Below are 230,686 nucleotides of genomic sequence, written 5' to 3'. Positions count from 1 at the left end.
AGCCGCTTGGGCTTGTGCTAAATTGGCTTTTGCAGTTTCTAATTGTACAGGACTAATAATATTTTTTTCTACTAAAGGTTTTAACTTATCAACCTCAACTTGAGCCACGTTAACTTGTGCTTTTGCGGCTTCGGCATCTTGACTTAGCGATTGCGTTTCTAACCTAAAAAGCGGTTGACCTTTGCGTACTCTAGCACCTTCGTCTACCAATACTTTTTGAATGTATCCTGAAGTTTTTGCACGCACATCACTGTTTACAATACCTTCTATATTTACAGGATATTCGTTATAGCCTTCTACAGTTTGCGTTTGAATTTGAGTTACCGGAAATGGTAAGGCTTGCTGTTGTTGTGCTGCAGCTGCTTGCGCATTGTCTTTATTACCACAACTAACCACGACTAGAAAAAAACTAGCTATGGTTAATATTGAAATTAATTTATTTGTTGTCATCATTTTAAAGGTTGAATTTATTTTTAATTAGGTTTTCTTTTAAGTTTTCTATTGAAGCTGAAGCATCTTTTACAAATCGTAAATAATCGTTATGAAACGTTAAATCGAACTTTTCCTCTTCATCTGTAATATGTTCGTTAATGGCTTCTTTGTACGCTTTCATTTCTTTGTGAAGCGTAGCAACTTCTTCCCATTCTTTAATCATTTCATTAATATGATGTAAAACAGAATCTTTATTAATGATGAAATACTTTTTACGGTCGCCCGTTTTGGTAAAGTATTCTAATTTCTTTAAATCTTGCAAGTGGTTTAAATGCGTAGAAATAGTGCTTTTACTTGCTTGAAGTACAGTAACCATTTCATCAAACGTAGTACCACGTTTACCTGTTAAAATTACGTACGCCATAATGCGCGCAGCAACAGGTGCTAGGTTTTCTCTACCTTCTAAATGCACACCAAGTTTTTCAACTAGTGCCATTTTTTTGCTACATATATCTTTAGTCATAAATTATTCTAAAAAATTATGCCGCAAAAATACATTAGGTTCGGAACAAACCGAACTAAACGAAGTTAATTTGTTGTTAAATAAAAAAGGCTAATATGTAAATTTCTTAACATATTAGCCTTTAACTATAATTCGTTGTTAATTTATTATAAAGCCGATTTGAATTGCTCTAAGAATCGTACATCGTTTTCGCTTAATAATCTAATATCTCCTATTTGATGTAATAACATTGCTATACGGTCTATACCAACTCCAAATGCAAAACCAGAGTATTCTTCTGGGTCTATTTTACAATTGGATAATACATTTGGATCTACCATACCACAACCACCAATTTCTAACCAACCTGTTCCTTTGGTTATTTTGTAATCGGTTTCTGTTTCTAATCCCCAATATACATCAATCTCTGCGCTAGGCTCTGTAAATGGGAAGTATGATGGACGTAATCTAATTTTGGACTTTCCAAACAACTCGGTTGTAAAATATTGAAGCGTTTGTTTTAAATCTGCAAAACTTACATCTTTATCTATGTATAATCCTTCTACTTGATGAAAAAAACAATGCGAACGTGCAGAAATAGCTTCGTTACGATATACTCTACCTGGTGATATTGTACGTATTGGTGGTTGATTATTTTCCATGTAGCGTACTTGTACAGAACTGGTATGTGTACGTAATAAAATATCTGGATTAGTTTGCACAAAAAACGTATCCTGCATATCTCTTGCTGGATGATATTCTGGTAGATTTAAGGCTGTAAAGTTGTGCCAATCGTCTTCTATTTCTGGTCCTTCACTAACGTTAAAACCGATATTAGAAAAGATATCTATTATTTGATTTTTTACTATTGAAATTGGATGACGAGAACCAATAATTAATGGTTCGCCTGGTCTTGATAAATCACCAGATATGCTTGTTTCTGGAGCATTATTATCTAGCTCTTCTTTTAACTGGTTTACTTTGTCTTGCGCCGTTTGTTTTAACTTGTTTATGGCTTGTCCAAACTCTTTCTTTTGGTCGTTAGCTACGTTTTTAAACTCGGCAAAGTATTGTTTTACTAATCCTTTTTGTCCTAAAAGTTTAATACGGTATGCTTCTACCTCTTCTTTGGTTTGCGCTTTAAACGCTTCTGCTTCGGCTATAAGTTCTTTAATCTTATCTATCATGACATCATAAAATAAAGGGCAAATTTACTATTTTTTATGGTTTACACCTTACTTAGTGTAAGCTTTTTGTTGGCGGATTGACGCGTTAAGGATGGAGCAATTGTTGGAGCACATCTTTGATTGCGACTTGCGAGAGCCTGACCCGATAGGGTAACGCTGTAATAATTACTGTATATAGTTGGTTTCTAAAAAGTAGTTTACTATGGCTTCTTTCATTAAAATAGACTGTTCTCCTGCTTTTAGTGTTGGTAATTGCTCTTTTATTTTATAGTGTGGCCAACCATCTTCATCAACAAAGTCAAACTCATAATAGCCGTAAGGTTCTAGTAGTTTGCATATGGCTATGTGCATTAAATCTAATTTGTGATCTTTTTTAAATCTGCGATGTAATTGTCCCAACTCTTGCACACCAATTAAGTAGATTATTGCATCTAAATCTAAGGTGTCTCCGTCTGCAAATTGATTAGACAATTTGGTTACTATCTCTTCCCAGCGTTGTTTTAATTGTTCGTCTCTAGACATAATTTTATTAAAGTTGCAAAGTTAGTTTATATTTGTTGAAATTGTAAACTTTATGGCGGTTATAGATATTGTTTTAGGTGCGTTAATTTTGTTTGGTTTAATACGCGGATTGTTTAAAGGTCTTTTTGTTGAATTAGCTTCTATTATTGCTCTTGTTGGTGGTGTTTACGGTGCTATACATTTTAGTTATTTTGTAGCTAACTTTTTAGAGAATAAGACCGAATGGGACGAGAAAACTATTAATATTACTGCTTTTGCTATAACTTTTGTTGTTATTATTTTACTAATTAGTTTGGCTGGTAAAGCGCTTACCAAATTAGCAGATTTTGCCTCTTTAGGTATTTTAAACAAACTTTTAGGTGCTGTTTTTGGTGCTTTAAAAATTGGATTAATTTTAAGTGTGTTACTTATTGTTTTTGATAAAATGAATAACACGATTACGTTTGTTGATGAAGAGAATATTGAAGATTCTTTACTTTACAAACCTGTTAAGGGTTTGGCACCAATGATTTTTCCTAGTATTATTAAATCTGATGATGAAACTTTAGAAGAAGATAATGATATTATAGATCCTGCAGAAGAGACTAACGACGTCCAAGCTTAAGTACCATTACCTTCTTATTGTAATTTAAAAGTTAATAAATGCTATCATGTTTATTTGATCTCTGGATCCTGAACTGAATATTTGATTCATCCAACCTAGCTCAAATTTTATAGCTTTATTTAGTTTATATCCTGTACCAAAATATATCCTGTTACGATCAAACAAATCATTTTTGGTATTAATAAACAGCTCGTTATAACTTGATAAATACCATGTTTTATCTTCTAAATTTTTATGATTTAATGGATAATTTAGAGATAGGAAGTATCTTAATCGCATTTTAAAATCGTCTTCTACAAAACGTTGTTCAAACCTATAACGGTGTGTTATATTTAATCTGTTTTGGTGCTGTTTTGTTATAAACTGCTGAAAAATTCTGTGTTCGTTTACATTAATTTTATCGTCTGTTTGACCTATATAATTTTCAGATTTTATGTAACCGTAACCTAATAGTAGGTTGTTGTTATTTTCGGTTAGATTATATCCTATTCCTGTTCTTAACAGTAGTTGCTCTAGATCGCCTATAGCATCGTAATTACGGTATTGAACTTCGGCATGTAAATTCCATTTGCTATTTAATTGTTTGTTACCAAAAACGATTAACCAATTACCTAATTCGCTATTTTGACTTATCCCTAAAAAAGGCAGCATTACTAAAACTAGTAATGCTGCAAATGTGTTTTTTTTCATGTTAATCTTATTCGTAAAACTGTACGTCTCCTGTATTAATATCGTACATAGCGCCTATAATTTTAATCTCGCCATTTTTTTCCATTTCAGAAAGTATTGGACTTTCTGCATGGATGCGATCTATTGTAAGTTCTACGTTTTTCTTTGATACTTCATCTACAAATTCTAAGTTTTTAGAGTTTCTTAAACTCTCATCCTTAGGTTCTGAAACTGCATTTACAGCTGGTGTTATTTTCTGGATTAACTTGGTTAGGTTACCCATTTCGGCATGATCACATGCACCTTTTACAGCACCACAACTTGTATGTCCTAATACTACAATTAGTTTTGTTCCTGCTAATTTGCAAGCAAACTCCATGCTTCCTAAAATGTCTTCGTTTACAAAGTTACCTGCAATACGTACGCTAAAAATATCTCCTAATCCTTGATCAAAAACAAGCTCGGCAGATACACGAGAATCTATACAACTTAATATTGTTGCGAACGGAAATTGTCCTTCGCTTGTATCATTTACTTGCTCTAATAAATTACGATTTGCTTTTAAGTTTTGCTGAAATCTTTGATTCCCTTCTTTTAAAAACTGTAATGACTTTTCTGGAGTCATTGTAGCTTGTGTTTCTTTAGTATGTGCTTTCATAGTATCTTCTATTGTGTTGTTTGTTAGTTTAATTGTGTTTTAGGTTTTAATTTAAAGAACTCTATAAAACTTTCTGGGTTTTCTATTGTTCTTCTTTCTGAAATTAACTTGATATTGATATTTCGTTCTTTTGCTTTAATTGAAAAGTCTTCTAAAATCTCTATAATATCATTATCTAAATAGCGTGTTTTTCTTACGTCTAATTCTAAGTAAGAATTTTCTGGCAAGCGATCTAATTCTTTTAAAATTGCTCCTTTGTTAAAGAAAGTAACTTCTTCTGCAAGTGTCATTTTAATTTTACCATCGTCTACATCTTCTCCTTCTTTATGTAAAAAGTGTGAGTTTTGGTAACTTTTTATTAGTATTACTACAATACCAACTGCTAAACCTAAACCAATTCCTTTTAGTAAATCTGTAAATACAATACCTGCAACGGTAACAATAAATGGTAAAAATTGTTTCCAGCCTAAATCGTACATTGTTTTAAATAAAGCTGGTTTTGCAAGTTTATATCCTACTATTAATAAGATTGCAGCTAACACAGACAAAGGTATCATATTTAATAGCTTAGGTATTAATATTACAGAAATTAATAAAAAGAAACCATGAATAATTGCCGACATTTTACTGCGTCCTCCAGATTGTATATTTGCCGAACTACGAACAATTACTTGCGTAATAGGTAATCCTCCAATCATACCAGAAAGGATATTTCCAGTACCTTGTGCTAATAACTCGCGATTAGTAGGTGTTACATTTTTATAAGGATCTAGCTTATCTGTTGCCTCTACACAAAGTAGTGTTTCTAAACTTGCAACTAATGCAATAGTAAAGGCTACAACCCATATTTCTGGATTAGTTATTACTGAAAAATTAGGAAAACTAAATTGCCCTAAAAAGGACGAAAAATCTTCCGGAACAGGTACACTAACTAAATGCGAACTTTGAATTGCCATACTTGAACTATCTTTAGTTAACACATAAAAGATAATACCAACAACAACTGCTACTAATGGACCTTGTATTAATTGAAATATTTTACCTTTTTTAGATAACACATTACTCCATAATAGTAATATAGCTAATCCAATTACACCAATTAATAAAGATCCTGGTGTTATGTGATTAATCGAATTTAAAATTTCAGAAAATGTATTTTCACCATCTACTTGGAAAAATGCAAAATCACCTTCTGGATCTGGGTCGTATCCAAAAAAGTGCGGTATTTGTTTTAAAATAATTATTATTCCAATACCAGTTAACATACCTTTAATTACTGAAGAAGGAAAGTAGTAACCTATGATACCTAATCTTAATAATCCAAAAACTAATTGGATAATACCTCCTAAAACAACTGCGACTAAGAAGTTTTCATAACCACCTAAAGTACCAATAGCAGTTAATACAATTGCTGCTAATCCAGCAGCTGGACCACTAACACCAATTTTAGATCCACTTAAAGATCCTACTACAATACCACCAACTATACCAGCAATTAAACCAGAAAATAAAGGTGCGCCACTAGCTAATGCAATACCTAAACATAATGGTAATGCCACAAAAAATACGACTATACTTGCAGGTAAGTCATTTTTAATATATTTAAACATATTATAAAGTTTGATTGTTACCTTTTTACCAAGGTAACTTTAAAAATTAATAAAATAGAAGACTTTACAGTCTCTTATAAACAAAATTATAATATGAAAATTTCTGGAGGTGGAGATATTAAATTAAGTGCTGGTTTTGTGTAAGATTTAAACAAATAGTCTAACCTTAGAAAAGCAATTTCTTTATAAATACTTTCTGTAGTTTCTTTTTGTTCTGTAACTACTAGGTTTATGCTTTTGTTTTCTTCTTCCTCTTCAGAAACATTATACAAAATAGAAACATCTACATCTGCATCTATAGCAATAATAATTGATGGTGCAGTAATTAGCCCCAAAAATAAAATTGAAAAAAATATAGATATTAATTGTTTAGACATAGTCTGATTAGGTAAGAAACAAATATAGCTTTTTTAGTATTTTTTAAAGGCAAATATACTAAAAAGTATTTAGTAATTTTATGTCTCCAGATATTATCCAACCTGTTTTACCATCTGCAAGTTTTATTTTTTTCCAATTATTAATAGTATCTAAAACTTGAACTTTGGTACCTTCATGAAGTACAAAAGCTTCTGTGCTACCCAAGTTGGGTTCAGATTTTACCTCTGTTTCTTTTGCAAAAACTATAGCTGGATTATTATTATTATCTAAGTTTTGCTTTTTAAAGGCAAAAGATAAACAGATCAAACCTATTAATAAACTTCCTAACCCAGAAACAAAAGCTAATCGTTTTTTTGAAGTACTAAATGTGAAAAAGTAAGTAATAAACAACAATACAAAAGCTACCACGAAAATGATAGACAATGTTGCCCAATTATCAAAAGACAATGTATTTATTGCTTTATTTAAAAATCTTGACAATCCTAATTTTGGTACTGCTTCTATATCATCAATAGTCATATTTTTTGCGTAAGCAATGTTATTTAGTATCTCTTTGTCATTAGGTTTTAACTGTAGCGCTTTTTCGTAATAATAAATACTAGGTGCAATATTATTAAGTTTATAATGTGCATTCCCCAAGTTGTAATATAGCTCTGCAGAATGTTGCCCATTTTTTATAATAGCTTCATATTTATTTACTGCATCACTAAATTTACCTTCATGATATAATGCGTTTGCTTGATCAAATAATTCATTATTTTGAGCTAAACTTATTGCTGAAAGTGCAAAGACTAATATGTAAAGTAATTTTTTCATCTTCTAACTACTTTATTTTAGTTGTTTATCTATAATGTTAATTGTAGTAGCTGCATTATTGTAATCTTGCTCCATTGCTACTTGAGTCATTGGTGTATATCTTGCCAATTCGCAATGTTTTAAAAGCGTTTCAAAGTCTAAAATTACGTTTTGCTCTACATTTCTGCTTAGTAGTAATTCTTTAATTTTTTCTTTGCTTAAGTCTGTTGTTTCTATATTTAAACGTCCTTTTAAATAGTTATGTAACGCTTTTTCTAATGCTATATAAAATGCTTCTTTATTACCTAGTGCTTTTTTAGCTTCGCTTAAGTATTTTTTAGCTAATCGGTCTGCCTTTCTTAACCTATTACCTACAACATCTGCGTTACGTTCTTCTCTTTTTCTTCTATATACTAACGCTAAAGGTATTGCTAATAATGGCGCTAATAATCCTGTCCAAAATGCGGTTGTATTGAAAAAATTTTCTTCTTTTATAGATGAAAAATTAGACTTAGTTTTTATAAATGCAAATTGATTTTCATTTAAAACTACTGGTTGTTTTCCTGAGGTATTAGTTGGTAAATTATTATCGGCATCTGCATAAGCTGGACCTTCTAAAACATTAATAACAATTTCTTCAGAAGACAATTTTTTGTATGTTTCTGTTTTTAAATCAAAATACGAAAATGTAACTGGTGGTATTGGAAATTTACCTTTAAACTGAGGTACTATCGTATAATTATCAGAAATTTTACCTTGCATTCCTGATAAGTTGGTTCTAATATTTTCTTCGTGTTCTGGCTCATAAACTTCTAACGCACCTGGTGCCTTAAATTTTGGTAGTTCAAAAAGTTTAAGGTTTCCGTTACCTGAAACTTCTATTTTTGCATCTAAAGCTTCGGTTGCATTTAAATCTGTTTTAGATACTGACACATTAAAATCAAAGTCTCCAACAGCTCCAGTAAAATTGTCTGGTCTTCCTTCTAAAGGTAAATCTTTGACATTTATAGACCTTGGGTTTGCTGTAATAGTTCTATGTGCTTGATTTGTAATTCTTCTTCCAAAAAGATCTCTTTTGTTAGTAGGAACATCTATAGTTAAGTCTAAACTAAGCGGCTCTATTTGTAACTTTCCTGTTTTTTGAGGAAATAGTACAGTTTTTCTTAATACAACATATCTATATTCTTCACCATTGTAAGTGCCTTCTTGTGCTTTTAATCCTTTAATGTCGATATTCTGACTCCAAAATCCGTTAAATTTTGGGCTTTCAATCTCTCTAAAGTTACTAATACCTGCTTTTGGCGCTACGTAAAGTTTGTAGACAACGGTAATAGGCTCATTTAAGTATGGGTTGGTTTTTGATACCTCTGTTACCAAATGAATACTTTCTTTTAAAATATAATCTGGATCATTAGGATCTTCTGGTACTTCTATTGGTTTAGTTACTTTTATTGTAATTGGTGATGTTTTGTAAGTTACACCATCAATCTCTATAGTTGCTTGATTTATAGTAAATGTACCCATTTGCTTTGGAGCTAAAAAGTAACTATACGTTTTTGAAAAATTACGTTTACCATTAAACCAAGAGTGACTAACAGATTGATTTGGTCCACCTACTACGGTAAAGCCATCAAAGTTTGGAGATTTAAAATTATCCCCATCTTTATTCATCTCAAAATCGACACGTAGACGTTCGTTTAAGCCAAGTTTTTTCTTACTTACTTTAGCTTGAAACGTTATTGCATCTTCATCTTGCGCTAAAGCAAATATTGGTGCAATAGCAAGTAATAAAATGAATATGTGTTTAATTAATTTCACTTTTAATTGGTTTAATTCTGAATATTAAGCTTCAAATTTATAATTTTTTACCAATCTTTATCGGTTTGTACTTTTGCTCCTTTTACCTTTTGAGCATTTATTTTTTCTTGTACCTTTTGTTCTTGATTATTCATAGCTTCTAGCAAATTTTTAATTTGCTGAGGCGATAATTGTCCTTGTTGTGGTTGTTGTTGCTTGTTATCTTGATCGCCTTCTTTTTGATCTTGATCTTTATTATCTTTAGGGTTACCATCTTGGTCTTGATCACCATCTTTTTTATCCTGATCGCCTTGATCTTTCTGATCTTTTTGATCTTGGTCTTCTTGTTGTTTTTCGTTATTTTCTTTTTGATCCTCGTTTTGGTTTTCGTCTTTATCACGGTTATTTTCTCCGTCTTTATCGTCCTCTTGAGGCTCGTCGTCTTGCTGGTTTTTGGCACAATCTTTTGCTAAACCTAAATTATAGCGCGTCTCGTCATCTTTTGGATTGTTACGTAGTGCGTTTTTATAAGCTTCTACCGCTTCTTTACATTTTTCTTTTTTCATTAAAATGTTACCAATGTTATGAAATGCTCTGTGTTTTTCAACTTTATCAGTTGCATTTTTTGCTGCTTGTTGGTTACGGTATAGTGCTTCGTCTAAGCTTCCTTTTTGGTAATATTGATAGGCTAAATTATAAGCTCCAACTGACTGGCTTGGCTTTGTAGATAATGCTTTACGGTACTCCATTTCTGCATTTACAAAATCGTCACTTTTAGCATAATCGTTAGCTTCTGCAACATAAGATAATGCTTTGTTAGTTTGCTTTTGCAATGCTTTTTCTTCGTTTTTGTCTTGAGCCATAAGCACAATTGTGAAGAAAAATAATATGTAGGTTAACGTTTTTTTCATTGTAAATACTATCTGCTTTTGTCAAAAAACAACTGGTAAATATACTAAAGACCTCTAATTGTTGCTGTTAAGGGATTTATAAATTCTCATTAAAAAGGTTTAATTTTTTTAGCCAAGCTGTTTTACGTTCTAAAAGGAAAATATCTATAAAAAACAGCAAAATTGCTAAACCTAAAAACCATTGAAATTGGTCTTTAAAATCGGCAATTTGTTTGGCTTCAAATTCAGTTTTGTCCATTTTGTTTAAAATGTCTTTCATTTGATTTACCACCTTATCTGTTGTTCTTCCTTGTATATATTGTCCGTTGGCTTGTGCTGCAATATTTTTTAAAGTAGTTTCATCTAAACGAGTAATTACAGTTTCTCCTTGACTGTCTTTTTTGTAACCAGTAACGATTCCGTTTCGCTTTAAAGGAATTGGTCCACCTTTAGTCTCTCCAACACCAATTGTAAAGATTTTTATACCTTCTTGACTGGCTTGTTCTGCAACTTGTACTGCTGCTTCGCTATGATCTTCTCCATCAGAAATAATGACTAATACGCGGTTAGTCTGCTCGTCATTATCATAATATGTTTTTGCAAGTAAAATAGCTTCATTAATAGCTGTTCCTTGTGACGACAGCATGTCTGTATTCATATTCTGTAAGAACAATTTTGCTGCCGAATAATCTGTAGTTATTGGTAACTGCGGAAACGCTTTTCCTGCGTAAGCAATAATTCCAACACGGTCGCTACCTAAATTATTGATGATTTGAGATACTAATTGCTTTGATTTTTCTAATCGGTTAGGTTTAATATCTTCTGCCAACATACTTTTTGACACGTCAATTGCAAAGACAATATCTACACCTTCTCGCTTTACGGTTTCTAACTTTGTTCCAATTTTTGGATTGACCAATGCTATTGCTAAACTTGCAAACGCTAAGCTTAACACGATTATTTTTAGTACAGATTTAAATACCGACTGATTTGGGCTTAATCGCTTTAAAAGTGCTTTGTCTGCAAACTTTTTTTGGGTTTGCTTTTTCCAAAGCAGTAGCAACAAAAAGAAAACAACTATCACCGGAATGATAAGTAGTGCCCAAAACCATATTTTTTCTTCTAGTTGAAACATAAATTTTTATTTTTTCGCTTTCGCGGAATTTCTTTTAAACAAAACTTCTAAAGATAGTAATTCTCATTAGATATTCTAGCAACAACAATACCATTGCTGCAATAACAAATGGTCTAAAATGTTCTTGATAGGTTGTGAATTTTATCTCGTCTATTTCTGTTTTTTCTAGTTTATTAATTTCGTCGTAAATCTCTGCTAACTTTTGGTTGTTGGTTGCTCTAAAATATTTACCGCCAGTTGCTGTTGCTATACTTTTTAGCAGTTCTTCATCAATTTCTACTTGTACACGATCGTATTGAAATCTTCCGTTTGGTAATATTGCGACAGGCGACAATGCCATACCATTTGTACCTAATCCAATGGTGTAGACTTTAATACCAAACTCAACAGCTAACTCACTAGCAATAGTTGGGTTTATTGCTCCAGAATTATTAACTCCATCGGTTAATAAAATAATGACTTTGCTTTTGGCTTTACTATCTTTTAAACGGTTAACCGAAGTGGCTAATCCCATACCAATTGCTGTACCACCTTCTATAATGGTATTATATTTAATTTCGTCTAAGCTGCGTAACACAATAGCTTTATCGCTAGTAATTGGTGTTTTGGTGTAACTTTCTCCAGCATATTCGACCAATCCTATACGGTCGTTTGGTCTGCCTTTAATAAATTCTGACGCTACATCTTTTAAAGCCTCTAAACGGTTTGGACGCAAATCTTTAGCCAACATACTTGCAGATACATCTATTGCCATAACAATATCGATACCTCGTGTGGTTTTAGTTTTGCTTTTAGTTTCTGAAGTTCGTGGTCGTGCTAACGCGGTAATTAATAAGGCTAATGCAATTAATCGTAATGCAAATAATGCATGTTTTAATTTTGGCAACCAAGATTGTTTGGTTTTAAATCCTTTTAAACTTGAAATTTTAAGCTCAGCTGTTTGACGTTTATGTTTTAACACATACCAAAGTATAGCTAGTGGTAATGCTAACAGCAACCAGAAAAATATTTTATTTTCAAAAGTGATACCTTGTAACATTATTCTTCTTTAGATTTTAATTCTACTGAAGCTAAAACACGCTCTACAACTTGGTCTAAATAGACATCATCTTTTAGATAATATATCATAACTTGTTGCATGACGTTTTCACTAGCAAAACTTAATAATTCAAACTGACCTGATACGTATTTCTCTTTAGCTTCATCAACAGGAAACTCTAATGTTCCTGATGTTTTTAAGCCTTCAACACCATTAGGTGTAACAAACTTATCGTTAACAGGCAAGATGTTTCTTGCTCCGTTGTCTTCTAGTGCTTTAAAATTATCTTCTATTGCTTTTTGGATATTTTGTTCTGCAGATGGTTTGTTTTCTGCTTGCGGATTAACCTCTATTGTTGTGGTAGAAACGGTTACATAAAACTGATTTTCTAGAACGTAACTAAATGCTGTTTTTGTAATTGGTCGTGCTATACTTTGTTCTACCTCAACATCTTCTCTTTTTAATACTTCTGGAGTAGAAATTGTCATTGGCGGAAAACCATACTGACTAGTTATCCAATTACCTTCTAATAATTGCTTAGTGTCTTTACCTGTTACCGTATCTATAACGTAATTAATACCATATTTATAACTAAAAAGACCAACGGTACCTATCAAAAGTACAAATGCAATAGCAGCTGTAATCCAGATTTTTTTCTGCTTTTCTTTTTTAGCTTTTAGCTTTTGGTATTCTTCGTTTTTAAGTAATTCTTCTTCGCTTGGTTCTGGTAAAGCGTCTTTTACTTGATCTATTTCTGTATCTACCGTTTGTCTATCTAATTTAGCAAGCTCGATATCTGGAGCAGATTTTGCAAATTTTACCAAATCGGCACGTTTTAAAATAGCTTCAATATTTTTTATATCATCTTTGCTTAGCTCTATTTGATTACCTTCTTGCAAAATATTTAATCGATCTATTAATTGATCTGTAGTACTTTCTAATGCTTTGTCGTAAACTTTTTCATCTAAATATTTTCTGATGATAAAGGTTAGCTCAGAATAGTACTCTTTGATTTCGGCACGTTCTAAATACTTGGTTTCATCTAATTGCTTTAAGGCTAATTTTGCACGATCGTAAGGTGGTAATTGTGCTATTTTTTCTTCTTCGGTTAATGGTCTTTTTCGCCATACAAACCAATACACTAAAAAGCCAATTGTTGCAACCAATGCAATAGTTAACAATAACCATAACCACCAATTGCTAGAAGGTTTTTTAACGTCTATCATTGGTTTAACATCGTATAGTTTTTGCTTGGTTGTATCTACAACTATATCGTTAACCTCAACCAACATACTATCTGTTGCAAACGTCTTTCCGCCAATGATTATTTTTTGCTTTGGGATAACATATTTACCAGAATCAAACTGTGTTAAACCGTACTTTTTAATCAGTTTATATTTAGCGTCGTATTTTGTAGTGTCTGGCTGATAGGATTCTATCATTTCTAAAGGCATAAATGTTTGTCCTTCAGGAAAAATAACAGCGTTAGTTGTATCGGTTTCCACTTCAATTTTATAGGTGATTTGCTCACCAATTTTTATAGAAGTAGAATCTATGGATGATGTGACTTGCGCAAATGATAAAAACGAGAAAAGAAAAAAGATTAAAGACCAAAAGCCTTTTGTGTTTACTTTGTTATATTTTAAATACTGTTTCTTCATATTAAATTAGGTTTCGACTGCGCTAAACCTGATAATTTATCCTCTTGTTTTAAAATAGCCTAATAGTTTTTTTACGTAACTCTCATCGGTTCTGCAAGACAAACTTCCTGCGCCAGATTTTGCAAAACTATCTTTAAAGTAGCCAACCTTTTGCGTATAAAACTTTGAGTATTCTTGTCTTACTTTTTTAGAACTTGTATTGACTAACATTAACTCGCCAGACTCTTCGTCTTGCATATTTACCATACCTAAATTTGGTATGTTTTCTTCATGTTTATCGTAAATTCTAATTCCTGTTATATCGTGCTTTCCGGCTGCAATTTTTAGGGTTTGCTTGTAATCTTCTGCAATAAAATCGCTCATCATAAAAACAATTGCTTTCTTTTTCATGACGTTGCGTAAAAACTTTAAAGCTTCGGCAATATTGGTTTGTTTGCTTTTAGGTTGAAACTCGATTAACTCACGAATAATACGCAATACATGAGATCTTCCTTTTTTTGGCGGTATGTAAAGTTCTATGTCATCTGAAAATAAAATCAGACCTATTTTATCGTTATTTTGAGTTGCCGAAAAGGCTAAAGTAGCAGCGATTTCGGTAATAATTTCGTTTTTAAATTGTTGTTCTGTTCCAAAAAATTCAGATCCAGAAACGTCTACCATAAGCATCATGGTTAGCTCGCGTTCTTCTTCAAAAACTTTTACGTAAGGCTCATTATAACGTGCGGTAACATTCCAATCGATGTTTCTTACATCGTCACCAAATTGGTATTGGCGTACTTCAGAAAAAGTCATACCACGACCTTTGAAAGTCGAATGATATTCGCCTCCAAAAATATGATCAGACAAACGACGTGTCTTAATCTCTATTTTTCGAACTTTTTTTAGTATTTCTTTAGTATCCATTGTTTCAGTATGCAGTGTTCAGTGTGCAGTTTGCAGTGCTAAATAGTATTTAGTTAAAAGCATTCGGTAAATTAAACTTTACTGAAGACTGTTGACTAAATACTGCCAACTGATTAAGGTACTTCAATTTCGTTAACAATCTTGTTTACGATATCTTCTGCAGTTACATTTTCTGCTTCAGCTTCGTAAGTAATTCCGATACGGTGACGTAATACATCTTGTACAACAGCACGTACATCTTCAGGAATTACATAACCACGACGCTTAATAAATGCGTAACATTTTGCTGCAGTAGCTAAGTTAATACTACCACGTGGCGACGCACCAAAAGAAATTAATGGTTTTAAATCATCTAGTCTATATTGTTCTGGATAACGTGTAGCGAAGATGATGTCTAGAATGTATTTTTCAATCTTTTCATCCATATACACTTCTCTTACCGCTTGTTGTGCTCTTATAATTTGCTCTGTAGTCACTACTGGATTTACTTTATCCCAAGCTCCTTTTAAATTAGCACGCATGATTAGTTGCTCTTCGGCTTGTTTTGGATAATCTATAATCGTTTTTAGCATAAAACGGTCTACTTGCGCTTCTGGTAAAGGATATGTTCCTTCTTGTTCTACTGGGTTTTGAGTTGCCATTACTAAAAATGGCTTATCTAATTTAAAAGTCTCGTCACCAATAGTTACCTGCTTTTCTTGCATCGCTTCTAATAAAGCCGATTGTACTTTTGCTGGCGCACGGTTAATCTCATCAGCCAAAACAAAATTGGCAAAGATTGGACCTTTTTTAATAGTAAAATCGTTTTCCTTTATATTATAAATTAATGTACCAATAACGTCTGCTGGTAATAAATCTGGTGTAAATTGTATCCTACTAAAACTAGCATCTATTGCTTGTGACAACGTATTAATAGCTAATGTTTTTGCTAGACCAGGTACACCTTCTAGTAAAATATGTCCTTGTCCTAATAATCCAATTAGTAAACGCTCGACCATGTGTTTTTGTCCAACAATTACTTTATTCATCTCAAGCATAAGTAAGTCTACAAATGCGCTTTCCTTTTCAATTTTTGCATTTATTGATGCAATATCAACAGTAGTAGTATCTTCCATTATAAATTAGTTTTTTAGGAATTTGAAACTCTAATAATTTCAAGCTCTGCAAATTGTAATTTTTTTTCAATTACCGATGTTAAGAATTGGTTAAAAGTTCTTAATTTATAAGTCTTTTAAGAGTAATTTTACATTATTAGCACAAATATAAAAACTAAAGTATATAGTATGAATTTTTCTAAAATTACAGCAGGGACAATGACATGGGGACAATGGGGAAAAAAACTGTCTAAACAAGAAATGATAGATTTGATGCATCATTGTTTAGAAAATAACATACATACATTTGATCACGCTGATATATATGGAGACTACAGCACAGAAGCAGATTTTGGTAACGCTTTCGCGGAAAGTGGTATTAAAAGAAGTCAAATAGAGTTAATAAGCAAATGCGGTATACAGTATATTGGCAACTCTAGACCAGACTTAAAAGTAAAACACTATAATTACACAAAAGAATACATTATTTGGTCTGCCGAAAATAGCTTAAAACATCTAAAAACAGATTATTTAGATCTGTTATTATTGCATAGACCAAGTCCATTATTACAACCAGAAGTTGTTGCTGAAGCAGTATCAACATTAAAAAAAGAAGGAAAAATAAAGTCATTTGGTGTTTCTAATTTTACACCTAGTCAAACCGATTTATTAAATAAATACGTTGGTGTGGAGGTTAATCAAATAGAGTTTTCTTTAACGCAACATACAGCAATGCATGATGGTACCTTAGACCACATGATGCTAAACAATATACAACCAATGTCTTGGTCACCATTAGGTTACGTATTTAAAGAAGATACAGAGCAAACAAGACGTATACACAAGCAATTAGGTGCTTTATTAGATAAATATAATGCTACCGAAGATCAATTATTATTAGCTTGGATACTAAAACATCCTTCAAACATTATTCCTGTAGTTGGTACTACAACAAAACAACGTTTAAAAGATGCTTATGCTGCTACTAAAATTAATTTAGAACTGGAAGATTGGTTCTTAATATTAGTAGCTTGTCAAGGTCATAAGGTACCTTAATTTAATTTAAAAAAGTTTTCACAGAAGTTTATTACCCTTATATTTAGGTGTTTAAAACAACACCTAAAAATGAGTCAAAAAACTGCGTTAATAACAGGAGCAACAAGCGGCATAGGAAGAGCTACAGCACACCAATTTGCCAAACATGGCATTAATCTTATACTTTGCGGAAGACGTCAAGAGCGATTAGATACCATTAAAAAAGCCTTATCAAAACAAACTAACGTACATACACTTAATTTTGATGTTAGTGATAAAGTTGCCGTTTTTGACGCAATAAATTCTTTACCAGAAACATTTAAAACCATAGATATTTTAATTAATAATGCAGGAAATGCACATGGATTAGATCCTATACAAAGCGGAAATTTAGAAGATTGGGATAAAATGATGGACATTAACGTTAAAGGTTTGCTTTACGTAAGCAAAGCCATTATCCCAAATATGACCGAGCGTAAAAGCGGACACATTATTAACATTGGCTCTTCGGCAGGAAAAGAAGTATATCCCAACGGAAATGTTTACTGCGGAAGCAAACACGCAGTTGTCGCCATTACCGAAGGTATGCGTATTGACCTTAACCCTTTTGGGATTAAAGTTACAGCTATAAATCCTGGGTTGGTAGAAACCGAATTCTCTAAAGTACGCTTTAAAGGAGATGCCAAAGCAGATACCGTTTATACCGGTTACAAAGCATTACAAGCAGATGATGTAGCCGAAGTTATTTATTTTGCTGTATCACGTCCTGCACATGTTAACCTTGCAGACGTATTAATGTTTTGTACTGCACAAGCTAGTAGTACTATTGTGAAAAAGGAATAACCTTTAAAAAGTTTCCTTAACAATTCAGTAATGACAGACATATGATCAATAAACGTCTTTTAATTAAAAACTTACTAGCTCATAATGATGAGAACAGTTTTTATGACAAAAAACGAAAGATTGATATTGGCCAAAAGGAAGGAAAAGCTAAATTTTTAAAACACGTCTGTGCACTTTCAAACTCTAACCCAAAAAATAATTCTTATATCGTCATTGGCGTAGAAGACGAAGATAATAAAATAGTAGGCGTAGATTTTTTTGACGATTCTAAAATTCAGAATTTAATAAATGCCTATTTAACCAATCCGCCAATTGTACAATATGAAAATATTCCTTTTCCGCATCTACCAGATCATAAAGTAGTTGGCCTAGTAACTATTAGACCAAGTACAGGTATTACATCTTTAAGAAAAAACATCTGGAAATACTATGGTGGCTCTGTGTTTTTTAGAGAAGGTAGCATTAGTATGCCTAAGGTTTTTGACATAGAGATTAAAGATGTTAATTCAGAAATTGTAGCTTCTATCGAGAAACATGCACAAAATAATATTCAGCATATTTTAGATGGAGTTATAGATTTTATGCAAAAAAGACAAGATTACAACCCAAAATATATTGTCTTTAAAGAATATTTTATTGTGTGTTGGTCAGGAATTAAAAAGACCGTTAAAGACGAAACATTTTACTCTAGAGTTGATATAGAACTGGTTAACGAGCAAGTACGATTGTTTTATTCAACTTTAGATGAAGTTGCTATAAAATATGATAAAAATTCGTTTTCAATTTTAGATTATGTAAAGCTAGGCATTCAAGATCATTATAAATATTACCCTTTAGAAGAAACTGTTATTAGTTTTAATGATAATGCAAATTATAATATAGATTCTACCTTGGTTTTCAATCCGCCACAGTATGACAAAAAGGTATTACATCACATTTACAATACTAATAATTCTGTTTTAGAAAAACTTAAAAAAGGAATTTCTTTAAATAAAGTAGAATTACGAGATCTAAACAACCTACCAGAAACGTATCTTATATGTTATTTAAATTTATTTCATGAAGCAATAGATAAGCTTCATGAAGCAAAACCATATTTAAAAAAGCATCCCAAAGTGTATCAAAAATATAAAGATGCTATTAGAATTTTAAGAAAGGTTAAATACAGTTAATCAAGTATTAAACTACCATTTATACAAAATTAACGACCAGTTATAAATTAGTTAACAGTAAGTTTAATGTTCTGTGATATATTTACAGAGCTATTAATCAACTTTCTATAATCTTTTTCTCCCGATAAAGTTTCGGCATTGAAAAAGATTTAAATTAAAAAAACCACTATCAAATGACGACAGTGGTTTTTTGTTGGTTAGTAAATTATTTACCGCCATCTAATTGATCTTGCCAATCTTTAAGTTTTTGCCATTCGCCTTTAGCAGCCATTTCTGCTTGTTTTGGCCAAGTACCTGGTTTATGTATTTCAAAACGTTTACCACCAGATTTTAATACCTCTTGACATTTTTCTACAGTACAATTAGCTAAATCTGCCCAAGTTGTAACGTTATGGCTATGGAACAATTCTTTTATTTTTGGTCCAATACCTTCAACAACAGTTAAATCGTTTTCTTTTATTTTTTTCCCTAAAGCTGCTTTAGCTGCATCTGGATTAAAAACAACAGCTTCAATACCTGATGCTTTGGGAGTAATAGTATTTGCTAATCCAGAAGAATGAGATACTTCTTTACTTGACATACAAGCTGCTAAATCTGTTTCTAATTTAGAAATTCGATTTTTATAAATATCAATATTTTCATTATTATCATTACTTCTGTTTAGTAGTTTACCTAAAAAGTATCCTAAAATTGCGCAAATTAATCCTACCAAAGTAGGAATTAACCAACACGGTATGCTAATTAATAATATTCTCATGGTTTTATTTTTTTTAGTTAATGGTTATTACAACTCGTCTGTTTTCTGCTCTACCTTCTTCGGTAGTATTATCTGCAATAGGCTGATCTGGACCTAAAGAAGTACTTGATATTTTACTTGAAGAAATACCGTTATCTATTAAATAGTTTTTAGCAAAATCTGCTCTTTCTTGCCCAACTTTTATATTAGTATCTCTGCTACCTTGATTATCTGTATGTCCGGTTACCGTAATACTTGCACCATCTACTTTGTACACATAATCAACCATATCTGCCACTTTTTGTCGTTGTTCTTTAGTTAGAACAATATTAGTTTGAGCTGTTTCAAAATGAAGTATTAACGGATTAGCTTTAATACTTTTAGCTAAATCTTTTAAAGCTTCTTCTTGATCAGAATTTCTTTCTTTAAATGCGGAGATTTTAAAGCTTATACCTCCGTTTATAGTATCATTTTCTCGATTTAAATCGTTATCTAAAACACCATATGTATTTATATTTTTAAAATTTACATCTTTTGAAGCCATAAGATTTTTTATCACGTTAGCACGTGCTAACCCAATGGTAGGAAATGCCGAGTTATTAATCTCTACAGACTTGTAAAAACCTTTAACCTCAAGTGATTTTTCAGGGTGATTATTTAAATAAGTTGCTATTTGATCTAAACCTTGATTTAATTCAGGTGAAATTGGCTCAATAAAATGGTAATCTGAAAATTTGAAACTAAAATTGTCTTTAATTTCTAAATTAAAATCTCCATCTGGATCATTAAGTGTAATTGGTTTGATAGTTACTTTTGGTGCTACGGACACATCTTTCTGTTTATTCTCAATATTACCTATACAACATTGACAACAAAAAAACCAGTACAAGACTGTACCGATTATGATGGTAAGTAAAATACCAAGAAGGTATCTAGATTTTTTACTCATAATGGTTAGTTTTTAATATTATGAGTATTAAGTTATTAAAAAATCGTGATTTTTTAACTGTTTGATTATTAATTATTTGTATTAAACACAAATAATCGACAAAAAACTAAAATTTTAGGTTAAATTTTATGAAAATAAAAAAGCCACATCTTTTTTGATGTGGCTTAACTTCCGCGAAAGCGAAATAATATTATAAGTCAAACTTAATACCTTGCGCTAAAGGTAATTGGTCTGAGTAGTTTACCGTGTTGGTTTGTCTACGCATGTAAAACTTCCAAGCATCAGATCCAGACTCACGTCCGCCACCAGTTTCTTTTTCACCTCCAAATGCACCTCCAATTTCTGCTCCAGAAGTACCAATGTTTACGTTAGCAATACCACAGTCGCTTCCTGCAAAGGATAAGAATTTTTCTGCTTCTTTCATTTCGTTAGTCATGATTGCAGAAGATAATCCTTGCGCAACTCCGTTTTGCATTTCGATTGCATTTTCTACATCGCCAGAATATTTCATTAGATATAAAATTGGTGCAAAAGTTTCGGTTTGTACAATTTCAAAATCATTTTCAGCTTCAATAATCGCTGGTTTTACATAACAACCAGACTCGTATCCTTCTCCTTCTAAAACACCACCTTCAACTAGTACATTTCCGCCTTCGGCTTTAGCTTTTTCTATAGCAGATAAATACGTGTTTACAGAGTCTTTATCAATTAATGGTCCAATGTGGTTTTTCTCGTCTAATGGGTTACCAATAGTTAATTGCTTGTAGGCACCAACAATAGCGTCTCTTACTTTATCGTAAACAGACTCGTGTATAATTAAACGACGTGTGCTTGTACAACGTTGTCCGCAAGTACCAACAGCACCAAATACTGCACCAGGCACAACTACTTTTAAATCTGCAGTAGGTGTAATAATTATAGCGTTGTTTCCTCCTAATTCTAATAAAGATTTACCAAAACGCTCGGCTACTGTTTTACCAACAATACGTCCCATACGTGTAGATCCTGTTGCAGAGATTAACGGAATTCTATGATCTGTTGTCATAAATTCTCCTACTTTGTAATCTCCGTTTATAATACAAGAAATACCTTCTGGTAAATTATTTTCTTTTAATACCTCAGCAATAATATTTTGACATGCTACTGCACAAAGTGGTGCTTTTTCTGAAGCTTTCCAAACACAAACATCACCACAAACCCATGCTAATGCTGTGTTCCAAGACCAAACAGCAACAGGAAAATTAAATGCTGAAATAATACCAACAATACCTAAAGAGTGCCACTGCTCTCTCATAACGTGTCCTGGTCTTTCCGAAGGAATAGTTTGTCCGTTTAACTGTCTAGATAAACCTACTGCAAAATCGCAGATATCTATCATTTCTTGTACTTCTCCGTAACCTTCTTGTAAAGATTTACCCATTTCGTAAGATACTAGCTTACCTAATGGTTCTTTTAATTCTCTTAAACGATTTCCAAACTGTCTTACTATTTCACCTCTTTGCGGTGCTGGCATTGCTCTAAACTCTAAAAAGGCATCTTGAGCTGTTTTTATAACTTTATCGTAGTCTTCTCTTGTTGTAGTAGAAACTTTACCAATTAACTGTCCATCTGTTGGAGAGTAAGATGAAATTAACTCACCACTTCCAAAGCTATCAGAGCCTGTAGAAGTACCATCATTAACGTCTTTAATACCTAATTGTTTTAAAGCTTCTTTTATTCCGAAATCGGTAGCAATTGCTTCCATAAATGTTTCTTTTTTACGAATTATTTAATTTTTAGCGAATATACTAATATTTCATTGGTTATTTAGCATAAAAACCGTTTAAAAATTGCTAATTTTAATGCTATAATTTTTATCTAATGAAGACTTTACTAAAATCTATTCTATCGCTTTTATTTCTATTAAACCTAAGTTGCAATTCTACAGAAAAATCAAAAAATGTAGAATCAGACATAGTTAGCAAAACTACCAATACTCAAGTAAATGAGTTTGCTATAGTTATTCATGGTGGTGCAGGCACTATTTTAAAAAAGAATATGACTAAACAGAATGAAGCAGCCTACAAAGCAAAATTAGAAGAAGCCGTAATGGTTGGTTACAACATTTTAAAAGAAGGAGGTAGCAGTCTTGATGCTGTACAAAAAACAATAAATATACTAGAGGATTCTCCTTTATTTAACGCAGGTAAAGGTGCTGTTTTCACAAATGAAGAAACCATTGAACTTGACGCTTCAATTATGGATGGAAAAACCTTAAACGCTGGTGCATGTGCTGCTATTACAAACGTTAAAAATCCTATTAATTTAGCTAGAAAAATAATGGATGTTTCTCCTCATGTAATGATGACAGGTCAAGGTGCAGAAAAGTATGCAAAAGAACAACAACTTGAAATTGTAGACCCTAATTACTTTAAAACAGAAAAACGACTTAAAAGTTTAAAAAGAATTAAAGAGAAAGAAACTAATAAAGAAAAGCAAATAGCTTTTTATGACGCTGAAATAAAAAATTCAAAATTTGGAACCGTTGGCTGTGTAGCGCTTGATAAAAACGGAAATTTAGCTGCTGGCACATCTACTGGAGGAATGACTAATAAAAGATTTGGTCGGGTTGGTGATGTACCAATAATTGGAGCTGGTACTTATGCAAACAATACTACTTGCGCTGTTTCTGGAACTGGATGGGGAGAGTTTTTTATTCGTGCAACAGTTGCTCATGATATATCTGCATTAGTAGAATATAAAGGTTTAAGCCTAAAAGATGCTGCAAAAGAGGTTATTCAAAAAAAGGTACCTGATCTTGGTGGGAACGGTGGTATTATTGCTATTGATAAATACGGAAACTTTGTTATGGACTTTAACACTGCTGGCATGTATAGAGCTTCTGTTAATGACAAAGGAGAAGTTTATGTTGGTATCTACAATCAATAATTTATCTTTTTTTTAACATCTCATACAAACTAAATCATAAAATGTTAACGTAATTTATTTAACACTATTTCTCTTGATAAACATTCATCTACAAACCTATTAATCAATGCAGTTAAAATCTTTCTACACCATTCTATTAGTTTTTTTCATAACATTTTCATGTAAAGAAAAAACACCAAAAACAGACAATCTTTTTAAATATAGAGACTATATTAGTTACACAACTGCTGGTAGAGTATCTGTTGCAGATCATATTAACGTTAGTCTTGCAAAAACTGTTGCTGGTTGGGAAGCTGATAAAGAATTAGACAAAAGTCTTTTTAAAATTAAACCTTTTGTAGAAGGACAACTTAAAGTTGTAAATGACCACGCGTTTACTTTTATTCCTGACGAAAACTTATCGCCAGACACAGAATATACCGTTTCTGTAAAACTAAAAGATCTTTATAACGATTTACCAGATGGTTTTGATACTTACGATTTTAGCTTTAAAACCATTACACCAAATTTTATTATTGAAACTAACAACCTACAATCTTACACTAAAGAATTACAGTATTTAAATGGCGCGTTAAAATTAGCAGATATCACTACTATTGATAAAGCAAAACTGCTAGTTGAAGCTAGTCAAGATGGAAAAAAATTAAATATTGTTTGGGATGAAAAACTGCTTCCTTCAAAATATTTTGAATTTAAAATAGATAGTATTACAAGAAAAGTTGATGATGCAGATATTTTAGTAAAATGGAACGGAAAGCCAATAAATGCAGATAATTCTGGAGAGAACAAAGTAACCATTCCTGGTATTAATAACTTTAAAATTGTTGGTGTAGAAGTGTTTCAATTACCAGAGCAGTTTTTATCTATCAACTTTTCTGACCCAATAAAAAAACAGCAAAACTTTGATGGCTTAGTAACTATTCAAAATGCTAAAAACCCAAAATTTATTGTAGATGGTAATGTGCTTAAAGTATATCCACAATCCAAAATGTCAGGTAATTTAAAAATTGATGTATTTCAAGGTATAAAAAACACATATGGGTATAAATTAAAAACACCTTACAGTCAAACTATTGCTTTTGAAGATATAAAACCACAAGTAAAATTGGTAAATAGCGGTGTGTTTTTACCAAATTCTAAAGAATTAAAATTCAATTTTAAAGCAGTAAATTTAAAAGCTGTAGATCTTAGAGTTATTAAAATTTTTGAAGATAACGTACTTCAATTTCTTCAAGATAATGAACTATATAGCAACAATAGTAGAGCAATTAGACGTGTAGGAAGACGCATTGCAAAACACACCATTAACCTAATTGAAAACCCTTTAGATAACGACGGAAAATGGAAAACCTACAGCGTAGATCTTTCAAAATACATAAAAGCAGATCCTGGCGCTATTTATAGAGTTGAAATTGACTTTAAAAAAGCCTATTCACTTTACGACTGTAATACCACAGCTTCTAATAGTAATGATGACGAGGATGAGTATTACTACGAAGACGATTACTATTACGACGATTATTACAACGATAATTATAACCAAACCAACACCGAAGACGAAGACCTTAAAGAAGAAGAGTATTGGGATAATCTAACCTATAGCTACCGCAACGATAACTACAACTGGAGAGAACGTAACAATCCTTGCCACGAATCGTACTATAATTCTAACCGTGTTATTGCTCAAAATTTAATTAGCTCTAACCTTGGTACTATTGTTAAAAAAGGAGCTAATAACAACTATTTATTTGCAGTTAGTAATATCTTAAATACTAATCCAGAAGCAGGAGCAACTATAGCATTATACAATTTTCAGCAACAAAAAATAGTTAGTTCAACCACTAACAGTAATGGTTTTGCAACTATAAGCGCTAATAAGCACGCTGCTTTTGCAACTGTAACAAAAGGTTACAATACTACTTATGTAAAACTTAACGATGGTAACTCTTTATCCTTAAGTAAATTTGATGTTTCGGGCACAACGCTACAACGTGGATTAAAAGGTTACATCTATGGTGAACGTGGTGTTTGGCGACCTGGTGACACCATTCATTTATCATTTATGCTTAATGATGCGGCAAATAAACTTCCTAAAGGTCATCCAGTAAAACTTGAAATTACAGATCCTAACGGAAAATTAGCCTTTAAAGAAGTTAAAAGTAACGGATTAAACAATGTTTACACCTTTGCTGTTCCAACAGCTACCGAAGACAAAACTGGTAATTGGAATGCAAAAGTAACCGTTGGTGGCGCTAATTTTTATAAAGGGTTAAAAGTTGAAACCGTTAAACCAAACCGTCTAAAAATTAAGATAGATTTTGAAGACGAAATCCTAAAAAGCAATTCTAATTTAAAAGGAAAATTAGCCGTTAACTGGTTACATGGCGCTCCAGCAAAAAATTTAAAAGCAGAAGTAAAAGCAAAGTTTTCTAATTCGTATTCAGGATTTAAAAACTATCCAGATTACAAATTTAGAGATCCTGCAAAGTCTTTCAATACCGAAGAAATAACCATTTTTGAAGGCAATTTAGACGCCGATGGTTTAGCCAACATTACCAAAAACTTATCTATTGGTAAAGGCGCACCAGGTATGTTAAACGCACAATTTTTAGTTAGAGCTTTTGAAAATGGTGGCGATTTCTCTATGGACGCATTCACAATGCCTTACGCTCCTTACAACTCGTTTGTTGGTTTAAAATCACCAGAACCAAAACGTTACGGTTCTTATGAAACGGATGCTAATAACAACTTCGATTTAGTTGTTGTAGATGATCAAGGTAATGCTATACAACGTAATGGTTTAGAAGTAAAAGTTTATAAAATTGAATGGCGTTGGTGGTGGAATTCTTCAGAAGATAACCTATCAAAATACACCTCAAGTTCGTTTTACAAACCATTTTTAGAAAGCAAATTAAACACCAATTCCAAAGGAAAAACGTCTTTTAATATTAATGTCCCTGATGAAGAAGGTGGTCGTTATTACATCACAATTAAAGATCCTGTTTCTGGACATTCTACAGGTCAAACCGCATATTTCTATAAAAATTGGTGGAAACGTCAACCATCAAACGACAAAGAAGCAGCAAGTATGTTGGTATTTTCCGCAGATAAAGAAAATTACAATGTTGGCGAAACTGCAAAAATCACTTTCCCGTCTGGTACTTCTGGTCGCGCGTTAATTAGTATAGAAAATGGCTCTGAAGTTATAGATCACAAATGGGTTACAACTAAAACTGGAGAAACAACAGTAGATATTCCTATTACAAAACAAATGGCACCAAACGTATTTGTAAACATATCGTTACTGCAACCGCATGCCTCTACTGCTAACGATTTACCGTTGCGTTTATACGGTGTAATTCCATTAATGGTAGAAGATCCTAACACTATTTTACATCCAGAAATTAAAATGGCAAGTGTCTTAAAACCAAAAGAAGATTACACGGTATTTGTTTCAGAAAAAAACAACAAACCAATGACGTACACGCTTGCTGTTGTAGAAGAAGGTTTGCTAGACTTAACCCGATTTAAAACACCAAATGCTTGGGATGCATTTTATGCTCGTGAGGCTTTAGGCGTAAAAACTTGGGATATGTTTGATGATGTTATTGGTGCTTACAGCGGTAGTATTGATCAAGTGTTTGCAATTGGTGGAGATGGCAATGCAGCAGCAGGAAAAAACAAAAAAGCTAACCGTTTTAAACCTGTGGTTACCTTTTTAGGACCGTTTAAATTGGAAGCTGGAGACCGAAAATCGCACACCATAAAAATGCCAAATTATATTGGAGCAGTAAGAACTATGGTTGTCGCCAGTCATGTAGAAAATGAAGCTTACGGTAATGCCGAAAAATCGGTACAAGTTAAACAACCTTTAATGGTGTTAGCATCATTACCTCGCAAATTAAGTCCTGGCGAAAAAGTAACACTTCCGGTAACAGTTTTTGCTATGGAACCTAAGGTGAAAAACGTATCACTTAAATTAAAATTAAGTAACGGAATTTCAGTAGTTGGCGAGTCTTCAAAATCTTTAAGTTTTGAAAAACCAGATGAAAAAATGGAATATTTTGAACTGGACGTTAGCAAAGCAAAAGGTATCAATACCATTGAAGTTGTAGCGTCTGGAAATGGCGAAACTTCAACTTACAAAGTTGAAATTGATGTAGAAAATGTTAATCCAATATCTACTAAAAGTTACAACGAATCTTTAACCGCAAACAACAGTAAAACTATAGATTTTTCAACCTTTGGTGTTACAGGTACAAACAGTGCTACGGTAGAGTTTTCAACATTACCTCCAATGGATTTTACGCGTCGTTTAGAATATTTAATTAGATATCCTCATGGTTGCCTAGAGCAAACAACATCTAGCGTGTTCCCTCAATTATTTTTGACAGATATTTTTGATCTACCTAAAGATCAACAATTAAAAATTCAGGATAATATTAAAAACGGGATTAAACGTCTAGGTCATTTCCAAAGACCAAATGGCGGTATGAGTTATTGGATTGGAGAAAATAACGCTAACGATTGGGGAACAAGTTACGCTGGACATTTTATGATTGAAGCCGAAAAGAAAGGTTTTGTATTACCACTAACTTTTAAAAGCAATTGGATAAAATATCAAAAAGAAGCAGCGCAAAACTGGAGGCCTAGTTACAATAATTACAATTCAGATTTAGCACAAGCTTACAGACTGTACACATTAGCATTGGCTGATAGTCCTGATTTAGCAGCAATGAACCGCTTGCGCGAATTTTCAGAATTATCTAACGAAGCCAAATGGCGTCTTGCAGCAGCTTATGCTTTAGCAGGTCAAACCGAAGCTAGTAACGCAGTTGCTAAAACTGCAAATATCGAGTTTCAACCTGTAAAACGTAACTATTACACTTATGGTTCTGTTGACCGAAATCGTGCTATGGCGCTAGAAACTATGGTTATTACCAAAGATAAACGCCTTAAAGATTTAGCCGAAACTATTGCTAAAGAATTGTCTAGCCAACGTTGGATGAGTACACAAACTACAGCATACAGTTTACTTGCAATGGGTAAAATGGTTATTGCTAATGGCGGAAAAGGCATAAAAATTAACTACAGCATTAATGGTAAATCTGAAACCGTAAATAGTAGTAATGCATTAGCGCAACGTGATTTAAAAATCAAAGATGGCGCTAACCAAATTACTATTAAAAACAACTATGATAATTTAGTGTATGTACGCATATTAACATCTGGTAAATTACCTTTAGGCAAAGAGTTAACCGAGCAAAGAGGATTAACTGCAAACGTTGTCTTTAAAAACTTAAAAGGAGACAAAATAGACATCTCAAAACTTAAACAAGGTGAAGATTTTGTAGCAACAGTACAAGTTACTAATGCAAAAAACTATAGCGTTAATGATGTGGCATTAACCCAAATTTTCCCTTCAGGTTGGGAAATTGTAAACACACGTTTTACAGATTTTGGAGATAGTACAACAAGTCAAGCCCGATTTACAGATATTAGAGACGACCGTGTTAATTTCTATTTTGATTTAAAACAAAAAGAAACCAAAACTTTTAACGTTATGCTTAATGCGTCTTATTTAGGGTCTTATTATTTACCAGGAATTCAAGCAGAAGCCATGTATGACAACGAGTTTTTTGTTAGAAATAAAGGACAATGGATTGAGGTTGAGAAGTAACAAATTCCCGCGAAAGCGGGAATCTTTTTATATTATTAAACTATGAAAAAACAATTCACAGAAAAACAAAAATTTACACAATGGTGGCTTTGGCTAATCTTACTAAGTATTGGTGTTTTACCTGTTGTTGGTATTTACAAGCAACTTTATTTAGGAGAGCCTATGGGAGATAAGCATATGTCTGATGAAGGACTTATTGTATTTTCTGTTTTTGTTTTTGCTTTAATTGCTTTTTTCTGGATGATACAATTACGTACCGAAATCACGCAACAAGACATTAAAATACACTTCTTCCCGTTAACCAAAAGAGCTGTAAAATGGTCTGAAGTTGAAAAAGCACAAATTGTAAATTATGGTTTTGTTGGCGGTTGGGGAATTAGATTATGGACCAATTACGGAACCGTTTACAACATTAAAGGAAAAATGGGCTTAGCCATAGAACTTAAAAACGGTAAAAAGTTTTTAATTGGTTCTCAAAAAATTGACGAATTAAAAGCCTTTTTGAATAGCCTAAACTAAATTCTTTTATCGCTTCAACGTAAAATGTCCAACGCGACGTTGCCCATTAATGGTAATAACATACCAATAATCTGAAGTTGGTAATGGTTGTTTTCTTAACATTCCATCCCAAGCAATTGGTTTGTTCTTTCGATAAAAAAGTAATTTACCGTAACGGTCAAAAATTTGCACTTCAGAAGATGCATAAAATTCTATGCCTTTTAATCGCCAAGTATCATGGTAAGTATCATTATTTGGCGTGAAAAATTTTGGTACTATAAAATGAATAAAGGTTTGAGTATCTATGCCACAATCATTATTTTCTCTAACGTAAACGGTATATCTTCCTCCTTCAAGGTTTTCAAAAACTGGAGCGTTTTGATAGTTAATTCCGTCTAAAGAATAAGAAAAATCACCTTCGTTTTCGGTAGTAATTATTAAGTCGTTATTTTCTGTAAAAACTTCAGCTATTATCGGTGCATCTAATTGTATAACATCAATTGTTTTTGTCACTGTACAACCATCAAGATTTGTGACGTCTACAGTATAAATACCTTCGGTTGAAACTGTAATACTTTCGGTTGTTTCCCCTGTATTCCAAATGTAACTCATGTTATTGATGTTTGCACTTATTTCAACACTTTCATCTTGACAGAAAAAGACTGCTTCATCAAAAACTTGTGACGATTGGGAAAAAGTAAGTGTTACTGCTGTTCGTATGTTTGAAATACAATTTCCGTTAATTGAAATGGCTTCAGCATAATAAACACCTTCATTTTCTGGTGAAAAGCTGGTGTTATTTTCTTCAAGTAAATTTCCTCCAGAAACAGCATCGTACCAATTTACTGTTACATCTGTTGGTACAGTAACTTCTAAAGGTTGATTTTCGTTTTCGCAAATTGTGATATCTCCGTTACTAACTGGTGCTGATGGTGTTGGTACTATCGTGATAGAAAATTCATCCGAAATCACATTACACAAAGCATTAGCTAGGTTTATAGCATCTTCGGCTACTTTGACACGGTATAAAGATGTTGTATTAACATTGATGTTTAAATTTTGATTGGTTTCACCTACAATTTCTGTCCAATTTATACCATCTGTAGAGGTTTCCCATTGATATGCATATGTATTAAATATTGTTCCGTCTGGATTAGCTTGTAAGTTTAAATTATAAGGCGTTTGTGTTTCGCAAATAAAAACATCACTTTCATTACTTGTATCTTCTATGGTTACATTATCTCCACATGATTTAAAAACTATATCATCAATTGCAAGGTCGTTACCACAACCACCTGCGCCATTATTTCTCATTTTTAAAATCACTTCGGTTTGCGCTGGTAATGTTTGAAAAACTAATCCATACTGCTCCCAATTTGGTGTGGCTTGTGCGTCAATTTCTCCTGTGTCACCACTTGCAAGAAGTGTAGTATCGGTATCATCCCAAATTTCAAACCTTACGTTTATTGGGATGTTATTTCCTCCACAACCCGTACTTCTTGAAAGGTTTATTAAGAATGCCGAAAACTCATAAGATGTATTCTCACAAAGTCCTGTAATTGTTGTTCTATAAAATTCGCCAGCAGTAAAATCTGCATTTACAATTAAGCATTTCCCATTACTATCACCTTCTGTATGATCTGATACATCGTGCCAATCAAAAAACGCAGTTGAACTTGAAACTGTATAAAACCCATCATTTGGTGTTGCAGAAGAAAAGGTATAAGTTGTTGTACCTGCTGGCAAAGGTGTTTGTGTTGTACCTGTCCCAAAGGTTTCTGTGAAGATTGGATCTCCAGAATTTCCGTTACAAAAACCTAACTGAGCGTATCCATCTTCAAAAGAAAATAGAACAATAAAAATTATAATTATTTTAAGAAGTAACTTATCGTTTTTCACGTTTTAAAGATAAATATTAATTAGTCATTTTTAATGTTAAATGCTTAAATTCACTTTTTAAAACTTTGTTATAAACTATAACTTTTTAATGCAAAGACTGTTAGCCTATTTTAAAAACAATAAAAAGAAAACCATTGTGTTGTTTTTACTACTTGTAGCTTACTATTTTTGCTTACCAAAACACCTTTTTAAAGATCCAACTGCAACGGTAATTACAAGTAATAAAAACGAGTTATTAGGCGCTTTAATTGCAGATGATGGACAATGGCGTTTTCCTGAAAATGATTCGGTTCCTGATAAATTTAAAACTTGCATTATTGCTTTTGAAGACGAGTATTTTTACAATCATCCTGGTTTTAATCCAATTTCAATTTTTAAAGCTTTAAAAGAAAATATAAATTCTGGTGAAATTAAACGAGGCGGAAGTACCATTACACAACAAGTTATACGCTTATCGCGAAAAGGAAAACGACGTACTTACTGGGAAAAGTTTAAGGAAATTATCTTAGCAACGCGACTAGAATTAAGATACGATAAAGATGAAATTTTAGCATTGTATGCCAGTCATGCGCCTTTTGGTGGAAATGTAGTTGGTTTAGATGCAGCTTCATGGCGATATTTTAATAGAAATTCTGAAGATTTATCTTGGGCAGAAAGTGCAACATTAGCAGTCTTACCAAATGCACCAAGTTTGATATATCCTGGTAAAAACCAATTACAACTATTAAACAAACGTAATAGATTACTAAAAAAGCTTTTAGATAATCAAACTATTGATAGCCTAACTTACAGACTATCAATATCCGAAGGATTACCACAAAAACCCTATCCTTTACCACAAATTGCGCCACATTTACTGCAAACTATTGCAAAAACCGATAAAGGACAACGCATTAAAACTAGTGTTAACAAGAGACTTCAACAGCAAACTAACTCTATTGTTTTTAACCATTATAACACATTAAAACAAAATGAAATTTATAATATTTCAGTCCTTATTTTGGATGTAAAAACTAGAAAAGTTTTAACCTATGTAGGTAATGCTCCAACGGATAAAAATCATCAAAACAGTGTAGATATTATAAACAAACCTCGTAGCACTGGTAGTATTTTAAAACCTTTTTTATATGCTGCAATGCTGGACGCTGGTGATATTTTACCAAATACTTTAGTTGCAGATGTACCAACACAATTTGGCGATTATTCTCCAGAGAATTTCAATAAAGAGTTTGATGGTGCTGTACCAGCAAAACGAGCTTTATCAAGATCTTTAAACGTTCCTGCTGTTAGAATGTTACAAGATTTTGGCTTGGACAGATTTCATTATTATTTAAAAAATCTTAACCTTAAAGATATTAGATTTAATGCTAACCACTACGGATTATCTTTGGTTCTTGGTGGAGCAGAAAGTAACCTTTGGGACTTATGTAAAAGTTATGCGGCGTTTTCTTCAACCATTAATCATTTTAACGAAACTTCAAGCGAATATTTTAGTAATGAGTTTTGCGAACCAACTTTTTTTGAAAATGAAGAAATTGACTTCGGTAAAAAATCGAATGAAAAAACTCTTTTTGATGCCGCTTCCATCTACTTAACTTATGAAAGCTTAAAAGAAGTAAACCGACCTGAAGGTGATGATAATTGGGAGTTTTTTGATAATTCTAAACAAATTGCTTGGAAAACAGGAACTAGCTATGGTTTTAGAGACGCATGGGCTATAGGTACTACAAAAGATTATGTAGTTGGTGTTTGGGTTGGTAATGCAGATGGAGAAGGAAGACCTGGCTTAGTTGGTGTACAAACAGCTGCACCAATACTTTTTGATGTGTTTGATTTATTACCTAATAGTCAATGGTTTCAAAAACCTTTTGATGAAATGGAAAAGGTAAATATATGCGCTGTTAGCGGTTATAGAGCTTCTGTTAATTGTGTTAAAATAGATGAAAAATACATACAAAAAAGTGGCTTAAAGACAGAAGCTTGTCCTTATCACAAATTAATACACTTGGATAAAACTGAAAGTTTTCAAGTTAATTCTTCTTGTGAAAACATAAACGAAATTAAAAACACATCTTGGTTCGTTTTACCTCCTTTGATGGCTTACTACTATAAAGACAAACATCCATTTTACAAACCCTTACCCGCTTTTAGAGAGGATTGCATTAATTCTAAAAAAGAAACAATGGAATTTATCTATCCTAAAGATATCAAAAAGATTTTTCTACCTAAAGATTTCAATGAAAAAACTAACGATCTGATTTTAAAAGTTACACACTCTAAACCAAATACTAAATTATATTGGTATTTAGACCATATTTTTTTAGGTGAAACAACTACAATCCACAACATGTCTATACGACCAAAAGAAGGTAAATATACAATTACAGTCACCGACGAATTCGGCAACGAAATCAAAAAAACCATAGAAATTTCTCATTAAAACAGTAAAAACACAGAAAATTAAATACCGATTTTAACAAAACACTAACATTTCAACGAAAAAAAGAGCATTATATCTATCTGAATTTAGATAGTCTCATAAAAAAATATACCTTTAAGATTCCAAATGAAATTTTGGGATGTTTATCATATAAATTAAACTAACACAATCATTTCATACCTATGAAAAAAACTACTCTCCTAATTTTACTATTATTTAGTATAATTGTACAAGCTCAGGTAATTAATCAGCCAGCAAACTGGCCCAATACCAATTGGACTGTAACTGGAAGCTACAATACAGATCCTACAGCTTTTGAAGCAGACCCTACAACAACAGCAAACTTTGCATTTGATGATGATGATGCAGGTAGTGGTAGCACAGATGCCATACAAGCAGAATCACCAGTAATTGATTTAACAGCAGCATTTAGTGCAGGCGAAACTTGGCTATTTGTAGACACAGATTATGTTTTCAACTGGATTAGTTCTGACGCTATTGGAGTTGAATATTGGGATGCAGATGCAGGAACATGGAATCCATGGGGATCACCAATTCAAGCAGATACAACTACACCACCAACAAATGATTTTTGTGCAGGAACATCTGAGGCTTACACTACAGACCAATTAAACATAGCTGGTTTTACAGCAACACAGTTATCTGGTTTCAAATACCGTCTCTTTTATGATGATGGAGGAATTTGGGGATGGGGAATGTGTTTTAGTTCTCCAACACTATATTCTCAAATGCCACCAGCATGTCCAGACGTAACAGGTATAACTGCTGTCACAACAGGAGATACCACTGCAGATATAACATGGTTAGCAGGCGGATCAGAGACTGAATGGCAAATCTGGATACAACCAGCAGGAACAGGAGAGCCAACAACAGATGGTACAACAACATCAACTAACAACCCTTATCCAGCAAGTGGTTTAACACCAAGTACAGCTTATGAAGTTTATGTAAGAGCTGATTGTGATACTGATGGGTTTAGTAACTGGGTAGGACCAGTAAACTTCACAACGTTTAACACACCACCACCAGCACCAGTAGGTGTAACATGTTCTAGTGGAACATCAACATTTATCTTTACAGAAGATTTTGGAAATGATACAAACTATGTACCATCAGGATGGACAGGAACAACTTTTGCAGATAGTAATGGTAACTGGGATATTACAGGCGTAAGTGCAAACTCTTCAGGAACTGGTCCAGATGTTACATGGGATGGTAACGCAGGAACACATTTAGAATATGAAGCTTCAGGTAATACTACTAATGTGGCTTCAGCAATTACACCAGCAATTGATTTATCAACTGCAGTAGACGGTGCAGAGTTATCCTTTTATATGCATGCGTTTGGTTCAAACATAGGAACTTTAAACGTGGGTGTATCTACGTCTGCAACAGGACCATTTACAACAGAATATACTTGGATAGGAGATTATCAAACCTCTGCTTCTGAAGCATGGGTACCAATAGGTATAAACTTAGACGCTTACTTAGGTCAAGTTATTTATATAGAATTTAGTTATGTAGGAACAGGAGAGACTTGGGAAGGCGATATGGCTATAGACCAAGTAAGAGTAGAAACTTGTGGTAACTTTTGTGTAGCTCCAACAGGATTAGCAGTAGCAAATGTTACAGATACTACAGCAGATATTTCTTGGACAGCTAACAATGGAGAAACAGCTTGGGAAGTAGTTGTACAACCAGCAGGAACAGGCGTGCCAACAGGAGCAGGAACAGCTGTAACAACAAACCCATATACTGCAACATTATTAAACTCGAGTACTGCTTATGAAGCTTATGTATTAGCAGATTGTGGTAACGGTACAAGTGTTTGGGCAGGACCAATAAACTTTACAACATTAAACACACCACCGCCACCACCATTAGGTGTAACATGTTCTTCTGGAGGATCTACTTTTGTGTTTACAGAAACTTTTGGAGCAACTTCAGGAACAGCACCAGCAGGATGGACAGGAACAGGTTTTGATGGTTCTAATGGAAATTGGCGTATTACAACAGAAAACGGAAATTCATTTGGAACGGGACCAAACGTAACATGGGATGGTAATGCAGGAGCGCACTTAGAATATGAAGCATCTGGTAGTGCTTCAGATATAGCCTCAGCCATTTCACCAGCAATAGATTTAACACCAGCGGTAGATGGTGCAGAGTTATCATTTTATATGCATGCATTTGGTGATGATATAGGAACTTTAAATGTAGGTGTGTCTACATCTCCAACAGGACCATTCACAACAGAATACACTTGGATAGGAGACTACCAAACAGACGCTACAGAAGCATGGGTACCAATAGGTATAAACTTAGATGCTTATTTAGGACAAGTAATTTATGTAGAATTTAGCTACGGAGGCGCAGGAACAGGATTTGAAGGTGATATAGCTATTGATCAAATACAAGTAGAAACTTGTGGAACGTTCTGTATTGCACCAACAAACTTAACAGCTTCGAATATTACAGCAACTTCAGCAGATATTTCTTGGACACCAAGTGGATCAGAAACACAATGGAACTATGTAGTACAACCAGCAGGAACAGGAACACCAACTTCAGGAACAACAGTTGGAACAACAACAGTTTCAGAATCAGCACTAACACCTCAAACAGATTATGAAGTATATGTACAAGCAATTTGTGGTGCAGATACTAGTGTATGGGCAGGACCAATTTTTTTCACAACACCAGTACAAACCAATTTTGTATTAGATTGTGTTAATGGTGGACCACAAACACTAACTTATTGTTATGAAAGTAATGATACTAATGTATTCACATTTACAAGTGCAGACGGTACAACACCATTAAACATAACGTTTAATGCTGGTCAAGTAGAACAGAACTGGGACGAACTAGTAGTTTTAGACTCTGACGGAACAACTGATTTAAATGCAGCAACACCTTATGGCAACGGAGGTGATTTAAGTGGTATCCAGTATCAATCTACTGGTTCTTCAATTTCATTTCAGGTACAGTCTGATGGGATTTTCGATTGTGGGTCACAAGGTTATACATCTATTGATGTAACGGTAAGTTGTGCTACTTGTATTTATCAAACAGTAGACTTTACGACAATTACAGATTGCTCAAATGGTAATAATCAGTTTTTTGTTGATGTTAACGTGACAGATGCAGGAGATTCTAACTCTCTAACAATAACAGACAACCAAGGTAGTACTCCTATTGTGGTTTCTGGTACAGGCACAACTCAAATTGGTCCTTATCCTTTAGATACTGATGTTATTGTAACTGTTGCAAATACGGATGATAATAATTGTGTTGTAACTAGTGCTACATTAAATGTACCTGTTTGTCCACCTGCAAATGATGAGTGTTCAAACGCAATAGTTGTAACACCTAACCCTGATGAAAACTGTACAAATATAACTAGCGCTTCGCTTTACGGAGCTACAACATCTTCACAAGTTAACACTTGCCCAGGTACAACAAATGATGATGTTTGGTTCCAGTTTACAGCTACAGCTACAGATCATGGTATTGATATCACTAACATTGTTGGAGATACTACAAACTTAAACCACGGATTATTTGAAGGTACAGATTGTAATAACCTTACTAATCTATATTGCGAAACAGGTAATTCTAGTATTGCTAATGGATTAACTGTAGGCACCACTTATTACATAAGAATTTATACAGATAGTGATATAGCTTTTCAAGATGTGAGTTTTGATTTATGTGTATTTACAATTCCTCCACCAATAACAACAAATGACACTCAATACACAGTACCTGAGTTAGTTACAGACGTTTTAGTTAATTCTCCTTGTGCTATTGTAAATAATGTTACTTGGTCTTCTGGTGCTGATTTTGGAACAGATAATGGTATAGGATATTTTGATGGAAATGGATCTTCATTCCCTTTCCAAAGCGGAATAGTTTTAAGTACAGGAAACATAAATGATGTACCTGGACCTGAAACAGGAACTCAAAGTGGTGGCGGATTTGGATGGCCAGGTGATGCAGATTTAGAAGCTGTTATTAATGAAGGTACTACAAATAATGCTTCTGTTTTAGAGTTTGATTTTACTCCTTTAATTGATCAAATGTCATTTAACTTCATCTTTGCTTCGGAAGAATATGGTACTTTCCAATGTAGTTTTTCTGATGCATTTGTTTTCTTATTAACCGATTTAACTACTGGAGTAACTACTAATTTAGCTGTAGTACCTGGCACAACTACACCAGTCTCTGTGTTAACTATTAGAGATAATGCATATAATGGTGGTTGTGCATCATCTAATCCTGCTCTTTTCGATTTTTATTCTGACGTTTTTGATTATCCTGGAGTAGGTTCTAACCCGATTGCAAGTCCGATTGACTTTAGAGGAAGAACTGTCCCTTTAACAGCGTCTTCTACAGTTATCCCTAATAATCCTTATCATATTAAATTAGTAATTGCTGATGATGGTGATACTGCTTATGATTCTGCAGTATTTTTAGAAGCAAGTAGTTTTGATATTGGTACAATAGATTTAGGTAATGATATATTAATTAGTGATGGAACCGCATCATGTGAAGGTGACGATGTTGTTTTAGATTTAGGTATTGCACCTCCAACTAACGCTACTATTACATGGTATACTGTTGATAACGGAATAACAGAGCCAATACCTGGAGAAAACGGTACATCTTTAACTGTAACAGAAGACGGAGTTTACCAAGTAGATATCACTTTTGCTGGTGTTAGTACTGCGTGTTTCTATTCTGATGATATTGTAGTTGAATTTTTCCCTAACCCTGAAGTAGAGGTAGGTGACATTCCAACTATTACAGCTTGTGATACTGACAACACAGGAATAACAACCTTTGATTTAACTGAAAACGAATCTATTATTTTAGGTACTCAAACAGATATTACTGTTGATTATTATGAGACAGAACAAGATGCAATAGATCAAACTAATATTATTACAAACCCGACAAGTTATACTTCTGGACCAGCAGTGATTTTTGTTAGATTAACTAATGATATTACTGGATGTTATAAAGTTGAAACTTTTAATATTGATTTAGCTCCAAAACCTGTATTAGGAACACCTGAAGACATATTAGGATGTGATAATAATGACGACGGTATAGCAGATTATGACTTAACAGCAAATGAAACCTTATTAGCAAATGGTCAAGAAGGGTTAACTTTTAGCTACTATTTAGACCAAACAGATGCAGATACAAGTACAAATGCAATAACAAACATTACCAATTATGCATCAAGCGCTACGACAATTTACGTAAGAGCTGAAAATGCAGATGGTTGTTTTGAAACAACTACATTTGACTTATTCTTTGGTATTCAACCAGAAACAAGTTTTGACACAGATGTAATTTACGAGGTATGTCCAAACGCTACAACACCTATAACAGTAACAGCGATACCGGATAATTACATGTCTAACGAGGTAAGTATTGTATGGTATGACCAAAATGATAATATAATATCAGGCGAGAACAGCTTAGATTTAGATACCGTATTAACAGAAGGTACTTATACCATTGAGGTTACTTTTAATGATACAGAATGTTCAAACACAGCAACAGTAGATGTCTTTGAATTAGAGAGTTGTGTTATCCCACAAGGTATATCACCAAATAATGATGGATTTAACGATAACTTTGACTTAAGCAGTTTTGATGTACAACGCTTAGAGATTTATAACCGTTATGGTACGTTAGTATACTCTAAAGATTCTTACAGCAATGAGTGGCATGGTCAATCAAATGACGGAGAAGAGTTACCAGTAGGGACTTACTACTTTGTCATGAAGTATCAAGGAAGCAAACAAAAAGCCGCTTGGGTATACATAAACAGATAATAAACTAATCATACAACCAATACAGATATAATGAAAAAAATATATATCCTATTCGCTTTGCTCTTTGCATTGCAAGCACAAGCACAGCAAGATCCACAATACACACAATACATGTATAACATGAATGTGGTCAATCCAGCTTACGCGGGTTCATACGAAGGTGTTGCCATAGGCGCACTTTACAGAAGCCAATGGGTAGGTTTAGAAGGAGCACCATCAACAGGAACCTTAACCATACACTCGCCAGTAGGTAAGCGTGTAGGTTTAGGTTTATCCTTAATAAGTGACGAAGTAGGACCAGTAAACGAGACTAATGCGTATGTAGATTTCTCATACACCTTACCGGTAGGGACAGGAACAAAATTAGCATTTGGATTAAAAGCAGGAGCTACTTTTCATGACATTGGATTAACTTCAGTAGAAGTATTAGATCCAAACGATCCTTTCTATTCAGAAAACATCAATGAAGTCACACCAAATATAGGAGCAGGTTTATATTTTTATAAGCCAAACAAGTATTACATTTCTGCATCGATGCCAAATATTTTAGAATCTGTACACTTAGATGCTAATGGGTTTAAAATAGGGTCAGAGACCCAACACGCATTTTTAGCTGCAGGATATGTTTTTGACTTATCAGAGAACTTTAAGTTAAAGCCACATGTAATGACAAAGCTAGCGTTTAGTTCACCAGTGACTTATGATGTTAATCTAAACCTATTTATGTATGATTTTGTAGAAGTAGGCGCAGGTTACCGTTTAGACGATTCGTTTAGTGGTATGGTTAACTTTTTAGTAGCACCAAACTTAAGAATCGGTTATGCATATGACAGTGTTAACTCACAATTAGATGTTGTAACTAACTCATCCCATGAGATATTTATCAACTTTGATATCAATCTACCAAGAAAAGTATCAAGATCACCACGTTATTTCTAATCAGATAAGCTAACCAAGAACAATGAAACATATACAATTATTTATAGTTTGTGCCTTAATAAGCAGTTTTAGTCTAACTGCTCAAAATAGTACCACAAAAAAAGCCGATAAACTTTTTGCTAAGTATCAATTTGTAGACGCTATAGAGGCCTACAATAAATTAGTAGAAAAAGGAGAAGCCGATGCTTATGTCTACTCACAATTAGCAGAAGCCAACTACAATATCTATAGTACCGAAGCAGCCGAAAAATGGTATGCTAAAGCATTTGAAGCAGGAGCAAACGATGCAGAGATGATCTACAAGTATTCAGAAATGCTAAAAGCAAACGGAAAGTACGAAGCATCAAACACGCAAATGGATAAGTTTGCTGCAATGAAGCCATCAGATGACAGAGCAATGATGTACAAGTCTAACCCAGATTATTTATCAAAAATCTTAGACAAAGGAAAAACCTTTAACGTACAAAACTTAGACATCAACACAGCTACATCAGATTTTGGAGGTACGCTTCAAGATGGTAAACTATACATTACTAGTTCTAGAAATGATAACCGTAAAAAATACGGATGGAATGAAGAACCATTTTTAGATATCTACGAATATACTGTAGCAGAAGATGGGACTTACCAAGGTGAAGAGCTTTTAGAAGGTGATATTAACACAAAATACCACGAAGGTATTGTAAGCTTTACACCAGACGGAAAGACTATGTATTTTTCAAGAGAAAGTTTCTTTGAAAACATCTATGAAAAAGACAGTTTATCAAATACTAAAATTAGTGTATTACACCTATTTAAAGCCACAAAAGACAGTGATGGTTTTAGCGAAGTAGAAGCCTTAACTATCAATAGTCCAAACTACTCAATAAAAAATCCAAGTGTAAGTGCAGATGGAAGTATGATTTACTTTGCAAGTGATATGCCTGGAGGATATGGTAAGTTTGATATTTACAAAGCAACTTTAGATGCAAACGGAAATGTAGGCACACCAGAAAACTTAGGTCAAAAGGTAAATACCGAAGGACAAGAAATGTTCCCATACATTAGTAGTGATAACACACTTTATTTCTCTTCAACAGGTCACTTAGGACTTGGAGGTATGGATGTATTCCACACTAAAGAAATAGACGGTAAAATGGCACCTATACGTAATGCAGGAACACCAATAAACAGTAATGGTGATGACTTTGCTTTTAGAATGAATGAAGAGACAGGAGAAGGGTTTGTATCGTCTAACCGTGAAGGAGGAAAAGGAAGTGATGACATCTATGCTATTAAAAAGTTACAACCATTATGTGATGTATTAATTACAGGAACTGTAGTAGATGAGAAAACAGGAGACGCAATAGCAGGAGCAACAACAAGCTTAGCCGATGCTAACGGAAACATTTTAGCTACAAAAACTACTAATGCAGAAGGTGTTGTAGAGTATATTGTAGAATGTGAAACAGATACAGAGTTACAAGTCACTATGGAAGGTTACGAAAGTAACAAAGTAAGCGTAGATGGTACTAACGAAGAAGAAGTAGCAGTAAGCGTAGCATTAACACCAATAGAAGAGATTGTAACACCTGTAGAAGTGGTGTTAAACCCAATTTACTTTGAGTTTGATAAATCAAACATCACTGCAAAAGCAGCGTTTGAATTAGACAACTTAGTACAAGTAATGAATAAATACCCAGATATGGTGATAGAAGCAACGTCTCACACAGACTTTAGAGGTTCTGATAGCTACAACCAAGCTTTATCAGAAAGACGTGCGCAAACTACAAGACAGTACATTATCTCTAAAGGTATTGATGCTAGCAGAATATCTGCAACTGGTAAAGGTGAAACTGAGCCTGCTGTAGATTGTAACCCTTGTAGTAAAGAACAACACCAACTTAACAGAAGAAGTCAGTTCTTGATTGTTAAGCAGTAATCTAAATTTTATGCTGAAATAATCAGCTTTATTAATATTAAAAAAGCGGTGATTTGAAAGTTTTCAAATTACCGCTTTTTTTGCGTTAAGGATGGTAGTGGCATCCTTTTTTTGCTTCCATATAAGGCAAAAAAAGATATAACGAACAGCCTGTTAAAACGCCTAAATCTTTACAATAAAAAAAGCCTCACTAATTAATTTGCAAGGCTTTGGGTTATCGTAATTTGAAACCTTTTGCAGCCCACCATGGATGAATTTCGACCTGAAGTCTACCTGCTTTAACCATAGGGTCTGAATTAGCTAAACTGTCTGCTAACTGTTGGTTAGGTACATTGTAAATTGTGATGCCTCTAATATCTCCATCATCACCAAATGGGCCAGATATGTCTGCAAAACCCATTTCGTACATTTTGCCTAAATGAGCTAAATGCTGGTCTTGGAGTTGTTTAGTTTCTTCTTCGTTTTGACTTCTTATAGGTCCTGCTTTTAAAAAAGCTATGTAATATTCTTGCATTAAAAAGGTGTCTTTAGTTTTTTCTTCTACATAATAGAAAGTTTTAAATCCTTTGTTTTTTAATAAAGAATCTTGCTCTTTAATAGATAGTTTAATGGACTCTTTAACTACCTGCTTGTCTTGTATATCTACATTCTTATTTTCTGTTTTACATGCTAAAATTGATAAAGAAGCAAAAATTAAAAGTCGTTTCATTATTTCCATGTTTTAAAAGGTTGATTACTTAACTGAGAGTTATAATATTTAATATCTCCTGTTACTTCTTCTCCTAACCAATTAGGTTTTTCAAATATTTCGTTTTCATTATTAAGCTCTACTTCTGCTAAAACTAAACCCTTATTGTCTCCAAAAAATTCATCAATTTCAAAAATATGATTTCCAAGTTTTACTTCGTAACGCATCTTATCAATAATTCCTTTTTTACATAGCTTAAAAAGCTGTTCTGCATCTTCTTTTTTAATTTCTTTTTCCCACTCAAACCTTGATAATCCATCATTTGAAGAAGCTCCTTTTATTGTTAAAAAACCCTTATTTCCTTTAAGCCTAACTCTAACGGTTCTTTCTTTATCTGTACTTAAAAACCCTTGTTTGATATGTGTTTTATTAAAAGCTTGGTGTTTAAATACCTGAGATTTAACTAAAAATTTTCTTTCTATTTCTATTGTAGATGACATATTATTTATTGATTGGTATATATAATGCGGACAGTGCTATAAAACATATTGCAGCCCAATAAGTAGATAATATAATTAATTCTGAAAAAGAAAACTTAATAACAAACATATTATAAGCTAAAACGGCATCAGAAATTAAAAATAAAATAGCTCCTACAGCTACTAGTCTATAAACTTTATTACTGTTTATAAAATATAAATTTAATGCTTGCCAAGCCATAATAACAATACAAATTATATACAAAATAACTGGTATTAATAATTGCCCTAAATTATCTTTTAATACAAAAAACATTGCTATTGCAAAGAGTATTAAAAACACTAATGGTTTAAAATTATATAAAAATCCATTTACAGTTGTAAATGCATAAGTAAACAGTATATGACCTAATAAAAATGAAGCTAAACCGTATATAAATAAATGCTCAAACATTAATAAAACATCCCCTATTAAACAGAAACACAAACCCAGAATTATTATTAAAGCGTATTTACTTAATTTAAGTTTAATGAAAATTATAGGTAAAAGTAAAATCAAAACCGTTGTCAAAGGTTTTAAAATATAAAACCAATTAATAAGCTTAAAAAATGAGGTAAAAATAGCGGTTAATGCAACAATAAAAGTTATTAAAAGGTAGGTGGATTTTTTCATAATTATACATTGTAATTTATAAATTTACATCATGTCAAGTGATTTACCAATAAGAAAAATTATTCATGTAGATATGGATGCATTTTACGCATCTGTAGCCCAAATGGATAATCCAGATCTAAAAGGTAAACCCATTGCTGTTGGTGGTGGCGGTACACGTGGTGTTATAAGTGCTGCCAGTTATGAAGCTAGAAAATTTGGTGTTAAAAGTGCTATGTCTGGGCAATTAGCAAAAAAATTATGTCCTGAATTAATTTTTGTAAAGTCAGATTTTGGGCGCTACAAAGAAATCTCTAATAAAATTAGAGCTATTTTTTTTGATTATACTGACTTAGTTGAACCTTTATCTTTAGATGAAGCCTACTTAGATGTAACACAAAACAAAAAAGGAAATCCTAGCGCATCTTTAATTGCTGAAGAAATTAGAAATCGAATTTACAATGAGGTTGGCTTAACAGCATCTGCAGGAATTAGTATTAATAAATTTGTTGCTAAAGTTGCTAGCGATTACAACAAACCTAACGGACAAAAAACAGTTAATCCTGAAGAGGTTTTAGGTTTTTTAGAAGCTTTAGATATAAGGAAGTTTTATGGTATCGGTAAAGTTACTGCCGAAAAAATGTACCAAAAAGGCATCTTTACTGGTAAAGATTTAAAGTCAAAAACTATTGAATACCTAGAGCAACATTTTGGTAAATCTGGCGCCTATTATTATCATATTGTAAGAGGTGTACATAACAGTCAAGTTAAACCAAATAGAATTAGAAAAAGCCTTGCTGCAGAGCGTACATTTAGTAAAAATTTATCTTCTGAAATATTTATGCTGGAAAAATTAGAGCATATTGCCGAAGAAGTATCTAAAAGGTTAGAAAAAAACAGTGTTGCAGGAAAAACAGTAACTTTAAAAATTAAATACAGCGATTTTACTTTGCAAACTAGAAGTAAGACTCTACCCTATTTTTTTGCAGATAAGTCTGTAATTTTAGAAACTGCTAAAGATTTATTATATCAAGAAAAATTAAATAATTCTGTGAGATTATTAGGTGTTTCTTTATCAAACTTAAATACAGAACAAAACACTAAAAAGACAGAAGAAAAGAAAAGCGTTAGCGTACAATTAAAATTTAAATTTTAATAAAAAACCAGCTTCTTAGTAGGAAACTGGTCGTTAAATATTTGTACTGTTGTTGGCTTTGCGTTAGCGATTGTAGCACTGTTGGAGCTACTCTCAGAGAGCGACTGCGAAAAGCGCGACCCGATAGGGTAACGCCCTAAAATTTAGAAGCTACAACTTTCTATTTCTGTTACTCTTAATGTGTTTACCATTCCTTTATCTTGTATTGGCATGGCAGCAAGACTTATTAACATATCCCCTTCTTCTAAAAAGCCTTTTTTACAAGCTATTGCATTAACATCTTCAATAGTCTCATCTGTACTTACATATTTATCATAATAAAATGCAGTTACGCCCCAAAGTAAACTTAACTGTGTTAAGATACGACGATTAGATGTAAATACTAAGATATGTGCGCTTGGTCTCCAAGCTGAAATTTGAAACGCTGTGTAACCACTATTTGTTAATGTTGAAATTGCTTTTGCATCAATCTCATTAGCCATATTTGCAGCATGATAACATATAGATTTTGTTATGTATCGTTTAGTACGGATATGTGGTGGCGATTGTGGTACTTTAATTAAGTCTGAATCTTCAACACTTTTAATAATATTAGACATTTGACGAATTACCTGAATAGGATATTGTCCTACACTAGTTTCTCCTGATAACATTACTGCATCTGCACCATCCATTACCGAGTTACCTACATCGTTAACTTCTGCACGAGTTGGCGTTAAGCTATTAATCATAGTTTCCATCATTTGTGTAGCTATGATTACTGGTATTCTAGCTTTTTTAGCACGTAATACTAATTGCTTTTGTACTAATGGTACTTCTTCTGCAGGAATTTCTACACCTAAATCTCCACGTGCTACCATTAAACCATCACAGTAAGCAACAATTTTATCTATGTTTGCTACACCTTCTGGTTTTTCAATTTTAGCAATAATTGGTATTTTATGGTCACTATTTTTCTTAATCAACTCTTCTAGCTCCATTAAATCTTCTGCATGTCTTACAAAAGAAAGTGCTATCCAATCTACACCAAGCTTACATGCAAAAATAGCGTCTTCTACGTCTTTTTCTGTTAAAGCTGGTTGAGATATATTAGTATTAGGTAGGTTAACTCCTTTTTTAGATTTTAATGGTCCGCCTTGTATTACTTTAGCAATAACTTCTTTTTTCTTATCTGTAGAAACAACTTCAAAAATTAATTTTCCATCATCTAATAGAATACGCTCTCCTGGTTTTGCATCTTGAGGAAAATTATCATAAGTCATGTAGACACGTTCTTTTGTACCTTCAAATCTTTCTCCTGTTGCAAAAATAATTTCGTCACCTGGATTTACAATAACTTCTTCTTTCATTACGCCAACGCGTAATTTTGGTCCTTGTAAATCTGCTAAAATAGAAGCATTGTAACCATACTCTTCATTTAGTTCTCTAATCATTTTAACTCGCTCTTCTACATCTTTGTAATCTGCATGAGAGAAGTTAATTCTAAATACGTTAGCGCCTTCGTCTAACATTCCTTTTAATACCTCTTTACTACTTGTTGCTGGTCCTAAAGTTGCAACTATTTTGGTTTTTTTTCTTTTTGGCATTAGTCGAATATTAAGTTGTTTTTAGTTTTTAAAGTATCTACATCTATACTATAAGCTGTAACTACTTGTGGTATTTTTAACAGTTTGTTTAGTATCTGTTTTTCTTTGTTAATAGTAAGGTCTGTTTCTATCTTAAGCAGATAATTAACCTTTTTATATTCTGGAAGCAAGTAATGTGTGGTCGAACCAAAATTTTCGTTTCCAAAAAGTGAGTTAAGTGACTGGTTTTGTTCTTGTTTAACTTTACAAATATTAGAGACTAGATGATAGGTTACATGTTGTTGTTTTTCATCAAAATCAAATAGTGTAAATCTTGATTTGTCTTTTGTAAAACAAACGTCATCTTTATTTCTTTTTAGTTGTAAATCTAAAACTTGATTAATTAAATAGGCTAATCTAAAATCTTCTATGGTACAATGTATACCTATCAGGCTAAACTGTTCTTCTTCAAAAAAATCGTCTAACAATAATTTTTTTACAGCCATTTTTGTTTACTTAACTAAATGTAAATATAATGTTTAAAGGCTTATTTTAAGCATGTTTTACGTATTCTTAACATGAAAAAATACGAAAACGTTGTAGTATTGTGTTATTTTTTTAGAATGAAATATTTACAGAATAGCAGCTTTTGTTATCTGTTTTTGAAATGCAAAAAAGGCTCTTTTGGATGCTTTTTCTTCTGCCTTTTTTTTGGAAGTTGCTCTAGCTTTTGATACAATTTTATGATCAATAGATAATTTTACAGCAAAATGTTTTACACTGCTATTGCCTGTGTCTTCATAAACATTATAATCAAAATGTTTTTTTTCTTTTTGACACCATTCTATCAACAAACTTTTATAGCTAATCACCTTACCTTCAAGCTTTTCTATATCTACATAAGGTTCGATAATTCTATCTTCTATAAATTTTTCGCAGGCTTTATAACCTTTATCTAAATAAATGGCTCCTACTAATGCTTCAAAAAGATTACCATGAATATTGTCTCCAAATTGCCCTTTAGGTATTTTACTTTCAACAAGATTAATTAAACCTAAGTCTTTTCCTAACTCATTTAAATGCTCTCTACTTACAACTTTAGATCGCATTTTTGTTAGATAGCCTTCATCGCCACTAGGCACTTCTGTATATAAGTAGTGAGCTATTACGGCACTTAGCATAGCATCTCCTAAAAACTCTAAACGCTCATAGTTTACTATGTGCCCTTTACTATCTCTAATATTCATAGAGCGATGCGTAAAGGCTGTTTTATAGTATTTAAGATTTTTAGGTTTAAAGTTTACAATCTTAGATATAGACATAAAAAATTCCCCTTTGTCCTTAGACTGGGAATTAAATATGTTTTTAATACGTTTCATGTAAATTTTTGAACTAATCTATTTTCTTAAACAATACGCAAGCGTTATGTCCTCCAAAGCCAAAAGTATTGCTCATAGCTACTTTAATATCTCTTTTTTGAGGTTTGTTTAATGTTAAGTTTAGTTCTGGATCAATATTTTCGTCTACAGTTGTATGGTTAATTGTAGGAGGAACAGTACCGTTTTCCATAGCCAAAATAGATGCAATCGCTTCTATAGCTCCTGCTGCACCTAACAAATGACCAGTCATAGATTTTGTTGAGTTGATATTAATGTTTTTAGCATGATCACCAAAAACTGCTTTAATAGCTTTTAATTCAGCAACATCACCTAATGGTGTAGATGTTCCGTGTGTATTAATATGATCTACTTCTTCAGGTTTTAAACCTGCATTTTCTAGACAGTTTTTCATAACAGCTATTACTCCTATTCCATCTGGATGTGGTGCTGTCATGTGATATGCATCAGAAGATAATCCTCCACCAACAACTTCGGCGTAAATTTTTGCACCTCTAGCTTTAGCGTGTTCATATTCTTCTAATATTAATGCACCAGCTCCTTCACCTAAAACAAATCCATCTCGTGTAGCATCAAACGGTCTTGATGCTGTTTCTGGACTTTCGTTTCTTGTAGACAAAGCATGCATAGAATTAAATCCGCCCATTCCTGCTATAGTCACTGCTGCTTCACTACCACCAGTAACGATAACATCACAGTGTCCTAAACGTATATAGTTTAAGGCATCAATTAATGCATTTGCTGAAGATGCACATGCAGATACAGTTGTGTAGTTAGGACCCATAAATCCATTTTTAATAGATATGTTTCCTGGTGCGATATCTGCAATCATTTTTGGGATAAAGAAAGGATTAAATCTTGGTGTACCGTCTCCTGCTGCGTAGTTTAAAACTTCGTTCTGAAACGTTTCTAGTCCACCAATTCCTGCTCCCCAAACAACGCCAACTCTAAGTTTGTTGACCTTGTCTAAATCAAGGTTTGAGTCCGCAATAGCCTCGTCTGACGCGACCATTGCGTACTGTGTAAACCTATCCATTTTTCGGGCTTCTTTTCTATCAAGAAAATCTGTTGCCACGAAGTTTTTTAACTCGCAAGCAAAGTTAGTTTTGAATTTTTCGGTATCAAAATATGTTATAGGCGCTGCACCACTTTTTCCATTAACAAGTCCATTCCAGTACTCGTCTTTAGTGTTTCCTATTGGTGTTAGCGCACCTAAACCTGTAACTACTACTCGCTTAAGTTCCATAAATATTGTGCTTATTTTGCAGCTTCAATATAAGATACAGCTTGACCTACTGTTGCAATATTCTCTGCTTGGTCATCTGGAATTTGAATATCAAATTCTTTTTCGAATTCCATAATTAATTCTACAGTGTCTAAAGAATCTGCTCCTAAATCGTTTGTGAAGCTTGCTTCGTTTACTACTTCGTTCTCATCAACACCTAATTTGTCTACGATAATCGCTTTTACTCTTGATGCAATGTCTGACATAATTTTAATTTTTTAGTTTTAATTAAGTGGCAAAAATAAAAAACTTTAATTTAAAACACACTTTTAGTTGAAAAATGTGCTACTAAATTAAATAATTAAATCGGTTTTGCCCGTAATTGTTAATAATTATTACTTTTTTTGTTTGAAGAATTTAACACTGAAACTATATAAATGAAACGTGTAGTAATTTTTGCGTCCGGTAGCGGAAGTAATGCTGAAAATTTAATAAAGTTTTTTCACAATAGTGACAATGCTTCTGTTGTTCAGGTATTGACTAACAATCCTCATGCCAAAGTCTTAGACAGGTGTAAAAGACTAAAAGTTAGCGCCTTATCATTTAACAGGATTGCTTTTACACAAACAGAAGATGTGCTTAATATTTTAAAATCTTCTAATCCAGATTTAATTGTATTAGCTGGTTTTTTATGGAAGTTTCCAGAAAATATCTTAAAAAATTTCCCAAATAAAGTGATAAATATTCATCCTGCGTTATTACCAAAATTTGGCGGTAAAGGCATGTACGGAATGAATGTACACAAAGCTGTAGTTGAAAATAAAGAAACAGAAACTGGTATTACAATACATTATGTAAACGAAAATTATGATGAAGGCGCTATCATATTTCAAGCAAAATGTAAGGTTGAAGCTTCAGACAGCCCTGAAGATGTTGCTAAAAAAATTCATAAATTAGAAATGGAACATTTTCCAAAAGTGATAGATCGACTTTTAAATGAGTAAAAAGAAAAAAAAATATTATACCGTTTGGAAAGGTCATAAAACTGGAGTTTTTGAAAAGTGGGACGACTGCAAAGCCCAAATCAAAGATTTTAAAGGTGCTCAGTATAAATCTTTCGCCACTTTTGAATCTGCAAAAAAAGCTCTTAAAGATGGGCCAAAAGATTACATTGGTAAATCCAAGAGTTTTAAAAGCGAACTCTCTACCGAACAACTAAAAAAAATAGGACAACCTAATTATAATTCTATATCTGTAGATGCTGCATCTTCTGGTAATCCAGGAAAAATGGAATATCGTGGTGTAGATACCAAAACCAAAAAACAATTATTTATTCAAGGTCCTTTTGAAGAAGGCACCAATAATATAGGCGAATTTTTAGCTATTGTCCACGGATTAGCATTTTTAAAACAACATAATAGTAACCGTATTATTTATACCGACTCTAAAACCGCAATAAGTTGGGTTAAAAAGAAAAACTGCAACAGTAAATTAAAACGTAACGACAAAAACAAACCTGTTTTTGATTTGGTAGATCGCGCTGTAAAATGGCTTAAAGAAAATACTTACACTACTACAATCGTTAAATGGGAAACCAAAGCTTGGGGAGAAATACCAGCAGATTTTGGCAGAAAATAAGTTAAATCTTCTTTCATTTAAATACTCAGTAAAAATCGTATATTTGCGCCTTAATTTAAATCGCCCTTATGAGCAAATTAGTAATAGTAGGTACAGTAGCTTTTGATGCTATTGAAACACCTTTTGGAAAAACAGACAAAATACTTGGCGGAGCAGCAACTTACATAGGTTTATCTGCTTCAAATTTTCAGTTAGATGCAGCTGCAGTTTCTGTAGTTGGCGGAGATTTTCCTCAAGAATATCTAGACCTTTTAAAAGATAGACATATTAACATTGAAGGAATAGAAATAGTCCAAGAAGGCAAAACCTTTTTCTGGAGCGGTAAATACCATAACGACATGAACTCTCGTGATACGCTAGCAACAGAGCTAAACGTATTAGCAGATTTTAATCCTATCGTACCAGACAATTACAAAGATTCTGATGTTGTAATGCTAGGTAACTTACATCCTATCGTACAAATTGGTGTTTTAGACCAAATGACTAAAAAACCAAAATTAGTAGTTTTAGATACTATGAATTTTTGGATGGATACAGCTTTAGACCAATTACATGAAGTTATTAAACGTGTAGACGTCATTACAATTAATGATGAAGAAGCAAGACAATTAACCGGAGAATACAGCTTGGTTGTTGCAGCAAGAAAAATACATGAAATGGGTCCAAAATACGTAGTGATTAAAAAAGGAGAACATGGTGCGTTACTATTTCATGACGACAATGTATTCTATGCTCCAGCATTACCTTTAGAAGAAGTTTTTGACCCAACAGGAGCAGGAGATACTTTTGCTGGCGGATTTGCAGGTTATTTAGCAAGTACAGGCGATGTATCTTTCGAGAATATGAAAAACGCAGTCATTTACGGATCAACTTTAGCTTCCTTTTGCGTAGAAAAATTTGGAACCGAGCGTATGCTTACACTAACACAAGACGAAGTAAACAAACGACTGCAACAATTTAAAAATTTAACACAATTTGAAATCGAATTATAAAACCTATGCGCTCTAATTTTTTTGAGCGCATTTTTTATTAACTTGTTTTAAATTAAGGACATAAAAATTTATCATTCTTAAAAAACAACACACAACACAACTAAGATGAGTGATGCTTTAAAACACGAATGCGGAATAGCGCATATTAGATTATTAAAACCATTAGAATACTATAAAGAAAAATACGGTAGTGCCTTTTATGGTGTTAATAAAATGTATTTAATGATGGAAAAACAGCACAATCGCGGTCAAGATGGTGCTGGATTTGCGAGTATAAAATTAGATACAAATCCTGGAGAGCGATACATAAGTCGTGTAAGATCAATACAACAACAACCTATTCAAGATATTTTTGGTCAAATTAATAGTCGTATTAATCAAGTACTAACAGAACATCCAGAATATCAAGATGATGTTGCTCTACAAAAAAAACACGTTCCTTACATTGGCGAAGTGCTTTTAGGACATGTACGTTACGGTACATTTGGTAAAAACAGTGTAGAAAGTGTACATCCATTTTTAAGACAAAATAATTGGATGCACCGTAATCTAATTCTTGCAGGAAACTTTAACATGACCAATGTTAAAGAGTTATTCCAAAACCTAGTAGATTTAGGACAACATCCAAAAGAATATACAGACACCATTACTATAATGGAAAAAATTGGTCATTTTTTAGATGATGCAGTAAGCAAAGTCTATAAAGACCTAAAAAAAGAAGGTTACAGTAAACATGAGTGTTCACCATTAATTGCAGAACGTTTAAAAGTACACAAAATATTAAAACGCGCTGCTAAAAATTGGGATGGAGGATATGCTATGGCTGGACTTTTAGGTCATGGAGACTCTTTTGTCTTACGCGACCCAGCAGGAATTAGACCAGCTTTTTATTATAAGGATGACGAAGTTGTTGTTGTAGCATCAGAGCGACCTGTAATACAAACCGTTTTTAACGTAGAATTTGATGATGTAAAAGAACTAGAGCCAGGTCACGCTATAATTACAAAAACTTCTGGAGATGTATCTATAAAACAAATTTTACAACCTTTAGAGCGTAAATCTTGTAGTTTTGAACGCATCTATTTTTCTAGAGGAAGTGATGCCGAAATCTACCAAGAACGTAAAACATTAGGTAAATTATTGATGCCTCAGGTACTAAAAGCAATAGATAACGACACAAAAAACACTGTTTTTTCTTACATACCTAACACAGCAGAAACATCTTTTTACGGATTAATTGATACTGTAGAAGAACATTTAAACGAAAGAAAAACACAAGATATTTTAAAAGGTAATGGTAATTTATCTAAAGAGCAAGTTATATCTATCTTAGAAGAAACACCTCGTATAGAAAAAATAGCCATTAAAGACGTAAAACTAAGAACGTTTATTACCGAAGACAGTAGTCGTGACGATTTAGTGGCACACGTTTACGATGTAACTTACGGCGTTATAAAACCAACCGATAACTTAGTAATCATTGACGATAGTATTGTACGTGGTACAACTTTAAAGAAAAGTATTATTAAAATGATGGATAGATTACATCCTAAAAAAATAATAGTTGTTTCTTCTGCACCACAAATACGCTATCCTGATTGCTATGGTATAGACATGGCTAACTTAGAATCTTTAGTTGCTTTTAATGCTGCTTTAGAGCTATTAAAAGAAAACAACAACTACAATTTAGTTGAAGAGGTTTACAAAAAATGTAAAGCACAAGTAGATCTTGCAGATAAAGACGTACAAAATTTTGTAAAAGAAATTTATGATCAATTTACTCCAGAACAAATTTCTGCTAAAATATCAGAGTTACTAACAGACAGTTCTGTTAATGCTGATGTAGAAATTATTTTTCAATCTGTAGACAATTTACATAAAGCTTGCCCAGAACATTTAGGCGACTGGTATTTTACAGGTAATTACCCAACAGCTGGAGGTAACCGTGTGGTTAACAGAGCTTTTATTAATTTTTATGAAGGCAACAAAGAAAGAGCTTATTAACTAATTTGAAGGGTTTTCTTACCTAAAAGTCCGTTAAGCGATTTTTTTTACGTTTTGACTATTAATTACAATTATTGAAATTAATCTTCGTTATATTTGAGCTTACCATAACATAAGTAGGTTAAGTTCATGGTAGATTTGGGGCAAAAAAGCCGGACTCTCGTCCGGCTTTTTTATTGAAACAAATAATTGATTATCAATTTTTTACAAATAAAAAGGCAGACTAATTAGTCTGCCTTTTTATTTGTATTTCAGTAGATAACTACTTAGCTTCAGCGTATCTTCTTTCTACTTCATTCCAGTTAATTACATTAAAAAACGCTTCAATATAATCTGGACGTCTATTTTGATAGTTTAAATAATAAGCGTGCTCCCAAACATCTAATCCTAAGATTGGAGTACCTTCACAAGAAACACCTGGCATTAAAGGATTATCTTGGTTTGGTGTAGAACAAACTTCTACTTTACCACCTTTGTGCACACAAAGCCAAGCCCAACCAGATCCAAACTGTGTTGCTGCTGCTTTACTAAATGTATCTTTAAAATCTTCAAAAGAACCAAATTCTGCTTCGATAGCATCTTTTAATTCTCCAGACAAACGTCCTTTTCCTTCAGGATTCATTACCGTCCAAAATAAAGAGTGATTATAAAATCCACCTCCATTATTTCTAACAGCACTATTAGACATATCTAAATTAGTTAAAATGTCTTCAATAGATTTTCCTTCTAAGTCAGTACCTTCAATAGCACCATTTAATTTTGTAGTATATCCGTTGTGATGTTTACTATGGTGTATTTCCATAGTTCTTGCATCTATATGTGGTTCTAATGCATCATATGCATAACCTAATTCTGGTAATTCAAAAGCCATAATATATTTTTTTGTGGTTATTAATTTTTGTTTGTATCAAACTTAAAAATAATTTAGCTTTTTTCTCCAATAATGCTAATAATTTATAACTATTTTAAGATTGATTGTCCTTATCTTGTAACAAATTAGTTTTTTGATGAATAATATTGCTCCTTTTAAAGTATTTAACGCTTCTGCTGGAAGCGGAAAAACCTTTAACCTTGTAAAATCTTACTTAAAATTACTTTTTAAAACCGAAAATATTTTTGGGTTTAGAAACATTTTAGCAATGACATTTACCAACAAAGCTGTTGGTGAAATGAAAGAGCGTATTCTTAAAAAATTAAAAGATTTTTCTGAAGAAACCGTTTTAGATGGTAACGACGCTATGTTTAATGCTCTTTGTTTAGAACTAAATTTACAACCAGAATACGTTAACAAAAAAGCCAAAACATTATTAAGTACCATAATGCATAATTATGCTGCTTTTGATATTAGTACGATAGATGGTTTTAATCATAGATTAATCAGAACATTTGCTTACGATTTAAAATTACCCATCAATTTTGAAGTCGAGCTAGATACCGAAGCCCTATTAAATGAAGCTGTAGATAGCCTAATAGCAAAAGCAGGAACCGACAAAAAACTTACTAAAATCTTAATTGATTTTGCTATTGAAAAAGCTGATGACGATAAAAGCTGGGACATCTCTAACGACTTAAATAAAATTGCAAAAAAACTTACCAACGAAAACGACATACCACATTTAAAAGAAGCTTTAAAGAACAAAACTTTGGACGATTTTGAAAGCTTAAAAACCAGCTTAATCAAACAAATTAAATCTACAGAAAACCAAATTATAGATAATGCTAAAAGCATTTTAACAACATTTGAAAATAACGGTTTAACTAAAGCAGACTTTTCTAGAGGAACGCTTTTTAATCATTTTGAAAAAGCTTCATTATTACAAACAAATGGATTATATAATAATCAATTAGAAAGTAATATAGAAGAAAACAAAGTATACACTACAAAGCTAGATGCTAATAAAAAAGATATTATAGATAGTTTACTACCAGAGATTGGTTTAACCTATAAAACCATAAAAGCAGCTGTTTCTAATTTAAATTTCTTAAAAGCCATATATAAAAACGTTACACCGCTTTCTGTATTAAATGCTATTAATTCCGAACTTCAACTTATAAAAGACAATGAGAATAAATTATTAATTTCAGAATTTAACACACTAATTTCAAATCAATTAAAAGACCAACCAACACCATTTATTTACGAGCGTATTGGCGAAAAATTTAGACACTATTTTATTGATGAATTCCAAGACACTTCCGAAATGCAATGGAATAACCTAATCCCATTAATAGAAAACTCGCTTACCGCCGAAAATTTAAAAGGCGAAAAAGGAAGCGCTATGATTGTTGGTGATGCTAAACAAGCTATTTACCGTTGGCGTGGTGGTAAAGCAGAACAATTTATAGACTTAACCGAAGATAAAAACCCTTTTCCTGTAGATAAAAAGCTTATTGAGCTTGAAGAAAATTACCGTAGTCACAAAAATATTGTCACCTTTAATAATTCTTTTTTTCAATACATTTCAAACACAAGTTTTAGAAATGAGCATTATGCTAATTTGTATAAAAAAGCTAATCAAAATCCTACTATAAAAGAAGAAGGTTATGTAAGCTTTCAATTTTTAGATTTAAAGGAAAGCGAAGACGATAAAGAAACCCTTTATGCTAAAGAAACATACAATACCTTAAAAAAATGCTTAGATAATGGTTATGATTTAAAAGATATCTGTGTTTTAGTACGCAAGAAAAAAGAAGGTATTGCTGTAGCAAATTATTTAAGTGAAAACGATATTAAAATAATGTCTTCTGAAACAATGCTGATCGATAATTCCGAATCCGTACAGCTAATCAATAACATCTTAAGATTATTAGTCAATCCAAATAATTTTGAAGTTAGGATTAATGTACTTCATTATTTAGCAAGTATTTTCAACGTTGAAGATAAACACACATTTTTTAATCAAAATCTAAAATTAAATATTGATACTTTTTTTGGAAGCTTTAAACAATTTGGCATCGATTTTAATACTACAGAAATTGCACAACTTTCGCTATACGATAGTGTAGAAGATATTGCAAGACAGTTTAATTTACTACAAAATTCAGATGCATTTGTACAGTTTTATTTAGACTTAGTTTTAGAGTTTTCTCAAAAAAACATAACTGGTATTTCTGGGTTTTTAGATTACTACGACAATAAAAAAGACAGCTTAAGTATTGTGTCACCTAACAACCAAAATGCGGTACAAATAATGACCATACATAAATCAAAAGGATTAGAGTTTCCTGTGGTTATTTTCCCTTTTGCCGATTTAGATATTTATCGAGAGATAGACCCTCAAGAATGGTTTCCAATAGATAAAACCCTTTTTAACGGTTTTTCAAAAACACTAATAAACTTTAACAGTGATGTCGAAAATTTTGGAGAAATTGGTCAAAACATTTACAACAAACATAAGGCAGAACAAGAACTAGACAATATAAATTTACTTTATGTTGCTTTAACAAGACCTATAGAGCAACTACATGTTATTAGTAAAACAGATAATAATTTAAATGAATTAAATAGTTACTCTAAACTATTCCAATCTTATTTACAAACAGAACAATTATGGAGTGACAATCAAAACTTTTACGAATTTGGCAATTCAAAAAGAGAAATTATTCCAGCAGAAAAATCTTTAGAAACTTCATCTACCAAAAACATTATAAGTGTTAACAAAAAGGAACACAACATTAAAATAATTACCAAGTCTGGATATTTATGGGACACTAATCAACAGCATGCTATAGAAAAAGGAAACATTATACACGATATAATGTCAAAAATCTACACAAAAGACGATATCGATTTTGCAATAAATTTAGCTTTAGACAATGGACTTATCAATGATGACCAAGTAGAAAGTATCACAAAAAACATAAATGATATTGTAAACCAAAAATACCTTAAAGAGTTTTTTACAGATCAATATACAATTTATAACGAGCGTGATATTTTAACAAGCACAGGACAAATGATTAGACCAGACCGTTTAGCTATAAAAGACAATCAAGCTACAATTATTGATTACAAAACTGGTTTACCAAACCCAAAATACGAACAGCAATTAGAAATCTATGCTACGCATTTAAAAGAAATGGGATATCAAATTTCAAATAAAATTTTAGTTTTTATCAACGAGAATATTCAAACTAAAAATTATAATTAAGGCGTTACCCTTTTTCGTATAAACTACAAAGGGTCGTGCTATCCACTATATCTTTTTTGTTTTTAAAACAAAAAAGGATGTCGTTTCTATCACTAACGCAAAAACATTGCTAAATTTGTAAAAAAACAACCCTTAAATTATGTACACTAAAATTAAAGATCATTTAAATAAAGAATTACAAGACATAAAAGACAGTGGACTTTTTAAAGAAGAGCGTATAATAACTTCTGCTCAAGGTGCAGAGATTACATTAAATACAGGAGAAAAGGTTTTAAACTTTTGTGCAAATAATTACCTAGGTTTGTCATCTCACCCAGAAGTTATCCAAGCGGCAAAAGACACAATGGATACTCATGGTTTTGGAATGTCTTCTGTTAGATTTATTTGTGGTACACAAGACATACACAAAACCTTAGAACAAAAAATAGCAGACTTTTATGGCACAGAAGACACCATACTATATGCGGCAGCATTTGATGCAAACGGAGGTGTTTTTGAGCCATTATTAGGTCCAGAAGACGCAATTATATCAGACTCATTAAATCATGCATCAATTATAGATGGTGTTAGATTATGTAAAGCAGCAAGATATAGATACCAAAATAATAACATGGAAGATTTAGAAAAACAACTTATAGCAGCTAACGAAGCTGGAAGTCGTTTTAAAATTATTGTTACAGATGGTGTCTTTTCTATGGATGGTTTAGTAGCTCCATTAGATGAAATATGTGACTTAGCAGATAAATATGACGCTTTAGTTATGATTGACGAATGTCATGCTACTGGCTTTATTGGCGAAACCGGTCGTGGTACTTTAGAAGAAAAAGGCGTAATGGGCAGAATAGATATCATTACAGGTACCTTAGGAAAAGCATTAGGCGGAGCAATGGGTGGATACACCACAGGAAAAAAAGAAATCATAGAAATGCTACGTCAAAGATCAAGACCTTATTTGTTTTCTAACTCTCTAGCACCAGCAATTGTAGGAGCATCAATAAAAGTCTTTGATATGCTAGCTAATGATCACTCTTTAAGAGATCAACTAGAAGAAAACACAAAATATTTCAAAAAAGAAATGAAGGCAGCAGGATTTGATATAGTAGATGGTGATTCTGCAATAGTTCCGGTTATGCTATATGATGCTAAGCTATCACAAATAATGGCAAATAGATTGTTAGAAGAAGGCATATATGTAATAGGATTTTTCTATCCTGTTGTACCAAAAGAAAAAGCAAGAATAAGAGTTCAGCTTTCTGCTGCACATACAAAAGAGCATTTAGACAAAGCTATTAACGCCTTTAAAAAGGTTGGCAAAACTTTAGAAATCATTTAATAAACAACTGTTTAAACCTTAATAAAAACCTTAAATAATCAATATTTTTATATATTTGTCTTTGTTAATAATATTTAACAGCTTATTTTTGCTTCTAATTAACACTTAAAAATTAAATTTTTGAATATGAAAAATCTTAGCAGATTAATGTTCACAATGTTACTTGTAACTACTATGGGTAATGTTATGGCACAAGACCAAAACAATCCTTGGGCTATCAACTTCGGTGTTAACGCAGTTGATGTGTTTCCAGTAGGTGAAGACGCTCCACAAGGAGGTTATTTTGACGAATTTTTTAATGTTGGTGACCACTGGAGTATTTTACCATCATTATCTACAATCTCTGTATCTAAATATGTAGGAGACAACTTCTCTGTTCAAGTTGGAGGTTCTGTAAACCAAATTAAAAAGTGGGGATCAGATGCTACTTCTCCTAGTTTAGAAGTAGACGATTTAGCATACTATGCTGTAGATGGTAACGTAAGATATCACTTTGCTAATTTAATTAATTCAAAGAAAATTGACCCAGCAATTGGTATTGGTGGTGGTTACACTTGGATTGAAGAAGGTCCATACAACACTTTCTCTACAGCTGCTGGTACTAACAATACAGTAGGTGCTGGTACAGTTAATGCTTCTTTAGGATTAACTTACTGGTTCTCAGAAAACATTGGTTTATTCGTAGAGTCTAAATACAAGCACTCTTTTGAAGACTATTTAACTAAGCACTTCCAACACTCTGCTGGTGTTGCTGTAAGATTTGGTGGAACTGATACTGATGGTGACGGTGTATACGACAAAGATGATGCTTGTCCAGAAGTATTTGGATTAGAAGCATTCAATGGTTGTCCAGATGCTGATGGTGACGGAATCGAAGATTCTAAAGACGCTTGTCCTAACGAAGCTGGTTTAGCTGAGTTTAACGGATGTCCTGATACTGACGGTGATGGTATTGCTGACAATAAAGATAACTGTCCAGAAGTAGCTGGTTTAAAATCTTTAGGTGGTTGTCCAGATGCTGATGGTGACGGTGTAACAGACGCAGATGATAAATGTCCTAACGAAGCTGGTCCTAAAGCTAACAACGGATGTCCTTGGCCTGATACTGACGGTGACGGTGTAACAGATAACGTAGACAAATGTCCTAACGAAGCTGGTACTGTTGCTAACGATGGTTGTCCAGAAATAGTTGAGCCAACTCAAGAAGTTATGGAGCAATTAAACAGCTACGCTAAAACTATCTTATTTGATACAGGTAAAGCTAGTTTCAAAAAACAATCTTACTCTGTATTACAGTCTATTACTGCAATCTTAAAAGAATATCCAGAGTCTAACTTTACAATTGAAGGTCATACTGATAGTGTTGGTAGCAAAACTTTAAACCAAAAGTTATCTGATGCTAGAGCTAACGCTGTAATGGCTTACTTAATTGAAAACGGAATTGACACTGAAAGATTAAGAGCTTTTGGATTTGGTGAAGATTACCCAATCGACACTAACGCAACTGCTGCTGGTAGAAGAAACAACAGACGTGTTGAAGTAAAACTTAAAAAAGACTAAGTTTTAATCAACAAATAATATAATTTATTAGAAAACGCTTCGGATAACCGAAGCGTTTTTTATTTTTATGTTATGATAAGTTTTATAACCAAAGTACTACTTGATTTACAAAAACAAAACGTAAATTTTAGTGATATAACATTTGTCCTTCCTAGTAGAAGAGCAGGTGTTTTTTTGAGGGAAGAATTAAGTAATATTATTAATAAAACATCTTTCTCTCCAACCATAATTAGTATAGAGTCTTTTGTTGAAGAGCTATCTCAACTTAAAGCCTTAACAAATACAGAACTTCTATTTCAGCTTTATAATAGCTATATAGAATTAACACCTAAAGAAGAGCAAGAACCTTTTGATGTCTTTTCAAAATGGGGTCAAATCTTACTTCAAGATTTTAATGAAATAGATAGACATCTAATACCTCAAAAAAATATATTTGAGTATTTATCTGCTATAAAAGATTTAGATCATTGGTCTTTAAATCCAAACCCTACAGATGTAGTAAACAACTATATAAAATTTTGGAATAAACTCTATCCGTTTTACAAACACTTTAGTAAAAGCTTAATAAATCAGAAAAAAGGATATCAAGGTTTGATTTATAGAGAAGCAGTAGAAAACCTTGAAACTTATATTCAAAGCTGTTCCAAAAGACATGTTTTTGCTGGTTTTAATGCACTAAATACAGCAGAGGAAACCATTATCCAAGAATTATTACAAAATGATCTAGCAGCTATATATTGGGATATAGATAAAATATTTATGGATAGCTCATATCATGATGCAGGTTTATTTACAAGAAAACATAAAGAAAATTGGAAATATTTTCAGAAAAACCCATTTAACTGGAAAGAGAGTAATTATTCAACTTTAAAAAATATAAACATATTTGGTGTACCTAAAGCAATAGGTCAAGCTAAAACTATAGGAAATATACTAAATAGTTTATCAGAAAAAGACATAAAAAATACAGCTGTTGTTTTAGGTGACGAAAACTTATTATTACCAACGTTAAATTCTATACCAAAACATATTAATGCAATAAATGTAACTATGGGATTTCCTTTAAACTCAATCCCATTAGCAGCATTATTTGAGAAAATTTTTAGCGTACAAATAAATAATACAAATAACTATTACCATAAAGATGTTATTGACATATTAAAAGATCAATACTTAAGCACTGTTTTTAATAACAATTACACTCAAAAGATAGTCGATATTATAAACACAAATAATATAATATACCTAAGCAAAGAAAAACTGCTATCCTTATCACTTAATAGTGAACAGAATGACATTATTAATATCATTTTTAGTAATTGGAATAATAATCCAACACTAGCTATTCAAAATAGTTTTAAGCTAATACAACTAATTAAAAATAAACTTATTGAAGACAGAAAATCTAACCAACTTAGTTTAGAGTATTTATATAGATTTAATGTGCTTTTTAATGAGATTGATAGACTAAATAAAAAGTATAACACATTAACAAACGTTAGAAGCCTGTATAATATTTACAAAGAACTTTTAAGTAGTGAGACTTTAGATTTTCAAGGAGAACCATTACAAGGCTTACAAATAATGGGAATGTTAGAATCTAGGGTTTTAGATTTTGAAACCGTAATAATAACAAATGTTAATGAAGGCGTTTTACCATCAGGAAAAACAAATAACTCTTTTATCCCTTTTGATGTAAAAGTTGAAAAAAACCTACCGACATACAAAGAAAAAGACGCAGTCTATACCTATCATTTTTACCATTTACTACAACGCGCAAAAAATGTATACATACTTTATAATACAGAAATAGACACGCTTTTAGGTGGCGAAAAAAGTAGGTTTATTAGCCAATTAGAGCTAGAAGGAATTCATCAAATTAATCATCAAATTATTTCACCAGAAGTACCAAATTATGAACCTCAACTATTAGAAGTTAAAAAATCTGAAGCATTGGTAAATCAGATAAAAAGGTTAGCAAATAGCGGATTTTCACCTTCATCTTTAACCAGCTACATTCGTAATCCGATAGATTTTTATAACCAAAAAATACTAGGCGTAAAAGATGTTGAAGAAGCCGAAGAAAATGTTGCAGCAAACACATTAGGTACCGTTGTTCACAATACATTAGAAGCTTTGTATTTACCATTAATGGGAAGAATATTAACAGTAGATGATATTAAAAATCTTATCCCAAAAATTGAAAAATACATCACTAAATTTTTTAAAGACGAATACAAAGAAGGCGATATAACCAAAGGAAAAAATCTAATTGTTTTTGAAATTGCAAAACGTTACGTTTTAAACTTTTTAAATTTTGAAATTGAAAGTATTAAATCAGGTAACCTGATTAAAATAATAGCTTTAGAAGAAAAAATTGAAGGCATAAAAATCAACATTGAAAGTTTAAATTTTGACATACACTTAAAAGGAACAGTTGATAGAATTGACACCTGCAATGGTATGACAAGAATCATAGACTATAAGACAGGTAAAGTAGAGCAAACCAACGTAACAGTTGTAAATTGGGAAGATTTGCCAACAGACTACAAAAAATACAGCAAGTCATTTCAAGTATTGATGTATGCATATATGCTGTCTAAAAAAACAGCTCTTAAATTTCCTGTGGAAGCTGGAATTATTTCATTTAAAAATTTAAGTGAAGGATTTATAAAATTTGCAAAAAAAGAAAAACCAGGTAACAGTAAAAAGGACACCAATATTACCGAAGACACTTTATCAGATTTTGAGGTCGAGCTAAAAAAATTAATCACAGAAATCTGCAATCCAAACATACCGTTTACCGAAAAAGAAGTCTAAAAATGATCAATAAAAATCTAGTTCTAAAAAGAGAAAATAACAAACCAATTGTTTGGGATGCCTTTTTTAACAATAATGACAACAAAAAACCACTAGTTATTTTTTGTCATGGATACAAGGGTTTTAAAGATTGGGGCGCATGGAATTTGGTTGCAGAAGCCTTTATGAAAGCTAATGTGTTTTTTGTTAAGTTTAATTTTTCACATAACGGAGGAACGGTTGAACAACCTATGGATTTTCCGGATTTAGAAGCATTTGCAGAAAACAACTACTCTAAAGAACTTGAGGATTTGGATGATATGATTACATTTTTATCTTCTAAAGAAAATGAATTTTTAGATCAAATTGATATTAATAATATTTCTGTTATTGGACATTCTCGTGGTGGCGGAATTTCGATTTTAAAAACAAATGAAGACCAACGTATTAAAAAGCTAATTACTTGGGCTAGTGTAAGCAGCTTTGGCAAACGCACATCTACTACAGGTAATTTAGAACAATGGAAAAAGGATGGAGTTAAATACGTTTTAAACGGAAGGACAAACCAAAAAATGCCTCATAATTTTCAGTTTTATTTAGATTTTAAGGCTAATGAGCAACGCTTAAATATTGAAAATGCAGAAAAAAATATTACTGTACCTCATTTAATCATTCATGCAAAAGATGATCCTTCAGTTTTATACAAAGAAGCAATAAACTTAAACAATTGGAATCCAAAAAGTGAACTGCTTACAATAGATAACAGTAATCATGTTTTTGATGCAAAACATCCTTGGAAAGAAAAGGATATGCCCAATAATTTAGAAAAAGTAGTTAATAGAACAATAGCTTTTATTAAGCGTTAAGCTATCTTAAGTTTTGGCTTTATGCTAAAGTGATTTATTTTATCAAACAACTCGTTTTTGTCAATTGGTTTAGTCATATAATCATTCATCCCAATTTCTAACACACGATCTTTAGTTTTAGGCATAGCATCTGCTGTTACTGCAATTATTGCAATATCTTTATTTAATGTACTTATTTTTCCTTCTCTAATGGCTTTAGTGGCTTCATAACCATCCATAATTGGCATTTGTAAATCCATTAAAACTAGATCATATGCATTATTATTTAATTCGTCTAAAGCTTCTTTACCGTTTTCAACAATAGTAAAATTAAAACTTAAGTTAGCACTTAATAGTTTTTTCATTACCATTTGGTTTAGTCGGTTATCTTCTACAACTAAGATTTGTATACTTTTTTCTTGACTAGGCTGTTGTTCTTTTTGTACTTGTGCTTCTGCTTCAACTACTTGTAACGGTATATCTATATAAACATTTGTACCCTTATTTAACTTACTTTCTATAGAAATAGTACCTTCAAACAAGGTTACTAGATTTTCTACTATATTTAAACCTAAACCGATGCCTCCAAATTGACGTTTGTGGTTATTACGCATTTGGTTAAAACTGTTAAACACATTGTTTTTAACTTCTTCTGTCATACCAATTCCTGTGTCAGAAATCTGTATAGAAAACCGGTTAAAACCATTGGGTTGGCTTGAACATTTTAATTTAAAAACTATGGTGCCTTCTAAAGTAAATTTTACTGCATTACTTAATACATTATTTATAATTTGAATAAATCGCTCTGCATCTCCTTCTACTGTTTCTGGTATTTCAGAATCTATGTCAAATATATAGTTTAGTCCTTTTTTATTTGCTTCTACTTTCCAGTTATCACTTATATCTGTAATTAACTGTTTTGGGTTAAACTTATTGATATTTAACCTAAGTTGGTTAGACTCTATCTTCTCAAAATCTAAAATATCGTTTACATTGCTTAATAGACTTAAGGAAGCATTTTTAATAGTTTGATATTGTTCTTTTACTTCTGGATCATTAGTATCCAAATTTGATTGTACAATCCCTAAAATGGCGTTAATTGGTGTCCTAAGCTCATGACTCATGTTAGACATAAAATAGGATTTTAACTCACTTATTTCTTTTGTTCTTATAAGGGCTAATTCTTGAGAAGATTCGTTTTCTAATCTTAATTTTTTAATCAAATTTGTCATAGAAAGCGATAAGAAAACAACCTCTAATCCTGATCCAAACTTTGCACTATTTAAAGTATAAAAATTATTAGGCAGCAAGCTTAAGTTATTCATTACAAAGCCTAAAAGACCTATTACTAAAAAGAATATTCCTACTGAAAAGAAAGGATCAATTTTTACCTTTTTAACTTTTAAAATAAATAATGACGTTAATATTAACAATAAGCTTATTAGACCGTTTAAATTACTTAAAGGGTAAACAGCTTCCATAGTTATAGGCGAAATTACTGTCATTATAAAAAGTACAGCAATAGCAATATAAATACCATTAAAAATCTTTTTTAGAACTTTTAAACGTTTATCAATTTTTAAAAAATGTTCGCAATACTTTAAAAGAAAAAAGTTAGATAGTAAAGCTGAAACTAAAACTGCCTTGCTGTTAACAAAACCTGCATTAGTAAAGATATATTGATAAATAAATCCATCTAAAGCTCCTTGCATAAGTGCAATAGATAATACATAGCAACTATAATATAAAAAGGTTTTGTTAGATAAGCTGCTATAAAAAAACAAATAAACAATACCTGCTAAAAACAAAATACCGTAAAACAAACCTAAAAATAATTGCTGTTTGTAGTTTGCTATTAAAAATTCGCTTTCAGAATAAAGGTTTAAAGGCACATTAATAGTTTCGCCATCACTACTTAGTTCTAAATAAAAATCTTTTACAGTACTTGGCTCTAATTGAAGTTTAAAAACTGTTGATCTATGTGCTACTTGACGCTTATTAAACGGGATTTGATCTCCGCTTTGATATTTTGTAACACTACCTTTATTTAGCATGTACAAATTAGCTAAATCTGTTACTGGTCTTGCTGTTTCTAAATAATAGGTGCTTTTACTGGATGATGTGTTTTCTAAACTAAATGAAACCCAATAATTTGAAGACGTAAAACCTAAACTTAGATTATCTGATGGTATAGGTTTAAAATCAAGATTTTTAGAAGCAACAACATCTTCAATTGACAACGTGTTATCTTCTACATTTACAAAACTAGCGTATTGATAAAGTTTTCCTTTAGATGTTTTTGGGTTGAATACAATCTTATCTTGCGCAAAAGTTACCGCACAAAACAAAGCTAATAACAGCCAGGTTAGTTTTTTCATATTAGGTTAAGTTTAGTTCACTTACGAAAATGGGGTTTTGTAAGTTTTATAAATAAACCTATAAAACGGTTAACTGCTTAAAAAAATAGTTTAAGACTAAATATATTCGTTAAAAAGCAAAAGTCGAGCAACTTAGCTCGACCTTTTAAATAAAAATTTTTATATAAAATTTTAAATTATTTTATTCCGCTTAATACTAAAACAGGTAATGTTGAAGAGTGAAAATCTTTCTTTAAAATCGAATTTTTCTCCCACAGTTTAGTAAAAAATCCACGCTTACGTCTAACCACACATAACAAATCTGGGTTATTGTCTTTATAATTTTCTAATACACCTTGAAATGTAGTTGCGTTTTCCGAAGTACTTGTACTATCTACTAACAACTTTAATTCTTCTGTAACATCAAAATCACCTTCATTATAAAATGGTGTTTTTACTAACAACAAGTTTAATACAGATTTGTATTGCGTTTTTATTGCTTTTAATGGGTTTAATACGCCTTCTTTTTTAATTGTTGCAGATTTTAAAGCCATTAGTATAGAGTTAATAGGCTTGTATTTAAAACCTTCTGGAACAATTAGAGCTGGTATATTGGTTTGTTTAATAATTTTTCCTGATGTTTTACCAAGATAAACCTCGTCTTTAATAGAGTTTGTTCTAGGCTCTAATAGGATTAAATCAATATCTAAAGATTTACAAACTAACTCTAATGTATCAATTAGTTTTCCTTTAAACGTCTTAATAACAACTTCTACATTTTTAGTATCTACTTTAGCAATATGACCTTTTAAAAAGTCCATGCTTTCTCTTTCTAAAATATGATCTACTTTAATCATTGTACCTGATTTTGTGTAGACATTATAAATTTGTACTACATATAATTTTGCACCAAAAGCTTGTGCAAAATCTACCGCATATTGTAAATGACTTTGTGCATTTTTTGAAGAACCAACAGGTACTAAAATAGATTTCATAAATAAATGGTTTAGGTTACAAAAGTACAGATTTTTTATTCACTTAAATTTAAATAAAGTTTTACGACCTTTGGCATTAATTTTTATCAAAGTGAAAACTAAAATTAGCTTAAAGCATATCAACAAATTAGCAATTCCTGCATTAATTGCTGGCATATCAGAGCCTATATTATCACTTACAGACGCAGCTGTAGTTGGTAATGTAGACCTAAATGCTACCGAATCTTTAGCTGCTATTGGTATTGTTACAACGTTTATCTCTATGCTTATTTGGGTTTTAGGTCAAACACGAAGTGCTATATCTTCAATAATTTCTCAACATCTTGGTGCAAATGCTTTAGATCAAGTAAGACAATTACCTGCACAAGCAATTTTTTTGATTACATCTTTAAGTATATTAATTATTGCCATAACCTATCCTCTAGCTGCTCCTATTTTTAAATTATATAATGCCGAAAACTTAATTTTAGATTATAGTGTTGAGTATTATAGAATACGCGTATTAGGATTTCCGTTTACACTTTTTGTTATTGCTGTTTTTGGAACATTTAGAGGATTACAAAACACATATTACCCAATGGTTATAGCTATTTCTGGAGCTGCATTAAACGTAATTTTAGACTTCATTTTAGTATATGGAATAGATGGTGTAATTACTGGTCAACATATAAAAGGTGCTGCTTATGCAAGTTTAATTGCTCAAGTATTTATGGCTTTATTTTCGGCATATTTACTGCTTACAAAAACAAGTATTCCTTTGCGATTTAGCTTTCCTTTAAATCCGCAGATTAAAAATTTTGCCCTTATGATTTTAAATCTGTTTATACGCACATTAGCATTAAACATTACGCTTTACCTTGCTACAAAATATGCAACAGAATATGGCAAAAATTATATTGCAGCTTATACTATAGCAATTAATTTATGGTTTTTAGGTGCTTTTATTATTGACGGTTATGCTAGCGCTGGTAATATTTTATCAGGAAAATTATTTGGTCAAAAAAATTACAATCAACTAATCAAGCTAAGTAACAAATTAATTAAGTATGGTATTTATCTTGGAATAACTGTTGCCGTAATTGGTAGTATCTTATACTATCCTATTGGAAGAATTTTTACAGACGAAAGTAATGTTTTAAACCAGTTTTACAGCGTCTTTTGGATTGTTCTAGCAATGCAACCTTTATGTGCTTTAGCCTTTATTTTTGATGGAATATTTAAAGGTTTAGGTAAGATGAAGGCTTTACGTAATGTATTACTTCTGTCAACATTTTTAGTCTTTATTCCTATACTTTTTATTGTAGATTATTTTGACTTAAAATTGCACGGTATCTTTATTGCGTTTACCTTTTGGATTATTGCTCGTGGTTTACCATTAATAATAATTTTCAGAAAACAATTTTTACCGCTAACACAAAACAACTAACTTTACAACATAATTAGTTTTAGATTATGCTTATAGGTTTATTACAACAAGTTGATATTGAAGAAAAAATTAAAAATGCTCCAGATAACAGTTATGAAATTGGTGTCTTTATTGGTTCTTTCTTACCGCTAATTGTTTTAGTATTATTAGCATACTTTCTTTACAGATACAACAAAAACAGAAACAACAATTAGTTATGAATAGAATATTTTTACTACTAGCTATCGTACTTATAATCGTTTATTTTTACAATAAACGCAGACGTTACTAACGCGTTTTAAGCCAACCTGTAATACTTAAACGTTTTGTATTTACAGGCTTAACTTCGTGCTCTATAATCTGGCTTTCAAAAATAACAACTCGTCCTGGTAAAGGATAAATTATTTTATCATTTTCAGGATTGTTTTCATCTAGATACAACACCAATTCGCCACCATTTTCTGGTTGCCAATCTTCGTGATTTAGATAGCATACAAAAGATAACTTACGTCTATCGTCGTTTTTAAAAGTATCTAAATGGCGCTTGTAAAACGTACCTTTTGGATAAATAGCGTAATGAAATTCTTTATGCAAAATTCCCATAAAACAAGTCTTATTTAAATAATTAACCAAGTGATTAATCTTATTAAAAAATAAGCTTTCAGAAGGATTAGCTCTTGCTTCGTCCATCCATAAAATTACATCGCCTCTAATAGATTTAGCAATTACCTCATCAAACTTATTACCAATAGCAGCTTTTTTAAACGCATCTTCTTGGTATTTTTCTAGTAAAGATGTTCTTAAAATTTCTACTTCAGTATCATCAAAAAAATGGTCAATTACACAATATTTTTGATGTGCAATATCGTCTATAATCCTTTCATATAAAGGAACTTCGACAAAATCGATAGCTTCAAAAAGCTGACTCATTAGCCAATTATTTTAAAAAAAGTGCGCAAATGTAAACTAAAAACTAATTGGTTTTACAAAATCAATATCTTTGTAGCATAAAATTAATGTATGTCAAACATCAGAATAACAAAACAATTCTCTTTTGAAACTGGTCATGCGCTTTATGGCTACGACGGTAAATGTAAAAATGTTCATGGTCACAGCTATAAACTAGACGTAACTGTGATAGGACAACCTATTACAGATACTAAAAATGTAAAGTTTGGTATGGTCATAGATTTTGGTGACCTTAAAAAAATTGTAAAAGAAGAAATTGTAGACGTTTTTGACCATGCGACTGTATTTAATAAAAATACGCCTCATGTAGAATTAGCAAAAGAACTTCAAGATAGAGGGCATGATGTTTTACTGGTAGATTATCAACCAACAAGCGAAATGATGGTTATAGATTTTGCAAAAAAAATTAAAGACAGGCTACCAAATACTATCAAATTACATTCTTTAAAACTTTCTGAAACTGCAACCAGTTACGCACAATGGTATGCAAGTGATAATGAGTAAGCCTATTAACATACACGTGCCTAACGGAAAGAAAATATACTTTGCATCAGACAATCATCTTGGTGCGCCAACCAAAGCAGCATCTTTACCTAGAGAGAAAAAATTTGTGGCTTGGTTAGATGAAGTAAAACAAGATGCAGCTGCTATTTTTTTATTAGGCGATTTGTTTGATTTTTGGGTAGAATACCGCAATGTTGTACCAAAAGGTTTTACAAGAACATTAGGCAAATTAGCCGAAATTACAGATTCTGGTATACCTGTTTATTTTTTTGTTGGTAATCACGATTTATGGATGAATGGTTATTTTGAAGAAGAATTAAATATACCTGTTTACCATAAACCACAAGAATTTACCTTTAATAACACATCTTTTTTTATAGGTCATGGCGACGGATTAGGACCTGGTGATAAAGGGTATAAACGCATGAAGAAGTTGTTTACCAATCCTATTTCTAAATGGATGTTTAAAAGTTTGTTACATCCGGACTTTGCAATGCGTCTAGGTAATTATTTATCGGTAAAAAACAAGCTTATTTCTGGTGATGATGATGCTAAGTTTTTAGGTGAAGACAATGAATGGCTGGTACAATATTGCAAAAGAAAACTGGAAGACAAACACCGCGATTATTTTGTGTTTGGTCACAGACATTTGCCTTTAAATATTGACCTGACCCAAAACTCTAAATACATCAATCTTGGCGATTGGATACAATATTATACTTATGGCGTTTTTGATGGTGAAATAATGGAGCTTAAAACGTTTAAGTCATAATAAAATTAAAAAACAGAGCTAAAAGAAATATTATAGCTATAAAAACAAAAGCTATAATTAAGTATAGTTTTACCATCTTACTTTGATCATTGAAATCTGAAACCAAATTTGATTCTACAGTGGCAACAATTTCATTGTTTATGATAATATTATCAACTTTTTTATGATCAGAATCAAGAAATACAAATCTTACTTTATCACCAAAATATTCATTTTCGACATAATAGTTTATTTCTTTTTTATCTAATTCAGATTCAAATAATATCTTATCCTTAAAAGAAATCATTAACTTATAACGATTTTCAATATTATCTTCTGTCTTCATCTTAAACTAAAAAACTAATCCAATAATGCGTCTAAAGTCAATACATCTAGATTACCATCTGGAAAAAGATTGTGTTTCTTTTCAAATTCTATTATGGCATTTCTGGTAATTGTATGATAAACACCATCTAATTCTAAATCAAATCCTTTTTTAACTAACAGCTTTTGTACTTCGTAAATAAAAGCACTTTTTTCGCCTAATCTAACTTTAGGATTTGCTGCATACATGCTTTTTATTTTAGATTTAAAAATAGCGTTACTATCAGGTTTTGTGTTATTTCCTTCAAGTTTTAACTTAATTACATCGTTAGTTAATCCTTCATCTTTTAATTGTTTAGAGGCTTCTAACTTAGCTTCGTAACACTTGACTTTTGCTAACTTTTTTCGATATTCGTTAACTACAAATGTTGTAGATTCATCGTCATCTTCTGGAGATTTTACGTTAATTTCATTTACATTCCATTGCATGTTAGCAAAACCATTTAAAGCTTGTACTGCTTCAAAATAACTATAAACTACATCTTGATTATAATACTCTAAATCAATATTTTCACTTGATTTATAATTAAAGTTATCTGGATGAAAACGTTGATATTCTTTATACTGGTTGTAAGCAAAAATTAATACGATAATGACAATTAAAGCGATGATTAGTTTTTTCATAAGTCAAAAAGATTAGCTTGCGAAGTTCAAATATAAAAGAAATTTAAATTGAATTACTCGTTGTGATCTTCAATATCTTTAGTAAGATCTAATTCTCTTAGCGTTTTATTTTTGGCTCCAATAGCAACAACTGTAACTAAAGTCATTATTCCGCCAAAAATAACAGCGACAGAAGGACCTAAAATTTTTGCAGCCAATCCACTTTCAAAAGCACCAAGCTCGTTAGACGATCCAACAAACATACTATTTACAGACGCAACACGACCACGCATATGATCTGGCGTTTTTAATTGTAAAATGGTTTGTCTAATTACCATAGAAACGCCATCTGTAACTCCAGAAAAGAATAGCGCTAACACGCTTAACCAAAATAATTTTGAAGCTCCAAATACGATAATACAAATACCAAAACCAAAAATAGAAATTAGTAATTTTTTACCTGCATTTTTATTAACTGGTAAATAGGTAGTAATAAACATGGTTAAAATACTTCCTACAGAAATAGATGCGTTAAGCACGCCAAATCCTTTAGAACCGACTTCTAAAATATCTTGAGCAAACACCGATAAAAGTGCTACTGTACCGCCAAATAAAACGGCAATCATGTCTAATGTTAGTGCGCCTAAAATGGCTTTATTACTAAACACAAATTGTAAACCAACCTTTAAACTTTTTCCTACAGACTCGCCAATATTTGGGTTTAAAATAGGTTTCTTTTTAATCTTGAAAGTAATAAGTAATGCAAAGGTAACTAGAGCAAAAACAATACAAAGTGTTTTGTCAACGCCTATCCAATCTATTGAAAATCCTGCAAATAATGCGCCGGTTACTGTAGCTGCTTTCCAAGTACTACTACTCCAAGTTGCTGCATTTGGGTAGATTTTTTTGGGAACAATAAGCGCAATTAATGAAAAGATGGTTGGTCCAAAAAACGAGCGTAAAAATCCGCCAAAAAACACCAAAGCATAAATACAGTATAAAATGTTTTGGGTTTCCCAATCGCCAACCACTTTATCCCAAGTCAATAAAAACAAGCCTAAACTAATTAATGAAAATGCCGCAATACAAATAGCTAGCAAGTTTCGTTTTTCTTTTTGATCTACAATATGTCCTGCAAAAAGCGCCATAGTAAAGGCTGGAATAATCTCCATAAGTCCGATAAGACCTAAGTATAGCGGATCTTTTGTTAAAGAATATACTTCCCATTCTATCACAATAAATTGCATAGACCAACCAAAAACTAAGGCAAATCTTAACAATAAAAAGGTGTTGAATTCTTTAATACGAAGTGCTGCGTAAGGATCGTTTTTTTGCATTCTATCCTTTTATATCTCTAATTTTAAGTTGAAGCGACACATTACCTTGCCAATGGTTTTCGTCTACAGAATATACAGCACTAAACGGTTGTTTGTTTTTAATAAGCTCAAGTTTTTCACCTAAATTAAAACCAATACATACAAATTGTTTACCCGATTGCGTTGCTGTAAATCTTAAGTGCGTTTTATCTTCGCCAACACATTTCCCATAACCTGTATCTTTAAGATTATCGGTCATAAAAATTGGTGTCATATTTCCTGGTCCAAATGGAGCAAATTGCTTAATTATTCGCCAAAATTTTTCATCAATTTCAGCTAAATCAATTTGCATATCTACTTTTATTTCTGGTGTTAGTAGGTTTTTATCTATGGTTTTAGAAACCTCATCTTCAAAAGCTTGTTTAAACGCTTCGTAGTTTTCTTCTTTAAGGGTTAATCCTGCTGCATATTTATGTCCGCCAAATTGCTCGATATGTTCGGCGCAACCTTGTAACGCGTTATAGACATCAAACCCTGAAACCGATCTAGCAGAAGCTGCTAACTTATCGCCACTTTTTGTAAATACTAAGGTTGGTCTGTAGTAGGTTTCGATTAAACGAGATGCCACAATACCAATCACACCTTTGTGCCAATGGTCTTGATACACTACGGTTGTTAAACGGTTTTCTTCATTTTCAGACTTTATTAACTCTAATGCTTCTTGGGTTATACTTTGGTCGGCTTCTCTCCTATCGGTATTAAATGCTTCAATCTCTTCAGCATATTGTATGGCTGTTTGCAAATTGCTTTCGGTTAAAAGATCTACAGCGTATTGCCCATGTTTCATTCTACCAGCAGCATTAATACGTGGCGCGATGATAAAAACTACGTCGGTTATGGTTAGTTCGTCCTTTTTTATCTGGTTAATAATAGCTTTAAAACCTGCACGAGGTTGCGCATTTATAACCTGTAAACCAAAGTAAGCTAACACTCTGTTTTCGCCTGTAATCGGGACAATATCTGCACCAATTGCTGTAGCTACAAGGTCTAAATATGGGATTAAATCGTTTAACGTTTCGTCAAACTTTTCTGCTATAGCTTGTATTAATTTAAAACCTACGCCACAACCACAAAGTTCTTTATAAGGATACGTGCAATCTTCTTGTTTTGGGTCTAAAACCGCTACAGCATTTGGTACTTGATTACCTGGTCGGTGATGATCACAAATAATAAAATCGATGCCTTTTTCTTTAGCATAGTCTATTTTATCTATTGCTTTGATACCACAATCTAACGCAACGATTAAACTGAAATCATTATCGTCTGCAAAATCAATTCCTTTGTAAGAAACGCCATAACCTTCATCATACCTATCAGGAATATAAGTCGCGACATTTGCAGTTTTGGTCTTTAAATAAGACGACATTAACGCTACCGATGTTGTTCCGTCAACGTCATAATCGCCATATACCAATATATTTTCGCCATCTTCAATCGCTTGCAAAATTCTAGTCACTGCTTTGTCCATATCTTTCATTAAATATGGATTATGAAGATGTTCTAAACTAGGTCTAAAAAAGTGTTTAGCATCTTCAAACGTTTCTATACCACGTTGTACTAAAAGCGTTGCAATTGCTTCATCTACATTTAAAGATTGTTGCAGTTGTTTGACAATTTCTGGGTTTGGTTTTGGCTTTAATGTCCAGCGCATAGTGGAAGTGAAAAGTGTCTTAAATATTTAAAGTGTCTAAAGTTGAAAATGATTATTTGTTATGAAATTTAATATCTGTATTTACATCGGCAAATTGTCTAAACATTTCCATTACGCCGCAATATTTTTCGACAGATAGTTGTACTGCTCTGTTAATTCTTTCTTCATTTAAATCTGTACCTGTAAAGTGGTAAGTAAGCCAAACTGTTTTATAGTATTTTGGATGTTCTTCGGTAAGCTCACCTTCAACTTCCATTTTAAAATCGTCAACCTCAACTTTCATTTTTTCTAAAATTGAAACAACGTCTAAGCCTGAACAACCCGCTAAAGAAGAAAGCATCATTGCTTTTGGTGATAGACCTTGACGCTGCTGTCCTTCTACATCGGTATCCATTAAAACATGATGATTACTTGGGTTATCAGAATCGAATACCATACCGCCTTTCCATGTTGTTGTGATTTTATGTGTCATTTTTAAGATTTTTTTTGTTTATTGAATGTATCAAAAATACATTATAAAATTTAGAAAACCCATGCCTTTAGTAAACCCTTTACACGCAGATCATGATATTGAAACCAAAGAACTAGCCGACTTTTTTAATGAGACACTTGGCTTTTGCCCAAACTCGGTTTTAACCATGCAACACAGACCGGCAATAAGTAAAGCGTTTATTAATTTGAATAAAGCTGTTATGGCTAATGAAGGTAAAGTGACTTCTGCTTTAAAGCGCATGATTGCTTGGGTTAGCAGTAATGCAACAGGTTGTAGGTATTGTCAAGCTCATGCTATACGTGCTGCTGAACGTTATGGTGCAGAACAAGAACAATTAGATAATATTTGGGATTATAAAACGCATCCTGCTTTTAGTGCTGCCGAACGTGCTGCATTAGATTTTAGTTTAGCCGCAAGTCAAGTACCAAATGCGGTTGATGAGACTATTAAAACTGAATTATATAAATATTGGAATGAAGGTGAAATTGTAGAAATGCTAGGCGTAATTAGTCTTTTTGGTTATCTAAACCGTTGGAATGATAGCATGGCAACAACCTTAGAAGATGATGCTATTGATAGCGGAAACCAGTATTTAGGTAAACATGGTTTTGAGGTTGGGAAGCACATTTAATTAGTTAACGGTTTTCAGTTGCAGTAGACAGTAAGTGTAATTAGCAAGGTTTTACTTCTTCCCACCAACACAAATAACAATTTCTCCTTTTGGTGGCTTATTAGTGTAGTATTCTAAAACTTCTTTGGCTGTACCACGTATGGTTTCTTCATACAATTTGGTAAGTTCTCTAGAAACTGAAACTGGTCTGTCTTCTCCAAAATACTCGCAAAAATTGGTTAATGTTTTTATTAATTTATGCGGACTTTCATAAAATATGATGGTTCTGGTTTCTTCAGCTAAAAATAAAAGTCGGGTTTGTCTTCCTTTTTTTACTGGTAAAAACCCTTCAAAAACAAACTTGTCGTTTGGTAAACCACTATTAACTAATGCTGGGACAAATGCTGTTGCGCCTGGTAAACATTCTACTTCAATATTATTTTCAATACACGCTCTAGTTAGTAAAAATCCTGGATCAGAAATTGCTGGTGTACCTGCATCACTAATCAATGCAATGGTTGTTCCTGCTTTTAATTTTTGTACCAAACTTTCAACCGTTTTATGCTCGTTATGCATATGGTGACTTTGCATTGGTGTACTAATTTCAAAATGCTTTAATAATTTACCTGATGTACGCGTATCTTCAGCTAAAATTATATCAGCTTCTTTTAAAACTTCAATCGCTCTAAAAGTGATGTCTTTTAAATTTCCTATTGGTGTTGGTACAATGTAGAGTTTACCCATTTTATTTTGAAATATTATTCAAATTTACAATCTTTTAATATATTATGAAGCAACCTTTTGCTATTTTAGTCATCTATTAATAAACCAACCTTTAATGAAAAAATCACTATTTATCTTCTTATTTTCTGTTGTGTCTTACATTTTAAATGCTCAAACAACAGACTTATCTATTGTTGTTGAAGCTCAAGATTTATCAGGAAATCCTATTTCTCAAATAGGAATTAATCAAGAATTTAAATACATAGTTACCATTTTAAATGGAGGAAATGCTGTAAATAATGCTTCGTTTTCTCAAACTTTAAATACTAATTTAATCATTTTAAGCGCTCAAAGTCAAAACCAAACTGGTGGCGCTAGCAGTATAGACCCAATAAATATAACCGGTAGTATTATAACTGGTACTATTGCTAATATGCCGTCAAATGCAAGTGTAGCGTTAGAGGTATTAGTAAAAGCGCCTTTAAGCCTTGGTGGTATTGCTAGTAGTGCAACTGTATCTGCTCCGGATACGGTCACAGATACTAATACATCCAATAATCAATCTGTAATATCAATTGATGTTTTTGATATCCCAATAGATTTTACAGTAGATTATACCCAAACAAACCCTAGTTTAGGGACAGGTATTAGCGCATGGAATGAGGTAGTGACTTATCAAGTTACAATTACTAATAATAGTACTATCGCGTTTCCGCTTGAAAGCTTTTCTCAAAAATTTAATCTTGAGTCTAGTATATTAAATGGTAGACCAAGAATTGAGTTGGAGTCTATAAACTGTATAGGTGGTACAAACGGTATAAATTGTCCTAGCTCTTTAAATGTACAGGATAATAGTATTCAAACTATATCTTCTATATCTACAATTTTAACCGTTGATCAAACTATTAATTTTCCTGCAGGCGCTTCTTTAACTTTTGAAATTGATATAAGATTTTTGGATCCATTATGTGGTATAGACATACAGCAAATGTCTGTGTCTAGCTTCTCACAAATACTTATTGAACATACAAATGAATCTTCTAATAGCTCTAATAATGTTATTACACCATTATTACTTGCAGAAGCTTGTCCCGAAGCAGATTTATGCGTACAAACCACTCAAATAAATCCTGATGCTTCCCAAGATGTTGCTTGGGGAGAGCAAGTTACCTTTCAAACCACCGTTTGTAATAGTGGTCCTGATGCTACTTTAATGCGTTTCTTTTTACAGAATTTAACAGTAGGTGTAGATTGGGATATTATTTCAATAACTTGCGATTTTACAACAGGTCCAGTAGATTGTAGCGACTTTACACTTACAGATTTAGATCAATACTGGCAAAGTAATAATTTTGTACTACAACCTAATACAACTATCCAAGTAACTACTGTTGTTGTCTTTTTAGAATCTGACGATTGTGCTGCCGAACAAGAAGATAACACACTTGGTCACGTAAGAAGTGGTGTAAACAACTTAGACTCTTTTATTTTAGATCCTAACCTTAATAATAATGCAGAAAGTGATTTTGTTTTATTACCACCTTTACCTGTTTGTGAACCAGAAGACTATGTAGACTTAAGTGTTACAAAAACACAAATTGATCCAGTATTACCAATAGGAAACTCTCCTAATAACACTACATCTTGGGGAGCAGTAACCTATGAAATTGTTATATCTAATAATAGTGATCAAGATGCTACTGTAGCTGTACAAGACTATATGCCTTTAGGAGAAAACACTAATACAGATGCAAGCTTAATATCTGTAAACTGTGTTGGTACAACAGGAACAGCAACGTGCTTTGATGTTACAAATCAAAATGTAGGCATTGTCTACGATGGTTTACCACAAGATGGACAACCAGATGTTTTTTGGGAAATTTTACCTGAAGATAACTTAATACTTCCAGCTCAAAGCTCTATAACTTATGAGGTTATTGTAGATTGGTTTCCTGGTTGTGATGCTAATTTTGTTAGAGCTACAAATAATGTCTCTATCGAAAATTTAGATGGTGTTTTAGATAATAACGAAAGTAACAATACAGCATCTTCTATTATTTATTTTGCACCTTGTGTAGATTTAGTTGTACAAACTTATCCAGAATTTACCTCTGTAGGTGTAAATAGTAACTTCAATTGGATTGTAGATATTACCAATAGTAATACTAGCTCAAATGCTATAAATATAGATTTTATAGATACTTTAGGTGCTCAGTTTACAATAAACGGGACACCAACTTGTAATGTTGTTTCAGGAAATGCCACTTGTATTTCAAGTTTCAATGTAAATGGTAATACTATTACAGGAAATATATCAAATATGGATCCTGCTGCAAATATTCAAATTATAATACCCGTTACAGCACCTAGCTATGGCGGCGCATTTACAAATACAGCAGAAGCCATTCCTAATGGAGAGGACAATGAAGAGTTAACTCCAGAAACAAATATTTCAATTAGCAACGCTCAAGTTATTGCTCCTTTGGTAGAAAAAGTTTTTTCTCCAGATCAAATTATGCAAGGTCAAACTAGTACGTTATTATTTACACTTCAAAATTTATCAGGAAATCCTGCTCAAAACAACATATCATTTACAGACAATTTACCAACGGGTTTAACAATAGCTGGTCCAATTGTTTGGGAAGATGCTAATAACTGTACAGCCACATTTTCTGGTGAAATCGGAGATACAGCAATTTCGGTTACTGATTTAACCTTTCCTGAAGGTGTAGGTACTTGTAGCTTTTCTGTAATAGTAACTTCAAATACACCAGGCGAATATGTTAACAACAGCTCTAATTTTAGTAATTTAAATAACATAGATAGTTCTCAGGCAAGTGCAACATTATTAGTTACAGAAGACACAACTAATGTCGACATTGAAGTTTTAAAAACAGTAAACCCTGAAGAAACAGCAATTGGTACCGAAGTTGTTTTTACAATAACCGCAACTAATATTGGAACAACTGAAGCAACTAATATTAAAATTATAGAAAATTTGCCAGAAGGATATTTATTTATAAATGCCTTAACTAGTTTTGGAACTTATGATGAAAGTTCTTCAACCTGGAATATACCTAACCTTACTCCTAACCAATCAGAGAATTTATTATTAACTGTTCAGGTAATTTCAGCACAAAACTTATTAAATGTTGCTACCTTAAGTAACGTAAACGAAGTTGATAGAGATTTGACTAATAACGAAGATTTTGCAGTAGTATTAGTAAATAACTGTTTACAAATACCTGAAGGCTTTTCGCCAAATGAAGACACCTTAAATGATACTTTCGTAATTCCTTGCGTAGAAGATTATCCGGTTAACAGTTTAGATATTTATAACCGTTATGGTACCTTAATTTATCATAAAGATAATTACATAAACCAATGGGACGGAAAACCTAACACAGGACCACTTAACCAAAATAAAGTGTTACCTGTTGGCACGTATTTTTACACTTTTAAGATAGAAGGAATATCTAAAATTTTTACTGGCTACGTATATTTAAATTATTAATTAAATCTAGCTTCAATAATTTGCATAAATCTGGCTTCATAGTCTTCTTTCCCTTCCCAATTATTGTAGTCTGGTTTTACAACATTGCGTATTAAATGTGTAGCTTCTGTAAGGTCTGAAGTAGTATTTAATTGAGAAAGCACGCGGTTATAATCTTCTGCACTACCATCAAAAAGATGTTTTATAAAAGCCAGCTTGTCGTTTAAACCAATGTTTAAACTAGATTTAAATCTATCGTTAAGGCTTTTCTTTTCTGGATTGATTTGGTTAGTCACAGGTTCAAAAACGGGCATTTCTTCAAAACCAGCAGTAATATCTTCAAAATCATTTTTATGGTAGTTCTTTTTTGGGATAACCTCTTCTAATAACTCATCAACTTTTTGAGTTTCTTCAGGCATTTGCGCTACCATGTCTTTAATTTTTTCCATTAAAGGCTCTGTGATTTCTTCATTTTCAGTGTCATCTAAATTGATATATGTTTTATTATCAACTTCTATATTGTCACTTATTCTGTTATTAAATGCTGTATCTAGCATCCCAAAAAAAGAAGAATCATCACCTATAGTAGGTTTATCATCCTCAAAATTTTCATTAGCAAATTTTAAAACTGTTAACTTCTCATAAAGCGCAGCAACTTCTGCATGCATTTTATTAACATCTTCTTTACCACCTAACTTTAGAATCCTGTGCGCAATGCTTATTAATTCTGACTCTAGTTTCTTCTTCATGATTTGTCTTTTTTTATAATTTTTAAGATTTAATACAAGATAGCCTTTTGATTTTTAATAAATTTGAACCACCTTTATAGAAAACAAGTACCATTCTTATTCTAGTGTTAAAATTACAAAATGTTTCTTGAAAATACAGTAAATCAAAAAGAACAATTTGGATGGATTGAAGTCATCTGTGGATCAATGTTTTCCGGTAAAACCGAAGAGCTAATAAGAAGACTAAAACGCGCCCAATTTGCAAAACAAAAAGTCGAAATTTTTAAACCGGCTATAGACGTAAGGTATGACGAAGAAGAAGTTGTATCTCACGACTCAAACTCTATTCGATCAACTCCTGTGCCGGCTGCTGCAAATATTCCTATTTTAGCAGATAATTGTGATGTTGTAGGTATTGACGAAGCTCAATTTTTTGATGACGAAATTGTAAAAGTATGTAATGACCTAGCAAATAAAGGTATTAGAGTTATTGTTGCTGGTTTAGATATGGACTTTAAAGGTAATCCTTTTGGACCAATGCCTTTTTTAATGGCAACTGCAGAGTATGTTACTAAAGTACACGCTGTATGCACAAGAACAGGTAACTTAGCACAATACAGTTACCGTAAATCTCAAAACGACAACTTAGTACTTTTAGGAGAAACAGAAGAGTATGAGCCTTTAAGTCGCGCAGCATATTACAAGGCAACCATGCGCGAAAAAATTAAAAACATAAAAGTAACCGACGCTAAACCATTAGATACTAATCCAGAAACAAAAAATGGATAAGGCACAAGAAACTATTCTTGAAATTGATTTAAAAACACTAAAACAAAATTTTACGTTTTTAAAATCAAAAACCACTGCAAACACCAAATTTTTAGCAGTAGTAAAAGCATTTGCATATGGTAGTGATGCTGTAGAAATTGCCAAATATTTACAAGACTTAGACGTAGATTATTTTGCTGTTGCGTATAGCTACGAAGGTGTTGCGTTACGCGATGCTGGCGTTACAAAACCCATATTGGTACTGCATCCTCAACCGGTAAATTTTGATACTATAATCAAACGTTGTTTAGAACCCAGCATGTACTCTAAGCGTATTTTAGATACATTTATCGCTTTCGCTGAAAAACATAAGCAAACAGACTATCCTGTTCATATAAAATTTAATACAGGGTTAAACCGAATTGGCTTTTCAGAACATGATATCCAAACTGTTTTAAGTAGCTTAAAAACAACTAAAAGTATCAAAGTGCGATCTCTATTTTCACACTTAGCAGCAAGCGAAGATTTAAATGAAAGAGAATTTACTTTAAATCAAATTGAAAGTTTTAAAAACATTGCAAAAACTTTTAACACAGGTTTAGGTTACAAAACTTTCTTACATATGTGTAATACATCAGGAATATTAAATTATCCCGAAGCACATTTTGATATGGTAAGAAGTGGTATAGGACTATATGGCTTTGGTAATGACGCTAGATACAAAAAAGATTTAAAGCCAATAGCTACTTTAAAAAGTATTATCTCTCAAATTCATCATATTAAAAAAGGAGACAGTTTAGGTTACAACAGAGGTTATATTGCTAATCAAGATACTATAACTGCAACCATACCAATTGGTCATGCAGACGGTATAAAAAGACAATATGGTAAAGGTAAAGGGTTTATAACTATACATAATCAAAAAGCACATATTTTAGGTAATGTTTGTATGGATATGATTATGGTAGACGTCACTAATATTAACTGTAAAGAAGGTGATGAAGTCATAATCTTTGATGCTAACAATACCGCTGAAGATTTAGCAGAAACTGTACAATCTATTTCTTACGAATTAATCACAGCTATCTCTCAACGTATAAAACGTGTTTTTTATCGATAAAAACTCTTTTTTAATACTACTAAAAATCGGTTTGTGTTAAAATTTTAAGTAATTTGAATCTCATATTAAAAATTAACTAACGTAAAATTTTAAGATTATGCTTAAAGAATTTAAGAATTTTATCATGACAGGAAATGTCATAGATTTAGCAGTAGCTGTAATTCTTGCTGGTGCAGTAGGAATGGTTGTAAATGGATTTGTATCTGACATTATGATGCCAATTGTTGGTCATTTTGCTGGTGGAATGAACTTTGAAGACCTTAAAATAGTATTATCTCCAGCTGTAGTAGATGCAGAAGGAACCGTAACAACACCTGAAAATGCAATTTTATATGGTAAATGGATTAATGCAATCATTAATTTAATTACTGTAGGATTTGTATTGTTTATGATTGTAAAAGCATACAACAAAACTAAAAAGCCAAAAGAAGAAGCTCCAGCAGCTCCTGCAGGACCATCAGAGATTGACTTATTAAAAGAAATTAGAGACGCTTTAAAAAAGTAATCTAGATAACATATTTTATACTAAATCAGGAATTATTAATAGTTCCTGATTTTTTTTGGTCTTTTTTTAAGAAATTATTAGCGTTCTAATACTATAAATACTCTAATTTTACGTGCAAATTTTTTAAATCAAAAAAGATGAAAGTAGCAATTGTTGGTGCCACAGGAATGGTTGGCGAAGTCATGTTAAAAGTATTAGCAGAACGTAATTTTCCAATAACAGAATTAATACCTGTAGCTTCAGAAAAATCTGTTGGAAAAACAATAACCTACAAAAACAAAGATTATAAAGTTGTTGGTTTAGAAACAGCAGTTTCTATGCGTCCAGACATTGCTTTATTTTCTGCTGGAGGATCTACTTCTTTAGAATGGGCTCCAAAATTTGCAGATGCAGGCACAACAGTAGTAGATAACTCTTCTGCCTGGCGTATGGATGAGACTAAAAAGTTAATAGTGCCAGAAATTAACGCATCTCAATTGACTAAAGAAGATAAAATTATTGCTAATCCTAACTGCTCTACAATACAGTTGGTAATGTGCTTGGCACCACTTCATCAAAAATATAAAATGAAACGTGTTGTTGTTTCAACCTATCAATCTGTTTCTGGTACTGGTGTTAAAGCAGTTAGACAATTAGAAAATGAAATTGCAGGTATTGAAGGCGAAATGGCTTATCCATATCCAATAGGCAAAAACGCATTACCGCATTGTGACGTTTTTGAAGCTAACGGTTACACTAAAGAAGAAATGAAATTAGCACGCGAACCTCAAAAAATTCTTGACGATCGTACATTCTCTGTTTCTGCAACAGCGGTAAGAATACCAACTGCAGGTGGACATAGCGAGTCTGTAAATGTAGAGTTTGAAAACGACTTTAATCTTGACGAGGTTAGATCTTTATTAAGTCAAACACCTGGTGTTACTGTGCAAGACAATACAGATACAAACACTTATCCAATGCCAATTTATGCGCATGATAAAGACGATGTTTTTGTTGGACGCATAAGACGTGACGAAACCCAACCAAACACATTAAATATGTGGATTGTTGCAGACAACTTACGTAAAGGTGCTGCAACCAACACCATACAAATTGCAGAATATCTAATAGAAAACAGCCTTCTTTAAGCTATTTTCAATCTATTAGCGTAAAATCATCTAATTAGCTTTACAAGGTGTTAAAAAAATTAATATCTTGTAAAGCTATTAATGACAACTATTTAGATGAAAAAACAATTACGCTACGTTACATTTATACTTATTACTTTTTTGATTTCATGTTCTTCTAAAGAAGAATACGTTGAAGTCCCAAATAATAACACACCAGAATCTCCAGTAGTATTCAATCCTGATGCTGCTCCTTCTCAACAATTATCAGAATACAGATTTTTTGAGGGCAATCTAAAAGATTTAGCGCCTTCTTATGGAGTGATTCCTTACGAGCCCATCAATACATTATTTACAGATTATGCTCATAAAAAAAGGTTTATTTGGATGCCAGAAAATGTTTCTGCATCTTATGTTAATGACTTTTCAACTCTAAATTTCCCTATCGGAACTGTTTTAATAAAAAACTTTTATTACGATACTATTCAGCCAAACAATACTACGCGTATTATCGAAACTCGCTTGATGTACAATACTTCAGAAGGATGGAAATTTGCAGAATATGTGTGGAATGACGCTCAAACAGAAGCTTACCTTGATATGAATGGAAGTACAACAGATATTAACTTTATGGAAAATGGTGTTGTAAAATCTACATCTTACAGAATTCCATCAGAAGCAGAATGTTTTACTTGTCATAAAGATGGTGTTAACGCTACTCCTATTGCTTTAAAACCTCAAAATATCAACAAAAGTTTATTGTTTTCAGATGGTAATAAAAACCAATTATCTAAATGGATAGAGATGGGATACCTTAATGATAATCTACCAAATTCAATAAATACCATTGCCAATTGGGAAGACACAAGTTTACCAATTCAAGATAGAATGAGAGGTTATTTAGATATTAATTGTGCGCATTGTCATTCTGACAACAAACACTGTGACTATAGACCAATTAGACTTGCTTTTGGTGATTATGTAGATGAATCTAGTCTTGGCACATGTGTTCCACCTGATACCGAAATTTCTCCTTATACAGATATTATTGTTCCTAATAATGTAGCTCGATCTGTAATGCATTTTAGGCTTAGTACTACTCAAGAAGAATATAAAATGCCACTTTTAGGAAGAACACTTGTACACGAAGAAGGTGTACAACTACTTGAAGATTGGATTAACTCTCTGACAATAACCTGTGACTAAAACTAACTCTTAATTATGAAAATAAAACTACTATTAATCTTATGCTTAGCTTTTTCCTGTTATAACTTAGCACAAACTAACTCAAACTCTTGCGCAGAAGCAGACGCTGATACCGCAATTACAACTGCAGGTACTTTTACAATTGCAGAAGTTGCAGGCGTTGGTATAAATGGAACAGAAATACCATCTCCCATCTGTGCAACCAACGGAAGTGGCGCATCTAATGGTGAATGGTACAGATACATCCCTAACGACAATTATACAGTAACAATTACTACTGATTTAGCTCAAAATTCTGGATTAGATACACGCGTACATATTTACTCAGGCGTTTGTGGCAATTTAGTTTGTGAAGCTGGAGATGATGATGCTGGTTCTGGATTTCTTTCTGTAGCTACTTTTAATGTTATTAGTGGTACAACATATTACATTGCATTTGATGATAGATGGAATGATAGCGGTTTTGATTGGGAACTTATTGAAGGAACCGTTGTAAATCCACCAGCACCAGTACCTGTTACTTTTACTCAACAAAGTCTTTCTACCACAGGAACTAATAGAGCTGTAGTAGACATGAATGGTGATTTTTTAGATGATATTGTTGCTGTAAATGCTACAAATATTAATATTCGTCATCAGTTATCAACTGGCGGATTTGACAACGTAAATATTACAACAACTTCTGCAGACTTTACGCCTAGTTGGAGCCTTGCTGCTGCAGATTACAATGCAGATGGTTATACAGATTTAGTTTATGGTGGCGGATCTGGAGTTACTTTTATGAAGTCTGACGGAACAGGAACTGGTTTTACTGAAGTTTCTGGACCAGAATATGTGTTTTCTCAACGCTCTAATTTTGTAGATATAAATATGGATGGTCATTTAGACGCATTTGTATGTCACGATGTACAACCAACAGTATATTACCTAAACGATGGAAACGGAAATCTAACCTACCATCAAACCGCAACTACTGGAGCTCCTTTTAATTTAGGAGACTATTCTTCTGGTGGACACTACGGATCTATTTGGGTAGACTACGATAATGATGGAGATTCCGATATGTTTATCGCAAAATGTGGTGGCGAAGAAGCAAGAAGACGCAACCAAATGCATAGAAACGATTCTTATTTAGATGCTGGAGATAATTTAGTTGTAAGCTATACAGAAGTTTCAAATTCTATTGGATTATCAGATCCAATGCAAACATGGTCTTCTGCTTGGGGAGATTTTGATAACGATGGTGATATGGATGTATTTGTTGGCGCTAGTACTGGTGCACATAAATTAATGCGAAATGATATTGATGGTAGCGGAAACGTTACTTTTACGGACATATCTTCAACATCTGGAATTTTAACAATGACTTCAACAGGAATAGAAAATGTGACTTACGATTTTGACAACGACGGAAACTTAGACATCGCTTCCAACGGAAACTTGCTAATTGGTAACGGTGATATGACTTTTACTTTGTATGAAAACGTATTGCCTGTTGGCTCTTTTGGAGACTTAAATAACGATGGATTTATTGATGGATTTAGTAGTGGCGGCACTATTTTTATGAACGACACAACAAACAATAACTGGATTACTATTAACACCGTTGGAACAGCAAGTAACATAAACGGAATTGGTGCAAGAATAACTATAGAAACACCATCTGGATTCCAAATAAGAGATGTAAGAAGTGGTGATGGATTTAGGTACATGAACACCTTAAACACTCATTTTGGTTTAGGTACAGACACTTCAATAACAAGCATTACAATTGAATGGCCTTCAGGTATAGTAGATACTATTTTTAATCCTACAATTAATCAAACACATAATTATGTAGAAGGCACAAACCAATTAAGCATAGAAGAGTTCTTAATTTCAGACTTAATTTTATATCCTAATCCAACGTCTCATTATTTAAATTTAAACACTGAAAATTATAACCTTAATAAAGCAGAATTTTCTGTTTTTGATATATCAGGAAGACAAGCCTTTAAAGGAAAAATTTATGATAATAAAGTGGATGTATTAAGATTACAAAGCGGAAATTACATTTTAAAAATAGACGTAAACGGTAGTGTAAAAGCTCAAAAATTCATCAAAAAATAAAATTCAACTTAAAAAAGTCTTAAAAAGCGTTTGTATTAGATATACAAGCGCTTTTTTCATTAATTTTAACCTATTAATTAAATCAACTTAAAATGAAAAAGCTTGCTATTGGTCTTTTATCGTTAATAACAATTATGTCTTGTAAAGAAGAAATGAAGCAGAAAGAAACAATAAAAGTCACCTATCCAGAAACAAAAAAAGTAGATACTGTAAACACCTATTTTGGAACAGAAGTCAAAGATCCATACAGATGGCTTGAAGACGATAGAAGCACCGAAACTGAAGCTTGGGTTAAAGCCGAAAATAAAGTCACACAAGGTTATTTGGCTAATATTCCTTATCGCGAACAACTAAAAGATCGCTTATCTAAATTATGGAATTACGAAAAAATTGGCGCACCATTTATAGAAGGTGATTACACGTATTTTTATAAAAATGATGGATTACAAAACCAATACGTCATCTACCGTTACAAAACAGGTGAAGACCCAAAAACAGCCGAAGTTTTTTTAGATCCAAATACATTTAAAGAAGACGGAACAATCTCTCTTGGAGGAACTAGTTTTTCTAAAAACGGAAAGATTTTAGCCTATGCCATTTCTGAAGGAGGAAGCGATTGGCGTAAAATTTTAATTATGGATGTAGAAACTAAAGAAATTATAGAAGATACTTTAGTAGATATTAAATTTAGTGGTATGTCTTGGTACAAAAACGAAGGTTTCTATTACTCAAGCTATGATAAACCTAAAGGAAGCGAGTTATCTGCAAAAACAGACCAACACAAAGTCTACTATCATAAATTAGGAACACCACAAAGCGAAGATCAGTTAATTTATGGTGGTACAGAAGCCGAAAAACACCGTTATATCTATGGAAATGTTACTAGAGACGATAGATTTTTAATTCTTTCTCCTCGTGTATCAACCTCAGGAAACAAATTATTAATTAAAGATTTAACAAAACCAAATAGTGATTTTGTAACCATTTTAGATCACACAGATAGTGACACATACATTTTAGAAAACGAAGGCGATCAGCTATTTATAGTTACAAATCTTAATGCGCCTAACCAAAGATTAGTAACTGTTAATGCCTCAAATCCAGCTCCAGAAAACTGGAAAGATATCATTCCTGAAACTAAAAATGTACTAAGCGCGTCAAAAGCTGGTGGATACTTTTTTGCAGAATATATGGTAGATGCTGTATCGAAAGTATTACAATATGATTATTCTGGTAAACTAGTGCGCGAGGTAGAATTACCTGGTGTTGGAAGTGCTGGCGGATTTGGTGCTAAAAAAGAAGAAAAAGAGCTTTACTACTCGTTTACAAATTATGTAACACCAGGAAGCATCTATAAGTACGATATCGAAAACGGAACTTCAGAATTATACCGTAAACCAGATATCGATTTTAATCCTGAAAATTACGAAAGTAAACAAGTATTTTATACCTCAAAAGACGGTACAAAAGTACCTATGATAATTACACATAAAAAAGGTATTGAACTTAACGGAAAAAACCCAACAATACTTTACGGATATGGTGGTTTCAATATTAGCTTAACACCAAGTTTTAGTATAGCAAATGCGGTTTGGATGGAGCAAGGAGGTATTTATGCTGTACCAAATTTACGTGGTGGCGGAGAATACGGAAAAGCTTGGCATGATGCCGGAACACAGCTAAAAAAACAAAACGTTTTTGACGATTTTATTGCTGCTGCAGAATATCTTATAGAGAACAAATATACCTCGTCAGATTACTTAGCAATTAGAGGTGGATCAAACGGAGGATTATTAGTTGGCGCAACTATGACGCAACGACCAGATTTAATGAAAGTTGCTTTACCTGCTGTTGGTGTTTTAGATATGTTACGCTACCATACATTTACCGCTGGTGCTGGTTGGGCATACGATTACGGTACGGCTGAAGATAACAAGGAAATGTTTGAATACTTAAAAGGATACTCGCCTGTACACAATGTAAAAGAAGGTGTACAATATCCTGCAACAATGGTTACCACTGGTGATCATGATGATAGAGTTGTACCTGCACATAGCTTTAAATTTGCGGCAGAACTACAAGCAAAACAAAAAGGAGATAATCCTGTTTTAATTAGAATTGAAACCGATGCAGGTCATGGTGCTGGTACACCGGTAAGTAAAACCATAGAACAATATGCAGATATTTACGGGTTTACATTATTCAATATGGGATTTGATGTACTACCAGAAAAAATTGAAGATTTTAAAAATTAAGAATAAAGATAAAATTACATCAAACCGCTTAAAAGTTAATTTAAGCGGTTTTTTTTATACTATTTTTGCAACTATGCTAAACGTACAAAACCTAACATTTTCATATAAAAATACACCTGTTTTAAAAGATATTTCTTTTAAAGTTGAAACTGGTGAAAACCTTGCTATTATTGGCGAAAGTGGCTCAGGAAAAAGTACGTTATTAAATCTTATTTATGGTGAATTTGATTTAAATCAAGGACACATTTTTTGGAAAGACACCGAAATTTTAGGTCCAAAATACAACTTAGTGGTTGGTTATGAGTTTATGAAATATGTGCATCAAGAATTCGATTTAATGCCATACATAACCGTTGCTGAAAATATTGCCAAACATCTGTCAAGATTTTATCCTGAAGAACGAGAAGAGCGTACCGTAGAACTACTAAACGTTGTAGAGTTAGAAGCATTTGCCAATGTAAAAGTAAAAACTCTATCTGGCGGACAAAAACAACGTGTGGCACTAGCAAGAGCTTTAGCAAAGCAACCAGAAATTATCTTGTTGGATGAACCTTTTAGTCATATAGATAATTTTAAAAAACAAAGTTTAAGACGTAATGTGTTTAAGTATTTAAAAGATAAAAATATTACTTGTATTGTAGCAACACATGACAAAGAAGATGTATTAGGATTTGCCGATAATATGATTGTTTTGGAGGATAAAAAAATCTTAGAACAAGGTAAACCAGAACAATTATATAACAATCCTAAAACACCATTAATTGCTTCTTTTTTTGACGAATTTAATGTGATTGATGACAGAATTGTTTACTCAAATCAATTAAAAGTCGTTAAAAAATCTAATCTAAAAGCAACTATAATTACCAGTTATTTTAAAGGCAATCATTATTTAATTGAAGCCAATTTAAATGGTGATAAAGTGTTTTTTGAACATAAAACTTTGATAGAAAAAAACTCTAATCTTTATTTATCAATTACAAAACCTTAGTGATTTTAAACTCTAGATTTCTAAAATTAATAACATCACCAACCGATTTTCCTAAAAGTAATTGACCTATTGGTGTGTTTGCAGAAATAGCGTAAAACGTATCATCTTCAACTTTAAGTTCACCAGCGCTAATACTAATAAAATAATTAGATGTTGTTGTATAAACGACACTGCCTAAACCAATATTTTTATAGGTTGATTCGGTATTAATTTTAGATAGAATTTGTTTCGTTTTTTCAATTTCAGCTAATTGGTGTCCTGCTTTTTCGCGTTCTAATTGCAACATGGCGCGTCCTGTTTCGTGCTTATCTCCTGCACTACTCTTTGTTTCACTTTGCAGACTTTGTTTTATATCTTCAATAACCGCCAAAACACTCTGTAAACGCGTCTCTAAACTTTGATTACAAAGCTGTAATAATTGGGTTTTAATGTTTTGGGTTTTCATCGTTTTTCTTAGGAAATTTTAATGGTCCGTAAAAACCCATTTGTTTGATAATCCATTGTTTTCTTGCCGAAATATAACTTGTTGCAGGTTGTGCTTTATAGCGTCTTGGGTTTGGCAAAATTGCAGCTATTGCAGCCGATTGATTGATATTTAATCTTTTTGCCGAAGTCCCAAACCAATGTTGTGACGCTGCTTCTGCGCCGTAAACGCCATTACCCATTTCGATGCTGTTTAGATACACTTCCAAAATACGCTCTTTAGACCATAGTTTTTCTATTAAAAACGTAAAATAAGTTTCTAGACCTTTACGTAACCAACTTCTGTTTGGCCATAAAAATACATTTTTTGCGGTTTGTTGGCTTATGGTACTTGCGCCTTTTATACGTTTTGATTTTTTATTATTTTGGTAAGCCTTTTCAATCGCTTCTATATCAAAACCATTATGGTTTACAAATTTTTGATCTTCACTACAAATTACAGCTTTTTGTAGGTGAATTGAAATATCTTCAATATCGACCCAATTATGTTTAAATGTTGAAGATTTCTCTTTGTTTTCAAAAGAACGAATAGCCATTAACGGTGTATAATATATTGGTATATAACGATAAATCACAACCCATAATACAGTTAAAATTACAAACCAAACACAACATTTTAGTAAAAACCGAAAGACTCTTTTCATTACTTAATTTTGGGTTAAATCTGCTAATTCCTTACCAATTAGGCTGCCAATTGCTACACCCATTCCGCCAAGTCTAACACCACAAAATACATTGTTAGATAGTTGTTTTACAATAGCCTTTTTTTGTTTACCAACGCCCATAATTCCGGACCAACGGTGATCAATTTCAAAGTTAGTTTCGGGTAAAATCGTGGTTTTTAAAAGTGTTTCTAATTTATTTTGAATAAGCTTGGTTTGGGCAAATTCGGTAGTTTCTTCAGTTTTAAAATCGAGGTTGCGTCCGCCACCAAAAAGGATGCGATTATCAATATTTCTAAAATAATAATAGCCTTGATCTAGATGAAACGTGCCTTTAATATGTAAATTTTTTATCGGTTTTGTAATGAGCACTTGGGCACGTGCTGGCTTAACTTCAGGAATGTTTAATTGTGAAGCAAAACCGTTAGTTGCAATCATTAAATTTGAGGTTAAAAACTCGAACTGATTTGTCTTTACTTTAACTGAATCTTGATTTTCTGAAAAGCTTTGAACTGTTATATTATTTAAAATTTTTATGCCTTTAGATTGTACTTTTTGTAGTAAAGCAGACATCATTTTTCCGGTGTCTATTTGACCTTCAAAAGCATTAAATATGTATTGATTTTTTATGTTCTTAAAATTGAATATATTATCTTTTAGACTAAACACTTCTGCTTTAAACATTGGCTTTAGCAGCTTATTGATATAATCTTTTTTTGATAGGCAATTTTCAAATAGATTGTCATTTTCTGTAAACAGCTCGTAACCACCAAAAGCTTGATAATTTATGGTTTGATCTCCTAAGGTTTGTCGTAATAATTTTAAGCCTTTTATACGTTTGTTTATTAATCTTAGAACTTCTGCTCCAGTATGTGTATTTAAATCGTCTAAAATTTCGCTTAAGCTACCAAAGCATGCAAATCCTGCGTTTTTAGTACTTGCGCCTTGTGGTAATACTCCTTTTTCAAGGATTAAAATATTTGCTTTAGGATATATTTTTTTTAAATGTAATGCACAATTTAAACCTACAATACCACTGCCAACAATAGTAAAGTCTATGTTGGTTAACCATGATTTTATTTCCCAATAGCTAAAGTTCACAAAAAAATAAGTAAAAGATTAAGTGATGTAAATGTACTTAATTTTTAGTACTGTTGTTGGCTTTGTGTTAAGGATAGTAGTGGCATCCTTTTTTGAAGTATGAAAAAAAGATATAATGAATAGCCTGACGCTTTGTTGACTTAACAACAAAGGGTAACACCATAAAAAAACTCCGAAATTACTTTCGGAGTTTTATTTTTTAATCTTCTTTTGGTTTTTCCATTTTGAAATCTTCCATAAATTTAGTGGTATAGTTACCTGATAGGTAATCTGGATGGTCCATTAATTGTCTATGGAATGGAATTGTGGTTTTGATACCTTCTATTACAAACTCGTCTAATGCACGTTTCATTTTATTAATTGCCTCTTCACGTGTTTGTGCAGTGGTAATTAATTTTGCAATCATAGAATCGTAGTTTGGTGGTATACTATAACCTGCATAAACGTGTGTATCTAAACGTACACCATGTCCTCCTGGCGCATGAAGTGTTGTGATTTTTCCTGGTGAAGGTCTAAAATCATTGTATGGGTCTTCTGCGTTTATACGACACTCTATTGAGTGTAAATTAGGCGTATAGTTTTTACCTGAAATTGGTACTCCTGCAGCAACTAATATTTGCTCTCGGATTAAATCAAAATCTATTACTTGTTCTGTTATTGGATGCTCTACTTGTATACGCGTATTCATCTCCATAAAGTAGAAGTTTCTGTGCTTGTCTACAAGAAATTCTACAGTTCCTGCACCTTCGTAGCTAATGTATTCTGCAGCTTTTACGGCTGCTTTACCCATTTTATCTCTTAACTCGTCGGTCATAAATGGCGAAGGTACTTCTTCTGTTAACTTTTGGTGACGACGTTGTACAGAACAGTCTCTTTCTGATAAGTGACATGCTTTACCTGTACTATCTCCTACTACTTGGATTTCGATATGTCTTGGTTCTTCGATAAGTTTTTCCATATACATATCGTCGTTTCCAAATGCAGCTTTAGATTCTTGTCTAGCCGAATCCCAAGCGTCTTTTAGGTCTTCTTCTTTCCAAACGGCACGCATACCTTTTCCTCCTCCACCTGCAGAAGCTTTAAGCATAACAGGATAACCTGTTTCTTTTGCTATTTTTTTACAGTCTTCAAAAGTTTCGATAACACCATCACTACCTGGTACACAAGGTACTCCTGCTGCTTTCATTGTTGCTTTTGCAGAAGCTTTGTCTCCCATTTTATTAATCATCTCTTCTGAAGCACCGATAAATTTAATATCATGCTCTTCACAGATTTTAGAGAATTTTGCGTTTTCTGAAAGGAACCCGTATCCTGGATGTATAGCGTCTGCATTTGTTATTTCTGCAGCTGCAATAATGTTTGACATTTTTAGATAAGACTCGCTACTTGGTGCTGGACCAATACAAACAGCCTCATCAGCAAATTTTACATGTAAGCTGTCTTCGTCTGCTTTAGAGTATACAGCTACTGTTTTTATGCCCATTTCTTTACAGGTTCTAATAACACGCAGTGCTATTTCACCTCTATTGGCAACTAATATTTTTTTAAACATCTTTATTGAATTAGATAATTAGACAATAGGATTATTAATAGTTCAAATTTTTAAGATGAAACTTGAACAGATCTAATAATCTAAATTAAGATGGGTCTACTAAGAAAAGTGGTTGATCAAACTCTACAGGAGAAGCATCATCTACTAATATTTTAACGATTTTACCTGATACTTCAGATTCTATTTCGTTAAATAATTTCATAGCTTCAATAATACATAATACATCTCCTTCTGCTATAGATTGACCTACTTCTACAAATAATGGTTTATCCGGAGATGGTTTTCTGTAGAATGTACCTATTATTGGAGATTTTATAGTTATATATTTAGAGTCTTCTGCTGGTGCAGCTGGTGCTTCTGTAGCAACTGGTGCAGGTGCTGCAGCTGGTGCTGGTTGCATTGGCTGCACAGGCATTTGTGCTTGCATTGGCACTTGTTGTACAATTGTAGTTTCTGTATCTGATCCAGTTTTGATTGTTATTTTAACATCATCTGTTTCTAATTTAACCTCACTTGCGCCAGATTTTGCTACAAATTTAATTAAGTTTTGAATGTCTTTTAAATCCATAATTATTAAGTTATTAATTTAAGTTTTAGTTAGTTTAAGAGTTATAAGCCCATTTTAAATAAATTGAGCCCCATGTAAATCCGCCTCCAAAAGCAGCAAAAATTAAGTTATCTCCTTTTTTTAACTTTTTTTCAAAGTCGTATAGTAATAATGGTAATGTTGCTGATGTAGTGTTACCGTATCTGTAGATATTTTTTAGCACTTTGCTTTCATCAAGATTCATTCTATTTGCTGTTGCATCAATAATTCTTAAATTAGCTTGATGTGGTACTAACCATGAAACATCTTCATGAGATAGATTATTACGCTGCATTATTTTTTCGCAAACGTCTGCCATATTTGCTACAGCAAATTTAAATACTGTACGTCCTTCTTGGTGTACAAAATGTTGTTTGTTATCTACTGTTTCTTGAGAGGTAGGTAATATAGATCCTCCTGCTTCAATTTTCAAGAATTCTCTACCTGTACCATCACTTCTTAGGTATTCATCTTGAAATCCTAGACCTTCTTCGTTTGGTTCTAATAGAACAGCTCCTGCTCCATCTCCAAAAATGATACATGTAGCACGATCTGTATAATCTATTATAGAAGACATTTTATCTGCTCCTATTAATAATACTTTTTTATATCGTCCTGACTCTATGTAACTTGTTGCTGTAGATAAACCATAAAGAAAACTAGAGCATGCTGCTTGCAAATCGTATGCAAAAGCATTTGTTGCGCCTATCTGTGTGGCAGTATATACTGCTGTAGATGCAACTGGCATATCTGGCGTAGCTGTTGCTACGATAACTAAGTCTATTTCTTTTGGGTCTAGGTTTCTTTTTTCTAGTAAGTCTTGTGCAGCTTTTATTGCAAGGTAAGAGGTACCTTTGCCTTCTTTTTTAAGAATTCTACGTTCTTTAATTCCTGTTCTTGTGGTAATCCATTCGTCGTTTGTATCCACCATAGTCTCTAAGACTTTATTTGATAATACAAACTCTGGTACATAAGCACCAACAGCAGTTATTGCAGCAGTAATCTTGCTCATATTTTTATATAATTTGGTCATTAAAAGACCCAAAACGGGACAAAAATGACATAAATTAAGCTAAATTAGTCATTTTTGAACTAATTTTACGCAAAGTAAAACGTTTTTAACGTAAAGAAAAGCGTTTCATAAAAAAAACGCTCACAAGTGAGCGTTTCTTATATGCGTGCATAATAAATTATGCTACGTTTTCTTCTACTGAGTTGTCTATTAATACTTGACCTCTGTAATATAATTTTCCTTCACTCCAGTGAGCTCTGTGATATAAGTGAGCTTCACCTGTTGTTGGGCAAGTTGCAATTTGTGGCGCAGTTGCTTTGTAATGCGTTCTTCTCTTATCTCTTCTAGTTTTCGAGATTTTTCTCTTAGGATGTGCCATTTTATATTATTATTTATCCGTTAATAGTTTTTTTAATGTATTCCAACGAGGATCAATCTCGTCTTCTTTTTCTTTTTTATCTTTTAATTTTGGACTTAATTCTTCTAACTTTTTGAGTATTTCAGAGTCTAATGTTCCATCTTCTACTCCTGGATGCACTAGTTTACTTGGTATTGCTAGCACAATAGTTTCATAAATGTATTGCTGTATGTTTACTTCATACTCACCGTGTGGCACTATTAATATATCAATGTTTTCATCGTTATATTCTTCTCCAAATTTTACAACTAAATCAAAGGTGTTTGATATTTGTTGGTCATAAGGTTCGTTAGTTACATCACAGTTAACGTTTACATCTCCTGAAACTTCAAAATGAAATTCTAATAAAGTAGATTTTTTATTTAAAGTAACATCTACATTTATATTACTAGAGTTAAACTCTTCATAGTCAAAATGATCAAAGAACGTTTGGTCTATTTTATAATCAAAATGATGTTTTCCTTCTTTTAAACCTACAAACTGTATTGTAAATTCTTTTAATTGCTTCATTCTCACATCTATTTTGAGCCTGCAAATATACAAAAATCTTCTTATTTATAAAGACTTATAAACATTTTTTTGTTTATATCTTTTTTTTAGAGAAAGGTAGAGGATTTTTACTTATTTCTGCGTACTCATTTCTGTTATTAAAAATTTTTATTGCCGTAAAAATAGCTTCTTTAAAAGACCCTATATCTGCTTGTCCTTTTCCTGCTATTTCAAAAGCAGTTCCATGATCTGGAGATGTCCTTACCTTGTTTAATCCCGCTGTATAATTAACACCTTGACCAAACGAAAGCGTTTTAAATGGTATCAAACCTTGATCATGATATGATGCTATTATTGCATCAAAATTTTGGTAATTATTAGAACCAAAAAAACTATCTGCAGCGTATGGTCCAAAGACTAACTTACCTTTTTCTTTAATTTTCTTTAATGCTGGTCGTAAAATTTTATCATCTTCATTACCTATAACTCCATTATCTCCTGTATGTGGATTAATACCTAATACGGCAATTTTTGGTTTATTAATTTTAAAGTCTTTAATTAAAGAATCGTGTACTGTATTTATTTTATCTTCAATTAGTTTTGTTGTTATATGTTTAGATACATCTTTAACAGGTACATGATCTGTTAACAATCCTACTCTTAATCCTCCATTGACCATAAACATAAGACTTTTACCTTCTAACTCTTGATTAAGATAGTCTGTATGTCCAGGAAATTTAAAAGTATCTGATTGTATACTACTTTTATTTATTGGTGCTGTTACAAGCACATCTATTTCGTCACTTTTTAAGGCTTTAGTAGCTTTTTGTAAAGATTTTATAGCATATTCTCCTATAGTTTTATCTTCTTTACCAAAGGATATATTAACATTTTCTTTCCAACAATTAAGCACATTAACTTTACCTATCACTGCTTGATTAATATGATTAATGCCATTAAGATTGATATCTATTTTGTAATGTTTTTTTACAAAACTCATTGTTTTAATTGAAGCAAAAATTATTGGAGTACAAAAATCTAACATTCTTGAATCTTCAAATATCTTAAGAACGATTTCTGAGCCAATCCCGTTTAAATCTCCAATTGAAATTCCTACTTTAATATTTTCTTCTTTCTTCATTAATAAAACTAACTATTGTTTGTAATTTTACCTGCAACAAATTTAACCAAATAATAACGATTACGTTTATGTTTACAGGAATTATTGAAACACTTGGTAAAGTAACCAATCTTGTTACTGAAAAAGATAATTTACATATTACAATTGAAAGCGAAATTACTCATGAGCTAAAAATAGATCAAAGTGTTGCCCATAATGGCGTTTGCTTGACTGTTGTTGCAATTGATAATAACCAGTATACTGTAACAGCCATAAAAGAAACACTTGATAAAACAAATATCGGTAATTTAATTTTTGATAGTACCGTAAACCTTGAACGCGCAATGAAATTGGGTGAAAGACTTGATGGACATATCGTGCAAGGTCATGTAGACCAAACAGCAACTTGTATTGATGTAAAGGAAACTGAAGGCAGTTGGTTATTTACTTTTGAATATGACCCAAAATTAAATAATGTAACTATTGAAAAAGGATCTATAACTGTAAATGGTGTAAGTCTAACAGTTGTAAACTCTCAAAAAAACAGCTTTAGTGTAGCAATTATACCTTACACTTTTGAGCATACAAACTTTAAAACTTTTAAAGTTGGAACTGTAGTAAACTTAGAATTTGATGTTATAGGAAAATATGTAAAACGTTTAACCGAACTAAGCGCTTAAGCTTTGTTTGTGTTTTATAACCTTATACACACCATAAATAAGAGCAGCAACAATTAAAAACACAATACCACTATCTATGGGTAAACCAGGTGGTGGTACTGGTGGCGGTGGTGGTGGCGGAACATTACCTCCATCTACTATATTAATTAGGTTAAAAAACATAAATAACATTTGGGCTATTATTTTAATTGAACTTGATATAAATTCGGTTGTAAATGTATGAAAAAAAGACTGCTAACAAAATTTTTTCAATAGTTTTTACTTAAAATTTATCTTTCAAGTGCAAGTTTTATCGTTAAAATACATATTTAACGATATAATAACGTCCTTTTTATTTAAATACTTTTATCAAAAATATTTAAAATGAAAATAAAAAAAGCTTCACAAAAATGTGAAGCTTTTCAATTTCAAGAAGTGGTCCCACCTGGGCTCGAACCAGGGACTTTCTGATTATGAGTCAGATACTCTAACCAACTGAGTTATAGGACCCGAAATTGGAGTGCAATATTACTACTATTTTTAAAATACTGCAAACCTTTTTTAAATTACTTGATATCTTGACAAAGTTCTATCAAAACTCCATTAGTTGTTTTTGGGTGTAAAAATGCTACTAACTTATTGTCTGCGCCTTTTTTAGGTGTTTCGTTTAAAACCGTAAAACCTTCTTCTTTTAAACGCTTAATTTCATTTTCAATATCATTAACCGCAAAAGCAATATGATGTATTCCTTCACCTTTTTTTTCTATAAACTTTGCAATTGGGCTATCTGGTTTTGTTGCTTCTAAAAGTTCTATTTTGTTTGGTCCAACTTCAAAAAAAGATGTGCTAACGCCTTCACTTTCTACAGCTTCAACTTTATAATGTGGTTTACCAAATAGTTTTGCAAAAAGTTTATTAGAATCCTCTAAACTCTTAACTGCTATACCAATATGTTCAATTTTTTCCATTTTTTAACGTATTTTAGATCTAATATTTGCTTAAATATGTCTTAAAAGTAATATATTCTTGTAATAACAACTATTTTTGTAGCATGGAAGAAAGTCAAAGACAAAAAAAAATAGCTTCGGTACTTCAACGAGATTTGGTAGATATACTACAAGGCGCTGCTACTAAAGGCGGATTAAGAGGTGTAATTATATCGGTATCTAAAGTAAAAGTAACTGCAGATTTAACAGATGCTAAAGTATATTTAAGCATTTTCCCTAACGATAAAGGTAAAGAGTTACTTGAAGGTATTAAAGCAAACACGCCTTTTATAAGACACGAAATTGCGCAACGTACTAAAAATCAATTACGTCGTATGCCTCAATTAATGTTTTATATAGACGACTCTTTAGAATATATAGACAAAATTGAAAAGTCTTTAAAAGGAGAGGATAATCCTATTGAAAACCCAGATTTATTAGGCAAACGAAAAAAATCTTAGTTGAATTTTCCGCTGTACATAGTTAAACGTTATTTACGTTCTAAAAGCAGTAATAATGCTATAAACTTTATAACCATTATTGCAATGGTTGGTATCGTATTAGGATCTGCTTCTTTATTTATTGTACTTTCTGGTTTTGCTGGTTTACGTGAGTTTACTTTAGAATTTACCTCTATAATCGATCCTGATTTAAAAGCAGAAACAACTATTGGGAAATCGTTTACATTGTCTCAACAACAAGCTGAAGATTTAAAGAATATTGAAGGTATTGCTAGTCTTTCAAAAATTATTGAAGAACGTGTTATCGCTACTTTTGATGGCAATAATCATCCTGCTTACATAAAAGGTGTTGATCAAAATTTTAGTGAAGTTACTAAAATAGAATCGGTAATTCCTATAGGAGGTTGGATCTATCCAGAAACACCACAATCTGTTGTTGGTTGGACCATTTCTACACATTTAAATGTTGGCGCTAACGACTACGGAAAAAGTATGACGCTTTCTGTACCAAAACCAGGAAAAGGTCAAATTACCTCTCAAAGTCAAGCTATAAACCAAGTAAAAGTAGTTAACGTTGGAATTTATGATATTAATGAAGAAATAAACAATAAATACATTTTTACATCTTTAGAAACAGCAAAGCAGTTATTAAACTACGACGATAACCAAATTACAAGCATCGAGTTTAAACTGAATGAAAATGCAGATGAAGACACTGTAAAAAATAAAATAGCTTCTGTTTTAGGACCAACTATATTGGTGAAAAATAAAGATCAATTAAACGATGCTATTTACAAAATGCTTAATACCGAAAATCTGGCGGTTTACCTTATATTCACTTTAGTTTTAATCATTGCACTTTTCAATATTATTGGCACTATTATAATGGCTATTTTAGATAAGAAAAAGACGCTAAATACATTATATAACTTAGGTGCAAGCGTAAAAGATATTAGAAAAATATTTTTATATCAAGGTATTTTAATGACATTAATTGGCGGTATTATTGGACTAATTATTGGTTACACATTAGTACAATTACAATTATCTTTTAAACTAATTATGATAACACCTGTTTTACCTTATCCTGTTGCATTACAATTTAAAAACTTTGTAATTGTAATGCTAACATTAATGGTTTTAGGCGTCATAGCTTCTAAGATTGCTGCATCTAGAATAAATAGAAATTTAGTAAAAACAGGTTAGATTACTCAGTAAACACATAATCGCTAAACTGTTTTTCTACTTCATCAAAAGCTGCAAAAACATCAACAGAATGATCACTAGTTACCATTTTTGTTCTGTATTCTTTAAAGTGAGGAATACCTTTAAAGTAATTGGTGTAATGACGTCTGGTTTCTAAAACACCTAAAGTTTCGCCTTTCCAATCTATAGCCATTTGCAAGTGTCTTCTTGCCGCATCAACACGCTCTTGCATAGTTATTGGTCGGTAATGTTCTCCTGTTTCAAAAAAGTGTTTTACTTGTTTAAAAAACCACGGATTACCAATTGTAGCACGACCAATCATACAACCGTCTAAACCGTATTGGTCACGCATTTCCATTGCGCGTTCTGGTGTATTTACATCTCCATTTCCAAAAACAGGAATATGCATACGTGGATTATTTTTTACCTCAGCAATTGGTTTCCAATCTGCGTTACCTTTATACATTTGCGCACGTGTACGACCATGAATCGCTATTGCTTTACAACCAACGTCTTGTAAGCGTTCTGCAACTTCAACAATTCTAATAGAATCATGATCCCAACCTAATCTTGTTTTTACGGTAATAGGTATATTGGTACGCTTAACCATTTCGGCAGTTAATTGTTCCATTAAACAAATATCTTTTAAGATACCTGCGCCAGCACCTTTACTAACTACCTTTTTTACTGGACAACCAAAGTTAATATCGATGATATCTGGTTTAGACTCAGAAACAATATCTATGGTTTGTAACATACTATCCATATTAGCTCCAAAAATTTGAATACCAACAGGACGTTCTTTTTCGTAAATATCTAACTTAATAACGCTTTTTGCAGCGTTACGTATTAAACCTTCGCTAGACACAAACTCTGTATACACCACATCTGCACCTTGCTCTTTACATAATTTTCTAAAAGGCGGATCGCTTACGTCTTCCATTGGAGCTAACAACAACGGAAATTCTGGAAGTTCTATATTACCTATTTTTACCACGTTACAATTTTTTGGCAAAATTACATCTTTTTAAATAATTGTAAGACAAAGAAGATTAAACTATATTTATGCAAATTAGTTTCTAAATGAAAAAACTCATTATTATTTTTTGCATTATCTTTTTTAGCTGTGGCACACAGAATAGCCAGATAAAATAGACACAGTCATTTTAAGATACAATATCCTAATACATGGGTTAGGTTTGGAGGTGTTGGTCACATTAATTTGACTCCAAAAAAATTAAAAGATCTAAATCCAGAAGATGAATTAAATAATATCTCTGTAAATAAAAACCCTTTCTATATTGAAAAATTTAATGGCGTAGAAAACACTTTAAACGAACATGGCAGAACGTTAAGACGAGGAGAAATTAATAAAGAATATGTACTGACTAAATTACCTGAAGGTTCTAAGTATATTTATAAAATTGAATCGACTATTGAGCGACAATCTTTTAAAGAAAAATTTAAACGATTAGAGTTTTTTTATGTTAGAGACTCTAAATTAGACTATATCGAATTTCATATGGAAGAAAAATTATTTGATAAATATTTTGATGATGCCATGTTAATTATAAACTCTTTTGAGCCTAAATAAAAAAGACCATATAACTTTATGTTACACGGTCTTTTTATGTTAAAAACGTTTTATTAGTTAATAAGATTGTTTTCTTACTCTAATCGGTCTCTTTCTTTCTTATCTTTGGTACGTTCGTTAGTCTGTAAACTTGTATTACCAAATTTATAACTAAAACCTAACTTAACATATCTATTATCTTGGTTATGGAAGTTATAATTGTCTTGTCTACCATATTTAGTGCGTACAGTAAAATCTTGCTTATTAAATAAATCTGCAAAAGCTAAAGACAATGTTGCTTTATCCTTAAATAGCTTTTTACTAATAGACAAATCTGATATTAAACGACCATCTACTGTTTGAAACCCTTGTAAATTTTTACTTGTGTAAATAACTGTAAAATTAGCAGATAGGCTTTTGTCTTTTAAAAATGAAAAATCATTACTAAGCACAGAGTAGTTGCTCCATTGATCTTGTTTAACTATTTGATTGTCTAAAAAAGCTTCTTCTTGTATGTTATAAAAAGATGTTACAAAATAAACAGACCAGCTATTTGAAACATCAAAATATGTTATAAAATCTAAACCAAAATCTGTTGCTTTACCAATATTGGTTGGTTGATAGATTAAAATGTTGTTGGTATTGTCTTGAATTGGAATTTCATGTATTTGATCTGATATGTCTTTGTAGTAAAATTCAAAAGTATATCTGCTTTTTATAGATGTTCCTAAAACAAATTTGTTGGTAAATGTTGGTTGTAAAAAAGGGTTACCTGTTGCTATTGTGTTATCGTTTAAAAAGAAATTAAACGGATTTAAATCTTGATAATCTGGTCTGTTAATACTACGTTTATAATTAGTGTATAGATTTATATTTTCTGAAGTTTGCCAACTCAAATTAAGTGTAGGAAACCATTCTAAATAATCTTGGTTATTTAATCCGTTTGTGCTTATAGATTGACCTTCAATATCTGTTTGCTCTACTCTTAATCCTACTGAAAAACTCCATTTTTCCCAATCTATTTGATAGTCTAAATATGCAGCAAAAATAGACTCATCATAATGATAAGTATCAGAGTTTTGATTGTTAAATGTTGTATTTCCTGTATTTGGATCTATATCAAACTGAGTAATATCACTGTCTGTATTAATTACAGACGTTTTTATTCCTGTAGACAAAGAAGAGTTATCACTTAATGCCGTATTGTAATCTATTTGTGATGTTATAATATCTGTTGTTTGATTATTATCTGTTGTAAAAGCAGTGTCAAAATTAGAGTTACTGTTAACAAAATAATACTGAGATTCTACTTGTTGGTGTCTCTCATAATCATATTTAGTCATATGCACATTAATAGCTAAAGAACTTTCATTTTTAAACTTTTGTACAAAATCTAAATCTATTCCAAGATTATATTTATCATCACTAGAATTATTATTTACATTAAAATTATAATTATTAGTTCCTTGTAAATCATTTACTGTTGTATTTCCTCTTGTCAAATAATCAAAATAAGGTAAATACAAAAAGTTAGATGTTAGACTAAGCGTACTTCTTTCACTTAAAAAATAGTCAAAATTTAAATTTGCATTGTGTGTTTTTGAAGTTGTATTTCTATTTAAAGTAGAATACCAATTCTCTGAAATAGCGTTGTTATTATCTAAATAATTTATTTCGTTAATATTATCTCTGTTAATCTTACTTTGGTTATAGTTGTAGTTAAGGTTAATATTAACTTTATTGGTTTTGTAAAACTGATTGATTCCTGCATTATACCTAGGAAAAACACCTTGCGTGTAATTAGAAAACACATTACCTCTGTAACCTGTTATTAAGTTTTTAGTCATTACTATATCTAAAACAACTCCGCTTTCTGCATCATACTTAGCAGAAGGATTGGTAATAACCTCTACTCTTTGAATGCTATTTGCAGAAGAGTTTTCTAACAACTGTGTTACTTCTGATGCAGATAGTTGCACTTTTCTGCCATTAATAAACACTGTTGGAGTGCTATTTTTAACAGAAATATTTCCGCCTAAAACCAAAACACCTGGTGTGCTTCGTAAGACGTCTAACATTGTACCTTCTATTAAAGAAGTATTTGCAACATTAAAAATTAATCTATCTGCTTCCTTTTTAAGGGTTGGTTTATTAGCTGTAACAACAACTTCTTCTAAATTCTCTGTGCTATCTTTTAAAATAATATTTTTAATAGATGTAGTGTTAGCTATAGTTAAATTTTCAGTATAACTTTCAAAACCTAAAAATGTAGCTTGTAAAATATAGGCTTTAAAGTCTAATCCAGTAATAATATACTTTCCAGACTCATCTGTACTTGCTCCTTTTACTATAGAATTATCTGATGCATCTGTAACTAAAACGTTAACAAAAGATAGTGGTTGGTTATTTTGATCTACTACTTGACCAGTAATGGTCGCCTCTTGCCCAATAGCATAAAAAGACAGTAAATAGAATAAAATATTGGCTAAGTATTTCATTTAAAAATTAATAGGTCGTGCAAGATAATAATTGTTAATTACTTTTCCTTGTGGGAAAAACCGCAATTTTCAATCATTTACCTTATTAATAAATATATTTAAATCCTTAATAATTACATTATATTTGCAACATCTTTTTTAATGAAGATATTTGGACTATGAAGAACATTAGAAACTTTTGCATTATTGCACATATTGACCACGGTAAAAGTACACTTGCAGATAGGTTACTTGATTACACTGGTTCTGTTACCGAACGCGAAAAACAAGATCAGCTTTTGGATAGCATGGATTTAGAACGTGAACGTGGTATTACAATAAAATCTCACGCCATTCAAATGGATTTTATTCATGAAGGTGAACATTATGTACTTAACCTTATTGATACTCCTGGTCACGTAGATTTTTCTTATGAAGTTTCTCGTTCTATCGCTGCTTGCGAAGGTGCTTTACTAATCGTAGACGCAGCACAAAGTATACAAGCACAAACTATTTCTAACCTATACTTAGCGTTAGAAAATGACTTAGAAATTATTCCTGTTTTAAATAAAGTAGATCTACCAAGTGCTAATCCAGAAGAGGTTACCGATGATATTGTAGATTTATTAGGTTGTGACCCAGAAGAAGTAATTCACGCTAGTGGAAAAACAGGTTTTGGTGTAGACAATATTTTAAAAGCAATTATAGAGCGTATTCCTGCTCCTAAAGGTAACGAAGATGAACCTTTACAAGCCTTAATTTTTGACTCGGTTTACAACCCTTTTAGAGGTGTAGAAACTTACTTTAGAGTTATTAATGGTTCTATTAAAAAGAACCAACAAATTAAGTTTATCGCTACAGGAAAAACTTACGGTGCTGATGAGGTTGGTACATTAAAACTAAAACAGTTACCAAAAAAAGAAATAAAAGCTGGAGATGTTGGTTACGTCATTACCGGTATTAAAGAAGCTAAAGAAGTAAAAGTAGGAGATACCATTACCGATGCTGCTAACCCAACTAAAAATGCAATTGGCGGTTTTGAGGATGTAAAACCAATGGTATTTGCAGGTATTTATCCTGTTGATACTGAAGATTATGAAGAGCTTCGTGCCTCTATGGAAAAACTGCAACTTAACGATGCATCATTAGTATTTCAGCCAGAAAGCTCGGCTGCATTAGGGTTTGGTTTCCGTTGTGGGTTTTTAGGAATGTTACACATGGAAATTATCCAAGAACGTCTGGAACGTGAGTTTAACATGACCGTTATTACAACCGTACCAAACGTAAGTTACCATGCGTTTACCAATAAAAATCCAGATGAAATTATTATTGTTAATAACCCATCAGATTTACCAGAACCTTCAACTTTAAATCGTGTTGAAGAACCATACATTAAAGCTACAATTATTACCAAAGCAGACTTTGTTGGTAATGTAATGAGTTTATGTATTGAAAAACGTGGGCAAATCACCAACCAAACTTACTTAACTACCGAGCGTGTTGAGCTTAGTTTTGATATGCCATTAGCAGAAATTGTTTTTGACTTCTACGATCGTTTAAAAACTGTATCTAAAGGTTATGCCTCTTTTGATTACCATCCAATTGGTATGCGTGCTTCAAAATTAGTACGTGTAGATATATTACTAAACGCACAAAATGTAGATGCGCTTTCGGCTTTAATACACGCAGATAATGCTTATCATATTGGTAAAAAGATGTGTGAAAAGTTAAAAGAATTAATCCCACGTCAACAGTTTGATATCCCAATTCAGGCTGCTATTGGAGCAAAAATTATTGCTAGAGAAACTATTAAAGCGTTACGTAAAGATGTAACAGCGAAATGTTACGGTGGAGATATTTCGCGTAAGCGAAAACTTTTAGAAAAGCAGAAAAAAGGTAAAAAACGTATGCGTCAAGTCGGTAATGTAGAAATACCTCAACAGGCGTTTATGGCAGTTTTAAAATTGAATGATTAAAACTTAAACCTTATACATATAAAAAACCTTCAGCATTAACTGAAGGTTTTTTGTTTTTAAGAGCTTTGTACTGTTTCTACTTTTTCGACATCTAAAGGTTTTCCTAGATAGACTAAATGATAGCCTTTTTCTACATCTGTAATTTCGGTATTGTAAGATGAAATAATATGTAGCTCGCCTTCATTATCTTTAATAAATAAAGGAATAATGTCCTTATCATTATTAGTTGTCTTAATTAAGTCGTCTAAATGTTCTTTATCTATTATTTCAATTTCTTGAATGCTAGGATATTTTCTAGTCACTTCAGATAAAGAATTAAAATCATCAGTATGAGAAAATAAACCTTCTTTTGGATTATTATTTTTATCTGCCATTTCAGAAGAAGACACTAATCTAAAAGCGCCGTTTTCTCCAAATTGTTTTCCAAATTTGTTAATGGCGTATTTATTAATGTCGCTATTTCCTGTTAATGCCATTAAATAACCAACGTCATTTAATTCGATATTATCAATTAAAGTTTGAGAATAAATATCGGTATTGATAGCTTCTAAGCCTAACTCTTTAGCTTTATTTATGTTGTTTTGATTACTATCAATAAGTACAACATGTCTTCCGTTAGATTCTAAATAATGTCCGATTAATCTAGATACTTTTGAGGCACCAACGATTAAAATTCCACCAGATTTTGTTAAAAATACTCCAACCAACTTAGCAAATAACCGAGCTGTAGTTGCGTTTAAAAGTACTGTTCCTAATACGATTACAAAGACTAATGGTGTAATATATTCTGCTCCTGCAACACCATTTCGGGCTAATTTTAAACCAAAAAGAGACGCAATACCAGCAGCTACAATACCACGTGGACCAACCCAACTAATAAATAGTTTTTCGTTAAGTTTTAATTTAGAACCTTGTGTACTTAAAAATACACCTATAGGTCTTACTGCAAACACAACTATTGCAAATAATATTACGGTTTTCCAGTTATAGATTAAAAGTAAATCGCTGTAATTAATATTAGCAGCTAAAAGAATAAATAAAATCGAAATCAATAAAACACTTAACGATTCTTTAAAATATAATAAGTCTTTTAAATATGGTGATTTAGAGTTACCTAAAACCATACCCATAACCACAACAGCTAATAATCCAGACTCGTGTGCAAATGCATCTGAAAGCACAAAAACACCTAAAACTGCTGCTAAAGCAAATACATTAAGCAAATAATGTGGCACCCATTTTTTATTAATAATAAAGTTTAAAGCATGTGCAAAAGTAAACCCAAATGTAGCACCAAAAAGTACAATTTTACCAAACTCTATTAAGGCTGTTTTGGTAAACTCGCCTCCAGCATCTACACTAATAAATTCAAACACTAATACGGCAACTAAAGCGCCAATTGGGTCTATTAAAATACCTTCCCATTTTAAGACAGCAGATACGTCTTTTTTTAGAGGAATATTCCTTAAAATAGGTGTAATTACAGTTGGACCAGTAACTATGATTAATCCAGAAAATAGAAAAGAAATTTCCCAACTTAATTCAAAAATATAATGTGCTGCAATACCTGAGCCAAAAAATGTTACAATAGACCCTATAGAAATTAATTTAGTAATTACAGGACCTACGTTTTTTATTTCAGCCATTTTTAAGGTTAATCCACCTTCAAATAAAATAATACTAATAGCTAAGGATACAAAATAGAATAAACTTTCTCCAGGAAATAAGCCTTCTCTTTCATTCCAAATTGGTTCTATCCATTTAGAACCATCGTCTGTTATAAATTCTGCAGCAATTGGACCAACTAGTAATCCTATTAAAATTAAGGGTAAAATCGCTGGGATTTTAAACTTCCATGCTACCCATTGTGCTAATATTCCTAAAATGATTATTCCTGCTAATTCTAACATTTAAACTTGTTTTGCGTGAAAATAGTAATTCTAAAATTTATGCTATAAATTTTAACCCAAATTTAGTCAAATACATAAAAAAATTACATTTTTTAATTCTAAGTCAATTTAACAAATAATTTAATTATTCTATTTTTCTTAATAATTCCCTAATAAGACTTAAGCTTTCTTCTATAATTATTAATTTGCAGCAACTTATTAAATCATCTTTCTTTTATGAAATTATATCCAATACAAGCTGGAAATTTTAAATTAGATGGCGGTGCTATGTTTGGTGTAGTCCCAAAATCTTTATGGACCAGAACCAATCCTGCAGATAGTAATAATATGATTGATATTGCTGCGCGTTGTTTATTAATTGAAGACGGTAATCGATTAATTTTAATCGACACAGGAATGGGTAACAAACAAAGTGAAAAGTTTTATGGCTATTACCATCTTTGGGGCGATGATAGTTTAGAAAAATCTTTAAAAACAGTAGGTTTTTCTACAGATGATGTCACAGATGTATTTATGACACATCTTCATTTTGACCATTGTGGCGGAAGCATAAATTACAATAAAGACCGTACTAAATTAGAACCAGCCTTTAAAAATGCACACTTTTGGAGCAATAAAGACCATTGGAAATGGGCAACACAACCTAACCGTCGTGAAGTTGCTTCATTTTTAAAAGAAAATATTTTGCCAATGGAAGAAAGCGGTCACTTAAAATTTACAAGTATTCCGCAAGATGATATTTTAAAAAATTCAGAACTTGGCTTTGACATCTTTTTTGCAGATGGACACACAGACAAGCAAATGATACCAATGATCAATTACAAAGGAAAAACCATTTGCTTTATGGCAGACTTACTTCCTACCGTAGGACATCTGCCTTTACCTTTTGTAATGGGTTATGATACAAGACCATTACTGACGTTAGACGAGAAAGAAAAATTCTTAAACCTAGCGGCAGATAATAATTATTACTTATTTTTGGAACACGATGCACACAACGAAATTATAACCGTACAACATACCGAAAAAGGCGTACGATTAAAAGACACTTACACGTGCAACGATATATTTAATTAACAAAACAAACACAAAGACAAAGCAATGACAATTAATTACAAGCCATTAATGCTGTCTGCATTTGCAGCAGTTGTGCTTTCAAGCTGTGGTGGTAATGCACCAATCCTTTCAACTCCAATTGAAAATATTGACAATACGCCAATTAAAGAAACGCCTTTAACAGAAGCAGAAGCACATAATTGGGGACATTTAGATTTAGTAAAAGACACCATTCCTGGGATGAGTGTGGATAAGGCTTACGCCGAAATTATTAAAGGAAAAAAAGGACAACAAATTATAGTTGCTGTAATCGATTCTGGAATTGACATCGAACACGAAGATTTAGATGGAGTAATCTGGACAAACACAGACGAAATACCAGGAAACGGCATTGACGATGATAAAAACGGCTATGTAGACGATATCCATGGATGGAATTTCTTAGGTGATGCATACAACGAAAGATTAGAAATGACGCGTATCGCAGCTAGTGGTAATGCTAGCATACCAAGATATGCTGAAGCTGTTGCAGAACTAGACAAAAAATATCAAGAAGCGCTTTCTGGTAAACAACGTTATGACCAAATTTACGCTCAAGTTTCTGGAGCACACGATGTGTTAACAAAGCATTTTGGTAAAGAAGATTACACTGCAGAAGAAGTTAAAGCAATCAATACAGAAGACCAAGCATTAAAAGATGCTGTTGGTGTTGCTAATTTTATCTACGGAAATGGTCTAACGTCTATGAAAGAAGCTAAAGAGCAAATAAAAGGTGGTGTAGAGTATTTTACCGACCAAGTAAACTACAACTTAAATAAAGACTTTAACGGTCGCACAACAGGAGATAATCCAGATGATTTTGATGATAAGCCAGGTTACGGAAACAACAACGTAATGCCTTCTGTTAAGTCTGAAAGTCACGGTACACACGTTGCTGGTATTATCGCTGCAGAACGTAATAATGGGTTAGGCGCTAACGGTGTTGCAAACAATGTAAAAATTATGTCTTTACGTGCAGTACCAAATGGTGACGAGTATGATAAAGATATTGCTAAAGCTATTAGATATGCTGTAGATAACGGTGCAAAAATTATTAACGGTAGCTTTGGTAAAAGCTATTCTACTCATTCTGATTGGGTAAGAGATGCTATTAAATACGCTAGTGATAAAAATGTAATTTTTGTTCATGCAGCAGGTAACGATAGTAAAGATGTAGATGTAGAACCAAACTTCCCTGATGATAATGTTGATTTTGTAGAGATTTCAGATACTTACATTCGTGTTGGTGCTTTAGCGCCTAGTTACGGTACAAAAATGATTGCAAGTTTTTCTAACTACGGTCTTAAAAATGTAGATGTATTTGCTCCAGGAGCAAAAGTATACTCTACAACTCCAGAGAATGAATATGATACTAAAGGAGGAACAAGTATGGCTGCTCCAGCAGTTGCTGGTGTTGCAGCTTTAATCTGGTCTCAATATCCTGACTTAAAAGCTTCTCAAGTAAAACAAATTATCATGAATTCTGGTTTACCAGTAAAATCTCAGGTAATTGTTGGTGGTGATGCTAATAACGTTAAAACGCTATCAGATATTAGTAAATCTGCAAAAATAGTTAACGCTTACAATGCTTTAATTATGGCATCTCAAGTTGCTAATTAATACATAAAAAGATACAAAAAGCCTCAACCCAAAACTGTTGAGGCTTTTTTATTTCAACTAAATTTTTAAAGAATGAAAAAATTACTACTTCTTACCATTGCTTTCGGTTTTTTAACTGCTTGTAGTTCTACAAAACAAGCGGTTTCAACTACAGAAAGTTCAGCTGAAAAAAACTCTACATATTGGCAACAACATGTAGATTATAAAATGGATATTGATATGGATGTTAACAACTATCAATACCAAGGAAAACAAACGTTAGTGTATACAAATAATTCGCCAGACGTTTTAGATAAAGTGTTTTATCATTTATACTTTAATGCGTTTCAACCAGGTAGCGAAATGGATGTGCGTTCTCGTACTATTGAAGATCCAGATTCTAGAGTTGGCGATCGTATAAGTAAATTAAAACCTAACGAGATTGGTTATATCAACGTAAATAGCCTAAAACAAGACGGCAAAAAAATTAATTATGAAACGGTTGGAACTGTTTTAGAAGTAGAGTTAGCTCAACCTATTCAACCAGGACAAAGTGTAACATTTACAATGGATTTTGATGCTCAAGTACCTGTTCAAATTCGTCGTTCTGGTCGTAATAATGCCGAAGGTGTTGCACTTTCTATGACACAATGGTATCCTAAGTTAGCCGAATATGATTTTGAAGGTTGGCATGCAGATCCATACATAGGACGCGAGTTTCATGGTGTTTGGGGAGATTTTGAAGTTAACTTAACCATAGATAAAGATTACGTTGTTGGTGGTACTGGTTACTTACAAGGCGAACCTGAAATTAAAGGCGACAAAAAAACCATGCAATTTTTAGCGCCTAGTGTGCATGATTTTACTTGGGCTGCAGATCCGGATTATATTCATGATACTATGCAAGTTCCAAACGGACCAATGCTTCATTTTTACTATAAAAAAGATTTACCAGCAGATAACTTAAAATATTGGAAAGACTTACAACCAAAAACTGTTGAGTTAATGCAGTATTTTTCTGAAAATGTAGGTAAATATCCGTACGATCAATATTCTGTTATTCAAGGTGGTGATGGCGGTATGGAATACGCTATGTGTACATTAATTACAGGTAAACGTAGCTTTGGTAGTTTAGTTGGTGTAACAGCACATGAGTTAGCACATACTTGGTTTCAATTTTTATTAGCGACAAACGAAGCTAGACACGAGTGGATGGACGAAGGTTTTACTAGTTACATTAGTGATCATGCTATGAATTTTGTGATGAACGAAGGGAAAGAAATTCCTAACGCAAATGCTTATAGAGGTTACATTTATTTAGCAAAATCTGGTAAAGAAAAACCACAAACTACTCATGCAGATCGTTACGAAACTAATATGGCTTATGGTATAACAGCTTACAATAAAGGTTCTGTATTTTTATCTCAATTAGGTTACATTATTGGTGAAGACAACCTTAAAAAAACACTTAAAAAGTACTTTAACGATTTTGCTTTTAAACATCCAACACCTATTGATATTATTAGAACTGCCGAAAAAGTGTCTGGTTTAGAGTTAGATTGGTACTTAATAGATTGGACACAAACAACTAATACTATTGATTATGCAGTAACTTCTACAGAAGAAAATAATAGCATAACAACAGTAAATTTAGAGCGTAAAGGCTTAATGCCAATGCCTTTAGATATTGAAGTAGAATATACAGACGGAACAACTGAATGGTATAATATTCCTTTAAGAATAATGAGAGGCGAAAAACCGTTAGCTTCAAACGTAAAAATATTAAATGATTGGGCTTGGGCATATCCAACCTATAGTTTTAGTATAAACAAGCCTAAAAGCGCTATAAAAAGCATTACAATAGATCCAAAACAACTAATGGCAGATGTTGATAAAACCAACAATACATTAGAGTAATACTATCTATTAAAATGAAATTAAAAGCTTCAACAATTGTTGAAGCTTTTTTTATTCTTAAAACTCTATATTTGAAAAGCTATTCAATAAAAATCAAAAAAAATGAAACATTTAGCCTACGTATTAATTCTAGTATTAGCACTTAGTTGTAAAGACAACCAAAAAGAAAAAGTAGATATCAAAGTAGAAAGCACAACACATACAGAAACTACTACACAAAACACTAAAAAAAATACTGAAACTAACGCAGATTTACCTTTTCTAAAAGATATTAAAAGCTTAGAAAAAGACACGTCTGCTAATCCAATTGAAGCCTTTAAAACAAAAGCTACCAACCTTGCAACCGAAGTTTTTAAGCTAAACAAAGACAATATTAAAGATGCTTTAACTAAAGCTAAAGACTTTAAAAATGTAGTAATCACTGTGGATAATCATACCATTGTAAAATTAGATGTTAACGACTGCAAACCTTCTGGTGCTTGGAGCGCTTGCATGCCAAAAGCTGAAGGTTATATTAAAAAAGGAGACTTAGTTTATCAAAACGATTATGCTAACAATATTATTGGCTTACCTGACGATCAAGAACGTTTGATGTTTTTGTTTTAATCCTTTTACTATGAACGATAATATCAATAATATTTTTGAAAACATTCCATTAATTACAGAATTACCTGTAGAAATGAATTACCCTAATGAAATCATTAAGATTTATGAAGGTAATTATGTTTTGATAAATGATGAAAATGAAATCAAATTAAAAGGTATTATTGAATATCACTGGTTTCCTGAAAAAGGTGCTGTATTTAAGGGTAACGTTCTATCCGAATTAGACTTTAATTTAGATTCTTCGAAAGAATTCAGTCTATTAATAAATAATTTAGATTCTGGTAAAGTATTTATAACTAATAGAAAAATTGGACATAAGACTGATGAATTTGAACTTAAAGGTGTTTTTATTAAAGACTTTGTGTTAGGTGATAGTTCAATTGAAGTTAAAGAAATTAGTTTTTCATTAGCTAATTTTAAAGAACTTCATGGTAGTCCAGTAAAAAGAGTTCTAAATGAAAATATAACTACCTCGCAAAATAGAATAATATTTAAAAATGAAAATTATAAATTAGTTCTAGATAAATTAATAGACTATTCTGTAAGGAAAGAAGATTTAAAACTATCTGGTGGATATTTACTACTCTATTCAGGTAAGTTATTACTTAATAAAAGTCTTAACTTAGAAAAGGCTAAATCTTTTTTTAGTTGCATTAATTCATTTCTTTCATTTCTAAACGGAAGAAGAGTTGAAACAACCTTTCTTCAAGGTTCTTTTCAAAATGAAATACTTTGGACTGACTACTCAAATTATAGTTTTGAAATTTTTAAGCAAGCAACAAGTTGGACAATGTCAAGGTTTGATAATGAAATGAATGATATTTTCGTCAATTTTTCAAATTTATGGAAAAATGAAAATGATAGAAATTTTTTGAAGTCTGTAATACATTGGTATATTGAATCTAATAATAATTCTGGAAAAGTTGAAGGCTCTATTATTATGGCTCAAACTGCATTGGAATTAATTTACAATTGGTTAGTAATTGAAAGAAAAAAACTAATAAAAGGTGGTGATGCTAACAATATAAGCGCAGCGAATAAAATTAGATTACTTTTATCTCAGCTATCCATAAATTCCGAAGTGCCTGGTTCTTTTTCTAATTTAAATGAACTTATACAACAAAGCTCTGAATATAGTGATGCTCCAGATGTTATAGTTCAAATTAGAAATGCAATTATCCATTCACAAATGGATAAAAGAAATAAAATAACAACTCTTTCATTAGATTTAAAATATGAAGTTTTAGATTTATGCATTTGGTATATAGAAATGTCTATACTTTATATTTTAAATTATAAAGGAGAATACATGAACAGATGCAATAAAAATTTATATCCTTCTAATAGAGTTGAAAAAGTTCCTTGGTTATGATAAAATTACTCTTTTTCTCTTTCACTACAAATGTTTGAATTTTCATATCTTAGCTTAAATTATAAGTCTTCAAGACCTTTCTTTTAAGAAACATGCAGCAAATAGATCAAAAAATAACCGCTATAATCAATCATTTTCAGCTTAATAATTATGCATTTTCAAAACGTATTGGTGTTACCGGAACAACTATAGATAGCATTGTTAATGGTAGACCTCAACCGGATGGGACACGTAAAAAAACCAAACCTGGTTATGATGTGTTAAGTGCGATTATAGACCAATTTAACATCAATCCAGACTATCTTTTTGGTAAAAGTGATGTGATGTTAAAGCAAGATATGGATAAAATTCAAACATATTCTGGAATACCAAAAGTAGTTGCTGTTAATCAAAACGATGAAGAAAACGTAGTCTACATTCCAGTAAAAGCAAGAGCTGGTTATTTAGATGGTTACGGAGATAGCGAGTATATCGAGACTTTACCAACGTTTCATATGCCACAACTTACTAATGGAACCTATAGGTGTTTTGAAGTACAAGGCAATTCTATGTTTAGCACATTTGCAGATGGCGATTTAGTTTTTGGTCAATATGTAGAAGATTTAAAAGATATTAAAAATGGTCGTGTTTACGTTATTGTCAGTAAAAATGATGGTATTGTTTTAAAACGAATTATCAATAATATTGAAGAAAAAGGACAACTTATTTTAAAAAGTGATAACACAAACGGAAATTATCCAACATACACCATAAATGCAGAAGACATTATGGAAGTTTGGCACGTCACAATGTTTGCATCAAAACAAATACCAGAACCAATGGATGTTTATGACCGTTTACACGAGCTTGAAAGTAAATTACTACAGCTTCAAGAAGCATTAAAAAACTAAATTAATGCGCTACACTTACAACAAAGACGAAAAACTTAAAAGCCAAAAAGCAATTGAGCAATTATTTGCTGAAGGAAAATCTGTTTCGACATATCCTTTGCGTATGGTCTATTTAGATAACCAAACCCAATTAAAAGTTGGTGTATCTGTAAGCAAACGAAATTTTAAACTAGCGGTACATCGTAACCGAGTAAAACGCTTGTTACGTGAAGGCTACAGACTTAATAAAAATCTGTTAATAGACAATAAGTTAGACCATTACACGCTAATGATTTTATATATTAGTAAAGAAATGCCGGATTTTAAGATTATCGATAAAAAAATGAAGGCATTACTCACTAAATTTAATGACCAAGTTTCTAATATAGAGAAGAATGAAAAAGATATTTAAAAAACGCCTATTAATTCCTGTTTTTGCGTTAACTATTTTTATAACTGGAAGCGCCTTTAAAAGTGATTTTTTCGAAATAGCTAAACAAATCGAAATTTTTACCACACTTTTTAAAGAGCTTAATATGAATTACGTAGACGAGACTAATCCTGCAGATTTAATGGATAATGCCATTAAAAATATGCTTAACGATTTAGATCCGTATACCAAATTTTATAACGAGCAAGATGTAGAAGCAGAGCGTATACGTCGTACAGGAGATTATACTGGCGTTGGTGCAAAAATTAGAACTTTAAAAGATAAATTGGTTGTTGTAGAGCCGTATAAAGATTATCCAGCAGACAAAGCTGGTCTTAAAGCTGGTGACGAAATTATAGAAATAGATGGTATAAAAGTAGATGGTTACGAAGATGATGCCTCAAACTTATTAAAAGGAGCACCAAATTCAACATTAAAAGTTACTTACAAACGTCAAGGAAAAACCAATACAACGACCTTAACACGTTCTGAAATAGAAATTAATGCTGTACCTCATTTTTCTATGATTAATGAAACTACAGGTTACATTGTACTTCAAAAATTTAATGCAAAAGCGTCTATGCAAACCGAGTATGCCTTAAAAGATTTAAAGGCACAAGGCGCAAAAAGCATCATATTAGATTTACGTAATAATCCTGGTGGATTACTTCGCGAAGCTATTAATATTGTTAACCTTTTTGTACCAAAAGGACAATTGGTAGTAACTACAAAATCTAAGGTTAAAAAATACAATAAAACCTATTATACAAAAAACGAACCTGTAGATACAGAAATACCTGTTGTAGTATTAATTAACGGTCGTAGTGCTTCTGCTTCCGAGATTGTTTCTGGTGCATTACAAGACTTAGATAGAGCTGTAATTGTTGGTGCACGTAGTTTTGGTAAAGGCTTAGTACAGCGACCAAAAAAGCTAACTTATGGTACACAACTTAAAGTTACAATTTCTAGATACTACACGCCTTCAGGACGTTGTATACAATCTTTAGATTACTGGAATCGTGATGAAAACGGTAACGCAGTACGTATAAAGCAAGAAAATTATCATGAGTTTAAAACCAAAAACGGACGAAAAGTCTATGATGGTGGCGGTGTTTTTCCGGATGAAGCTTTAGAAACAACAAAAAATTCTGCAATTACAGATGCTATATTAAACAGTCAAGCTATTTTTGATTTTGCAACACAGTATTATTACAATCATCAAATTGAAGATATCAATAGTTTTAAATTATCTGATACAGATTTTAATGCATTTAAAAATCATTTAAAAAACTCTAGTTTTGAGTTTGAAACCGAAACAGAAAAAGCGCTTAAAAAAGCTTTTGAAGTCTCTAAAACAGAAAATTTAAATGATGATATTCAAAAAGAATACAATGCTTTATTACAACATTTAGACAAAACTAAGACACAAACTGTAGACCAAAATAAAACACAATTAGTTAATCTACTAACTGACGAGATTGTAAAACGTTATGTATATAGAGAAGGACTGTACGACTACTATAAAGTAAATAATCAAGAGATTAAAACAGCAACACAAATATTGGTTAACCCAAGTAAATACAATAGATATTTAAATTAAAATCTAGTAAAAATTTATTATATTTAGTGGTTAAGCAATTTAAAATGAAGTACTTTTTAATCATCTTTCTATTAATAAACACGTCTATTTTTTCGCAAAGCGAATTAAAACATGATGTGTATTTTAATACTGACGAATATGATGTTCCTTTAACAGAAGAAAACAGACTTCTGCTTTTTATTTCTACACTAGACACCATTACAATTGATAAAATTTCAATTTATGGATTTTGTGACGATCGTGGTACCAATGATTATAACTTAGAGCTTTCTCAAAACCGAGCAGATGCTATAAAAATGATGTTTGCTGATTATGGTATTGATCAAAACTTAATAACCAATGTTAATGGTAAAGGCGAAATTTTATTAAAAGTTTTAAAAGAAGACGAAGTAAACAAAGTTAGAGGTTTAAACCGTAAAGTAGAAATTATAGTTAAACCTAAAAAGTTAGCTACAAAAGAGCAAAACACAGAAGAAACAGTTGTTGATAAAACTTCTAATAAAGACAAAAAAATAACACCTGAAGATATAGCTAATGGTAACATAAAAACAGGTGATAAAATACGATTGGATAAAATTTATTTTAAAACTAATTACAGTTATGTTACTTCAGATTCTAAAAAAACTTTAGAAAAATTAGCTAAAATTTTAGTCGCAAAGAAAAACGTCTATTTTACTATACAAGGTCATGTATGTTGTACACAAAATAGTCGTGATGCTGTAGATAAAAGAACACAAAAACGTAATTTATCTGTAGCTAGAGCAAAATATATTTATGATTATTTAGCACGTAAAGGTGTAGATAAAAAACGCATGAAATATGTCGGTTTACGTCGTAAATTTCCTCTTGGTGGTGATCCTAAATACGATAGACGTGTAGAAATCTTGATTACCTATATTGCAGATAAAAAATAATCATTATTTATCTTCGTATATCATCGCAATATGTGGTATACCATCTTCTAAATATTGATCTCCTACTTCAAAAAACTGCAAATTATTATAAAAACGTTTTAAATAACACTGTGCAGAAATTTTAATATCTGTCGTGTTAAATACATCCTTAATAGTTTTTATAGATGCATCCATTATATCATAACCATACTTGTGTTTACGTTCATTTTCTTTAACTACAACTCTACCAATACTTGCTAATTCAAAATAATCTCCAGGTTTAAAAATTCTTGTATAACCAACTAAAACTTCATCTTTAAAACCTAAAACATGTAGTGCTATTTGATCTTTTCCATCTATATCTTGATATACACAATCTTGCTCTACTACAAAGACTTCACTACGTAATTGTAGTAAATCATACAGTTCTTTTGTAGTTAATTGACTAAATGTTTTTACTTTAATGTTTAGCATAAATTTAATCTTGTACAATTATATCTTTAGGATCTTCCTTTTTGTATTCTGGTTGGATATTAACGTGATTAATATCAAATTCGTCATGTAATAACTGCTCTATTTGCTGTAAAATAGCATCAAATTGCGTGATTGTAATATCTTTATCTAAATCTAAATGTGCTTCTAGATGAAGCTCGTCATCATTTAAATTCCATATATGTACATGATGTAATTTTTTAATATGCTTTAAGCTATTAACACGTTTTACAACATCTTCTACATTTATATGCGAAGGCGTAAATAACATTAGCATTTTTGTTGAGGTTTTTAACAAAGCGTAACCAACCCAAATTAGGTATAAACCTATTAAAAATGTTAATACGCTATCTATCCAAAATATTTGGTAGTACTTCATTAATAAACCACCAATTAACACGGCAACACTTGCTAACATATCTGTTAATAAGTGTAAGTATGCAGATTTTATATTGATATTGGTTTGAGAATCTTTTCTTAATAATAAGACACTTAATCCATTAAAAATGATAGCTAAAAGAGATAACCAAATAACAAGATTAGACTCTATAGTTTCAGGATTCTGAAAGCGTTTTACAGCTTCAATAATTAATAATATAGCAATTACTATTAATGTTGAAGCGTTTATAAATGCGGCTAAAATTTCGGCACGTTTATAACCAAAAGTTTTATTATTAGACGCTTTTTTCTTTGATAATTTTGCAGCAAAATAGCTTACAATTAAAGAAATAACATCTGTAAAATTGTGTAAAGCATCACTAAGTAATGATAAACTACCAGAAACAAAGCCACCAATAATCTGTGCTACGGTAATACCAATATTTAAAAGGATAGATATTAAAAGTTTTTTTCCTCTTAAATCATGTGCGTGATTGTGATTATGTGTATGATGGTGATCCATCTTATTAACACATAGGTATTTTTTCTACTCTATTTTGGTGTCTTCCGCCTTCAAATTTAGTCTCTAAAAATGTATCTACCATAGCAATAGCTTGTTGTAAAGCGGTGTAACGTGCAGGTATACAAATAATATTTGCATTATTATGCAAACGGGTAAGTTCTGTAATTTCTTTAGTCCAACATACGCCAGCTCTTACTTTTTGGTGTTTATTAGCTGTCATAGCTACACCGTTAGCACTTCCACAAATTAAAATACCAAAATCTGCAGCTTCATCTGTAACATCTTTAGCTACAGGATGTACAAAATCTGGATAATCTACACTATCTGATGCATCTGTACCATAATTAATAACTGTAATACCTTTGTCCTCTAAATGCTTTTTTATAGCAAATTTATATTCTGTACCAGCGTGATCGTTACCTATTGAAATTTTCATAATAATTGATGTTGTGTTGTTTATAGTGCTTCAAAGTTACTAATTGCTTAGCATTATTAATAATCTTTATATAGTTACTTATCTTTAAATAACTAAAAAAGTTAATAACTCAATTAATTGTTAATTTCTTTACTTTAAGTATTGATTAGTTGTTAATATCTTCTTATTCTTTTTTAAAACTTTTATTTGGATTATTAATTAAAATTTACAATCCGTAACGTTTAGTTAACAACCAAAATAGTTAACCTTAATTTTTTGTAAACTTATTAGCACTAAAATGTCAATTTTCAACGTCAATTTTAAAAGTATTTATTAAAAGTTAATTGTCAATTTACGTTATAAACAGTTGTTAATAACATATTAATTAGACTTTAAAATCAGATAGTTAATACTCTAATAAGTTGTTAATAGAACAAGTTTAACTTAATTTCAAATAAAAACTTCAAAAAGTTATACCGCTATTAACAAGTAATAATCATTACAATTATTTTTTTAAATTTTTAAAAGAAAAGAAAGTATATATAATATAAATGTGAATAACGTTTGAAGTCTTTAATTTAACGCTTCCTTAATTCTATTTTAATTTTAAAAATGTAGCTTTGTATAAACTTAATCACTTTCTCTTCCCACTAATTAAGTTAATTATAAACCGAATTTCACTTAACTTTAGAAATTCAATACATTAAAAAATATAAATGTCAAAAAAGAAAAAGAAAAGGAAACCTAGTCATAATAAGATTTCCAACTTAACTAATACTATTCTAAATATACTTAGAAAAGAACGAAATAAAACCTTTAACTATAAGCAGATTGCAGCCAAATTAGGCGTTAATGATGCTAGTAGTCGTAACCAAATTATAAAAAAACTAGCGCAGCTTAAAGCTAAGCAAGAGATTGAAGAAGTAGAACGTGGTAAGTTTAAAGCTATTGTAAATACCGAGTATCACACTGGTATTTTTGATGCGTCTTCACGTGGATCTGGCTATGTAATTTGTGATGCTTTTGAAGAAGATATCTTTATTGCCTCTAACAATGTTAATAAAGCATTAGATGGTGACGAAGTAGAACTTTATGTCTTTAAACGCCGTAAACGCGGTAAATTAGAAGGCGAAATAACACAAATTATTAAGCGTGCAAAAACGCAATACGTTGGTGTTATACAAATACACGAAAAGAACAATTTTGCATTTGTAGTCCCAGATTCTAACAAAATGACTACAGATATTTTTGTGCCTATTAACAAAATTAATAAAGCTGAAGATGGTGATAAAGTCTTAGTAGAGTTAGTAGATTGGCCAGAAAAAGCAGATTCACCAAACGGACGTGTAAAAGAAGTCCTTGGTAAACCAGGAGAACACAATACTGAAATACATGCTATTTTAGCAGAATACGGTTTACCGTACGAATTCCCAAAAGAAGTCGAAGATTTTGCAAATCAAATAGATACCTCTATTAAACCAGAAGAAATTAAGAAACGTCGCGATATGCGTAAAGATTTAACCTTTACCATAGATCCTAAAGACGCTAAAGATTTTGATGATGCACTATCCTTTAAAGTTTTAGAAAATGGCTTATTTGAGATAGGAATACACATTGCAGACGTATCTCATTATTTAGAAGAAGGTACCATTTTAGATGATGAAGCTTATGAGCGTGCAACATCTGTTTATTTAGTAGATAGAGTAGTGCCAATGCTTCCTGAAATATTAAGTAATGGCGCTTGCTCTTTACGTCCGCATGAAGAAAAATATACATTCTCGGCAGTATTTAAATTAAATGAAAAAGCCGAAATTAAAGACCAATGGTTTGGTAGAACAGTAACCTATAGTGATGCAAGATTTGCTTACGAAGAAGCACAAGCTGTTATAGAAAATAACACAGATTTTGTTATTTCTAATAATACAGAAATATCATCCATAAAAACCGAAATTCCAGAAGACGTTTCACTTACTGGTAAAACATACAATACACAACCAGAAATAGCCGAAGCAATTTTAGTTTTAGACCGATTAGCAAAGAAAATGCGAAGCAAACGTATGCGTTCTGGAGCAATTAGTTTTGATAAAGTTGAAGTAAGATTTACTTTAGACGAACAAGCAAATCCAACAGGCGTTCATTTTAAAACCAGTAAAGATGCTAACAAGTTAATAGAAGAATTTATGTTATTAGCTAACCGTAAGGTATCAGAGTTTGTTTCTAAAATGAAACCTTCAAAAACCTTTGTATATCGTGTTCATGACGAGCCAGACGAAAGTAAATTAGCTGCTTTACAAGGCGTAGTTGCTAGATTTGGTCATAAATTAAACTTTAAAAGTCGCGATAGTATTTCATCTTCATTAAACAAATTATTAGAAGATGTTCAAGGTCAAAAAGAGCAAAATTTAGTAGATACTTTAGCAATTCGTACTATGGCTAAAGCCGAATATACCACGCATAACATAGGACATTACGGATTAGCTTTTGATTATTACAGCCATTTTACATCGCCAATTAGACGTTATCCAGACGTTATGGCGCATCGTTTATTACAACGTTATTTAGATGGTGAGAAAAGTGCAAATGAAGAAATTTATGAAGAAAAATGTATGCACTCAAGTAATATGGAAAATTTAGCGACAAAAGCCGAACGTGATAGCATAAAATACATGCAAATTAAGTTTATGCAAGATCATAAAGACGAAGAATTTGTTGGCGTAATTTCTGGTGTAACCGATTGGGGAATTTATGTCGAGATTATTGCTAATAAATGCGAAGGAATGGTCCGTATTAGAGATATAAAAGATGATTATTACGAGTTTGATCAAGACCAATTTGCACTTGTTGGACGCGAAACAAAAAACATGTACCAATTAGGAGACGAAGTTGTTGTAAAAGTAAAACAAGCAGATTTAGTAAAACGTCATTTAGATTTTGATTTAGTTGGTAAACACGAAGCGTAGATTTGATTATTTACCTTTAATCAACGATTTATTAGCAACATAAACCTGTAACATTTATAAATTTAAAGGACTAATCAATAAAATATAAACCATGATTTTAACCACAACAAATACTATAGAAGGCTTTAAAATAATAGAATATAAAGGCATTGTAACTGGTACTTCTTTTGAAATGAAAACGAAGTTTTCTTTTAAAGTCGAAAAAAGTAAAGACATTACAAAAGCGGTAATTAACGAAGCTAAAGAACATGCGTTTCAAGAGTTACAAGACAATGCTAAAAATTTAAATGCTAATGCTGTAGTTGGAATTAGTTTTGATATAGAAACTGTAAATGGCTCTTATTTTTTTGTTTCAGTAGTTGGAACAGCAGTTAATGTTGCATAATTAATCTTCGGTTAGAGTGATTTTTTAAGTATTAAAAAATCATATCAAGAACAAAATATTTATAAAACTGTAACACTAATCAAAAAATAGACTCTTAATACAAACAAAACCTTCAATATTATGAAATATTTACTGTCTATTTTAGCTTTAGTTTTTAGCTTAAATACCTTTGCACAAAACCCAAAAAGTCAGCATGTAGGTGACTTTACAACGGTTAAAGTTTTCGATTTAATAAAAGTAAGTCTAGTAAAATCTGACGAAAATAAAGTGATTATTACTGGTGAAGATGTAGACGATGTGGAAGTAGTAATTAAAAACGATATGTTAAAAATACGCATGGATATAGACCGTATTTTTGATGGTACAAAAACCTTTGTTGCTGTGCATTATAAAGATATAAAAGTTATTGATGCTAATGAAGGATCTAAAATTGTAGGTAACGAGCTTATCACACAAGACGCAATCGAATTACGTGCCCAAGAAGGAGCAACAATTATTGCAGGATTAGATGTAAACACTGTAAATGTAAGAGCTGTAACTGGCGGAATTATAGAAACTAGAGGTAAAGCTAACACTCAAAATATTACATTAAATACAGGTGGAATTTACGAAGGAAGAGATTTTCAAACAAAAAATACAAACATAAAAGTACGTGCTGCTGGAGAAGCAGAAGTGACCGCAAGCGATACAGTGGATGCGCGTATTACTGCTGGTGGAGATATTGATATCTATGGTAATCCTAGAACCGTTACTAAAAAGAATACCTTTGGCGGATCAATTACAGTTAAAGATTAATAACTTAATTATAGAACAGTTAGGTTGAGCGTAGTCTAAACCTAAATTAAAAAATAAAAGCTTCAGTTTTAAATTGAAGCTTTTTTTATTTCTGTTAATAAGCATTCTATAATCAATAAATAATTTCTTTACTTTGTAAGACAATCCAGCTATACAACATGTTTGACGATATTCTTACTGCAATTCCTTTTGGTATCATTCTATCATTTACTATTGGACCAGTATTTTTTGTTTTGTTAGAAACTGCTGCAACCAAAGGGTTTAAAAGTGCTTTAATATTTGATGCAGGAGTAATTCTAGCAGATATTTTATTTATTGTAGTTGCATTTTTTAGTACCGAAAAATTGGTAGGTAAAATAGAAAAAGATCCTAATTTTTTAATTTTTGGTGGTGTTTTATTAGCTATATATGGCTTTATTTCGTTTATAAAAACATCAAAATCGTTTAGAGAAATAGTAAGAGAATATCATAAAGTAGAAATTAAAAAAGGCTACGGAAAATTATTTTTAAAAGGCTTTTTGCTCAACTTTATTAACATTGGTGTACTGTTAGGTTGGGTAGCTTTTATTGTAATTGCTAATTCTATAACCACGTCTAAAAATGGTGTTATTGTCTTTATTAGTACCATGTTAATAACTTACTTTTTAGCAGATTTAGTAAAAATTACAGCTGCAAAAGCTTTAAAAAATAAGCTTACACCAAGACTTATTTACAAGACTAAAAAGATTGTAGCACTAGTAATATTAGGCTTTGGCGTACTATTACTAGTACAAGGTTTCTTCCCAAAAGAAAAAGAATTGCTTAAAGAAAAAATAGAACAGATTAATCCTTTGGATTAAGCTTGTCATTCCGAACTTGATGCGGAATCCATAATCATTCAATCTTATTTTCTAAAAATTGTAAACAAAAAAAGCTTCCAGAATTTCTGAAAGCTTTTAGAGGCGTCTAGCGGATTCGAACCGCTGTACAAGGTTTTGCAGACCTCTGCCTAGCCACTCGGCCAAGACGCCATTAACTTCCTGTGAAAACAGGAATCTTATTTAAGATTGATAAATAAGGACAGCAAATGTAAAAAAAATAAACTTTTTACACTATTTCTTGAAGTTTTTTCTTTTGTCACTCATAACAATTGTTACTTGCTCTACATCGCCACCAATTGGCGGATTTATTTTACTAACACTTACTGTTGCTTTTTTAATCATTTGATCTTCAGTAAAAATTCGGTTTAAAATACGTCGTGCTACATGCTCTAAAAGTGCACTTGGTATCTTCATTTCTTCAAAAATAATTCTATTTAAAAACACGTAATCTACCGTATCTTTTAATTGATCTGTCTTTGCGCTGTGTTGTAAATTGGCTGTAATTTCTAAATCCACACGATAATCACTACCAATAGCAGTTTCTTCTTTTAAACAACCGTGATGAGCAAATACTCTAATATTTTCAACTTTAATTTTTCCCATTTTTATAAAAATTTCAGCAAAAATACCTAAAAATTTTACGTGCTTTATTTTTAAAGGAAAGAACAATTCATTTCAACTAAAAAATAACTAATTTTACGTTTTATTATTAAAGCTGATTAATAGCAGTAATCACTTAAAAATAAACCTAATTACATGTCTGAAGAAACAAAATCACTCAATTTTATTGAGCATATTATAGAAGAAGATTTAGCTAATGGATTAGCTAAGGATAAATTACGTTTTCGTTTTCCGCCAGAACCTAATGGCTATTTGCACATTGGTCATACCAAAGCTATTGGTATTAGTTTTGGTTTGGGATTAAAGTACAATGCGCCTGTTAATCTTAGGTTTGACGATACTAACCCAGCAAAAGAAGAGCAAGAATATGTAGATGCGATTAAAAAAGATGTGGCTTGGTTAGGTTACCAATGGGAAAACGAGCTGTATTCTTCAGATTATTTTCAACAATTATACGATTGGGCTGTACAATTAATTAAAGACGGAAAGGCTTATGTAGATAGTCAATCTTCTGAAGCGATGGCAGAACAAAAAGGAACACCAACACAACCTGGTGTAGATGGTCCTTATCGTAACCGATCTGTAGAAGAAAATTTAGACCTTTTTGAACGCATGAAAAATGGCGAATTCAATGAAGGCGATCATATTTTACGTGCAAAAATAGACATGCAACATCCTAATATGTTAATGCGTGATCCTATTATGTATCGTATTTTAAAGAAGCATCATCACCGTACTGGTAACGATTGGTGCATTTACCCAATGTACGATTGGACGCATGGCGAAAGCGATTATATCGAACAAATTTCACACAGTTTATGTTCTTTAGAATTTAAACCGCATAGAGAGCTTTACGATTGGTTTAAAGAGCAAGTTTATGACTATGCTAAGGAAACCTATCCGATGCAGCCAAAACAGCGCGAATTTGCGCGTTTGAATCTGTCTTACACTATTATGAGTAAACGTAAGTTGCTTAAATTGGTAGAAGAGAAGATAGTTTCGGGTTGGGACGATCCGCGTATGCCAACCATTTCTGGGTTACGTCGTAGAGGTTATACACCAAATTCCATTAGACAATTTATAGAAAAAGTTGGTGTTGCAAAGCGTGAAAACGTGATTGATGTTGCGCTTTTAGAATTCTGCGTACGTGAGGATTTAAACAAAACTGCACCACGTGTTATGGCAGTTTTAGATCCTTTAAAAGTGGTCATTACTAATTATCCTGACGATAAAGAAGAATGGTTAGAAGCAGAAAATAACCCAGAAGACGATAGTGCTGGCTTTAGAAAAGTACCTTTTTCAAAAGAAATTTATATTGAAAAAGACGACTTTAAAGAAGAAGCTGGAAGTAAGTTTTTTAGATTGAAATTAGGCGGCGAAGTTCGACTTAAAAATGCGTACATCATTAAAGCTGAAAACGTAGTAAAAGATGCTGAAGGTAATATTACCGAAGTACATTGTATTTACGATACAGATACCTCTAAAAAAGTAAAAGGAACACTACATTGGGTTTCTATAAAACATGCAGTAAAAGCTGAAGTTAGAGAATACGACAGACTGTTTATGGACGAAGCGCCAGACAGTCATGATGGTAAAGATTTTATGGAATTTTTAAATCCAAATTCTTTAAACATCATTAATGCATTTGTAGAACCTAGTTTAAAAGAAGCTAAAGTAGGAGAGCAGTTTCAGTTTCAACGTTTAGGCTATTTTAATGTGGATAACGATTCTAAATTTGACGCTTTAGTATTTAATAAAACCGTTGGTTTACGTGATAGTTGGGCAAAACAAAAACCAAAACAAAACAATCAACAAAAGCAAGCTAACGTAAGACCTGCAATAGAGCAAATAAAATCTTTTGGTAAAAAGTACGATAGAATGCCAGACGATGCTAGAGAAAAAGCAAAAGCACAGATTTTAGAATTAGCAAAATCGGTTTCTTATGAAGATGTAGAGCCACTTTTTAATACTTCTAAAAAGAAAAGTGGTACGCGTATTATCACTATGATTACGCTTGGTGTTTTACTTAAAAATGGCTTAGAAAAAAACGAAGCTATTAATGAGTTTATAAATACAGCATTAGAAGACAAAAACAAGTTGTTAGTAGAAGAAGCGCAACAGTTAGCTTAATATAAAACACAAACTAAAACCCGCTAAGTTTTACTTAGCGGGTTTTTATATATATAAATTTTAACAACCATTTAGTATATAATCTTTTGATTTATAAGTGATTTGAATTATTTTGAATGGATAACTTAAATCAAAAATAAAATGGACGCAATACAAGAATTATTAAGTAAAATTACAGCTAAGACAAGAGAAATAGAAGAAGATTATCCAGAGCTACAAAAGTATTTAGACGAGCAACGTATTACATTACCAAAGGATAATAACGAAACACATATTGATAAACAATCTTTAGAAGATTATCTAAATTCTTTACAAAGTTTGATAGATAATTATGAAAAAGAAAATAAATAAAAAAAGCCTCTTAATAGAGGCTTTTTTTGTGTTTACTATTTTAGATTTTATTCTTCTTCTTTTTTGCGTTTAGCTTCTTTCATAGCTTCACCAATTTGGTTACTTGCGGTAAAACTTGCAACCATTTCGTTTAGCATATTACTACCAGCTTGTGGCGCATTTGGTAATAAGATTAAGTTACTATTAGTTTCTTCACCTAACGATTGAAGCGTATCGTAATGCTGCGTTACAACTATTAATGCAGATGCTTCTTGACTATTAATACCAACACGGTTTAAAACTTCTACAGATTCTTCTAATCCACGTGCAATCTCGCGTCTTTGATCTGCAATACCTTGACCTTGTAAACGTTTACTTTCAGCTTCAGCTTTAGCTTTTTCAACAATTAAAATACGTTGTGCGTCACCTTCATATTGTGCAGCAGTTTTTTCACGTTCTGCAGCGTTAATACGGTTCATTGCAGCTTTTACTTGTGCATCAGGATCTATATCTGTTACAAGAGTTTTAATAATGTCAAATCCATAGTCTAACATCGCGTCGTTTAGCTCAGCTTTCACCGCTAATGCAATATCATCTTTTTTAACAAAAACGTCGTCTAATTTCATCTTAGGTACTTCTGCACGTACCACATCAAATACATAACTTGTAATTTGCTCATGCGGATAATCTAACTTATAAAACGCATCGTACACTTTTTGACTTAATACACGGTATTGTACAGAAACTTTAAGTCTAACAAATACATCGTCTAAAGTTTTAGTTTCTACAATGACATCTAATTGCTGAATTTTTAAGCTTAATCGACCAGCAATTTTATCTATTAAAGGAATTTTTAAGTGAAGACCAGATTGTCTTATACTATGAAATTTACCAAAGCGTTCTATAATTACTGCAGTTTGTTGTTTAACAACAAAAAATGCTGAAATTAAAATGATTAGTCCTAAGACTACAATAGGAATTAAAAAAGGCATAATTAATGGTTTTTGGTTTTACTTTATTGATTACTAATTTAAGTTATATTTGTTCACTAATCTATATTATTAGTAATGAAAAAATTTAAACTTTATCTATTAGTAGCAATTTGTAGTCTATTTGTTACATTTTCTTTTGCACAAAGAAGTTCTTACAACATAAAAAACGGATTTGCTCTTGGTGGTGGATTGACTCAGTTTGATATTATTACTGATAATTTTGAAACTAAAAGTAATACAGGTTGGTTAGCACATATGTCTGCAACGGTAGATATTCCTCATAAATGGTACAATGTAAGTTATGGTATGCAATTATCTGAAAATAAGATGAGTGTTAACGGATTTGCATCTGCTTTAAGCAGTAATTTTGAGCCTATAGATTACAAGATTTTAACCGCTCAAGTTGCTTTTTTAATGCATGCAAAATTAGCTGGACCATATTTAACTTTAGATTTTGGACCAGTTTTACAGTACAATAGTGATTTAGAATTTGATGACGAAGGTCAAGAAGAATGGTTTCTTGCAGAGTTTGATAGCTTACTAGCTAAAGACTTTGTAGACATTACTAATTTTAATGTGAATGGCGCTGTTGGATTAACCGCAGGTTTTGAAAACTTTAAAATAAGAGGACAATATATCTATGGTTTTACTAATATACTTGGTGATTTAAATGATTCTAATGCTTCTAATTTTACTAATAAAAAATTTAAAGGAAATCAAAGCATGTTAACCATAGCTTTATTGATAACGTTTTAAAATTTGTATCAAATAAATTAATAACAAAAAGCCTCTAAATATTAGAGGCTTTTTTGTTTATAGTTGATTAATCTATTGTGAATCATCATAAAATTCGTCAATTCGAGTTGATTTTACGATTGAAAATGAGTAAAATCAGTATCGAGAATAGAATTTTTTAATTCAAACAAGTTCTCGATACAATTTTTCGTTCCTCAAAATCACTCGAACTGACGTTTAGTTAAAAATTGAAATCAAAATGTACAAAGGGTTTGATTAATATTTTAACCTATTTTTTCAATTAAACTATCAATACGTTTAACAGTTTCGTTTTTACCAATCATGTACATGATGTCAAAAACATCTGGTCCTTGTAACGCACCAACTAAGGCTAATCGTAGTGGCATCATCACTTTACCAAAACCAATGTCGTTAGATGTAATCCAACCTTTTACATTGTTTTGAAGTGTTTCTACTTCAAAATTTTCAATGTTATTTATGATAGATTTTACGTCTGTCATTATAGATTTTGTATCGTCTTTAATAGCTTTTTTAAAAGCTTTTTCATCATATTCTGTTGGAGCTTCAAAGAAGAAATTACTTAAATCCCAAAAGTCGTTTACAAATGTTGCACGTTCTTTAATTAACCCAACAACCATTGATATGTAATTAACATCTATGTCTTTTAATGAATCATGATTTTGTTTAAACGCTTCGGCTAAATCATCATTACTTTGTTCTTGCATATAATGGTGATTAAACCATTTTATTTTATCAGGATCAAAACGTGCTCCGGCTTTATTCACTTTAGATAAATCAAACGCTTCTATAAGTTCTTCTAAACTAAATATTTCTTGTTCTGTACCAGGATTCCATCCTAAAAAGGCTAAAAAGTTAACAACAGATTCAGCAAAATAACCATCTTCTTTATAACCTCTGGATACATCACCTTCTGGAGACGTGTATTCTAAAGGAAATACAGGAAACCCTAATTTATCGCCATCACGTTTACTTAATTTTCCTTTTCCTGTTGGTTTTAGGATTAACGGTAAATGAGCAAATTCTGGTGCTTCCCAACCAAACGCATCGTATAATTGGTAATGTAAAGCAAGACTTGGCAGCCATTCTTCACCTCTAATAACGTGCGTAATTTCCATTAAATGGTCATCAACAATATTAGCTAGGTGATAGGTTGGCATTCCGTCTGCTTTAAACAAAACTTTATCATCTAAAATGTTGGTATCAATTTTAATTTCACCACGAATAATATCTTTAAGATGAAGTGTTTGATCTTGTGGACTTTTAAATCTAATTACATAATCTTCACCAGCATCTAATTTAGCTTGCACGTCTTCCGCACTAAGCGATAAAGAATTACTTAATTTTTCTCTGTTATGCCAATTGTAGATAAACGTTTTTCCTTTAGTTTCATGATCTTTTCTATGCGCATCAAGTGCTTCTGCAGTATCAAATGCATAATACGCATGACCACTTTTTATTAATTGATCTGCATATTGTTTGTATAAGTCTTTACGCTCGCTTTGTCTGTACGGACCAAATTTTTCATTTTTATTTGGACCTTCGTCAAAAGGAATATTACACCAATTTAAACTATCTATAATGTATTGTTCTGCGCCTTCTACATAACGGTTTTGGTCTGTATCTTCTATACGTAAGACAAAAGTACCGTTGTGTTTTTTTGCAAATAAATAATTAAATAATGCGGTACGTACACCGCCAATATGTAAAGGTCCTGTAGGACTTGGTGCAAAACGCACTCTAACTTGTTTTGACATTTCTTTTGGTTTGAAAGTGCAAAGATAGAATAGAGTAGAAGAAACACAAAGAACTATTTAAAAACAAGTTTTAAGCGCCTTTAACAGACATAAAAAAATAAAAACTGTATTTTAGTAAGTTAAATAAAAAAATGGCTTTGAATAACTTCAATATCATACAAACCAAATTAGAACAATTTATTAGAAAATATTACACTAATGAGTTGATTAAAGGCGCTATCCTGTTTTTTAGTATTGGCTTGTTATATCTTATTATTACGTTACTTGTTGAATATTTTCTGTGGTTAAATTCTGGTTTACGTACAGTTTTATTTTGGTTGTTTATTGCTGTTGAGGTTGGCTTGTTTATCAAATTTATTGCATTGCCTTTAGCCAAGTTATTTAAACTACAAAAAGGAATTAATTACAAACAAGCATCTGCAATTATTGGTAATCATTTTCCTGAAGTTAATGATAAGTTACTTAATGTACTTCAACTAAAAGAAACTAACGATAATAGCGAATTACTTCTAGCCAGCATCGATCAAAAAGCTGAAGAATTAAGCCCAATTCCTTTCAATTTTGCGATTAATTTTAAACACAACACTAAATATTTAAAATACGCAGTTATCCCAATTGCTATTTTATTATTAAGCTTTATTTTAGGTAAAACTAATTGGTTTACAGATAGTTATAAAAGAGTAGTTAATTATCAAACCGCTTATGAGCCGCCAGCACCTTTCAGTTTTTTTGTTATAAATGAAAGTTTGCAAACTGAAGAAAACAAAACCTTTAGATTATTTGTACAAACCGAAGGAGATGTTGTTCCGGAAGATGCACAAATCAATTTTAACGATCAGTCTTACTTTTTGCAACAACGTCAACCAGGTACTTTTGAGTATGTTTTTGAGCAACCAAAACAAGACATTACTTTTAATTTATCTGCTAATGGTGTTAACTCAAAACCTTATACATTACATGTTGTAGAAGTGCCAACATTGTTAAATTTTCAGATGGTTTTAAACTATCCAAATTACACCAACAAACGTAACGAAGTTTTAAAAGGCATCGGTAATGCAGTTGTACCACAAGGCACACAAATTACTTGGCAACTTAATACCAAATCAACCGATCAAGTAGATTTAATTAGCAAAGATACTTTAGCGTTTACTACAGAAGAAAACGGTGTTTTTAAAGCCTCTAAACGCGTTTATAATAATTTTGACTACAATATTAGCACAAGTAATAAAAACCTAAAAAATTACGAGAATTTAGCGTATAGTATTTCGGTTATTAAAGATCAATATCCAGAACTTAAAATTGAATCTAAAACAGATAGTTTAGACCAACAAACCTTGTATTTTAAAGGTCAAGTAAGTGACGATTATGGTTTATCTAAATTACAATTAGTCTATTATCCTTCAGAAAACGAAACGAATAAAACTGTAAAAAATATACCTATTTCATCTTCTAATTTTGATGAATTTTTAACTGCTTTCCCAAATAATTTAGATATAAAAGATGGTATTCCTTACGAGCTGTATTTTGAAGTTTTTGATAACGATGCGGTAAATAAAAACAAAAGCACAAAAAGTTCTGTGTTTACATACAGAAAACGTACTAAAGACGAAGAAGAACAAAAGCAGCTTAACGAACAAAACGAAACTATAAAAGATTTTAATAAATCTCTTGAAAATTTTGAAAAACAAGAACAACAACTTAAAGAGATTTCAAAAACGCAAAAAGAGAAAGCTCAACTTAATTATAACGATAAGAAGAAACTTCAAAATTTCTTGAAGCGTCAGAAGCAACAAGAAGACATGATGAAGCAATTCAACAAAAAGCTTCAAAATAATTTAGAAGAATTTCAGAAAGATAATCCAAAAGAAGATCCATTTAAAGAAAAGTTACAAGAGCGTTTAAAAGAGAATGAAGAGCAATTAAAAAAAGATGAAAAGCTACTTGAAGAATTAGAGAAACTTAAAGAAAAGTTTCAAAAAGAAGAGTTTACTGAGAAATTAGATAATCTTGCTAAACAAGCTAAAAACCAAAAGCGTAGTATGGAGCAATTATTAGAATTGACCAAACGTTACTACGTATCTAAAAAGATGGAAAAAATTAGTGACGAGCTTGATAAATTAGCCAAAGAACAAGATAAATTAGCTAATCAAGATCCAGAAAAAAACACTAAAGAAAAGCAAGACGAACTAAATAAAAAGTTTGAAGACATCCAGAAACAACTTGAAGACTTAGAAAAAGAAAATGACGATTTAAAATCCCCAATGGATATACCTCGTAATAAAAATACAGAAGAAAACATTAAAGAAGATCAACAAAAAGCAAGTGAAAATTTAGAAAAAAAAGAACAATCTACAGACCAAAAACAAAAGCAGGATAAACAAAATTCTGCAAAGCAAAATCAAAAAAATGCAGCTCAAAAAATGAAACAAATGAGTATGAGTATGCAAATGCAAATGTCTTCAGGTAGTAAAAAACAATTGCAAGAAGATATAGAAATGCTTAGACAAATCATTGATAATTTAGTTGTATTTTCTTTTGATGAAGAAGACTTAATGAACAAGTTTAAAAGTATAGAAGTCAACCATAACGAATATGCTAAGTACTTAAAAAAGCAATACGATTTACGTACACATTTTGAGCACGTAGACGATAGTTTATTTGCAATCTCTTTAAGACAACCACAATTCTCAGAACAAATCAATAAAGAAATTAATGATGTGTATTTTAATATTGATAAAGCGTTAGATCAGTTATCAGAAAATCAATTATATCAAGGTGTATCATCACAACAATATGCATTAACGTCTGCTAATAATCTAGCAAATTTTTTAAGTGCTGCTTTAGATAATATGCAAAACCAAATGGGTATGCCATCTCCAGGTCAAGGAGAAGGCGATATGCCACTTCCAGATATTATAATAAGTCAAGAAGAATTGGCTAAAAAAATGGAAGAAGCAATGAAAAAAGGAGAAAAAGGGAAAGACGGACAACAAGGTCAGCAAGGCGAACAAAAGTCTGGCAAAGATGGAAAAAACGAAGGTGATCAGAAAGGAGATAATGAAGGAAAACAACGTAAAGAAGGAGATAAAGGAAACAAAGGAGAAAAAGGTAAAAACGGTAAAGAAGGCGGTAAAGATGGTGATGGACAAGGACAAGGTGGAAGTCAACAAGGAGAAGGAGACTTTAATGAACAGATGAATGCCGAATTATTTAAAATCTATCAAGAACAGCAATTATTACGTCAACAACTAGAACAGCGTCTAGAAAAAGATGGTTTAAGAGGAAATGGTGACGCCAAAAAACTTTTAAACGATATGGAAGATGTAGAATTAAAATTAATCAACGAAGGGTTTACTAATGAAACTTTAACTAAAATGATGGAACTAAAACATCAATTACTAAAGTTAGAAAACGCCACTTTTCAACAAGGACAAGATTCAAAACGCGAATCTCAAACCAATACCAAAACATTTTCTAATACAACTAACAATCAGATAGACAAAGCAAAACAATATTTTAATACTACCGAAATATTGAATAAACAAAGCTTACCTTTGCAGCAAATTTATAAGCAAAAAGTACAAGAATATTTCAAACAAAAAAATGATTAGTTTTAATTACGAAACCGATTTTAAGCTATTAGATGAAGCTAAAATTTCAAGTTGGATAACAAAAATTATAGCACATCACAACTGCAAAAAAGAAGAGATAAGTTATGTGTTTTGTGATGACGAATATTTACATCGATTAAACGTTCAGTATTTAAATCACGATACCCTAACAGATATTATTAGTTTTGATTATTCAATAGGAAAAACTATATCTGGAGATATTTTTATTTCTGTTGAAAGGGTAGAAGATAATGCTAAAGATTTTGATGTAGATTTTAATACAGAATTACATCGTGTAATCATACACGGTATTTTGCACTATTGTGGTTTTAAAGATAAGACCGAAGATGATGCCAAACTAATGCGAGCTAAAGAGGACGAAGCACTTTTGATATTAAAAGAAATGTCATAGTTTGTTGTATATTTGCACGCCAAATTTAAGTCGAATTTTAAAAACGTTCCACGTGGAACAATCAAAATATTATGTTTAACGAAGTTTACGATGTAATAGTTGTTGGTGCAGGACATGCTGGTAGCGAAGCTGCAGCTGCAGCTGCTAATATGGGTAGTAAAACCTTATTAGTAACTATGAATTTACAAAACATTGCTCAAATGTCTTGTAATCCTGCTATGGGAGGAATTGCAAAAGGACAAATTGTAAGAGAGATAGATGCGCTTGGTGGCTATTCTGGTATTGTTAGTGATACATCTGCAATTCAATTTAAAATGTTGAACAAATCTAAAGGACCTGCAATGTGGAGTCCAAGGGTACAAAGTGATCGTATGCGCTTTGCAGAAGACTGGAGATTGATGTTAGAAAACACACCTAACTTAGATTTCTATCAAGAAATGGTTAGAGGTCTTTTAGTCAATAATGGTAAGGTTGAAGGTGTAGTTACTTCGCTTGGAATTGAAATAAAAGCAAAGTCTGTTGTACTAACTAACGGAACATTTTTAAATGGCTTAATTCATATTGGAGATAAAAATTTTGGTGGAGGAAGAGCAGGAGAAAAAGCAGCAACAGGTATTACAGAACAACTAGTTGATTTAGGTTTTGAATCCGGTAGAATGAAAACCGGAACGCCTCCAAGAGTTGATGGAAGATCTTTAGACTTTTCTAAAATGATTGAACAACCTGGTGATGAAAATCCTGATAAATTTTCTTATTTAGATATCACAAAACCACTAACGCAACAACGTAGTTGTCACCTTGCTTATACAAGCGAAAAAGTGCATGATTTACTTCGCGAAGGTTTTGATCGTTCACCAATGTTTAATGGTCGTATAAAAAGTTTAGGTCCTAGATATTGTCCTTCAATAGAAGATAAAATTAACCGTTTTGCAGATAAAGATAGACATCAATTATTTGTAGAACCTGAAGGTTGGAATACAGTCGAATATTATATAAATGGCTTTTCAACTTCATTACCAGAAGATGTTCAATTTAATGCTTTGCGTTCTGTTGAAGGTTTTGAAAATGTGAAATTTTTTAGACCTGGTTATGCTATAGAATATGATTATTTTCCACCTACACAATTAAAGCATACCTTAGAAACTAAGTTAGTAGAAGGTTTATATTTTGCAGGTCAAATTAACGGAACAACTGGTTATGAAGAAGCAGCATCTCAAGGTTTAATGGCGGGTATAAATGCAGCTTTAAAAGTTCAAGAAAGAGATGAATTTATCTTAAAAAGAGACGAAGCTTATATTGGTGTTTTAATAGACGATCTAATTACAAAAGGTACAAAAGAGCCGTATCGTATGTTTACTTCTCGTGCAGAATATAGAACGTTATTACGTCAAGATAATGCCGATTTAAGATTAACACCAAAAGGATATGAGCTTGGTTTAGCATCTGAAAAACGTTTAAAACGTATGGAAGAAAAACACGAACAAGCAGAAAAGTTTGTAGAGTTTTTTCAAAATACTAGTGTTACTACAGGAGAAATAAATCCGATTTTAGAGTCTAAAAATTCTTCATTAATGAAACAGCAAGATAAGATGTTTAAGATTTTTGCTAGACCAAATATTGATATTGAAGACATGAAAAAAGTCGAGTCTGTTTCAAATTACATAGAAGAACATAATCTAGATAATGAGATTATAGAACAGACCGAAATACAAGTAAAATATTCAGGATATATAGCTAAAGAAAAAAATAATGCAGATAAACTAACGCGTCTAGAAAATATCAGAATACCTGATAATTTTGATTACTCAAAACTTAAATCGATGAGTATGGAAGCAAGAGAAAAATTAAATAAAATTCAACCTGTAACCATATCTCAGGCATCAAGAGTAAGTGGAGTTTCTCCTGCAGATATTTCTGTTTTATTGGTGTATTTAGGACGATAAATTTTAAACGTTCCACGTGGAACGTTTGTTTTTTTAGTTTCAATTCTTCCCTTTTTTTGATTAGATTTTAATTTATGAGTAAAGAACAAACACAATTATATATAAAAGACCATTCCGTTTCTGGTGAAATGTTTCAGTTAAAAAAGAATGAAAAATATGGTTTTTTAGAGACTTTTCCTCAACCAAAAACTAATCAACTTTCAGAATATTATAAAACGGAAGATTACATCTCTCATACAGATTCAAAACGAAATTGGTTTGAAAAAGCATATCATTTAGTTAGACGTTTTTCTTTAAAGCAAAAACTAAAACTAATCAATGGTTTTAAAACCGAAACAAAAACACTTTTAGATGTAGGTTGTGGTACAGGCGATTTTTTAAAAACAGCTAAAGAAAATAATTGGATAGTTTCTGGAATCGAACCAAATGCAGATGCAAGAATAATTGCAAATCATAAAACAGATAATTCAGTTTTTGATATCCACCAATTAAATAATTTTGAAACTAATAGTTTTGATGTTATTACACTTTGGCATGTTTTAGAACATCTTCCAGATTTAGAACATCAAATTTCAATATTAAAAAAACTTTTAAAACCAAATGGTAGGTTAGTGGTTGCAGTACCAAATTATAAAAGTTTTGATGCAAGCTATTATAATCAGTTTTGGGCAGCTTATGATGTGCCAAGACACTTATGGCATTTTGATCAAAATTCAATATCAAAATTATTCGCTTCTATTGATATGGAAATTGAACAAATTAAACCAATGCTATTTGATGCATTTTATGTTAGCTTACTTTCTGAACAATATAAATCTGGACGTAAAAATATTTTTAAAGGTTTTTATAATGGATTACGATCTAATTTAAAAGCAAGACGTACTAGAGAGTATTCTTCGTTAATTTATGTGCTTAAAAACAGTTAAAACTTATTTTAAAAAAGCATAAGATTAAATATTAGTTCAAAACAATAGATAACCTTACCTTTTTTAGAAAGTGTCTTAAATCGCTTTATTTGAAGTTGTTTTTCATAGCTAATGATTATTTTAAAATTCAATTAAAATAGATTTTACTTATTAGTACAATATTTACATAAAATGTGTTTATCACTTTTTAATTTTTATACATTTGCGAAAATTCATTAAAACAAAAATTAAGATGAAAAAAATATTAGCGGTTTTATCTATTGCAATTTTTATTACTTCTTGTCAAAAACAAAAAATAGGATATGTTGACAACGGAAAAGTAATTAACGAAATGCAAGAGAAAGTTGATTTAGAAAAAAAATACGAAACAAAGCTTAATGCTTTTAATGCTAAAAAGGATAGTATAGGGAGAGCTTTTCAAATGGAAGCTCAAAAATTTCAGATGGAAGCTCAAAAAATGAGTCAATCTAAAGCTCAAGCTAAATATGAAGAGCTTGGTCAAAAACAGCAAATGTTGCAACAACAATTTCAAATGGAGCAACAACAAATATCTAAACCTTATCAAGAAGAAATGGATTCTTTAATTACTAAGGTTAAGGATTATGTTAAAGAATACGGTAAAACAAATGGTTTTGATGTTATTTTAGGTACTGTAGAGTCTTCTCCTAGCGTTATGTATGCTAAAGATGAATATGACCTTACAGAAACAATTATAAAAGACTTAGATAATAATTACAAAAAGTAATTAAATATTTATTTATAAAAAAAGCGTTAGACTTCGGTTTAACGCTTTTTTTTATTTATAAACTGTTATTTATCAGTTGTTTTCATAGTTTTAATTATATTTATCGTGCTATTAATCATTTATAAAAGACTATGAGAAAATTGCTAACGCATTTAATCATTTTCTTTACTTTTTTTTATCAACTTAACGCTCAAGTTGCAACTTCATTTAAAACGGAAAAATCGTTTTATGTATATGGAGATGCAATGGTTATTGGTAATAATAGTTTAAGTAAAGAAAAAAATACATCATTTAATGAATCATCAATTGCTAACGATGATATACCAATGACATTTGTAGACGTTGATAATGATGATTCTACATTTAATTCTAGTTCTTCTTATATTCAACTTACTGAAAATCAAAATAATATAGTCTATGCAGCGCTTTATTGGACAGCAACGTATAGTTATATTAAAGGAGAAAGACGGTCTCAAAGCGGACAACATTTCTTCTCTGGAAAAAGACAGAAAAACCGTTCTTTAATAAAAAATATTAAATTAAAACTACCAAACCAGTCTTATCAAACCATAACAGGAACAGTTATATTTGATGGCTATAAAAAAAGCGGTTTTCATCTTAATTCTCCTTACGCTTGTTATGCAGATGTAACTAGTTTATTACAAAATGCCGAAGAAAAAAATGGCGAAATTACAGTTGCAAACATACATGCTACAGAAGGTTTTGTCGCTGGTGGAAGCTCAGCAGGTTGGATGCTTTATATTGTTTATGAAGCACCAACAGAACAACCAAAATACATCACAACATTTAATGGTTTTGCTCATGTTGGTACAGAGCCTGTTGTAATAAATTTAAAAGATTTTAAATCTCCAGAACAAGGAGAAATAAATACAAATCTAACTTTAGCAACTTTAGAAGGTGATGCAGATATAACTGAAGACGAGTGTATTATAGCAAATCCTAATCTTAAAACAGCAATACGATTAAGTACAACAAATAGACAAGAAAAAAACTTTTTTAACAGCAGTATTGATAGTAATATTAAACGTTTTCCGGACAGTAAAAATACTTTAGGCTTTGATATTGCTCGTCTAGAAGTACCAAAAAATAAAGAAATAGTTATAGATAATAATACGGATAATGTAGAATTACTTTTTAATACAAAAGAAGACCGGTTTTATTTGTTTTTTACTGCTTTTGAAACTGAAATTAGCAAAACTTTTTTTAATGAAATTGAAGCAAATTTACCCGAAAAAGCTACGGTTATAAAATCTACTACAAAAGAAGAAGTAAAGCCAAAAGTTGTTGAGGAAAAAATAGAAATTAAAGCAGAAACAAAGATTAAATCAACAGTTGTAAATAATGAAGTTAAAGCCGAAAATGTTGTGCTAAAAAGACCAGAAGTTATTCAAAATAAAACAGCTCAAAATTCTTTAAGTCCAAAAGTGGCTACATCTGGTTACCAGCAACAACAAATAAAGCAAAGCAATGTTATTATTAGTTCTTCAACATATGTAGAAGCCTTAAAGATTAAAGAAAAACCTCTAGAAACCCAACAATTTAAACTTGTCTTAGAAAAAAATGCTGCAGAGATTGATGGTGCTAAAAAGGGATATTACGTTATTACAAAGTTTTTTTCTTCGCCTCAAAATGCTTTTAATTGGCAAAAAGACTTAAAAGAAAAAGGGTATAATAGCGACTTTTTAATAGATGAAAAAAATAAACTTTACTATGTTTATATCTTTCATACAGAAAACTTTTATGATGCTTATATGCAACATAAATCTTATTTAGAACAAAATCTTTTTAAGGATAACTGGGTATTTAAGGTAAATATGACAGACTTTTAATCTATTGCATTAAATACAAAGCAAAAAGAGTAGGAATTAAATAGATAACAATAGTTCTTGCACCGTCATAATCTTTAGCTACACGCTGCCCAAACAATAATAAAAGTAATGTAATAGCGCTTAAAATAGCAGCATAAAACCCTAAAGTAGAGTTATCATTAACTACAAGTTGGTATATACCTAAAACAGCCAAAATCCCTGCAATAACTTCTATTATTAGGATAATAGCAACATTTATTTCTACTATCTTCCCCATAAAAGTTTTAGAAAAATGTTCTTTTAACCAGCCAATATTTCCTTTCCAATCCAAAATTTTATCTAATCCAGATTGTAAAAAAGTGATGGCTAAAAAAAGTAATAAAATTATTTCGGTAATGTGGTCTAAAATAGAAATCATAGTTAATTAGTTTATATTTAAAGATATTAAAATTATAAAGGAAATTTTGGCTTAATACTACTCTTGCTTAGCATGTAAAAGTCTAGTTAATTTTATAGATAAATCAGTTAAAATTATTTTTGAGTTACCGTTACGCTCTATATGATAAATAGCATCTTGTAACTCATTAGAAATATCTAAAATATTATTATTGTGCACAAAAGGAGCAAATTTTGACAAATCAAATTTTTCAGCTTTAGCTTCAAAAAACACCAAATCCTCAGCACCGTAATTAAGCAGTAAGGCTTGTCTAAAAAAGTCTAAACAGAAGTTTAAAAATTGCTTTTGTGTCTCTCTACCTGTTTTTGCAATTTCTTCGCTCCAACCAATTAAATCGTGTATTGCAGCTTTGTTTCCTTTAGCTTTAAAAGCAGATCTAATCCAAAATATAAACCATTTTTCAAACTGAGTGTCTTCGCTATCATGATAGACTAAATCACATGCTTTATTATAATTACCTTCGGCTTGGTGTGCAATTTTAGTAGCATCAGCTTCATTAATATCAAACTGTTTTATCAATCCGTTTTTTATATCTTCTTCTGCTAATGGCGGAAAATGTATAATTTGGCAACGTGATCTAATGGTATTTATAATTTGCTCTTCGTCTTCGGCAATTAATAAAAAAATAGTCTTATTTGGCGGTTCTTCAATTAACTTAAGAAGCTTATTAGCGGCTTGCGTGTTAAGCTTTTCTGCCATCCAAATTAGCATAATTTTATAGCCACCTTCATAAGCTTTAAGGCTAAGAGATTTAACTATATCTTGGGCTTCATCTACACCAATTTGTCCTTGTTTATTATCTACGCCCAAAAGTCTGTACCAGTCAAATAAATTTCCGTAAGGTTGTTGGTTTAGTAATTGCCTCCATTCTTCTAAAAAAGCACTGCTAACAGGATGTTTTTTTACCTTATCTGTTGTGGTTACTGGGAAGGCAAAATGTAAATCTGGATGCGAATAATTATTAAACTTTAAGTTGCAAGCTTGGTTATTACCATCGTTTTCTGCATTGGTGTTACCACACAAAATGTATTGTGCATAGGCAATAGCCATAGGTAATGTACCAGACCCTTCTGGTCCTACAAATAACTGTGCATGTGGTATACGACCATGGTCTGCACTAGTTGTAAGGTGTTTTTTTATATGTTGAAGTCCTAAAATATCACTAAAAAGCATAAAGCAAATATAGTTTTCTTCTAAAATAAAAGCGAATATCTTACAGCTTGATTTTAATAATTACGCTGTTTTGTATCACTCTAAATGTCTATATTTGAAAATTACTTAATCATTAAAATTAAATGAAATATCTATCTGTATTTTTTATTGCTTTTTTAAGTATAAATATATCAGTAGCTCAAGAATTAAAAGTAGCTATAGATAGTACGCTTTCTGATGGTGTTTCTTTTAAACCGGTTAACGAGTTTTATATCTTTGGTGATGCTGCTGTTATTGGTAATAATCTTTTAAGTGAAGACAGTAAAAAACCATACAACAATAGACAAGAAGACAACGACAATATTAAAATGAAATATGTTGATATTGATGATAATCCAGAAACGTTTTCTTCTAGTCAAGCAAAATTAACATTACCTGATGATTTTAAAAAAATTGTGTATGCTGGTTTATATTGGACAGCAACTTACGCGTACGAAAAAGGCACAAGAAAAGCTAAAAAGGATAATTATATCTTTAGAGGTAATGGAGAGCGATCATCAGTAATAAATCAAATCAAACTTAAGCTTCCAAATCAAGATTATCAAGACATTACAGGAGATATTATTTATGACGGATCAACTAATGTAACGCATGCAATAAACTCGCCATATGTTTGTTATGCAGATGTTACAAAATTACTTCAAAACACAGAAGATAAAGCAGGTAACTACACTGTTGCAAATGTTAAAGCAACAGAAGGCTATTTGTCTGGTGGTAGTGCAGCAGGTTGGATGTTGTATGTTATTTATCAATCACCAACAGATAATCCAAAATACATTTCAACTTACAATGGTTTTGCTTTAGTAAATAGTAAACCAGTAGATATAAACTTTAAAAATTTTAAATCTATTAATCAAGGTAAAGTAAACACTTCAATAGTTGTATCTGCTTTAGAAGGAGATAATAATTTAGATTTAGACGAGTGTGCCATTTTAAAGGCAAATAGCGATCAATTTCAATCCTTAAGTAATGGTGTAAGATACCAGCAAAACTTTTTTAATAGTACAATAACCAATAACTCTATGGTCAATAGAGACCGATACCCTAATAGCGAAAATACTTTAGGTTTTGACATTGCTCAATTAAAAATCCCTAATTATAATAACACAATAATTAGTAATGATATAAGTGAAACAACGATGAGATTAAAAACAAAATCAGATCGTTTTTACTTATATTTTACCGCATTTCAAACTGAGATTGCACAAACATTTTTTGAAGATGTAGTACAAGAAACAACACCAGTAAGCAAAAAAGCCGAAGTAGAACCAGAAATAGTAAGATCTAACGCTTCTACTATAGCAAGTAAAGATCCTAAAGACACAAAAAGAGCACCTTACGTATATTACAAAAAAGGGTTAAACTCTAATGCTTTTAGATATTTAAAACGAAAAAAATCTACATCTGTTATAGGTATAGAAGGAGGTTATTATGTGGTTACTAATGTGTTTTCAGAAGCACAAAGAGCAGGAAAATGGACAGCATCATTAATAAAAAAAGGATTTGATGCAGACGTATTTGTAAACCCAAAAAATAATTGGAACTACGTTTACGTACTTAGAAGCGATACCGCAGAAGAAGCTTTTAAGCTTATGGAAGAATTAAGAACAAATTATAGATATAGAGATGCTTGGATTTTTAAAGCCAATCTCGATTAACAACAAAATTAAAAACTAATGAAAACGCTTAACGATTTCAATTTTAAAAACAAAAAAGCTTTAATCAGAGTAGATTTTAATGTGCCTTTAGATGCTAATTTTAAAGTTACAGATGCCACTCGTATACAAGCAGCTAAACCAACAATAATCAAAATACTTGAAGATGGTGGTAGTTGTGTTTTAATGTCTCATTTAGGTCGTCCTAAAGGTGTGCAAGAAGAATTTTCTCTTAAGCATATTGTATCTAAAGTAGAAGATATTATTGGTGTAGAAACTCAGTTTGTAAACAATTGTGTTGGAGAAGAAGTAGAGCAAGCAGTATCAAATCTAGAACCAGGAAAAATTTTAATTTTAGAAAATTTACGCTTTCATGAAGAAGAAACTAAAGGCGATAAAGGTTTTGCAGAACAATTATCAAAATTAGGTGACATTTATGTAAATGATGCTTTTGGTACAGCGCATCGTGCACACGCATCTACAACAGTAGTTGCACAATTTTTTACAGAAAATAAATGCTTTGGATACCTTTTAGAACAAGAAATTAAAAGTATAGAAAAAGTTATGAAAACTGGCGAAAAACCAGTTTTAGCAGTACTTGGAGGTGCAAAAGTGTCTTCTAAAATTACAATTATAGAAAACATTTTAGATAAAGTAGATCATTTAATTATTGGTGGCGGTATGTCTTTTACATTCGCCAAAGCTAATGGTGGTAAAGTAGGAGATTCTATTTGCGAAGATGACAAAATACCATTAGCATTAGATATATTAAAACAAGCAAAAGAGAAAAATGTACAAATACATTTACCTGTAGATGTTAAAGCAGCAGATAAGTTTGATAATAATGCAAGTACTCAAATTTGTGATATAAATAATATACCAGATGGCTGGCAAGGTTTAGACGCAGGACCAAAATCTTTAGAGCAATTTAAGGATGTTGTATTAGAATCTAAAACCATTTTATGGAACGGACCTTTAGGTGTTTTTGAAATGGAAAACTTTGCTAATGGTACTATAGAATTAGGTAATTTTATTGCAGAAGCAACTAAAAAAGGCGCTTTTTCACTTGTTGGTGGTGGCGATTCTGTTGCAGCAGTAAAACAGTTTGGTTTTGAAGATAAAGTAAGTTATGTAAGTACCGGCGGTGGCGCAATGTTAGAAAGTTTAGAAGGAAAAACTTTACCAGGTATCGCTGCTATCTTAGAATAAAATATAAATAATTAACGTTAAGCAATAAAACGCTTTATATGTCTTTAAAAAAATCATTTTTAATAGTTTTAATTTTATCACTTTGTTGTAGCTGTTTATTGGCACAAGATTCCTTGCAAACCAATTCAACTAGGCTAAAACAAGACCAATTAATTTCTGGAGAAAGTTATGAGATAGACACAATTATTGATGGTCAGACGTATTATAAAAAATCAATTAAAGCAATTTCTGCAGAAATCCCAGAACAACTTTTAGATGATGAATACGCTGCAGAAATTGATAAAAAATGGTTAGAAGAGTTATATAGTACAACACTTTTTGATACCATTTACAGAGATGTTAAAGGACTTAACTATAAAGCAGTTTACTATCCAGAATTAACCACAGACACACTAAAAGCAAGGCTTAAAAGGTTAAATGCAAAAACACCTTTTAATGTAGAATATAATCCTGCGTTAGAAAGTGTGATAAAAATGTTCTTAAAGAACAGACATCAATCTTTTGAGCGTTTAATGGGATTAAGTAATTACTACTTTCCAATGTTTGAACGCGAATTTGACAACTACGATATTCCTCTAGAGATGAAATATCTAGCAATTGTAGAGTCTGCTTTAAAACCACGAGCTAGATCTCGTGTTGGTGCTACAGGATTATGGCAATTCATGTTTGCTACTGGTAAGCAATACGGTTTGGATGTAAGTAGTTATGTAGACGAACGTAGTGATCCAATAAAATCTACCGAATCTGCTGCAAAATACTTAGCAAAACTTTATGAGCTTTTTGGAGATTGGGACTTGGCGCTAGCAGCATATAATTCTGGACCAGGTAATGTAAGTAAAGCCATTAGACGTTCTGGTGGGTATCAAAATTATTGGAATATTCGTCCACATCTTCCACGTGAAACAGCAGGATATGTTCCAGCATTTTTAGCCACTATGTATATTTTTGAATATGCAGAAGAGCATGGTTTCATTCAGCATAAACCAGAGTTTAATTATATAGACACAGATACGATTCGCGTTAAGCAAATGATTACTTTGGATCAAGTATCAGAGTTTACAGGTGTTAAGATAGAAACGCTTCAGTTTTTAAATCCATCGTACAAACTAGATATTATTCCTCACATCGAAGGTAAAAACTATACATTACGCTTACCAAGAAATATTATTGGCGCTTTTGTAAATAACGAAGATCAAATGTATGCTTATGCTAAAGCAGAATTTGATAAACGCGAAAAACCGTTACCTCAATTTTTTAATACAGATACAAAAACTAGATACCGTGTTAAGCAAGGTGATTATTTAGGAAAAATTGCAAGAAAATTTGGAGTAAGAGTAAGTCAAATAAAACGGTGGAATGGCTTAAGAAGTAATAATTTAAAAATAGGACAACGTTTGACTATTTACCCACGTAATGGCGCAGCAATAAGGCAAACAACAGCTTCAAATTCAAATAGTTCAAATCTAAAAAACTATAAAGGAAAAACCTATACCGTTCAAAAAGGAGATAGCTTGTGGAGTATTTCTCAAAAATTCTCAGGAATTTCTGTTGAAAATATTAAAGATTGGAACGGTATTAGTGGTACTAATTTAAAGCCAGGTATGACATTAAAACTGTCTAAAGGCTAAACTTCAAATTAAAACATCGTTATAAAATGAAAAAAATAATTTTATTGGTCTTAGCAGCTACACTTACTATTGCGTGTAATGATAAGAATAAAAAAGAACAAAGATACGTACAAGACTCATCAGGAGTTTTAAACAACCTTTCTGTCGTTATTGATAGTGATTTATGGAAAGGTCGTGTAGGAGATGCAGTAAGAGATGTAGTAACAACAAATGTACCTGGTTTACCACAAAACGAGCCTATGTTTGATGTAAATCAAATTCCACCTCAAGTTTTTAAAGATTTTGCTACAAAAAACAGAACCGTTTTAAGAGTTAGCAAAGGAAAAGAAGCAGGTTTAAAAATTGCAAATAATGTATATGCAAAACCACAGAAAGTAGTATTTGTAACAGGACAAAACAACGATCAAATTATTGAAATTTTAAAAGCTAATAAGGATAAAATAATTAGTGCTTTTAAAGCGCAAGAAGTAAAATGGCGCCAAGATCAAATAAAAAAATCTGTATTAAATACAGATGAAGTAGAGAAAGCACTAGGCATTACAATTAGCTTTCCTTCTATTTACAGATTTGCTAAAAAGGACGATAACTTTTTCTGGATAAGAAAAAACCTAAGCACAGGAACAAACAACGTTATGCTATATACCATTCCTTATGATTCTATCAATAAAGAAGGAGATATCATAGAGCAAGTTATAAAACACAGAGATAGTTTGGGTAAAAAATATATACCAGGACCTTTAGACGGTAGCTACATGAAGACAGAAGAGGCGTACTCGCCATTTTTATTCAATACAACAATTGACAATAAACCAACTTACGAGGTAAGAAGTACTTGGGATATAGAAGGGACTTTTAATGCTGGTCCTTTTGTAAATTATATGATAGAGGATAAACCAAATAATAGATACATAGTTGCAGAAGGATTTACTTTTGCACCATCTGTAAACAAAAGAGACTTTGTTTTAGAGCTTGAAGCGATTATAAAGTCGCTTAAAGTTAAATAACAGTTAGGCTTAAAGCATAAAAAAACCCAACGCATTGCATTGGGTTTTTTTTATAAGAATGAGAAAGATTATTTGTTTTCCTCTTTATTATCTTCTTTACTTGCGTCTTTAAACTCTTTAATTCCACTTCCTAGACCACGCATTAATTCTGGTATTTTTTTACCTCCAAATAAAAGTAAAACCAAAATAACAATTACGGCAATTTGCCAAGGTCCTACTACACCTAAAAATATACTATTAGAAATCATAACTTTTTAATTTAGGCTACAAAGTTAATAATTAAACTTTAATAATAACGTTTAAACACTAACTTTAGCATTTGCTTAAAGCGCTTAACATAATATTTTAATTACTTTTGTTTTTTACTATGGCAAAAAGCGAAAAGAAATCAAAAAAAATAAAGAAGAAACTACTACACAAGTACCGTTTAGTTATTTTAAATGAAGATACTTTTGAAGAGCGTTTATCTTTAAACTTAAACCGATTAAATGTATTTGTAATAGGTACATTATCGGCTATATTTTTAATTGCATTTACAACACTATTAATTGCATTTACGCCTTTAAAAGAATATATACCTGGTTATTCGTCAACATCTTTAAAAAAGAAAGCTATAGCGCTAAGTTTTAAAACAGATTCCTTACAACGCGTTATAGATTTCAACGAAAAATATTTTGCTTCCATAAAACAAGTTCTACAAGGAGAAGTTAGTGTCGCAGATTTTGATAAAGATTCCATTATTCAAGCAGTAAAGCAAGAAGTTAGTGAGGTAGATTTATCACCAATAAAAGAAGACTCTTTGTTAAGAGAAAAAGTAGATAAAGAAGATAAATATAGCTTATTCGAAACCGCTACAGCTAAAACAAACTTTGTACTTTTTCCTCCAGTAAACGGTACCATTAGTGAGTCTTATGATGTAAAAAGTAAACATTATGCTGTAGATATTGTTGTAGAAGAAAACACGCCAATAAAGGCAACTGCAGACGGAACGGTTATTTTTGCAGAATGGACTGCACAAACAGGTTATGTAATTTTAATAGAACATAGCTCAGGACTAATTTCTGTATACAAACACAATGCGTCATTAACCAAATCTCAAGGAGATTTAGTTAAAGCAGGAGAAGTAATTGCTACAGCAGGAAACACAGGTGAATTAACTACTGGTCCACATCTTCATTTTGAACTTTGGAGCGACGGTTACCCTGTAAACCCAACTAATTTTATAGATTTTAAGTAATGCCTTCATTTAAATCCATATTAGCAAAACCATTTGCAAAACGTATTTACAAGAAAGTTCAAAAATGGGCAAATAATCCCATTGAAACTCAAGAAAAAGTTTTTAAAAACCTTATTTCAGAAGCAACAGAAACCGTATTTGGTAAAGACCACGATTTTATAAGCATCAACACTTACGAAGACTTTGTAAAACGTGTACCTATAAGAGATTACGAAGATTTAAAACCCTATGTAGACCGTGTAGTTAATGGAGAAGAAGATGTACTTTGGAAAGGTAAGCCTCTATACTTTGCAAAAACTTCAGGTACAACATCTGGCGCAAAATACATTCCGCTTACCAAAGATAGTATGCCAACACATGTAAATGCAGCTAGAAACGCTATTTTAATGTACATACACGAAACTGGTAATGCAGATTTTGTTAACGGAAAAATGATTTTCTTACAAGGTAGTCCAGTACTTCAAGAAAAAAACGGAGTACAATTAGGTAGATTATCGGGTATTGTTGCACATTATGTTCCAAAATACCTTCAAAAAAATCGTATGCCATCTTGGGAAACTAACTGTATTGAAGACTGGGAAACCAAAGTAGACGCTATTGTAGAAGAAACATTGCCAGAAAACATGACAGTAATATCAGGTATTCCGTCATGGGTACAAATGTATTTTGAAAAACTGCAGCAAAAAACAGGAAAAAAGGTAGGAGATATCTTTAAAAACTTCAACTTATTCATTTTTGGAGGTGTTAATTACGAACCGTATCGCGCTAAATTTGAAAACCTAATAGGAAGAAAAGTAGATAGTATAGAACTGTATCCTGCAAGCGAAGGTTTTTTTGCTTTTCAAGACAAGCAAAATGAAAAAGGAATGCTTTTACAACTAGACTCAGGTATGTTTTATGAGTTTGTAAAAGCAGAAGATTTTTTCAACGAAAACCCTAAACGAATCACTTTAAAAGATGTAGAGGTTGGTGTAAATTATGTTATGATTATATCAACAACAGCAGGACTTTGGGCTTATAACATTGGTGATACCATTCAATTTACAAATACAAACCCTTACAGAGTCATTGTTTCGGGTAGGATTAAACATTTCATATCTGCATTTGGAGAGCATGTTATTGGCAAAGAAGTAGAGCAAGCAATGAAAGAAGCAACAACAAATACTTCAATTAGAATAAATGAATTTACTGTAGCTCCGCAAATAAATCCAGATTCAGGATTACCGTATCACGAATGGTTTATAGAGTTTGAAAATGAACCAGAAAACATTTCCGCTTTAGCGCAAAAATTAGACGCTTCCTTGCAAAAGCAAAACAGTTATTATTTTGATTTAATTGAAGGAAAAGTACTTCAACCATTAAAAATTACAAAAATTGAAAAAAATGGATTTCAAAACTACATGAAATCTATAGGTAAATTAGGTGGACAAAATAAAATGCCAAGACTGTCTAATGATAGAAAGATAGCTGAAGCCTTAAAAGCATTCTTATTGGTTAAATAATATTATATTTGCCTCAACAAAACTAGATAATGAGTATAAAAAAACCACATGAAAGAACTAGAGCTCAAGAAAGCTCAAATGCAATTGAACGTATGTATATTACCATGCGACACTTGTTTAATCGTGGGTTTTATAAGCCAATGGGTGTTTCTGGAGAAACATTAAGAGAAGCATTATTGGTTTTACGGCCAGAAATTTATGGTTCTATATCAGAAGAAAAAGCAGAATTAGAAGGCTTGCTTTATGTTATAGACCGTTTACCATACGGGATAGAACAATGCCGATTTATCAATTTAACAAGTGACGAAGGTTATAAGGACTCACATTTTGAGGTTATAATACCTCCTAAAAGACGTCGTAACTGTTATCGTATTGATGATGAGCAGATGAATATTGAAATAACAAGAGGAAGATCAGAAATATACGATATATTAACCCATCTAACCTTTTTGTTTGTAGAGTCTCATAAAATAAGTAAGCGTGTACTTATAGATGAAAACGGAGCAACAACAAGAGATTGGCAAAAGTTAGAACAAGCAGTCTTAAAGACAAAAAAGCTTACTCAAAAAGAACGAGAAATAGCAATAACACACACTGCTAATATACTGGGAAGAACGTTTAAAGAACTTACTAAGGTTTACAACGCTTTTGCTTTACCAAATAAACCAGAACGTCTATTAGAAATAGTCTATTGGCTAGGTAATCTTGCAATAGAAGAAGTTGTTCATAACAATAAAAGAACAGTTACTTTTAGTCCTGTATTAAGAGAACGATTAGGGCACCATTTACATGGAGAAATTTGGGCAAATAGAATTAAAGATACCCTACAAAAGCATGAGCTTTTAGAAAGACCAATTCATATAATTAGTGCAAATTTACACAGTGTTATGAATACACTTTTTGCACCAATCGCATTAAAATCAGAAACTTCTAAAAACGACATTTTTAAAGTTTACGAAAGTTTAAGTCAAAGTAACAATACATCGCTTCGCAATAAAGTAAAGCAAAAGGCGTTACAGCAAGGAATGATTTTTATAGAAGATGAGTCGGGAACAAACATAGACGTTCAGATTTTTGACACATCTAAAATAGATCTTTCTAAAACAGATTTAAATTTACCTAAACCTTCTAAAGATAAGGAAGCACCAGTTTTATTTGTAATGGATTATGCGTTTGGTGAGCAAGCATACGAAACCATTGACGAGTTTTTAAAACCCTACACTAACGAAGGAGAAAAAGTGTTTTTAAATATTGAGTCTGTATCAATAATGGGTAAAGCAGGAATATTAGAAGGAGGAAAAGGAGATATTATGATACCTTCTGCTCATATTTTTGAAGGTACAGCAGATAACTATCCTTTTACAAATGAATTATCTAAAGCAGATTTAGAAGGACAAGGTGTAGATGTTTATGAAGGCTCTATGATAACTGTTTTAGGAACATCACTTCAAAATAAAGACATACTTAAATTCTTTTTTAACTCAACATGGAATGTTATTGGGTTAGAAATGGAAGGTGCGCATTATCAAAAAGCTATACAAGCAGCATCTAAAGTAAGACGAAGTATTAATCCAGATGTAAAAGTAAGATACGCTTATTACGCAAGTGATAATCCGTTAGAAACAGGAAGTACGTTAGCTTCAGGAGGTTTAGGTACTTCTGGAGTAAAACCAACATATTTAATAACACGTAAAATATTACAACAAATATTTGCTTAAAAGCTATGAGTAAAGAATTACCAAATAATCAAAAACAAAACGAAGAAGTAGACTTAATTGTTTTTTTTAATCTAATTGGAAATGCTATTAGTAAAGTTTTAGATTTCTTTAAAGGCATTCTTAAAACTATTTTCTCCTCAATTATTTATGCCTTAAAAACACTTTTTAAAAGTTGGAAAATAGTTTTAGGAGTTTTACTTATAGCTGCTATTACCGGTTATGCTATTGAAAAATCAAGACCAACAATTTACACTACAGAAATGTTGGTAGAGCCGTATTTCAATTCAAAATATCAATTAGTAACTAACATTAATTACTTTAACGCATTAATTTCTAATAAAGAGAAAGAAACCTTAAAAGACATATTTAAAGTTGGAGATGATGTTATTAACGAAATTAAAAGTTTTGAAATAGAACCAGGACCAGAAACTGAAAATGATAAATTATTGCAGTATGAAGAGTTTATTAGTAAGTTAGATTCTGTTAGAGCTCAAGATTATTCTTATGAAGAGTTTTTAGAAAACAGAAGCGTGTATGCTGGTAAATATTTTCTAATAAAAGCTAATGCATATAAGTCTGATATTTTTAAAGATTTAGAAGGAGGTATTTTAAACTCTTTTACTAATGACTATACTAGTAAGGAGATGAGAAGAAGAGACACTTTAATTGAAATTCAGAAGCAAAACCTTTATGATCAATTAAAGCAAGTAGATTCTTTAAAACAATTTTATATAGATGTTGTTAGATCTGAAGCCGATAACAAAAAACAAAATGTTAGACTTGGCGAGTTTTCAATTACTTCAAATGAAAGCTCTAAAACTAGAGAATTTGACTTATTAAAAGAAGAACAAAAGATAAGAAACGAAATAAAACAATTAGAAGAAGAGAAAATAGAGCAAGATGTTATCTTTGAAGTTATATCAAGTTTTCAAAGAGTTGGAAATGCGTCTTCTAGTTGGTTAGAAAAATATTCTATTATATTCCCTGTTTTAGCATTTATACTGCTAATCATTTTATTTATAGCTAAAAAAGTTATAATATTTACATTAAATTATGAAGAATAAAACAATACTTGTTACAGGAGGCGCAGGATTTATAGGGTCTAATTTTATTCTACATTATCTTAGCAACAATCCAGATACAAATGTTGTTAATTTAGATAAGCTCACCTATGCAGGAGAGCTTTCTAATTTAAAGGAAGTAGAGGGTAATCCAAATTATACTTTTATTAAAGGAGATATTTGTGACCGAAACTTAATAGAATCTTTATTTAATAAATATCAATTTGATGGCGTTATACATTTTGCAGCAGAGTCTCATGTTGATAATTCAATTAATAACCCAAGTGCATTTGTAGATACTAATATTTCAGGAACTTTTAATTTAATAGATGTAGCAAAATCCAATTGGATGGAAGCACCATTTAAATGCAAAAAAGGTTATGAAAACAATAGATTTCACCATATATCTACAGATGAGGTTTATGGTACTTTAGGCGAGACGGGTTTATTTACGGAAAACACACCTTACGCGCCAAATAGTCCGTATAGCGCTTCAAAAGCATCATCAGATTTTATTGTTAGAAGTTATTTTCATACGTATGGAATGAATGTAGTAACCACAAACTGCTCTAACAATTACGGTCCAAAACAGCATAATGAGAAGCTTATACCAACCATTATCAGAAAAGCTCTTTCAGGAGAAAACATTCCTATTTATGGTGATGGAAAAAATATTAGAGATTGGTTATATGTATTAGATCACTGTAAAGGTATAGACCTAGTTTTTAATACAGGAAAAGCAGGAGAAACTTACAATATTGGAGGAAGAAATGAAAGGAATAACCTTTACATTGTAGATACAATCTGTTCTATTTTAGATGAAATAAAACCTGCAGACAAATCGTATAAAGATCAAATTACTTTTGTAACAGACAGACCAGGTCATGATTTTAGATACGCAATAGATGCTTCAAAAATTGAAAATGAATTAGACTGGAAAGCAGACGAAAACTTTGAAACAGGTATTAAAAAAACTATAGATTGGTACCTAAAAAAATATACTGATTAATGAAAGGAATAATTTTAGCAGGCGGATCAGGAACCAGACTTCACCCATTAACAAAAGTTTTAAGTAAGCAGTTAATGCCTATTTATGACAAACCAATGATTTATTATCCGCTATCAACATTAATGCAAGCGGGAATAAGTGAAATTTTAATCATATCAACACCAGAACATCTTCCTTTTTTTAAACAGTTTTTAGGAGATGGATCAAATTTAGGCTGTACTTTTCAATATGCAGTGCAAGATGCACCAAACGGTCTGGCAGAAGCATTTATTATAGGAGAAGAATTTATAGGAGAAGACAAAGTAGCCTTAATATTAGGAGATAATATTTTTTACGGAACTGGACTTGCAGACCTGTTAAAAGCAAATAATAATCCAGATGGAGGTATTGTTTACGCTTATCACGTTACAGATCCCGAACGTTATGGAGTAGTCAATTTTGATAAAGAAGGTAAAGCACTTTCTATTGAAGAAAAGCCAGAAAACCCAAAATCAAATTATGCTGTTCCTGGAATATATTTCTATGATAATGAGGTAGTAAATATTGCTAAAAATATAAAACCAAGTCATAGAGGCGAATTAGAAATTACCGATGTTAATAAAGCTTATTTAGAACAAGGAAAGCTACAAGTAAGTATACTAGATAAAGGTACAGCTTGGTTAGATACAGGTACTTTTAAATCTTTAATGCAAGCCTCTCAATTTGTTCAAGTTATTGAAGAAAGACAAGGATTAAAAATAGGCGCCATAGAAGAAGCAGCTTATACTAGCGGTTTTATCTCTAAACAACAACTAATAGACCTTGCAACACCACTTTTAAAGAGCGGCTATGGTAAACACTTAATTAGCTTAGTAAAAGAAGAATAATGGTTGCATTAGAAACAAAATTAAAAGACTGTTACATTTTAGAACCAACTGTTTTTGGTGATTCAAGAGGTTATTTTTTTGAAAGTTACAACAAGCAAATTTTTGATAACTTAATTAATCAAAATGTAAATTTTGTTCAAGATAACGAGTCTTTTTCTTCTCGTGGAGTTTTAAGAGGATTACACAGTCAAAAAGGTGAGTTTGCCCAAGCTAAATTAGTAAGAGTAACACAAGGCGAAGTACTAGATGTAGCTGTAGATTTTAGAAAAGATTCACCCACATATTTACAACACGTATCAGTAAAATTATCTTCAGAAAACAAGAAGCAACTATTTGTTCCAAGAGGTTTTTTACATGGTTTCGTGGTTTTAAGTGAAACAGCAGTTTTCAATTATAAATGTGATAATTTATATAACAAAGAAGCAGAAGAAGGAATTATCTATAATGACTCAGATTTAAACATAGATTGGTTGCTAAATGAAGATGAGTTGTTAATATCAGAAAAAGACAAAATACTGCCAACAATAAAGCAATTTTCTCAATGATAAAAGTTTTAGTAACAGGAGGAAAAGGGCAATTAGCTCAATGTATACAATCAATATCTAACGATTATCCTTCGTTAGATTTTGTGTTTTTAGGAAGTAATGATTTAGATATTTCTAATATAAATGAAGTAGAAGATTATTTTAGTAAAAACAATTTTGATTATTGTATTAATTGCGCTGCTTACACAGCAGTAGATAAAGCTGAAGAAGAGCAAGAATTAGCAAAAAAAGTTAATATTACAGGCGCTAAAAACCTAGCAATAACTTGTAAAAATAAAGACGTAGTACTAATACATATTTCTACAGATTTTGTTTTTGATGGAACAGCAAAATTACCTTACACCGAAGAAGACACTACAAATCCAATATCTGTATATGGACAAACAAAACGAGAAGGAGAATTAGAAATTACGTCAAAACTACCACAATATTTCATTATTCGTACTTCATGGTTATATTCTGAGTTCGCAGGTAATTTTGTAAAAACCATGTTGAGACTATCTAAAGAAAAAGAAGAATTAAGTGTTGTTGATGATCAAACAGGTTGTCCTACCTATGCAAAAGATCTAGCAGCAGTTATTTTAAAAATCATAAACAGTCAATCTAAAAAGTTTGGAATATATCATTATTCAAACCAAGGACAAATCACTTGGTATGATTTTGCAAAAGAAATATTTAAGCAATCAAAAGCAAATATTAACCTCTACAAAACCGACTCAAATACATTTAAAACACTAGCAACAAGACCAAAATATAGTGTATTAAATACTAGTAAAATACACTCACTTCTAAATTTAGAACCAATACAATGGGAGAAAAGTTTAGATAAGTGTTTAAAAGCAATTACTTTTGACCAAAATAGCTGATTATGAATATTAAAATAGCTGTAATAGGTTTAGGTTATGTTGGTTTGCCACTAGCTGTAGAGTTTTCAAAAAAGCATAATGTTATTGGTTTTGATATAAATAAGACTAGAGTATCTGAGCTAAATAAAGGTATAGATGAGACTTTGGAAGTAACAGAAGAAGACCTGAAATCTGTATTGAATAAAGAAAAAATAGGTTTAAAAATAACCGATAATAAAGAAGATTTAGCAAACTGTAATATATACATAGTTACCGTTCCAACTCCTGTAGACATTAACAATAGACCATTATTAACACCATTAATAAAGTCTTCGCAAACCATTGGAGAATATTTAAAAAAAGATAACATTGTAATTTATGAGTCTACAGTTTATCCAGGTGTTACCGAAGATGTTTGTGCTCCTATTTTAGAAGAAGTTAGCGGACTTACTTTTAATAAAGATTTTACATGTGGTTATTCACCTGAAAGAATTAATCCAGGCGATAAAAAACATACTATTACAAAGATTAAAAAAGTCACTTCTGGCTCTACGCCAAAAACAGCAGAAATTGTAAATAATTTATACGCTTCTATTATTACAGCAGGAACACATTTAGCACCTTCTATAAAAACTGCAGAAGCTGCAAAAGTTATTGAAAATGCACAAAGAGATATAAATATTGCTTTTGTAAATGAGCTTGCTAAAATCTTTAATAAATTAGACATAGATACACAAGCTGTACTAGAAGCAGCCTCTACAAAGTGGAATTTTCTTCCTTTTAAACCAGGCTTGGTTGGTGGACACTGTATAGGTGTAGATCCTTATTATTTAGCTCAAAAAGCACAAGAAGTTGGTTACCATCCAGAGATAATTTTGGCAGGAAGACGTCTTAATGATTCTATGGGAGAATTTGTAGCGTCAGATTTTGTAAAACTTATGCTTAACAAAGGAATAGAGGTTAAACACGCGAAAGTTTTAATGTTAGGAATAACATTTAAAGAAAACTGTCCTGATATAAGAAATACAAAAGCAATAGATGTATATAAAAGCTTAAAATCGTATAATATCGACGTTGATATTTATGATCCTTGGGCAGATACAAAAGAAGTTGAAGAAGAATATTCTATTAGTTTAGTTTCTGATATTAAAGATAAATATGATGGAATAATTCACGTAGTATCGCATAATGAGTTTAACAAGTTAGATTTAGCAAAATTTAAAAAGGAAAAAGCTGTGATTTATGATGTAAAAGGAACATTAAATGTTTCTATAATTGATAAACGCCTATAATTATGTACAAAACCAACTTCCATAATAAAAAATTAAAAAATCTCACCTTTTTAGTAACAGGTGGCGCAGGTTTTATTGGATCGAATTTAGTAGAATACCTACTTAAAAATAATGCTAAAAAAGTCGTTATTTTAGATAATCTTGCAACAGGAAAACTTTCAAACATTAGCGATTTTATTAAACAACCTAATTGCAAGTTTATAGAAGGCGATATTAGAGATTTAGACACTTGTAAACAAGCAATGCAAGATGTAGATTACGTCTTACATCAAGCAGCTTTAGGTTCTGTACCACGATCAATTAATGATCCAATAACTTCTAACGCAGTTAATATTTCTGGTTTTTTAAACATATTAGTAGCAGCTAAAGAGTCTTCTACAGTAAAAAGAATGGTGTACGCTGCATCGTCAAGCACTTACGGAGATAGTAAACAACTTCCAAAGGTAGAAGACAACATAGGCAAACCATTATCACCATATGCAGTCACTAAATATGTCAATGAACTGTATGCAGATGTTTTTTACAAAACCTATGGTTTAGAAACAATTGGCTTAAGATATTTCAATGTTTTTGGACAAAGACAAGACCCTAATGGCGCTTATGCAGCAGTAATACCAAAATTTATTGGTCGTTTTTTAAATAATGAAGAGGTTATTATCAACGGAGACGGAAAACACTCAAGAGATTTTACATACATAGAAAATGTAGTTCAAGCCAATATAAAAGCAGCTTTAACAGATAACCCAAACGCAGTTAATCAAGTATATAACGTTGCTTTTGGCGATAACACTAATTTAAATGAATTAGTTGAAGCTATTAAAAACGGACTTTCAGCTTTAAATATTTCAACGTCCTCCAAAGTAACTAACGGACCAGAAAGACAAGGCGATGTAAAACACTCTTTAGCAGATATATCTAAAGCCAAAACTAATTTTGAATACAATCCTGAGTTCTCATTTTCTGAAGGAATAGAACACACGATAAAATATTATATAGATAATAATGAAAGCATTTAGCATTTCAAAAAACTTAGAATCAGCAATAAAAGCTTCATTACTTGCCGGAAAGGAAATAATGAAGGTTTATAATTCTGAAATTGAAGTAGAATACAAAGACGATAAATCGCCATTAACAGAAGCAGATAAAAGAGCGAATGACATTATTAATTCGTTTTTAATTGCCACAGAAATTCCAATTATTTCAGAAGAAAATAAACAAACAGATTATAACGAAAGAAAACACTGGAATCAATGCTGGATTGTAGATCCTGTAGATGGTACCAAAGAGTTTATAAAAAGAAATGGTGAGTTTACTGTAAACATAGCATTAGCCGAAGATGGTATTCCAAAATTAGGCGTCATTTACGTACCTGCAATTAAAACCATTTATGTTGCAGATGTAGAAATCAAACAAGCTTTTAAAGCAGAATTAAATACTCATGATGTTTCAATAGATGAAGTTTTAAGTTCAGCAACTCAACTGACACCAAAACAAGATGATTCATCACTAGTTGAAGTTGTTGGAAGTCGTTCTCACATGAGTCAAGAAACACTTGACTATGTAGAAGATTTAAAACAACAAGGAAAAGAGGTACACATAGTATCAAAAGGAAGTTCTTTAAAATTCTGTTTAGTTGCAGAAGGTAAAGCAGATGTTTACCCGCGTTTTGCACCAACTATGGAATGGGACACTGCTGCAGGACAAGCTATCTGTAATGCTGTTGGTATTTCTGTAATTTCAAAAGAAACCAATAAACCATTACTTTATAACAAAGAAAATTTGTTAAACCCTTGGTTTGTAGTGTCTAAATAAAATGAAAGATAGCTCATATAAAAGGCACCTTGCCAAAACCATTACTTGGCGTATTGTTGGTACAATAGATACAATTGTACTATCATGCATCATATCTGGTAATCCATTTACAGGATTAAAAATTGGATTTTCAGAAGTGATTACAAAAATGGTTTTGTATTATCTACATGAAAGAACATGGTTTAAAATTAACCTATCAAAAGACGGTAAAATACTAGAAAGTAAAAAAAGGCACATAGCAAAAACATTAACTTGGCGATTTATAGGCACTTTAGACACAATAATTTTGGCTTGGATTATATCTGGTGACCCATTAACAGGTCTTAAAATTGGTTTTGCAGAAGTTATTACAAAAATGCTATTATACTATTTACATGAAAGAACATGGTATAAAATAAATTATGGATTAGATGAAAGAAGGAAATAAACCAGACATAAGCAAAAATATCATACAACATGATTATCAAGTTAGTTGTGAAGACAGAAGGCTAAAAAACAATCACAAATCCTTTTTAATTTGGTTTACTGGTCTATCAGGGTCTGGTAAATCTACAATAGCAAATCTTGTAGAACAGCAACTTTTTGAAAAAGGAATTAAAACCTATACGCTTGATGGTGATAATATTAGAAAAGGAATTAATAATGATTTAACATTTTCACCTGAAGATAGAACTGAAAACATAAGAAGAATAGCCGAGATCTCTAACTTAATGATTGATGCAGGTTTAGTTGTCTTAGCTGCATTTGTTTCACCTTATAAAAAAGATAGAGAAAACGTCAAGAATATCGTTAAAAACAGTAATTTTGTCGAGGTTTTTATCAATACTAGTGTTGAAGAATGTGAACGTAGAGACGTTAAAGGACTTTATAAAAAAGCACGTGCAGGAGAGATAAAAAACATGACAGGTATATCGGCGCCTTACGAAGCACCAGAACAACCTGATATAGAAATAAAAACAGAAGAAGTATCTGTAAAAGAGGCGGTTAATAAAATTATTGACCACATAACACCAAAATTAAAACTGGACAATGAGTAAGTATTACTTAAACTATTTAGATGAATTAGAAAGTGAAGCAATATTTGTATTGCGAGAAGTTTGGGCACAGTTTGAAAATCCAGTCATTCTTTTCTCTGGTGGTAAAGATTCAATAGTCGTTACACATTTAGCTAGAAAAGCGTTTTACCCAAGCAAAATACCATTTTCTTTAATGCATGTAGATACAGGACATAATTTCCCTGAAACTATTCAATTTAGAGATAATTTAATTAAAGAATTAGGCGCTAATTTAATTGTTGGATCTGTTCAAGAGTCTATTGACCAAGGTAGAGTTGCTGAAGAAAAAGGAAAAAATGCAACTCGTAACGCACTACAAATTACAACACTTTTAGATGCTATTGAAGCTAATAAAATAGATTGTGCAATAGGAGGAGGAAGACGTGATGAAGAAAAAGCAAGAGCAAAAGAACGTTTTTTCTCACATCGAGACGATTTTGGACAATGGGATCCAAAAAATCAACGACCAGAATTATGGAACATCTTTAACGGGAAACATTTTGAAGGCGAGCATTTTAGAGCATTCCCAATAAGTAACTGGACAGAAATGGATGTGTGGAATTATATTAAAAGAGAAAACATCTCAATTCCATCACTATACTTTGCTCACGAAAGAGAAGTGGTTTGGAGAAGTAACTCTTGGATCCCAAAATCTGAATTTTTAATTTTAGATGAAGGTGAAGAAGTAGTAACTAAAAAAATACGTTTTAGGACTTTAGGAGATATTACCATAACAGGAGGAATTGAATCTGATGCAGATACAGTAGAAAAAATAGCTCAAGAAGTTTCAGCAATGCGTCAAACCGAAAGAGGTAACAGAAGTGACGATAAGCGTTCAGAATCGGCAATGGAAGATAGAAAAAGAGAAGGATATTTTTAGAGTTGAGATAATAGGAGATAGGCTATAAGCTTTAGGCGATAGGCTTTATGCGAAAAATAAATATTTAAATTTGAGAGATTTTAAAAAATATGAAGTGTGGCGATTAAGTCATAAGCTTACCTTAGAAGTTTATGACCTAACAAAATCATTTCCAATAAACGAAAAATATCAAATCATTTCTCAAATGCAAAGAGCAGCATATAGTTTACCTTCAAATTTTAGTGAAGGTTGTGGCAGGAAGTCAGATAAAGAGTTTTCACGATTTATCCAGATTTGCTTAGGATCAGCACACGAATTAGAATATTTTTTCATTTTATCAAAAGATTTAAACTATATATCAGAAGAAGTTTCGGATGAAATGAGTCAAAAAATAAATATCATAAAACGAAAACTATTTACTTTAGACAAACGGCTTAAAGCTTAGTACCTAAAGCCTAAAGCATAAATTATGTTAGACAATAATCAATTATTAAGATTTACAACAGCAGGAAGTGTAGACGACGGAAAAAGTACACTAATTGGTCGATTATTATACGATTCAAAATCTATTTTTGAAGATCAATTAGAAGCGATAGAAAGCACAAGTAAGAAAAAAGGACATGATGGTGTAGACTTAGCGTTATTTACAGATGGATTAAGAGACGAAAGAGAGCAAGGGATAACCATAGATGTGGCTTACAGGTATTTTACAACACCAAAACGTAAGTTTATCATAGCAGATACACCAGGACATATTCAATATACACGTAATATGGTTACAGGTGCATCAACAGCAAATGTTGCTATAATTTTAGTAGACGCAAGACACGGTGTAATTGAACAGACTAAAAGACACGCGTTTATTGCTTCTTTACTACAAATCCCACATATTATTGTGTGTATTAATAAGATGGATTTAGTAGATTTTTCAGAAGAAGCTTATAATAACATTGTTTCTCAGTTTGAGAGTATTTCATCTAAAATGCTAGTTAAGGATGTAAGATTTATACCAATTTCAGCATTATTAGGAGATAATGTTGTAAACCGCTCAGAACATATGTCTTGGTATCAAGGTGCACCATTATTACATACTTTAGAGACGATGCATATTAGTAGCGATGTAAATAAAGTAGATGCACGTTTTCCTGTGCAAACCGTTTTAAGACCACAAAGTGAAGATTTTAGAGATTATCGTGGTTATGCAGGTCGTGTTGCTAGTGGTATTTTTAGAAAAAACGATGAGGTAACGGTAATGCCTTCAGGCTTTACTTCAAAAATAAAAAGTATAGACACCTTTGATGGAGAAGTTAATGAAGCATTCGCGCCAATGTCAGTATCAATTACATTGGAAGACGATATTGATATTAGTCGAGGTGATATGATTGTACGCTCTAATAACAAACCAGAAGCATCTCAAGATATAGAGGTTATGTTATGTTGGTTAAATAATAATTCTGCAAAACCTAGAGCAAAATACACTATTAAACACACGTCTAATGATCAAAAAGCGATGATTAAAGAAGTAGTTTACAAAATAGATATTAATACTTTAGAGCGTAATAGCGAGGATAAAGATTTAAAGATGAACGACATCTCTAAAGTAAAAATAAGAACAACAAAACCATTAATGATAGACTCATACAGAGAAAACAGGACAACGGGAAGTATTATCTTGGTAGATGATACTACTAATGAGACTGTAGCTGCTGGTATGGTTGTATAATTGTTATAAATATTCAATAATTAATAAAAAAAAATCAAATGTTAGATCTAAAAGGTAAATCAATTTTAATAACAGGAGGAACAGGTTCCTTGGGTAAAGCTCTGACAACACATATTTTACAAAAATATCCAGAGGTAAGACGTTTAATAATCTTTTCACGTGATGAACAGAAACAATTTCAAATGGCTCAAGAGTATCCTTCTCATAATTATCCTCAAATTAGATTTTTTATTGGCGACGTAAGGGATAGAGAGCGATTAGAAAGAGCTTTTCAGAATATAGACTACGTTATTCATGCTGCAGCAATGAAACATGTACATATTGCAGAATATAATCCAGACGAATGTATTAAGACAAATATAAACGGTGCAGAAAATGTTGTTGATGCATGTTTTAAAACAAATGTGCAGCGCGTGGTAGCTCTATCTACAGACAAAGCTTGTGCACCAATAAACTTATATGGTGCTACAAAATTAACTTCAGATAAACTATTTGTAGCAGCAAATAATATTAAAGGACAAAACCCAATTCGGTTTTCTGTGGTACGTTATGGTAATGTAATGGGATCAAATGGATCCGTAATTCCGTTCTTTATCAACAAGAAAAAAGAAGAAAATAGACTACCTATTACAGATCCAAACATGACAAGGTTTAATATTTCTTTGCAAGGCGGTGTAGATATGGTCATGCATGCATTAGAACACGCTTGGGGAGGCGAGCTTTTTGTTCCAAAAATACCTTCATATAAAATAATGGATGTTGCAGAGGCTATTGGACCTGATTGTGAAAAACCCGTAGTTGGCATTAGACCTGGTGAAAAAGTACATGAAGAAATGATTACTGCTTCAGACTCTTTTTACACCTACGATTTAGGTAAATACTATACTATTTTACCAGCGACACATCAATGGAGCTTAGAGGACTATATTAAAACCTTTAATGCTAAAAAAGCGCCATTAGGATTTAGTTATAATTCTGGAGATAACGACGAATGGGAAACAGTAGAAAGTTTAAGAACATTAATTAAAGAACACGTTGATCCTACTTTTGAAGTCTAATGAATAAGCCAATTATACCATACGGGCGTCAACATATTGACCAAATAGATATTGATACTGTTATCAATACATTAACCGCAGATTTTTTAACACAAGGACCTAAGGTTAGCGAGTTTGAAGAAAAATTTGCTAAATACGTTGGCAGTAAGTATGCTGTAGCTGTTTCTAATGCCACAGCAGGTCTTCATATTGCTGTTATGGCTTTAGGATTAAAGCCAGGTGAAAGAGTGATTACAACACCTATAACCTTTGCAGCATCTGCAAACTGTGTAAGATATTGCGGTGGTGAAGTGTGGTTTGCAGATATAGATCCAAATACCTATACGCTGTCATTAGAAAGTACCCAAAAGCTTATAGAGAGTAAACCAAAAGGATTTTTTAAAGGAATTATACCTGTAGATTTTGCAGGTTTACCTGTAGATTTAGAGCAATTTAGAACATTAGCAAATGAGCATGACTTATGGATTATCGAAGATGCTTGTCATGCACCAGGAGGTTATTTTACCGATTCTAAAGGTCAAAAACAACATTGTGGTAATGGTGCTTATGCCAATATAGGTATATTTTCGTTTCATCCGGTAAAGCATATTGCCTGTGGAGAAGGCGGTATGGTAACTACAAATGATGAGGCATTATATAACAAATTATCAAAATTAAGAACCCATGGTATCACTAAAGATAATATGAGTGAAAACCATGGAGGTTGGTATTACGAAATGCAAGAACTAGGGTATAATTATAGGTTAACAGATATCCAATCTGCATTAGGAATAACACAATTAGAAAAAAATGACGTTGGTGTTGTAAGAAGAAATGAAATAGCAGAAAACTACAAAGAAGCTTTTAACGGAAAAATTAAGTTTCAAAGCCTACCAAAAGGAACATATAACGCACACCATCTTTTTGTAATAGAGGTTGAAAACAGAAAAGCGCTTTATGATTATTTAAGAGAAGAGGGCATATTTGCTCAAATACATTATATACCTATTCACACATTACCTTATTATAAAAAAATAGGTTACGAAAATGCAGATTTAAAAAACGCAGAACAATATTACTCAAGATGTATAAGTCTACCTATGTATCCTAGTTTAACAGATAAAGAGCAAGAATACGTAATAGATAAAGTCTTAAATTTTATTAAATAGTGGCTAACAGTAAGTTAATATTAGGAACTGTACAGTTTGGATTGGAATATGGAATAAATAATAAAAAAGGAAAACCATCTGATAAATCAATTAAAGAAATATTAGACTATGCTTATTTAAATAATATAAACTATCTAGATACAGCTGAAGCCTATGGTAACTCTCAAGAAAGAATAGGTTTATATCATAAAAATAGCCCTAATAAATTTAAAATAATTACCAAGTTTAGCTCTACTATAAAACACCTTTCAGAAGACATAAATAAAAGAATAAACACCAATTTAAACACTTTACATGTAGATAATCTATATTGCTATATGTTTCATTCTTTTAAAGATTTTGAAGCTTACTTTTTAAAATTTAAAAAAGACTTATTATCATTAAAAAGAAATAAAATAATTGAAAAAATAGGAGTTTCAGTGTATACAAATTCTGAAATTGAAAAAGTATTAATGTTTGAAGAGATTGATTTAATTCAAATGCCTTTTAACTTATTTGATAACGAAAACAAACGACAAACTGTTATTGAAAAAGCAAAAAAGAAAGGTATAGAAATACATACAAGATCTGCTTTTTTACAAGGACTCTTTTTTAAAGAAATAAACCAGTTAAATGGAAATTTAATAGTATTAAAACCTAATTTAAAATCACTAAAAAAAATTTGTGAATTAAATAATATAAAAATTAATGATTTAGCACTAAAATATGTTTATGATAAAGAATACATTGATAATGTATTGATAGGTGTTGATGATTTAGAACAATTAAAATCAAACTTAAAAACAATTAAAACTTTTATAAATAAGGACATTTATAATGAAGTTAAAAGTATAAATGTTAAAGAAGATTATTTGCTAAACCCTTCAAACTGGAAATCATGAATTTATTTAAAGACTTAAATAACAAAGTTATAGCTATAACAGGAGGATATGGTTATTTAGGTAAAGCGATGGTAGATATTTTGTCATCTTATAAATGTAAAGTTTATGTTATGGGAAGATCAAAAAATAAATTTTTAGAAAAATTTAAAGATAATGGACAAGTAAATTTTCAATATGTAGATGTATCAGATGTAAATTCGATAACTGAAGCATTTAAAAGTATAGCAGAAAAAGAAAAAAGAATAGATGTTTTAATTAATAATGCCTATTTTGGAGCAACAAATCATCCAGAAAATATCACCTCAGAGGAATGGAGAAAGGGCATTGAAGGAGGATTAAATCAATTTTTTGACTGCATAAGAGAAGCAACACCATATGTGAAAAAATCTAACAATGGTAAAATTATAAATGTAGCTTCTATGTACGGAATGGTTGTACCTGATTTAGATGTCTATAATGGTAGAGAAGAATTTTTAAATCCACCAAATTATGGAACAGCCAAAGCAGGTGTAATACACCTAACAAAATATTATGCTATGTATTTAAGCAAATATAACATAAACGTAAATGCTATATCACCAGGTCCATTTCCTTCAAAAGATGTACAAAAAGACACAGAGTTTATTAATAGATTAACGAAAAAAACAAAATTAAAAAGAATAGGTCAACCATCAGATTTAGACGGAATAATATTACTGCTTTCTTCTAACGCATCAAATTATATAACAGGTCAAAATATCGCTGTAGATGGAGGTTGGACATTATAAAATAGGAGCAATAATTCAAGCTAGACTTGGTTCTAAAAGATTACCAAATAAAGTTTTAATGCCTCTAGGGGGTAATGACAATACTATAATTTCACAAATAATTTCTCAGCTTAAAAAGGTAGAACAGATTGAAAAAATAATTGTAGCTAGTTCTTTAAAAAAAGCAAATGATTTATTAGAAACATATGTTTTAAGTTTAAATACTGAATGTTTTAGAGGCTCTGAAGACGATGTGCTATCAAGATTTTCACATATATTAAAAAATAACTCATTTGATTATGTATTAAGATTTACTTCAGATAATCCTGTTGTAGATATAAAGTATCTTAAAGAATTTATAAATAATGTTCTAACTAAAGAATTGGATTACTCTTATAGCCAAAACCTACCTTTGGGTTGTAATTTTGAAATGATTAAAGCAAACCTAATTACAGATGCACATCAAAAGACAACAAAAAGTTATGACAAAGAACATGTAACACCATATGTAAAGAGAACAGCAAAAAAACAAGAATTATATAACTTTAAAATAGATACATTATTTAGTAAGCTTAGGCTTACAATAGATTATCCCTCAGATTATTCTTTTGTGTTTTTAATTTCTTGTCTTTTAAAAGATCAAGAATTAAATATAAATAATATTTATAAACTTGTTAGCCAAAACCTATGGTTACTAAATATTAACAACGATAATTATCAAAAAAAAGAATATCTAAATCTAGAAGAAGAAATAGCAGATTTATTACCCATTGTTAAAGAACGAGAGTTTAAAAGAATTGAAAAGCTATTATTAAATGTTTCAAAAGAAAATAATATTTAGAGCAGACGGAAACTCAACAATAGGATTGGGTCACTTATACAGATTATTTAGTCTTATTGAGATTGTTAAAGATACTTTAGAATTTATCTTTTTAACACATCACAACTCAACAGATTCAGTAATTCCTGATAAATATATTAAACGAATTATACCTCAAAACATTAGTATTGAAGATGAACCAAAATGGTTGGTAGATAATTTTTCACCTAATGAATATATCATTATTGCAGATGGTTATCAATTTATTTCATCTTATCAAAAAGACTTAAAGTCAAAAGGTTATAGTTTAATCTATATTGATGATTTAGCTAAAGAGTATATGTATGCAGATGTAGTAATAAATCATTCTCCATATATTAAAGAAAAACATTATAAAAAGGCACCTTACACGAGATTAGCACTAGGAACTAAGTATTCATTGTTACGCCCTTTATTTTTAAAAGCTGCTAAACAAGACAGAATAATAAATAAGATTGATTGTGCGTTTGTATGTTTTGGTGGTGCAGATCCTTTTAACTTAAGTTTAAAAGCAGTTAAAGCTCTTTTACAGGTAGAAAAATTTAAAAAGATTCATGTTATTTTAGGTGGTGCATACAAACATAAAGAGATTTATAATTTAGAGAATAAGCACTCTGATATAATTACAACATACCAAAACTTAGACGAGAGTGAATTAATAAAAGTTATGTGCAAAAGCAATTTTGCGATTGCACCTGCAAGTACTATTTTGTATGAGCTATCTTGTGTAAAGATGCCAATTTTGAGTGGGTTTTTTGTAGAAAATCAAGAATTAATTTATAAAGGCTTTTTAGAAAATCAAGCTATTTATAAAGGAGGGAATATGAAGGATTATCAAGTTCTAGACTTTGTAAACCAAATTAAAGACATTTTAAAAGATCAAAACATAAACGCTATAATTGAATCGCAAAAAAAATTATTTGATAACAAAATAGCATCGAGACATTTAAATATAATAAATGAAACAATAATATCAATAGGAGTACTCTGTAGCGGAGGCTTAGGTTTAGATACATTAATAAAACTAGCAAAAGAATATACAATTCAATTTGTATTAACAGATAAAAACTCTATAGGAATTATAGATTTTGCAAAAAAAAATAGTATTCCATTTTATGCTGGTAACCCAAGAAAAGGAAAAGGCTATAATTTTATAAAAGAATTCAATATAGATATTATTGCTTCAATTAATTATTTGTTTTTAGTAGAAGAAGATATTATTAATCATTCCAACACACTTACATTTAATATTCATGGATCATTATTACCAAAATATAGAGGAAGAACACCACATGTATGGGCAATTATAAATGGAGAGGAAAAAGCAGGAGTCACAGCACATATAATTGATAAGAGTTGTGATACAGGTAAAATAATTCATCAAATAGAAATACCTATCGGAATCGAAGATACTGGAGCAATAATGCTAGAAAAATATGCAAAATCATATTATCCTTTGGTCAAAAAAGTGTTGAATGATGTTGTTAACAACCAATTAACATTATCAATACAAAACGAAAAAGAAGCCACATATTTCGGAAAACGGACACCAGAAGATGGAGAAATTAATTGGCAATGGACCAAAGAAGATATTCGAAACTGGGTAAGGGCTCAAGCAAATCCATATCCTGGCGCTTTCACTTTTTATAACAATAAAAAAATAATAATTGATAAAGTATCTTTTTCAGAAGTAAAAACATCTAACAACCAGTTAAATGGTGAAATTATACAGCTAAACCCTTATGTTACTGTTAAGACTAAAAATGGAGCAATTAACTTAGAAACAATAAGAACAGAAAACTGTACCTTTACCATAGGAAAAATATTTAGTAATGAAAATAGGAAATAAGACTATAGGTGGTGAAAATCCATGTTTTATAATCGCAGAACTTTCTGCAAATCATAATGGAGATTTAAATGTTGCAATAGAAACTATAAGAGCAGCAAAAAAAACTGGAGCAGATGCTATTAAGCTTCAAACATATACACCAGATACACTTACTATAGATTGTGATAACAAACACTTTAAAATAGCAGAGGGGACACTTTGGGATGGTAAGACCTTATATGAACTTTATGGTGAAGCATATACACCTTGGGAGTGGCATAAAAAACTTTTTGAAGTAGCCGAAGAAGAAGGTTTAATTTGCTTCTCATCTCCTTTTGACAAGACAGCAGTTGATTTTTTAGAGGAACTTAATGTGCCAGCCTATAAAATAGCCTCTTTTGAAATTCAAGATATTCCATTAATTGAATATGCTGCTTCAAAAGGAAAACCTATTATAATATCAACGGGAATTGCCGAAGAGGAAGATATAAAATTAGCTGTAGATACTTGTAGAAATGTAGGAAATAATGATATAATATTGTTAAAATGTACATCTTCTTATCCCGCTCCTTTAGAGTTAGCAAATTTAAATACTATTCCTGATTTGAAAAAGCGTTTTAATGTAGAGGTTGGTTTTAGTGATCATACTTATGGTGCTTTAGCTCCTACAATAGCAACAACATTGGGCGCAAAAGTTATTGAAAAACACTTTATCATGGATAAATCTATTGGTGGTCCTGATGCAGATTTTTCTTTAGATGTTAATGAATTTACCGATTTGGTAAATAAAGTAAGGGATACAGAAAAGCTTTTAGGTAAAATTTCTTATCAAATTTCAGAAAAAGTAAATAAAAACAGGAAGTTTGCAAGGTCATTATTCGTGATTGAAAATGTTAAACAAGGAGAAATTATTACTGAAAATAATGTAAGATCTATTAGACCTGGTTATGGGTTGCACCCAAAATACTTTAATGATATTTTAGGCAAAAAATTTGTAAAAAATGTAGATCGAGGAGAACCTTTAGCTTTAGATATGATAGAAAATTTATCAAAAAATCTATAATATAATCTTTATATTAAACTACAATAAAACTGTCGTATGAAATTACTTTTTATTGAAAATAGACATAAAACTTACCTATATGAGTCTATAGCTCAAAAACTTAAAGCCTTAGGTCATGATATTTATTTTATGATTCAAAATAAAGATTTTGCGCCTGCTAATACATTTAATAATTATTTTATAGAATATCCTAAGGGAAATTTTGATTTTAATAAAGCAGATCATGTCGAAAAAGTAATAACTAGCGACAGGCAACTTAATCACTTTAACCAAAAAGACACAGCGTATTTTTATTATTACGATGCAAAAATACACGACTACCTTAAACATATTAAACCAGATATAGTATTTGGTGAGTCTACAGCGTTTCATGAACTATTAGCAATAGAAAATTGTAAAAAACTTAATATTTTATATTTAAACCCATGTACGTGTAGATATCCCGTAGGGCGTTTTTCATTTTATAAAAGCGATACACTACAACCCTACTCGGGAAGTAATGAAGTTTTAGATGCAACAATTGCGTTAACAATAATTAATCAAATTGTTAATAGAGAAACAGCACCAAACTATATGGCGCCTGTAACAACACCTAAAAATCTAGTGGTAAAAGATCAATTAAAAAAAACACTAACCTATTATAAAGGCGAATCTTATAATACACCAAACCCTGTTATAAAATATAAGTTAGAAAAGCAGAAAAAGAAAAACATTTTAAAGTGGGATAAAAACGCATCAAACACTATAGAAACCTCTAATGCTATTAAGGTATTATATCCTTTACAAATGCAACCAGAAGCAAATATAGACGTTTGGGGAAGACCTTACCGTAACCAATGTGAGTTAATTAAAACCATAAGTAAAGCTTTACCTAAAAATGTAGTATTATATGTAAAACCAAACCCAAAATCTAAGTACGAGCTAGATAAAGATCTAATAGATTTTACACAACAGGCAAATAATGTAAAAACCTTGCACCATTCCACTAAAATGGATACCATATTACCCAATATAAACTTGGTAATTACCGTAACAGGCACTATCGCAATAGAGTGTATTTTATCTAATAAACCAGTAGTAACGTTAATACAAACCCTAAACAATACAGCAAAAAACTGCAAATACATAAGTAATATAGAAACTGAATTACCAGAAATTATCGCTACAGTATCTAATAATAGCTTTCCAAAACTTAATGATCAAGATAAAATAACTTTTATTAACACACTAAATAAGACAAGTTATAAGGGAATTATCTCAGATCCTTTTAGTGATCCTAATTGTGTTAATGGCCAAAACTTGGATGATCTAATTTTAGCGTTTAATCATGTTATAAACACCTAAATTTAGTTTTAATGTATTCAAAAATAATTTTATTAAAGAATTATACTGTTAATTTAAAACTATCAGAACGACCTTTTAAAGAGTTTGAAAATTCATTAATATTTGGTTGTCCAATTAACTTAGAAGAGATAGGGTTAAGTACATCAAATGAAGAACTAGGTAACAAGTTAAAAGGATATTGGCTGAAAGTTGATATAAAAGATGATAAAATTGTATTAACTAATGATATTTTAGGCGGTTATAGGGTCTATTACTTCATACAAGGTAATAACATATATATATCAGATAATTATTCTACAATTTTAAAAGATTTACAAAATATAGAACTTAAAAAAAATGAAGTTGAATTTAATTACTGGTTAAAACATCGTTTTACGTCTGGAAAAGCAACTTTTATTGATGGTTTAAAAAAGCTAAACCCAGCAAGTGTATTAGAGATTTCTGAAAATTCGTTTACAGAAATTAGCTATTTTAAAGATATTAAACGGTTCACAAATTCAGTTTATCATAAAAACAAAATACATGAAGATTTACTAAATACCTTCTCGTTAATAAAAAAAGCGAAGACAAAAACTATTTTATTATTTAGTGGCGGTAAAGACTCCTGTCTTTTATTACAATATTTACTATACTTTAATATTCCATTTACCCCCGTTTTTTTTAAATTAAATCCAATTTCTAAATTTGGTCTGGAAGATTTAAAACGCGTGAGAGCTGTAGCTAAACAATTAGGCTTGCAGTTAGATGAAGTAGAAATTAATCTATCTGATTTAACAAAAGAAGAACAGGAAACTATTATAGAAAAGCAATTGTTTGATAGACATTTTTCTATTTTACACTATAAAGGAAGTAAAATAATAAAAGAAAAATACGGAACCAATTGTATAGTTATTAATGGGCAGAGTTCTGATAGTATTTTATCTTTTGGACCTTCAGAGAATAGCTTGATGAGCTATTTTAGGAGAAACATAATGTATAAACCTAAAACGATAATTTCAAAATTAGGAGTCTTGTTGTTAATGCTAAAGACTAAAAGAAAATTTAAGTTACCAATAAGTAAAGAAGAAGCATTAGTTGCTTTATTTGACGAGTATAAATACACTAGAGTAATAGATTGTCAAGTTAAAAAAAATTATATTAATTATTTAAAAGAGTATATAAAAGCACAAACCAAACATCTAACTTCAATTTATGCTAAAGAAATGTATGTTAAAATACTATCTTTTAGTCAAGGTTCAGATAATCAGGTTGTTGTGAATAGTTCTAAATTAAACCAACTATTAACTATAATGCCTTTTGCAACACCAAATATTATTTATACGACAATAAAATATAAAGATGAAAATTTAGAAATTAAAAAACCTAAATATATAATAGAAAGGATATTAGAAGAAGAGTTTGCATTTCATTATGATGCATTGAAGATTGATCAGATAGACGTTAGTGATGTTATTATAAATGAAAATACAGCTAATATTGAAATAGACAGTCTATTTCATGAAAAAGCAAAAAGCTTTTTTAAAAGCGAAAAACCTATTGAAGCAATACGATGAAAAAAATAATAACATTATTTGTTGGATTAATTCCTATAGGCATTATAAGAAAACTATTTTTAAATTTAATAGGGCATAAAATTTCATATAAATCTAAATTAGGATTTAATATCCTTTATATAAGCGATATAAAATTAGAAGAAAGAACAAGTATAGGTAGTTTTAATCTAATTGCAAGTAAATCGTTATACTTAGAAAAACAATCGTTTATAAAAAGATTTAATTACTTTAAGGGACCATTTAAGGTTCATTTAAGTTATAAATCAGGTATATCAAATAACAATAAATTTAGAAGAGCAAACTACCCAATCTCTGTAGGAGAGGCATCTTTACATTTAGGCAAAAATTCTTTTATAGTTTCCAATCATTTTATCGATTTAACTAAATCTGTTAGTTTTGGTGATAACTCTATTTTAGCAGGTATCAATACACAACTTTGGACACATGGGTATTATCACGCCAATGAAGGACCTGATAGGATAAGAATTGATGGAGAAATAAAAATAAGCAATAATGTTTATGTTGGCTCTGGTTGTATCTTTAATCCAGGTGTTAAAGTTAATGATGCTATACATATTGGTGCTGGTAGTGTTATCTCAAAAGATTTGACGGAAAAGGGTATGTATGTTAGCCAAGGATTACGCTTTATCAAAAATGATATAAACACTATCAAAGAAAAACTTCATAGAGTCAAAGATAACGGTTTAGTAGAGCATGTATACAGTAAGTAGAATATTTAGTAATAAAAATCATATTAATGATAATAAAATTCTCTGGGTCAATAGAGCTAAGGGTATTGGAATTTTATTTGTTGTTTTAGGACATGTTTTAAGAGGATTAAATAATGCTGGTATTTTTGTTGGAAGTATATTTAATAATATAGATTATGCTATTTATACATTTCATATGCCATTATTTTTCTTTTTATCTGGTATTTTCTTTTTAAAAAGCTTAAAAAAAAGAAGATTAAAATCCTTTTTAAAGGATAAAATTAATATACTTCTATATTTATATATTCTTTGGTCTATTATACAGTTTGTAATACAATTAGGTTTGAATAAATACACTAATGGTTCAGTAAGTGTAGAAGATTTTATAAAAATCTTTTATCATCCAATTGGACAAATGTGGTTTTTATATGTTCTATTAATGATTTTTATTGTTAACGCATTTATTTTTTCATTACTTTCTGAAAAGTATAATTTATTGATATTAATCTCTTTGTGTTTATTAGGTGTTGGTCTTAGGATTTTTAGTAGTGAAAGTTATCATGTAATAAATAAATTTTCTTCTAATTTTTTATTTTTTCAACTAGGAATTTTTTGGTCGATCTTTAATTTAAAATATAAATTTAAGTCTAGTTATTTAGGTGTTATCCTCTTATTTATCATAGCAGTATTCTATTTAACTATAAAAAATAATTTAGACAATAATTTATTGGATTATGATCACCAAATAGTACCTGCTATTTTTGGGTTGACTTTGAGTTGTCTAATTGCAATGGTTTTAAAACTTAATATATTGAATAAATTAGGAGAACTTTCTTTACAAATATATTTAGCACACATACTATTTGCTTCTGGCGCAAGAATAATACTACATAAGTTTTTTGATATTACTGATTTAGGTTTTCATATTATTTTAGGAGTATTTTTTGGAGTTTTTGGTCCGCTTGTTTTAGTAAAACTAAATAAAAGATTTACAATGTTTAATTTTTTATTTGAAAACAGATTGAATAATGTCACTAGTTAAGCCAACTTATTTATTGTTTTATTCCTTTTTAATATGGTTCATAGCTTTTGTAACTGTACCTGCTAAATATATTAATTTAGGAGATTCACTTTTTTACCCTTTGGCAACATTATTTGTTTATAATATATTATTTGTTATTGGGTCAGCATCCATAAAAAGTGTTCAAAGAAAAGACCACTTTATTTCTCCTCAGAAAAAAAAACAAATCATACTGATTTTTTTTCTTATAGGTTTTATAGGCGTTATAATAAGAATCTATCAAAGGGTATATTTGCAAGAGATTTATTTTGCAGAAGATTTAGTAAGAACTAGAATGGATTTAATGGCGACCGAAGGAAATTCTGGGTTGTTAGGTGTTATATCTGCTTTAACTTACCCTTTTTCTACGATTGCGCTCATGCTATCTATTATTTGGAACAAAAGTATAAATAGATTTTTTTTAATGCCATTATTAATTTTGGGTTTATACCCATTCATAGACTCTTTTTTAACTGAAAGTCGCTTGTTGATAGTTTTTGTAGGATGCATGTTATTTATCACCATATTAGCCTCCAAAATAAGTTTCTTTAAATCTTTTACTCAATTCAAGTTAAAAGGTATAAGACTGTTTAAGTTGCCTACTATTTTTAGAAGGAAAAGATTTTATTTTCCAATAATAATCCTATTCGTTGGTTTTATTGTTTTTAGTAAAAATGTTGTAAATAATAGATTAGCTACTTTTGGTTACAGGGATACACTATCTGTATGGGAGTTTTATCATGATACAGAAATTGAAGAAGGTTTTAAAAAGGAGGTTAGAAACGCTAGTTCTGTAGAAGAAAAAAATCAACTAATAGGAACATATAGCTTAAAACATTATTTCTGTCATAGTGTATTTGAATATATTAGATTAGTTAATCATTTAGATAGTACTACAGGTTATTATTATGGTGTATATGAGTATTATACTTTTATTAAACCTTTTAAATTTTTAGGTATTCCTATTGTATCATTTTCTGAGTTAAACAAGGTGTCTCTTAAAGCTGCAGTTTATACTACTTTTTGGGGGCCTTTTTATATAGATTTCGGCATTTTTGGTTTTCTAATAAGTTTTCTATTGGGGCGTTTTAGTAAACGAATGTATTTAAAGGCAAAAAATGGATCGGAATCTGCAATTTTATTATACTCTTTTATAGCAGTAATAATCTTAGCATCATTTTTTGTTAATTTTTCTATGGGAGGAAATTTATATTTTCTATTCGCAATATTTGTTGGTATATTATTCATAAAATTTTGGCCCAATAACATAGTAATAACAAAATAAATGAGACATACAATATTTTTTGTTTTTTTTGTCTCTTTTGTATCGAGTTGTAAAAACGATATAAATTTAAATAACCAAAAAGATTACAGCAATCTTATAGATATAAATGACCAATCTTATGTAGTAGATACAACTTATCAAAAAGGAGATATAAGGCGTTACGGTATATATCCCAACCAATCTTTTTCAAATAAAACTTGGAATCAAGTATTGCTTTTAGCCAGTAAAGGTATGCCTATTACATTTCAAAAAGGGATATACCATGGTAATTTTATTTTTAGTGGGTTAGATAATATAACTATGCACTTTAAAGATGCAACACTTGCAGGAGGTATTCAAATAATTAATAACGAAAACAAAGGGTCTAAAAACATTAATCTCTTAGGTAAACTTACTGTTTTAGATAAAGTTTTTATTAAACAGTCTCAATCAATTAAGTTTGATAACCTTAGTATTGTTTCAGATACTATACATAATATTTATCAAAAACAAAATAGAGGATTAAGTATTTATGCAGGCTCTAAAAAAATCAATATAGACACATTAAAAATAATAGATACTGGAGGTAGCAGCGATTCTTTTTATAAATACAGCGCTTCTGCTCTACAAGTCCATGGATATAATAATAATCCAGAAGATTTAAATATAGGTTATCTGTATATTAAAAATGCAGAAAGAACAGCATTATATTTAACAGGCAATAATCATCATATAAAAAAAATAGATATTGATAATTTTGGTTTTGGATCTAATAGTAATATGTTTGGGTTAGAAGATGCCAAACCTAAGTCTCAAGAAGTGTTTGCTGGAGCTTGGTTTAATAAATGTAATGATTGCACAGTGGACACTCTAGTTATAAATGCACAACCAAACAGTAAAATTTTTAGTGCTAAGTTTGGTCTTGGTGTTTATTCTAAACCCTGTATCATTAATAATATTCAGTTTAATAAACACGCGCAACAAATGCCAATAGAAGATGACTTGTTAACTAACGTGCTTGTAAAAAGAGTTTTAAATGATTATTATTAAACATAGAGATAAAATCGTTTATAGCTTATATTTTATTATTTGTATAGCTTTTATCTTGTCCTATGCCATAACAAATATTGCTTCAATATTATTATTGGTTGTTTTTTTTATTGATAAAAAGACTAACTTATTATACAAGTTACAAACTATTAAAACTAACAAAGTTATATGGTTATATATACTCTTTGTGTTAGTACAAGTTATAGGATTAAGCTATACTGCAAATCTAGACGAAGGTTTTAGGCGTATTACAGTGCTTATGCCATTATTATATTTACCAGCAGTGGTAATTGCAGAAACTAAAAGTAAAAGATATTTTAAGTTGTTTATAGATGCACTTTTAGTAGCTATACCACTTATCTTTATAATTCTTATTTTAATACATCTTTTTTACGACCAAAGAACTTTAAGCACATTTGTGCATTTTACTATAGAAGAAAAGTTAGGCGTTAGTCAGTTTTATTTAGTGTATATAGTAGTATTACCGTTATATCTATCCTATCAAAATATAAGCAATAAAAGCTACGTAGTTTTAAATGCAATTATCTTTTTAGTAACCATAATTATAGTCTTAATTCTAGGTAATAAAACATCAATTATTCTATTAACTCTTTTAATGTTATTGTTTTTATTAAACAATTTAAAAAATAAAAAAAGATTACTCTTTGGTTTTATAACTATTACTGCACTTTTTATAACCGCATATAATATTTCAATAGTCAAAGAACGTTTTACAAATGTTTTTAAAACAACAGATTTTGATATAGAAATTATAAAAACCAAGAATAGCTTTACAGTAACTAAAAATACATTAGAACATAGAGCTTTAATTAATTATTTATCTTTTTCACCAATAGTAAAGGCATTACCGTTTGGTGTTGGTACAGGAGATGTAGAAGATATGCTTCAAAAAAAATATAAAGAAATAAATTTTAAAGCAGGTATACTAAGTAAATATAATAACCATAACCAATATGTTTACGAGTTTTTTAAAACAGGTGTTTTGGGCGGTTTTGTATTTATCTTTTTATTGTTTGTATTAAATAAAAATGCAGTTTCAACTAATAGCTTAGCCCAAATATTAATATTATTTTTTACCATAGGTTGTTTTGTAGAGTCTTATCTGTTTAGACAACACGGAATTATTATCTTTGGCTTTTTAATACCTCTATTTTTAACAAATAAACTGAATCATAAAAATGAAACTGTTAAGTAAACTTTTTTCTATACTATTTATTATAAGTGTAATATCGTGTAAAACAAATAAAGATAAAAAAGGAGAAGACTCAACTACCCCAAAAAAAGAAGACGTATTTAACGATTCTATATACGTTATGAATCCTAAATTTCCTGTAGGAGATGTAAGGCGATATGGGCTTACTGCAGAAACGGCTAAACAAGCGCATCCAAAAACAGGAAAAAATAGAATGACTACAGTATTAGATTTGGCAGAAGCATCTGGTATAGAAATGACGTTTCCTGGTGGTTACTATGGGATGGATTTAACCTTAGATTCTCGTAAAAACCTTAAATTAAAATTTAATAAATCAGAGTTTAGCTTAATTCATATCACTCAAGTTAACGATTCTTTACCAATTCCAGAAAATATTACACTTAAAGGTAGCTTAATTGCTTATGCGAGATTAGGTATTACTGAAGCTAAAAATATAAAAATTGATAGTGTCTTTTTAAAAACAGATGAAGAAAAAAATCTCTATAAAATGAGAAATACTGGATGTCATATCTATCATGGTTGTAAAAATATAACCATTAATTATTTAGAAGTTGACGATTTAGGTTCTGGATCTAATAAATATAAATATACACATGCCGCTATTGCTATGGATGGTTGGAATAATAATCCAACAGATGTTACCATAAACAAAGCCGTAATAAACAGTACAGATAGGCATGGTGTGTACATGACAGGACAAGATAATATTATAAAAGATCTTACCATAAAACGATTTGGAGTTGGCTCTGTAGAAGGTATGGATGGTATGCAAGATGCCGCAAAAGGAGAGGAAAAAGAGCTAACAGCAGTATGGCTTAACAAATGTGATTACTGTTATGTAGATAAGGTTACAATTGACGAAAAAGATAGTAAAGCAGCAAACACATTTTTCTTAGATACAGGTAACAAAGACAAACCTTCAGAAATTGGTAATGTTATAATCTTAAACGATAATCCTAAAATAGAAGTAAAAAAGGAAGAGAATACTAATGTTCAAATAGTATCAATAACAAAAAAATAAGCGTGCAAAAAATTGTTCAGTTTATAAAAGGTAAATTTTATTTTTTCTGTGCCTTTATTTTAAGTAAAGGCATTGTTTTTTTTGCACCGTTATTTCTTGCCGAGATATTATCTAAAGAAGATTTTGGCGTTTTAGAGTATGCTTTAGCAGGACTAGGAATGATATTAAATACGCTACTTGGGCTAGGGGTATCAGGTGCGTATCCTTACTTTAAATTAAGAGAAAAAAACAGCGATTTAAACAATGCTTTTAGTTTACACTATATTTGGTTTTTATTATTCTTTGTAGTTACGCAAATAGTGTATTATGGTTTAGGGTTTTCTATTCAATATTATATTGCCTTAAACGTTGCTTATGTGGTAAGCAACCAAGTATATATATCGACACAACTTAAAACCAACGAACGTATAACACCAGCTGTATTGCTAGATTCTGGCGTATATATTAGCCTTTTAATTTTTGGTGTTTTAGCGTATTTTAATATATTACCATCTAGCATAGCTACCTTTAGTTACATAGTTTTAGCTTATGCATTTTTGTATGTGTTTTATGCTATAACACAATTTAAAACTATAGACAAAACAAATATATTAGCTAATTATATAACTGTTTTAAAATACAGTATACATGTTGTATTGGGCGGGCTTTTAATTTACTTTATAACAGTTTCTGGACGTTTACTTATTGAATATTTTTTAAAAGATTTTGAGTTAGTAGCTATATATGCTTTTTATTTTAGATTATCTGCTGTTATTGTAATGATATACCAAATAATTAATATAGCGTTCTTTAAAAAAATGTATGAGTTTGAACCTAAAATTTTAGATAAATACTTTGCTGTATGTTTTGTTATACTTTATGGTATAGCTATCATATCCTTTTTTATAGCTACTTTTATATTACCTTATTTTTCTAGTTTTTATACAAGTACAATAACAGAATATAAATCTGTATATTACTTATTATCTGCTCAAATGGTGTTTTGGATTGCTACAGCATTGTTGTCTAATATTATAGATAGAGAAAAATTAGCAAGTAAAAACAATCCCTTATTTTTAATACTAGTTTTAGTTTTTTTAGCCATATTATTTGTTTTAAGATCTCAATTAGACTTAAAACTTTTTATTGGTATTCATTTATCTGTAATAGCACTGGCTTCTTTAATTCAAATATTTACGTTAAGAAAAAAAAATATTTATTTTAAATACTCGTTTATCGTATTAGTTAGTATTTTTTTAATTAACATAATAACCATTAAAGTATTCTTTTAATTGAAAGCAGTCTTTAATTTTTTAAAACAATACAATAATGCTTTTATAATAAGTATAGTTTTAGGGTATATTATATGGTTTGCGTTTTATATAATCATTCCTGTACAAACGCAAAGCCTATCTTTCCAGACTGTATCTTTTATAATTTGCGCTACACTAAGTCTTATACTAGGATATTACAGTATAAAGCAAAAACATAAACCATCAGTACATACAAAGCAAAAAAACTATTTCTTGCTGATATCTCTTTTGGCAATATTAGGTCTAGGATTTAGATATTTTGACTTATTTTATTTTAGACAATTAAGCTTAAATAACCCATACTATTTAAATAAATCTATAAGCATTAAAGCAGTATCACAAAGCAATCTTATAGTCTTAATTATAGCCACTTTAAGAATATTAAGTCCAATACCTGTTTTATATTTAATCGTAAATCAATCTAGAGAAAAAAAGAACTGGATTATAGCTACAATTATTATAGCTATAAGTACCATAGAAATGGCTTTGTATGGTACCAGAAAACCATTATTTCATTTGTTTTTATTAATCCTAATAACATATTACTATAGTAATAGAAAGCCAATACAAATAAATTTAAAAACTGTACTAATAGCAAGTATTTCTGTTACTTGTTTAGGCATGTTTTCTTATGTAATCTTAAATAAAAGATTAAACGAAAGAGAACAAACTAATGATAAGCTTATAAACGTTGTTGACTCTAGGTATAACGATTTTGTTAAAATCGAAGATTATAAGATTGAAGCCTTTAAAAAACAACCTAATAGCTTTTTTACCAACGCAGAAATATTGTTTATTCATACAGGACAATATGTTATACATGGCTTTTATGAGCTAGATTATATTGTAAAAAACAATTTTTCTCATGCAAAAGGAGTTTACTCTTTTAATCCAATATTTAAGCTAACCAATCGCTTAAAACTAACTAATACAGAATTAAATACACAAAAAAATCATCCAAGAGGCTATGTGTATACATCGTTTTTTGGTTCTCTTTTTATAGATTTTGGTTGGTTTTCATTAGTGCCCATATTTTTATTTGGTGTATTTCAAAAAACAATATTCTTATTAAGCCAGCATCACACTATAACAAAAGTGTTTTTTATTATTTTACTTTCAGTTAACCTCACATTGCCTATTTTTAATTTGTTATCAGGATCAGGCCTTTATTTATTTATAATGTTGACTATATTTTCAATATATTGCTATTTAAAGAAACTTGATAGATTATAATAAGATTGTAAGTTCAGTAAATAATAATATATTTGTACTACTTTTTAATGAAGCAAAATGAAAAAAGCGTTAGTACATGACTGGTATTATGTCAATGGAGGAGCAGAAAAAGTAATACATTCAATAAACAACATTTGGAGTGATTTTGATCATTTTGCGTTAGTTGATTTTTTAAATGCAGCAGACAGAGATTTTATTTTGAAAGGGCAAAAAGTTAACACAAGCTTTATTCAAAAATTACCAACTGCAAAATCCAATCATCGTAAATTTTTGCAGTTTTTCCCCTATGCTGTAGAACAGTTCGATCTTAGGGCGTATGATTTAATATTAAGCTCTTCTGCATCAATAGCAAAAGGAGTGTTAACAAATCAAAATCAATTACATATTTGCTATTGTCATTCTCCAATGCGTTATGCATGGGATTTGTATCATCAATATTTAGAAGATGCTAATTTAACAAAAGGGCTAAAAGCTATATACGCCAAATACGTCTTAGGTAAGATGAGACAATGGGATATAACATCATTAAATCGAGTAGACGAGTTTATTGCAAACTCTAACTTTATAGCAAAACGAATAAAAAAAGTATATAACAGAGACGCTACTGTCATTTACCCACCTGTAGATGTAGAAACATTTACTCTAGATGTAAATAAGGAAGATTATTTTTTTACAGCGTCTAGAATGGTACCTTATAAAAAAATAAAGTTAATAGTTAAGGCATTCAATGATATGCCAAATAAAAAGCTAGTAGTATCAGGAGATGGACCAGAATTTAATGAGATAAAAAAAATTGCAAAATCTAATATTACTCTATTAGGCTTTACATCAAAAGAAGAGTTAAAAACACATTTACAAAAAGCTAAAGCGTTTGTATTTGCTGCAGAAGAAGACTTTGGAATTCTACCTGTAGAAGCACAGGCGTGTGGAACACCTGTAATCGCGTATGGAAAAGGCGGGCTATTAGAAACAGTAATAGATCAAGAAACAGGATTGTTTTTTTACGAACAAAGCATAATGGCTATAAAAGATGCTATAAAAAGATTTGAAAGACTTAACTTAGACCACAAGCTAATAAGCAAACATGCTTCTAAGTTTTCTAAACAACGCTTTCAAGAAGAAATGCAACAATTTATTATTAAAAAATATACAGAATTTAAAGAAAGATAACTTTTGAAAACAACCTCAAAAGAACGATACTCTGGTTTGATAAAACCTTTTATAGCTTTAATAGACATCATATTGATACTATTAGCAGCTAAAAACATTCTCTTTACTGCTACTAATAATAAACTAAGCTACTTAGGGTTAGTGGTTTTAATATGGTTCTCGTCAGCACTTTTTTCTCATTTTTATGAAGTGTACCGTATAACAAAGCCCATTAAAATTTTATCTTTATTAATTAAGCAAATATCATTATTTGGAGTATTTATATTTGCAATGTCAGGATACTTAAAAAACCTTCAGTTATCTACAAATACGATTCTTGATTTTTTAAGAATAGTATTTATAAGTGTTTCTTTTGTAAAAATATCTGTCTATTATTTTTTAAAAAAATACCGAAAGTATTATAATGGAAATTATAGAAACGTTGTTGTTTTAGGTAACAATAAACAATCTAAAACTTTAGAAACTTTTTTTAATACGCAATTAGAATATGGGTTTAAACACTTAAAAACATTTTCTGTAAAAGAAAAAGAAGATATTAAACTTTGCTTTGAATACGTATTACAAAATGATGTTAATGAGATTTATTGTTCTATATCTTCATTATCCGATAAAGAAATTTTAGATGTGATATCTTTTGCTGATAATAATTTAATAACCTTAAAGTTTATGCCAGACACTAAAAATGTAATTTTTAGAAACTTTAAGTATGAATATTATAATTATATTCCTATCTTATCACTAAGAAATATCCCATTAGACGACTCTTTAAATAAACTGGTAAAACGATTATTTGACATAATATTCTCTTTATTAGTAATACTTTTTGTACTATCGTGGCTAACACCAATAATAGCATTATTAATTAAATTAGAATCTAAAGGACCTATTTTCTTTAGTCAGTCAAGAACAGGAATTAATAACAAACAATTTTTTTGTTATAAATTTAGATCAATGACTGTTAATAAAGAATCTAATACTATTCAAGCAACCAAAAACGATAAAAGAGTAACCAAAATAGGTAAGTTTATTAGAAAAACAAGTATAGATGAATTACCACAATTTTTTAATGTTTTTTTGGGTAATATGTCTGTAGTTGGTCCTAGACCTCACATGGTAAGTCATACAAATAAGTATGCCAAAAGCGTTGATAAATTTATGGTAAGACATTTTGTAAAACCAGGTATTACAGGTTTAGCGCAAGTAAGTGGCTTTAGAGGCGAAATAGAATCTAAAGCAGATATAATAAATAGAGTAAAATATGATATTTTTTATATCGAAAATTGGTCACTTTTATTAGACTTCAAAATTATTTTTCTTACCATTAACAACGTATTTAAAGGAGAAGAAAAAGCCTACTAAATAAATGAACTATAAAGCAAAAATAATTAAACGTATTTTCGACTTTATTTTAGCATTTATTTTAATTATTATTCTGTTTTTTGTTATAATATCACTTATGCTTTTAGCAACAATCGATACAAAAGAGAAAGGAATATTTACGCAAAAACGAATAGGTTATTTAGGAAAACCTTTTATAATTTACAAAATAAGAACCATAAAAAAAACGACACAGTCGGTATCTAATTTTGGTGCGTTTTTAAGAGAAAATAAATTAGACGAATTACCTCAGTTATTTAATATTTTAATAGGAGATATGAGTTTTGTTGGACCAAGACCAGATGTTCCAGGTTTTGCAGATAAATTAAACAAAGAAGATAAAATTATTTTAAGTGTAAAACCTGGGTTAACAGGTCCCGCATCCTTAAAATTTAAAAACGAAGAAGCTCTGTTAAAAACACTAACAAACCCTCAAAAATATAATGAAGACGTAATTTGGCCTCAAAAAATAGAAATAAATAAAAATTACATTAATAATTACAGTTTTTTTAAAGATATTTATTATATCTGTAAAACATTATTAAATTGAAAAAAGATAATTATATATGGCTTTCGCCACCAGATATGGATGGTAAAGAACTAAGCTATATTGAAGAGGCTTTTACAACAAATTGGCTTACAACATCAGGCAATAACATCAATGCATTTGAAACCGAAATGCAAACATTTTTAAACACTAAAAAAGAAGTTGTAATGCTTAATTCTGGTACCTCTGCCATACATTTAGCGCTAATTCAACTAGGGGTTAAAGAAGGAGATGAGGTACTTTGCCAAAGTCTTACATTTGTAGGTTCTGTTAATCCAATACTGTATCAAAAAGCAAACCCTATTTTTATAGATAGTGAACCAGAAACCTACAACCTTTGTCCTAAACTATTAGAAGAAGCTATAATAGATAGGTTGCATAAAGGAAAACAACCCAAAGCAATAATCGTTGTACATTTATATGGCGTGCCAGCAAAAATGGATCACATTATTACTATCTCAAAAAAATATAATATACCTATAATTGAAGACGCAGCAGAAGCTTTAGGTGCCACGTATAAAAAACAACATTGCGGAACATTAACAGATTTTGGTATTTTTTCATTTAACGGGAACAAAATTATTACAACCACTAGCGGAGGCGCTTTAATTTGTAATAACAAAAAATTAAAAGCTCAAGCTGTAAAATTAGCAACACAATCTAAAGAAAACGAGCAATTTTATCAGCACAAGCAAATAGGATACAATTATAGAATAAGCAATGTATTAGCTGGTATTGGAAGAGGACAACTTAAAAGTCTTAACGCTAAATTATTAGCCTTAAAAGCAAACCACTTATTTTATAAACAACTATTTGCATCTTCAGTAAATATAGAACTAGTCAGTAAATATAACCCTAATATCCAGCCTAATTATTGGTTAAATTATATTAGAGTTAGAAAGGAATCAAAACGCACAAATTTTGAGATTTTAAAACATCTAGAAGCAAGAGGAATACAGGCTAGGCCTATATGGAAACCAATGCATTTACAACCACTATTTAAAAATAATAAGTTTTACGGTAACCATGTTGCCGAAGACCTTTATCAAAACGGTTTATGTTTACCTTCGGGATCTAATTTAACATTGTCAGATAAAAAGAGAATTAAAGAAGCTTTACATTTATTTTTATAGTGCTAAACAAGGCTTTTCTATCAATAAAATAAAAACAAAACAGAAAATAATCCTTTATATTTGTTGTTAAATAATTAACATAAAAACTCATAATTAATAAAAATTCATGAAGATAGCCGTAATTGGTACAGGTTATGTAGGTTTAGTTACCGGAACATGCCTAGCAGAGACAGGAAATGAAGTTTTATGTATTGATATTGACCAAGAAAAGGTTAATAAAATGCAAAATGGAGAAGTTCCAATTTACGAACCACATTTAGATGTACTTTTCGAAAGAAACATTAAAGCAAATAGACTAAGATTTTCAACAAGTCTAGAAGAAGGATTAGAGCATGGAGATATTATTTTTCTTGCTTTACCAACACCAGAAGATGAAGATGGATCTGCAGACCTAAAATATATTTTAGGTGTTGCAGACAATATTGGTAAACTAATCAAAGATTATAAAGTAATCGTAGATAAAAGTACAGTGCCTGTAGGTACTTCAGATAAAGTAAAAGCTGCTATAGCAAAACATGCAAAAGTAGAATTTGATGTAGTCTCAAACCCAGAGTTTTTAAGAGAAGGATTTGCTGTAGACGACTTTTTAAAACCAGAACGTATAGTAGTTGGATCTAGTAGTGAGCGCGCAACAAAACTTATGGAAAAACTATACAAACCATACGTTAGATCTGGTAATCCTATTATTATAATGGACGAAAAATCTGCCGAGCTTACTAAATACGCTTCAAATTCCTTTTTAGCAGCAAAAATCACGTTTATGAACGAGATAGCTAACTTCTGTGAAAAGGTTGGAGCAGACGTAGATAAGGTTCGTATTGGTATGGGTACAGACTCGCGTATCGGTAAACGATTCTTATTTCCTGGTATTGGTTATGGCGGATCATGTTTCCCGAAGGATGTAAAAGCCTTGCACAAATCAGGTTTAGATAATAATTACAACTTCAAAATTTTGGATGCTGTAATCAATGTTAATGCTAGACAAAAACTGGTATTAATTCCTAAAATAGAAAACCATTTCAACAATGATTTAAAAGGAAAAAATATTGCTATTTGGGGATTAGCTTTTAAACCAGAAACAGATGATATTCGTGAGGCGCCTTCATTATATATGATTGAAGAATTATTGTCTCAAGGAGCTAACATTACAGCATTTGATCCAGAAGCTATGTCTAATGTAAAACGTAAGCTAGGCACTAAAATTAATTTTGCTAATTCTATGTACGAAGCGTTAAAAGACGCAGATGCTTTAGTAATCTCTACAGAATGGAGTATATTTAGAACTCCAGATTTCTCTAAAATGAAAGATCTTATGGTAGGTCATACCATTTTTGATGGGCGTAATTTATACGAAGTTAAAGATGTTGTAAACGAAGGTTTTAAATACATATCAATAGGCAGGTAAATGAGTCAAAAAAGAGTTTTAATTACAGGTGCTGCAGGCTTTTTGGGTTCGCATTTATGCGATAAGTTTGTAAGTGAAGGTTATTTTGTTATCGGCATGGATAACTTTATTACTGGTGACTCTAAAAACATAGCACACCTTACAGGAAACTCTAATTTTAGATTTATAGAACATGATGTAACCAATTACATTAATATAGAAGGAGATATAGATTATATACTTCATTTTGCATCACCAGCAAGTCCAATAGATTACTTAAAAATTCCTATTCAAACCTTAAAAGTTGGTAGTTTAGGTACGCATAACTGTTTAGGATTAGCACGTTCAAAAGGTGCTAGAATGCTTATTGCATCAACATCAGAAGTATACGGAGATCCTTTAGTTCATCCTCAAACAGAAGATTACTATGGGAATGTAAATACCATTGGTCCAAGAGGTGTTTATGACGAAGCTAAACGCTTTCAAGAAGCCATTACTATGGCATATCATAGATTTCATGGCTTAGAGACAAGAATAGTTCGTATTTTTAATACATATGGTCCACGTATGCGACTTAACGATGGTCGTGTTATACCTGCATTTATGGGACAAGCCTTACGTGGTGAAGATTTAACCGTTTTTGGTGATGGCTCTCAAACACGTTCGTTTTGTTACGTGTCAGATCAAGTAGATGGTATTTATAGATTACTTTTAAGCGATTACACAAATCCTATAAACATTGGTAATCCACATGAAATTTCAATCAAAGATTTTGCAGAAGAAATCATCCAATTAACAGGTACAGATCAAAAAGTGATTTATCAAGATTTACCAGTAGACGATCCTATGCAACGACAACCAGACATTACAAGAGCTAAAGATATTTTAGGTTGGGAACCAAAAGTTGGCAGAGCAGAAGGCATGAAAAAAACTTTCGAATATTTTAAAAGTTTAACTGAAGAAGAGCTTTACAAAAGCGAACACAAAGACTTTACTAATTACCATAAATAAATAGTTTATGGAGTTTAAACGCGGTAGATATTCTTGGTTGTTAAGACCATTTTTGGTGCTTTTTGACATTTTTGTCATCAATCTTTTTGCGTTTTATATTTTCAATTTTAATGAAGAAAATTTATACTTTTTTTCTTCAGCGTTATTAAATAATAAGCATTTATTATACATCTTTTACTCAACTATCGCTTGGTTAATGTCTACATCATTAATCAACTTTTATGGTGTATATAGATATACCTCTGTTCTTAATATAATTTCACTTTTAATCAAGCAATTTTTTGTATTTGCTATCATTGTATTTGCTTTCATAGGGATATTTAGAAGTATAGATATCCAAGCTTTTACAACATTAAAATACCTTGTTTACAGTTTTGCTTGTATAGCTTTTATTAAACTAATTAGTTTTTATGTTTTGAAGAGTTTTAGAAGCTATTTAAACGGAAACGTAAGACGTGTAATTATAATCGGTAAAAGTGAAGGCGCATTAGAACTTAAACAGCTTTTTGAAATAAAAAAAGAGTTAGGATACCAGCTAAAAGGGATGTTTGCTAACTCTAAAAATCTAAATGAATTTACAGGAAATATAGAGCAAAGCTTTCAATTTTTAAATGAAAATTCTGGCATTGACGAGATTTATTGTTCGATTGACGAGCTTACAGAAAATCAAGTTAATAAATACGTTAAATACGCCAATTTGCACCATTGCAATATCAAGTTTATTCCCAAAACCAATAAATTAATAACAAAGCGATTAAAAACCGATTATTACAATTACTTACCTGTTTTATCTATGCAGGAAGTCGCTTTAAATAATAGTTTTAATAAATTGGTTAAGCGTACTTTTGATGTTTTGTTTTCGTTATTTATAATAGTTTTTATTTTATCATGGTTAACGCCGCTATTATTCATTTTAATAAAACTAGAATCTAAAGGACCTTTATTTTATAAGCACATACGTAACGGGATTAACTATAAAGAGTTTGATTGCTATAAGTTTAGATCCTTAAGAGAAACTAAAGAAGTTAAAGGGACATACGTCACTCAAAATGATAACAGATTAACCACAATTGGTAAATTTTTAAGAAAAACAAGCATAGACGAGATACCTCAATTTTATAACGTTTTAAAAGGCGATATGAGCGTTGTAGGACCAAGACCACATATGTTGTCTTACACAGAAGATTACTCGAAAAAAATAGATAAATATAACTTCATTTTTAGACACAATGTAAAACCAGGAGTAACCGGTTTAGCGCAAATAAAAGGGTATAGAGGAGAAGTTAAAAATGATGAAGACATTATAAACCGAATTAAATACGATAACTTTTATATCGAAAATTGGTCACTAGTTTTAGATTTAAAAATCATTTTTCAGACTACAATTAATATTTTTAAAGGACAAAAACAAGCCTATTAATGCAACCTTTAGTGTCTATTATTACTCCAATGTATAATTCAGAAAAATTTATTCTGAAAACTATTAATAGCGTTGTGGATCAAACCTATTCTAATTGGGAATTGTTGCTTATAGACGATGGTTCAACAGATAATACCATTCAAATTGTTGAAGGTTTTAAGCAGAAATATTCTAATATCAAACTACTTCAAAACTCAAAAAACTTAGGTGCTGCACAATCCAGAAACAAAGGAATAATCGAAGCTAAAGGCGATTACATCGCGTTTTTAGATGCAGATGATTTATGGAAACCAAACAAACTAGACCTACAAATTCAATTTATGCAAACCCATAATTGCGATGTCAGTTTTTCTAGTTACGAGCAAATCGATGAAAACGGTAAACCGCTAAACAAATTAGTACAAGCCATACCAAAACTTACGTATAATAAATACATAAAAACAAACTACATCGGCAACTTAACAGGTATGTATAATGCCAAAACTTTAGGCAAAATAACAAGTCCAGATTTAAGAAAAAGACAAGATTGGTTATTATGGTTAGCTGCAATTAAAAAGTCAAGCAAACCAGCGTTAGGTATACAAGAATCTTTGGCGTATTATCGTGTTAGGCAAAATTCAATGTCTTCTAATAAAATAGAATTACTTAAATACAATTACCTAGTCTATAAAAAAGGCTTAGGATTTAGTACTTTAAAATCACTTTATAGAATGCTTATTTTTCTTTGGGAACAATTTATGGTAAAATCTAAGTTGATTGTTTCTACAGAGAAGAAATAAACTGCTTCAACTTTCCACTGTTTTGACGTTGTAACATGTTTTTTTGTTCAAAAACTAACTTAAGATTTGGTTCTAAATATTTATCAACCGCGTGTTGTACAGCTTGTTTTTGCTCATTGGTTAATTCGTTTTCAGCAACATAACTAATTAAAAAAGAGTCCAATTGGGTTTGTTCTATGACAAACTCTTTAACGTTGGCTTTTGTATCCATCACGGTTTTAGTGACGTAATAAAAGGTCAATCCTGCTGAGGTTTTTCCACTAGGCAATTTAATAATATCACTAGTTCTACCTGTTAATTGCTCTAAGATGGGTTGTTGCAATGTGCTAGCAGTAGATAAACGTCCAATGTCACCAAGTTCGTAACGTATAAACGGATGCGCACGATTAAACAAATCAGTAATTACAACTTTTCCTGTGTCTCCGTAAGGTAAAGGTTGGTTATTTTCGTCTAAAATTTCAACGTATAAATGGTTACTATTAACTAACCATTGCTTGTCTTTGTTTTGAAAAGCGATTAAACCTAATTCTGCAGCGCCATATTCGTTAACAATTGGTATATTAAATTGTCTTTCAAGTAATTTTTTGTCGGCTTCAAAAAGCATTTCAGAGGTTACAATACACACATTTAAGCTTGGACAAATGTCTTTTAAAACAATCTTTTTTCGTTCTAAAAACTTAGCAAATTGTACAATACTACTCGTGTAACCGTTAATGTAATTAAATTTAGTCTGCTTAAATTTTTTCAAAACAGTTTCTAAAGCGTCATCACTCAAATCAAACACTGAAAAACGAAAACGATTACCCAACCAATCTTTTAAACGCTCTTTGTAATAGCTTTTTTTATCTAGCGGAATACCATAAAAACGTGCCTGTTTAGACGTGTTTAAATCAATATCATACCAAGCATAACGTTGCATAAACGTAGCCCAAGTCATCGCATGTGCAAAGTTGTCTTTGGCAAAGCTAAAAGGCGTACCCGAAGAGCCAGAAGTTTTATGTTGATGTACCGTTTTTTCGGTGTATTTGTTAGACAAACGATCTTTTAAAGGTTGCTGTAAATTAGCTTTGGTTAACACAGGTAATTCGTTCCAATTATTAGAGTCAATACTGTTACATAACTCTTGATAAAATGGCGTGTTTTCTAAATGAAATTGCACAATACTGCGTAATTGTCTACTTAGAAAATTAGCATACGCTTTCTCGTCATAACTTTCAATTAAGCGCAAGGTTTTTTTAGCTTCCTTTATCGGGAAACCTTTAAGACGTAAAGACCATTCAAATCGTTTCAAAAGGTTGAATTTTAAACTGTAAAATAAAGAAATAAAAACTATCTGATTAAATCCTAATAGAATTCTTTTAAATAATTATTTTTGTGCCAAACAACACAACAATCAACTCATGAATATTTTAGTATTAGGTTCTGGCGGAAGAGAACATACAATAACTTGGAAATTAGCGCAAAGCGAAAAATGTGGTAATCTTTTTGTAGCACCAGGAAACTCTGGAACAGCAAAAATTGCTAAAAATGTACCAGTTTCGGTAACCGATTTTCCTGCAATAAAAGATGTAGTACTAAACAACAATATAGAGATGGTTATTGTTGGACCTGAAGATCCTTTAGTGCAAGGTGTTCATGATTATTTTTTAGCTGATGAAGAACTTAAAAACGTCGCTGTAATCGGACCGCAAAAAGCAGCAGCAACATTAGAAGGCAGTAAAGAATTTGCTAAAGAATTTTTATTTAGACACAATATTCCTACTGCAGCATACCAAAGTTTTAACGCGCAAAATGCAGAAGAAGGCTATGCGTTTTTAGAGACTTTAAATCCGCCTTACGTATTAAAAGCAGACGGATTAGCAGCTGGTAAAGGTGTTGTGATTTTAAATGATTTAGATGAAGCTAAAGCCGAACTAAAAAGTATGCTTGTAGACGCTAAATTTGGTGATGCGAGTACCAAAGTTGTTATCGAAGAGTTTTTAGACGGCATAGAATTAAGCTGTTTTGTTTTAACCGATGGTAAAAACTATAAAATACTTCCAACAGCAAAAGATTATAAGCGTATTGGAGAAGGTGATACAGGTTTAAACACTGGCGGAATGGGAGCAGTGTCTCCAGTACCATTTGCAGACCAAACGTTTTTAGATAAAATAGAAAACCAAATTGTAAAACCAACTATTGAAGGTTTACAAAAAGACAATTTGCCATACAAAGGGTTTGTGTTTATTGGCTTAATTAAAGTTGGTGACGATCCAAAAGTAATAGAGTATAACGTGCGTATGGGCGATCCAGAAACCGAAGTAGTTTTACCAAGACTTAAAAACGACTTTGTCGTTTTGATGGATGCTATTGCAAATCAAACATTAGATAAAGTTACTTTAGAAGTAGATCAAAGAGCAGCAACAACAATAATGTTAGTGTCTGGCGGATATCCTGAAGCTTACGAAAAAGGAAAAGAAATTTTTGGAGTAGAAAAGCCTACGGATTCTATTTTATTTCATGCTGGTGCACAAGAAAAAGACGGTAAAATAGTAACGTCTGGCGGACGTGTTATGGCGGTAACTAGTTATGGAGAAACTTACCAAGAAGCCATAAAAAAATCTTACCAAACTATAGAAAATAATCTAAAGTTTGATAAGATGTATTATAGAAAAGATATTGGTTTCGACTTATAAATAAGAATGAGACGAAATACTTTTATCTTCTTCGTTGTTGTTATTAAACTTTTTTAATTGTCCCATCCAATAAACAAATGCAACAAAACCAATGATCATAAATAACCAGTTCATTATGTTTGCTGCCCACCAGTTTTCTAACTCTAATTCTCTTAAAGCGTCTAATGGAGCAAATAAAACGTTAACAAATAAATCTTGTATTGCGTAAAAAAAATCTTTCATGATTGTATATTTATACAGCAAAAATACAAAAAGAGTTAATGATTACAACAATTTTTAGTAAATCCAAACCAATTAATTTTTTAATAGTGTTTTGTGTGCTACTTGCTTCACTTTTAATATTAGAATTTAAGTATGCTCACAGTCTATCGGTAAATTATGGTTTAGGTACTAAAATAAGCATGTTTTTAATAGTGTTTTTTTCAGTATTATTGCTTCATTTTATTGTTGTAAAAAATGGTCTATCACAGCAAAGTAATATAGAACTTTTAGTGTTTGCTTTATTTGTTTTAGCAGTACCACAAACATTTATATCTTATAAAATTATAGTTTCTAATATGTTTATTTTGATGGCTTTACGCCGAATGATAAGCATTAGATCTAAAAAAGAAATCATTAAAAAATTATTCGATTCTGGATTTTTAATTGGACTAGCTAGTGTGTTTTATTTTTGGTCCATATTATTCTTTCCGTTAATCATAATTTCACTATTGTTTTTTTCTGAATCTAAAGCGAAATATTATTTTATTCCGGTGTTAGGTTTAGCAACTTTAGTTGTCATTTTGGCTGCAGTTTCAGTAATATTTTATGGTGCTATTTTTTCAATTTTTCCTCAGAAAATAGCCTTCAACTTTAATTATACAACGTATAATTCTTATCAACTCATTGGTGCAATAACAATTTTATTGTCTTTTGGCTTATGGTCTTCTGTATTTTATTTAACAACTATTAAAAAGAAAATGAGAAGTTACAGACCATCCTATAAAATTATGTTTGTTGCTTGTATGTTAGCGACTGCAATTGCTATAATTACTCCAAATAAAAACGGTAGTGAGATGATATTTTTATTCGCGCCTTTATCTGTAATTATAATGAATTACATTGAAACGATTACAGACAATTGGTTTAAAAACTCATTTTTAGCACTATTAATCATAGCGCCAATTGTGCTGTTATTGCTGTAGTTTTTCTCCAAAAGCTAAGTCGCCAGCATCTCCTAAACCAGGTACAATATAGCCTTTATCATTTAATTTATCATCTACAGTAGCAATCCATAAATGAGCATCTTTAGGTAGATGTTTTTCTAAATACTCAACACCTTCTTTAGCACCAATAACAGCAAAAATGTGTAAGTTTTTAGCAGTCCCAAAAGGTTGTAAAGCTTTGTAGGTAGCCACTAAAGATTGTCCAGTTGCTAGCATCGGATCTGCTAAAATCAATGTTTTGTTATTTAAGTCAGGACAGGCTAAATATTCAACAACAATTTCAAAAGATTCTGGGTTATCTAAATGATGTCTGTATGCAGAAATAAAAGCATTCTCAGAAGCATCAAAATAATTAAGTAATCCGTTATGTAAAGGTACGCCAGCACGTAAAACAGAGCATAAAACAATATTGTTGTCATGAGTTTTAACTTCCATTTCAGATAAAGGTGTTGTTATTTTTTTAGAAGAAAACTCTAAGGTTTTGCTCATTTCATAACTTAAAATTTCACCTATACGTTCAATATTTCGTCTAAAACGCATACTATCTTTTTGAACAGAGACGTCTCTAAGTTCAGCTATAAATTGATTTAGGATAGAGTTTTTTTCAGATAAATTATGAACAATCATGACTTAATTATTAATATGAATTACAAATTTATTATTATTTGTAAAGCCTTTTAAGGTATGACTCATTTTTATTTTTAAAATGTGTAATTTTACAGTCTTAAATTACAAAATATGTTTACAGACAAAGCCAATAAAATTTTTCAAGACGTTATAGAAAAATACCATGTTATCAATACCGTAGACCAACCGTTTACAAATCCTTATGACAAAAAATCTAACCTTTTAGAACACTTGTTATACCGTAAATGTTGGATTGATACCGTACAATGGCATTATGAAGATATTATTAGAGATCCACAAATAGACCCAGTAGCAGCTTTAAAATTAAAAAGACAAATCGATGCCTCTAACCAAGATAGAACCGATATGGTAGAGTATATTGATAGTTATTTTTTAGAAAAATATAAAGACGTAACACCTAAAGCAGACGCAACTATAAATACTGAAAGTCCTGCTTGGGGAATAGATAGATTATCAATCTTAGCATTAAAAATCTATCATATGCACGAAGAAGCAACTCGTGAAGATGCTACGGATGTACACAAAGAAGCTTGCCAGAAAAAACTTGACGTATTATTAGAGCAACGTGTAGATTTAAGCACAGCAATAGATACGCTTTTAGACGATATTTCTAAAGGTGATAAATACATGAAAGTGTATAAGCAGATGAAAATGTATAATGATGATGAGCTTAATCCTGTGTTAAGAAACCAGAAATAATTTCAATTTAATTATAAGTTGAAATGCAAACAACACAACACATTTTAGTTATACGTCTCTCTGCAATGGGCGACGTTGCTATGACAGTTCCTGTGTTGAGGGCATTTACACAACAACATCCAAAGGTCAAGTTAACGGTGTTAACTAGACCTTTTTTTGCGCCTTTTTTTAAAGACTTAAACAATACTTCGGTTTTTATTTTTGACGAAAAGCAAAAGCATAAAGGTGTTTTTGGGTTGTATAAATTATACAAAGAACTAAAAGCCCTAAATATTGATAAAGTTGCCGATTTACACAACGTTTTACGTACCAAAATTTTAAAGTTATTTTTTTACGGAAAGACGTTTGAGCAAATTGATAAAGGTAGAGCAGAGAAGAAGGCACTGATAAATGGTGACAGTTTTAAACCCTTAAAAACAACCCATGAAAGATACGCCGATGTGTTTAGAAAATTAGGCTATTCTTTAGATTTATCAAACCCAAGGTTTCCTGAAAGAAAAACGCTTCCTAAGTTAATTATAGAGCAAGTACAACCATCAAAAAAACAATGGATAGGTATTGCACCATTTGCTCAGTATCCTTCAAAAATGTACCCTTTATCAAAAATGAAAAACGTTGTTAATGCTTTAGAAGAGCAATACAATGTATTTTTATTTGGAGCCAAAGCTGAACAAAAGCAATTAAGTGAATTGTCAAGTTCAAAAAATGTTTTAAATGTTGCAGGATTACTAGATTTTGAAGATGAATTAGATTTAATTTCCAATTTAGATTTAATGGTTGCTATGGACTCTGGTAATGCCCATTTAGCAGCCATGTTAGGTGTAAAAGTATTGACAATTTGGGGTGTAACTCATCCTTATGCTGGTTTCTCAGCGTTTAATCAACCGTCAGATTATCATTTATTACCAGATAGAAATACATTTACTAAAATACCTACCTCAATTTATGGTAATAAATATCCAGAAGACTATAAGGATGTTGCAGGAAGTATTGCTTCAGAAGAAGTTATAGAAAAAATTCAATCTATTTTAAAAGCATAGAAAAAGCCTCAAGAAATTGAGGCTTTTTAGATTTTACTACTAATTCATATTAATATTATCCCTTAAACTAACACATATGTAGCATTTTAATCTTTAGCTAATTTATGGCGATTAGTTTAAGAGCTTCAAAATTGTAATTAATGATTTAAAGTGTTCGATAAAACGCAACATAAACCGATAAAACGCTTAAATATCATCATAATCAACAATAATCTTTGCAGAAACTGGATGTGCTTGACATGTTAAGACTAATCCTTCGGCAACTTCATTATCTGTTAAAATATTGTTTTGTCTCATTGTTGCTTTACCTTCTTTTATTCTTGCTAAACAACTGCTACAAATACCACCTTGGCAAGAATAAGGAGCGTCCAAATCCTGCTCTAAAGCAGCTTCTAAAACAGATTGTTGTTGTGACATGGTAAATGTTTTTTCTTCATCATCAACAATTACAGTTATAGATGTTGTTCCGTCAGAGATTTCTTCTACGTCTTCTACAGAGACTGAAGAAGTTGTTGTAAATAATTCAAAAAAGACTTTGCTATCTTCTATATTATTTTCTGCTAATACATCTTTTACGGTATTAATCATACCTTCTGGTCCGCAAAGGTAAAATGCGTCAATATTTACATCTTTGTATTTATTCTTAACAATAAAGTTGACTGTGCTTTTTTCAATACGACCAAATAGCGCATCTTTTTCTTGAGATTGACTGTATAAAAACTGGATAGTTAATCGGTCGCTATATTTATTTTGAATATCTAAAAGGTCGTTTAAAAAGATAGTGTCTTTTAATGTCTTGTTACCATAAACTAAGACAAATTTACTGTTTGGCTCTTCTTCTAAAACTGTTTTTAAAATACTTAAAACCGGTGTAATACCACTACCTGCAGCAAACGCAGCTATGGTTCTAGTTTTTGAAGTGTCAGGTGTAAAGGTAAAACGACCTTGTGGTTGCGCAACGTCTAAAGTATCGCCAACTTTTAAAACTTGATTTGCGTATTTAGAAAATGTTCCGTTTTCTACTTCTTTAACAGCTACGGTTAAGTTTCCGCTTGACGGAGAAGTACACAAAGAATAATCGCGTCTTACTTCTTTACCATCTATATCTGTTTTTAAAGTAATGTATTGTCCTGCTTTAAATTTATATTCTTCCTTTAAATGGTTTGGCACATCAAAAGTTATAGATACACATTGATCTGTTTGACGTGTAATATCTTTAATATTTAGTGTATGAAATTGAGACATAGTTTTAAATTTTAATGCAAAAATAATGAAGCCTAAACGGAAAGTGGTCTGTTTTATAAAAAATTAATACCTAAGTATATTATGCATAAGAAAATTATGTATATTTGAATCATGGCAAATTCTAAATTATATAAAGGTAGTTTAACTACAATTATTTTAAAGCTTTTAAATGAAAGTGATAAAATGTATGGATATGAAATTACCCAAAAAGTAAAAGAAATTACTAAAGGAGAACTTAAAATTACAGAAGGCGCATTATACCCTGCGCTTCATAAATTAGAAGCAGATGGTTTGTTGGAAGTTGAGATGAAAAAAGTTGATAATCGTTTACGTAAATATTATAAACTTACAGAAAAAGGAAACAAAGAAACCGTTAATAAATTAAACGAATTACAAGAGTATATAAAAACCATGCAGATTTTAGTTAATCCTAAATTTGGTTTAGAGTAATGAAGAAGTTAAGTAGAGAAGAAATAAAATATATAGACAATTACTTAATCAAATCTAAGGTTAAGTATTGGGATGTGCGTATTGAACTATTAGATCATATTGCATCTGCAGTAGAAGAAAAAATAGAAGAAGAAGGAATTTCATTTAACGAAGCTTTATTAGAAGTACATCAAAGTTTTGAAAATAGTACAGAGGTTTACGGTAGGTATCATGGTAAACTATTAAAAGAAGGATTGTATGCAGATAATAATGGCTTTAAAAAATTTGAAAGACAAAAACAGAAAAGTATAGGCCGAAAACTAAGAAAAGCACATTGGCAAGAATTGAAAAACTTAATGTTTACGCCTAAGTTTTTATTAGAGTTTACAGCTTTTGGCATTATTAGTTACTATGGTTTTAATTTTTATCCTAAAGTGTCAAGTACATTGGTTTTAGGACTACTAATGTTACCATTATTTTTTAGCGCTTTACACTCAATAAAGGATAAGGTTTCAAAACGGTCTTTAAATATTACAATGTCTTCTGGTATTATAATGTTGGCATGGAGTTTATACAATATGGTTTTTCAGTTGTTTGTAATGCTTAATAAAGACCTAGACAATAAACCATATTATATATTATTTATAGCAGCAATATTACTTTACCCTATCATGAGGTCTAGTACAAATACTTACCTTAAGTATTATAACAAATACAAAAGTATATTTTTTAAATTAACTAATTAGATTTTGAAAGTAACACCATCACAATTACAAGATTTATACGCCTTTACAAGAAATCATTATGTATATCATTACGATTTACAAACAGAGCTTGTAGACCATTTAGCTAATGATATTGAAACTATATGGCAAGAAAACCCTAAGCTGTCTTTTGAAGAAGCAAGAGATCAATCTTTTAAAAAATTTGGTGTTTTTGGTTTTATGGATGTGGTAGAGCAACGCCAAAAAGCTATGAATAAGCGCTATTACAAATATTTATTATCAGAACTTAAACAATGGTTTACAGTCCCTAAAATAATAATAACCGCAACTTTATTTGTTACTTTTTTTACACTACTTCAAACAAGTTATGCTAAATATTTTTTCTTTATAATATTTGGTGTATTGGCAATTTGGACATTATTTAGAAGTATACAGCTTAATAGAGAGTTTAGAAAAAGAAAAGAGATATCTAGCAAAAAGTGGTTGTTAGAAGAGCTTATTTTTAAACAAGCAGGAAGTATTGGTATAATTTTTTTATCTCAATTTTATAATATCTCAATGTGGAGTGATGTTTTTGTGTCTAATACCAAATTAGTTTTATTAACTGCAGCAATTTTTACACTCTTATATTTAGTTAATTATATAAGCTTTAGAGTTATACCAGATAAAGCAGAAGAGTTGTTAAAAACAACCTATCCTGAATTCAGTTTGTAACAAATCTATAAACTTAGCTACCAATACATAAACCAAACCAAAATATTAATCTATGATAAGCAAGTTTATAAGTTTAGAGTGGAAGCAATTTTTTCGTTCTGCTAGTTTCGGAAAAAGCTTAGCGCTAAAAATTTTAATGGGCTTTTTTGCGCTTTATTTTATTGTTACATTTTTAGCGTTAGGTGTTGGACTATATCCTGGTTTAAAAAAAGCATTTCCAGATCAAGATCCTTTTATTATTGTAAATCAAGTTGTTTTTTACTGGGTTTTAATGGAGCTTCTTATTCGTTTTTTCTTTCAGAAATTACCAGTAATGAGTGTAAAACCTTTGCTAACGCTTCCTGTTAAAAGAAACACAGTGGTTAACTATGTTTTGGGTAAATCAACTTTAGCGTTTATTAACTTTTTACCGCTTTTTGCAACAATCCCTTTTAGCATAGTCTTAATGTCAAAAGGTTATTCAAAATCTATGGTGTTAACTTGGTTGGTAGCAATGGTTTTGATATCGTTAATCAGTAATTTTTTAAATTTTATTATTGAAAGTATCTCGTCAGAAACCGAATTATCTTACCTACCAATTATTGTAGTTGCTGGAGGATTATTTGTTTTAAACTATTTTGAGATCTTAGATATTTCAGGATTACTATCTGCATCCATTTTAGCTATAGCTAATAACCCAATATATCTATTAATATTAGTCGCTATCTTAGGTGTTTGTTATTGGTTTAATTTTAAGATTTTAAGACAAAAACTGTATTTAGATCATTCTTTAAAAACTAAAATAAAAGAAGTTAATGCTTCTAACCTTGGTTGGACAAAAAACTTCGGAGATATAGCGCCTTTTATGCAATTAGATTTACGTTTAATATGGCGTAATAAAAGACCAAAATCTTCGGTGTTTATTTTAGTTATTGGCTTACTATATGGGTTATTCTTTTACCCTAATCCTCAATTTCAAGATTCGCCAATGATATTTGGTTTTGTAGGCATTTTTGTAACAGGTATTTTCTTAATCAATTTTGGGCAGTTTATTCCTGCTTGGGATAGCGGTTACTACAAAATGTTAATGAGCCAAAACATTAAATACGAGCAATACTTAAAATCTAAATACACGCTAATGATTTTAAGTGTAATTATCATGTTTGTGCTTAGTATTCCGTATGTGTATTTTGGTTGGAAAATTTTAGCAGCACATTTTGCTGCAGCTATTTATAATATTGGTGTTAATAGTTATGTAATTATGCTTGGCGGAAGCTTTAATCGCAAAAAAATAGACTTAAACCAACGTGCAGCATTTAACTATCAAGGTACCGGTGCAGTACAATGGATTATTGGTATTCCTTTAATGATTTTACCTGCAGCAATATTTGGCTTGACTTCATTTTTCATCAATTTTCAAGTCGGTCTATTTGCATTAGCCTTTTTGGGTTTATTAGGTATTGTGTTTCATCAAAAATTAATGAAACTAATTACACAAAAATACCTAGACTCTAAATACAAAATGATAGACGCATTTAGTCAAGACAGCTAACCTTAATTCACTTTTAATCATGATAAAGACAACAAACCTTTCAAAAAAATATAATAGTAAAGAAGTTTTAAATATTTCAACTTTAGAAATCCCAAAAGGACAAAGTTTTGGATTAGTAGGAAACAACGGAGCAGGTAAAACAACCTATTTTAGTTTACTTCTTGATTTAATACAACCAACAACAGGACAGATAGAAAATAATAGCGTTGTTGTTAGCGAAAGTGAAGATTGGAAACCATTTACCTCTGCATTTATAGACGAAAGCTTCTTAATTGGTTACTTGACACCAGAAGAATATTTTTATTTTATTGGTGATTTACGTGGGCAAAACAAACAAGATGTAGACAATTTGTTAGCACAGTTTGAAGATTTTTTTCATGGTGAAATCTTAAATCAGAAAAAATATTTACGCGATTTAAGTAAAGGAAACCAGAAAAAAGCTGGAATTGTCGCTGCATTAATAGGTAATCCAGAAGTTATTATTCTTGATGAACCTTTTGCAAACTTAGACCCAACAACACAAATTAGATTAAAACAAATCATTAAAGATTTAGCCGAAAAACAAGGTGTAACAGTTTTAGTGTCAAGTCATGATTTATTACACGTTACCGATGTTTGCGAGCGTATTGTGGTTTTAGATAAAGGTCAAGTTGTAAAAGATATTAAAACTAGCGAGGCGACTTTAAAAGAATTAGAGGCGCACTTTTCTGGCACAGCAGAAGTGTAATATTTTATAGTTTTTTCTCTGTAAATTGATATGCGTTAAGTTATTTAAAAAAAGATGCTTATTTTTACGCTCTTACATGCAAAAAATATAATAAAATTGCATGTAAACAGTTATGTATTACACAAAATACAACCGCATTGAAATTAGCATTTAAAATAAGTTTAGCCTTTACGGTTATAGTACTAACAATTACAAGTTGCTCTCGTAAAAACGATAGTTTTATAAGTCGTAATTTTCACGCAGTAACTGCAGAATATAACACATTATTTAATGGTTACAATGCGTTAGAGCAAGGACGTAACAGTCTAAACGCTACTTATTTTGATAATTATTGGGCCATACTTCCTGTAGAGCGTATGCAAATCAGAGAAGAAGTTATTTTACCAGGACAATCCAAAAACTCTGATTTTACAAAAGCTGAAGAAAAAGCTGTCAAAGCCGTTCAAAAACACGGTATGAATATTCAGGGTAAAGAGCATAATCCACAAATAGACGAAGCTTATTTACTATTAGGTCAAGCACGTTATTTTGACCAACGTTTTGTACCAGCATTAAACGCCTTTAATAAGATTTTATCAAGTTATGGCGATTCTGATAAAATCAACACAGCAAAAGTATGGCGAGAAAAAACCAATATGCGATTAGAAAATAACGAAATTGCTATTGAAAACCTTAAACGCCTATTAGAACAAGAAGATTTAGAAGGCCAACAACTTGCAGATGCCACATCTACTTTGGCACAAGCTTATATTAATTTAGAGCAGTTAGATAGTGCAATTGTGCATATAAAAACAGCATCTAAAGCCACAAAAAAGAATGAAGAAAAAGGTCGTTTCAACTTTATAAAAGGTCAGCTTTACAATGCTTTAGAAGATAAAGACAGCGCAAACATAGCTTTTGATGAGGTTATAGATTTAAACCGAAAAATACCACGTCAATATCTAATTGCTGCAGAAGTAGAAAAAGCTAAAAATTTCGATTATGAAAACGGTAATAAAATCGAGTTTTTAGAACACTTAACCAAGCTTGAAGAAAATAGAGAAAACCGTCCGTTTTTAGATAAAATTTATCACCAAATAGCCGAGTTTCACTTAGAAAATAAATTCGATTCTTTAGCAGTAGCTTATTACAATAAATCACTTCGTACCAACTCTAAAGACAAAATTTTAGTTGCCAAAAATTACGAAACTTTAGGTAATTACTATTTTGACAATACAGAGTATAAACTAGCAGGCGCCTACTATGACAGTACATTAATTAATATGGTAGAAAACAGTAAACCATACCGTGTGATTAAAAAGAAAAACGAAAATTTAGAAGATGTTATCTTTTACGAAGGTGTTGCAGAAGCTAATGATAGTATTTTAAAGTTAGTCGCTATGCCAATAGCAGAAAGAGAACAGTATTTTAAAGATTATACAGATAAATTAAAAGCTATAGCCGAAGAAGAGCAAGAGCGTTTAGAAACTCAAAAACGTATAAAAGATTTTCAGCAAAACACTACTAACAAAAAAACTGGTTTTGGTCCACCACGTGGTGCTTCACCAGTAGGTAATGCAACAAGTTTCTATTTTTATAATCAAGAAACTGTAGCTTATGGTAAAAACCAATTTGAACAACTTTGGGGAGAAAGAAGTAATGAAGATAATTGGCGTTGGTCAAGTAATGGTCGCAGTGGATTTTCTTCTACAGACGCAATTGCTTCTGCAATCGAAAATAATTCTGAAAACGAGAAATTCTCTCCAGATTATTACTTAAAACAATTACCAAGCACAGATAAAGACATTGATAGTCTAATGAAAGAAAGAAATTATGCATACTATCAATTAGGGTTAATTTATAAAGAGAAATTTAAAGAGTACGAGCTTTCAAAAACAAAATTCACAACCTTATTAAAAAGTGCTCCAGAAGAACGTTTAATATTACCTTCAAAATATAATCTGTATAAAATCTATGAAATTTTAGGACAAACAAATGAAGCTGAAATTACTAAGCAAGATATAATAAGTAATTATCCAGATTCTAGATATGCTTTTATTTTACAGAATCCAAATCAAGCTGTTGCAGACAATGAAGGAAGCCCAGAAAATCTTTACGAGCAAACCTATAAAAAACTTGAAGAGCAACAATATCAATCTGTTATAGAAGATAGTGACCAATATATAAACTACTTTGACGGCGATCCAATTGTGCCAAAATTTGAATTGCTAAAAGCAACAGCAAACGGTAGATTAAATGGTTACACAGCTTACATGGATGCCTTAAACCAAATAGCATTAGATTATGCTAACACAGAAGAAGGTATAAAAGCACAAAATCTAATTAATAGTTTACAGTCTTTAAGTAAACAAATATTTGTACCAAATGATGTATCTAAAAACTTTAAAGTAGTCTATCAATTTGATAAAAATCAAGAAGTTGAATTAAAAGAGTTTAAAGAAACACTAGATATAGTTATAGAAAAAATATCTTACTACGATTTATCAACGTCTGTAGATGTTTATAATAAAGACAAAACATTTTTAGTAGTACATGGTATAAAAAGTATAGATGGTGCAAAAGGGTTTGCTAATATTGTAGAAGAAGAGGACAAAAAGAAAATAGATAGACCATTTTTTGGGATTTCGCAAGAAAATTACCAGATTATCCAAATACATAAAAACTTAGAAACTTATATAGCAAATCAATAATCTCCCTTAATTATGAAGAAAAACAAAAGTCAAGAACATATTTCTATCCAAAATATAATAGCAAAAGGAACTAAAATTGTAGGTGATTTTTTTAGTGAAGGCGACTTACGTGTAGATGGAATTATTGAAGGAAACATACAAACACCAGGTAAGGTTGTAGTAGGTAAAGATGGTCAAATATCAGGTAAGTTATCATGTAGCAATGCTTATTTTGAAGGAAAACTAAACGGTACAATAGAATTAACGGGTACATTAACATTAAAATCTACAGCACATATAGAAGGAGATGTTGTTACCGAAAAATTAGCAGTAGAGCCAGGAGCAACATTTAATGTAACTTGTGAGATGAAATCTTCTGTAAAAGATATAAATGGCAAATCAAAACAACAAAAAACAGCCTAATAAATACATAAAGTTTACTTCTATTGCTTTACAAATGGGATTAACCATTTACTTAGGAAGCAAGCTTGGTGAGTGGCTTGACCAAAAATACAACACAACCAATCAAATCTATTATAAGGTAGTAACGTTAATTGCAGTTGCTGTTGCAATGTTTTCGGTTATCTATCAAGTTATAAAAATTACAAACAAAAAATAATGCTAAAACGTATTATAATATCTGTAGCTATAATCATAGCTGCTTTTTTTATTAGTTACGGACTAAATAAATCACTAGTAGATATTCAGCTTCAATACTCATTATTTAGTGTCTATCTTTTTCATGCACTATCTGCCATAATAGTCTATTTAATAATAGAATTTCTTTTTACCAAACTACCAAATCAAGTAGGTTACGCCTATTTAATGCTAATGTGTTTTAAGATAGGAGCATTTGTGTTAATTTTTCAAAAATCAGTCTTTGCGGTAGATTTAGTAGCGCTGCAGGAAAGAATAAGTTTGGTGGTTCCTTTATTTATTTTTTTAATTATTGAAGCATTATTAGTAGGTAAACTGCTAACTAATAAATAAGGCTTATATAATCAGCTATTTAGCTCAAAAAAAAAAGCTGTTTTTTAAAATAAAAAAAAGCTTTAAATTTTTAAATAAATGCTTACATTTGCACGAAATTTAAAGGCAAAACTTTAATTAGGCGAAAAAATGATGATTGCAAAAAGATCTATCAAATTAATTATAGCATTATTCTGTGTATTAATAACTTCTGTTTCATTAGCAGATACAAACCAGTCTCATCAAGAAGACCACAACGGTAATACAATTGATACACCTTCAGAAATTAAAGAGTATATTCAACATCACTTAAAAGATTCTCACGATTTTCATTTGTTTACTAATAATAAAACAGGAAAACATTGGAGTATGCCATTACCTGTAATTGTTTGGACAAGTAATGGGTTAAAGACGTTTATGTCTTCAGAGTTTCATCATGACGATAACGGTGAAGTAATCGTAGAAAAAGGAGATACTAGATTGGTGAAATTACACAGTAAAATATACGAGTTAGACAATGGTGCAACAACTGTTGCTTTTGATGATGCACATCACCCAACAAATGCACACAAAGTTTTAGATTTTTCTATAACTAAAAGTGTGTTTGGTATGTTGCTAGCTGGATTATTAATGATTTTAGGTTTTGGTAGTTTAGCAAAAGGCTACAAAAAAGGAAAAAACATCCCAACTGGTATAGGTCGTGTATTAGAACCATTAGTAATCTATGTAAGAGACGATATCGCTAAGCCAAATATTGGAGAGAAAAAGTACCGTAAATTTATGGGCTTCTTATTAACAGTGTTCTTCTTTATCTGGATATTAAACTTATTAGGATTAACGCCATTAGGATTTAACGTAACAGGACAAATTGCTGTAACAGTATGTTTAGCAATATTTACAGCAGTAATCTATTTATTTAGTGGTAGCAAAGATTTCTGGATGCATACATTATGGATGCCAGGAGTACCAGTAATATTAAGACCAGTATTAGCAGTAATAGAATTAGTAGGATTTGTGTTAATTAAACCATTCTCTTTATTAGTTCGTTTATTTGCAAACATGACAGCAGGACACTTTGTAGTAATGAGTCTTATAGCATTAATGATAACAATGAAAGAAGCATTTGGACCAGTAGCATCTACAGGTATGTCTTTAGTGTTAGCATTATTTATATCGGTTATCGAAATATTGGTAGCCTTTTTACAAGCATTTATTTTTACGATGTTATCATCGTTATTTATAGGTATGGCGGTTGAAGAGCATGACCATCATTAATAAGAATTTGTTTAATTAATATTTAAAATCAATTAGTATGTACAATTTAATTGGAGCAGGATTAATCGTAATCGGTGGAGGAATCGGTTTAGGTCAAATCGGTGGAAAAGCAATGGAAGGTATTGCTCGTCAACCAGAAGCAGCTGGAAAAATCCAAACTGCGATGATCATCATCGGTGCCTTATTAGAAGGTTTAGCATTCGGTGCATTAATCTTAGGAAAATAATCCTAAAACAAAACAAAACAACTTCTGCAACGGTTGGTTGCAGAAGCTGTTTTAAATTAAACAAATACAAAGAAGTAATCAATATCAAATGGAAACTTTATTAAACGATTTTTCAGTAGGTTTATTTATAATGCAAGCTGTAATCTTAGTAATACTTATAGTATTAATGAGAAAATTTGCTTGGAAACCAATCTTAGATGCATTACAATCTCGTGAAGATGGTATCCAAAACGCATTAGAAGCAGCAGAGAATGCCAAAGTTGAAATGCAAAATCTTCAAGCAGATAACGATAAGTTATTAAAAGAAGCTCGTGCAGAACGTGAAGCAATGTTAAAAGAAGCACGCGAGCTTAAAACAAAAATGATTGAAGACGCAAAAACAGAAGCGCAAGAGCAAGCAAATGCAATGATAGCTCAAGCACAAGCTGCAATAGAAAGCGAAAAGAAATCTGCTATGGCTGAGTTAAAAGGTCAAGTAGCAGGATTATCTTTAGAGATAGCAGAAAAAGTTGTACGTCAAGAATTATCTAACAAAGACAAACAAATAGAATTAGTTGAGTCTATGTTAGGAGACGCAAAATTAAACTAGTCAAAAAATGGCAGGAGAAAGAGCAGCAATACGTTACGCAAAAGCAGTACTAAGTTTAGCTACAGAAAGTAATACAGCAGATGCTGTAAATACAGATATGGAGCTAATAAAAAATACTGTTGCTGAGAGTAAAGATTTAAAAGATATGCTTTACAGTCCTGTAATACGTTCATCTGTAAAAAAATCGGCATTGTTAGAAATTTTTAAAAATACTAACAAAGCAACAGTTAATTTAATAGATGTACTTATTGCTAACAAGCGTATATCTCTATTACCAGAAGTAGCTTCAAGTTTTATAACCCTTTTTGAGCAACAAAAAGGCAGCCAAGTAGCACAAGTAACAACAGCAGTACCTTTAACAAAAGAGTTAGAAAATAAAGTACAAGCAAAAGTAAAAGAGCTTACAGGTAAAGAAGCAGCAATAACAAATATAGTAGATGAAAACATTTTAGGAGGTTTCATCTTAAGAGTTGGAGATACACAATACAACGCAAGTATTGCTAACCAACTAAACAAATTAAAAAGAGAATTTACAATAAATTAAATATAGTTAGATTTAAATCTAACATCTAATATCTAAATAAGATGGCAGAAGTAAAACCAGCTGAAGTATCAGCAATCTTAAAACAACAACTATCTGGTTTTGAAGCAAGTGCTTCATTAGACGAAGTTGGAACAGTATTAACAGTAGGAGATGGTATTGTACGTGCTTACGGATTATCAAATGCTCAATACGGAGAGTTAGTAGAATTTGAAGGAGGATTAGAAGGTATTGTACTAAACCTTGAAGAAGACAACGTAGGTATTGTATTATTAGGAGGATCAACTGGAGTAAAAGAAGGTTCTACAGTAAAACGTACTAACCGTATTGCTTCTGTTAAAGTAGGTGAAGGTATTGTTGGTCGTGTAGTAGATACATTAGGAAATCCAATTGATGGAAAAGGACCTATCGCTGGTGATACTTACGAAATGCCATTAGAGCGTAAAGCGCCTGGTGTTATTTATCGTCAACCAGTAAACGAGCCATTACAAACAGGTATTAAATCTGTAGATGCCATGATTCCTGTAGGACGTGGGCAACGTGAGCTTGTAATTGGTGACCGTCAAACTGGTAAAACAACAGTTTGTATTGATACCATCTTAAATCAAAAAGAATTTTACGATGCAGGAGAGCCTGTATATTGTATATATGTAGCAGTAGGACAAAAAGCATCTACAGTTGCAAACATTGCTAAAACTTTAGAAGAAAAAGGAGCTTTAGCTTATACTACTATTGTAGCTGCAAATGCATCAGATCCTGCTGCAATGCAAGTTTACGCGCCATTTACAGGTGCTGCAATAGGTGAGTATTTTAGAGATACTGGTAGACCAGCTTTAATTGTATTTGATGATTTATCAAAACAAGCAGTTGCTTACCGTGAGGTATCTTTATTATTACGTCGTCCACCAGGACGTGAGGCGTATCCAGGAGACGTTTTCTACCTTCACTCAAGATTATTAGAGCGTGCTGCAAAAGTAATTGCAGATGATGATATTGCTAAAAACATGAACGATTTACCAGAATCGTTAAAACCAGTAGTAAAAGGTGGTGGATCTTTAACAGCTTTACCAATTATCGAAACACAAGCTGGAGATGTTTCTGCATATATTCCAACTAACGTAATTTCTATTACGGACGGTCAGATTTTCTTAGAGTCAGATTTATTTAACTCTGGTGTACGTCCAGCAATTAACGTAGGTATCTCGGTATCTCGTGTAGGTGGATCTGCTCAAATTAAGTCAATGAAGAAAGTAGCTGGTACATTAAAGTTAGACCAAGCACAGTTCCGTGAGCTTGAGGCATTTGCTAAGTTTGGTTCAGACCTTGATGCTGCAACGTTAAATGTAATTGAAAAAGGTAAGCGTAACGTAGAAATCTTAAAGCAAGCACAAAACGATCCTTATACAGTAGAAGACCAAGTAGCAATTATCTACGCTGGTTCTAAAAACTTATTAAGAGATGTACCTGTAGAAAAAGTGAAAGAATTTGAAAGAGATTATATCGAGTTCTTAAATGCTAAACACAGAGATGTTTTAGATACTTTAAAAGCAGGAAAATTAACTGACGAGGTTACAGATACATTATCTGCAGTAGCAAAAGACCTTTCAGCTAAATATAAAGCATAATAATAGATTTTAGTATTGAGTAGTGAGATAGAAAGTTTTCTCACTACTGAATACTCAATACTAATTACTAAAAAATGGCAAATCTTAAAGAAATACGTAATAGGATATCTTCGGTATCTTCAACAATGCAAATAACCAGTGCTATGAAAATGGTATCTGCTGCAAAGTTAAAGAAAGCCCAAGATGCTATTACAGCAATGCGTCCTTATGCAGACAAGTTAACAGAGCTTTTACAAAGCTTAAGTGCAACTTTAGAAGCAGATGCAGGAAGTAAATTTGCAGACCAACGTGAAGTAAACAGAGTATTATTAGTTTCAATATCTTCAAATAGAGGATTATGTGGAGCTTTTAACTCTAACATTATCAAACAAACAAACAATTTGATAGATAATGCTTACGCAGGTAAAGAAGTATCTGTTTTAGCAATAGGAAAAAAGATTAATGACGCTTTTGAAAAAAAAGGAATTGTTATTGCTAACAAAAGTGATATTTATGACGATCTAACATTTGATAACGTTTCAGAAATAGCACAAATGCTAATGGATAAGTTTGTTACAGGCGAATTTGATAAAATTGAAATCGTTTACAACAAATTTAAGAATGCAGCAACACAAATAGTAATGACAGAACAGTTTTTACCTATTGTTCCAATACAACAGGATGAAAACGTTAATTTAGATTACATTTTTGAGCCTTCTAAAGCCGAAATAGTAGAAGAGTTAATCCCTAAATCTTTAAAAACTCAGCTTTATAAAGGTGTAAGAGATAGCTTTGCTAGTGAGCATGGAGCACGTATGACAGCAATGCATAAAGCAACAGATAATGCTACAGAGTTAAGAGATCAATTAAAATTAACTTACAACAAAGCACGTCAAGCAGCAATTACTAATGAAATATTAGAAATTGTTGGTGGTGCAGAAGCATTAAATAATTAATAGTGCTAAACTCAAAGCAATTATAAAAAATAAAAAGCCTTATCAATTTTGATAAGGCTTTTTTTATGGAATACAATTTGATTGTTATATTTATAAAAACTAAGCTCATGATTAAATTTTTTAAATACATCACGTTTACATTTTTAGTATTTGCATTTTTTTTACAATGCTCTAGTGTCCAAAAACTTCAAGATAGTGTAAGTTTTAAAATAGAACAACCTTATTATCAAAACTGGGTTGCAGGAGTTAAAAATGGCGGATCAGGTATTAATATATTTATTCCTGTAACTAACTTAAAGACTAATATAGCACTAGACAGTTTATATTTTAGAGGGCATAAAGTTTTATTAGAAACTAAACCAAATAATCCAAATCTGTTTATAGGACGTATTTTAACTGAATCTAATCAAAATGAAGATTTCTCTCCTAAAACAGAAGCAGAAATTCCTTTCGATTTAAAAGAAAATGAAGCCGTTATCATTTATACCGAAAACGATAAAAAGAAGTATTATAAAATTGATAATATAAAAGAAAAACAAACTGAGTATTTTCCGAGTGCGCCACCAAAACAAAATTAATTATTAACCTACTTACATTATGAAAGCCCTTAAATCAATAACACTAATTGTGTTATTTATTTGTATTTGTAATTGTTCACCTTCTAAATACGCATTACAAAAACAAGCACCAATTCAATTAACGCAAACCTATTTACAGCATTGGACAACCGGTGTAGCTATTGGTAGCTCTGGTGTCAATCTTTATTTTTCTAACCTTTATCCAAACCATTCAAGTATTAAAATGGATAGTGTGTACTTTAGAAAAATGAAAGGAAAACTAATACCTTTAAAAGGTCAATATTTTTCTCGATTAACAAAAAGATTAACTAATGAAGAAGGAAATGCACTAACAACTAAAGGTTTTTTTCCTTTTCAATTAGAAAATAGAGAATGTGTAATTAGTTATATAGAAAATGGTACAACTAAGTATTACAAGGTTTCAAATATAGAAGAAAAAGAAGGTGTTTACTATCCAGAAGGACCACCAATTAATTAATGTTTTTATTACTGTAACAAATTCAATACATTTAGGTCAAAATAAACAACCTTTTGAGCGGATTTAAATCTCTTTTTAAGCAAACATTTATTTATGGTTTAGCAACAGTTTTACCCAGAATGTTAAGCTTTATACTTGTGCCATTATACACAGATCCTTCAGTGTTATCAAGAGCTGAATATGGAGAAGTATCTTTTATTTTTGCTTATTTCGTTTTATTTAATGTGGTTTTAGCCTACGGAATGGAAACCGCGTTTTTTAGATTTTTTAATAAAGAAGAAAATCAAAAAAATGTTTTAAATACATCAGCAACATCGTTAACAGTTAGTAGTTTAGCTGTTTTAGGTATTGCTTTTCTTTTTAGAAATCAAATTTCATCTTTAATTGAAATTGACTTACAATACTTAAACTTAGTCTTTTTAATATTGCTTTTAGACGCATTAGTAATTATACCATTTGCTTGGTTAAGAGCTACAAGTCAACCTACAAAATACGCTATAATTAAGATTTTAAACGTAGCTGTAAACTTAGGACTTAACGTGTTTTTATTAGTTTATTTAAAAGATTTAGCCGAAACTAACTCCATTTTCAATTCTGTTTATAAACCTAAATTTGAAATCAATTATATTTTCATTTCTAACGTCATTGCTAGCGCATTAACGTTGGTTTGGTTATTACCATTTTATAGAAAAGTGAAGTTTAAAATAGACATTAAACTTTGGAAAAAGATGATGAACTATGCTTTACCTGTGCTTATTGCAGGCGTTGCGTATTCTATTAACGAAACCTTTGACCGAATTCTTTTAAAAGAATTATTGCCAGAAAATATAGCAGATGACCAAATAGGTATGTATTCTGCATGTTATAAACTAGCGTTGTTTATGACACTTTTTGCAACAGCTTTTAGGTTAGGTATAGAGCCTTACTTTTTTAGCCATTCAAAAGCTAAAGATCCACAAAAAAATTACGCTAAAATATTAGAATTTTTTATTGCATTTGGAGCAATAATCTTAGTAACAGTAGTAGTTTTTGCAGATATAATAAAGCCTATAATTATTAGAAGTGAAGCTTATTATGACGCCATGTGGATAGTGCCTTTTATCCTATTAGCAAACTTTTGTCTTGGTATTTATCATAACCTATCCGTTTGGTACAAAATTACAGACAGGACTAAATATGGTGCCTATATTTCGGTTTTTGGTGCAGTAATAACATTGTTAATCAATTACATTTTAATACCTAAAATAGGATTTAAAGGATCTGCAATTGCAACGCTTTGTGCTTATAGCCTAATGATGTTTTTATCTTATTTTTATGGAAGAAAATACTATCCAATTCCTTACAATTTAAAGAAAATAGTCATTTATTTATTGGTGTCGATTAGTTTCTCTTTCATCTATTTTTATAATTTTAGAGGTAATTATTTTATTGGTTTTACTGCAATAATTGTACTTTTAGGCATAGTTTTTCAACTTGAAAAAAATGAAATCAAAAAACTACTCAAATAACATTTCATGCAAATAAAAATCATTAATAAATCCAATCACGCTTTACCGCATTATGAAACTATTGCGTCTGCTGGAATGGATTTAAGAGCAAATATAGATGAGGCAATAACCCTAAAACCTTTAGATCGTACTATAATTAAAACAGGTTTATTTATTGAGTTACCAATAGGTTTTGAAGCGCAAGTAAGACCAAGAAGTGGTTTAGCTGCAAAAAAAGGAATAACTGTCTTAAACGCACCAGGAACAGTAGATGCAGACTATAGAGGAGAAATAGGTGTTATCCTTGTCAACCTTTCTAACGAAGATTTTACGATAGAAAACGGCGAGCGTATAGCACAGTTAGTAATTGCAAAACACGAACGTGCCGAATGGATTGAAGTAGAAACACTTTCTGAAACGTCTCGTGGAGAAGGCGGTTTTGGAAGTACAGGAGTCAAATAATTCCTGCGAAAGCAGGAATCTCTAAGCAGATAAAAATGAAACTTTGGTACGTCTATATTATGACAAATAAACCTAATGGAGTTTTATACATAGGTGTAACTAACAATATAGACGAAAGAATTAAGGAGCATAAGTTAAAAGTATACCCTAAATCATTTACAGCTAGATATAATTGTGATAAATTAGTTTATTTTGAAGAATATGAAAATGGATTAATTGCTGAAAAAAGAGAAAAGCAATTTAAAAAATGGAAAAGAAACTGGAAAATTGAATTAATAGAGGAAATGAATCCGAACTGGACAGATTTGAGTCTGAATTGGAATCTTAACTTTAATAAAATAAGAGAATAAATTCCTGTAAAAACAGAAATCTCAAACCCAAAAAAATAAGTTTAATTAAAAAAAGATACCTGCTTACGCAGGCATGAAAAAATGAAAATAATAGTACCTATGGCGGGAAGAGGATCTCGTCTAAGACCACATAGTTTAACAGTTCCAAAACCACTAATTCCTGTCGCAGGACAACCAATTGTCCACAGATTAGTAAAAGATATTGCAAAAGTTTTAAAACAACCAATAACCGAAGTTGCTTTTGTTTTAGGTGATCCAGCTTGGTTTGGAGACGATGTAGTAGACAGTTTAACAGACTTAGCGACAAGTTTAGGTGCAAAAGCCTCTATCTTTCGTCAAGATCAACCTTTAGGTACAGGTCACGCCATTATGTGTGCTAAAGAAAGTTTATCAGGACCAGCAGTAATCGCTTATGCAGATACTTTAATTCGTGCAGATTTTAATTTAGATCCAGAAGCAGACTCAGTAATTTGGGTAAAACAAGTAGATCAACCAGAAGCTTATGGTGTTGTTAAATTAAATGACAAAAAGGAAATTGTTGAACTTGTAGAAAAGCCACAACAATTTGTAAGTGATTTAGCAGTTATAGGTATTTACTATTTTAAAGAAGTAAGCCAGTTAAAAGATCAACTTCAAAACGTATTAGATAACAATATCATTAATGGTGGCGAATATCAAATTAACGACGGAATTAAAGGCATGATGGCAGATGGAAAAGTCTTTAAAACAGGCGAAGTTAGCGAGTGGATGGACTGCGGAAACAAAACCATAACATTAGACACAAACCAACGTATGTTAGGCTTTTTACAAGCAGATGGAGAAGAGCAATTAGTTTCAGACTCTGTAAAAAATGAAAATTCAACAATTATAGAACCTTGTTATATTGGAGAAAACGTAGTGCTTAAAAACGCAACGGTTGGACCATATGTTTCAATTGGTAATAATTGTGTTATCGAAAATGCAACCGTTAAAAATAGTTTAATACAAAACCAAACTAGTATAAAAAATGCTAATTTAGACGAAGCTATGATTGGTAACCACGTTAAGTACGACGGTAAGTTTACCAAAATTAGCATTGGCGATTATTCTGTTTTGGAATAAATTTCTGCGAAAGCAGAAATCTTAAAGACATAAATTGGAATAATTATTGACCTAATTAAAATAAAAAGTCACTTAAACCTTAGTCAAAAGGTTATTTAGATGAAAAAAACGCTTTACATCTTATATTTCCTTTTCGGAATGTTATGCATTCCGCAGACTAACTATGCCCAAGTAGATTTTAATAAAACACCAAATGACGACTTAGGAAATTTTGAAGACGAATTTCAAAATAATTTCTACGAAGCCATGAAACAACACGGTATAGAAAATTATGACCGTGCTGTAGATAACTTAAAACGTTGCTTAGAATTAGACGATTCTCATGTGGTTATTTATTATCAATTAGGAAAAAACTACAACAAGCTTAAAAATTTTGGAGAAGCTGAAGATGCATTAAAAGATGCATTAAGAATAGAGCCTGATAACGAATGGGTTTTAGACGAGCTGTATCATGTTTACATTCAGCAAAAAGAATATAACAAAGCCATAAAAACCGTAAGGCAATTAGTAAAATACCATCCAGATTATAAAGAGGATTTAGCAAACATTTATGTGCAAACAGGAAATTTTAAAGACGCTTTAAAAATTCTTGACGAATTAGATGAAGAATACGGTATTACAGACGATAGAGACTTACTGCGTAACCGCATTTACAACGCAACAGGTAGAAAAAAAGATCAAATTGAAAATCTTGAAGAACGCGTAGATAAAAATCCAGAATCTGAAGAAACTTACTTAAGATTAATCTATCGTTACAGCGAAAATAACGACAAGAAAAAAGCGTTTGAAACAGCAAAAAAGCTATTAGAAATTAATCCAAAAAACCAACTTGTTCATCTAGCATTATATAAATTTTATTTAGATGAAGGTAGCCACGATAAAGCAATTAATTCTATGAAAATTGCTTTACAAAGCTCAAAAATTAATCCCGAATCTAAAATAAAAGTACTAGCAGATTTTGTAAAATTTGTCAGTAAAAATCAACAATACGAGCAAGACTTAGTAGATGTAACTTCAATGCTAACAAAAATTGAATCTAGTGGTAAAACGTTGGTAGAGTTAGCTCAATATTATTTACTTAAAGGCGAAAAACAAAAAGCAATAAGTTTTTACGAACAAGCATTGCAAAAAGAAGAAGAAAACTTTGGGATATTAAGAAATATAATACTTCTTCACATAGATTTAAAACAATTTAAACAAGCAGCAGATCGTAGCCAAGAAGGTATAGAAATTTTCCCATCGCAACCAGTTTTATATCTTACTCATGGCGTATCTTTAAACTATCTAAACAGACCAAAAGAAGCTATAGAAAGCTTAGAAATGGGCTTAGATTACATTATAGATGACAAACCAATGGAAGCAGATTTTTATAATCAATTAGCCAAAGCTTATACTGCAACAAACAATTTAAATAAAGCAAAAACGTTTAGTGATAAAGCAAAAAAATTACAATTATCTAATTAATGACTATTAAAACTCAATTTTCTCTATATACAATACTATTCTTATTTGTATTTGTTGGTTGTAAATCAGCCAAAACTATTGTTGCCAATGGCGAACTAAACAATAGATTAACAGCAAAACAATTAATTAAACAAACCGAAAAAGTAGAGTCAGATTTTAAGACTTTAGTAGGTAAAATGAAAATTGAATACATAGAAAAAAATAAATCTGAAGGAACAACTGTTAGTCTTCGTATAGAAAAAGATAAAACCATTTGGATGAGTAAATTAGGGTTAGTTAAAGCGCTAATAACACCAACAAGAGTCGCGTTTTATAACAAACTAGATAACACTTATTTTGATGGCGATTTTACGTATTTAAGTAATCTTTTAGGGACAGAATTAGATTTTCAAAAAGTACAAAATATGCTATTAGGTCAGTCTATGTTTGCACTTAATGATAAAGATTATGAGATTGATACTTTTGACCAATCGTACCAATTAAAACCAAAAAAACAACGCGATTTATTCGAGCTTTTTTTAATGTTCAACCCAAGTCATTTTAAAATGGATTCTCAGCAAATTGCACAACCTAAAGAACGTAGAATTTTACAAATAGACTATTTATCTTATCAAAAAGTAGACAACCTAACTTTACCTTCAGAAACAAAGATTTTTGCTATAGAAAATGAAGATCAGCTAGTGATTAATTTAGAATTAAAATCTGTAGATTTGAATGAAGATGTACGTTTTCCGTTTAGCATTCCTTCAGGATATAAAAAAATAGAATTATAACCATGAAATTCAATCAGTTTCTAACCCTTTCACTAATGTTTTTGTTGCTTGGCATCACTTCCGCGCAAGCGCAAAACAATAAAAAAGACCAGCTTGAAGCAAGACGAATAGAGCTTAGAAACGAAATTAAAAAAATAAACAATCTTCTTTTTTCTAACCAAAATAAAAAGAAGGATCAAACCGCTTTAATAGAAGACTTAAACTATAAGTTAAGCGTGACTAATAACTTAATAAAAGTTACCAATCAACAAGCTAATTTATTAACTAGATCTATAAATAATAATCAAAAAGAAATTTCGCAATTGCGTGACGAGCTCACCATTTTAAAAGAAAATTACGCAAAAACGATTCAAAAAAGTTATAAAAACAAAAGCGAACAAAGCCGTGTAATGTTTTTATTGTCTTCAGATAATTTTAGACAAGCTTATAAGCGTTTACAGTACATGAACCAATATGCAAAGGTGCAGAAACAACAAGCTGAAGACATAAAAGTAAAAGCAAAAAAGCTTCAAGATTTAAACTTAGATTTAGTTAAGCAAAAAGAAGAAAAGGATAAGTTAATTGCAGAAAATAAGGTCATTCAAAATCAATTAGAAGCCGATAGAAAGCAACATCAATCTATAATGGCAGAGATTAAAAAAGACTTAAATAAGTATGCTGTTCAAATAAAAGAAAAGCAGCGTGAAGCTGCTAAAATAGATGAAGAAATAGACCGAATTATTAAAGCCGAAATAGCAAAATCTAATAAAAAAGCAGGCAAAACGTCTACTTACAAATCTGGTTTTGCATTAACAGCCGAAGCAAAATTAATAGCAGCAGACTTTATAAGTAACAAAGGAAAATTACCTTGGCCAGTAGAAAAGGGAATTGTAAAACTACGTTATGGAAAACAAAGATCTCCTATAAATCCTAGTGTCGAAATACAAAGTAGCGGTGTAAGAATAGCTACCGAAAAAGATGCTAAAGTTAGAGCTGTTTTTAAAGGTAAAGTCTTAGCTGTAATGGTGCAAAAAAAGAGTAATCCTGTGGTTTTAATCCAACATGGTAATTACATTACAGCTTATGGTAATTTAAAAACAGTTTATGTTAAAAAAGGCGAACAGATTTCTACAAAACAAGAGATTGGCGAAGTCTTTACAGACAGCGATGGTCAAACCTTATTAAAGTTTAGCGTTTATAAAAATAATGCATCACAAAACCCTGCAGAATGGGTTTATAAAATGTAATTACTCAAATAAAGCTTTAAGTTCTGTAGCGTCTTGAGGTTTCATTTTCCCTGCTAAAACTAAACTTAATTGCTTACGTCTTAAAGCAGCAGCATAACGTTCTTTTTCAAGATCGGTTTCTGGTACAAGTTCTGGTACTTTTACAGGTCTTCCTGTTTCGTCAACAGCAACAAAGGTATAAATAGCTTCATTAGCTTTTGTGCGTTCTCCAGACTCACGATCTTCAATCCAAACATCAATAAATATTTCCATAGAGCTTTTAAAGGCTCTAGATACTTTAGCTTCTACAGTTACAACACTACCTAAAGGCACAGCTCTGTTAAATGCTACATGATTAACAGAAGCAGTTACTACAATACGTCTACTATGGCGTCTTGCACTAATACTTGCTGCACGATCCATACGTGCTAGTAACTCGCCACCAAAAAGGTTGTTTAACGGATTAGTTTCGCTTGGTAATACTAAATCGGTTAATGTTGTTTTAGAACTTTCGGCAGTTTTTGGTGTCATAGAATTTATTTTTTTGCAAAGGTAAGACGATTTACATTTTTAGTTTAGCTTTTTACAAATAATTATGAAAACAAAAAGCCTCACAATTATAATTGTGAGGCTTTTAATATTTGGTTTAAACAATACTTAGTTTAACTTTTTTATAAGCAACCAAGCATCTTTATTACTTTCTTTTCTTATTGAATTTAAAGCTTTAAAAGCGTCTTCTCTAGACGTATAACTACCATAAGCAACTTGGTGTAATCCATATTTATTTGTACCAATTTTTCTTGCTTTAAAACCTAAAGCTTTTAACTGTTCTACTTTTTTATCAGAGTTTTCTTCTAATCTAAAAGCACCAGCAATCACATGATAATTACCTATTTGTTTATTTACATTTAATGTTACAGCAGGTAAAGGATTGCTTATTACAAATGTAGCTTCTTGTATTTGACTTTCTAATTGTGCATCTGCTTCTTCTTGGGCAACTTGGTTATGGTTTTCTATGTTTTTGTAATAATTAATTACTCCAAAACCGCTTAAACCTAATGCAATAATAGCAACTGCAGCGTATTTAAGATAAGACTTACTTTTACGCTTTTCTTGTGTAATCGTAATTGTAGGTACTTCTTTTTCAATTGTTTCAACCTCTTTTTTGTATTCTTCTCTTGTTACAGAAGGACTTACAAATTGAGATAAACCAAACGCATCTGTTAAATAATTAAGGTGATAAGATGGTGTAAACTGTATTTTACCTTCATTATTTAACTTTAAATCGCCAATATTTTCAAAGGTTAAAGTTTCTCCTTCGGTTAAATAAGATTTTAACGATTTAACACGCATTGCTATATTTTGCGTAGCAACTTCAAAAGGAATCTTTTCTACATCTGCAATATAACGAGCTAAAAGACCATCGTTATTTTGTATTTGTTCATTAAAAGATAATACTTTTTTTGGCGGATAAAACGCGTTGGTAGAATCGTGTACCGTAGCCGATTTACGTTGCGTTAAAAAAGCACCAAACTCTGGCACAGTCACACAATCGTAACGGTATAACAAATCGCTTATGTAGGTTTCTAATTGCATAAAAACAAAGTTATAAATTTTTAAAAGCGAATAAAATTTAGACTCTATTATTTATTAACAGCAATAAATTTCTTTTCTTGTAGCTTAAAAATCAGATTAATATAAAATGAAAGATAGCCAATTACTGCATATTTTAGCCTTACAACACGTATCAAAAATTGGAGATACTACTGCAAAAAAGCTAATTAATCACTGCGGAAGTGCAGAAGCTGTCTTTAAAGAAAAAAGAAGTAATCTTTTAAAAATTGACGGTATTGGTGAAGTTTTATTAAGTGAATTGCATAAATCAAATCATCTTGAAGCTGCAGAAAGCGAACTAAAATACATAAGAGATGAAGGTATAAATTGTCATTATTTTTTAGATGATACGTATCCAGAAAAATTAAAACATTGTTTAGATGGTCCTATTTTGTTGTTTTCTTCAGGAAATATCAACTTAAATAATCAACACATTATTAGCATAGTTGGTACTAGAAAAATTACAACATCTGGTATAGCTTTTTGCGAAAAATTAATTGAAGATTTAGCAGTATACAAGCCTATAATTATTTCTGGTTTTGCTTATGGTACAGATATAACTGCACATAAAGCAGCAATAAAAAACAAATTGCAAACTATTGGTTGTTTAGCGCATGGATTAAACCAAATTTATCCTAAAGTACATAAAAAATATGTGGCTGAAGTAGAAAATAATGGCGGTTTTTATACTGATTTTTGGAGTAGTGATACTTTTGATCGCAACAACTTTTTAAAAAGAAATCGTGTTATTGCAGGTTTAAGTCAAGCAACCATTGTTATAGAATCTGCAGAAAAAGGCGGAAGCCTTGTAACTGCAGATATTGCTAATTCTTATAACCGAGATGTTTTTGCGGTACCAGGTCGCATAACAGATAGCCAAAGTGTTGGTTGTAATAACCTAATTAAGCAGCAAAAAGCACATTTGCTATCTACACCATACGATATTCCTTATATGCTTAATTGGGAATTAGAAGCGTTAAAAAAGCCACCAATACAAAAACAGTTATTTGTAGAGTTAGATGCAGATGAAAAAATAGTATATAACTACCTAAAAGATAACGATAAAGAGCTTTTAGATGTTATTGCTATAAACTGCAAATTACCAACTTACAAAATGGCAAGTATTTTACTTAATATGGAGTTAAAAGGTGTTGTTAGACCTTTACCAGGAAAATTGTTTGAGCTTATTTAATTAATATCCAACCTTTTCTCTAACTCTAGCTAGTACCTTATCCGCTACTTTTTTGGCTTTTTCTGCACCAATAGCTAACGCTTCGTCTATTTTATCTAAGTTTTGCATGTAAAAGTTATAGCGTTCTCTTTGAGCTTCAAAAGTGGTTAAGATTAACTCGTAAAGCGCTTGCTTAGCATGACCGTAACCGTAATTACCATTTTCGTAATTGGCTTTCATTGTTGCAATTTGTTCTTCGTTAGCTAATAAGCTGTAAATAGCAAAACAGTTACAGGTGCTCCAGTCTTTAGGTTCTTCTAACGGCGTGCTATCTGTTTCAATACTCATTATTTTTTTACGAAGTTGTTTTTCTGGTAAAAAGATGTTGATGAAGTTATCTCTACTCTTGCTCATTTTTTCGCCATCTGTACCAGGAATAAGCATGGTGTTTTCTTGCAATTTTTCTTCAGGTAAAACAAAAGCTTCACCCATTTTTGCATGAAAACGAGAGGCTACATCTCTTGTAAATTCGATATGTTGAAGTTGGTCTTTACCCACAGGAATAATCTCTGCATCATACAATAAAATATCTGCAGCCATAAGCATTGGGTACATAAATAATCCAGAGTTTACATCTTCTAAACGGTCTGCTTTATCTTTAAAACCATGGGCTAATTGCATTCTTTTAAACGGAAAAAAACAGTTTAAATACCAAGCAAGTTCTGTAACTTGAGGTATATCACTTTGTCTATAAAACACTGTTTTTTCTATGTCTAATCCAAAAGCTAACCAGGTTGCAGCAACAGAGTAGGTGTTGTGTCTTAACTCTTCTGCATTTTTAATTTGTGTTAAGGTGTGCAAATTTGCTATAAACAAATAAGACTCATTATCACTGTTTTCGGATAATTTTATAGCAGGTAAAATAGCACCTAATATATTACCTAAATGTGGTGTTCCTGTACTTTGAATTCCTGTAAGTATTCTTGCCATGATTAAATATAATTCTGAATGGCAAAGGTAATTTTTTTAGTAGAATAGCTCAATTAATTTAATTAGTTTTGAATCCAAATGAAGATATTTAAGTACATTTTTTGGACATTTTACCGTATTTGGTTTTACGTTTTGGTAGCCTTACCAATAATTGTGTTATTTCCGTTGCTTTTAATTTCTATTTCTAAAGAATCTTGGTATCCATACTTTTTTAAATTAGCCCGCTTTTGGGCGCGTTTTATTTTAGTTGGCATGGGTATGCCAACTAAAATTAATTATCTGCAAAAAACCGAGCGCAAAAAAAGCTATATGTTTATTGCTAATCATACGTCTATGATTGACATTATGTTAATGTTGGTAGCGGTAAAAAATCCTTTTGTTTTTGTTGGTAAAGCCGAGTTGGCAAAAATTCCGTTGTTTGGGTTTTTCTATAAACGTACGTGTATTTTGGTTGATCGTGGAGATGCAGAAAGCAGAAAACGTGTTTTTATGAGAGCTCAAAGACGATTAAAACAAGGTTTAAGTATTTGTATTTTTCCTGAAGGTATGGTGCCTGAAGAACATATTGATTTAGCCGAGTTTAAAGATGGTGCTTTTAGACTAGCTATAAACCACAAAATACCGATTGTACCATTAACGTTTGCAGATAATAAAAAACGTTTTTCTTATACTTTTTTTAGTGGTGGACCAGGTATTTTAAGAGCAACTATGCATCAGTTTATATCTACATCAGATTTAAGTGTTAGCGACACTAAGTCTTTAAATGAAAAGGCTAGAAATATTATATTTAAACAGCTACAATTATTCAAAGCTTAATAATTGATTTTTAGATATTAATTGACCAGATTCTGAAATACCTTCAATAAAAATATTAGCATCTTTTTGATAGTTTTTAGGCACATTAAAAGTTATAGATTTATTAGGTTCTAATATGATGTTTGGTTTCCAAAATAGTGCTCCAAATTCTTTATAAGTTGAGTTTGAAAAAGAAGGATACTTTGGAGAGTAATATTCTTTTTCTTGGTTGAAACCTATAGGTATTTTGACTGTGGAAAACTGACTATTTTTAGAAGTATATTCTTGTGGTGAAAGAGTATAAATGTAAATTAATTCACCAAATTTTCCTGGATCTTCACCATAATAAACTTCTTTGACTGTATTTGTGTAGATGTTTTCTAATGCCCAAAGGGAATTAGTGATTTCATTATTATTTAAATATACTCGAACAGATGGACGTATATATAAATCACTTTCTTCTTTTTTTATTTGGTTTGAGACATTGTCATCTATTGAATTTTGATCTGTAGAGTTTTCTAAAATAGAAAGTCTTACTTTTTCATTACTTATACCTCTACCTCTTCTAGGGAGCATGCGATTATTTACATATCCAAATCCTTTGAATTTTAAAAAATCAATAATTGTTTCGCCTGAAGGGATTAAGATATCTTTCATTTTAATATTAGTAAGGATAGTAGCAGCACCATAAGGTTTAATTTCTTTTACTTTTTTATCAGCTTTAAGAATGACCTCTTCAAGAACTGTAACATTAGATGGTAAATCTTTAAAGTTTGAAACTTTAATTTCAAAATTTTTATTAAGTATTAAGTTTTTTTTATCAAATACATCTTTTAAACTATAGTTGTAATAGTTTATATAAGGGTTTATTTTTAGTGTGTTTTCGTTAAATTTTAATCCAAAATTAAAGTCACTATCTTTTTTTAAATAAAGGTTAGTTAATTCTATAGGAGATTGATTGTCTTTTATTTCTTTAACTAGGTTATTTTTATCAGAGAAGATTAAAATAGATTGTTTAGAGTTTAGTTTTTCTTTAAAAGTTAGAGTTACATCTATACCGTTTTCAAAATTAAAGTTATCAGTAGGCGTATTGTTAAAAATATTTCCCCAGTTATATTTGCTCCAGCCTTGTGTAAGTAATAATAGATCTAAATCTTTAGATTTATTTTTTGAAGCGTTAAAATAATAATTAGCGTTTTCTATAAACCCTTTTACATAAGGTTGTAGTAAAATTTGTGATTTAATATTATTGTTAGGCTCATAAGCTTTAGTACTAGAAGGCAAAAAGCTTGAGCTTAAAAATATTTTTTCGTTAGAGTAGTTAATTATCGTAGCTTGAATAGAGTCATATTTGATTTTAGAGGTTGTAACTTTAATCTTATTAGAAGTATCTTCAAGATCGTTATAAATTAATCGTTCTAAGACAGGTTGATTTTTTTCGTTAAATAATGTAATAATATTTACACCTTTAAAGAGCTCTTGTTTTTTAAGTAATAAAACGTAGTTTTTATCAGTATTATTAAAGTCAAAGAAAATGTTTTTAAAACTTCTAGTATTATGGATAAAGATCCTGTACTTTTTGCCGTTAAGGATGTTTAAAGATTTTTTATTGGTAAGTATATTTAACACAAAAGAATCATCTAATATTTTTGTGTTAAGAGTAATACCTGTTTGTTTAGGTATATTGGTTTTTTGTGTTAAAGTAGACCCATTGTTAAGTGTAGCTTCAAAAGTATAAATTTCACCTTTTGTAATAGGTATGTTTACATTTGCAAAACCTAAAGTGTTAGTGTTAAATTCTCCAATACTATTACCGTTACTATCTTTAATAATACCTGTTTTAGTTTTTACACCTTTATTGTTTTGATTTTTAATTAATATAGCAATGTTATTAACTGTATTTTCAAGTAAATGACCACCTTCAGGCATAAGTTTAAACTCAAAAAAATCATCTTCAGAGCTTGCTTTAGCATTAATATTTTTTTGGTCAGATAGGATTGAAATTTTTTGAGTAAAAGAATTATCTTCACTAAAGTTTTTCATCCAGTTTGTAGACGCCTTAATGTAATAGTTGTTTTGAGTAAATGTAGAATCTATTGGGATGCTGCCATAACCAATACCATTTTTAATATGTATTAAATGTTGTTCTTTTTGGTGTCCATCTTCATCAAAAACAGAAACATATAGATTTGATGTTGTTGTGTGAAGTTTATTAGAGTTTTGTTCAATAACGTAAGATTGAAACCAAATTTCTTCACCTTTAATAAAGGAAGTTTTATTGAGATGTAGATAAGGTATTTCTCTAGTGTTTTCAAAATAATTAGAGTAAAGTTGATCTATATTTTGAGATATACATTGAATAGAAATTAATAGAGCGATTAGTAAGTTGATTTTTTTCATGAGCTGGTTATATTGATTATTTATTCTAATCAAACTTTATGCCAAAAAAAACCACTCTTGGCACAGAGTGGCTTTTTTAATAGTTATTTTTCTTCTAAAAAAGAAAAATAACTAAAACTTAGAATTTATAACTTAACCCAGAATATAACCCTATGATATAAGGGTTAAACTCTCCAGATGTATTGTTGTATGCGT

The 230,686-nt window shown here is 31.1% G+C and carries 208 protein-coding genes and 2 tRNA genes (2 of these 210 only partly in view); 137 read left to right on the top strand and 73 right to left on the bottom strand.

Features of this window, described 5'->3' with window-relative positions:
* The 4 genes from INR78_RS06075 to INR78_RS06060 all read right to left on the bottom strand — a co-directional run.
* On the bottom strand, positions 1-450 hold the 5' end (the start) of the coding sequence (locus INR78_RS06075; protein WP_223077898.1) for an efflux RND transporter periplasmic adaptor subunit. It extends 690 nt beyond the left edge of the window; the window shows 450 of its 1,140 coding nt (coding positions 1-450); the start codon lies at positions 448-450; the stop codon falls past the left edge of the window.
* 4 nt (positions 451-454) lie between these two features.
* On the bottom strand, positions 455-955 hold the full coding sequence (locus INR78_RS06070) for a GbsR/MarR family transcriptional regulator (RefSeq protein ID WP_223077897.1): 501 nt from the start codon (positions 953-955) through the stop codon (positions 455-457).
* A 146-nt stretch (positions 956-1,101) separates the two neighbouring features.
* Positions 1,102-2,121, bottom strand: coding sequence for a phenylalanine--tRNA ligase subunit alpha (pheS, locus tag INR78_RS06065; RefSeq protein WP_027879667.1), 1,020 nt, complete (start codon positions 2,119-2,121; stop codon positions 1,102-1,104).
* Positions 2,122-2,286: 165 nt separating this feature from the next.
* Positions 2,287-2,643 carry a hypothetical protein gene (locus INR78_RS06060; protein WP_027879668.1) on the bottom strand — a complete coding sequence of 119 codons (357 nt, stop codon included), beginning with the start codon at positions 2,641-2,643 and terminating at the stop codon, positions 2,287-2,289.
* A 52-nt stretch (positions 2,644-2,695) separates the two neighbouring features.
* Here INR78_RS06060 and INR78_RS06055 point away from each other — a divergent pair, with 52 nt between their 5' ends.
* Complete coding sequence (locus INR78_RS06055; RefSeq protein ID WP_223077896.1) at positions 2,696-3,247, top strand: CvpA family protein; 552 nt, start codon at positions 2,696-2,698, stop codon at positions 3,245-3,247.
* Positions 3,248-3,271: 24 nt separating this feature from the next.
* On the opposite strand, the gene INR78_RS06050 is transcribed toward INR78_RS06055, so the two are convergent.
* The 12 genes from INR78_RS06050 to INR78_RS05995 all read right to left on the bottom strand — a co-directional run bounded on the left by INR78_RS06050 (position 3,272) and on the right by INR78_RS05995 (position 15,897).
* Positions 3,272-3,937 carry a DUF2490 domain-containing protein gene (locus INR78_RS06050; RefSeq protein ID WP_223077895.1) on the bottom strand — a complete coding sequence of 222 codons (666 nt, stop codon included), beginning with the start codon at positions 3,935-3,937 and terminating at the stop codon, positions 3,272-3,274.
* 7 nt (positions 3,938-3,944) lie between these two features.
* Complete coding sequence (locus INR78_RS06045; RefSeq protein ID WP_027879671.1) at positions 3,945-4,574, bottom strand: carbonic anhydrase family protein; 630 nt, start codon at positions 4,572-4,574, stop codon at positions 3,945-3,947.
* Between the two features lie 23 nt (positions 4,575-4,597).
* Positions 4,598-6,184, bottom strand: coding sequence for a SulP family inorganic anion transporter (locus INR78_RS06040; RefSeq protein ID WP_223077894.1), 1,587 nt, complete (start codon positions 6,182-6,184; stop codon positions 4,598-4,600).
* Between the two features lie 86 nt (positions 6,185-6,270).
* Positions 6,271-6,561 carry a hypothetical protein gene (locus tag INR78_RS06035; protein WP_255593133.1) on the bottom strand — a complete coding sequence of 97 codons (291 nt, stop codon included), beginning with the start codon at positions 6,559-6,561 and terminating at the stop codon, positions 6,271-6,273.
* 58 nt (positions 6,562-6,619) lie between these two features.
* On the bottom strand, positions 6,620-7,378 hold the full coding sequence (locus INR78_RS06030) for a tetratricopeptide repeat protein (protein WP_223077893.1): 759 nt from the start codon (positions 7,376-7,378) through the stop codon (positions 6,620-6,622).
* A 12-nt stretch (positions 7,379-7,390) separates the two neighbouring features.
* A complete protein-coding gene (locus INR78_RS06025; RefSeq protein ID WP_223077892.1) occupies positions 7,391-9,175 on the bottom strand; it encodes a BatD family protein in 1,785 nt (594 codons plus the stop codon).
* Positions 9,176-9,222: 47 nt separating this feature from the next.
* Positions 9,223-10,065 carry a tetratricopeptide repeat protein gene (locus tag INR78_RS06020; RefSeq protein WP_223077891.1) on the bottom strand — a complete coding sequence of 281 codons (843 nt, stop codon included), beginning with the start codon at positions 10,063-10,065 and terminating at the stop codon, positions 9,223-9,225.
* Positions 10,066-10,141: 76 nt separating this feature from the next.
* Positions 10,142-11,179 carry a VWA domain-containing protein gene (locus INR78_RS06015; RefSeq protein ID WP_223077890.1) on the bottom strand — a complete coding sequence of 346 codons (1,038 nt, stop codon included), beginning with the start codon at positions 11,177-11,179 and terminating at the stop codon, positions 10,142-10,144.
* A 34-nt stretch (positions 11,180-11,213) separates the two neighbouring features.
* Positions 11,214-12,218 carry a VWA domain-containing protein gene (locus INR78_RS06010; RefSeq protein WP_223077889.1) on the bottom strand — a complete coding sequence of 335 codons (1,005 nt, stop codon included), beginning with the start codon at positions 12,216-12,218 and terminating at the stop codon, positions 11,214-11,216.
* Positions 12,218-13,879 carry a BatD family protein gene (locus tag INR78_RS06005; protein WP_223077888.1) on the bottom strand — a complete coding sequence of 554 codons (1,662 nt, stop codon included), beginning with the start codon at positions 13,877-13,879 and terminating at the stop codon, positions 12,218-12,220. The genes INR78_RS06010 and INR78_RS06005 overlap by 1 nt, the downstream gene beginning before the upstream one ends.
* 36 nt (positions 13,880-13,915) lie before the next feature.
* Complete coding sequence (locus INR78_RS06000) at positions 13,916-14,782, bottom strand: DUF58 domain-containing protein (protein ID WP_223077887.1); 867 nt, start codon at positions 14,780-14,782, stop codon at positions 13,916-13,918.
* Between the two features lie 113 nt (positions 14,783-14,895).
* Entirely contained in the window at positions 14,896-15,897 is a 1,002-nt protein-coding gene (locus INR78_RS05995) for a MoxR family ATPase (RefSeq protein ID WP_223077886.1), read from the bottom strand.
* A 168-nt stretch (positions 15,898-16,065) separates the two neighbouring features.
* Between INR78_RS05995 and INR78_RS05990 the strand changes: the two genes are divergently transcribed.
* The 3 genes from INR78_RS05990 to INR78_RS05980 all read left to right on the top strand — a co-directional run bounded on the left by INR78_RS05990 (position 16,066) and on the right by INR78_RS05980 (position 18,926).
* Positions 16,066-16,932, top strand: coding sequence for an aldo/keto reductase family oxidoreductase (locus INR78_RS05990; RefSeq protein WP_223077885.1), 867 nt, complete (start codon positions 16,066-16,068; stop codon positions 16,930-16,932).
* Positions 16,933-17,001: 69 nt separating this feature from the next.
* Positions 17,002-17,754: an SDR family NAD(P)-dependent oxidoreductase gene (locus INR78_RS05985; protein ID WP_223077884.1), complete on the top strand. Its 753-nt coding sequence runs from the start codon at positions 17,002-17,004 to the stop codon at positions 17,752-17,754.
* A 41-nt stretch (positions 17,755-17,795) separates the two neighbouring features.
* Entirely contained in the window at positions 17,796-18,926 is a 1,131-nt protein-coding gene (locus INR78_RS05980; RefSeq protein ID WP_223077883.1) for an ATP-binding protein, read from the top strand.
* A gap of 205 nt (positions 18,927-19,131) precedes the next feature.
* Here INR78_RS05980 and INR78_RS05975 read toward each other — a convergent pair whose 3' ends face one another.
* The 3 genes from INR78_RS05975 to INR78_RS05965 all read right to left on the bottom strand — a co-directional run bounded on the left by INR78_RS05975 (position 19,132) and on the right by INR78_RS05965 (position 22,355).
* On the bottom strand, positions 19,132-19,683 hold the full coding sequence (locus tag INR78_RS05975; protein ID WP_223077882.1) for a hypothetical protein: 552 nt from the start codon (positions 19,681-19,683) through the stop codon (positions 19,132-19,134).
* A gap of 13 nt (positions 19,684-19,696) precedes the next feature.
* Positions 19,697-20,611 (bottom strand): OmpA family protein, encoded by a 915-nt coding sequence (locus INR78_RS05970; RefSeq protein ID WP_223077881.1) that lies wholly within the window; start codon positions 20,609-20,611, stop codon positions 19,697-19,699.
* A 190-nt stretch (positions 20,612-20,801) separates the two neighbouring features.
* Positions 20,802-22,355, bottom strand: coding sequence for an aldehyde dehydrogenase family protein (locus INR78_RS05965; protein WP_223077880.1), 1,554 nt, complete (start codon positions 22,353-22,355; stop codon positions 20,802-20,804).
* Positions 22,356-22,471: 116 nt separating this feature from the next.
* On the opposite strand from INR78_RS05965, the gene INR78_RS05960 reads away from it, so the two are divergent.
* The 3 genes from INR78_RS05960 (at position 22,472) to INR78_RS05950 (ending at position 29,738) form a co-directional block, all read left to right on the top strand.
* Entirely contained in the window at positions 22,472-23,539 is a 1,068-nt protein-coding gene (locus INR78_RS05960; protein WP_223077879.1) for an isoaspartyl peptidase/L-asparaginase family protein, read from the top strand.
* A 106-nt stretch (positions 23,540-23,645) separates the two neighbouring features.
* On the top strand, positions 23,646-29,219 hold the full coding sequence (locus INR78_RS05955) for an alpha-2-macroglobulin (RefSeq protein WP_223077878.1): 5,574 nt from the start codon (positions 23,646-23,648) through the stop codon (positions 29,217-29,219).
* Between the two features lie 42 nt (positions 29,220-29,261).
* Positions 29,262-29,738, top strand: a complete 477-nt coding sequence (locus tag INR78_RS05950; protein ID WP_223077877.1) for a hypothetical protein — start codon at positions 29,262-29,264, stop codon at positions 29,736-29,738.
* 6 nt (positions 29,739-29,744) lie between these two features.
* Here the strand turns inward: INR78_RS05950 and INR78_RS05945 are convergent, their stop codons facing one another.
* Complete coding sequence (locus tag INR78_RS05945) at positions 29,745-31,616, bottom strand: T9SS type B sorting domain-containing protein (RefSeq protein ID WP_223077876.1); 1,872 nt, start codon at positions 31,614-31,616, stop codon at positions 29,745-29,747.
* An 88-nt stretch (positions 31,617-31,704) separates the two neighbouring features.
* On the opposite strand from INR78_RS05945, the gene pbpC reads away from it, so the two are divergent.
* The 4 genes from pbpC to INR78_RS13680 all read left to right on the top strand — a co-directional run bounded on the left by pbpC (position 31,705) and on the right by INR78_RS13680 (position 42,789).
* On the top strand, positions 31,705-34,056 hold the full coding sequence (gene pbpC / locus INR78_RS05940) for a penicillin-binding protein 1C (RefSeq protein ID WP_223077875.1): 2,352 nt from the start codon (positions 31,705-31,707) through the stop codon (positions 34,054-34,056).
* Positions 34,057-34,238: 182 nt separating this feature from the next.
* The gene (locus INR78_RS05935; protein ID WP_223077874.1) at positions 34,239-39,929 is read left to right on the top strand and encodes a choice-of-anchor L domain-containing protein; all 5,691 of its coding nucleotides are present in this window, start codon (positions 34,239-34,241) and stop codon (positions 39,927-39,929) included.
* Positions 39,930-39,959: 30 nt separating this feature from the next.
* The gene (locus INR78_RS05930) at positions 39,960-40,868 is read left to right on the top strand and encodes a type IX secretion system membrane protein PorP/SprF (RefSeq protein ID WP_223077622.1); all 909 of its coding nucleotides are present in this window, start codon (positions 39,960-39,962) and stop codon (positions 40,866-40,868) included.
* Between the two features lie 22 nt (positions 40,869-40,890).
* Positions 40,891-42,789, top strand: a complete 1,899-nt coding sequence (locus tag INR78_RS13680; RefSeq protein WP_223077873.1) for an OmpA family protein — start codon at positions 40,891-40,893, stop codon at positions 42,787-42,789.
* A gap of 214 nt (positions 42,790-43,003) precedes the next feature.
* On the opposite strand, the gene INR78_RS05920 is transcribed toward INR78_RS13680, so the two are convergent.
* The 3 genes from INR78_RS05920 to INR78_RS05910 are packed head-to-tail and all read right to left on the bottom strand — an operon-like array spanning position 43,004 to position 44,629.
* Positions 43,004-43,498 carry a YciI family protein gene (locus INR78_RS05920; RefSeq protein WP_223077872.1) on the bottom strand — a complete coding sequence of 165 codons (495 nt, stop codon included), beginning with the start codon at positions 43,496-43,498 and terminating at the stop codon, positions 43,004-43,006.
* Entirely contained in the window at positions 43,498-43,977 is a 480-nt protein-coding gene (locus tag INR78_RS05915; protein ID WP_106680942.1) for a CYTH domain-containing protein, read from the bottom strand. The genes INR78_RS05920 and INR78_RS05915 overlap by 1 nt, the downstream gene beginning before the upstream one ends.
* Position 43,978: 1 nt before the next feature.
* Positions 43,979-44,629: a lysoplasmalogenase gene (locus INR78_RS05910; RefSeq protein ID WP_223077871.1), complete on the bottom strand. Its 651-nt coding sequence runs from the start codon at positions 44,627-44,629 to the stop codon at positions 43,979-43,981.
* 31 nt (positions 44,630-44,660) lie between these two features.
* Here INR78_RS05910 and dinB point away from each other — a divergent pair, with 31 nt between their 5' ends.
* Positions 44,661-45,764, top strand: a complete 1,104-nt coding sequence (gene dinB / locus INR78_RS05905) for a DNA polymerase IV (protein WP_223077870.1) — start codon at positions 44,661-44,663, stop codon at positions 45,762-45,764.
* A gap of 143 nt (positions 45,765-45,907) precedes the next feature.
* On the opposite strand, the gene pyk is transcribed toward dinB, so the two are convergent.
* From pyk to INR78_RS05880, 5 genes are all read right to left on the bottom strand, one after another.
* Positions 45,908-47,350 carry a pyruvate kinase gene (gene pyk / locus INR78_RS05900; protein ID WP_223077869.1) on the bottom strand — a complete coding sequence of 481 codons (1,443 nt, stop codon included), beginning with the start codon at positions 47,348-47,350 and terminating at the stop codon, positions 45,908-45,910.
* Positions 47,350-47,835 carry an IPExxxVDY family protein gene (locus INR78_RS05895; protein ID WP_223077868.1) on the bottom strand — a complete coding sequence of 162 codons (486 nt, stop codon included), beginning with the start codon at positions 47,833-47,835 and terminating at the stop codon, positions 47,350-47,352. The genes pyk and INR78_RS05895 overlap by 1 nt, the downstream gene beginning before the upstream one ends.
* 126 nt (positions 47,836-47,961) lie before the next feature.
* Positions 47,962-48,708: a ribonuclease III gene (gene rnc / locus INR78_RS05890; RefSeq protein ID WP_027879416.1), complete on the bottom strand. Its 747-nt coding sequence runs from the start codon at positions 48,706-48,708 to the stop codon at positions 47,962-47,964.
* Between the two features lie 13 nt (positions 48,709-48,721).
* The gene (fabF, locus tag INR78_RS05885) at positions 48,722-49,972 is read right to left on the bottom strand and encodes a beta-ketoacyl-ACP synthase II (protein WP_106680931.1); all 1,251 of its coding nucleotides are present in this window, start codon (positions 49,970-49,972) and stop codon (positions 48,722-48,724) included.
* 11 nt (positions 49,973-49,983) lie between these two features.
* Positions 49,984-50,217 carry an acyl carrier protein gene (locus INR78_RS05880; protein ID WP_027879414.1) on the bottom strand — a complete coding sequence of 78 codons (234 nt, stop codon included), beginning with the start codon at positions 50,215-50,217 and terminating at the stop codon, positions 49,984-49,986.
* 171 nt (positions 50,218-50,388) lie between these two features.
* Here INR78_RS05880 and INR78_RS05875 point away from each other — a divergent pair, with 171 nt between their 5' ends.
* The 4 genes from INR78_RS05875 (at position 50,389) to INR78_RS05860 (ending at position 54,585) form a co-directional block, all read left to right on the top strand.
* The gene (locus INR78_RS05875) at positions 50,389-50,955 is read left to right on the top strand and encodes a phosphoribosylglycinamide formyltransferase (RefSeq protein ID WP_223077867.1); all 567 of its coding nucleotides are present in this window, start codon (positions 50,389-50,391) and stop codon (positions 50,953-50,955) included.
* Complete coding sequence (locus INR78_RS05870) at positions 50,948-51,589, top strand: viroplasmin family protein (protein WP_223077866.1); 642 nt, start codon at positions 50,948-50,950, stop codon at positions 51,587-51,589. The genes INR78_RS05875 and INR78_RS05870 overlap by 8 nt, the downstream gene beginning before the upstream one ends.
* Before the next feature lie 68 nt (positions 51,590-51,657).
* Positions 51,658-52,581, top strand: a complete 924-nt coding sequence (locus INR78_RS05865) for a PfkB family carbohydrate kinase (protein WP_223077865.1) — start codon at positions 51,658-51,660, stop codon at positions 52,579-52,581.
* A gap of 105 nt (positions 52,582-52,686) precedes the next feature.
* Complete coding sequence (locus INR78_RS05860; RefSeq protein ID WP_223077864.1) at positions 52,687-54,585, top strand: amidophosphoribosyltransferase; 1,899 nt, start codon at positions 52,687-52,689, stop codon at positions 54,583-54,585.
* Positions 54,586-54,847: 262 nt separating this feature from the next.
* On the opposite strand, the gene INR78_RS05855 is transcribed toward INR78_RS05860, so the two are convergent.
* Positions 54,848-55,456 carry a superoxide dismutase gene (locus tag INR78_RS05855; protein WP_223077863.1) on the bottom strand — a complete coding sequence of 203 codons (609 nt, stop codon included), beginning with the start codon at positions 55,454-55,456 and terminating at the stop codon, positions 54,848-54,850.
* Between the two features lie 136 nt (positions 55,457-55,592).
* Between INR78_RS05855 and INR78_RS05850 the strand changes: the two genes are divergently transcribed.
* The 5 genes from INR78_RS05850 (at position 55,593) to INR78_RS05830 (ending at position 65,294) form a co-directional block, all read left to right on the top strand.
* Entirely contained in the window at positions 55,593-58,736 is a 3,144-nt protein-coding gene (locus tag INR78_RS05850; protein ID WP_223077862.1) for an exodeoxyribonuclease V subunit beta, read from the top strand.
* Between the two features lie 139 nt (positions 58,737-58,875).
* Positions 58,876-60,069 carry a glycine C-acetyltransferase gene (gene kbl / locus INR78_RS05845; RefSeq protein WP_223077861.1) on the top strand — a complete coding sequence of 398 codons (1,194 nt, stop codon included), beginning with the start codon at positions 58,876-58,878 and terminating at the stop codon, positions 60,067-60,069.
* Positions 60,070-60,195: 126 nt separating this feature from the next.
* On the top strand, positions 60,196-61,629 hold the full coding sequence (locus INR78_RS05840) for an OmpA family protein (RefSeq protein ID WP_223077860.1): 1,434 nt from the start codon (positions 60,196-60,198) through the stop codon (positions 61,627-61,629).
* A 72-nt stretch (positions 61,630-61,701) separates the two neighbouring features.
* A complete protein-coding gene (locus INR78_RS05835) occupies positions 61,702-64,449 on the top strand; it encodes a PD-(D/E)XK nuclease family protein (protein WP_223077859.1) in 2,748 nt (915 codons plus the stop codon).
* Between the two features lie 2 nt (positions 64,450-64,451).
* A complete protein-coding gene (locus INR78_RS05830; RefSeq protein WP_223077858.1) occupies positions 64,452-65,294 on the top strand; it encodes a S9 family peptidase in 843 nt (280 codons plus the stop codon).
* On the opposite strand, the gene INR78_RS05825 is transcribed toward INR78_RS05830, so the two are convergent.
* Together INR78_RS05825 and INR78_RS05820 are read right to left on the bottom strand one after the other, a co-directional pair.
* Complete coding sequence (locus INR78_RS05825; RefSeq protein WP_223077857.1) at positions 65,291-67,651, bottom strand: hybrid sensor histidine kinase/response regulator; 2,361 nt, start codon at positions 67,649-67,651, stop codon at positions 65,291-65,293. The two genes, INR78_RS05830 and INR78_RS05825, sit on opposite strands and share 4 nt — an antisense overlap.
* A gap of 176 nt (positions 67,652-67,827) precedes the next feature.
* The gene (locus INR78_RS05820; protein WP_223077856.1) at positions 67,828-68,625 is read right to left on the bottom strand and encodes a universal stress protein; all 798 of its coding nucleotides are present in this window, start codon (positions 68,623-68,625) and stop codon (positions 67,828-67,830) included.
* Between the two features lie 91 nt (positions 68,626-68,716).
* Between INR78_RS05820 and INR78_RS05815 the strand changes: the two genes are divergently transcribed.
* Positions 68,717-70,051: an MATE family efflux transporter gene (locus INR78_RS05815; protein ID WP_223077855.1), complete on the top strand. Its 1,335-nt coding sequence runs from the start codon at positions 68,717-68,719 to the stop codon at positions 70,049-70,051.
* A gap of 26 nt (positions 70,052-70,077) precedes the next feature.
* The gene (locus tag INR78_RS05810) at positions 70,078-70,245 is read left to right on the top strand and encodes a hypothetical protein (protein WP_169558269.1); all 168 of its coding nucleotides are present in this window, start codon (positions 70,078-70,080) and stop codon (positions 70,243-70,245) included.
* A gap of 73 nt (positions 70,246-70,318) precedes the next feature.
* Here INR78_RS05810 and INR78_RS05805 read toward each other — a convergent pair whose 3' ends face one another.
* Entirely contained in the window at positions 70,319-70,960 is a 642-nt protein-coding gene (locus INR78_RS05805) for a 2OG-Fe(II) oxygenase (protein ID WP_223077854.1), read from the bottom strand.
* A 90-nt stretch (positions 70,961-71,050) separates the two neighbouring features.
* On the opposite strand from INR78_RS05805, the gene INR78_RS05800 reads away from it, so the two are divergent.
* Both INR78_RS05800 and INR78_RS05795 read left to right on the top strand, forming a co-directional pair.
* Positions 71,051-71,503 (top strand): 6-carboxytetrahydropterin synthase, encoded by a 453-nt coding sequence (locus tag INR78_RS05800; RefSeq protein WP_106680905.1) that lies wholly within the window; start codon positions 71,051-71,053, stop codon positions 71,501-71,503.
* Positions 71,504-71,513: 10 nt separating this feature from the next.
* Positions 71,514-72,275: a UDP-2,3-diacylglucosamine diphosphatase gene (locus INR78_RS05795; RefSeq protein WP_223078037.1), complete on the top strand. Its 762-nt coding sequence runs from the start codon at positions 71,514-71,516 to the stop codon at positions 72,273-72,275.
* Here INR78_RS05795 and INR78_RS05790 read toward each other — a convergent pair.
* The 5 genes from INR78_RS05790 to INR78_RS05770 are packed head-to-tail and all read right to left on the bottom strand — an operon-like array spanning position 72,265 to position 76,740.
* Positions 72,265-72,600 (bottom strand): hypothetical protein, encoded by a 336-nt coding sequence (locus INR78_RS05790; protein ID WP_223077853.1) that lies wholly within the window; start codon positions 72,598-72,600, stop codon positions 72,265-72,267. The two genes, INR78_RS05795 and INR78_RS05790, sit on opposite strands and share 11 nt — an antisense overlap.
* A 14-nt stretch (positions 72,601-72,614) precedes the next feature.
* Positions 72,615-73,262, bottom strand: coding sequence for a peptidoglycan-binding protein (locus INR78_RS05785; protein ID WP_223077852.1), 648 nt, complete (start codon positions 73,260-73,262; stop codon positions 72,615-72,617).
* A 53-nt stretch (positions 73,263-73,315) separates the two neighbouring features.
* Positions 73,316-74,578, bottom strand: coding sequence for an MFS transporter (locus tag INR78_RS05780; RefSeq protein WP_223077851.1), 1,263 nt, complete (start codon positions 74,576-74,578; stop codon positions 73,316-73,318).
* 1 nt (position 74,579) lies between these two features.
* A complete protein-coding gene (gene recJ, locus INR78_RS05775; protein WP_223077850.1) occupies positions 74,580-76,268 on the bottom strand; it encodes a single-stranded-DNA-specific exonuclease RecJ in 1,689 nt (562 codons plus the stop codon).
* 52 nt (positions 76,269-76,320) lie between these two features.
* Positions 76,321-76,740 (bottom strand): OsmC family protein, encoded by a 420-nt coding sequence (locus tag INR78_RS05770; protein ID WP_223077849.1) that lies wholly within the window; start codon positions 76,738-76,740, stop codon positions 76,321-76,323.
* A 61-nt stretch (positions 76,741-76,801) separates the two neighbouring features.
* On the opposite strand from INR78_RS05770, the gene INR78_RS05765 reads away from it, so the two are divergent.
* Positions 76,802-77,392: a carboxymuconolactone decarboxylase family protein gene (locus INR78_RS05765; protein WP_223077848.1), complete on the top strand. Its 591-nt coding sequence runs from the start codon at positions 76,802-76,804 to the stop codon at positions 77,390-77,392.
* 51 nt (positions 77,393-77,443) lie between these two features.
* On the opposite strand, the gene rsmI is transcribed toward INR78_RS05765, so the two are convergent.
* Positions 77,444-78,115, bottom strand: coding sequence for a 16S rRNA (cytidine(1402)-2'-O)-methyltransferase (gene rsmI, locus INR78_RS05760; RefSeq protein WP_223077847.1), 672 nt, complete (start codon positions 78,113-78,115; stop codon positions 77,444-77,446).
* Between the two features lie 94 nt (positions 78,116-78,209).
* On the opposite strand from rsmI, the gene INR78_RS05755 reads away from it, so the two are divergent.
* A complete protein-coding gene (locus INR78_RS05755) occupies positions 78,210-81,608 on the top strand; it encodes a gliding motility-associated C-terminal domain-containing protein (RefSeq protein ID WP_223077846.1) in 3,399 nt (1,132 codons plus the stop codon).
* Here the strand turns inward: INR78_RS05755 and INR78_RS05750 are convergent.
* Positions 81,605-82,336, bottom strand: coding sequence for a hypothetical protein (locus INR78_RS05750; protein ID WP_223077845.1), 732 nt, complete (start codon positions 82,334-82,336; stop codon positions 81,605-81,607). The genes INR78_RS05755 and INR78_RS05750 overlap by 4 nt on opposite strands.
* A 120-nt stretch (positions 82,337-82,456) precedes the next feature.
* Between INR78_RS05750 and INR78_RS05745 the strand changes: the two genes are divergently transcribed.
* From INR78_RS05745 to INR78_RS05710, 8 genes are all read left to right on the top strand, one after another.
* The gene (locus INR78_RS05745) at positions 82,457-83,104 is read left to right on the top strand and encodes a thymidine kinase (protein WP_223077844.1); all 648 of its coding nucleotides are present in this window, start codon (positions 82,457-82,459) and stop codon (positions 83,102-83,104) included.
* On the top strand, positions 83,097-84,203 hold the full coding sequence (gene alr, locus INR78_RS05740) for an alanine racemase (protein ID WP_223077843.1): 1,107 nt from the start codon (positions 83,097-83,099) through the stop codon (positions 84,201-84,203). The genes INR78_RS05745 and alr overlap by 8 nt, the downstream gene beginning before the upstream one ends.
* Before the next feature lie 97 nt (positions 84,204-84,300).
* Positions 84,301-84,708, top strand: a complete 408-nt coding sequence (gene mscL, locus INR78_RS05735) for a large conductance mechanosensitive channel protein MscL (protein ID WP_223077842.1) — start codon at positions 84,301-84,303, stop codon at positions 84,706-84,708.
* Between the two features lie 137 nt (positions 84,709-84,845).
* Positions 84,846-85,835, top strand: coding sequence for an aspartate-semialdehyde dehydrogenase (locus tag INR78_RS05730; RefSeq protein ID WP_223077841.1), 990 nt, complete (start codon positions 84,846-84,848; stop codon positions 85,833-85,835).
* A gap of 96 nt (positions 85,836-85,931) precedes the next feature.
* A complete protein-coding gene (locus INR78_RS05725) occupies positions 85,932-87,020 on the top strand; it encodes a hypothetical protein (RefSeq protein WP_223077840.1) in 1,089 nt (362 codons plus the stop codon).
* 15 nt (positions 87,021-87,035) lie between these two features.
* The gene (locus INR78_RS05720; protein WP_223077839.1) at positions 87,036-89,129 is read left to right on the top strand and encodes an FG-GAP-like repeat-containing protein; all 2,094 of its coding nucleotides are present in this window, start codon (positions 87,036-87,038) and stop codon (positions 89,127-89,129) included.
* A gap of 92 nt (positions 89,130-89,221) precedes the next feature.
* A complete protein-coding gene (locus INR78_RS05715; protein WP_223077838.1) occupies positions 89,222-91,384 on the top strand; it encodes a prolyl oligopeptidase family protein in 2,163 nt (720 codons plus the stop codon).
* Between the two features lie 73 nt (positions 91,385-91,457).
* Positions 91,458-92,372, top strand: coding sequence for an ABC transporter ATP-binding protein (locus tag INR78_RS05710; RefSeq protein WP_223077837.1), 915 nt, complete (start codon positions 91,458-91,460; stop codon positions 92,370-92,372).
* Here the strand turns inward: INR78_RS05710 and INR78_RS05705 are convergent.
* The 9 genes from INR78_RS05705 to pdxA all read right to left on the bottom strand — a co-directional run bounded on the left by INR78_RS05705 (position 92,359) and on the right by pdxA (position 99,816).
* Positions 92,359-92,817, bottom strand: a complete 459-nt coding sequence (locus tag INR78_RS05705; RefSeq protein WP_223077836.1) for a 3-oxoacyl-ACP synthase — start codon at positions 92,815-92,817, stop codon at positions 92,359-92,361. The two genes, INR78_RS05710 and INR78_RS05705, sit on opposite strands and share 14 nt — an antisense overlap.
* Entirely contained in the window at positions 92,798-93,499 is a 702-nt protein-coding gene (gene mtgA / locus INR78_RS05700; protein ID WP_223077835.1) for a monofunctional biosynthetic peptidoglycan transglycosylase, read from the bottom strand. Before mtgA ends, INR78_RS05705 begins: the two co-directional genes overlap by 20 nt.
* A gap of 3 nt (positions 93,500-93,502) precedes the next feature.
* Positions 93,503-94,618, bottom strand: a complete 1,116-nt coding sequence (locus tag INR78_RS05695; protein ID WP_223077834.1) for an FAD-binding oxidoreductase — start codon at positions 94,616-94,618, stop codon at positions 93,503-93,505.
* 199 nt (positions 94,619-94,817) lie between these two features.
* Positions 94,818-96,170, bottom strand: a complete 1,353-nt coding sequence (gene accC, locus INR78_RS05690) for an acetyl-CoA carboxylase biotin carboxylase subunit (protein ID WP_106680863.1) — start codon at positions 96,168-96,170, stop codon at positions 94,818-94,820.
* An 85-nt stretch (positions 96,171-96,255) separates the two neighbouring features.
* The gene (gene accB / locus INR78_RS05685) at positions 96,256-96,738 is read right to left on the bottom strand and encodes an acetyl-CoA carboxylase biotin carboxyl carrier protein (RefSeq protein ID WP_027879376.1); all 483 of its coding nucleotides are present in this window, start codon (positions 96,736-96,738) and stop codon (positions 96,256-96,258) included.
* 34 nt (positions 96,739-96,772) lie between these two features.
* Positions 96,773-97,768, bottom strand: coding sequence for a beta-ketoacyl-ACP synthase III (locus INR78_RS05680; RefSeq protein ID WP_106680959.1), 996 nt, complete (start codon positions 97,766-97,768; stop codon positions 96,773-96,775).
* Positions 97,769-97,946: 178 nt separating this feature from the next.
* Positions 97,947-98,147: a 50S ribosomal protein L32 gene (rpmF, locus tag INR78_RS05675; protein WP_027879374.1), complete on the bottom strand. Its 201-nt coding sequence runs from the start codon at positions 98,145-98,147 to the stop codon at positions 97,947-97,949.
* Positions 98,148-98,156: 9 nt separating this feature from the next.
* Positions 98,157-98,696 carry a DUF177 domain-containing protein gene (locus INR78_RS05670; RefSeq protein ID WP_027879373.1) on the bottom strand — a complete coding sequence of 180 codons (540 nt, stop codon included), beginning with the start codon at positions 98,694-98,696 and terminating at the stop codon, positions 98,157-98,159.
* A gap of 73 nt (positions 98,697-98,769) precedes the next feature.
* Positions 98,770-99,816 (bottom strand): 4-hydroxythreonine-4-phosphate dehydrogenase PdxA, encoded by a 1,047-nt coding sequence (gene pdxA, locus INR78_RS05665; RefSeq protein ID WP_223077833.1) that lies wholly within the window; start codon positions 99,814-99,816, stop codon positions 98,770-98,772.
* Positions 99,817-99,884: 68 nt separating this feature from the next.
* Here pdxA and INR78_RS05660 point away from each other — a divergent pair, with 68 nt between their 5' ends.
* A complete protein-coding gene (locus tag INR78_RS05660; protein ID WP_223077832.1) occupies positions 99,885-100,475 on the top strand; it encodes a riboflavin synthase in 591 nt (196 codons plus the stop codon).
* Here INR78_RS05660 and INR78_RS05655 read toward each other — a convergent pair.
* The 3 genes from INR78_RS05655 to mce form a co-directional block, all read right to left on the bottom strand.
* Entirely contained in the window at positions 100,464-100,637 is a 174-nt protein-coding gene (locus INR78_RS05655; protein ID WP_255593130.1) for a PID-CTERM protein-sorting domain-containing protein, read from the bottom strand. The two genes, INR78_RS05660 and INR78_RS05655, sit on opposite strands and share 12 nt — an antisense overlap.
* A 253-nt stretch (positions 100,638-100,890) precedes the next feature.
* Positions 100,891-100,964: transfer RNA gene (locus INR78_RS05650), tRNA-Ile, on the bottom strand.
* A 56-nt stretch (positions 100,965-101,020) separates the two neighbouring features.
* Positions 101,021-101,422 carry a methylmalonyl-CoA epimerase gene (gene mce, locus INR78_RS05645; RefSeq protein ID WP_106680854.1) on the bottom strand — a complete coding sequence of 134 codons (402 nt, stop codon included), beginning with the start codon at positions 101,420-101,422 and terminating at the stop codon, positions 101,021-101,023.
* Between the two features lie 83 nt (positions 101,423-101,505).
* On the opposite strand from mce, the gene rbfA reads away from it, so the two are divergent.
* Positions 101,506-101,901 carry a 30S ribosome-binding factor RbfA gene (rbfA, locus tag INR78_RS05640; RefSeq protein WP_223077830.1) on the top strand — a complete coding sequence of 132 codons (396 nt, stop codon included), beginning with the start codon at positions 101,506-101,508 and terminating at the stop codon, positions 101,899-101,901.
* Entirely contained in the window at positions 101,902-103,107 is a 1,206-nt protein-coding gene (locus tag INR78_RS05635; protein ID WP_223077829.1) for an FtsX-like permease family protein, read from the top strand.
* A gap of 1 nt (position 103,108) precedes the next feature.
* On the opposite strand, the gene dusB is transcribed toward INR78_RS05635, so the two are convergent.
* Complete coding sequence (gene dusB, locus INR78_RS05630; RefSeq protein WP_027879366.1) at positions 103,109-104,104, bottom strand: tRNA dihydrouridine synthase DusB; 996 nt, start codon at positions 104,102-104,104, stop codon at positions 103,109-103,111.
* A 225-nt stretch (positions 104,105-104,329) separates the two neighbouring features.
* On the opposite strand from dusB, the gene INR78_RS05625 reads away from it, so the two are divergent.
* Positions 104,330-104,701, top strand: a complete 372-nt coding sequence (locus INR78_RS05625) for a hypothetical protein (RefSeq protein WP_106680847.1) — start codon at positions 104,330-104,332, stop codon at positions 104,699-104,701.
* Positions 104,702-104,775: 74 nt separating this feature from the next.
* Here the strand turns inward: INR78_RS05625 and INR78_RS05620 are convergent, their stop codons facing one another.
* Positions 104,776-107,178, bottom strand: coding sequence for a TonB-dependent receptor domain-containing protein (locus tag INR78_RS05620; protein WP_223077828.1), 2,403 nt, complete (start codon positions 107,176-107,178; stop codon positions 104,776-104,778).
* A gap of 158 nt (positions 107,179-107,336) precedes the next feature.
* On the opposite strand from INR78_RS05620, the gene lepA reads away from it, so the two are divergent.
* Positions 107,337-109,133, top strand: a complete 1,797-nt coding sequence (lepA, locus tag INR78_RS05615) for a translation elongation factor 4 (protein WP_027879363.1) — start codon at positions 107,337-107,339, stop codon at positions 109,131-109,133.
* Between the two features lie 56 nt (positions 109,134-109,189).
* Here lepA and INR78_RS05610 read toward each other — a convergent pair whose 3' ends face one another.
* Positions 109,190-111,043 carry a sodium:proton antiporter gene (locus INR78_RS05610; RefSeq protein ID WP_223077827.1) on the bottom strand — a complete coding sequence of 618 codons (1,854 nt, stop codon included), beginning with the start codon at positions 111,041-111,043 and terminating at the stop codon, positions 109,190-109,192.
* 216 nt (positions 111,044-111,259) lie between these two features.
* Between INR78_RS05610 and INR78_RS05605 the strand changes: the two genes are divergently transcribed.
* The 9 genes from INR78_RS05605 to INR78_RS05565 all read left to right on the top strand — a co-directional run bounded on the left by INR78_RS05605 (position 111,260) and on the right by INR78_RS05565 (position 121,445).
* Positions 111,260-112,120, top strand: coding sequence for an MBL fold metallo-hydrolase (locus tag INR78_RS05605; protein ID WP_223077826.1), 861 nt, complete (start codon positions 111,260-111,262; stop codon positions 112,118-112,120).
* Positions 112,121-112,144: 24 nt separating this feature from the next.
* A complete protein-coding gene (locus INR78_RS05600) occupies positions 112,145-113,758 on the top strand; it encodes a S8 family peptidase (RefSeq protein ID WP_223077825.1) in 1,614 nt (537 codons plus the stop codon).
* Positions 113,759-113,830: 72 nt separating this feature from the next.
* Positions 113,831-115,654, top strand: coding sequence for a M1 family metallopeptidase (locus INR78_RS05595; protein ID WP_223077824.1), 1,824 nt, complete (start codon positions 113,831-113,833; stop codon positions 115,652-115,654).
* Positions 115,655-115,756: 102 nt separating this feature from the next.
* Positions 115,757-116,260 (top strand): hypothetical protein, encoded by a 504-nt coding sequence (locus INR78_RS05590; RefSeq protein WP_223077823.1) that lies wholly within the window; start codon positions 115,757-115,759, stop codon positions 116,258-116,260.
* 10 nt (positions 116,261-116,270) lie between these two features.
* Complete coding sequence (locus tag INR78_RS05585; protein WP_223077822.1) at positions 116,271-117,632, top strand: hypothetical protein; 1,362 nt, start codon at positions 116,271-116,273, stop codon at positions 117,630-117,632.
* Between the two features lie 92 nt (positions 117,633-117,724).
* A complete protein-coding gene (locus INR78_RS05580; protein WP_223077821.1) occupies positions 117,725-118,522 on the top strand; it encodes a S24 family peptidase in 798 nt (265 codons plus the stop codon).
* A 4-nt stretch (positions 118,523-118,526) separates the two neighbouring features.
* Positions 118,527-118,913 carry a ribonuclease P protein component gene (rnpA, locus tag INR78_RS05575; protein WP_223077820.1) on the top strand — a complete coding sequence of 129 codons (387 nt, stop codon included), beginning with the start codon at positions 118,527-118,529 and terminating at the stop codon, positions 118,911-118,913.
* Positions 118,897-120,531, top strand: coding sequence for a S41 family peptidase (locus INR78_RS05570; RefSeq protein ID WP_223077819.1), 1,635 nt, complete (start codon positions 118,897-118,899; stop codon positions 120,529-120,531). The genes rnpA and INR78_RS05570 overlap by 17 nt, the downstream gene beginning before the upstream one ends.
* A 44-nt stretch (positions 120,532-120,575) precedes the next feature.
* Positions 120,576-121,445: an OmpA family protein gene (locus INR78_RS05565; RefSeq protein WP_223077818.1), complete on the top strand. Its 870-nt coding sequence runs from the start codon at positions 120,576-120,578 to the stop codon at positions 121,443-121,445.
* Positions 121,446-121,448: 3 nt separating this feature from the next.
* Here INR78_RS05565 and INR78_RS05560 read toward each other — a convergent pair whose 3' ends face one another.
* From INR78_RS05560 to rpiB, 3 genes are read right to left on the bottom strand one after another with little or no spacing between them, the layout of a single operon-like run.
* Positions 121,449-121,898 (bottom strand): GNAT family N-acetyltransferase, encoded by a 450-nt coding sequence (locus INR78_RS05560; RefSeq protein ID WP_223077817.1) that lies wholly within the window; start codon positions 121,896-121,898, stop codon positions 121,449-121,451.
* A 4-nt stretch (positions 121,899-121,902) separates the two neighbouring features.
* On the bottom strand, positions 121,903-122,817 hold the full coding sequence (locus tag INR78_RS05555; protein WP_223077816.1) for a cation diffusion facilitator family transporter: 915 nt from the start codon (positions 122,815-122,817) through the stop codon (positions 121,903-121,905).
* A 4-nt stretch (positions 122,818-122,821) separates the two neighbouring features.
* Entirely contained in the window at positions 122,822-123,253 is a 432-nt protein-coding gene (rpiB, locus tag INR78_RS05550; RefSeq protein ID WP_027879351.1) for a ribose 5-phosphate isomerase B, read from the bottom strand.
* Positions 123,254-123,948: 695 nt separating this feature from the next.
* Here rpiB and INR78_RS05545 point away from each other — a divergent pair.
* The 4 genes from INR78_RS05545 to INR78_RS05530 all read left to right on the top strand — a co-directional run bounded on the left by INR78_RS05545 (position 123,949) and on the right by INR78_RS05530 (position 128,211).
* Complete coding sequence (locus INR78_RS05545; protein WP_223077815.1) at positions 123,949-126,192, top strand: ribonuclease R family protein; 2,244 nt, start codon at positions 123,949-123,951, stop codon at positions 126,190-126,192.
* A gap of 91 nt (positions 126,193-126,283) precedes the next feature.
* Positions 126,284-126,577, top strand: a complete 294-nt coding sequence (locus tag INR78_RS05540) for a heavy metal-binding domain-containing protein (RefSeq protein ID WP_106680813.1) — start codon at positions 126,284-126,286, stop codon at positions 126,575-126,577.
* A 120-nt stretch (positions 126,578-126,697) separates the two neighbouring features.
* A complete protein-coding gene (locus tag INR78_RS05535; protein WP_223077814.1) occupies positions 126,698-127,372 on the top strand; it encodes a head GIN domain-containing protein in 675 nt (224 codons plus the stop codon).
* A 158-nt stretch (positions 127,373-127,530) separates the two neighbouring features.
* Positions 127,531-128,211 carry a LysE family translocator gene (locus INR78_RS05530; protein ID WP_027879347.1) on the top strand — a complete coding sequence of 227 codons (681 nt, stop codon included), beginning with the start codon at positions 127,531-127,533 and terminating at the stop codon, positions 128,209-128,211.
* Positions 128,212-128,311: 100 nt separating this feature from the next.
* On the opposite strand, the gene INR78_RS05525 is transcribed toward INR78_RS05530, so the two are convergent.
* Both INR78_RS05525 and folB read right to left on the bottom strand, forming a co-directional pair.
* Positions 128,312-128,382: transfer RNA gene (locus tag INR78_RS05525), tRNA-Cys, on the bottom strand.
* 81 nt (positions 128,383-128,463) lie between these two features.
* Entirely contained in the window at positions 128,464-128,835 is a 372-nt protein-coding gene (folB, locus tag INR78_RS05520; RefSeq protein ID WP_223077813.1) for a dihydroneopterin aldolase, read from the bottom strand.
* 153 nt (positions 128,836-128,988) lie between these two features.
* Between folB and INR78_RS05515 the strand changes: the two genes are divergently transcribed.
* A complete protein-coding gene (locus INR78_RS05515; RefSeq protein WP_223077812.1) occupies positions 128,989-130,983 on the top strand; it encodes a glutamine--tRNA ligase/YqeY domain fusion protein in 1,995 nt (664 codons plus the stop codon).
* A 141-nt stretch (positions 130,984-131,124) separates the two neighbouring features.
* Positions 131,125-131,334 carry a hypothetical protein gene (locus INR78_RS05510; protein ID WP_027879344.1) on the top strand — a complete coding sequence of 70 codons (210 nt, stop codon included), beginning with the start codon at positions 131,125-131,127 and terminating at the stop codon, positions 131,332-131,334.
* A 47-nt stretch (positions 131,335-131,381) separates the two neighbouring features.
* Here the strand turns inward: INR78_RS05510 and INR78_RS05505 are convergent, their stop codons facing one another.
* Positions 131,382-132,305, bottom strand: coding sequence for an SPFH domain-containing protein (locus INR78_RS05505; protein ID WP_027879343.1), 924 nt, complete (start codon positions 132,303-132,305; stop codon positions 131,382-131,384).
* A gap of 75 nt (positions 132,306-132,380) precedes the next feature.
* Here INR78_RS05505 and INR78_RS05500 point away from each other — a divergent pair, with 75 nt between their 5' ends.
* Positions 132,381-133,061, top strand: a complete 681-nt coding sequence (locus INR78_RS05500) for a hypothetical protein (protein WP_223077811.1) — start codon at positions 132,381-132,383, stop codon at positions 133,059-133,061.
* A gap of 263 nt (positions 133,062-133,324) precedes the next feature.
* Here the strand turns inward: INR78_RS05500 and gltX are convergent, their stop codons facing one another.
* A complete protein-coding gene (gltX, locus tag INR78_RS05495) occupies positions 133,325-134,836 on the bottom strand; it encodes a glutamate--tRNA ligase (protein WP_223077810.1) in 1,512 nt (503 codons plus the stop codon).
* 131 nt (positions 134,837-134,967) lie between these two features.
* Here gltX and INR78_RS05490 point away from each other — a divergent pair, with 131 nt between their 5' ends.
* The 6 genes from INR78_RS05490 to INR78_RS05465 all read left to right on the top strand — a co-directional run bounded on the left by INR78_RS05490 (position 134,968) and on the right by INR78_RS05465 (position 144,323).
* Complete coding sequence (locus INR78_RS05490; RefSeq protein WP_255593128.1) at positions 134,968-138,447, top strand: DUF4175 family protein; 3,480 nt, start codon at positions 134,968-134,970, stop codon at positions 138,445-138,447.
* On the top strand, positions 138,440-138,859 hold the full coding sequence (gene ybeY, locus INR78_RS05485; protein ID WP_223077809.1) for an rRNA maturation RNase YbeY: 420 nt from the start codon (positions 138,440-138,442) through the stop codon (positions 138,857-138,859). The genes INR78_RS05490 and ybeY overlap by 8 nt, the downstream gene beginning before the upstream one ends.
* 71 nt (positions 138,860-138,930) lie before the next feature.
* Complete coding sequence (mnmG, locus tag INR78_RS05480) at positions 138,931-140,802, top strand: tRNA uridine-5-carboxymethylaminomethyl(34) synthesis enzyme MnmG (RefSeq protein WP_223077808.1); 1,872 nt, start codon at positions 138,931-138,933, stop codon at positions 140,800-140,802.
* A 74-nt stretch (positions 140,803-140,876) separates the two neighbouring features.
* Positions 140,877-141,728, top strand: coding sequence for a bifunctional 2-polyprenyl-6-hydroxyphenol methylase/3-demethylubiquinol 3-O-methyltransferase UbiG (locus INR78_RS05475; protein WP_223077807.1), 852 nt, complete (start codon positions 140,877-140,879; stop codon positions 141,726-141,728).
* 232 nt (positions 141,729-141,960) lie between these two features.
* Positions 141,961-142,473, top strand: coding sequence for an OmpH family outer membrane protein (locus INR78_RS05470; protein WP_223077806.1), 513 nt, complete (start codon positions 141,961-141,963; stop codon positions 142,471-142,473).
* Between the two features lie 131 nt (positions 142,474-142,604).
* A complete protein-coding gene (locus INR78_RS05465; RefSeq protein WP_223077805.1) occupies positions 142,605-144,323 on the top strand; it encodes a hypothetical protein in 1,719 nt (572 codons plus the stop codon).
* 1 nt (position 144,324) lies between these two features.
* Here the strand turns inward: INR78_RS05465 and INR78_RS05460 are convergent, their stop codons facing one another.
* Both INR78_RS05460 and INR78_RS05455 read right to left on the bottom strand, forming a co-directional pair.
* Entirely contained in the window at positions 144,325-144,720 is a 396-nt protein-coding gene (locus tag INR78_RS05460) for a DoxX family membrane protein (protein ID WP_223077804.1), read from the bottom strand.
* A 57-nt stretch (positions 144,721-144,777) separates the two neighbouring features.
* Complete coding sequence (locus INR78_RS05455) at positions 144,778-145,932, bottom strand: DNA polymerase III subunit delta' (RefSeq protein WP_223077803.1); 1,155 nt, start codon at positions 145,930-145,932, stop codon at positions 144,778-144,780.
* A gap of 122 nt (positions 145,933-146,054) precedes the next feature.
* Between INR78_RS05455 and INR78_RS05450 the strand changes: the two genes are divergently transcribed.
* From INR78_RS05450 to INR78_RS05435, 4 genes are read left to right on the top strand one after another with little or no spacing between them, the layout of a single operon-like run.
* A complete protein-coding gene (locus tag INR78_RS05450; RefSeq protein ID WP_223077802.1) occupies positions 146,055-147,629 on the top strand; it encodes an SPOR domain-containing protein in 1,575 nt (524 codons plus the stop codon).
* 18 nt (positions 147,630-147,647) lie between these two features.
* Entirely contained in the window at positions 147,648-148,835 is a 1,188-nt protein-coding gene (gene pgk / locus INR78_RS05445; protein WP_223077801.1) for a phosphoglycerate kinase, read from the top strand.
* 38 nt (positions 148,836-148,873) lie between these two features.
* Positions 148,874-150,463, top strand: a complete 1,590-nt coding sequence (locus INR78_RS05440; RefSeq protein ID WP_223077800.1) for a lytic transglycosylase domain-containing protein — start codon at positions 148,874-148,876, stop codon at positions 150,461-150,463.
* 26 nt (positions 150,464-150,489) lie between these two features.
* Complete coding sequence (locus tag INR78_RS05435; RefSeq protein ID WP_223077799.1) at positions 150,490-151,467, top strand: DUF4837 family protein; 978 nt, start codon at positions 150,490-150,492, stop codon at positions 151,465-151,467.
* Positions 151,468-151,535: 68 nt separating this feature from the next.
* On the opposite strand, the gene INR78_RS05430 is transcribed toward INR78_RS05435, so the two are convergent.
* Positions 151,536-151,715 carry a twin-arginine translocase TatA/TatE family subunit gene (locus INR78_RS05430; RefSeq protein ID WP_223077798.1) on the bottom strand — a complete coding sequence of 60 codons (180 nt, stop codon included), beginning with the start codon at positions 151,713-151,715 and terminating at the stop codon, positions 151,536-151,538.
* A 119-nt stretch (positions 151,716-151,834) separates the two neighbouring features.
* Between INR78_RS05430 and INR78_RS05425 the strand changes: the two genes are divergently transcribed.
* From INR78_RS05425 to INR78_RS05225, 41 genes are all read left to right on the top strand, one after another.
* A complete protein-coding gene (locus INR78_RS05425) occupies positions 151,835-152,704 on the top strand; it encodes a M23 family metallopeptidase (RefSeq protein WP_223077797.1) in 870 nt (289 codons plus the stop codon).
* On the top strand, positions 152,704-154,206 hold the full coding sequence (locus tag INR78_RS05420; RefSeq protein ID WP_223077796.1) for a GH3 auxin-responsive promoter family protein: 1,503 nt from the start codon (positions 152,704-152,706) through the stop codon (positions 154,204-154,206). Before INR78_RS05425 ends, INR78_RS05420 begins: the two co-directional genes overlap by 1 nt.
* Before the next feature lie 29 nt (positions 154,207-154,235).
* On the top strand, positions 154,236-155,924 hold the full coding sequence (locus tag INR78_RS05415) for a hypothetical protein (protein ID WP_223077795.1): 1,689 nt from the start codon (positions 154,236-154,238) through the stop codon (positions 155,922-155,924).
* A gap of 5 nt (positions 155,925-155,929) precedes the next feature.
* Complete coding sequence (locus INR78_RS05410; protein WP_223077794.1) at positions 155,930-156,988, top strand: hypothetical protein; 1,059 nt, start codon at positions 155,930-155,932, stop codon at positions 156,986-156,988.
* Positions 156,978-157,994 (top strand): dTDP-glucose 4,6-dehydratase, encoded by a 1,017-nt coding sequence (rfbB, locus tag INR78_RS05405; RefSeq protein ID WP_223077793.1) that lies wholly within the window; start codon positions 156,978-156,980, stop codon positions 157,992-157,994. Before INR78_RS05410 ends, rfbB begins: the two co-directional genes overlap by 11 nt.
* A complete protein-coding gene (rfbA, locus tag INR78_RS05400) occupies positions 157,994-158,860 on the top strand; it encodes a glucose-1-phosphate thymidylyltransferase RfbA (RefSeq protein WP_223077792.1) in 867 nt (288 codons plus the stop codon). The genes rfbB and rfbA overlap by 1 nt, the downstream gene beginning before the upstream one ends.
* Positions 158,860-159,405 carry a dTDP-4-dehydrorhamnose 3,5-epimerase gene (gene rfbC, locus INR78_RS05395; RefSeq protein WP_223077791.1) on the top strand — a complete coding sequence of 182 codons (546 nt, stop codon included), beginning with the start codon at positions 158,860-158,862 and terminating at the stop codon, positions 159,403-159,405. The genes rfbA and rfbC overlap by 1 nt, the downstream gene beginning before the upstream one ends.
* On the top strand, positions 159,402-160,271 hold the full coding sequence (gene rfbD / locus INR78_RS05390) for a dTDP-4-dehydrorhamnose reductase (protein WP_223077790.1): 870 nt from the start codon (positions 159,402-159,404) through the stop codon (positions 160,269-160,271). The genes rfbC and rfbD overlap by 4 nt, the downstream gene beginning before the upstream one ends.
* A 2-nt stretch (positions 160,272-160,273) precedes the next feature.
* Positions 160,274-161,542 carry a nucleotide sugar dehydrogenase gene (locus tag INR78_RS05385; RefSeq protein ID WP_223077789.1) on the top strand — a complete coding sequence of 423 codons (1,269 nt, stop codon included), beginning with the start codon at positions 160,274-160,276 and terminating at the stop codon, positions 161,540-161,542.
* Between the two features lie 2 nt (positions 161,543-161,544).
* Complete coding sequence (locus INR78_RS05380) at positions 161,545-162,558, top strand: SDR family oxidoreductase (protein WP_223077788.1); 1,014 nt, start codon at positions 161,545-161,547, stop codon at positions 162,556-162,558.
* On the top strand, positions 162,545-163,354 hold the full coding sequence (cysQ, locus tag INR78_RS05375) for a 3'(2'),5'-bisphosphate nucleotidase CysQ (protein ID WP_223077787.1): 810 nt from the start codon (positions 162,545-162,547) through the stop codon (positions 163,352-163,354). The genes INR78_RS05380 and cysQ overlap by 14 nt, the downstream gene beginning before the upstream one ends.
* A 1-nt stretch (position 163,355) precedes the next feature.
* Complete coding sequence (locus tag INR78_RS05370) at positions 163,356-163,781, top strand: DUF2061 domain-containing protein (RefSeq protein WP_223077786.1); 426 nt, start codon at positions 163,356-163,358, stop codon at positions 163,779-163,781.
* Positions 163,782-163,788: 7 nt separating this feature from the next.
* Positions 163,789-164,391 carry an adenylyl-sulfate kinase gene (gene cysC, locus INR78_RS05365; protein WP_223078035.1) on the top strand — a complete coding sequence of 201 codons (603 nt, stop codon included), beginning with the start codon at positions 163,789-163,791 and terminating at the stop codon, positions 164,389-164,391.
* Positions 164,384-165,289, top strand: a complete 906-nt coding sequence (gene cysD, locus INR78_RS05360; RefSeq protein WP_223077785.1) for a sulfate adenylyltransferase subunit CysD — start codon at positions 164,384-164,386, stop codon at positions 165,287-165,289. The genes cysC and cysD overlap by 8 nt, the downstream gene beginning before the upstream one ends.
* A 94-nt stretch (positions 165,290-165,383) precedes the next feature.
* Positions 165,384-165,713: a four helix bundle protein gene (locus INR78_RS05355; protein ID WP_255593127.1), complete on the top strand. Its 330-nt coding sequence runs from the start codon at positions 165,384-165,386 to the stop codon at positions 165,711-165,713.
* A 24-nt stretch (positions 165,714-165,737) separates the two neighbouring features.
* On the top strand, positions 165,738-166,991 hold the full coding sequence (gene cysN / locus INR78_RS05350) for a sulfate adenylyltransferase subunit CysN (protein ID WP_370632525.1): 1,254 nt from the start codon (positions 165,738-165,740) through the stop codon (positions 166,989-166,991).
* A 38-nt stretch (positions 166,992-167,029) separates the two neighbouring features.
* Positions 167,030-168,049 (top strand): UDP-N-acetylglucosamine 4,6-dehydratase (inverting), encoded by a 1,020-nt coding sequence (gene pseB / locus INR78_RS05345; RefSeq protein WP_223077783.1) that lies wholly within the window; start codon positions 167,030-167,032, stop codon positions 168,047-168,049.
* Entirely contained in the window at positions 168,049-169,197 is a 1,149-nt protein-coding gene (gene pseC / locus INR78_RS05340; RefSeq protein WP_223077782.1) for a UDP-4-amino-4,6-dideoxy-N-acetyl-beta-L-altrosamine transaminase, read from the top strand. Before pseB ends, pseC begins: the two co-directional genes overlap by 1 nt.
* Entirely contained in the window at positions 169,197-170,078 is an 882-nt protein-coding gene (locus INR78_RS05335; protein ID WP_223077781.1) for an aldo/keto reductase, read from the top strand. Before pseC ends, INR78_RS05335 begins: the two co-directional genes overlap by 1 nt.
* A complete protein-coding gene (locus tag INR78_RS05330) occupies positions 170,075-170,845 on the top strand; it encodes an SDR family oxidoreductase (RefSeq protein WP_223077780.1) in 771 nt (256 codons plus the stop codon). The genes INR78_RS05335 and INR78_RS05330 overlap by 4 nt, the downstream gene beginning before the upstream one ends.
* Positions 170,826-171,665, top strand: coding sequence for a cytidylyltransferase domain-containing protein (locus tag INR78_RS05325; protein WP_223077779.1), 840 nt, complete (start codon positions 170,826-170,828; stop codon positions 171,663-171,665). Before INR78_RS05330 ends, INR78_RS05325 begins: the two co-directional genes overlap by 20 nt.
* Positions 171,640-173,532, top strand: a complete 1,893-nt coding sequence (pseG, locus tag INR78_RS05320; RefSeq protein WP_223077778.1) for a UDP-2,4-diacetamido-2,4,6-trideoxy-beta-L-altropyranose hydrolase — start codon at positions 171,640-171,642, stop codon at positions 173,530-173,532. The genes INR78_RS05325 and pseG overlap by 26 nt, the downstream gene beginning before the upstream one ends.
* Positions 173,516-174,574, top strand: coding sequence for a pseudaminic acid synthase (gene pseI, locus INR78_RS05315; RefSeq protein WP_223077777.1), 1,059 nt, complete (start codon positions 173,516-173,518; stop codon positions 174,572-174,574). Before pseG ends, pseI begins: the two co-directional genes overlap by 17 nt.
* Positions 174,575-174,610: 36 nt before the next feature.
* A complete protein-coding gene (locus INR78_RS05310; protein WP_223077776.1) occupies positions 174,611-175,918 on the top strand; it encodes a capsular biosynthesis protein in 1,308 nt (435 codons plus the stop codon).
* 11 nt (positions 175,919-175,929) lie between these two features.
* Positions 175,930-177,471: a hypothetical protein gene (locus INR78_RS05305; protein WP_223077775.1), complete on the top strand. Its 1,542-nt coding sequence runs from the start codon at positions 175,930-175,932 to the stop codon at positions 177,469-177,471.
* Positions 177,468-178,202, top strand: a complete 735-nt coding sequence (locus tag INR78_RS05300; protein ID WP_223077774.1) for a hypothetical protein — start codon at positions 177,468-177,470, stop codon at positions 178,200-178,202. The genes INR78_RS05305 and INR78_RS05300 overlap by 4 nt, the downstream gene beginning before the upstream one ends.
* On the top strand, positions 178,186-179,223 hold the full coding sequence (locus INR78_RS05295) for an acyltransferase (RefSeq protein WP_223077773.1): 1,038 nt from the start codon (positions 178,186-178,188) through the stop codon (positions 179,221-179,223). The genes INR78_RS05300 and INR78_RS05295 overlap by 17 nt, the downstream gene beginning before the upstream one ends.
* Positions 179,210-180,526, top strand: a complete 1,317-nt coding sequence (locus tag INR78_RS05290) for a hypothetical protein (protein WP_223077772.1) — start codon at positions 179,210-179,212, stop codon at positions 180,524-180,526. The genes INR78_RS05295 and INR78_RS05290 overlap by 14 nt, the downstream gene beginning before the upstream one ends.
* Positions 180,527-181,555, top strand: a complete 1,029-nt coding sequence (locus INR78_RS05285; protein WP_223077771.1) for a hypothetical protein — start codon at positions 180,527-180,529, stop codon at positions 181,553-181,555.
* On the top strand, positions 181,542-182,771 hold the full coding sequence (locus INR78_RS05280; RefSeq protein ID WP_223077770.1) for an O-antigen ligase family protein: 1,230 nt from the start codon (positions 181,542-181,544) through the stop codon (positions 182,769-182,771). The genes INR78_RS05285 and INR78_RS05280 overlap by 14 nt, the downstream gene beginning before the upstream one ends.
* Complete coding sequence (locus INR78_RS05275) at positions 182,755-183,810, top strand: hypothetical protein (protein ID WP_223077769.1); 1,056 nt, start codon at positions 182,755-182,757, stop codon at positions 183,808-183,810. The genes INR78_RS05280 and INR78_RS05275 overlap by 17 nt, the downstream gene beginning before the upstream one ends.
* 2 nt (positions 183,811-183,812) lie before the next feature.
* The gene (locus INR78_RS05270) at positions 183,813-185,081 is read left to right on the top strand and encodes a lipopolysaccharide biosynthesis protein (protein ID WP_223077768.1); all 1,269 of its coding nucleotides are present in this window, start codon (positions 183,813-183,815) and stop codon (positions 185,079-185,081) included.
* Entirely contained in the window at positions 185,082-186,335 is a 1,254-nt protein-coding gene (locus INR78_RS05265) for an oligosaccharide repeat unit polymerase (RefSeq protein WP_223077767.1), read from the top strand.
* A gap of 57 nt (positions 186,336-186,392) precedes the next feature.
* Positions 186,393-187,505, top strand: coding sequence for a glycosyltransferase (locus INR78_RS05260; protein WP_223077766.1), 1,113 nt, complete (start codon positions 186,393-186,395; stop codon positions 187,503-187,505).
* A gap of 3 nt (positions 187,506-187,508) precedes the next feature.
* Positions 187,509-188,864 carry an undecaprenyl-phosphate glucose phosphotransferase gene (locus INR78_RS05255; RefSeq protein ID WP_223077765.1) on the top strand — a complete coding sequence of 452 codons (1,356 nt, stop codon included), beginning with the start codon at positions 187,509-187,511 and terminating at the stop codon, positions 188,862-188,864.
* A 4-nt stretch (positions 188,865-188,868) separates the two neighbouring features.
* Entirely contained in the window at positions 188,869-189,432 is a 564-nt protein-coding gene (locus INR78_RS05250; RefSeq protein WP_223077764.1) for a sugar transferase, read from the top strand.
* Positions 189,429-190,562, top strand: coding sequence for a DegT/DnrJ/EryC1/StrS family aminotransferase (locus tag INR78_RS05245; protein ID WP_370632524.1), 1,134 nt, complete (start codon positions 189,429-189,431; stop codon positions 190,560-190,562). The genes INR78_RS05250 and INR78_RS05245 overlap by 4 nt, the downstream gene beginning before the upstream one ends.
* Before the next feature lie 106 nt (positions 190,563-190,668).
* A complete protein-coding gene (locus tag INR78_RS05240; RefSeq protein ID WP_223077763.1) occupies positions 190,669-191,967 on the top strand; it encodes a UDP-glucose/GDP-mannose dehydrogenase family protein in 1,299 nt (432 codons plus the stop codon).
* Positions 191,968-192,957, top strand: coding sequence for a UDP-glucuronic acid decarboxylase family protein (locus INR78_RS05235; RefSeq protein WP_223077762.1), 990 nt, complete (start codon positions 191,968-191,970; stop codon positions 192,955-192,957).
* Positions 192,958-192,964: 7 nt separating this feature from the next.
* Positions 192,965-194,377, top strand: a complete 1,413-nt coding sequence (locus INR78_RS05230) for an exopolysaccharide biosynthesis polyprenyl glycosylphosphotransferase (RefSeq protein ID WP_223077761.1) — start codon at positions 192,965-192,967, stop codon at positions 194,375-194,377.
* Positions 194,377-195,156: a glycosyltransferase family 2 protein gene (locus tag INR78_RS05225; protein ID WP_223077760.1), complete on the top strand. Its 780-nt coding sequence runs from the start codon at positions 194,377-194,379 to the stop codon at positions 195,154-195,156. Before INR78_RS05230 ends, INR78_RS05225 begins: the two co-directional genes overlap by 1 nt.
* Here the strand turns inward: INR78_RS05225 and INR78_RS05220 are convergent.
* A complete protein-coding gene (locus INR78_RS05220; RefSeq protein ID WP_223077759.1) occupies positions 195,140-196,447 on the bottom strand; it encodes a phenylacetate--CoA ligase family protein in 1,308 nt (435 codons plus the stop codon). The two genes, INR78_RS05225 and INR78_RS05220, sit on opposite strands and share 17 nt — an antisense overlap.
* 109 nt (positions 196,448-196,556) lie before the next feature.
* Between INR78_RS05220 and purD the strand changes: the two genes are divergently transcribed.
* Positions 196,557-197,831, top strand: coding sequence for a phosphoribosylamine--glycine ligase (purD, locus tag INR78_RS05215; RefSeq protein WP_223077758.1), 1,275 nt, complete (start codon positions 196,557-196,559; stop codon positions 197,829-197,831).
* On the opposite strand, the gene INR78_RS05210 is transcribed toward purD, so the two are convergent.
* Positions 197,826-198,053, bottom strand: coding sequence for a hypothetical protein (locus INR78_RS05210; RefSeq protein WP_027879293.1), 228 nt, complete (start codon positions 198,051-198,053; stop codon positions 197,826-197,828). The genes purD and INR78_RS05210 overlap by 6 nt on opposite strands.
* Positions 198,054-198,091: 38 nt before the next feature.
* Between INR78_RS05210 and INR78_RS05205 the strand changes: the two genes are divergently transcribed.
* Positions 198,092-199,015: a DUF6427 family protein gene (locus INR78_RS05205; RefSeq protein WP_223077757.1), complete on the top strand. Its 924-nt coding sequence runs from the start codon at positions 198,092-198,094 to the stop codon at positions 199,013-199,015.
* On the opposite strand, the gene upp is transcribed toward INR78_RS05205, so the two are convergent.
* Complete coding sequence (upp, locus tag INR78_RS05200; RefSeq protein WP_223077756.1) at positions 199,004-199,663, bottom strand: uracil phosphoribosyltransferase; 660 nt, start codon at positions 199,661-199,663, stop codon at positions 199,004-199,006. The genes INR78_RS05205 and upp overlap by 12 nt on opposite strands.
* Positions 199,664-199,774: 111 nt before the next feature.
* Here upp and INR78_RS05195 point away from each other — a divergent pair, with 111 nt between their 5' ends.
* Positions 199,775-200,383 carry a DUF4254 domain-containing protein gene (locus INR78_RS05195; protein ID WP_223077755.1) on the top strand — a complete coding sequence of 203 codons (609 nt, stop codon included), beginning with the start codon at positions 199,775-199,777 and terminating at the stop codon, positions 200,381-200,383.
* A gap of 23 nt (positions 200,384-200,406) precedes the next feature.
* On the top strand, positions 200,407-201,423 hold the full coding sequence (locus tag INR78_RS05190; RefSeq protein ID WP_255593125.1) for a glycosyltransferase family 9 protein: 1,017 nt from the start codon (positions 200,407-200,409) through the stop codon (positions 201,421-201,423).
* A 186-nt stretch (positions 201,424-201,609) separates the two neighbouring features.
* On the opposite strand, the gene INR78_RS05185 is transcribed toward INR78_RS05190, so the two are convergent.
* Positions 201,610-202,668 (bottom strand): ferredoxin--NADP reductase, encoded by a 1,059-nt coding sequence (locus INR78_RS05185; protein ID WP_223077754.1) that lies wholly within the window; start codon positions 202,666-202,668, stop codon positions 201,610-201,612.
* A gap of 111 nt (positions 202,669-202,779) precedes the next feature.
* On the opposite strand from INR78_RS05185, the gene INR78_RS05180 reads away from it, so the two are divergent.
* From INR78_RS05180 to INR78_RS05065, 24 genes are all read left to right on the top strand, one after another.
* On the top strand, positions 202,780-203,118 hold the full coding sequence (locus INR78_RS05180) for a PadR family transcriptional regulator (RefSeq protein ID WP_027879287.1): 339 nt from the start codon (positions 202,780-202,782) through the stop codon (positions 203,116-203,118).
* Positions 203,118-203,843: a hypothetical protein gene (locus INR78_RS05175; protein ID WP_223077753.1), complete on the top strand. Its 726-nt coding sequence runs from the start codon at positions 203,118-203,120 to the stop codon at positions 203,841-203,843. The genes INR78_RS05180 and INR78_RS05175 overlap by 1 nt, the downstream gene beginning before the upstream one ends.
* Before the next feature lie 3 nt (positions 203,844-203,846).
* Complete coding sequence (locus INR78_RS05170; RefSeq protein WP_223077752.1) at positions 203,847-204,536, top strand: hypothetical protein; 690 nt, start codon at positions 203,847-203,849, stop codon at positions 204,534-204,536.
* A 52-nt stretch (positions 204,537-204,588) separates the two neighbouring features.
* Entirely contained in the window at positions 204,589-206,067 is a 1,479-nt protein-coding gene (locus INR78_RS05165; RefSeq protein ID WP_223077751.1) for a DUF5687 family protein, read from the top strand.
* 19 nt (positions 206,068-206,086) lie between these two features.
* A complete protein-coding gene (locus INR78_RS05160) occupies positions 206,087-206,794 on the top strand; it encodes an ABC transporter ATP-binding protein (protein ID WP_223077750.1) in 708 nt (235 codons plus the stop codon).
* A 137-nt stretch (positions 206,795-206,931) separates the two neighbouring features.
* Positions 206,932-209,484 (top strand): hypothetical protein, encoded by a 2,553-nt coding sequence (locus INR78_RS05155; protein WP_255593124.1) that lies wholly within the window; start codon positions 206,932-206,934, stop codon positions 209,482-209,484.
* Positions 209,485-209,496: 12 nt separating this feature from the next.
* On the top strand, positions 209,497-209,886 hold the full coding sequence (locus tag INR78_RS05150; RefSeq protein ID WP_223077749.1) for a polymer-forming cytoskeletal protein: 390 nt from the start codon (positions 209,497-209,499) through the stop codon (positions 209,884-209,886).
* A complete protein-coding gene (locus INR78_RS05145; RefSeq protein WP_027879280.1) occupies positions 209,855-210,082 on the top strand; it encodes an AtpZ/AtpI family protein in 228 nt (75 codons plus the stop codon). The genes INR78_RS05150 and INR78_RS05145 overlap by 32 nt, the downstream gene beginning before the upstream one ends.
* Entirely contained in the window at positions 210,082-210,453 is a 372-nt protein-coding gene (locus tag INR78_RS05140; RefSeq protein ID WP_223077748.1) for a DUF6168 family protein, read from the top strand. Before INR78_RS05145 ends, INR78_RS05140 begins: the two co-directional genes overlap by 1 nt.
* 129 nt (positions 210,454-210,582) lie before the next feature.
* Positions 210,583-211,707 (top strand): F0F1 ATP synthase subunit A, encoded by a 1,125-nt coding sequence (gene atpB, locus INR78_RS05135; protein WP_106680679.1) that lies wholly within the window; start codon positions 210,583-210,585, stop codon positions 211,705-211,707.
* A 37-nt stretch (positions 211,708-211,744) separates the two neighbouring features.
* A complete protein-coding gene (gene atpE, locus INR78_RS05130; RefSeq protein WP_004569351.1) occupies positions 211,745-211,933 on the top strand; it encodes an ATP synthase F0 subunit C in 189 nt (62 codons plus the stop codon).
* An 88-nt stretch (positions 211,934-212,021) separates the two neighbouring features.
* On the top strand, positions 212,022-212,522 hold the full coding sequence (locus INR78_RS05125; protein ID WP_223077747.1) for a F0F1 ATP synthase subunit B: 501 nt from the start codon (positions 212,022-212,024) through the stop codon (positions 212,520-212,522).
* A 7-nt stretch (positions 212,523-212,529) separates the two neighbouring features.
* Entirely contained in the window at positions 212,530-213,066 is a 537-nt protein-coding gene (gene atpH / locus INR78_RS05120; RefSeq protein ID WP_027879276.1) for an ATP synthase F1 subunit delta, read from the top strand.
* Between the two features lie 41 nt (positions 213,067-213,107).
* The gene (atpA, locus tag INR78_RS05115) at positions 213,108-214,688 is read left to right on the top strand and encodes a F0F1 ATP synthase subunit alpha (RefSeq protein WP_027879275.1); all 1,581 of its coding nucleotides are present in this window, start codon (positions 213,108-213,110) and stop codon (positions 214,686-214,688) included.
* 74 nt (positions 214,689-214,762) lie between these two features.
* Positions 214,763-215,623: an ATP synthase F1 subunit gamma gene (gene atpG / locus INR78_RS05110; RefSeq protein ID WP_223077746.1), complete on the top strand. Its 861-nt coding sequence runs from the start codon at positions 214,763-214,765 to the stop codon at positions 215,621-215,623.
* A 107-nt stretch (positions 215,624-215,730) separates the two neighbouring features.
* A complete protein-coding gene (locus INR78_RS05105; protein WP_223077745.1) occupies positions 215,731-216,201 on the top strand; it encodes a hypothetical protein in 471 nt (156 codons plus the stop codon).
* A 19-nt stretch (positions 216,202-216,220) separates the two neighbouring features.
* Positions 216,221-216,679 (top strand): hypothetical protein, encoded by a 459-nt coding sequence (locus INR78_RS05100; protein WP_223077744.1) that lies wholly within the window; start codon positions 216,221-216,223, stop codon positions 216,677-216,679.
* 53 nt (positions 216,680-216,732) lie between these two features.
* Positions 216,733-218,187, top strand: coding sequence for an oligosaccharide flippase family protein (locus INR78_RS05095; protein ID WP_223077743.1), 1,455 nt, complete (start codon positions 216,733-216,735; stop codon positions 218,185-218,187).
* A 6-nt stretch (positions 218,188-218,193) separates the two neighbouring features.
* On the top strand, positions 218,194-218,628 hold the full coding sequence (gene dut, locus INR78_RS05090; protein WP_223077742.1) for a dUTP diphosphatase: 435 nt from the start codon (positions 218,194-218,196) through the stop codon (positions 218,626-218,628).
* Between the two features lie 35 nt (positions 218,629-218,663).
* Positions 218,664-218,978 carry a GIY-YIG nuclease family protein gene (locus INR78_RS05085; protein ID WP_255593123.1) on the top strand — a complete coding sequence of 105 codons (315 nt, stop codon included), beginning with the start codon at positions 218,664-218,666 and terminating at the stop codon, positions 218,976-218,978.
* Positions 218,979-219,059: 81 nt separating this feature from the next.
* Positions 219,060-220,079 (top strand): sugar phosphate nucleotidyltransferase, encoded by a 1,020-nt coding sequence (locus INR78_RS05080; protein WP_223077741.1) that lies wholly within the window; start codon positions 219,060-219,062, stop codon positions 220,077-220,079.
* A 99-nt stretch (positions 220,080-220,178) separates the two neighbouring features.
* Positions 220,179-221,543 carry a lipopolysaccharide assembly protein LapB gene (locus tag INR78_RS05075; RefSeq protein ID WP_027879268.1) on the top strand — a complete coding sequence of 455 codons (1,365 nt, stop codon included), beginning with the start codon at positions 220,179-220,181 and terminating at the stop codon, positions 221,541-221,543.
* Positions 221,543-222,316: a DUF4292 domain-containing protein gene (locus tag INR78_RS05070; RefSeq protein ID WP_027879267.1), complete on the top strand. Its 774-nt coding sequence runs from the start codon at positions 221,543-221,545 to the stop codon at positions 222,314-222,316. The genes INR78_RS05075 and INR78_RS05070 overlap by 1 nt, the downstream gene beginning before the upstream one ends.
* 35 nt (positions 222,317-222,351) lie before the next feature.
* Positions 222,352-223,542, top strand: a complete 1,191-nt coding sequence (locus INR78_RS05065) for a murein hydrolase activator EnvC (RefSeq protein ID WP_255593122.1) — start codon at positions 222,352-222,354, stop codon at positions 223,540-223,542.
* On the opposite strand, the gene INR78_RS05060 is transcribed toward INR78_RS05065, so the two are convergent.
* Together INR78_RS05060 and INR78_RS05055 are read right to left on the bottom strand one after the other, a co-directional pair.
* Positions 223,543-224,052: an acyl-CoA thioesterase gene (locus INR78_RS05060; protein WP_223077739.1), complete on the bottom strand. Its 510-nt coding sequence runs from the start codon at positions 224,050-224,052 to the stop codon at positions 223,543-223,545.
* 126 nt (positions 224,053-224,178) lie between these two features.
* Complete coding sequence (locus INR78_RS05055; RefSeq protein ID WP_223077738.1) at positions 224,179-225,117, bottom strand: SPOR domain-containing protein; 939 nt, start codon at positions 225,115-225,117, stop codon at positions 224,179-224,181.
* A 106-nt stretch (positions 225,118-225,223) separates the two neighbouring features.
* Between INR78_RS05055 and dprA the strand changes: the two genes are divergently transcribed.
* Entirely contained in the window at positions 225,224-226,327 is a 1,104-nt protein-coding gene (gene dprA, locus INR78_RS05050) for a DNA-processing protein DprA (RefSeq protein ID WP_223077737.1), read from the top strand.
* Here the strand turns inward: dprA and trpS are convergent, their stop codons facing one another.
* On the bottom strand, positions 226,328-227,296 hold the full coding sequence (gene trpS, locus INR78_RS05045; RefSeq protein ID WP_223077736.1) for a tryptophan--tRNA ligase: 969 nt from the start codon (positions 227,294-227,296) through the stop codon (positions 226,328-226,330).
* 78 nt (positions 227,297-227,374) lie between these two features.
* Here trpS and INR78_RS05040 point away from each other — a divergent pair, with 78 nt between their 5' ends.
* Positions 227,375-228,112, top strand: a complete 738-nt coding sequence (locus INR78_RS05040) for a 1-acyl-sn-glycerol-3-phosphate acyltransferase (protein ID WP_223077735.1) — start codon at positions 227,375-227,377, stop codon at positions 228,110-228,112.
* On the opposite strand, the gene INR78_RS05035 is transcribed toward INR78_RS05040, so the two are convergent.
* Together INR78_RS05035 and INR78_RS05030 are read right to left on the bottom strand one after the other, a co-directional pair.
* Entirely contained in the window at positions 228,098-230,491 is a 2,394-nt protein-coding gene (locus INR78_RS05035; protein WP_223077734.1) for a hypothetical protein, read from the bottom strand. The genes INR78_RS05040 and INR78_RS05035 overlap by 15 nt on opposite strands.
* Before the next feature lie 118 nt (positions 230,492-230,609).
* On the bottom strand, positions 230,610-230,686 hold the final stretch of the coding sequence (locus INR78_RS05030; protein ID WP_223077733.1) for a hypothetical protein. Its footprint extends 1,399 nt past the window's final position; the window shows 77 of its 1,476 coding nt (coding positions 1,400-1,476); the start codon falls outside the window, past its right edge; it ends in the stop codon at positions 230,610-230,612.

The organism is Mesoflavibacter sp. SCSIO 43206 (assembly GCF_019904215.1).
GTDB lineage: Bacteria > Bacteroidota > Bacteroidia > Flavobacteriales > Flavobacteriaceae > Mesoflavibacter > Mesoflavibacter zeaxanthinifaciens.
This window is presented reverse-complemented; position numbering and strand designations above follow the sequence as displayed.

What these genes read in the sequence shown, in the direction of transcription:
- INR78_RS05440 (WP_223077800.1), top strand. Translation starts at nt 148,874, where the DNA reads ATGTCTTTAAAAAAATCATTTTTAATAGTTTTAATTTTATCACTTTGT.
- INR78_RS05140 (WP_223077748.1), top strand. Translation starts at nt 210,082, where the DNA reads ATGCTAAAACGTATTATAATATCTGTAGCTATAATCATAGCTGCTTTT.
- INR78_RS05710 (WP_223077837.1), top strand. Translation starts at nt 91,458, where the DNA reads ATGCTAAACGTACAAAACCTAACATTTTCATATAAAAATACACCTGTT.
- INR78_RS05380 (WP_223077788.1), top strand. Translation starts at nt 161,545, where the DNA reads ATGTACAAAACCAACTTCCATAATAAAAAATTAAAAAATCTCACCTTT.
- rfbD (WP_223077790.1), top strand. Translation starts at nt 159,402, where the DNA reads ATGATAAAAGTTTTAGTAACAGGAGGAAAAGGGCAATTAGCTCAATGT.
- INR78_RS05450 (WP_223077802.1), top strand. Translation starts at nt 146,055, where the DNA reads ATGAAATATCTATCTGTATTTTTTATTGCTTTTTTAAGTATAAATATA.
- INR78_RS05585 (WP_223077822.1), top strand. Translation starts at nt 116,271, where the DNA reads ATGAACGATAATATCAATAATATTTTTGAAAACATTCCATTAATTACA.
- INR78_RS05855 (WP_223077863.1), bottom strand. Translation starts at nt 55,456, where the DNA reads ATGGCTTTTGAATTACCAGAATTAGGTTATGCATATGATGCATTAGAA.
- INR78_RS05330 (WP_223077780.1), top strand. Translation starts at nt 170,075, where the DNA reads ATGAATTTATTTAAAGACTTAAATAACAAAGTTATAGCTATAACAGGA.
- INR78_RS05035 (WP_223077734.1), bottom strand. Translation starts at nt 230,491, where the DNA reads ATGAAAAAAATCAACTTACTAATCGCTCTATTAATTTCTATTCAATGT.
- INR78_RS05750 (WP_223077845.1), bottom strand. Translation starts at nt 82,336, where the DNA reads ATGAAGAAGAAACTAGAGTCAGAATTAATAAGCATTGCGCACAGGATT.
- rfbC (WP_223077791.1), top strand. Translation starts at nt 158,860, where the DNA reads ATGGTTGCATTAGAAACAAAATTAAAAGACTGTTACATTTTAGAACCA.
- atpA (WP_027879275.1), top strand. Translation starts at nt 213,108, where the DNA reads ATGGCAGAAGTAAAACCAGCTGAAGTATCAGCAATCTTAAAACAACAA.
- INR78_RS05915 (WP_106680942.1), bottom strand. Translation starts at nt 43,977, where the DNA reads ATGTCATCTACAATAGAAATAGAAAGAAAATTTTTAGTTAAATCTCAG.
- INR78_RS05205 (WP_223077757.1), top strand. Translation starts at nt 198,092, where the DNA reads ATGATTACAACAATTTTTAGTAAATCCAAACCAATTAATTTTTTAATA.
- cysD (WP_223077785.1), top strand. Translation starts at nt 164,384, where the DNA reads ATGAGTAAGTATTACTTAAACTATTTAGATGAATTAGAAAGTGAAGCA.
- pheS (WP_027879667.1), bottom strand. Translation starts at nt 2,121, where the DNA reads ATGATAGATAAGATTAAAGAACTTATAGCCGAAGCAGAAGCGTTTAAA.
- INR78_RS05190 (WP_255593125.1), top strand. Translation starts at nt 200,407, where the DNA reads ATGCAAACAACACAACACATTTTAGTTATACGTCTCTCTGCAATGGGC.
- INR78_RS05850 (WP_223077862.1), top strand. Translation starts at nt 55,593, where the DNA reads ATGAATAATATTGCTCCTTTTAAAGTATTTAACGCTTCTGCTGGAAGC.
- folB (WP_223077813.1), bottom strand. Translation starts at nt 128,835, where the DNA reads ATGGGAAAAATTAAAGTTGAAAATATTAGAGTATTTGCTCATCACGGT.
- INR78_RS05565 (WP_223077818.1), top strand. Translation starts at nt 120,576, where the DNA reads ATGAAGTACTTTTTAATCATCTTTCTATTAATAAACACGTCTATTTTT.
- INR78_RS05470 (WP_223077806.1), top strand. Translation starts at nt 141,961, where the DNA reads ATGAAAAAAATATTAGCGGTTTTATCTATTGCAATTTTTATTACTTCT.
- INR78_RS05605 (WP_223077826.1), top strand. Translation starts at nt 111,260, where the DNA reads ATGAAATTATATCCAATACAAGCTGGAAATTTTAAATTAGATGGCGGT.
- INR78_RS05100 (WP_223077744.1), top strand. Translation starts at nt 216,221, where the DNA reads ATGAAAGCCCTTAAATCAATAACACTAATTGTGTTATTTATTTGTATT.
- INR78_RS05960 (WP_223077879.1), top strand. Translation starts at nt 22,472, where the DNA reads ATGAAGACTTTACTAAAATCTATTCTATCGCTTTTATTTCTATTAAAC.
- rbfA (WP_223077830.1), top strand. Translation starts at nt 101,506, where the DNA reads ATGGAAGAAAGTCAAAGACAAAAAAAAATAGCTTCGGTACTTCAACGA.
- rpiB (WP_027879351.1), bottom strand. Translation starts at nt 123,253, where the DNA reads ATGAAAATTTCAATAGGTAACGATCACGCTGGTACAGAATATAAATTT.
- pbpC (WP_223077875.1), top strand. Translation starts at nt 31,705, where the DNA reads ATGCAAAGACTGTTAGCCTATTTTAAAAACAATAAAAAGAAAACCATT.
- mnmG (WP_223077808.1), top strand. Translation starts at nt 138,931, where the DNA reads ATGTTTAACGAAGTTTACGATGTAATAGTTGTTGGTGCAGGACATGCT.
- INR78_RS05055 (WP_223077738.1), bottom strand. Translation starts at nt 225,117, where the DNA reads ATGCAATTAGAAACCTACATAAGCGATTTGTTATACCGTTACGATTGT.
- dprA (WP_223077737.1), top strand. Translation starts at nt 225,224, where the DNA reads ATGAAAGATAGCCAATTACTGCATATTTTAGCCTTACAACACGTATCA.
- INR78_RS05785 (WP_223077852.1), bottom strand. Translation starts at nt 73,262, where the DNA reads ATGAAAAAACTAATCATCGCTTTAATTGTCATTATCGTATTAATTTTT.
- alr (WP_223077843.1), top strand. Translation starts at nt 83,097, where the DNA reads ATGGATAAGGCACAAGAAACTATTCTTGAAATTGATTTAAAAACACTA.
- INR78_RS05175 (WP_223077753.1), top strand. Translation starts at nt 203,118, where the DNA reads ATGAAGAAGTTAAGTAGAGAAGAAATAAAATATATAGACAATTACTTA.
- INR78_RS05300 (WP_223077774.1), top strand. Translation starts at nt 177,468, where the DNA reads ATGAAAAAAATAATAACATTATTTGTTGGATTAATTCCTATAGGCATT.
- INR78_RS05225 (WP_223077760.1), top strand. Translation starts at nt 194,377, where the DNA reads ATGCAACCTTTAGTGTCTATTATTACTCCAATGTATAATTCAGAAAAA.
- INR78_RS05490 (WP_255593128.1), top strand. Translation starts at nt 134,968, where the DNA reads ATGGCTTTGAATAACTTCAATATCATACAAACCAAATTAGAACAATTT.
- INR78_RS05165 (WP_223077751.1), top strand. Translation starts at nt 204,589, where the DNA reads ATGATAAGCAAGTTTATAAGTTTAGAGTGGAAGCAATTTTTTCGTTCT.
- accC (WP_106680863.1), bottom strand. Translation starts at nt 96,170, where the DNA reads ATGTTTAAAAAAATATTAGTTGCCAATAGAGGTGAAATAGCACTGCGT.
- INR78_RS05280 (WP_223077770.1), top strand. Translation starts at nt 181,542, where the DNA reads ATGATTATTATTAAACATAGAGATAAAATCGTTTATAGCTTATATTTT.
- rnpA (WP_223077820.1), top strand. Translation starts at nt 118,527, where the DNA reads ATGCGCTACACTTACAACAAAGACGAAAAACTTAAAAGCCAAAAAGCA.
- INR78_RS05535 (WP_223077814.1), top strand. Translation starts at nt 126,698, where the DNA reads ATGAAATATTTACTGTCTATTTTAGCTTTAGTTTTTAGCTTAAATACC.
- INR78_RS05075 (WP_027879268.1), top strand. Translation starts at nt 220,179, where the DNA reads ATGAAAAAAACGCTTTACATCTTATATTTCCTTTTCGGAATGTTATGC.
- INR78_RS05560 (WP_223077817.1), bottom strand. Translation starts at nt 121,898, where the DNA reads ATGCTAAACATTAAAGTAAAAACATTTAGTCAATTAACTACAAAAGAA.
- INR78_RS05310 (WP_223077776.1), top strand. Translation starts at nt 174,611, where the DNA reads ATGAAATTACTTTTTATTGAAAATAGACATAAAACTTACCTATATGAG.
- INR78_RS05995 (WP_223077886.1), bottom strand. Translation starts at nt 15,897, where the DNA reads ATGGAAGATACTACTACTGTTGATATTGCATCAATAAATGCAAAAATT.
- INR78_RS06005 (WP_223077888.1), bottom strand. Translation starts at nt 13,879, where the DNA reads ATGAAGAAACAGTATTTAAAATATAACAAAGTAAACACAAAAGGCTTT.
- rpmF (WP_027879374.1), bottom strand. Translation starts at nt 98,147, where the DNA reads ATGGCACATCCTAAGAGAAAAATCTCGAAAACTAGAAGAGATAAGAGA.
- INR78_RS05770 (WP_223077849.1), bottom strand. Translation starts at nt 76,740, where the DNA reads ATGACACATAAAATCACAACAACATGGAAAGGCGGTATGGTATTCGAT.
- INR78_RS05790 (WP_223077853.1), bottom strand. Translation starts at nt 72,600, where the DNA reads ATGAAGACAGAAGATAATATTGAAAATCGTTATAAGTTAATGATTTCT.
- INR78_RS05510 (WP_027879344.1), top strand. Translation starts at nt 131,125, where the DNA reads ATGGACGCAATACAAGAATTATTAAGTAAAATTACAGCTAAGACAAGA.
- INR78_RS05745 (WP_223077844.1), top strand. Translation starts at nt 82,457, where the DNA reads ATGTTTCTTGAAAATACAGTAAATCAAAAAGAACAATTTGGATGGATT.
- INR78_RS05540 (WP_106680813.1), top strand. Translation starts at nt 126,284, where the DNA reads ATGATTTTAACCACAACAAATACTATAGAAGGCTTTAAAATAATAGAA.
- INR78_RS05610 (WP_223077827.1), bottom strand. Translation starts at nt 111,043, where the DNA reads ATGTTAGAATTAGCAGGAATAATCATTTTAGGAATATTAGCACAATGG.
- INR78_RS05930 (WP_223077622.1), top strand. Translation starts at nt 39,960, where the DNA reads ATGAAAAAAATATATATCCTATTCGCTTTGCTCTTTGCATTGCAAGCA.
- INR78_RS06040 (WP_223077894.1), bottom strand. Translation starts at nt 6,184, where the DNA reads ATGTTTAAATATATTAAAAATGACTTACCTGCAAGTATAGTCGTATTT.
- INR78_RS05370 (WP_223077786.1), top strand. Translation starts at nt 163,356, where the DNA reads ATGAAAGATAGCTCATATAAAAGGCACCTTGCCAAAACCATTACTTGG.
- INR78_RS05065 (WP_255593122.1), top strand. Translation starts at nt 222,352, where the DNA reads ATGTTTTTGTTGCTTGGCATCACTTCCGCGCAAGCGCAAAACAATAAA.
- pseI (WP_223077777.1), top strand. Translation starts at nt 173,516, where the DNA reads ATGAAAATAGGAAATAAGACTATAGGTGGTGAAAATCCATGTTTTATA.
- INR78_RS05385 (WP_223077789.1), top strand. Translation starts at nt 160,274, where the DNA reads ATGAATATTAAAATAGCTGTAATAGGTTTAGGTTATGTTGGTTTGCCA.
- pyk (WP_223077869.1), bottom strand. Translation starts at nt 47,350, where the DNA reads ATGCCAAAAAGAAAAAAAACCAAAATAGTTGCAACTTTAGGACCAGCA.
- rfbB (WP_223077793.1), top strand. Translation starts at nt 156,978, where the DNA reads ATGAAGAATAAAACAATACTTGTTACAGGAGGCGCAGGATTTATAGGG.
- pgk (WP_223077801.1), top strand. Translation starts at nt 147,648, where the DNA reads ATGAAAACGCTTAACGATTTCAATTTTAAAAACAAAAAAGCTTTAATC.
- lepA (WP_027879363.1), top strand. Translation starts at nt 107,337, where the DNA reads ATGAAGAACATTAGAAACTTTTGCATTATTGCACATATTGACCACGGT.
- atpG (WP_223077746.1), top strand. Translation starts at nt 214,763, where the DNA reads ATGGCAAATCTTAAAGAAATACGTAATAGGATATCTTCGGTATCTTCA.
- INR78_RS05920 (WP_223077872.1), bottom strand. Translation starts at nt 43,498, where the DNA reads ATGAAACGACTTTTAATTTTTGCTTCTTTATCAATTTTAGCATGTAAA.
- INR78_RS05185 (WP_223077754.1), bottom strand. Translation starts at nt 202,668, where the DNA reads ATGTCTCAATTTCATACACTAAATATTAAAGATATTACACGTCAAACA.
- INR78_RS05435 (WP_223077799.1), top strand. Translation starts at nt 150,490, where the DNA reads ATGAAAAAAATAATTTTATTGGTCTTAGCAGCTACACTTACTATTGCG.
- INR78_RS05085 (WP_255593123.1), top strand. Translation starts at nt 218,664, where the DNA reads ATGAAACTTTGGTACGTCTATATTATGACAAATAAACCTAATGGAGTT.
- INR78_RS05595 (WP_223077824.1), top strand. Translation starts at nt 113,831, where the DNA reads ATGAAAAAATTACTACTTCTTACCATTGCTTTCGGTTTTTTAACTGCT.
- INR78_RS05705 (WP_223077836.1), bottom strand. Translation starts at nt 92,817, where the DNA reads ATGAAAACCCAAAACATTAAAACCCAATTATTACAGCTTTGTAATCAA.
- INR78_RS05680 (WP_106680959.1), bottom strand. Translation starts at nt 97,768, where the DNA reads ATGAGCAAGATTACTGCTGCAATAACTGCTGTTGGTGCTTATGTACCA.
- mce (WP_106680854.1), bottom strand. Translation starts at nt 101,422, where the DNA reads ATGGAAAAAATTGAACATATTGGTATAGCAGTTAAGAGTTTAGAGGAT.
- INR78_RS05500 (WP_223077811.1), top strand. Translation starts at nt 132,381, where the DNA reads ATGAAAAAATTTAAACTTTATCTATTAGTAGCAATTTGTAGTCTATTT.
- INR78_RS05080 (WP_223077741.1), top strand. Translation starts at nt 219,060, where the DNA reads ATGAAAATAATAGTACCTATGGCGGGAAGAGGATCTCGTCTAAGACCA.
- INR78_RS05820 (WP_223077856.1), bottom strand. Translation starts at nt 68,625, where the DNA reads ATGAAATCTATTTTAGTACCTGTTGGTTCTTCAAAAAATGCACAAAGT.
- INR78_RS05240 (WP_223077763.1), top strand. Translation starts at nt 190,669, where the DNA reads ATGAAGATAGCCGTAATTGGTACAGGTTATGTAGGTTTAGTTACCGGA.
- INR78_RS13680 (WP_223077873.1), top strand. Translation starts at nt 40,891, where the DNA reads ATGAAACATATACAATTATTTATAGTTTGTGCCTTAATAAGCAGTTTT.
- INR78_RS05430 (WP_223077798.1), bottom strand. Translation starts at nt 151,715, where the DNA reads ATGATTTCTAATAGTATATTTTTAGGTGTAGTAGGACCTTGGCAAATT.
- INR78_RS05415 (WP_223077795.1), top strand. Translation starts at nt 154,236, where the DNA reads ATGAGTATAAAAAAACCACATGAAAGAACTAGAGCTCAAGAAAGCTCA.
- atpE (WP_004569351.1), top strand. Translation starts at nt 211,745, where the DNA reads ATGTACAATTTAATTGGAGCAGGATTAATCGTAATCGGTGGAGGAATC.
- INR78_RS05895 (WP_223077868.1), bottom strand. Translation starts at nt 47,835, where the DNA reads ATGGCTGTAAAAAAATTATTGTTAGACGATTTTTTTGAAGAAGAACAG.
- INR78_RS06050 (WP_223077895.1), bottom strand. Translation starts at nt 3,937, where the DNA reads ATGAAAAAAAACACATTTGCAGCATTACTAGTTTTAGTAATGCTGCCT.
- INR78_RS05880 (WP_027879414.1), bottom strand. Translation starts at nt 50,217, where the DNA reads ATGTCAGACATTGCATCAAGAGTAAAAGCGATTATCGTAGACAAATTA.
- purD (WP_223077758.1), top strand. Translation starts at nt 196,557, where the DNA reads ATGAATATTTTAGTATTAGGTTCTGGCGGAAGAGAACATACAATAACT.
- INR78_RS05580 (WP_223077821.1), top strand. Translation starts at nt 117,725, where the DNA reads ATGCAGCAAATAGATCAAAAAATAACCGCTATAATCAATCATTTTCAG.
- INR78_RS05285 (WP_223077771.1), top strand. Translation starts at nt 180,527, where the DNA reads ATGAGACATACAATATTTTTTGTTTTTTTTGTCTCTTTTGTATCGAGT.
- INR78_RS05305 (WP_223077775.1), top strand. Translation starts at nt 175,930, where the DNA reads ATGTATTCAAAAATAATTTTATTAAAGAATTATACTGTTAATTTAAAA.
- INR78_RS05180 (WP_027879287.1), top strand. Translation starts at nt 202,780, where the DNA reads ATGGCAAATTCTAAATTATATAAAGGTAGTTTAACTACAATTATTTTA.
- INR78_RS05730 (WP_223077841.1), top strand. Translation starts at nt 84,846, where the DNA reads ATGAAAGTAGCAATTGTTGGTGCCACAGGAATGGTTGGCGAAGTCATG.
- INR78_RS06035 (WP_255593133.1), bottom strand. Translation starts at nt 6,561, where the DNA reads ATGTCTAAACAATTAATATCTATATTTTTTTCAATTTTATTTTTGGGG.
- INR78_RS05515 (WP_223077812.1), top strand. Translation starts at nt 128,989, where the DNA reads ATGTCTGAAGAAACAAAATCACTCAATTTTATTGAGCATATTATAGAA.
- INR78_RS05590 (WP_223077823.1), top strand. Translation starts at nt 115,757, where the DNA reads ATGAAACATTTAGCCTACGTATTAATTCTAGTATTAGCACTTAGTTGT.
- INR78_RS05830 (WP_223077858.1), top strand. Translation starts at nt 64,452, where the DNA reads ATGATCAATAAAAATCTAGTTCTAAAAAGAGAAAATAACAAACCAATT.
- pseC (WP_223077782.1), top strand. Translation starts at nt 168,049, where the DNA reads ATGAATAAGCCAATTATACCATACGGGCGTCAACATATTGACCAAATA.
- INR78_RS05545 (WP_223077815.1), top strand. Translation starts at nt 123,949, where the DNA reads ATGTCAAAAAAGAAAAAGAAAAGGAAACCTAGTCATAATAAGATTTCC.
- INR78_RS05325 (WP_223077779.1), top strand. Translation starts at nt 170,826, where the DNA reads ATGGAGGTTGGACATTATAAAATAGGAGCAATAATTCAAGCTAGACTT.
- INR78_RS05555 (WP_223077816.1), bottom strand. Translation starts at nt 122,817, where the DNA reads ATGGATCACCATCATACACATAATCACAATCACGCACATGATTTAAGA.
- INR78_RS05620 (WP_223077828.1), bottom strand. Translation starts at nt 107,178, where the DNA reads ATGAAATACTTAGCCAATATTTTATTCTATTTACTGTCTTTTTATGCT.
- INR78_RS05505 (WP_027879343.1), bottom strand. Translation starts at nt 132,305, where the DNA reads ATGCCTTTTTTAATTCCTATTGTAGTCTTAGGACTAATCATTTTAATT.
- INR78_RS05950 (WP_223077877.1), top strand. Translation starts at nt 29,262, where the DNA reads ATGAAAAAACAATTCACAGAAAAACAAAAATTTACACAATGGTGGCTT.
- INR78_RS05870 (WP_223077866.1), top strand. Translation starts at nt 50,948, where the DNA reads ATGAGTAAAAAGAAAAAAAAATATTATACCGTTTGGAAAGGTCATAAA.
- INR78_RS05970 (WP_223077881.1), bottom strand. Translation starts at nt 20,611, where the DNA reads ATGAGTAAAAAATCTAGATACCTTCTTGGTATTTTACTTACCATCATA.
- INR78_RS06000 (WP_223077887.1), bottom strand. Translation starts at nt 14,782, where the DNA reads ATGGATACTAAAGAAATACTAAAAAAAGTTCGAAAAATAGAGATTAAG.
- INR78_RS05070 (WP_027879267.1), top strand. Translation starts at nt 221,543, where the DNA reads ATGACTATTAAAACTCAATTTTCTCTATATACAATACTATTCTTATTT.
- INR78_RS05125 (WP_223077747.1), top strand. Translation starts at nt 212,022, where the DNA reads ATGGAAACTTTATTAAACGATTTTTCAGTAGGTTTATTTATAATGCAA.
- INR78_RS05800 (WP_106680905.1), top strand. Translation starts at nt 71,051, where the DNA reads ATGTCAAACATCAGAATAACAAAACAATTCTCTTTTGAAACTGGTCAT.
- INR78_RS05725 (WP_223077840.1), top strand. Translation starts at nt 85,932, where the DNA reads ATGAAAAAACAATTACGCTACGTTACATTTATACTTATTACTTTTTTG.
- INR78_RS05570 (WP_223077819.1), top strand. Translation starts at nt 118,897, where the DNA reads ATGAAAAAGATATTTAAAAAACGCCTATTAATTCCTGTTTTTGCGTTA.
- INR78_RS05670 (WP_027879373.1), bottom strand. Translation starts at nt 98,696, where the DNA reads ATGAAGCAATTAAAAGAATTTACAATACAGTTTGTAGGTTTAAAAGAA.
- INR78_RS05250 (WP_223077764.1), top strand. Translation starts at nt 188,869, where the DNA reads ATGAACTATAAAGCAAAAATAATTAAACGTATTTTCGACTTTATTTTA.
- INR78_RS05715 (WP_223077838.1), top strand. Translation starts at nt 89,222, where the DNA reads ATGAAAAAGCTTGCTATTGGTCTTTTATCGTTAATAACAATTATGTCT.
- INR78_RS05260 (WP_223077766.1), top strand. Translation starts at nt 186,393, where the DNA reads ATGAAAAAAGCGTTAGTACATGACTGGTATTATGTCAATGGAGGAGCA.
- INR78_RS05600 (WP_223077825.1), top strand. Translation starts at nt 112,145, where the DNA reads ATGACAATTAATTACAAGCCATTAATGCTGTCTGCATTTGCAGCAGTT.
- pseG (WP_223077778.1), top strand. Translation starts at nt 171,640, where the DNA reads ATGTTTCAAAAGAAAATAATATTTAGAGCAGACGGAAACTCAACAATA.
- INR78_RS05720 (WP_223077839.1), top strand. Translation starts at nt 87,036, where the DNA reads ATGAAAATAAAACTACTATTAATCTTATGCTTAGCTTTTTCCTGTTAT.
- INR78_RS05990 (WP_223077885.1), top strand. Translation starts at nt 16,066, where the DNA reads ATGAATTTTTCTAAAATTACAGCAGGGACAATGACATGGGGACAATGG.
- INR78_RS06055 (WP_223077896.1), top strand. Translation starts at nt 2,696, where the DNA reads ATGGCGGTTATAGATATTGTTTTAGGTGCGTTAATTTTGTTTGGTTTA.
- INR78_RS06045 (WP_027879671.1), bottom strand. Translation starts at nt 4,574, where the DNA reads ATGAAAGCACATACTAAAGAAACACAAGCTACAATGACTCCAGAAAAG.
- INR78_RS05755 (WP_223077846.1), top strand. Translation starts at nt 78,210, where the DNA reads ATGAAAAAATCACTATTTATCTTCTTATTTTCTGTTGTGTCTTACATT.
- INR78_RS05955 (WP_223077878.1), top strand. Translation starts at nt 23,646, where the DNA reads ATGCAGTTAAAATCTTTCTACACCATTCTATTAGTTTTTTTCATAACA.
- INR78_RS05040 (WP_223077735.1), top strand. Translation starts at nt 227,375, where the DNA reads ATGAAGATATTTAAGTACATTTTTTGGACATTTTACCGTATTTGGTTT.
- rnc (WP_027879416.1), bottom strand. Translation starts at nt 48,708, where the DNA reads ATGAAACGTATTAAAAACATATTTAATTCCCAGTCTAAGGACAAAGGG.
- INR78_RS05460 (WP_223077804.1), bottom strand. Translation starts at nt 144,720, where the DNA reads ATGATTTCTATTTTAGACCACATTACCGAAATAATTTTATTACTTTTT.
- recJ (WP_223077850.1), bottom strand. Translation starts at nt 76,268, where the DNA reads ATGCGCTGGACATTAAAGCCAAAACCAAACCCAGAAATTGTCAAACAA.
- INR78_RS05230 (WP_223077761.1), top strand. Translation starts at nt 192,965, where the DNA reads ATGGAGTTTAAACGCGGTAGATATTCTTGGTTGTTAAGACCATTTTTG.
- upp (WP_223077756.1), bottom strand. Translation starts at nt 199,663, where the DNA reads ATGATTGTTCATAATTTATCTGAAAAAAACTCTATCCTAAATCAATTT.
- gltX (WP_223077810.1), bottom strand. Translation starts at nt 134,836, where the DNA reads ATGTCAAAACAAGTTAGAGTGCGTTTTGCACCAAGTCCTACAGGACCT.
- INR78_RS05150 (WP_223077749.1), top strand. Translation starts at nt 209,497, where the DNA reads ATGAAGAAAAACAAAAGTCAAGAACATATTTCTATCCAAAATATAATA.
- INR78_RS05840 (WP_223077860.1), top strand. Translation starts at nt 60,196, where the DNA reads ATGAAAAATCTTAGCAGATTAATGTTCACAATGTTACTTGTAACTACT.
- INR78_RS06060 (WP_027879668.1), bottom strand. Translation starts at nt 2,643, where the DNA reads ATGTCTAGAGACGAACAATTAAAACAACGCTGGGAAGAGATAGTAACC.
- INR78_RS05660 (WP_223077832.1), top strand. Translation starts at nt 99,885, where the DNA reads ATGTTTACAGGAATTATTGAAACACTTGGTAAAGTAACCAATCTTGTT.
- atpH (WP_027879276.1), top strand. Translation starts at nt 212,530, where the DNA reads ATGGCAGGAGAAAGAGCAGCAATACGTTACGCAAAAGCAGTACTAAGT.
- INR78_RS05410 (WP_223077794.1), top strand. Translation starts at nt 155,930, where the DNA reads ATGAGTAAAGAATTACCAAATAATCAAAAACAAAACGAAGAAGTAGAC.
- INR78_RS05865 (WP_223077865.1), top strand. Translation starts at nt 51,658, where the DNA reads ATGAGCAAATTAGTAATAGTAGGTACAGTAGCTTTTGATGCTATTGAA.
- INR78_RS05455 (WP_223077803.1), bottom strand. Translation starts at nt 145,932, where the DNA reads ATGCTTTTTAGTGATATTTTAGGACTTCAACATATAAAAAAACACCTT.
- INR78_RS05780 (WP_223077851.1), bottom strand. Translation starts at nt 74,578, where the DNA reads ATGCAAAAAAACGATCCTTACGCAGCACTTCGTATTAAAGAATTCAAC.
- INR78_RS06030 (WP_223077893.1), bottom strand. Translation starts at nt 7,378, where the DNA reads ATGAAAAAATTACTTTACATATTAGTCTTTGCACTTTCAGCAATAAGT.
- INR78_RS05985 (WP_223077884.1), top strand. Translation starts at nt 17,002, where the DNA reads ATGAGTCAAAAAACTGCGTTAATAACAGGAGCAACAAGCGGCATAGGA.
- mscL (WP_223077842.1), top strand. Translation starts at nt 84,301, where the DNA reads ATGCTTAAAGAATTTAAGAATTTTATCATGACAGGAAATGTCATAGAT.
- cysQ (WP_223077787.1), top strand. Translation starts at nt 162,545, where the DNA reads ATGAAAGCATTTAGCATTTCAAAAAACTTAGAATCAGCAATAAAAGCT.
- INR78_RS06010 (WP_223077889.1), bottom strand. Translation starts at nt 12,218, where the DNA reads ATGTTACAAGGTATCACTTTTGAAAATAAAATATTTTTCTGGTTGCTG.
- INR78_RS06070 (WP_223077897.1), bottom strand. Translation starts at nt 955, where the DNA reads ATGACTAAAGATATATGTAGCAAAAAAATGGCACTAGTTGAAAAACTT.
- INR78_RS05875 (WP_223077867.1), top strand. Translation starts at nt 50,389, where the DNA reads ATGAAACGTGTAGTAATTTTTGCGTCCGGTAGCGGAAGTAATGCTGAA.
- INR78_RS05810 (WP_169558269.1), top strand. Translation starts at nt 70,078, where the DNA reads ATGCTTATAGGTTTATTACAACAAGTTGATATTGAAGAAAAAATTAAA.
- dut (WP_223077742.1), top strand. Translation starts at nt 218,194, where the DNA reads ATGCAAATAAAAATCATTAATAAATCCAATCACGCTTTACCGCATTAT.
- INR78_RS05195 (WP_223077755.1), top strand. Translation starts at nt 199,775, where the DNA reads ATGTTTACAGACAAAGCCAATAAAATTTTTCAAGACGTTATAGAAAAA.
- INR78_RS05475 (WP_223077807.1), top strand. Translation starts at nt 140,877, where the DNA reads ATGAGTAAAGAACAAACACAATTATATATAAAAGACCATTCCGTTTCT.
- INR78_RS05935 (WP_223077874.1), top strand. Translation starts at nt 34,239, where the DNA reads ATGAAAAAAACTACTCTCCTAATTTTACTATTATTTAGTATAATTGTA.
- INR78_RS05145 (WP_027879280.1), top strand. Translation starts at nt 209,855, where the DNA reads ATGGCAAATCAAAACAACAAAAAACAGCCTAATAAATACATAAAGTTT.
- INR78_RS06020 (WP_223077891.1), bottom strand. Translation starts at nt 10,065, where the DNA reads ATGAAAAAAACGTTAACCTACATATTATTTTTCTTCACAATTGTGCTT.
- INR78_RS06015 (WP_223077890.1), bottom strand. Translation starts at nt 11,179, where the DNA reads ATGTTTCAACTAGAAGAAAAAATATGGTTTTGGGCACTACTTATCATT.
- INR78_RS05235 (WP_223077762.1), top strand. Translation starts at nt 191,968, where the DNA reads ATGAGTCAAAAAAGAGTTTTAATTACAGGTGCTGCAGGCTTTTTGGGT.
- INR78_RS05295 (WP_223077773.1), top strand. Translation starts at nt 178,186, where the DNA reads ATGTATACAGTAAGTAGAATATTTAGTAATAAAAATCATATTAATGAT.
- INR78_RS05275 (WP_223077769.1), top strand. Translation starts at nt 182,755, where the DNA reads ATGAAACTGTTAAGTAAACTTTTTTCTATACTATTTATTATAAGTGTA.
- pseB (WP_223077783.1), top strand. Translation starts at nt 167,030, where the DNA reads ATGTTAGATCTAAAAGGTAAATCAATTTTAATAACAGGAGGAACAGGT.
- INR78_RS05420 (WP_223077796.1), top strand. Translation starts at nt 152,704, where the DNA reads ATGCCTTCATTTAAATCCATATTAGCAAAACCATTTGCAAAACGTATT.
- rfbA (WP_223077792.1), top strand. Translation starts at nt 157,994, where the DNA reads ATGAAAGGAATAATTTTAGCAGGCGGATCAGGAACCAGACTTCACCCA.
- INR78_RS05860 (WP_223077864.1), top strand. Translation starts at nt 52,687, where the DNA reads ATGAGTGATGCTTTAAAACACGAATGCGGAATAGCGCATATTAGATTA.
- INR78_RS05425 (WP_223077797.1), top strand. Translation starts at nt 151,835, where the DNA reads ATGGCAAAAAGCGAAAAGAAATCAAAAAAAATAAAGAAGAAACTACTA.
- atpB (WP_106680679.1), top strand. Translation starts at nt 210,583, where the DNA reads ATGATGATTGCAAAAAGATCTATCAAATTAATTATAGCATTATTCTGT.
- cysN (WP_370632525.1), top strand. Translation starts at nt 165,738, where the DNA reads ATGTTAGACAATAATCAATTATTAAGATTTACAACAGCAGGAAGTGTA.
- INR78_RS05910 (WP_223077871.1), bottom strand. Translation starts at nt 44,629, where the DNA reads ATGAAAAAATCCACCTACCTTTTAATAACTTTTATTGTTGCATTAACC.
- trpS (WP_223077736.1), bottom strand. Translation starts at nt 227,296, where the DNA reads ATGGCAAGAATACTTACAGGAATTCAAAGTACAGGAACACCACATTTA.
- INR78_RS05290 (WP_223077772.1), top strand. Translation starts at nt 179,210, where the DNA reads ATGTCACTAGTTAAGCCAACTTATTTATTGTTTTATTCCTTTTTAATA.
- rsmI (WP_223077847.1), bottom strand. Translation starts at nt 78,115, where the DNA reads ATGGGTAAACTCTACATTGTACCAACACCAATAGGAAATTTAAAAGAC.
- INR78_RS05975 (WP_223077882.1), bottom strand. Translation starts at nt 19,683, where the DNA reads ATGAGAATATTATTAATTAGCATACCGTGTTGGTTAATTCCTACTTTG.
- INR78_RS05210 (WP_027879293.1), bottom strand. Translation starts at nt 198,053, where the DNA reads ATGAAAGATTTTTTTTACGCAATACAAGATTTATTTGTTAACGTTTTA.
- kbl (WP_223077861.1), top strand. Translation starts at nt 58,876, where the DNA reads ATGTACACTAAAATTAAAGATCATTTAAATAAAGAATTACAAGACATA.
- INR78_RS05530 (WP_027879347.1), top strand. Translation starts at nt 127,531, where the DNA reads ATGTTTGACGATATTCTTACTGCAATTCCTTTTGGTATCATTCTATCA.
- INR78_RS05655 (WP_255593130.1), bottom strand. Translation starts at nt 100,637, where the DNA reads ATGTTTTTTAACCTAATTAATATAGTAGATGGAGGTAATGTTCCGCCA.
- mtgA (WP_223077835.1), bottom strand. Translation starts at nt 93,499, where the DNA reads ATGAAAAGAGTCTTTCGGTTTTTACTAAAATGTTGTGTTTGGTTTGTA.
- INR78_RS05825 (WP_223077857.1), bottom strand. Translation starts at nt 67,651, where the DNA reads ATGAAAAAACTAACCTGGCTGTTATTAGCTTTGTTTTGTGCGGTAACT.
- INR78_RS05980 (WP_223077883.1), top strand. Translation starts at nt 17,796, where the DNA reads ATGATCAATAAACGTCTTTTAATTAAAAACTTACTAGCTCATAATGAT.
- INR78_RS05105 (WP_223077745.1), top strand. Translation starts at nt 215,731, where the DNA reads ATGATTAAATTTTTTAAATACATCACGTTTACATTTTTAGTATTTGCA.
- INR78_RS05765 (WP_223077848.1), top strand. Translation starts at nt 76,802, where the DNA reads ATGCCTTTAGTAAACCCTTTACACGCAGATCATGATATTGAAACCAAA.
- pdxA (WP_223077833.1), bottom strand. Translation starts at nt 99,816, where the DNA reads ATGAAGAAAGAAGAAAATATTAAAGTAGGAATTTCAATTGGAGATTTA.
- accB (WP_027879376.1), bottom strand. Translation starts at nt 96,738, where the DNA reads ATGGATTTAAAAGACATTCAAAACTTAATTAAATTTGTAGCAAAATCT.
- dinB (WP_223077870.1), top strand. Translation starts at nt 44,661, where the DNA reads ATGTCAAGTGATTTACCAATAAGAAAAATTATTCATGTAGATATGGAT.
- INR78_RS05160 (WP_223077750.1), top strand. Translation starts at nt 206,087, where the DNA reads ATGATAAAGACAACAAACCTTTCAAAAAAATATAATAGTAAAGAAGTT.
- INR78_RS05465 (WP_223077805.1), top strand. Translation starts at nt 142,605, where the DNA reads ATGAGAAAATTGCTAACGCATTTAATCATTTTCTTTACTTTTTTTTAT.
- ybeY (WP_223077809.1), top strand. Translation starts at nt 138,440, where the DNA reads ATGATTAGTTTTAATTACGAAACCGATTTTAAGCTATTAGATGAAGCT.
- INR78_RS05060 (WP_223077739.1), bottom strand. Translation starts at nt 224,052, where the DNA reads ATGACACCAAAAACTGCCGAAAGTTCTAAAACAACATTAACCGATTTA.
- INR78_RS05835 (WP_223077859.1), top strand. Translation starts at nt 61,702, where the DNA reads ATGATAAGTTTTATAACCAAAGTACTACTTGATTTACAAAAACAAAAC.
- INR78_RS05805 (WP_223077854.1), bottom strand. Translation starts at nt 70,960, where the DNA reads ATGAGTCAGCTTTTTGAAGCTATCGATTTTGTCGAAGTTCCTTTATAT.
- fabF (WP_106680931.1), bottom strand. Translation starts at nt 49,972, where the DNA reads ATGGAACTTAAGCGAGTAGTAGTTACAGGTTTAGGTGCGCTAACACCA.
- INR78_RS05965 (WP_223077880.1), bottom strand. Translation starts at nt 22,355, where the DNA reads ATGGAAGCAATTGCTACCGATTTCGGAATAAAAGAAGCTTTAAAACAA.